207 protein-coding genes, 1 tRNA gene, 1 pseudogene and 3 riboswitches (2 of these 212 running past the window's edge) are annotated in these 227,596 nt (G+C 66.9%); of the genes and pseudogenes, 145 read left to right on the plus strand and 64 right to left on the minus strand.

Annotated elements, in window-relative coordinates:
• The 8 genes from ssuC to BCEP18194_RS13685 all read left to right on the plus strand — a co-directional run.
• Positions 1-635, plus strand: partial view of an aliphatic sulfonate ABC transporter permease SsuC gene (ssuC, locus tag BCEP18194_RS13650; RefSeq protein WP_011351860.1) — the 3' portion only. It extends 178 nt beyond the left edge of the window; 635 of the gene's 813 nt are visible here — the last part of the coding sequence; its start codon lies beyond the left edge, outside the window; the stop codon is at positions 633-635.
• Complete coding sequence (locus tag BCEP18194_RS13655; protein WP_011351861.1) at positions 632-1,591, plus strand: ATP-binding cassette domain-containing protein; 960 nt, start codon at positions 632-634, stop codon at positions 1,589-1,591. The genes ssuC and BCEP18194_RS13655 overlap by 4 nt, the downstream gene beginning before the upstream one ends.
• Before the next feature lie 57 nt (positions 1,592-1,648).
• Complete coding sequence (locus tag BCEP18194_RS13660) at positions 1,649-1,864, plus strand: TOBE domain-containing protein (protein WP_011351862.1); 216 nt, start codon at positions 1,649-1,651, stop codon at positions 1,862-1,864.
• Between the two features lie 142 nt (positions 1,865-2,006).
• Entirely contained in the window at positions 2,007-2,204 is a 198-nt protein-coding gene (locus BCEP18194_RS13665; RefSeq protein ID WP_011351863.1) for a hypothetical protein, read from the plus strand.
• A gap of 55 nt (positions 2,205-2,259) precedes the next feature.
• A complete protein-coding gene (locus BCEP18194_RS13670) occupies positions 2,260-2,505 on the plus strand; it encodes a hypothetical protein (RefSeq protein ID WP_011351864.1) in 246 nt (81 codons plus the stop codon).
• 130 nt (positions 2,506-2,635) lie between these two features.
• Positions 2,636-3,622, plus strand: coding sequence for a tRNA dihydrouridine(20/20a) synthase DusA (gene dusA / locus BCEP18194_RS13675; RefSeq protein WP_041492821.1), 987 nt, complete (start codon positions 2,636-2,638; stop codon positions 3,620-3,622).
• A 57-nt stretch (positions 3,623-3,679) separates the two neighbouring features.
• A tRNA-His gene (locus tag BCEP18194_RS13680) sits at positions 3,680-3,755 on the plus strand.
• 643 nt (positions 3,756-4,398) lie between these two features.
• The gene (locus tag BCEP18194_RS13685) at positions 4,399-4,845 is read left to right on the plus strand and encodes a hypothetical protein (RefSeq protein ID WP_157687168.1); all 447 of its coding nucleotides are present in this window, start codon (positions 4,399-4,401) and stop codon (positions 4,843-4,845) included.
• Between the two features lie 327 nt (positions 4,846-5,172).
• On the opposite strand, the gene BCEP18194_RS42060 is transcribed toward BCEP18194_RS13685, so the two are convergent.
• On the minus strand, positions 5,173-5,973 hold the full coding sequence (locus tag BCEP18194_RS42060; RefSeq protein ID WP_011351866.1) for a VUT family protein: 801 nt from the start codon (positions 5,971-5,973) through the stop codon (positions 5,173-5,175).
• Positions 5,974-6,514: 541 nt separating this feature from the next.
• On the opposite strand from BCEP18194_RS42060, the gene BCEP18194_RS13695 reads away from it, so the two are divergent.
• Positions 6,515-7,030: a GNAT family N-acetyltransferase gene (locus BCEP18194_RS13695; RefSeq protein WP_011351867.1), complete on the plus strand. Its 516-nt coding sequence runs from the start codon at positions 6,515-6,517 to the stop codon at positions 7,028-7,030.
• 75 nt (positions 7,031-7,105) lie between these two features.
• Here the strand turns inward: BCEP18194_RS13695 and BCEP18194_RS13700 are convergent, their stop codons facing one another.
• Positions 7,106-7,570 (minus strand): plasmid fertility inhibition factor family protein, encoded by a 465-nt coding sequence (locus tag BCEP18194_RS13700; protein ID WP_011351868.1) that lies wholly within the window; start codon positions 7,568-7,570, stop codon positions 7,106-7,108.
• 461 nt (positions 7,571-8,031) lie between these two features.
• Between BCEP18194_RS13700 and BCEP18194_RS13705 the strand changes: the two genes are divergently transcribed.
• Together BCEP18194_RS13705 and BCEP18194_RS13710 are read left to right on the plus strand one after the other, a co-directional pair.
• Positions 8,032-8,292, plus strand: coding sequence for a hypothetical protein (locus BCEP18194_RS13705; RefSeq protein ID WP_244272953.1), 261 nt, complete (start codon positions 8,032-8,034; stop codon positions 8,290-8,292).
• 209 nt (positions 8,293-8,501) lie between these two features.
• Positions 8,502-9,128, plus strand: coding sequence for a hypothetical protein (locus tag BCEP18194_RS13710; RefSeq protein ID WP_011351870.1), 627 nt, complete (start codon positions 8,502-8,504; stop codon positions 9,126-9,128).
• Positions 9,129-9,558: 430 nt separating this feature from the next.
• Here BCEP18194_RS13710 and BCEP18194_RS13715 read toward each other — a convergent pair whose 3' ends face one another.
• Complete coding sequence (locus tag BCEP18194_RS13715; RefSeq protein ID WP_011351871.1) at positions 9,559-10,302, minus strand: DUF695 domain-containing protein; 744 nt, start codon at positions 10,300-10,302, stop codon at positions 9,559-9,561.
• Between the two features lie 86 nt (positions 10,303-10,388).
• Between BCEP18194_RS13715 and BCEP18194_RS13720 the strand changes: the two genes are divergently transcribed.
• The 5 genes from BCEP18194_RS13720 to BCEP18194_RS13735 all read left to right on the plus strand — a co-directional run bounded on the left by BCEP18194_RS13720 (position 10,389) and on the right by BCEP18194_RS13735 (position 12,935).
• Positions 10,389-10,772, plus strand: a complete 384-nt coding sequence (locus BCEP18194_RS13720; RefSeq protein ID WP_011351872.1) for a VOC family protein — start codon at positions 10,389-10,391, stop codon at positions 10,770-10,772.
• Between the two features lie 46 nt (positions 10,773-10,818).
• Positions 10,819-11,127 carry a hypothetical protein gene (locus BCEP18194_RS13725; protein WP_011351873.1) on the plus strand — a complete coding sequence of 103 codons (309 nt, stop codon included), beginning with the start codon at positions 10,819-10,821 and terminating at the stop codon, positions 11,125-11,127.
• 208 nt (positions 11,128-11,335) lie between these two features.
• Positions 11,336-11,578, plus strand: a complete 243-nt coding sequence (locus tag BCEP18194_RS39620) for a hypothetical protein (protein ID WP_081436635.1) — start codon at positions 11,336-11,338, stop codon at positions 11,576-11,578.
• Positions 11,579-11,756: 178 nt separating this feature from the next.
• Positions 11,757-12,299, plus strand: a complete 543-nt coding sequence (locus BCEP18194_RS13730) for a hypothetical protein (RefSeq protein WP_041493060.1) — start codon at positions 11,757-11,759, stop codon at positions 12,297-12,299.
• Positions 12,300-12,461: 162 nt separating this feature from the next.
• Positions 12,462-12,935 (plus strand): VOC family protein, encoded by a 474-nt coding sequence (locus tag BCEP18194_RS13735; RefSeq protein ID WP_011351876.1) that lies wholly within the window; start codon positions 12,462-12,464, stop codon positions 12,933-12,935.
• A gap of 66 nt (positions 12,936-13,001) precedes the next feature.
• Here BCEP18194_RS13735 and BCEP18194_RS13740 read toward each other — a convergent pair whose 3' ends face one another.
• Entirely contained in the window at positions 13,002-13,973 is a 972-nt protein-coding gene (locus BCEP18194_RS13740) for a GGDEF domain-containing protein (protein ID WP_011351877.1), read from the minus strand.
• 264 nt (positions 13,974-14,237) lie between these two features.
• Here BCEP18194_RS13740 and BCEP18194_RS42065 point away from each other — a divergent pair, with 264 nt between their 5' ends.
• A complete protein-coding gene (locus BCEP18194_RS42065; RefSeq protein ID WP_081436592.1) occupies positions 14,238-14,465 on the plus strand; it encodes a hypothetical protein in 228 nt (75 codons plus the stop codon).
• 108 nt (positions 14,466-14,573) lie between these two features.
• Here the strand turns inward: BCEP18194_RS42065 and BCEP18194_RS13745 are convergent, their stop codons facing one another.
• Both BCEP18194_RS13745 and BCEP18194_RS13750 read right to left on the minus strand, forming a co-directional pair.
• Positions 14,574-15,197, minus strand: coding sequence for a phospholipase D family protein (locus tag BCEP18194_RS13745; protein WP_011351878.1), 624 nt, complete (start codon positions 15,195-15,197; stop codon positions 14,574-14,576).
• Positions 15,198-15,539: 342 nt separating this feature from the next.
• A complete protein-coding gene (locus BCEP18194_RS13750) occupies positions 15,540-16,028 on the minus strand; it encodes a winged helix-turn-helix transcriptional regulator (RefSeq protein ID WP_011351879.1) in 489 nt (162 codons plus the stop codon).
• A gap of 178 nt (positions 16,029-16,206) precedes the next feature.
• Between BCEP18194_RS13750 and BCEP18194_RS13755 the strand changes: the two genes are divergently transcribed.
• Positions 16,207-16,644, plus strand: a complete 438-nt coding sequence (locus BCEP18194_RS13755) for a PaaI family thioesterase (protein ID WP_011351880.1) — start codon at positions 16,207-16,209, stop codon at positions 16,642-16,644.
• A 147-nt stretch (positions 16,645-16,791) separates the two neighbouring features.
• Entirely contained in the window at positions 16,792-17,844 is a 1,053-nt protein-coding gene (locus BCEP18194_RS13760) for an NADP(H)-dependent aldo-keto reductase (RefSeq protein ID WP_011351881.1), read from the plus strand.
• A 77-nt stretch (positions 17,845-17,921) separates the two neighbouring features.
• Here the strand turns inward: BCEP18194_RS13760 and BCEP18194_RS13765 are convergent, their stop codons facing one another.
• Positions 17,922-19,208 carry an MFS transporter gene (locus tag BCEP18194_RS13765; protein WP_011351882.1) on the minus strand — a complete coding sequence of 429 codons (1,287 nt, stop codon included), beginning with the start codon at positions 19,206-19,208 and terminating at the stop codon, positions 17,922-17,924.
• 35 nt (positions 19,209-19,243) lie between these two features.
• Positions 19,244-20,665 (minus strand): M20 family metallopeptidase, encoded by a 1,422-nt coding sequence (locus BCEP18194_RS13770; RefSeq protein WP_011351883.1) that lies wholly within the window; start codon positions 20,663-20,665, stop codon positions 19,244-19,246.
• Positions 20,666-20,831: 166 nt separating this feature from the next.
• Between BCEP18194_RS13770 and BCEP18194_RS13775 the strand changes: the two genes are divergently transcribed.
• The 4 genes from BCEP18194_RS13775 (at position 20,832) to BCEP18194_RS13790 (ending at position 24,556) form a co-directional block, all read left to right on the plus strand.
• On the plus strand, positions 20,832-21,785 hold the full coding sequence (locus BCEP18194_RS13775; protein ID WP_011351884.1) for a LysR family transcriptional regulator: 954 nt from the start codon (positions 20,832-20,834) through the stop codon (positions 21,783-21,785).
• 64 nt (positions 21,786-21,849) lie between these two features.
• Positions 21,850-22,977: a tRNA 2-selenouridine(34) synthase MnmH gene (mnmH, locus tag BCEP18194_RS13780; RefSeq protein WP_011351885.1), complete on the plus strand. Its 1,128-nt coding sequence runs from the start codon at positions 21,850-21,852 to the stop codon at positions 22,975-22,977.
• A complete protein-coding gene (locus BCEP18194_RS13785; RefSeq protein ID WP_011351886.1) occupies positions 22,974-24,032 on the plus strand; it encodes a permease in 1,059 nt (352 codons plus the stop codon). Before mnmH ends, BCEP18194_RS13785 begins: the two co-directional genes overlap by 4 nt.
• Before the next feature lie 101 nt (positions 24,033-24,133).
• The gene (locus tag BCEP18194_RS13790; RefSeq protein WP_011351887.1) at positions 24,134-24,556 is read left to right on the plus strand and encodes a hypothetical protein; all 423 of its coding nucleotides are present in this window, start codon (positions 24,134-24,136) and stop codon (positions 24,554-24,556) included.
• 37 nt (positions 24,557-24,593) lie between these two features.
• On the opposite strand, the gene BCEP18194_RS13795 is transcribed toward BCEP18194_RS13790, so the two are convergent.
• Positions 24,594-25,427 carry an ABC transporter permease gene (locus tag BCEP18194_RS13795; protein ID WP_011351888.1) on the minus strand — a complete coding sequence of 278 codons (834 nt, stop codon included), beginning with the start codon at positions 25,425-25,427 and terminating at the stop codon, positions 24,594-24,596.
• Positions 25,428-25,433: 6 nt separating this feature from the next.
• Positions 25,434-26,348, minus strand: coding sequence for a nodulation factor ABC transporter ATP-binding protein NodI (nodI, locus tag BCEP18194_RS13800; protein WP_041493061.1), 915 nt, complete (start codon positions 26,346-26,348; stop codon positions 25,434-25,436).
• 337 nt (positions 26,349-26,685) lie between these two features.
• On the opposite strand from nodI, the gene BCEP18194_RS13805 reads away from it, so the two are divergent.
• Positions 26,686-27,183: a universal stress protein gene (locus tag BCEP18194_RS13805; protein ID WP_011351890.1), complete on the plus strand. Its 498-nt coding sequence runs from the start codon at positions 26,686-26,688 to the stop codon at positions 27,181-27,183.
• 97 nt (positions 27,184-27,280) lie between these two features.
• Here BCEP18194_RS13805 and BCEP18194_RS13810 read toward each other — a convergent pair whose 3' ends face one another.
• Genes BCEP18194_RS13810 through lexA form a run of 3 tightly spaced genes read right to left on the minus strand, consistent with a single transcriptional unit; the run spans position 27,281 to position 29,039 of the window.
• On the minus strand, positions 27,281-28,000 hold the full coding sequence (locus BCEP18194_RS13810; protein WP_011351891.1) for a DUF2939 domain-containing protein: 720 nt from the start codon (positions 27,998-28,000) through the stop codon (positions 27,281-27,283).
• Positions 28,001-28,029: 29 nt separating this feature from the next.
• Positions 28,030-28,365: a hypothetical protein gene (locus BCEP18194_RS13815; protein ID WP_011351892.1), complete on the minus strand. Its 336-nt coding sequence runs from the start codon at positions 28,363-28,365 to the stop codon at positions 28,030-28,032.
• A 26-nt stretch (positions 28,366-28,391) separates the two neighbouring features.
• Positions 28,392-29,039 (minus strand): transcriptional repressor LexA, encoded by a 648-nt coding sequence (lexA, locus tag BCEP18194_RS13820; protein WP_006754655.1) that lies wholly within the window; start codon positions 29,037-29,039, stop codon positions 28,392-28,394.
• 264 nt (positions 29,040-29,303) lie between these two features.
• On the opposite strand from lexA, the gene BCEP18194_RS13825 reads away from it, so the two are divergent.
• The 16 genes from BCEP18194_RS13825 (at position 29,304) to BCEP18194_RS13900 (ending at position 50,410) form a co-directional block, all read left to right on the plus strand.
• Positions 29,304-30,341, plus strand: coding sequence for a sulfate ABC transporter substrate-binding protein (locus BCEP18194_RS13825; RefSeq protein WP_011351893.1), 1,038 nt, complete (start codon positions 29,304-29,306; stop codon positions 30,339-30,341).
• A gap of 122 nt (positions 30,342-30,463) precedes the next feature.
• A complete protein-coding gene (cysT, locus tag BCEP18194_RS13830) occupies positions 30,464-31,366 on the plus strand; it encodes a sulfate ABC transporter permease subunit CysT (protein WP_011351894.1) in 903 nt (300 codons plus the stop codon).
• The gene (cysW, locus tag BCEP18194_RS13835; protein WP_011351895.1) at positions 31,363-32,313 is read left to right on the plus strand and encodes a sulfate ABC transporter permease subunit CysW; all 951 of its coding nucleotides are present in this window, start codon (positions 31,363-31,365) and stop codon (positions 32,311-32,313) included. The genes cysT and cysW overlap by 4 nt, the downstream gene beginning before the upstream one ends.
• A gap of 13 nt (positions 32,314-32,326) precedes the next feature.
• A complete protein-coding gene (locus tag BCEP18194_RS13840; RefSeq protein WP_011351896.1) occupies positions 32,327-33,385 on the plus strand; it encodes a sulfate/molybdate ABC transporter ATP-binding protein in 1,059 nt (352 codons plus the stop codon).
• Between the two features lie 75 nt (positions 33,386-33,460).
• Positions 33,461-34,387, plus strand: coding sequence for a CysB family HTH-type transcriptional regulator (locus BCEP18194_RS13845; protein ID WP_011351897.1), 927 nt, complete (start codon positions 33,461-33,463; stop codon positions 34,385-34,387).
• 513 nt (positions 34,388-34,900) lie between these two features.
• Complete coding sequence (locus tag BCEP18194_RS13850) at positions 34,901-35,287, plus strand: DUF805 domain-containing protein (protein ID WP_011351898.1); 387 nt, start codon at positions 34,901-34,903, stop codon at positions 35,285-35,287.
• A gap of 277 nt (positions 35,288-35,564) precedes the next feature.
• Entirely contained in the window at positions 35,565-36,515 is a 951-nt protein-coding gene (locus BCEP18194_RS13855) for a sugar ABC transporter substrate-binding protein (protein ID WP_011351899.1), read from the plus strand.
• Between the two features lie 145 nt (positions 36,516-36,660).
• The gene (locus BCEP18194_RS13860) at positions 36,661-38,274 is read left to right on the plus strand and encodes a sugar ABC transporter ATP-binding protein (protein WP_011351900.1); all 1,614 of its coding nucleotides are present in this window, start codon (positions 36,661-36,663) and stop codon (positions 38,272-38,274) included.
• The gene (locus BCEP18194_RS13865; RefSeq protein WP_011351901.1) at positions 38,271-39,290 is read left to right on the plus strand and encodes an ABC transporter permease; all 1,020 of its coding nucleotides are present in this window, start codon (positions 38,271-38,273) and stop codon (positions 39,288-39,290) included. Before BCEP18194_RS13860 ends, BCEP18194_RS13865 begins: the two co-directional genes overlap by 4 nt.
• 35 nt (positions 39,291-39,325) lie before the next feature.
• Positions 39,326-40,357, plus strand: a complete 1,032-nt coding sequence (locus tag BCEP18194_RS13870; protein ID WP_011351902.1) for a LacI family DNA-binding transcriptional regulator — start codon at positions 39,326-39,328, stop codon at positions 40,355-40,357.
• Complete coding sequence (gene rbsK, locus BCEP18194_RS13875; RefSeq protein ID WP_011351903.1) at positions 40,354-41,283, plus strand: ribokinase; 930 nt, start codon at positions 40,354-40,356, stop codon at positions 41,281-41,283. The genes BCEP18194_RS13870 and rbsK overlap by 4 nt, the downstream gene beginning before the upstream one ends.
• Positions 41,284-41,561: 278 nt before the next feature.
• On the plus strand, positions 41,562-43,328 hold the full coding sequence (locus tag BCEP18194_RS13880; RefSeq protein WP_041493063.1) for a methyl-accepting chemotaxis protein: 1,767 nt from the start codon (positions 41,562-41,564) through the stop codon (positions 43,326-43,328).
• Between the two features lie 552 nt (positions 43,329-43,880).
• A complete protein-coding gene (locus BCEP18194_RS13885) occupies positions 43,881-45,803 on the plus strand; it encodes a PrkA family serine protein kinase (protein WP_011351905.1) in 1,923 nt (640 codons plus the stop codon).
• Positions 45,804-45,928: 125 nt separating this feature from the next.
• Positions 45,929-47,197: a YeaH/YhbH family protein gene (locus BCEP18194_RS13890; protein ID WP_011351906.1), complete on the plus strand. Its 1,269-nt coding sequence runs from the start codon at positions 45,929-45,931 to the stop codon at positions 47,195-47,197.
• The gene (locus BCEP18194_RS13895; protein ID WP_011351907.1) at positions 47,194-48,873 is read left to right on the plus strand and encodes a SpoVR family protein; all 1,680 of its coding nucleotides are present in this window, start codon (positions 47,194-47,196) and stop codon (positions 48,871-48,873) included. The genes BCEP18194_RS13890 and BCEP18194_RS13895 overlap by 4 nt, the downstream gene beginning before the upstream one ends.
• 232 nt (positions 48,874-49,105) lie before the next feature.
• Positions 49,106-50,410, plus strand: a complete 1,305-nt coding sequence (locus BCEP18194_RS13900) for an MFS family transporter (protein WP_011351908.1) — start codon at positions 49,106-49,108, stop codon at positions 50,408-50,410.
• A gap of 75 nt (positions 50,411-50,485) precedes the next feature.
• On the opposite strand, the gene BCEP18194_RS13905 is transcribed toward BCEP18194_RS13900, so the two are convergent.
• Positions 50,486-51,415, minus strand: a complete 930-nt coding sequence (locus BCEP18194_RS13905) for a LysR family transcriptional regulator (protein WP_011351909.1) — start codon at positions 51,413-51,415, stop codon at positions 50,486-50,488.
• 158 nt (positions 51,416-51,573) lie between these two features.
• Here BCEP18194_RS13905 and BCEP18194_RS13910 point away from each other — a divergent pair, with 158 nt between their 5' ends.
• From BCEP18194_RS13910 to BCEP18194_RS13950, 9 genes are all read left to right on the plus strand, one after another.
• The gene (locus tag BCEP18194_RS13910) at positions 51,574-52,554 is read left to right on the plus strand and encodes an agmatine deiminase family protein (RefSeq protein WP_244272955.1); all 981 of its coding nucleotides are present in this window, start codon (positions 51,574-51,576) and stop codon (positions 52,552-52,554) included.
• 46 nt (positions 52,555-52,600) lie between these two features.
• A complete protein-coding gene (aguB, locus tag BCEP18194_RS13915; RefSeq protein WP_011351911.1) occupies positions 52,601-53,515 on the plus strand; it encodes an N-carbamoylputrescine amidase in 915 nt (304 codons plus the stop codon).
• A 10-nt stretch (positions 53,516-53,525) separates the two neighbouring features.
• Entirely contained in the window at positions 53,526-54,638 is a 1,113-nt protein-coding gene (locus BCEP18194_RS13920) for a polyamine ABC transporter substrate-binding protein (RefSeq protein WP_011351912.1), read from the plus strand.
• Between the two features lie 76 nt (positions 54,639-54,714).
• Entirely contained in the window at positions 54,715-55,827 is a 1,113-nt protein-coding gene (locus tag BCEP18194_RS13925; RefSeq protein ID WP_011351913.1) for an agmatine deiminase family protein, read from the plus strand.
• Between the two features lie 150 nt (positions 55,828-55,977).
• Positions 55,978-57,507 carry an agmatine deiminase family protein gene (locus BCEP18194_RS13930; protein ID WP_011351914.1) on the plus strand — a complete coding sequence of 510 codons (1,530 nt, stop codon included), beginning with the start codon at positions 55,978-55,980 and terminating at the stop codon, positions 57,505-57,507.
• A 274-nt stretch (positions 57,508-57,781) separates the two neighbouring features.
• Positions 57,782-58,477: an alpha/beta hydrolase gene (locus BCEP18194_RS13935; RefSeq protein WP_041492823.1), complete on the plus strand. Its 696-nt coding sequence runs from the start codon at positions 57,782-57,784 to the stop codon at positions 58,475-58,477.
• Positions 58,478-58,702: 225 nt separating this feature from the next.
• A complete protein-coding gene (locus tag BCEP18194_RS13940; RefSeq protein ID WP_011351916.1) occupies positions 58,703-59,518 on the plus strand; it encodes an ABC transporter substrate-binding protein in 816 nt (271 codons plus the stop codon).
• Positions 59,519-59,621: 103 nt separating this feature from the next.
• Positions 59,622-60,344 (plus strand): amino acid ABC transporter permease, encoded by a 723-nt coding sequence (locus tag BCEP18194_RS13945; protein ID WP_011351917.1) that lies wholly within the window; start codon positions 59,622-59,624, stop codon positions 60,342-60,344.
• 2 nt (positions 60,345-60,346) lie between these two features.
• Positions 60,347-61,072 (plus strand): amino acid ABC transporter permease, encoded by a 726-nt coding sequence (locus BCEP18194_RS13950; protein ID WP_011351918.1) that lies wholly within the window; start codon positions 60,347-60,349, stop codon positions 61,070-61,072.
• 166 nt (positions 61,073-61,238) lie between these two features.
• Here BCEP18194_RS13950 and BCEP18194_RS13955 read toward each other — a convergent pair whose 3' ends face one another.
• Both BCEP18194_RS13955 and BCEP18194_RS13960 read right to left on the minus strand, forming a co-directional pair.
• Positions 61,239-62,501, minus strand: a complete 1,263-nt coding sequence (locus BCEP18194_RS13955) for a M23 family metallopeptidase (RefSeq protein WP_011351919.1) — start codon at positions 62,499-62,501, stop codon at positions 61,239-61,241.
• A 339-nt stretch (positions 62,502-62,840) separates the two neighbouring features.
• Complete coding sequence (locus tag BCEP18194_RS13960; protein WP_011351920.1) at positions 62,841-63,488, minus strand: TetR family transcriptional regulator; 648 nt, start codon at positions 63,486-63,488, stop codon at positions 62,841-62,843.
• A 150-nt stretch (positions 63,489-63,638) separates the two neighbouring features.
• Between BCEP18194_RS13960 and BCEP18194_RS13965 the strand changes: the two genes are divergently transcribed.
• From BCEP18194_RS13965 to BCEP18194_RS14000, 9 genes are all read left to right on the plus strand, one after another.
• Complete coding sequence (locus tag BCEP18194_RS13965) at positions 63,639-64,838, plus strand: MexX/AxyX family multidrug efflux RND transporter periplasmic adaptor subunit (RefSeq protein ID WP_011351921.1); 1,200 nt, start codon at positions 63,639-63,641, stop codon at positions 64,836-64,838.
• A gap of 20 nt (positions 64,839-64,858) precedes the next feature.
• On the plus strand, positions 64,859-67,996 hold the full coding sequence (locus tag BCEP18194_RS13970) for a multidrug efflux RND transporter permease subunit (RefSeq protein ID WP_011351922.1): 3,138 nt from the start codon (positions 64,859-64,861) through the stop codon (positions 67,994-67,996).
• Positions 67,996-69,453, plus strand: a complete 1,458-nt coding sequence (locus BCEP18194_RS13975) for an efflux transporter outer membrane subunit (protein ID WP_011351923.1) — start codon at positions 67,996-67,998, stop codon at positions 69,451-69,453. The genes BCEP18194_RS13970 and BCEP18194_RS13975 overlap by 1 nt, the downstream gene beginning before the upstream one ends.
• 412 nt (positions 69,454-69,865) lie before the next feature.
• Positions 69,866-70,084: a hypothetical protein gene (locus BCEP18194_RS41165; protein WP_157687169.1), complete on the plus strand. Its 219-nt coding sequence runs from the start codon at positions 69,866-69,868 to the stop codon at positions 70,082-70,084.
• A gap of 205 nt (positions 70,085-70,289) precedes the next feature.
• Positions 70,290-70,802 (plus strand): fimbrial protein, encoded by a 513-nt coding sequence (locus BCEP18194_RS13980; protein WP_011351925.1) that lies wholly within the window; start codon positions 70,290-70,292, stop codon positions 70,800-70,802.
• Positions 70,803-70,924: 122 nt separating this feature from the next.
• A complete protein-coding gene (locus tag BCEP18194_RS13985; protein ID WP_041492824.1) occupies positions 70,925-73,378 on the plus strand; it encodes a fimbria/pilus outer membrane usher protein in 2,454 nt (817 codons plus the stop codon).
• Between the two features lie 16 nt (positions 73,379-73,394).
• The gene (locus BCEP18194_RS13990) at positions 73,395-74,141 is read left to right on the plus strand and encodes a fimbrial biogenesis chaperone (protein ID WP_041493064.1); all 747 of its coding nucleotides are present in this window, start codon (positions 73,395-73,397) and stop codon (positions 74,139-74,141) included.
• Positions 74,138-75,163 (plus strand): fimbrial protein, encoded by a 1,026-nt coding sequence (locus BCEP18194_RS13995; protein ID WP_011351928.1) that lies wholly within the window; start codon positions 74,138-74,140, stop codon positions 75,161-75,163. The genes BCEP18194_RS13990 and BCEP18194_RS13995 overlap by 4 nt, the downstream gene beginning before the upstream one ends.
• Before the next feature lie 184 nt (positions 75,164-75,347).
• Complete coding sequence (locus tag BCEP18194_RS14000) at positions 75,348-76,589, plus strand: calcium-binding protein (protein ID WP_244272963.1); 1,242 nt, start codon at positions 75,348-75,350, stop codon at positions 76,587-76,589.
• Between the two features lie 65 nt (positions 76,590-76,654).
• Here the strand turns inward: BCEP18194_RS14000 and BCEP18194_RS41660 are convergent, their stop codons facing one another.
• Positions 76,655-76,792: an HHHH-motif protein gene (locus BCEP18194_RS41660; RefSeq protein ID WP_011351930.1), complete on the minus strand. Its 138-nt coding sequence runs from the start codon at positions 76,790-76,792 to the stop codon at positions 76,655-76,657.
• Positions 76,793-76,838: 46 nt separating this feature from the next.
• Positions 76,839-77,078, minus strand: a complete 240-nt coding sequence (locus BCEP18194_RS14005) for a hypothetical protein (protein ID WP_041492825.1) — start codon at positions 77,076-77,078, stop codon at positions 76,839-76,841.
• 326 nt (positions 77,079-77,404) lie between these two features.
• Here BCEP18194_RS14005 and BCEP18194_RS14010 point away from each other — a divergent pair, with 326 nt between their 5' ends.
• From BCEP18194_RS14010 to BCEP18194_RS14040, 7 genes are all read left to right on the plus strand, one after another.
• A complete protein-coding gene (locus tag BCEP18194_RS14010; RefSeq protein WP_011351932.1) occupies positions 77,405-78,061 on the plus strand; it encodes an RNA polymerase factor sigma-70 in 657 nt (218 codons plus the stop codon).
• Positions 78,062-78,147: 86 nt separating this feature from the next.
• Positions 78,148-78,390, plus strand: coding sequence for an MbtH family protein (locus BCEP18194_RS14015; RefSeq protein ID WP_011351933.1), 243 nt, complete (start codon positions 78,148-78,150; stop codon positions 78,388-78,390).
• 44 nt (positions 78,391-78,434) lie between these two features.
• Entirely contained in the window at positions 78,435-79,442 is a 1,008-nt protein-coding gene (locus tag BCEP18194_RS14020) for a TauD/TfdA family dioxygenase (RefSeq protein WP_011351934.1), read from the plus strand.
• On the plus strand, positions 79,442-80,290 hold the full coding sequence (locus BCEP18194_RS14025; RefSeq protein ID WP_011351935.1) for an ABC transporter ATP-binding protein: 849 nt from the start codon (positions 79,442-79,444) through the stop codon (positions 80,288-80,290). Before BCEP18194_RS14020 ends, BCEP18194_RS14025 begins: the two co-directional genes overlap by 1 nt.
• Positions 80,287-82,377, plus strand: coding sequence for a Fe(3+)-hydroxamate ABC transporter permease FhuB (gene fhuB / locus BCEP18194_RS14030; RefSeq protein ID WP_011351936.1), 2,091 nt, complete (start codon positions 80,287-80,289; stop codon positions 82,375-82,377). Before BCEP18194_RS14025 ends, fhuB begins: the two co-directional genes overlap by 4 nt.
• On the plus strand, positions 82,374-83,177 hold the full coding sequence (fhuF, locus tag BCEP18194_RS14035) for a siderophore-iron reductase FhuF (protein WP_011351937.1): 804 nt from the start codon (positions 82,374-82,376) through the stop codon (positions 83,175-83,177). The genes fhuB and fhuF overlap by 4 nt, the downstream gene beginning before the upstream one ends.
• Positions 83,174-84,211: an ABC transporter substrate-binding protein gene (locus BCEP18194_RS14040; protein WP_011351938.1), complete on the plus strand. Its 1,038-nt coding sequence runs from the start codon at positions 83,174-83,176 to the stop codon at positions 84,209-84,211. Before fhuF ends, BCEP18194_RS14040 begins: the two co-directional genes overlap by 4 nt.
• A 299-nt stretch (positions 84,212-84,510) precedes the next feature.
• Here BCEP18194_RS14040 and BCEP18194_RS14045 read toward each other — a convergent pair whose 3' ends face one another.
• Positions 84,511-86,256 carry a cyclic peptide export ABC transporter gene (locus BCEP18194_RS14045; protein WP_011351939.1) on the minus strand — a complete coding sequence of 582 codons (1,746 nt, stop codon included), beginning with the start codon at positions 86,254-86,256 and terminating at the stop codon, positions 84,511-84,513.
• Between the two features lie 272 nt (positions 86,257-86,528).
• Here BCEP18194_RS14045 and BCEP18194_RS14050 point away from each other — a divergent pair, with 272 nt between their 5' ends.
• The 9 genes from BCEP18194_RS14050 (at position 86,529) to BCEP18194_RS14090 (ending at position 108,765) form a co-directional block, all read left to right on the plus strand.
• Positions 86,529-96,188 carry a non-ribosomal peptide synthetase gene (locus tag BCEP18194_RS14050; RefSeq protein ID WP_011351940.1) on the plus strand — a complete coding sequence of 3,220 codons (9,660 nt, stop codon included), beginning with the start codon at positions 86,529-86,531 and terminating at the stop codon, positions 96,186-96,188.
• A gap of 9 nt (positions 96,189-96,197) precedes the next feature.
• The gene (locus BCEP18194_RS14055) at positions 96,198-101,189 is read left to right on the plus strand and encodes a non-ribosomal peptide synthetase (RefSeq protein ID WP_011351941.1); all 4,992 of its coding nucleotides are present in this window, start codon (positions 96,198-96,200) and stop codon (positions 101,187-101,189) included.
• A complete protein-coding gene (locus tag BCEP18194_RS14060) occupies positions 101,179-102,213 on the plus strand; it encodes a GNAT family N-acetyltransferase (protein WP_011351942.1) in 1,035 nt (344 codons plus the stop codon). Before BCEP18194_RS14055 ends, BCEP18194_RS14060 begins: the two co-directional genes overlap by 11 nt.
• Positions 102,214-102,245: 32 nt before the next feature.
• A complete protein-coding gene (locus BCEP18194_RS14065) occupies positions 102,246-103,622 on the plus strand; it encodes a lysine N(6)-hydroxylase/L-ornithine N(5)-oxygenase family protein (protein ID WP_011351943.1) in 1,377 nt (458 codons plus the stop codon).
• Positions 103,623-103,644: 22 nt separating this feature from the next.
• A complete protein-coding gene (locus tag BCEP18194_RS14070; protein ID WP_011351944.1) occupies positions 103,645-105,897 on the plus strand; it encodes a TonB-dependent siderophore receptor in 2,253 nt (750 codons plus the stop codon).
• Positions 105,898-105,983: 86 nt separating this feature from the next.
• Positions 105,984-106,823: a formyltransferase family protein gene (locus tag BCEP18194_RS14075; RefSeq protein ID WP_011351945.1), complete on the plus strand. Its 840-nt coding sequence runs from the start codon at positions 105,984-105,986 to the stop codon at positions 106,821-106,823.
• Positions 106,823-107,839, plus strand: coding sequence for a GNAT family N-acetyltransferase (locus tag BCEP18194_RS14080; protein ID WP_011351946.1), 1,017 nt, complete (start codon positions 106,823-106,825; stop codon positions 107,837-107,839). Before BCEP18194_RS14075 ends, BCEP18194_RS14080 begins: the two co-directional genes overlap by 1 nt.
• Before the next feature lie 249 nt (positions 107,840-108,088).
• Positions 108,089-108,352: a type II toxin-antitoxin system VapB family antitoxin gene (gene vapB, locus BCEP18194_RS14085; protein ID WP_011351947.1), complete on the plus strand. Its 264-nt coding sequence runs from the start codon at positions 108,089-108,091 to the stop codon at positions 108,350-108,352.
• Entirely contained in the window at positions 108,349-108,765 is a 417-nt protein-coding gene (locus BCEP18194_RS14090) for a PIN domain-containing protein (protein WP_011351948.1), read from the plus strand. The genes vapB and BCEP18194_RS14090 overlap by 4 nt, the downstream gene beginning before the upstream one ends.
• Positions 108,766-108,813: 48 nt before the next feature.
• Here the strand turns inward: BCEP18194_RS14090 and BCEP18194_RS14095 are convergent, their stop codons facing one another.
• Complete coding sequence (locus BCEP18194_RS14095; protein ID WP_011351949.1) at positions 108,814-109,719, minus strand: nucleotidyl transferase AbiEii/AbiGii toxin family protein; 906 nt, start codon at positions 109,717-109,719, stop codon at positions 108,814-108,816.
• Positions 109,688-110,758: a type IV toxin-antitoxin system AbiEi family antitoxin gene (locus BCEP18194_RS14100; protein WP_011351950.1), complete on the minus strand. Its 1,071-nt coding sequence runs from the start codon at positions 110,756-110,758 to the stop codon at positions 109,688-109,690. Before BCEP18194_RS14100 ends, BCEP18194_RS14095 begins: the two co-directional genes overlap by 32 nt.
• Before the next feature lie 340 nt (positions 110,759-111,098).
• Here BCEP18194_RS14100 and BCEP18194_RS14105 point away from each other — a divergent pair, with 340 nt between their 5' ends.
• Together BCEP18194_RS14105 and BCEP18194_RS39645 are read left to right on the plus strand one after the other, a co-directional pair.
• The gene (locus tag BCEP18194_RS14105; RefSeq protein WP_011351951.1) at positions 111,099-112,262 is read left to right on the plus strand and encodes a M20 aminoacylase family protein; all 1,164 of its coding nucleotides are present in this window, start codon (positions 111,099-111,101) and stop codon (positions 112,260-112,262) included.
• A 116-nt stretch (positions 112,263-112,378) separates the two neighbouring features.
• A pseudogene (locus BCEP18194_RS39645) lies at positions 112,379-112,627 on the plus strand (type II toxin-antitoxin system ParD family antitoxin); the annotation flags it as partial.
• Positions 112,628-112,647: 20 nt separating this feature from the next.
• On the opposite strand, the gene BCEP18194_RS14110 reads toward BCEP18194_RS39645, so the two are convergent.
• The 6 genes from BCEP18194_RS14110 to BCEP18194_RS14135 form a co-directional block, all read right to left on the minus strand.
• Complete coding sequence (locus BCEP18194_RS14110) at positions 112,648-113,961, minus strand: cobyrinate a,c-diamide synthase (protein ID WP_011351953.1); 1,314 nt, start codon at positions 113,959-113,961, stop codon at positions 112,648-112,650.
• Positions 113,962-113,963: 2 nt separating this feature from the next.
• A complete protein-coding gene (cobO, locus tag BCEP18194_RS14115) occupies positions 113,964-114,566 on the minus strand; it encodes a cob(I)yrinic acid a,c-diamide adenosyltransferase (protein ID WP_011351954.1) in 603 nt (200 codons plus the stop codon).
• 38 nt (positions 114,567-114,604) lie between these two features.
• Positions 114,605-114,982 carry a cobalamin biosynthesis protein gene (locus tag BCEP18194_RS14120; protein WP_011351955.1) on the minus strand — a complete coding sequence of 126 codons (378 nt, stop codon included), beginning with the start codon at positions 114,980-114,982 and terminating at the stop codon, positions 114,605-114,607.
• Positions 114,979-115,728, minus strand: a complete 750-nt coding sequence (gene cobA, locus BCEP18194_RS14125) for a uroporphyrinogen-III C-methyltransferase (protein ID WP_011351956.1) — start codon at positions 115,726-115,728, stop codon at positions 114,979-114,981. Before cobA ends, BCEP18194_RS14120 begins: the two co-directional genes overlap by 4 nt.
• Positions 115,729-115,898: 170 nt before the next feature.
• Positions 115,899-116,136, minus strand: a riboswitch (cobalamin riboswitch).
• Between the two features lie 83 nt (positions 116,137-116,219).
• Complete coding sequence (locus BCEP18194_RS14130) at positions 116,220-117,248, minus strand: transglutaminase-like domain-containing protein (protein WP_011351957.1); 1,029 nt, start codon at positions 117,246-117,248, stop codon at positions 116,220-116,222.
• Positions 117,249-117,284: 36 nt separating this feature from the next.
• On the minus strand, positions 117,285-118,022 hold the full coding sequence (locus BCEP18194_RS14135; protein ID WP_157687170.1) for a DUF3857 domain-containing protein: 738 nt from the start codon (positions 118,020-118,022) through the stop codon (positions 117,285-117,287).
• A 237-nt stretch (positions 118,023-118,259) separates the two neighbouring features.
• Positions 118,260-118,525: riboswitch (cobalamin riboswitch) on the plus strand.
• A 330-nt stretch (positions 118,526-118,855) separates the two neighbouring features.
• Between BCEP18194_RS14135 and cobW the strand changes: the two genes are divergently transcribed.
• From cobW to BCEP18194_RS14170, 7 genes are all read left to right on the plus strand, one after another.
• The gene (cobW, locus tag BCEP18194_RS14140) at positions 118,856-119,944 is read left to right on the plus strand and encodes a cobalamin biosynthesis protein CobW (RefSeq protein WP_011351959.1); all 1,089 of its coding nucleotides are present in this window, start codon (positions 118,856-118,858) and stop codon (positions 119,942-119,944) included.
• A 6-nt stretch (positions 119,945-119,950) separates the two neighbouring features.
• Positions 119,951-123,760: a cobaltochelatase subunit CobN gene (gene cobN, locus BCEP18194_RS14145; protein WP_011351960.1), complete on the plus strand. Its 3,810-nt coding sequence runs from the start codon at positions 119,951-119,953 to the stop codon at positions 123,758-123,760.
• Positions 123,757-124,833, plus strand: coding sequence for an ATP-binding protein (locus tag BCEP18194_RS14150; protein WP_011351961.1), 1,077 nt, complete (start codon positions 123,757-123,759; stop codon positions 124,831-124,833). Before cobN ends, BCEP18194_RS14150 begins: the two co-directional genes overlap by 4 nt.
• Before the next feature lie 77 nt (positions 124,834-124,910).
• Entirely contained in the window at positions 124,911-125,510 is a 600-nt protein-coding gene (locus tag BCEP18194_RS14155; RefSeq protein ID WP_011351962.1) for a vWA domain-containing protein, read from the plus strand.
• A gap of 61 nt (positions 125,511-125,571) precedes the next feature.
• A complete protein-coding gene (locus tag BCEP18194_RS14160; RefSeq protein WP_011351963.1) occupies positions 125,572-126,024 on the plus strand; it encodes a YaiI/YqxD family protein in 453 nt (150 codons plus the stop codon).
• A 176-nt stretch (positions 126,025-126,200) separates the two neighbouring features.
• Positions 126,201-126,773, plus strand: a complete 573-nt coding sequence (locus BCEP18194_RS14165; protein ID WP_085964613.1) for a DUF1993 domain-containing protein — start codon at positions 126,201-126,203, stop codon at positions 126,771-126,773.
• Positions 126,774-126,807: 34 nt separating this feature from the next.
• A complete protein-coding gene (locus tag BCEP18194_RS14170; RefSeq protein WP_011351965.1) occupies positions 126,808-127,131 on the plus strand; it encodes a low molecular weight protein tyrosine phosphatase family protein in 324 nt (107 codons plus the stop codon).
• Positions 127,132-127,152: 21 nt separating this feature from the next.
• Here BCEP18194_RS14170 and BCEP18194_RS14175 read toward each other — a convergent pair whose 3' ends face one another.
• Together BCEP18194_RS14175 and BCEP18194_RS14180 are read right to left on the minus strand one after the other, a co-directional pair.
• The gene (locus BCEP18194_RS14175; RefSeq protein ID WP_011351966.1) at positions 127,153-127,575 is read right to left on the minus strand and encodes an NUDIX hydrolase; all 423 of its coding nucleotides are present in this window, start codon (positions 127,573-127,575) and stop codon (positions 127,153-127,155) included.
• Positions 127,576-127,725: 150 nt separating this feature from the next.
• Positions 127,726-127,965: a hypothetical protein gene (locus BCEP18194_RS14180; protein WP_011351967.1), complete on the minus strand. Its 240-nt coding sequence runs from the start codon at positions 127,963-127,965 to the stop codon at positions 127,726-127,728.
• Between the two features lie 277 nt (positions 127,966-128,242).
• On the opposite strand from BCEP18194_RS14180, the gene BCEP18194_RS14185 reads away from it, so the two are divergent.
• From BCEP18194_RS14185 to BCEP18194_RS14200, 4 genes are all read left to right on the plus strand, one after another.
• Positions 128,243-129,433, plus strand: coding sequence for a CaiB/BaiF CoA transferase family protein (locus BCEP18194_RS14185; protein WP_011351968.1), 1,191 nt, complete (start codon positions 128,243-128,245; stop codon positions 129,431-129,433).
• Positions 129,434-129,550: 117 nt separating this feature from the next.
• On the plus strand, positions 129,551-130,852 hold the full coding sequence (locus BCEP18194_RS14190) for a CitMHS family transporter (RefSeq protein ID WP_011351969.1): 1,302 nt from the start codon (positions 129,551-129,553) through the stop codon (positions 130,850-130,852).
• A gap of 146 nt (positions 130,853-130,998) precedes the next feature.
• Positions 130,999-132,165 carry an acyl-CoA dehydrogenase family protein gene (locus tag BCEP18194_RS14195; protein ID WP_011351970.1) on the plus strand — a complete coding sequence of 389 codons (1,167 nt, stop codon included), beginning with the start codon at positions 130,999-131,001 and terminating at the stop codon, positions 132,163-132,165.
• Between the two features lie 60 nt (positions 132,166-132,225).
• Entirely contained in the window at positions 132,226-132,969 is a 744-nt protein-coding gene (locus tag BCEP18194_RS14200) for an IclR family transcriptional regulator (protein WP_011351971.1), read from the plus strand.
• Positions 132,970-133,086: 117 nt separating this feature from the next.
• Here BCEP18194_RS14200 and BCEP18194_RS14205 read toward each other — a convergent pair whose 3' ends face one another.
• The gene (locus tag BCEP18194_RS14205; protein WP_011351972.1) at positions 133,087-134,442 is read right to left on the minus strand and encodes a chitinase; all 1,356 of its coding nucleotides are present in this window, start codon (positions 134,440-134,442) and stop codon (positions 133,087-133,089) included.
• A gap of 262 nt (positions 134,443-134,704) precedes the next feature.
• Positions 134,705-135,607 carry a LysR substrate-binding domain-containing protein gene (locus BCEP18194_RS14210; RefSeq protein WP_011351973.1) on the minus strand — a complete coding sequence of 301 codons (903 nt, stop codon included), beginning with the start codon at positions 135,605-135,607 and terminating at the stop codon, positions 134,705-134,707.
• A gap of 94 nt (positions 135,608-135,701) precedes the next feature.
• Here BCEP18194_RS14210 and BCEP18194_RS14215 point away from each other — a divergent pair, with 94 nt between their 5' ends.
• On the plus strand, positions 135,702-136,910 hold the full coding sequence (locus BCEP18194_RS14215; protein WP_041492827.1) for an MFS transporter: 1,209 nt from the start codon (positions 135,702-135,704) through the stop codon (positions 136,908-136,910).
• Between the two features lie 6 nt (positions 136,911-136,916).
• On the opposite strand, the gene cobJ is transcribed toward BCEP18194_RS14215, so the two are convergent.
• The 4 genes from cobJ to cobG are packed head-to-tail and all read right to left on the minus strand — an operon-like array spanning position 136,917 to position 141,358.
• Positions 136,917-138,647, minus strand: a complete 1,731-nt coding sequence (gene cobJ / locus BCEP18194_RS14220) for a precorrin-3B C(17)-methyltransferase (protein ID WP_041492828.1) — start codon at positions 138,645-138,647, stop codon at positions 136,917-136,919.
• Positions 138,644-139,378 (minus strand): precorrin-2 C(20)-methyltransferase, encoded by a 735-nt coding sequence (locus BCEP18194_RS14225; RefSeq protein WP_011351976.1) that lies wholly within the window; start codon positions 139,376-139,378, stop codon positions 138,644-138,646. Before BCEP18194_RS14225 ends, cobJ begins: the two co-directional genes overlap by 4 nt.
• Positions 139,375-140,001 carry a precorrin-8X methylmutase gene (locus BCEP18194_RS14230; protein ID WP_011351977.1) on the minus strand — a complete coding sequence of 209 codons (627 nt, stop codon included), beginning with the start codon at positions 139,999-140,001 and terminating at the stop codon, positions 139,375-139,377. Before BCEP18194_RS14230 ends, BCEP18194_RS14225 begins: the two co-directional genes overlap by 4 nt.
• On the minus strand, positions 139,994-141,358 hold the full coding sequence (cobG, locus tag BCEP18194_RS14235) for a precorrin-3B synthase (RefSeq protein ID WP_041492829.1): 1,365 nt from the start codon (positions 141,356-141,358) through the stop codon (positions 139,994-139,996). The genes BCEP18194_RS14230 and cobG overlap by 8 nt, the downstream gene beginning before the upstream one ends.
• Before the next feature lie 107 nt (positions 141,359-141,465).
• Positions 141,466-141,656: riboswitch (cobalamin riboswitch) on the minus strand.
• A gap of 37 nt (positions 141,657-141,693) precedes the next feature.
• Here cobG and BCEP18194_RS14240 point away from each other — a divergent pair.
• The 5 genes from BCEP18194_RS14240 to cobM all read left to right on the plus strand — a co-directional run bounded on the left by BCEP18194_RS14240 (position 141,694) and on the right by cobM (position 146,051).
• A complete protein-coding gene (locus BCEP18194_RS14240; protein ID WP_011351979.1) occupies positions 141,694-142,095 on the plus strand; it encodes a hypothetical protein in 402 nt (133 codons plus the stop codon).
• Positions 142,096-142,209: 114 nt separating this feature from the next.
• Positions 142,210-143,463, plus strand: coding sequence for a bifunctional cobalt-precorrin-7 (C(5))-methyltransferase/cobalt-precorrin-6B (C(15))-methyltransferase (locus BCEP18194_RS14245; protein ID WP_011351980.1), 1,254 nt, complete (start codon positions 142,210-142,212; stop codon positions 143,461-143,463).
• Positions 143,463-144,551, plus strand: a complete 1,089-nt coding sequence (locus BCEP18194_RS14250) for a cobalt-precorrin-5B (C(1))-methyltransferase (protein ID WP_011351981.1) — start codon at positions 143,463-143,465, stop codon at positions 144,549-144,551. The genes BCEP18194_RS14245 and BCEP18194_RS14250 overlap by 1 nt, the downstream gene beginning before the upstream one ends.
• Complete coding sequence (locus BCEP18194_RS14255) at positions 144,548-145,279, plus strand: cobalt-precorrin-6A reductase (protein ID WP_011351982.1); 732 nt, start codon at positions 144,548-144,550, stop codon at positions 145,277-145,279. The genes BCEP18194_RS14250 and BCEP18194_RS14255 overlap by 4 nt, the downstream gene beginning before the upstream one ends.
• A 43-nt stretch (positions 145,280-145,322) precedes the next feature.
• Complete coding sequence (cobM, locus tag BCEP18194_RS14260; protein ID WP_011351983.1) at positions 145,323-146,051, plus strand: precorrin-4 C(11)-methyltransferase; 729 nt, start codon at positions 145,323-145,325, stop codon at positions 146,049-146,051.
• Here the strand turns inward: cobM and BCEP18194_RS14265 are convergent, their stop codons facing one another.
• A complete protein-coding gene (locus tag BCEP18194_RS14265) occupies positions 146,052-146,963 on the minus strand; it encodes a DMT family transporter (RefSeq protein ID WP_011351984.1) in 912 nt (303 codons plus the stop codon). It abuts the gene before it with no gap.
• A gap of 141 nt (positions 146,964-147,104) precedes the next feature.
• Between BCEP18194_RS14265 and BCEP18194_RS39650 the strand changes: the two genes are divergently transcribed.
• The gene (locus BCEP18194_RS39650) at positions 147,105-147,641 is read left to right on the plus strand and encodes a MarR family winged helix-turn-helix transcriptional regulator (protein ID WP_011351985.1); all 537 of its coding nucleotides are present in this window, start codon (positions 147,105-147,107) and stop codon (positions 147,639-147,641) included.
• Positions 147,642-147,732: 91 nt separating this feature from the next.
• Here BCEP18194_RS39650 and BCEP18194_RS14275 read toward each other — a convergent pair whose 3' ends face one another.
• A complete protein-coding gene (locus BCEP18194_RS14275; RefSeq protein WP_011351986.1) occupies positions 147,733-148,911 on the minus strand; it encodes an MFS transporter in 1,179 nt (392 codons plus the stop codon).
• A gap of 128 nt (positions 148,912-149,039) precedes the next feature.
• Here BCEP18194_RS14275 and BCEP18194_RS14280 point away from each other — a divergent pair, with 128 nt between their 5' ends.
• The gene (locus BCEP18194_RS14280; protein ID WP_011351987.1) at positions 149,040-149,555 is read left to right on the plus strand and encodes a MarR family winged helix-turn-helix transcriptional regulator; all 516 of its coding nucleotides are present in this window, start codon (positions 149,040-149,042) and stop codon (positions 149,553-149,555) included.
• 249 nt (positions 149,556-149,804) lie between these two features.
• Here BCEP18194_RS14280 and BCEP18194_RS41170 read toward each other — a convergent pair whose 3' ends face one another.
• Positions 149,805-150,302, minus strand: coding sequence for a hypothetical protein (locus tag BCEP18194_RS41170; protein WP_041492830.1), 498 nt, complete (start codon positions 150,300-150,302; stop codon positions 149,805-149,807).
• Positions 150,303-150,546: 244 nt separating this feature from the next.
• Between BCEP18194_RS41170 and BCEP18194_RS14290 the strand changes: the two genes are divergently transcribed.
• Entirely contained in the window at positions 150,547-151,134 is a 588-nt protein-coding gene (locus BCEP18194_RS14290; protein WP_011351989.1) for a hypothetical protein, read from the plus strand.
• Positions 151,135-151,268: 134 nt separating this feature from the next.
• Here the strand turns inward: BCEP18194_RS14290 and BCEP18194_RS14295 are convergent, their stop codons facing one another.
• The 3 genes from BCEP18194_RS14295 to BCEP18194_RS14305 form a co-directional block, all read right to left on the minus strand.
• On the minus strand, positions 151,269-151,973 hold the full coding sequence (locus BCEP18194_RS14295; protein ID WP_011351990.1) for a glutathione S-transferase N-terminal domain-containing protein: 705 nt from the start codon (positions 151,971-151,973) through the stop codon (positions 151,269-151,271).
• 176 nt (positions 151,974-152,149) lie between these two features.
• Positions 152,150-153,274 carry a porin gene (locus BCEP18194_RS14300; protein ID WP_011351991.1) on the minus strand — a complete coding sequence of 375 codons (1,125 nt, stop codon included), beginning with the start codon at positions 153,272-153,274 and terminating at the stop codon, positions 152,150-152,152.
• Positions 153,275-153,504: 230 nt separating this feature from the next.
• A complete protein-coding gene (locus BCEP18194_RS14305) occupies positions 153,505-156,207 on the minus strand; it encodes a LuxR C-terminal-related transcriptional regulator (RefSeq protein ID WP_011351992.1) in 2,703 nt (900 codons plus the stop codon).
• Positions 156,208-156,450: 243 nt separating this feature from the next.
• Here BCEP18194_RS14305 and BCEP18194_RS14310 point away from each other — a divergent pair, with 243 nt between their 5' ends.
• The 12 genes from BCEP18194_RS14310 to BCEP18194_RS14365 all read left to right on the plus strand — a co-directional run bounded on the left by BCEP18194_RS14310 (position 156,451) and on the right by BCEP18194_RS14365 (position 168,047).
• A complete protein-coding gene (locus BCEP18194_RS14310) occupies positions 156,451-157,407 on the plus strand; it encodes a universal stress protein (protein WP_041492831.1) in 957 nt (318 codons plus the stop codon).
• An 18-nt stretch (positions 157,408-157,425) separates the two neighbouring features.
• A complete protein-coding gene (locus BCEP18194_RS14315; RefSeq protein WP_011351994.1) occupies positions 157,426-158,406 on the plus strand; it encodes a quinone oxidoreductase family protein in 981 nt (326 codons plus the stop codon).
• Positions 158,407-158,416: 10 nt separating this feature from the next.
• Positions 158,417-159,265 (plus strand): TauD/TfdA dioxygenase family protein, encoded by an 849-nt coding sequence (locus tag BCEP18194_RS14320; RefSeq protein ID WP_011351995.1) that lies wholly within the window; start codon positions 158,417-158,419, stop codon positions 159,263-159,265.
• Between the two features lie 120 nt (positions 159,266-159,385).
• Complete coding sequence (locus BCEP18194_RS14325) at positions 159,386-160,441, plus strand: 3-keto-5-aminohexanoate cleavage protein (RefSeq protein WP_011351996.1); 1,056 nt, start codon at positions 159,386-159,388, stop codon at positions 160,439-160,441.
• A gap of 163 nt (positions 160,442-160,604) precedes the next feature.
• Positions 160,605-161,933: an MFS transporter gene (locus BCEP18194_RS14330; RefSeq protein WP_011351997.1), complete on the plus strand. Its 1,329-nt coding sequence runs from the start codon at positions 160,605-160,607 to the stop codon at positions 161,931-161,933.
• 16 nt (positions 161,934-161,949) lie between these two features.
• Entirely contained in the window at positions 161,950-162,525 is a 576-nt protein-coding gene (locus BCEP18194_RS14335; RefSeq protein ID WP_011351998.1) for an RBBP9/YdeN family alpha/beta hydrolase, read from the plus strand.
• 316 nt (positions 162,526-162,841) lie between these two features.
• Positions 162,842-164,008, plus strand: a complete 1,167-nt coding sequence (locus BCEP18194_RS14340; RefSeq protein WP_011351999.1) for an ABC transporter substrate-binding protein — start codon at positions 162,842-162,844, stop codon at positions 164,006-164,008.
• Positions 164,009-164,057: 49 nt separating this feature from the next.
• A complete protein-coding gene (locus BCEP18194_RS14345; protein WP_011352000.1) occupies positions 164,058-165,137 on the plus strand; it encodes an ABC transporter ATP-binding protein in 1,080 nt (359 codons plus the stop codon).
• 37 nt (positions 165,138-165,174) lie between these two features.
• On the plus strand, positions 165,175-166,044 hold the full coding sequence (locus tag BCEP18194_RS14350) for an ABC transporter permease (protein WP_011352001.1): 870 nt from the start codon (positions 165,175-165,177) through the stop codon (positions 166,042-166,044).
• Positions 166,044-166,976 (plus strand): ABC transporter permease, encoded by a 933-nt coding sequence (locus BCEP18194_RS14355; protein WP_011352002.1) that lies wholly within the window; start codon positions 166,044-166,046, stop codon positions 166,974-166,976. Before BCEP18194_RS14350 ends, BCEP18194_RS14355 begins: the two co-directional genes overlap by 1 nt.
• Before the next feature lie 134 nt (positions 166,977-167,110).
• A complete protein-coding gene (locus tag BCEP18194_RS14360; protein ID WP_011352003.1) occupies positions 167,111-167,548 on the plus strand; it encodes a hypothetical protein in 438 nt (145 codons plus the stop codon).
• Between the two features lie 286 nt (positions 167,549-167,834).
• Positions 167,835-168,047 (plus strand): hypothetical protein, encoded by a 213-nt coding sequence (locus tag BCEP18194_RS14365; RefSeq protein ID WP_006497261.1) that lies wholly within the window; start codon positions 167,835-167,837, stop codon positions 168,045-168,047.
• Positions 168,048-168,334: 287 nt separating this feature from the next.
• Here BCEP18194_RS14365 and BCEP18194_RS14370 read toward each other — a convergent pair whose 3' ends face one another.
• Positions 168,335-169,300, minus strand: a complete 966-nt coding sequence (locus tag BCEP18194_RS14370; RefSeq protein WP_011352004.1) for a D-2-hydroxyacid dehydrogenase — start codon at positions 169,298-169,300, stop codon at positions 168,335-168,337.
• A 251-nt stretch (positions 169,301-169,551) separates the two neighbouring features.
• Here BCEP18194_RS14370 and BCEP18194_RS14375 point away from each other — a divergent pair, with 251 nt between their 5' ends.
• The 8 genes from BCEP18194_RS14375 to BCEP18194_RS14410 all read left to right on the plus strand — a co-directional run bounded on the left by BCEP18194_RS14375 (position 169,552) and on the right by BCEP18194_RS14410 (position 176,956).
• The gene (locus BCEP18194_RS14375; protein ID WP_011352005.1) at positions 169,552-170,742 is read left to right on the plus strand and encodes a CaiB/BaiF CoA transferase family protein; all 1,191 of its coding nucleotides are present in this window, start codon (positions 169,552-169,554) and stop codon (positions 170,740-170,742) included.
• A 23-nt stretch (positions 170,743-170,765) separates the two neighbouring features.
• Positions 170,766-171,731, plus strand: a complete 966-nt coding sequence (locus BCEP18194_RS14380; RefSeq protein ID WP_011352006.1) for a hydroxymethylglutaryl-CoA lyase — start codon at positions 170,766-170,768, stop codon at positions 171,729-171,731.
• A gap of 22 nt (positions 171,732-171,753) precedes the next feature.
• Positions 171,754-172,137 carry a VOC family protein gene (locus BCEP18194_RS14385; RefSeq protein ID WP_011352007.1) on the plus strand — a complete coding sequence of 128 codons (384 nt, stop codon included), beginning with the start codon at positions 171,754-171,756 and terminating at the stop codon, positions 172,135-172,137.
• Between the two features lie 248 nt (positions 172,138-172,385).
• Complete coding sequence (locus BCEP18194_RS14390) at positions 172,386-173,213, plus strand: alpha/beta hydrolase (protein WP_041492832.1); 828 nt, start codon at positions 172,386-172,388, stop codon at positions 173,211-173,213.
• A gap of 96 nt (positions 173,214-173,309) precedes the next feature.
• Positions 173,310-174,203, plus strand: a complete 894-nt coding sequence (locus BCEP18194_RS14395; RefSeq protein WP_011352009.1) for a LysR family transcriptional regulator — start codon at positions 173,310-173,312, stop codon at positions 174,201-174,203.
• A 269-nt stretch (positions 174,204-174,472) separates the two neighbouring features.
• Positions 174,473-174,946, plus strand: a complete 474-nt coding sequence (locus BCEP18194_RS14400; RefSeq protein ID WP_011352010.1) for a cupin domain-containing protein — start codon at positions 174,473-174,475, stop codon at positions 174,944-174,946.
• A gap of 226 nt (positions 174,947-175,172) precedes the next feature.
• Entirely contained in the window at positions 175,173-176,051 is an 879-nt protein-coding gene (locus tag BCEP18194_RS14405) for a PhzF family phenazine biosynthesis protein (RefSeq protein ID WP_011352011.1), read from the plus strand.
• Positions 176,052-176,191: 140 nt separating this feature from the next.
• A complete protein-coding gene (locus BCEP18194_RS14410) occupies positions 176,192-176,956 on the plus strand; it encodes a class I SAM-dependent methyltransferase (RefSeq protein WP_011352012.1) in 765 nt (254 codons plus the stop codon).
• A gap of 67 nt (positions 176,957-177,023) precedes the next feature.
• Here BCEP18194_RS14410 and BCEP18194_RS14415 read toward each other — a convergent pair whose 3' ends face one another.
• The 3 genes from BCEP18194_RS14415 to BCEP18194_RS14425 form a co-directional block, all read right to left on the minus strand.
• Complete coding sequence (locus tag BCEP18194_RS14415; protein ID WP_011352013.1) at positions 177,024-178,487, minus strand: MFS transporter; 1,464 nt, start codon at positions 178,485-178,487, stop codon at positions 177,024-177,026.
• 381 nt (positions 178,488-178,868) lie between these two features.
• Entirely contained in the window at positions 178,869-179,483 is a 615-nt protein-coding gene (gene prfH / locus BCEP18194_RS14420) for a peptide chain release factor H (RefSeq protein ID WP_011352014.1), read from the minus strand.
• Positions 179,477-180,625, minus strand: a complete 1,149-nt coding sequence (locus tag BCEP18194_RS14425) for an RNA ligase RtcB family protein (protein WP_011352015.1) — start codon at positions 180,623-180,625, stop codon at positions 179,477-179,479. The genes prfH and BCEP18194_RS14425 overlap by 7 nt, the downstream gene beginning before the upstream one ends.
• 15 nt (positions 180,626-180,640) lie before the next feature.
• On the opposite strand from BCEP18194_RS14425, the gene BCEP18194_RS41175 reads away from it, so the two are divergent.
• From BCEP18194_RS41175 to BCEP18194_RS14435, 3 genes are all read left to right on the plus strand, one after another.
• The gene (locus BCEP18194_RS41175; protein ID WP_157687172.1) at positions 180,641-180,850 is read left to right on the plus strand and encodes a hypothetical protein; all 210 of its coding nucleotides are present in this window, start codon (positions 180,641-180,643) and stop codon (positions 180,848-180,850) included.
• 507 nt (positions 180,851-181,357) lie between these two features.
• Complete coding sequence (locus BCEP18194_RS14430; RefSeq protein WP_011352016.1) at positions 181,358-182,227, plus strand: RNA ligase family protein; 870 nt, start codon at positions 181,358-181,360, stop codon at positions 182,225-182,227.
• 41 nt (positions 182,228-182,268) lie between these two features.
• Entirely contained in the window at positions 182,269-183,402 is a 1,134-nt protein-coding gene (locus tag BCEP18194_RS14435) for an AAA family ATPase (protein ID WP_011352017.1), read from the plus strand.
• 82 nt (positions 183,403-183,484) lie between these two features.
• Here the strand turns inward: BCEP18194_RS14435 and BCEP18194_RS14440 are convergent, their stop codons facing one another.
• Together BCEP18194_RS14440 and BCEP18194_RS14445 are read right to left on the minus strand one after the other, a co-directional pair.
• Complete coding sequence (locus BCEP18194_RS14440) at positions 183,485-184,117, minus strand: hypothetical protein (RefSeq protein ID WP_011352018.1); 633 nt, start codon at positions 184,115-184,117, stop codon at positions 183,485-183,487.
• Between the two features lie 298 nt (positions 184,118-184,415).
• Positions 184,416-185,099: a 5-formyltetrahydrofolate cyclo-ligase gene (locus BCEP18194_RS14445; protein ID WP_244272887.1), complete on the minus strand. Its 684-nt coding sequence runs from the start codon at positions 185,097-185,099 to the stop codon at positions 184,416-184,418.
• A gap of 194 nt (positions 185,100-185,293) precedes the next feature.
• Between BCEP18194_RS14445 and BCEP18194_RS14450 the strand changes: the two genes are divergently transcribed.
• From BCEP18194_RS14450 to BCEP18194_RS14460, 3 genes are all read left to right on the plus strand, one after another.
• Positions 185,294-186,220, plus strand: coding sequence for a LysR family transcriptional regulator (locus BCEP18194_RS14450; protein ID WP_011352020.1), 927 nt, complete (start codon positions 185,294-185,296; stop codon positions 186,218-186,220).
• Between the two features lie 278 nt (positions 186,221-186,498).
• Positions 186,499-187,755 carry an MFS transporter gene (locus BCEP18194_RS14455; protein WP_011352021.1) on the plus strand — a complete coding sequence of 419 codons (1,257 nt, stop codon included), beginning with the start codon at positions 186,499-186,501 and terminating at the stop codon, positions 187,753-187,755.
• Between the two features lie 260 nt (positions 187,756-188,015).
• On the plus strand, positions 188,016-189,116 hold the full coding sequence (locus BCEP18194_RS14460) for an NAD(P)H-dependent flavin oxidoreductase (RefSeq protein ID WP_011352022.1): 1,101 nt from the start codon (positions 188,016-188,018) through the stop codon (positions 189,114-189,116).
• A gap of 451 nt (positions 189,117-189,567) precedes the next feature.
• On the opposite strand, the gene BCEP18194_RS14465 is transcribed toward BCEP18194_RS14460, so the two are convergent.
• On the minus strand, positions 189,568-190,500 hold the full coding sequence (locus tag BCEP18194_RS14465) for an alpha/beta hydrolase (protein ID WP_244272889.1): 933 nt from the start codon (positions 190,498-190,500) through the stop codon (positions 189,568-189,570).
• 389 nt (positions 190,501-190,889) lie between these two features.
• Here BCEP18194_RS14465 and BCEP18194_RS14470 point away from each other — a divergent pair, with 389 nt between their 5' ends.
• The 3 genes from BCEP18194_RS14470 to BCEP18194_RS14475 all read left to right on the plus strand — a co-directional run bounded on the left by BCEP18194_RS14470 (position 190,890) and on the right by BCEP18194_RS14475 (position 191,944).
• On the plus strand, positions 190,890-191,261 hold the full coding sequence (locus tag BCEP18194_RS14470; RefSeq protein ID WP_011352025.1) for a GFA family protein: 372 nt from the start codon (positions 190,890-190,892) through the stop codon (positions 191,259-191,261).
• Positions 191,258-191,386: a hypothetical protein gene (locus BCEP18194_RS42250; RefSeq protein WP_278644945.1), complete on the plus strand. Its 129-nt coding sequence runs from the start codon at positions 191,258-191,260 to the stop codon at positions 191,384-191,386. The genes BCEP18194_RS14470 and BCEP18194_RS42250 overlap by 4 nt, the downstream gene beginning before the upstream one ends.
• 102 nt (positions 191,387-191,488) lie before the next feature.
• A complete protein-coding gene (locus BCEP18194_RS14475; protein WP_011352026.1) occupies positions 191,489-191,944 on the plus strand; it encodes a MarR family winged helix-turn-helix transcriptional regulator in 456 nt (151 codons plus the stop codon).
• 48 nt (positions 191,945-191,992) lie between these two features.
• On the opposite strand, the gene BCEP18194_RS14480 is transcribed toward BCEP18194_RS14475, so the two are convergent.
• From BCEP18194_RS14480 to BCEP18194_RS14490, 3 genes are all read right to left on the minus strand, one after another.
• A complete protein-coding gene (locus BCEP18194_RS14480; protein WP_011352027.1) occupies positions 191,993-192,709 on the minus strand; it encodes a GNAT family N-acetyltransferase in 717 nt (238 codons plus the stop codon).
• A gap of 75 nt (positions 192,710-192,784) precedes the next feature.
• A complete protein-coding gene (locus tag BCEP18194_RS14485) occupies positions 192,785-194,170 on the minus strand; it encodes an ATP-binding protein (protein WP_011352028.1) in 1,386 nt (461 codons plus the stop codon).
• Positions 194,167-194,832: a response regulator transcription factor gene (locus tag BCEP18194_RS14490; RefSeq protein ID WP_011352029.1), complete on the minus strand. Its 666-nt coding sequence runs from the start codon at positions 194,830-194,832 to the stop codon at positions 194,167-194,169. Before BCEP18194_RS14490 ends, BCEP18194_RS14485 begins: the two co-directional genes overlap by 4 nt.
• A 284-nt stretch (positions 194,833-195,116) precedes the next feature.
• On the opposite strand from BCEP18194_RS14490, the gene BCEP18194_RS14495 reads away from it, so the two are divergent.
• The gene (locus BCEP18194_RS14495) at positions 195,117-195,644 is read left to right on the plus strand and encodes a DedA family protein (protein WP_011352030.1); all 528 of its coding nucleotides are present in this window, start codon (positions 195,117-195,119) and stop codon (positions 195,642-195,644) included.
• 43 nt (positions 195,645-195,687) lie between these two features.
• On the plus strand, positions 195,688-196,404 hold the full coding sequence (locus BCEP18194_RS14500) for a class I SAM-dependent methyltransferase (RefSeq protein WP_011352031.1): 717 nt from the start codon (positions 195,688-195,690) through the stop codon (positions 196,402-196,404).
• Positions 196,405-196,644: 240 nt separating this feature from the next.
• Here the strand turns inward: BCEP18194_RS14500 and BCEP18194_RS14505 are convergent, their stop codons facing one another.
• The 5 genes from BCEP18194_RS14505 to BCEP18194_RS14525 form a co-directional block, all read right to left on the minus strand.
• Positions 196,645-196,974 carry a DUF4148 domain-containing protein gene (locus BCEP18194_RS14505; protein WP_011352032.1) on the minus strand — a complete coding sequence of 110 codons (330 nt, stop codon included), beginning with the start codon at positions 196,972-196,974 and terminating at the stop codon, positions 196,645-196,647.
• Positions 196,975-197,048: 74 nt separating this feature from the next.
• Positions 197,049-197,378: a DUF4148 domain-containing protein gene (locus BCEP18194_RS14510; protein WP_041492833.1), complete on the minus strand. Its 330-nt coding sequence runs from the start codon at positions 197,376-197,378 to the stop codon at positions 197,049-197,051.
• A 61-nt stretch (positions 197,379-197,439) separates the two neighbouring features.
• Positions 197,440-197,766, minus strand: a complete 327-nt coding sequence (locus tag BCEP18194_RS14515; protein WP_081436637.1) for a DUF4148 domain-containing protein — start codon at positions 197,764-197,766, stop codon at positions 197,440-197,442.
• 71 nt (positions 197,767-197,837) lie between these two features.
• Positions 197,838-198,257, minus strand: coding sequence for an organic hydroperoxide resistance protein (locus tag BCEP18194_RS14520; RefSeq protein ID WP_011352035.1), 420 nt, complete (start codon positions 198,255-198,257; stop codon positions 197,838-197,840).
• 264 nt (positions 198,258-198,521) lie between these two features.
• A complete protein-coding gene (locus tag BCEP18194_RS14525) occupies positions 198,522-198,995 on the minus strand; it encodes a RidA family protein (RefSeq protein ID WP_011352036.1) in 474 nt (157 codons plus the stop codon).
• Between the two features lie 212 nt (positions 198,996-199,207).
• Between BCEP18194_RS14525 and BCEP18194_RS14530 the strand changes: the two genes are divergently transcribed.
• Positions 199,208-200,173 (plus strand): LysR family transcriptional regulator, encoded by a 966-nt coding sequence (locus BCEP18194_RS14530; protein ID WP_011352037.1) that lies wholly within the window; start codon positions 199,208-199,210, stop codon positions 200,171-200,173.
• Positions 200,174-200,204: 31 nt separating this feature from the next.
• Here the strand turns inward: BCEP18194_RS14530 and BCEP18194_RS14535 are convergent, their stop codons facing one another.
• On the minus strand, positions 200,205-200,912 hold the full coding sequence (locus BCEP18194_RS14535; RefSeq protein WP_011352038.1) for an SDR family NAD(P)-dependent oxidoreductase: 708 nt from the start codon (positions 200,910-200,912) through the stop codon (positions 200,205-200,207).
• A 701-nt stretch (positions 200,913-201,613) separates the two neighbouring features.
• A complete protein-coding gene (locus BCEP18194_RS14540) occupies positions 201,614-202,450 on the minus strand; it encodes an AraC family transcriptional regulator (RefSeq protein ID WP_011352040.1) in 837 nt (278 codons plus the stop codon).
• A gap of 154 nt (positions 202,451-202,604) precedes the next feature.
• Here BCEP18194_RS14540 and BCEP18194_RS14545 point away from each other — a divergent pair, with 154 nt between their 5' ends.
• From BCEP18194_RS14545 to BCEP18194_RS14555, 3 genes are read left to right on the plus strand one after another with little or no spacing between them, the layout of a single operon-like run.
• On the plus strand, positions 202,605-204,053 hold the full coding sequence (locus tag BCEP18194_RS14545; RefSeq protein WP_011352041.1) for an efflux transporter outer membrane subunit: 1,449 nt from the start codon (positions 202,605-202,607) through the stop codon (positions 204,051-204,053).
• A gap of 9 nt (positions 204,054-204,062) precedes the next feature.
• Positions 204,063-205,442, plus strand: a complete 1,380-nt coding sequence (locus BCEP18194_RS14550) for an HlyD family efflux transporter periplasmic adaptor subunit (RefSeq protein WP_011352042.1) — start codon at positions 204,063-204,065, stop codon at positions 205,440-205,442.
• Positions 205,439-206,977: a DHA2 family efflux MFS transporter permease subunit gene (locus BCEP18194_RS14555; RefSeq protein ID WP_011352043.1), complete on the plus strand. Its 1,539-nt coding sequence runs from the start codon at positions 205,439-205,441 to the stop codon at positions 206,975-206,977. Before BCEP18194_RS14550 ends, BCEP18194_RS14555 begins: the two co-directional genes overlap by 4 nt.
• 655 nt (positions 206,978-207,632) lie before the next feature.
• Here the strand turns inward: BCEP18194_RS14555 and BCEP18194_RS14560 are convergent.
• Positions 207,633-208,841 carry an FAD-dependent oxidoreductase gene (locus BCEP18194_RS14560; RefSeq protein WP_011352044.1) on the minus strand — a complete coding sequence of 403 codons (1,209 nt, stop codon included), beginning with the start codon at positions 208,839-208,841 and terminating at the stop codon, positions 207,633-207,635.
• Positions 208,842-209,018: 177 nt separating this feature from the next.
• Between BCEP18194_RS14560 and BCEP18194_RS14565 the strand changes: the two genes are divergently transcribed.
• Together BCEP18194_RS14565 and BCEP18194_RS14570 are read left to right on the plus strand one after the other, a co-directional pair.
• Entirely contained in the window at positions 209,019-209,543 is a 525-nt protein-coding gene (locus BCEP18194_RS14565) for a PadR family transcriptional regulator (protein ID WP_244272891.1), read from the plus strand.
• Between the two features lie 547 nt (positions 209,544-210,090).
• On the plus strand, positions 210,091-210,897 hold the full coding sequence (locus BCEP18194_RS14570) for a class I SAM-dependent methyltransferase (protein WP_011352046.1): 807 nt from the start codon (positions 210,091-210,093) through the stop codon (positions 210,895-210,897).
• A 488-nt stretch (positions 210,898-211,385) separates the two neighbouring features.
• Here the strand turns inward: BCEP18194_RS14570 and BCEP18194_RS14575 are convergent, their stop codons facing one another.
• Positions 211,386-211,889 carry a hypothetical protein gene (locus BCEP18194_RS14575; protein ID WP_011352047.1) on the minus strand — a complete coding sequence of 168 codons (504 nt, stop codon included), beginning with the start codon at positions 211,887-211,889 and terminating at the stop codon, positions 211,386-211,388.
• Between the two features lie 297 nt (positions 211,890-212,186).
• Positions 212,187-213,329, minus strand: coding sequence for a DUF4238 domain-containing protein (locus tag BCEP18194_RS14580; RefSeq protein WP_041493070.1), 1,143 nt, complete (start codon positions 213,327-213,329; stop codon positions 212,187-212,189).
• 252 nt (positions 213,330-213,581) lie between these two features.
• Here BCEP18194_RS14580 and BCEP18194_RS41665 point away from each other — a divergent pair, with 252 nt between their 5' ends.
• The 10 genes from BCEP18194_RS41665 (at position 213,582) to BCEP18194_RS14630 (ending at position 223,469) form a co-directional block, all read left to right on the plus strand.
• Positions 213,582-213,806, plus strand: a complete 225-nt coding sequence (locus tag BCEP18194_RS41665) for a hypothetical protein (RefSeq protein WP_167316013.1) — start codon at positions 213,582-213,584, stop codon at positions 213,804-213,806.
• A 234-nt stretch (positions 213,807-214,040) separates the two neighbouring features.
• A complete protein-coding gene (locus tag BCEP18194_RS14590) occupies positions 214,041-214,808 on the plus strand; it encodes an SDR family oxidoreductase (RefSeq protein WP_011352049.1) in 768 nt (255 codons plus the stop codon).
• Between the two features lie 137 nt (positions 214,809-214,945).
• Entirely contained in the window at positions 214,946-215,641 is a 696-nt protein-coding gene (locus tag BCEP18194_RS14595) for a TetR/AcrR family transcriptional regulator (protein WP_011352050.1), read from the plus strand.
• A gap of 73 nt (positions 215,642-215,714) precedes the next feature.
• Positions 215,715-216,974: a hypothetical protein gene (locus tag BCEP18194_RS14600; protein ID WP_011352051.1), complete on the plus strand. Its 1,260-nt coding sequence runs from the start codon at positions 215,715-215,717 to the stop codon at positions 216,972-216,974.
• A 16-nt stretch (positions 216,975-216,990) separates the two neighbouring features.
• A complete protein-coding gene (locus BCEP18194_RS14605; protein WP_011352052.1) occupies positions 216,991-217,854 on the plus strand; it encodes a VOC family protein in 864 nt (287 codons plus the stop codon).
• A 22-nt stretch (positions 217,855-217,876) separates the two neighbouring features.
• Positions 217,877-219,562 (plus strand): AMP-binding protein, encoded by a 1,686-nt coding sequence (locus BCEP18194_RS14610; protein WP_011352053.1) that lies wholly within the window; start codon positions 217,877-217,879, stop codon positions 219,560-219,562.
• 1 nt (position 219,563) lies between these two features.
• Positions 219,564-220,346, plus strand: a complete 783-nt coding sequence (locus BCEP18194_RS14615) for a maleate cis-trans isomerase family protein (RefSeq protein WP_011352054.1) — start codon at positions 219,564-219,566, stop codon at positions 220,344-220,346.
• Between the two features lies 1 nt (position 220,347).
• A complete protein-coding gene (locus BCEP18194_RS14620; RefSeq protein ID WP_011352055.1) occupies positions 220,348-220,845 on the plus strand; it encodes an acyl-CoA thioesterase in 498 nt (165 codons plus the stop codon).
• Complete coding sequence (locus tag BCEP18194_RS14625; protein WP_011352056.1) at positions 220,845-221,984, plus strand: FAD-dependent monooxygenase; 1,140 nt, start codon at positions 220,845-220,847, stop codon at positions 221,982-221,984. Before BCEP18194_RS14620 ends, BCEP18194_RS14625 begins: the two co-directional genes overlap by 1 nt.
• 144 nt (positions 221,985-222,128) lie before the next feature.
• Positions 222,129-223,469: an MFS transporter gene (locus BCEP18194_RS14630; protein ID WP_011352057.1), complete on the plus strand. Its 1,341-nt coding sequence runs from the start codon at positions 222,129-222,131 to the stop codon at positions 223,467-223,469.
• A 98-nt stretch (positions 223,470-223,567) separates the two neighbouring features.
• Here the strand turns inward: BCEP18194_RS14630 and BCEP18194_RS14635 are convergent, their stop codons facing one another.
• From BCEP18194_RS14635 to BCEP18194_RS14645, 3 genes are read right to left on the minus strand one after another with little or no spacing between them, the layout of a single operon-like run.
• Entirely contained in the window at positions 223,568-224,560 is a 993-nt protein-coding gene (locus tag BCEP18194_RS14635; protein ID WP_011352058.1) for a hypothetical protein, read from the minus strand.
• Complete coding sequence (locus BCEP18194_RS14640) at positions 224,560-225,768, minus strand: MFS transporter (RefSeq protein ID WP_157687173.1); 1,209 nt, start codon at positions 225,766-225,768, stop codon at positions 224,560-224,562. Before BCEP18194_RS14640 ends, BCEP18194_RS14635 begins: the two co-directional genes overlap by 1 nt.
• A gap of 35 nt (positions 225,769-225,803) precedes the next feature.
• A complete protein-coding gene (locus tag BCEP18194_RS14645; protein WP_011352060.1) occupies positions 225,804-226,190 on the minus strand; it encodes a nuclear transport factor 2 family protein in 387 nt (128 codons plus the stop codon).
• Positions 226,191-226,337: 147 nt separating this feature from the next.
• On the opposite strand from BCEP18194_RS14645, the gene BCEP18194_RS14650 reads away from it, so the two are divergent.
• The gene (locus BCEP18194_RS14650; protein ID WP_011352061.1) at positions 226,338-227,237 is read left to right on the plus strand and encodes a LysR family transcriptional regulator; all 900 of its coding nucleotides are present in this window, start codon (positions 226,338-226,340) and stop codon (positions 227,235-227,237) included.
• A gap of 320 nt (positions 227,238-227,557) precedes the next feature.
• Positions 227,558-227,596, plus strand: partial view of a hypothetical protein gene (locus tag BCEP18194_RS14655; RefSeq protein ID WP_011352062.1) — the 5' portion only. Its footprint extends 3,804 nt past the window's final position; 39 of the gene's 3,843 nt are visible here — the first part of the coding sequence; the start codon lies at positions 227,558-227,560; the stop codon falls past the right edge of the window.

The raw sequence follows: 227,596 nt of genomic DNA on the forward strand, positions 1-227,596 counted from the left end.
TCGTGACGTCGGGTGAAATGTGGGCGAACGTGAAGGTCAGCACCTGGCGTGCGCTGTTCGGGTTCGCGATCGGCGGTGGCGTCGGTCTCGCGCTGGGGCTCGCGACCGGCTTGTCGAAGGCAGCCGAGGTCGCGCTCGATTCGACGATCCAGATGATCCGCAACATCCCGGCGCTCGCGATGATTCCGCTGGTGATCCTGTGGTTCGGCATCGACGAGAAGGCGAAGCTGTTCCTCGTTGCGCTCGGGGTGTTCTTCCCGGTCTACATCAACACGTATCACGGGATCCGCTCGGTCGACGCGAACCTGATCGAGATGGCGAAGAGCTATGGCGTGCGCGGCTTTGCGCTGTACCGCGACGTGATCCTGCCCGGTGCGTTGCCGTCGATCCTTGTCGGCGTGCGCTTTGCGCTCGGGCTGATGTGGGTGATGCTGATCGTCGCGGAAACGATCTCCGCGCAATCGGGCATCGGCTACATGACGATGAACGCACGTGAATTCCTGCAAACCGACGTGGTGGTGGTCGGCATCCTGCTGTACGCGGTGCTCGGCAAGCTGGCCGACGTGCTGGCGAAATGGCTCGAGCGCGTGACGCTGCGCTGGCACCCCGCTTATCAATCAGGAGCAAAGGCATGAATGCGACGACTTCGGCGGCCGCCTACGGCCTGCTCGCCGGCGCAGACCTCGAGGCCGAACTGGCGCAGGCGCGTGTCGCGGACGGCGACGCGCGGGACGCGGCGGTCCTTGAACGTGACGGCAGTGCATCCGTCGTTCCGCTCGCGCGGCGACGGCCAGGCAGCCCGGTATCCGACGATGCAGTGACACTGTCGGGCGTCAGCAAGCGCTTCGGCGCACGCACGGTGCTCGACAACGTCGAGCTCGGCATCGCGCGCGGCAGCTTCGTCGCGATCGTCGGCCGTAGCGGCTGCGGGAAATCGACCCTGCTGCGCCTCGTTGCCGGGCTCGAGCAGCCGAGCAGCGGCGCGCTCGAGACGCGCGGCGAAGGTGGTGGCGAACTGGATACGCGGATCATGTACCAGGATGCGCGCCTGCTGCCGTGGAAGACCGTGCTGCAGAACGTGATGCTGGGCCTCGGGCGCGGCGCGCGCGACCAGGCACGCGCGGTGCTCGATGAAGTCGGCCTGCTGGAGCGTGCGAACGACTGGCCCGCGCAACTGTCGGGCGGCCAGCGGCAGCGTGTCGCACTGGCCCGCGCGCTCGTGCACCGGCCCCAACTGCTGTTGCTCGACGAGCCGCTCGGCGCGCTCGACGCGCTGACCCGCATCGAGATGCATGCGCTGATCGAGCGGTTGTGGCGTGAGCACCGGTTCACCGCGCTCCTCGTCACGCACGATGTGCAGGAGGCCGTCGCGCTCGGCGACCGCATCCTGCTTATCGAGCAGGGACGAGTGGCGCTGGATCAGCCGGTGCCGCTCGACCGGCCGCGCGCCCGTGCATCGGCGGCATTTGCGGCGCTGGAGGATCGCGTGCTGAAACGCGTGCTCGCCGGCGGGCCCGGTGTGTCCGACCACGGCGCACCCCATGAGGCAGACAACGTTCGACCGGTCGGGCAGATCCGCTGGGCCGTTTAAATCCGGGCGGCAGCGGCCGCCCGTTCTGAGATCTTTTTCTTCGGAGCGATCAACCTGATGAGCATCATCGCAATCAACGTACGTAACCAGTTCAAGGGCAAGGTCAAGGAGATCATTCGCGGATCGGTGGTCTCCGAGGTCGACGTCGAGACGCCGTTCGGCATCGTCACGTCGGTGATCACGACCCGTTCGGTTGACGAACTCGAACTGAAGGTGGGCGCGGAAGTCGTCGCGCTCGTGAAATCGACCGAAGTATCGATCGCGCGCCTCTGAGCCCGCGTGTCCTGCACCGACGCGGCGCCGCGGGCAACCTGCCCGTTGGCGCCGCCCGGCATTTGCGCAGCGCGTTTGCCTTGGTATTCGACGTCCGGGCGAAGTGCTAGGATGGAGCGACACCGATGCTGGAGGCCAACGCATGACCCCCATCCTTTCCCCCGAAGCCATCGAGGCGCTGAAATGGATCGACCAGTTCGGTGAAAGCCGGCCGGTTCCCGCTGCGTTCGGCGACGTCGTCTACGCGTTGCTGAACGAGGGGCTGATCTACCAGGCAGCGGCCGACCGGGTCGACCTGACGGCCGATGGCAAATCCTTTTTATCCGACGAATACGATTGAGCGCCCGGCGCCGGCCGCGTGGGCGGCCTGGCGCTGCGTCGCCACGGAGCGTGCGATGGAACCGAGAGGCAGCGACCTCGGCGATTTCAGCGAGCCGTATCGCGGTTTCGAGATCGAGGTGAAGACCGAGCAGGTCTGGGACGGCGAGCATGCGCATTACCGCGTGCTGCAGGGCGATGCCGTGCGGATCGACTGGCGGCTCGTCAAGGTCGACGGGATACTGCTGACCGAACGACGCGTGATCGAGCGCGTGCTCGACGAGGCGCGGCGGGCGGTCGATGCGGAGCTGGGCGAGGGGTAGCACGCGTGTCGGGCAGGCAGGGCCCGTGTTGCGGTAAAATGCCGGGTTGTTTCCGTGCCGTCTGGCCTGTTGCCCGAAATCCATGTCCGTACCGTCTTCGCTTCCTCCCCGCCGCGTATCCGTCGCGCCCATGCTCGACTGGACCGATCGCCATTGCCGGTCGTTCCACCGTACGCTGACGCGCGACACGTGGCTGTATACGGAGATGATCACGACGGGCGCGCTGCTGTTCGGCGATGCCCAGCGGCATCTCGCGTTCACGCCGAACGAATCGCCGGTCGCGCTTCAACTAGGCGGCAGCGAGCGCGACGATCTCGCGCGCGCGGCGAAGCTCGGCGAGCAGTGGGGCTACGACGAAATCAACCTGAATTGCGGATGCCCGTCGGAGCGCGTGCAGCGCGGCGCGTTCGGCGCGTGCCTGATGAACGAGCCGTCGCTCGTCGCCGACTGCGTGAAGGCGATGCGCGACGCGGTGTCGGTGCCGGTCACGGTCAAGCACCGGATCGGGGTCGACGCGGTCGAAGACTACGCATTCGTGCGCGACTTCGTCGGCACGGTGGCCGAGGCTGGCTGCGAAACGTTCGTCGTGCATGCGCGCAATGCGATCCTGAAGGGGCTGTCGCCGAAGGAGAATCGCGAGATCCCGCCGCTCAAGTACGACTATGCGTATCAGTTGAAGCGCGATTTTCCGTCGCTCGAGATCGTCATCAACGGTGGCATCACGACGCTCGACGAGGTTGCGCAGCATCTCGAGCATGTCGACGGCGTGATGCTCGGCCGCGAGGCGTATCACAACCCGTACGTGCTCGCGGAGGTTGATGCGCGCTTCTACGGATCGACCGAAGCGGTGCCGACGCGCGAAGAGGCCGAGGCAAAGCTGATCGAATACTGCGCGGCCGAACTGAAGCGCGGGACCTACCTCGGCGCGATCGTGCGGCACGCGCTCGGGCTGTATCGCGGCATGCCCGGCGCACGCGGTTGGCGTCGTGTGCTGTCCGACAACAAGAAGCTTGCGCGTGCCGATCTGGCCGTGTTCGACGAGGCGCGCGCGCATCTGAACGAGGCCGAAGAAGTTTTTGCAAAAAAAGCTTTGCAAGATTCAAAAGTGTTCGTATAATCTTGTTCTTCGCTGCTGAAACACAAAAGCAGCGAAGAACAAAAAGCAGTAACAGTGGTGGCTGTAGCTCAGTTGGTAGAGTCCAGGATTGTGATTCCTGTCGTCGTGGGTTCGAGTCCCATCAGCCACCCCAAAGAATGCATTAACAAAACAGGCGCTTAGGCGCCTGTTTTGCTTTGCGCGGGACAACTCGGGGACAATAACGTCGATTCGAGTCTCGCCATCTCCAGAGCGTTCTGCTCGCCATCCATTCACTTCGCGTACGTTGTCTGAACCGTCACGATATTGTGCTCGGGTTGAATCGCGCACAGGGTCGGTGTCATGCCGGCGCGGCATATTGCTGTCGCGCGTGGCCATACCGTACGTCGTCTCGGCGGCGTCGCGTATTTCGAGCAGCTTCAAACAGGTATTCGAAGTGGCATCGAAACACGCTCATCTTCTCGGTGCGTGCCGTACCTCAGGTTGCAGCGTCAGGAATCTGCGTGAACGAGCGCAGCCGTTCCAATGCGCCGAGAGGAGCAGCCGATCAACTTTTCAGTTCCGTTTTATGTACTCAACGATGGCAGCATAGCTGCAGCGAGAGGCGGTGACGGCGCGGCCATCGACTGACGGCGCTGGAATAATGCGCGCAGATGGTGGCACAGCGTCCGTCGGGAATTGACGGGTTCCGCACGTTTAGAATTCGAGTCTTTTCGGACAATCCATGCGCTGAAAGAATAGGGATGTGATCCAGGGCAATGGAACGGCAAACACATTCAAGGCACAAGGTTATGGCTATGGCGACTTTCAGGGTGGTGAGGGCGTCGTTTTACGTGCTCGCTGGAGTCGCTCCGGCGATGCCGTTGCAGATACTGTCGTGGTTTGTGTTTATCTTCTCTTTGCTGGATTCAGGCGTGGATTGGCCCACAGCGTGTTTTTTCCTTTTGTCTAATGCAGGCAGCATTGGCTTGCTTCTCACAACGTGCGTTTTGCCTCAGAAGGCACGCATCAAGCATGTTGCGGGAGTCATCGTTCTGTTGATCTGCGGGAGCGCCGCCAGCTTGCCGTCGGCCATTGATTCGGTGCTGAAAATCATGGATAACCACCGAGTCGGTTACCACATGCATCCAGTGGATTTTGGTGACTTTGCCATTATTGCTTGCAACGTTGTGGCGATCGTCTATCTGTTCGAAGCCCTTGCGGCACTGCGTGCGAGACGCTTGGCCGGGCTTCTCGCACGATAGGCTCTGATACCTCACCCTCCCCGCAACACATCGCGCGCCGCGAGCAGGTGCCTCAGGCGCTGAAGCGCCGTGCGTATCGACCTTCATCCATTAAAGCGTCGTCGCCTATGTCTGGACCGATGGCCCTCGGCCATCTTTGAGTACGGCCAATCGAGGCTTCGATGGCGTTGACTCGGGGCCGTGTTCGCCGTCCTTCCTATTTGTTGTTTCCCGTTCGGCGCTGTGCTTATCCGGTTCACTGCGCTGCAGATCGGGCATTGTGCTCTTTTGGCGTTCGGATAGGCGAGTAGATGAACGAAGTGAAGCCGCGGAAAAGCAAACCCGTCCTCAATGATCACTCACATTGCTCGCGATTCCCGCCTGAACCGTCCGGGTGTTTCTAAATACCACCCACGACCACAAAGCACCGCCAGCCACCTTTGCGACGAACTGCAACGCGGCGATCGTCGGAAACACTGCACCGAACGCAATAAGCGGAAAGACGATGGAGTCGACAGCCGCACCCGCGACGTTCGCGCCGTTTGCGCGCGCCAGTATCGGAAAGCGACGTGCGAGTTGAAACACGATTGCACTTGCCAGGGCTGCCGAACCGAACGCTACGAGAGACGCGAGGGCGATTTCCTTGGCGGCGGGATTGAGCGCGTAACTGACGACGCCGGCCGCCGCGATCAACGCAAACATCCGTGACCAAAGCGCGCGGCCGCGCCAGTCCAGGTGGAGCCGGTCGCGAATCGCGAGATCGAGTCCGATCAGAAAGAACGCGATGATCGGTGTGGCAGCCGGTCCGAAATGAGCGACCATCAGATTCGCGACAGCGACTGCTGCGATATAGATCAAGACGTACATGATTTCCCTGCGGTAAAGAGTGCGCGCTGCGTCGATTCGGAGCCGAAGTTTGCCATACATGGCTGATTGAACGGACTGGCGCTTCGCGACGAGCAAACCGGGTGGAACTGCGCGCGATTGGCGGACGGCCAGAGTCGGGAGCGACAGGATATCGTCACTGCGTCGCCGGTTTTCATCAACGGATCTTCGATGCGAGATTGTATGGCTGTATCCAGACGGCGTGACGTTGCGAAGTTTTCTTTCCGCACTAAGGTTAGCGCGCCCCGTGCCGTTATCTTCCATGGACAGCCCTCGTGCCTCGAATGCTGATCCGTTTTCTTGCCTGCTCGCGTTCCGCGTGAGCAGGCTTTTTTCGTTTATGGTCGCTCGTTGGCGCATGAATGGCGGAATGGAACAGGGACTTGGCGTGAATCGACAACGCGCAACAGTCTTACATTGGTGTAATGTATCGACTTCCTCGTGCCCGCATGCTTTGCAGGGCCGTTCGATCCCGACGACCAATGACGGTGTCGGGATTTTTTTTGCCTGCATCCCGTTGCGCTGGCAACGAGTTCAGGAGCCGGCCCGCGGCGCGAACCGATCGAACGCGACACACAGGCGTGGCCCACGCGATCACGCCGACGATGCTCGCGATCGCATATCCGATCGTTCCGAAGAGACGTCGCATCGTTTGATTTCCCCAAAGACCATCTTCCGTCGTCCCGGGTCAGGCCGACACGGTATCGTTCGAGCACGGCGACGTCGAGGGTTGCATGCCACAACGCGCGGTATATTTTGCGGCGAGACGTCCGATCAACAGAACACGCCGAAGGAGTGACCACCGATGCCGGAAACCCGGGCCACGCTGCGTGCCGCGACAGCGCAGGACGCAAACCACATCGCTCGCCTGCACACGCTGAGCTGGCAAACCGCATACAGCCACATCCTGCCGGCGGCCTACTTGTCCGACGAGGTGCCGGCAGAACACGCGATCCGGTGGCGGCAATATCTCGATCGCAATGAAAAAGAGTGGGGCCTCGTGCTGATCGCCGAGGCGGACGGCGAGCCCGTGGGCTTCGTCAGCGCCGAGCGCCCCGTCGATCCGGCGCTTGGCGTGCTGCTCGACTGCCTGCATGTCCATCCTTCGTATCGCGGAAGCGGCACGGGCAAGCGCATGATCGAAGCCGTTCGCGCCTGGGCGCGCACGCTCGGCGTGGACACGGTCCACCTGAGGGTGCTGGCGGACAACGAACGCGCGATCGGCTTCTATGAGCACAACAGTTGGCAACTGGCGGGTATCGAAACAAGCCGCATCGGCCAGACGGAGGTCACCGACCGGATCTACGCGATACGGGCGTAGCGGCCTGGCGATATTCGCGCGAGCAGCCGCATGAGGTGCGGCCCTCGCCGGGCAAAAGTCGAACGTATTCCGTCGTTACTCGCCGCAGTACCGCACGAGCAGATCGGCTTCCGTCTCGTGCACCTCGACGGGCAGGGTCGTTGCGCCTGCGTAGGCAAGATAGCGCGCGCGATGCTGGCCGTTGCGGAACGACGCAACGCCGACTTTCGACAGGCCGGGGATACCGAGCAGCGTTCGTGTTCTTGTCTCGCGAAACGTGATGTACGGCATGTCCGGAATCCGGTCCTGTTCAGGATCGAGAAATTCGCGAATGCCCGCGGCCTTTCCAGGGGCCCAGTACAGAACGGACGGCAATACGTAGTCCGTCGTGTCTCGGTCGGCGCATGCCAGCAGTTTCGTCAGGTCGATCGTCACGACTCGGTGTCGCGTATCGTCTGACGAGAATACCCGCTTGAGATGCGTATAGGCATAGGGGGCGTGCCCGGGAAGCTGGATAACCCAGACTTCTACGCCATTCTCCTGTGCGTGGGCGAGTGCCATTGTTTCCTCTGGTGTTGCAAGCGACCTTATTGATTCCAGTTTAGCAGCGCGATTGTGGTGGCGAAGCAGGGCAATACCCGGAATAGGAAAGCGGAGCGATTCGCGGCACAACCTGAACCGCGAGCAAAGGCGGAGAGGGGAAGGGTAGGTAAATCGGATGCGGTCATGTGTCGGCGATCGATATCGACAGGTCACGAGAATATCGCGATACTGCCAGCGGATATGACGCACCGCGCGAATTTCATCGAAGATTCACATGGTGTCTCGAAACCCGGTGCGTGCGGCTCACCATGAGAACAGAGAGGTCAGATTGACCGGAGAAAACGATGTCCTCGAAACTTGAGATCGAGTACCTCGATTACTGTTTCACCGCGATGCTCGAAATCCGAGAGTCCGGTCGGACAGGCGTTGTCGACTGGCATCTCGAATCCGATTCGCGAAGCAAGACGCTTGCGTGGATCGTGTTCGACCGCTTTCTCGAGCGGCATGATTTCGTCGATGAAGAGGATGCGCGTGCCAACATCGTCGATTGGCTGGAGCGGCTGGCCGATCCGAGATCGGGCGCGTCGGTCGAAATGGCGAAGGTGAATGCGGTTGCTGCCGGGGCCGTGGCGACGGGCGCATCAACCACATCGACTGCCGAAATCGTCGGCGAAACAGTCATCGATATCGCCAGCGATCTCGACTGGATCGAGATGGTTGCGGAATGGCTGTTCAGCTGACCGTCACGATGACGAAACCCGGTTGTCACGACGCGAATTCCTGTGTTCGCCAAACGCGGCTTGGAAAAAACGGTGCAGAAAAATGAAGCCCGAATCGTGTCGATCGGAAAAATAGAATAAACCTGCTTTGACAACACCTGCGACTTACCAGAAACTTTGCCCGGGCCTGACAATATCCGATTGAATTAAAACAAAATAAAACGCCATACATGAAAAGAAGAACGCTGCTGACGGCAGGCGCGATCATTGTCGCTGCCGGCCTGACAGGCTGCACTGCAATGCTGTTCGAAGACAGTCATTACGAAGAGACGGTCGACCGATTCCTCGTCAGCGAGGACGGCAAGAAATTCGTCGTGCTCGGCAAGAAATATCACTACATCTTCGATATGCCGGAGCATCTCGGCGCCGTGCTGGCATCGCCTTACCGGAAGTCGATCAATACGTCGCTATTTGGGTTCGTCGCGCAGGGCAGCAAGATCTCGGGCGAGTTTTCGCTGCGGCTCCACCGCAATGACATGACCGACGAGGATTGGGATCGCGCGCTGGAGGATGGCTTCACGAAGCTTGGAAGCGTAGATCTGGGGATGACGGGTGCGCTGGCCGGATCGCGCTATCTCGCCGATGGTTTTGCGCAGGGCATGACATGGTCGTCGTTTACCCATTCGTACAAGATCCAGGTCACCGATCGTATCACGACGGCGGGCAAGGCCGTACGCGTGCTCGCGACGCCCGTCACGCTCGCGGCCGACGGCGTGATGATGCTCGGGGCCGTGGTGCTGTCGCCCATCATCGTGGTGATGCTCGCGCCGGTCGCGGGCGTTGCGCTCGGGCCGTGATGCAATCTGCGCGGCACGCGAGCGAACCAATTGCTGCGGCATTGTCACCAAATGGTGAGTTGCCGCACAGATCGTTGCGCGGCCCGCGCTCACAATTTGGCCGGTTGACCGTTCTTCCCCGGCCCGGTCAACCGTTTCCCCGCTCGCTCGCGCAGGAGCGGGGGCTTTTTGCCCGTCCGACGCCGGAAGGTTGCGTCGGCGGAACCGGACAGGCGTCTGGCGGGCGGCGTAATCGCATCGGTTGCGCGCCCCGGCATCCGGTCGCCTGATCCGCACGAATCGCTTTCCTCGTGCCTGAGCGAACCCTCAGGCCCATCGCCGGTTTCGACCGGTGATGCCTTGGTCCCGGCGGCGCGCAAGTCGGCCGCCGGGATATTTTTTGCGCCGGATGCATTGCATCACGTGTGGCGCAGCGGGCAAGTCAACCCGCTCAGCCAGCCTGCTCGACGCTGGTTTCCCATCCGTCGTATTCCCCTCCAAGCGAACGGACTTCGCGGTTGATTGCGACCGTATGGCCCGTAATGTCGGCCAGTGCCATCGTGCCTTCATGCGAAAACCGTACGGCCGACTTGCCGTCTTCGGTGGGCGCAACCGACTCGACCGGATAACCTTTCGCTTCGGCCCAGTCCGCGAACTGATGTGCGTCGCTCGGGTCGGGGAAGTACGCCCAGTGCATCACGCGCCGGCTTACATCGCTGGCGTCGCCTTTCTTCCGCAATTCGTCCAGCACGCGCATGTCGCGCATGATCAGCCAGTCGTCGTCGGTCGGGTAGAGCGTTTGCCAGTACGCGTCCTTGTCCGGATCGTCCTGGTGCGCGTACTGCAGTGCGTAGGGTGTCTGATCGGCCAGCGCGTCGACAATCTCCGCCGCTGCCTCTTCGTCGAACGGCACATAGAACAGGAAATCGCGATGGCCGTCGACGGTGATGCGGCCAACTTGCACGCCACCTTTCGCGGCGATCGTGGCGTCGAGCAGATCCTCGATCGTCGCGAGACCGGCGAATTCGTCGCCGGTCGGCAGGCCTTCCTGCGTCGGATGCGCAAAGGGGACGCGCACGCTGAGCAGTGACGTGCGCGGATCGCCTTCGGCGATTTCCGCAAAGCTGTGGTTGAAGCTGATGAAAGCCTGATGGTCGCCCATTCTGGCAGGGAAGGTTCCCCAGGCGTCGGTCATGTGTTTCTCCCGTGCACGATTGTCTGTTGACGGTTGTAAAGCGTCCCAATGTATCATCGAAAATCGCGTTGGCCGGAGAAGCGCACATGATCGCGAGTCTGGGCATCCTGGTGCCGGTCGAAGACGATCGCTTCCGGGCGGTGGTGGATTTCTATCGTTTGGCGCTCGCGCTGCCCGTGCATTCCGAAGGCGTGTCGGCGGCGGGGAATCCGTGGCATCGCTTTGTCGTGGACGGAGCGACGCTGACCATTCATACGGGCCGTGGTGGCGAGTTTCCGTACCCGGAGTTTCGACCGACCGGCCACGGCATTGCGCTGGCCATCGAAGTCGCGCATGTCTCGGAAGCCATTGCGCGACTTGAATCGTGCCGCGTCGGCATCCTGAACGAGTGGGACTACGGAGACGGCACGATCGCGATTTCCGTGGCGGATCCGGCGGGAAACGTCTGCGAGATCTGGGGCCGTCCGTGACCGCGCATCGGGACGGCCGGCGACAAAAAATTCGAAGGAGATGCCGATGTCGATGTTTGCGGTGAATGGAGTGCGAATCGATCCGCTCAGCGCGCGTGTGACGCACGTGCGCTGGGCGGCCGTGAATCCGGCTGACCGGTCGTGGGCGGCGACGCCTAGCGAGGCGCCAGTGGCGGACGTGGCGCGCGCGCTCGCGTCCGGTAACGATGTCCGCGCAATCTTCTCGGCATCGGACGACACTGCGATCGGGCCCAGGCTGAAACGCGTGCTGTATCGCGATGCATCGGAAGGGATCGAGCTCGACATCGATGCGACGAGCGAGTCGCGCACGCTGCGTGATCTGCCGCAAATCTGACCGGCGCGGCATGCGTCAGCGATAGCGGGTGTCGTCGCATGGATGGCGGTGACTGGCCGAACGGCCGGTCGCACGACGTCGATCGCGAGGAGTAGTATTGGATGATCGTCATGCTGCGTGGGCGGTTGCGCCGAACGGTCTGACGGGGCACGTGGTCTTCAGCGAGCCCGTTTTACCGGAAGCGAATATCGCAAACGCGTACGAGACCATGTCCAGACTGCTCATCGCCCCGTTGGCATCCGCTTTTTGTCTGGCGCTATCGGCTTGCCAGACCGCGCCCGAGTCGCCCCCGCTACCGTCGCCCGACACCGCGTCGGCTGCCGCGGCCGTTCCGGCATCGTCGCCGTCCGAGCCGATCCGTGGCGTCGGCCAGGCGCCTCATCTGGCCGGGCAGAGCCACTGGGCCATCGGTCAATGCACGACCAACGGCACCGTCAAGGTGTGCAACTGAACATGACCGATGGCGACGGAGCGTGGCCCATTCCGCGCGGACGAAGGCGCGTTGTCGTGCGTCGATGCTTGCGTTCGTCTATTCCGAACATTTTCGGTCGACAAGCTGTCTGTCTCGGCGTGTCGGTATGGTGTCCGACCTCGATGAGTCGGTTGTCGTCGATGTGAGCGATCGCGCGATGAACGATGAAGGCGAAACCACCGATTCAGGATGGCATGTCGATCCCGTTGCGGGAACCGTCGTCGGCCCGTTGCCGGTGATGCTGGCAGTCGACGGCCGGAGCCTGAAGAGAAGGGCGATTACGTGTGCGGTGCTGGCCGCCGTGATCCTGTGCGGCTATGCGGCCGCGCCGGCGCTCTGGCCGGTGGCGGCACTGGCCGTGCTGCTGGCGCTGGCGGGGGCCGCCTTCTTCGTGTCGTCGCGGCGCAGGATGGCGCTGCAGGTCGACGAGACGGGCTTCAGGCTGATCGGGGCCTTACGTGAACAACCCGTCACGCGATGGCGTGACGTCACCGAATTCCGGATCATCAGCGTTGCCGGGAATCGCTACATCGGCTACCAGTTTTCGGCGTTTTCATCGCGCACCAGGGTACCCGGTGGCGTGATGCTGCCGATTACCGCGTTTGCCGATCTTCCGCTCGATGCAGTGGCCGGATTGCTGGAGGCATGCCGTCGGCAGTTCGGCGTGCCGGACAACGAGGGCGACCGAACGGGCCGATGACGCCCGATGCAAGGAGCCGCCGCTCGCCGATACCCGAGACAACAAAAAAATGTCGGGCGCCGTGTCGATTTCCGCCGGGTTCGTCCGTCGTAGCATCGGAGGCGTGCGCATCGCGCGTCCGTCCCGATTCCGATACGACAATCGACCGAAGGAGCGATACCCATGTCCACGTCCGTCAAACCGATCCCGGAAGGGATGCGCACGCTGACGCCGCACCTGATCTGCGCCGGCGCAACAGCCGCCATCGACTTCTACAAGCGCGCGTTCAATGCGAGCGAACAGTTTCGCCTGGCGATGCCCGACGGCCGGCTCGCGCACGCGTGCCTCGTGATTGGCGATTCGACACTGATGCTGGTGGATGAAATGCCGGAGCACGGCGCGTTCGGGCCGAAGGCACTGAAAGGCACGCCGGTCTGCCTGCACCTGTACGTGCCGGACACCGACGCGGCGATCGCGAAGGCGGTCGAGGCCGGTGCGACGGTCACGATTCCGGCCGCCGACATGTTCTGGGGCGATCGTTACGGGCAGGTCGAGGATCCGTTCGGCCATCGCTGGTCGCTCGCGACGCACCAGCGCGACCTGACGCCCGAGCAGATCGCGGAGGCCATGGCCAGCGCGCCGCCGTGCGGAAGCTGACGCAACCACGCAAGCGCAGTTGAACGGCCGGGCGGCGGCACGCGCCTGCGCCCGGTCCGCCCGCGCTTACGCGCCGGCCGTCTTGCCGCGCTGCTTGTCCTCGTACATCCGTTGATCGGCCGATGCGAGCAGGTCGGCCACGTCGCGATGGTGCGCGGGATCGTAGTCGACGTGCCCGACGCTGAACCGGATGTCATAGCCGCGTGCATCGGCCGCGTTGCGCCGCGCGAGCGCCTGCTTCACGCGTTCGACCGGCTCGGCAACGTCGCCCGGATCGGTGGCGCTCAGCAGCACGACGAACTCGTCGCCGCCAAGCCGTGCGATCACGTCGCTGTCGCGCAGCGCGCCCGTCAACGTATCGGCGAATGCCTTGAGCGCATGGTCGCCTTCGGCGTGGCCGAAGCGGTCGTTGATCGACTTGAAATCGTTCAGGTCGAAAAACAGCAACGCCGCGTGACGGTCAAGGCGATCGCACAGGCTCAGCACGTGGCGGGCCAGGATCTCGAAGCCGCGCCGGTTGGTCAGTTGCGTGAGCTCGTCGGTGGTCGCGAAATGCAGCGCCGCGATCTCGCGCTCGGTCATGTGAGCGAGATCGCCGAGCAGCGCGAGTTCGTCGGGTTCGAGCGAGCGCGGCCGCGTGTCGATCAGGCACAGCGTGCCGATGGGTGCGCCGTTCGGCGCCGTAAGCGGTCGGCCCGCGTAGAAGCGGATGCCGGGCGCACCGGTGACGAGCGGGTTGTCGTGGAAGCGATTGTCGTTCAGCGCATCCTGGATCACCATCGTATTGCCCTCGAGCAATGCATGGGAGCAGAACGACACGTCGCGCGACGTTTGCGTGACGTCGAGCCCGGCGTGGCTCTTGAACCACTGGCGATCGTCGTCGACGAGGCTGACGAGTGCGATCGGTACGTCGAACAGCCTGCGCGCGAGACGCGTCAGGCGATCGAAGCGCTCTTCGGGCGGCGTGTCGAGGATCGAGAGCGAATGAAGCGTATCGAGCCGGGCCGCCTCGTCGGCCGGTTTCGGTGCGATTTGCATGGGCCTTGTCTTTTGTCCCGGCTGCGAGGCCGGTCACGGGATCGTATGTCGGACAGTATCGCGCATTGTTCGGCGCATCGCCACGTTGCAAATCTGCCGACGCGTGGTTTCGGTCCGATACGGATCGATGCAGATGGGGTGAGAAGCGGGCGCCATGGGGGCGCGTTTCACCCCGATGCGCAATCGGATGCGCGATGCCTCAAGGTGCCCGGCGCAGTGCCGTAAACAGGGCGAGTCCATTTCTTCATCGCTTCCCATCGCACCATGGTTCGATTTTTGTACGCGGGTTATCTCGCGTTTGCGCTGTATCTTCTTTATCCGATGGTTCAGAACACGCTGGCACTCGGCGTCGTTTGTGTGAGCAGCGCGCTGCCCAGCGGCGCTAGCGGCTTGTCGACGTCTTCGGCAAGCGGCGCGAGCGGGCAGGCGACTCGTTGTGCGCCGACGACGCATGCCGGTGCAGCGACCGGGCGGACGCCCGACATCCATTGATGTGCGACGGCGCGCTGGCCATTTGGCCGAATTGAACTTCTCGCCATGCTCGCCGATCATCAGCAACACGGCGGATCGAACACGGAAGCGTGCGCCGCGTGGTGTGCGTCAGTAGCTGGAGCGGTACGGCGTGCCCTGGTCGAAACGGCTTTGCCAGTGCGTGAGATAACGCGACGCGAGTTGCGGGTTGTTCCACACCACGACGACGTTCTCGGAATTGCGGCTGGCCGCCGACGCACTGTAGTTGAACGAACCCGTTTCGACGTGCTCGGCGTCGATCACGAGGTACTTGTCGTGATGGATCGCGTAGGCGTCGATCGTGCGCGTCGGGATACCTGCGTTGACGAGCAGGTTCAACGCCTGCTTGCTGCTCTTTGCACGATTACCCTTGTCGTCGACGACCACCGCGACATTCACGCCGCGTCGCTTGGCGGCGAGCAGTGCGCGCGTGACAGGCGGCGACGTGAACGAATAGGCGGCGACGCGGATCGAGCTGCGCGCGGCGCCGATCGCTTTCAGCACGAGCGCTTCGGCACCGCCGTCGGGCGAAAATGCCGATTCGACGACCTGTGTCGCGGGTGCTTCGTGAGTGGGGGCCGGCAGCCAACGCGACACGAAGTCGATCGCCTGCTGGAGCAGCGATTCACTTTGCGTCTTGCCGAAGGCGGCGAACGGAGTGGCGAGCAGGGAGGCGGCGAGACAGGCAGCGGCGAGGCGATTGCGCGACAACATCTTGGACAGCGAACAATTTCGAGACAGCGGGCCGTGAGTGTAACGCAGACGTGGCGGGCCGGTCACGTGTCGATGAGACGGAATGACTGATCGCGATGCCCGGCGATGGCAGAGGCGGTGACGCAAAGTTGCGTTGTGCGGTATCCGAATGCGTGATCGGCTTTATTAGCGGATGGGGGTGAAAGCAGTGCGCGATTGCGCGTGCGGCGGTGGCGGAATAGCCGGTGTGCAAGCTATGTGCGAGTGCAGCGGGGTGGGCTCGATGCGGCCCACGACAACTGCGCGAGCGCGACTAACGATCCGTGCGCGTCGCGCGTTCGTTCACGCATGCACGACGCTGCGTCAATCCTCGTCCGCGGGTGCCCCGGCTGCGTCGGCTGCGATCCACCCGGGGCCACGCTCCGGCTGCACGTCACGGGCGTCGAGCGGTTCGCCGCACGCCGAGCATACGGTGACCGCATGCATCAGATGGCCGCAAGTGCGGTGACGCAACTGCACCGGTGGCCCCTGGCCGTCGTCTTTCCAGCGGTCGCCCCACGCCGTCAGCGCGAGCAGGGTCGGGTAGAGGTCGAGGCCCTTGTCCGTCAGCCGATATTCGAAACGCGGTGGGCGCTCCTGATACGCGTGCTTGACCAGCACGCCTTCGTCGACGAGCCGCGTGAGCCGCTCGGCCAGCACATGGCGTGTGAGGCCAAGCTGGGTCTGGAACGCGTCGAAGCGGCGGCAGCCGAGGAACGCGTTGCGGAGGATCAGCATCGTCCAGCGGTCGCCAAGCACGGCGAGCGTACGCGCGATCGAACAGTTCAGCGTGCCGATGTCATCCCATTTCATCGTCGAGTGTCTTGCCTCTCTTGCGGCGGTTCAGCGAAATAGCGGGTTCGATTATAGAACCCGCCTTCGGTTGCAACGGGCCCGGCCACGTTGACAAGCGCCAGCATCGTTGTCAATAATGAGTTCCAATTTGGAACTTACTAGCGCGGCGACGCGCTTTCAACCCGGAGACAACCCGATGAACCCGCTTTCCCTGTCTGGTCTCGATCTGCTGCGCGCAGCGGTATCGGGTGAGGCGCCGCTCGCGTCGATTTCCGAGACGATCCCGATGCGTCCGCTCGACGTCGAGCTTGGTTATGTGAAGTTTTCGGCGCGGGCGGACGGCCGGCATCTGAATCCGCTCGGCGGCGTGCACGGCGGGTTCGCCGCGACGGTGCTCGATTCGGTCACGGGGTGCGCGGTGCATTCGATGCTGGATGCGGGCGTCGGCTACGGTACGGTCGATCTGCATGTGAAGATGCTGCGGCCCGTGCCGCGCGATGTCGACCTGGTCGCGGAAGGGCGCGTGATCCACCTGTCGCGTTCGCTGGGTGTCGCGGAGGGCACGTTGAAGACCGCGGACGACAAGATCGTCGCGCATGCGTCGGCGACCTGCTTCATCCAGCGGCCGCAGTAACGGCGGGCGGCGGCGTCATCGTCCGGGGCGGTGCGTGAGCCTCCTCGCCGGTGTCGAAGGCCGCCTGTAAGCGTATGCGGCGCGTGTCTGAAGCGGCCGCTTCAATGTGATAGCGTTCCTGCTTTCCACCGACGCGACAGGAACAGCATGGAATACCGCACACTTGGCGATTCAGGCATCGAGGTCAGCCTGATCGGCCTGGGCACGATGACGTGGGGCGAGCAGAATTCGGAGCGCGATGCGCACGAGCAGATCGACTACGCGATCGGGCAGGGCGTGACGCTGATCGATGCCGCGGAGATGTATCCGGTGCCGCCGAAGCCCGATACGCAGGGGCGCACCGAGGAGTACATCGGCACCTGGCTCGCGCAGCATCGCGCGCAGCGCGAGCGTATCGTGCTCGCGACGAAAATCGCGGGGCCGGCGCGGCAGCCGCACAATCCGCGCCATATTCGCGGCGAAGGCAACCAGTTCGACCGCAAGAACCTGACCGAAGCGCTCGACGGCAGCCTCAAGCGCCTGCAGACCGACTACGTCGATCTCTACCAGTTGCACTGGCCCGATCGCAGCACGACGACGTTCGGCCGTCCCGCCTATCCGTGGGTCGACGATACCTATACGGTGCCGATCGAGGAAACCCTCGGCGTGCTCGCGGAATTCGTGAAGGCCGGCAAGGTGCGCGCGATCGGCGTGTCGAACGAAACGCCGTGGGGCGTCGCGCAGTTCCTGCACGCGGCCGAGAAGCTCGGGCTGCCGCGTATCGCGAGCATCCAGAATCCGTACAGCCTGCTGAACCGCACGTTCGAAAACGGCCTGTCGGAATTCTCGCATCGCGACGGCGTCGGTCTGCTCGCGTATTCGCCGCTTGCGTTCGGCTGGCTGTCCGGCAAGTACGAGAACGGCGCGCGTCCGGCCGGCGCACGCATCACGTTGTTCGAACGCTTCCAGCGTTACAGCAAGCCGCAGGCCGTCGAGGCGACGTCGCGCTATGTCGCGCTCGCACGGCGTCACGGGCTGTCGCCCGCGCAGCTCGCGCTGGCGTTCGTCAACAGCCGGCCGTTCACGCACAGCAACCTGGTCGGGGCGACGTCGCTCGAGCAGTTGAAGGAGAACATCGGCAGCATCGACGTGAAGCTGTCCGACGAGATCCTCGCCGAGATCGACGCGCTGCACGAACTGCAGCCGAACCCTGCGCCGTAAATGACGCGCGGCCCGCGCGGCAGCGATGCCGCGACGGGCCGCACCGGCGGCGCATCGCCGCGCCGTCGTTTCTTCCGTTATCGCATCTTGAGCCGTGTGCGCGCGACGAACAGCGCGGCGAGGCTCAACAGTGCGCAGCCCATCAGATAGAGCGCCGGCGACAACCGGTTGCCGGTCGCGCTGATCAGCCAGGTGATCACGAACGGCGCGAAGCCGCCGAACAGCGTGACGCCCGTGTTGTAGCTGACCGCGAGCCCCGTTGCACGGGTCTGCGACGGGAACAGCTCGGCCATCAGCGCCGGCAGCGCGCCGCAATACATCGCTTTCAGCGCACCGATCCAGACCAGGGCGGCGAGCATCGTCGCGAACGATGCGTGACGCGTGAGCCACGCGAACGTCGGGTACACGGTGACGAGCATCAGGACCGCCGCGACCGCCATCATGCGGATCCGCCCGGTGCGATCGGACAGGTGGCCGACGACCGGCGTGACGAGCGTGAGCACGAAGCCGGTCGCGAGCGTCGCCGCGAAGCCCGTCGATGCGGGCAGGCCGAGCTGCTTGATCGCATAGGTCGGCATGTACAGGATCATGTAGTTGATCGCGGTCGAGATCACGAGCGCGCCGATCGACAGCAGCACCCGCACCTTTTGTTCCGCGAACAACTCGCGCACCGGCGCTTCCGAGCGTGCCTGCGTCTTGAACTCGACGCCTTCGTCGACGTAGCGGCGGATGTACAGCCCGACCGGGCCGATCGCGAGCCCGAACAGGAACGGCACGCGCCAGCCCCAGCTTTCGAGTTGCGCGGTCGTCAGCGTGGTGGTCAGCAACGCACCGAAGCCAGATGCGAGCAGCGTCGCAAGGCCCTGGCTCGCGAACTGCCAGCTCGACATGAAGCCGCGCCGCTGCGGTGCGTGCTCGACGAGGAATGCGGTCGAGCTCGCGAATTCACCGCCCGCGGAAAAGCCCTGCATCAACCGCGACAGCATGATCCCGAGCGGCGCGAGTATGCCGATCGATGCGTAGGTCGGCATCAGCGCGATCAGGAGCGTGCCGGCCATCATCATCGCGATCGACAGTAGCAGCGACGCCTTGCGGCCCGCGCGATCCGCGTATGCGCCGAGCACGAAGCCGCCGATCGGCCGGATCAGGTAGGAGAGCCCGAACGTGCCGAGCGTAAGCATCAGCGACGTCGCTTCGCTCGTCGCGGGGAAGAACAGCTTGGCGATCGTCACCGCGAAGAAGCCGTAGACGATCAGGTCGAACCATTCGAGTGCATTGCCGATCGACGCCGCGAAGATGATGCGCCGGATCTTCGCGGCGCTGGGGCGGACGGCTTCCTGCGAGGTCAGGGTGGTCGTATTCATCGTATGTGCAGGTCCCGTGAAAGGGGCGAAGCGCGTTACAGGGCGGCGCCGGCCGCGGCGGGCACCGCGCGGCGAACGGTCGGTGCGTCGTCGCCGAGATCCCAGAAGAGGCCGGCCATCATCTGCAGCCCCTCGCTGACGACGCTCGCGAGCAGGTGCTCGTCCGGCGCGTGCTGCGAGCACGCCGGGTACGAGTGCGGCACCCACAGCGTCGGCAGCCCGAGCGTGTCGGCGAACACTTCGTTCGGCAGCGTGCCGCCGAGATTCGGCAGGATCGCGGGCTTCTTGCCGGTGGTCCGCGCGAGCGACGCGACCGCCCAGCGAACCCACGGATCGTCCGGCGGCACGCGCGTCGCCGGGGCGCCGCGTTCGACGTCGATCTCGATGTCGGCGAAGCCGTGCGCATCGAGGTGCGTGCGCAGATGCGTGTGCAGTGCTTCCCAGTCGGTGCCGACGACGAAGCGCAACTGGCAGTGCGCATACGCGGCGGGCGGGATCGCATTGACTGGGTGCTCGGGGTTGCCGGCCTTGAACGCGAGGATCTCGAACGTGTTCCAGCCGAACACGCGCTCGGGCGCGGTGAGGCCGGGCTCGCCCCAGTCGGCGTCGAGCGCTGGATCGCCGGGGCCGCCGCCGACGGAGAGATCGGCGAGCGCATCGCGCACGGCGGCCGGGATCGGCGGCGGACGCAGCCCCGCGACGCGAATCGCGCCGCGCGCGTCGACGAGGCACGCGAGCGCGTGGGCGAGCACGATCGCCGGATTGCGCAGCAGCCCGCCCCAGTTGCCGGAGTGATGCGCGCCGTCGCGGGCGCGCAGGCTCAGCTTGAAATTGACCGAGCCGCGCGAGCCGAGGAAAACCGTGGGGCGCGCGGCGGCGATGCGCGGGCCGTCGGACGCGATCAGCACGTCGGCCGCGAGCGCGTCGCGCTCCTGGCGGCACAGCGCGTCGAGGCCCGGCGAACCCGTTTCCTCGCCCATCTCGATCAGCAGCTTCGCATTGAAGCCGAGCCGGCCGCCGCGTGCGTCGAGCACGCTCGCCAGCGCGGCCAGGTTGATGGTGTGCTGGCCCTTGTTGTCGGCGCTGCCGCGGCCGTACCAGCGGTCGCCGTCGGCCGTCAGCGTCCACGGCGACAGCGGCGCGCGCCACTGCGCGTCGTAGCCACGCACGACGTCGCCGTGGCCGTAGATCAGCACGGTCGGCAGCGCGTCGTCTTCGTGGCGCGAGGCGAGCAGGAACGGGCCGCCGCCGTCGACGGGATTGTCGACGATCCGCGATGTGAAGCCGAGGCGCGCGGCCTCGGGGGCGATCTCGTCGGTCAGATACGCGCGCAGCGCGGCTTCGTTGCCGCTTTCCTGGCTTTCGGTGCGCAGGCCGACGCGGCGGCTCAGGGTCGTGAAGAACGCACCGGATTCGAACTGGTTCAGCGCGTGCTGGATGGCGGCGGTACGGCTCAAGTCGTGTCTCCTCTGTCGGGTTCGCTGCACGCGCCGGATCGTGCCTGCAGCGTGAAGTGCGATCGATTCTAGAAAGCCGTTTTTTTTGTCACAATGATCGAATTTCGAACCTTTCTTTGCCGAAAAGGCAAAGCAGCGCGGCCAGCAGCCGGGCGGAGACAGAACGATGGCGGCTTTCCTGCATGGCCTGGCGTTGCGGTATTTCGTCGAAGTGGCGCGCACCGGCTCGATCAGCGACGCGTCCGCGCGGCTGCATGTGGCCGTATCGGCGATCAGCCGCCAGATCGCCAAACTGGAGAGCGAGCTCGGCGCACCGCTGTTCGAGCGCCGGCCGCGCGGGATGGCGCTGTCGGAGGCCGGCGAGCGGCTCCTGGCGTTCGCGCAGCGCAGCCTGCTGGAGGCCGAGCACGTGATGAAGGACATCGGCGGGCTCGATGCGCTGCACGGCAGCCTGCTGAAGATCGCGTGCTCGGAAGGGTTCGCGATCGACTTCCTGCCCGGCACGCTCGCCAGCTTCAAGGCGCGTCATCCGGGCGTCGATTTCTCCGTGTGGGTGGTGTCGCCGGCGGACGCGACGCGGCGCGTGCGCGACGGCGATGTCGACATCGCGTTGAGTTTCAGCCTCGCGCCGGAGAAGGGCGTGCGCGTCGACCACACCGAGCGCGCGCCGATCTTCGCGCTGGTGCGGCACGACCATCCGCTCGCGACGCGCGAAGCGGTGTCGCTCGCCGATGTCGCGCGTCACCCGCACGTGCTGCCCGAGGCCGGCACGACAGTGCGCCAGCTGATCGACATCGCGTGCGCGCTCGACGGGCTGCTGCTCGAGCCCGAACTGACGAGCAACAACACGGCGGCGATGTACGGCTACGCGCGGCGCACGGGCGCGGTGATGTTCACGGGGCTGCTGTCGGTGCGCGACCGCTGCGCCGCGGACGGCTTCGTCGTCGTGCCCGTGACGAACCCGCAGCTGCGCGAGCGCAGCATCCAGGTGCAGACGATGGCGGGGCGCGATCTGCCGGCGTCGGTCCGCGCGTTCCGCGACCATCTGATCGACGCGATGCAGACTGCATCGGCGCCGCCGGCAGCCGCGCGCGGCCCGAGACGCCGGCCCGTGAGATAATCGTCAATCCGCCTTCCGTGCCCATGCGGCTTATCGAGCCGCATCGCCCCTGTTCGACGCCAAATTGAAGAACCTGATTGTCACCCTCGATCGCGCCGGCGAGTTCGACGAGATCATCGACGTGCGCACGCCGCTCGAGTTCGCCGAGGATCATATTCCGGGCGCGCTGAACGCGCCCGTGCTCAGCAACGAGGAGCGCGTGCTCGTCGGTACGATGTACCGCCAGGTGTCGCCCTACGAGGCGACGCGCGTCGGCGCGGCCATCGTCGCGCGCAACATCGCCCGCCATCTCGACACGACGTTCGCCGACCGGCCGCGCAACTGGCGGCCGCTGATCTACTGCTGGCGCGGCGGCAAGCGCTCGGGCTCGATGACGACCTGGTTCAACCTGATCGGCTGGAAGGCGCGCCAGCTCGACGGCGGCTACAAGGCTTACCGCCAGTCGGTGTGCGCGACGCTCGACTCGCTGCCGACGCGCTTTCGCTACATCGCGCTCGTCGGCCATACGGGTTGCGGCAAGACGCGCCTGCTGAACGCACTGGGCGAAGTGGGCGCGCAGACGCTCGATCTCGAGGCGCTTGCGTGCCATCGCGGTTCGCTGCTCGGTGCATTGCCGGGCAAGCCGCAGCCGGCGCAGAAGGGGTTCGACTCCGGGCTCGTCGAGACACTTGGACGTTTCGACCCCGAATGGCCGGTGTTCGTCGAGTCGGAAAGCCGCCGGATCGGGCTCGTGCAGTTGCCGATCGCGTTGATCGAAGCGTTTCACGCCGGGCCGTGGGTGCATGTCGACGCGGCACACGACGAGCGCATCGCGTTCCTCCTCGACGATTACGCACACCTGTTCGACGAACCGAACGCGTTCAAGGCACAGCTCCATCGGCTGATCGGACTGCATAGCCGCGAGCAGGTCACGCACTGGAAGGCGCTGATCGATGCGGATGCACGGGCCGAACTGTTCACCGAGCTGATCGACAAGCATTACGATCCCGCCTATGCGCGCACCTATCGCGCGACGTACAACAAGCCGAACCGGGCGCTGACGTTCACGTTCCGCCCCAACGCCGCCGACGGGCGCGATCAGGCGCGTGTGCTGCTGGCCGAACTCGCGCAAGCCGGGTTGCCCGCATCGGCCGCGCTGGCCGCAGGCGCGAAGCCCGCAACCGACCAAGACCAATCGACGACCACACGATGACGACCACACGCGCCCAACCCAGTCCGGCCCTCGGCTGGATGACCTTCCTGCTGATTGCGGTCGCGGGCCTGTTCTATGTGAAATGGTTCCCGTACTACAACAAGGCGTTCGTTGCCGCCGAGCATCATTCGATCGGCCAGTCGATCCTGATGGGCACGTCGGCAACCGCGCCCGAGCCGTCGCTGAAGGCCGCGCTCGACTACGCGTGGGCGTACGGCAAGGCGATCTGGCAGGCGATGGTGCTGGGCCTGCTGCTCGGTTCGGCCGTGCAGGCGCTGCTGCCCGCACACTGGGTCGCGCGCGTGCTCGGCCGCACCGGCTTCGGCAGCGTTGCCGCGGGCGGTTTGCTGTCGCTGCCCGGCATGATGTGCACGTGCTGTGCGGCGCCGGTCGTCGCGGGGCTGCGTGCGCGCCATGCATCGCCGGGCGGGGCGGTCGCGTTCTGGCTCGGCAACACGGTGCTGAACCCGGCGGCGCTGGTGTTCATGGGCTTCGTGCTCGGCTGGCACTGGAGCGCGCTGCGCCTCGTGCTCGGCGTCGCGATGGTGTTCGGGATCGGCTATCTGCTGAACCGCATCGCACGCCCTGAAGACCGCAGCATCGACGATGCGCAGCTCGCCGCGCTGGCGGCAGAGCAGGCCGCGGCCGGCAATCCGTTCGTCCGCTGGGTGAAGCTGCTGGCGCGCATGGCCGTGCGGCTCGTGCCCGAATACATCGTGCTCGTGCTGCTGCTCGGCGCCGCGCGTGCGTGGCTGTTCCCGCATATCGGCCCGGACATCGGCAATCATCTTGGCTGGATCGTCGCGTTCGCGGTCGCGGGCATGCTGTTCGTGATCCCGACGGCCGGCGAGGTGCCGATCATCCAGGCGATGCTGTCGCTCGGCATGGGCGTCGGCCCGGCTGCCGCGCTGCTGATGACGCTGCCGCCGATCAGCGTGCCGTCGCTCGCGATGCTCGCGCGTTCGTTCAAGCCTTACATGCTGGCCATCGTCGCGATCCTCGTCGTCGTGTTCGGGATCGCGAGCGGCCTGCTCGCGATCGCGCTCGGGTTCTGACGCGCGCAAGCGGCGCGCTCAACGGGCGCAATCGTCGTATTCATCCGGCGCCGCCGTTTCACGTGAGCGGCGCCATTTACAAGAAGCAAACAGGAAAACGCATGACCCAACCGAAGATCCATCCTCGACTCGAAAAGGCGCTGACGCGCGGCGATCTCGCGATCCGCCAGGCCAATTCCGCGCGGGCGACTGCCGTGCTGAACGCACTCGGCACGATGATCATCGAGGCCTCCGCAACGATCGGCGTCGACGCCAGCATCGACATTCCGCAGGGCGACCGCATTTACGATCCGGTCAACGGCCTGTGGCCGCAGAAGATGCTGGTGTCGTTCGACGGCCCGGTGGACGAAGCCGACAAGGAAGAGCTGCGCTCGGTCTATCTGGTTGCCGACGATCCGGGCACGCAGTTCCGCGTCGAATGGCATCGTGCGGACGGCAAGCTCGGCCGCCAGGAAGGTGGCCCGCTCGCGACCGTCGCGTTCCTGACCGACGTCGAAATCCCGTGGAGCGACGACGACGAGTAACGTCGTCGCATGAAGCCGGCGCCCGGTGTGCCGGCCATCAGCGCATCATCCGCCGCCGGAACAGCCATGCGGACAGCAGGAAGCCGCCGACCGCGTAGCCGGCGAGCACCGCGACATGCAGCGCGACGTCGGTCGCCGGCCGGCCGAGCATCGCGGGCCGGATCAGCTCGACAGCGTTCGCGAGCGGCAGCGCCTGCGCCGCATGCTGCGCGATCGGCGGCAACTGCGTGATCGGGAAGAACACGCCCGACAGCAGCAGCATCGGCGTCAGCACGAGCGTCTGATAAAACATGAAGAAATCGTAGGACGGCGCGAGCGCCGTGACGATCATCGCGATGCTGGCAAACGCGAGGCCCGCGAGCGCGATCACGGGCAGCGCCACGAGCATCGACGGAAACTGCGCATAGCCGAGCGCCCCCGCGACGAGCATGATCGCGGCCCCCGACAGCATCGCCTTGCTGGCCCCCCAGATGATCTCGCCGAGCACGATGTCGCCGAGCGCGAGCGGCGTATGCATGATCGCTTCCCACGTGCGCTGCACGTGCATCCGCGAGAATCCCGAATACATCGACTCGAAGCTCGCGGACATCATCACGCTCGACCCGACCGTGCCGGCCGCGAGGAACGCGATATACGACACGCCGTCGACATGGCCGAGCATCAGCCCGAGCCCGAACCCCAACCCGAACAGATAGATCATCGGATCGGCAAGATTGCCGAACATCGACGCGAGCGCGAGCTTGCGCCAGACGAGATAGTTGCGCCGCCAGACGGCGATCCAGTTGGTCGCGTTCGCAGGCATGGCGATCGCGAAACGTGACACGCGCGGTGTTGCCGACGGTGCGGCGGCGGAATAGTTGCGGACGTCCATGATCGATCAGTCCTGCATTTCGCGGCCCGTGAGCCGCAGGAACACATCTTCAAGATTGGCCGGGCGATGCAGATAGCGCAACCCCGTGCGACCCTTGAGTCGCGCACGGAGCGGTTCCGGATCGCTCACGTAGCAGAACAGGGTCTCGCCGCTGATCTCGGTGTGCTTCGCGAACGCCGACAGCTCGTCGCGCAGCGTGGCCGGATCGGGCCCGTAGATCTCGATCACGTCGCAGCCGATCTCCGATTCGATCAGCGCGTGCGGCGCGCCTTCGGCGATCTTGCGGCCTTCCTCGATCACGCACAGGCGGTCGCACAGGCGCTCGGCTTCTTCCATGAAGTGCGTGGTGATCAGGATCGTCTTGCCGCGCGCGAGCAGCGAGCGCAGCCGCTCCCACATGAGGTGACGCGCCTGCGGGTCGAGACCCGTCGTCGGCTCGTCGAGCACCAGCACATCGGGATCGTTGACGAGCGCGCGTGCCAGCGTCAGGCGGCGCTTCATGCCGCCCGACAGCTCGCCGACCTTCGCATCGGCCTTGTTCTCGAGCTTCGCGAATTCGAGCAGCGGCTTCACGAGCGCGTGCGCAGCCTGCGCCGACATGCCGAAATAGCGGCCGAACACGAGCAGGTTCTCGCGCACGGTGAAGTCGGGGTCGAGATTGTCGAACTGCGGGACGACCCCGACGCGCTGGCGTGCATGCCGTGCACGCGATGGAACCGGTTCGCCGCAGAGCGAAATGGTGCCTGCATCGGGATGCGTGAGACCGAGCAGCATTTTCAGCGTGGTGGTCTTGCCGGCGCCGTTCGGCCCGAGCAGGCCGTAGCATTCGCCGGCCTGGACGGTGAAGGACAGGCCGTTGACGACGAGCTTGTCGCCAAAGCGCTTTTCGACGTTCCGGAAATCAATCGGTGCAACGGGCATGGGCATGTTGTCGTTGTAAGCGGGCGCGGAAGCGTTCCGCTGCCGCATGCGTGGCCGGTTGGCGAACCGATCGGACGATTGCGTGTCACACGGGCATGACCGAAGCGCACGACGCCGGCGCCTGACGGCCCGCTGGAGTACGAACGGGCCATTCTAGTGCATCGGTTGCGTCTCTTCAGGGCATGCCTGCACGGTGCGATGCATGTACGCACCGATCGTGCACTGCATCATCGCGCACGCGCCGAGCGGGGCGAATCAGCGTTTTCCATCCCTTGCGTCCTGAATTGCGGCGCACCATGATGAATGCGTAGGCTCGGTGTTGCGATAGGGAGGTTTCATGGCTAGCTACAACAAGATTTTGCTGTGTTACGACGGCACGCTCGAAGGACGCAAGGCACTGCGCTGCGGCGCCAACCTCGCGATGGACCTGAAGGCCGAGACGCATTTGCTGTCGGTGGTCGACATGCGCTCGAGCATTGCACAGAGCGCGGGTTTGCTGACCGACGTCGCGTGCGGCCGGTTCGAGGAAACCGCGCGTGAAATCCTGCAGGAAGGGGTGAACTGGCTGCGCGAGCGCGGCGTGCAGGCCGAAGGCCATTTCGCGTTCGGCTATCCGATCGACGAAATCGCGAATCTCGCGACGGAGCTGCAAGCCGACCTCGTCGTCGTCGGCCATCGGTGCCGCAGCGGGCTGTCGAGATGGTGGATGGGCTCGGGCAATACGCAACTGCTCGATCGCGTGAATTGCAGCATTCTGGTTGCGTGTTCGTCGGCGCAGGAGCAGAAGGCCGAAATCGCGCGCGAGCGCGAAGCGGCCACGGCGAACGGCAAATGACCCAATGATGCGATGACTGCCTGACCGGCGAATCGCGCCGGTCAGGCGTCGTGCCACGTCCGTGGTGCGGGCGCCGACCGCGGCCAGTCAAGGCATGTCAAGCGTGCAGGTCGATCGCGGACAACTTCCACGAGAACAGGCCGAAGCGGTGGAAGATCGCCGCATAGCGCGTGCCGTCGGCACTGCGCTGGTAGGTCACGACGAATTCATCGATATTCCGGTAGCCGGCACTGGTTTGCTGCTGGTGCGGCGCATGCGTTGCATCGACCGCACTGGCCGGTGCGGCAGCGGCGGGTGGTTGCGATGATGCAGCCGCGGTGGCCGTGTTGCTGCCCGAAGCGGCCGCGCTTGCCGGAGCCGGATTGGCAGCGGGTGCGGCCGGCGTGTTGCCCGGGGCATTGCTGCCTGGCGGCAGATTCGACCATTCAGGTGGACGCTCGCCCGGATTGCCACGCGGCGGCAAGCCGCTCATCAGCGCGGCTACGCCCTCCGGGGTGGCGTACGCATCGACCAGCGGGCCGATCAGTGCGGACCCGATCAATGCGCCGATCACCGCGAACGGATTGTTCTTCTTCACCGCGTCGATCCGGCGCATCAACTCTTCCGTGACCTGCTGCTTCAGGCTGATGCGCAGCGACGGGAAATCGACATATTCACTGATCGCCTGCGCATCGCGCGCATCGATCGCCGATTTCAGGCGACCGAGCGCGACGTACGGCGACGCGTAGGCATAACCGATCGCCGCAATGATGGCGACGGCCAGCACGACGATCAACAGGGGCTTGAGCCGCCATTTGCGGCCCGAAGATCCGGTCACGTTGCCTCCGGTGCGGGGATGTTCCGCAATCAGAGACCGCCTGGCGTGGCCGATCGTTCCTCTGCGATGCAGTGATCGATCATCCGGCACACGGCGTCGATCGTGCCGACCATGATCAGGCGCGAACGGCCGTGATAGACGCGCACCGGCGCGCGGCGCGCGGGTTCGGCGTGATTCAGGCCGGCGTTCAGCGATACCCGCGCGAAAGCGGGCAGCGCCGACGGCAGCAGGGACGCCTGCCGTTCGACTGCGACTTCTTCTTGCACAGGCGCCGCCGCGGACAGCGGTGCGCAGGGCGTGCGGCCGCGCAGATGACGCAGGCGACCGAATTGACGGAAAGGCAGCAGACGGGCAAGGCGTTCCATGATGTTCTCCTCAGCGAGACGGAATGTCAGAGTTCGCCCGAGCGGATCAGCCCGACGGCGATGCCTTCCAGCGCGAATTCCGCGCTGCCGGCCTTGACGAAGATGTTTTCGTAATCCGGGTTCTCCGCGATCAGCTCGAGGCCGCCGGGCCGGCGCATCAGGCGCTTGACCGTGACGTCGTCGCCGAGACGCGCAACGATGATCTGGCCGTCCTTCGCTTCCGTGCGCTTCTGCACGGCGAGGAGGTCGCCGTCGAGGATGCCGGCGTCGCGCATCGACAGGCCGCGCACTTTCAGCAGGTAGTCGGGCTTGCTGGTGAACAGCGCGGGATCGCACGCGTAATGCTGCGAGATGTGCTCCTGCGCGAGGATCGGGCTACCGGCTGCCACGCGGCCGACGAGGGGCAGCGACAGCTGCATCAGGCCGGCGTGCGGCAGCGTGAACTGGTGCGGGGCGTCGTCGATGCCGAGCAGGCGGATACCGCGCGACGCGCCGGCGGCCAGCTCGATCACACCTTTGCGTGCGAGCGCACGCAGGTGCTCCTCGGCCGCATTCGGCGAGCTGAAGCCCAGTTCGGCCGCGATCTCGGCACGGGTGGGCGGGAATCCGGAGCGCTCGATCGCGCGACGGATCAAGTCGAAAACTTGCTGCTGACGGGCGGTGAGTTTGGTCATGGCTTAACTGTATGGATAGACAGTGAGCTGTATTTTTATACAGTAGTTCGGGAATTTCAAGTGTTACGTGAGGTTCGACGCGATCACGCCGGTTCCGGCGCGATTTCGCGACGTCCTGACGCCGGTTTATCTGCCGCAACCGTCCATTCCGTCTGCGTTAGCACTTTTGAGTATTAAAAAATGAGGAACGATTATTTTTAATCATGTAACCCGTTCGTTAGACTGGCCCGACATCGCAATACCGACAACACTGGAGAACCAAGGATGGGCAAGCGCAACACGGGGCTGGTGGGCGGAGTGGGCCGCCTGATCGCAACACTCGCGCTGGGCGCGGCGGCGGCGCTGGGCGTCGCGACGCACGCGCAGGCCGATACGACCTTCCTGAACGTGTCGTACGACCCGACGCGCGAGCTGTATCAGGACTTCAACCAGGCGTTTGGCAAGGAGTGGAAGGCGAAGACGGGCGAGACCGTCAACTTCAAGCAGTCGCACGGCGGTTCGGGCGCGCAGGCGCGCTCGGTGCTCGACGGCCTGCAGGCCGACGTCGTCACGCTGGCGCTGGCGTACGACATCGACGCGCTCGCGAACAAGGGGCTCGTCAACAAGGACTGGCAGAAGCGCCTGCCCGACAACGCGTCGCCGTACACGTCGACGATCGTGTTCCTGGTGCGCAAGGGCAATCCGAAGGGGATCAAGGACTGGGACGACCTGACCAAGCCGGGCATCTCGATCGTCACGCCGAATCCGAAGACGTCGGGCGGCGCGCGCTGGAACTACCTGGCCGCATGGGCATACGCGGTGCACAAGCCGGGCGGCAACGAGCAGACGGCGAAGGAATTCGTCACGAAGCTCTACAAGAACGCAGGCGTGCTCGATTCGGGCGCGCGCGGCGCGACCACGAGCTTCGTGCAGCGCGGGATTGGCGACGTGCTGATCGCCTGGGAAAACGAGGCATTCCTGTCGGTCAAGGAATTCGGTACCGACAAGTTCGAGATCGTCGTGCCGTCGGTGAGCATCCTGGCCGAGCCGCCCGTCGCGGTGGTGGACAAGGTGGTCGACAAGAAGGGTACGCGCAAGCTGGCCGATGCCTACCTGAACTTCCTGTACAGCCCGCAGGGCCAGGAGATCGCGGCGCGCAACTACTACCGGCCGCGCTCGAAAAACGTGCCGGCGGAGCTGACGAAGCAGTTCCCGAAGCTGAAGCTGTACACGGTCGACGATACCTTCGGCGGCTGGACGAATGCGCAGAAGACGCATTTCGCGGACGGCGGCGTGTTCGATTCGATCTACAAGCCGCAGTAACGCCATAACGACAGCGGCGCGCCACGACAGCGCGCCGCATCCCCGACGGCCCGCCGGCGCGATTCACTGCGCCGGCGTTTGCGTCGGACCCATGAGCAGCATCGACCCAGCAAGAGCATCCGATGACGACGTACACCTTTCGAAAGCCGAGCGCGCTGCCCGGTTTCGGCGTGACGCTAGGCATCACGGTGGCCTATTTGAGCCTCGTGGTGCTGATACCGCTCGCCGCCACGTTCCTGAAGACCGCGACGCTGTCGTGGGATCAGTTCGTCACCGCCGTCACGTCGCCGCGCGTGCTCGCGTCGTACCGGCTGACGTTCCTTTCCGCCCTCGGCGGCGCGCTGATCAACGCCGTGTTCGGCTTTCTCGTCGCGTGGGTGCTCGTGCGCTACACGTTCCCGTTCAAGCGGCTCGTCGATGCGATCGTCGACCTGCCGTTTGCACTCCCGACGTCGGTCGCCGGCATTTCGCTCGCGGCCGTTTACGCGACCAACGGCTGGGTCGGCCAGTATCTCGCGCCGCTCGGCATCAAGATCGCGTTCACGCCGGCCGGCGTGCTGGTCGCGCTGACCTTCATCGGGCTGCCGTTCGTCGTGCGCACGGTGCAGCCGGTGCTCGAGGATTTCGAGCGCGAGCAGGAAGAGGCCGCCGCGTGCCTCGGCGCGTCGCGCTGGCTGACGTTCCGCCGTGTCGTCCTGCCGGCCGTGCTGCCGGCGCTCCTCACAGGGTTCGCACTCGCGTTCGCGCGCGCGCTCGGGGAATACGGCTCGGTGATCTTCATCGCCGGCAACGTGCCGATGAAATCCGAGATCACGTCGCTGCTCATCATCACGAAGCTTGAGCAGTACGACTATGCGGGCGCGACTGCGCTGGCGGTCGTGATGCTCGTCGTGTCGTTCCTGATGCTGCTGCTGATCAACACGCTGCAGTGGTATCTGCAGCGCCGCACGAGCAAGGGCGCGAGCGGTCCCGCGCCCGCCACCGTCACCGCCGTCACCGCCATCCCGGCAGGAGGCCAGCAATGAGCCAGGAGGCCACCGTCGTGCTGAAAACCCCGTCGCCGGCCGCGCAAGGGCGTGCCGCGAAGCGGCTCGACCCCGTCAGCGAGTCGCGCGTCGTGCGCTGGCTGCTCACGGGCATCGCGCTGGCGTTCCTCGCGTTCTTCCTCGTCGTGCCGCTCGCCGCGGTGTTCGTCGAGGCGCTGAGAAAGGGCGTCGGTTTCTATCTCGAATCGCTGGCCGATCCCGATGCGTGGTCGGCGATCAAGCTGACGCTGACCGTCGCCGCGATCGCCGTGCCGCTGAACCTCGTGTTCGGCGTGTGCGCATCGTGGGCGATCGCGAAATTCGAATTCCGCGGCAAGGCGCTGCTGACGACGCTGATCGACCTGCCGTTCTCGGTGTCGCCGGTGATCTCGGGCCTCGTGTACGTGCTGCTGTTCGGTGCGCAGGGCTGGCTCGGGCCGTGGCTGCAGGATCACGACGTGCAGATCATCTTCGCGGTGCCGGGCATCGTGCTCGCGACGATCTTCGTCACGTTCCCGTTCGTTGCGCGCGAGCTGATTCCGCTGATGCAGGCGCAAGGCACGGACGAGGAAGAGGCCGCGCGCGTGCTCGGTGCATCGGGCTGGCAGATCTTCCGCCGCGTGACGCTGCCGAACGTGAAGTGGGGCCTGCTGTACGGCGTGATTCTGTGTAATGCGCGCGCAATGGGCGAGTTCGGCGCGGTGTCGGTCGTGTCCGGCCACATCCGCGGCCAGACCGACACGATGCCGCTGCACGTCGAGATCCTGTACAACGAATACAACTTCGCGGCGGCCTTCGCGGTGGCGTCGGTGCTGGCACTGCTCGCGCTCGTCACGCTCGCGCTGAAGCTGCTCGCCGAGCGCCATCTCGCCGCCGAACTGGCCGGCGCGCGCGACACCGTTCCCGCACATGCCGGCCCCGTCGCCGCCGTTTCGTCGAAATCGTAAAGAGGCAACCAGAATGGGTATCACCGTCCGTAACCTTCAGAAGCGCTTCGGCGATTTCACGGCGCTCGACAACGTATCGCTCGACTTCCCGCCCGGCGAGCTGGTCGCGCTGCTCGGGCCGTCCGGCTGCGGCAAGACCACGCTGCTGCGCGTGATCGCGGGCCTCGAGCACGCGGATGCGGGCCAGGTCGTGCTGCAGGGGCTCGACGTCGCGTCGGTCGGCGCGCGCGACCGCCAGGTCGGTTTCGTGTTCCAGCACTACGCATTGTTCCGCCACATGACGGTCTTCGAGAACGTCGCGTTCGGGCTGCGCGTGAAGCCGCGCCGCGAGCGGCCGTCGGAAAGCGCGATTCGCGACAAGGTGCACGAGTTGCTGAAGCTCGTGCAGCTCGACTGGCTCGCGCAGCGCTATCCGTCCGAGCTGTCGGGCGGCCAGCGCCAGCGCATCGCGCTCGCCCGCGCGCTCGCGGTCGAGCCGAAGGTGCTGCTGCTCGACGAGCCGTTCGGCGCGCTCGACGCGAAGGTCCGCAAGGAACTGCGCGGCTGGCTGCGTCGTCTGCACGACGACCTGCACATCTCGACGATCTTCGTCACGCACGACCAGGAGGAGGCGCTGGAGGTTGCGGATCGCATCGTCGTGCTGAATCGCGGCCACGTCGAGCAGGTCGGCAGCCCGCAGGACGTCTACGATCATCCGCAGAGCGCGTTCGTCTACGAGTTCCTCGGCGCGGCGAACCGGCTGCCGGGCACGGTCGCCGGGCGTGGCTTCGTCGCCGAGGGAGCAGCCGCGCCGATCGAGGTCGACGCCGATTTCGCCGGCCCGGCGAACGCCTATGTGCGCCCGCACGACCTGCAGCTGTGGCCGGTGGGAGAAGGGCACCGCGACGGCATTGCGGTGGACGTGCGCCGCGTGATTCCGCTCGGCGGGTCGGTGCGCGTGGAGCTCGAGGCGCGTGCGGGCGGTGCGCTCGAGGCGGAACTCGATCGCGATGCGTGGCGTGCGCTGTCGCTGCAGGTCGGGGATGGCGCGACCGCCGTGCCGCGTGCCGTGAGGGTGTTCCCCGCGCGTTAACGCCAGAATGCAGGGCAGGGGGCGGAAACAGCTCCGATTCAATAATCAAACAACGACAGCCTAAGAGGCATACCCATGAATTTTCAGCAATTGCGGTTCGTGCGCGAAGCGGTGCGCCAGAACATGAACCTGACGGAAGTCGCGAACGTGCTGTACACGTCGCAGTCGGGCGTGTCGAAGCAGATCAAGGATCTCGAGGATGAGCTGGGCGTCGACATCTTCATCCGGCGCGGCAAGCGGCTGACGGGGCTCACGGAGCCCGGCAAGGCCGTGCACCAGCTGATCGAGCGGATGCTGCTCGACGCCGAGAACCTGCGCCGCGTCGCGCGCCAGTTCGCCGACCAGGACAGCGGCCACCTCGTCGTCGCGACGACGCACACGCAGGCGCGCTACGCGCTGCCGAAGGTGATCCGCCAGTTCACCGACGTGTTCCCGAAGGTGCATCTCGCGCTGCGCCAGGGCAGCCCGCAGCAGATCGCGCAGATGATCCTGAACGGCGAGGCCGATCTCGGCATCTCGACCGAGGCGCTCGACCGCTATCCGGACATCGTCACGTTCCCGTGCTATTCGTGGCATCACACGGTCGTCGTGCCGAAGGGCCATCCGCTCGTCGGCCGCGAGAACCTGACGCTCGAGGAAATCGCCGAGTACCCGATCATCACGTACGACCAGGATTTCACGGGCCGCTCGCATATCGACCAGGCGTTCACGCAGGCGGGCGCCGTGCCCGACGTCGTGCTGACCGCAATCGACGCGGACGTGATCAAGACGTATGTCGAGCTCGGAATGGGGATCGGCGTGGTCGCGGCGATGGCCTACGATCCGCAGCGCGACACGGGCCTCGTCGCGCTCGATACGCAGCACCTGTTCGAGGCGAGTACGACGCGGGTCGGGCTGCGCAAGGGAGCGTTCCTGCGCGCGTATGCATACCGGCTGATCGAGATGTTCGCGCCGCACCTGAACGAAGCGGAAATCGCGGGGATGTTGCGCGAAGCCGTTTGACGGCAGCGCGTCGTGCGCCCTTCGCGTAATCACCGAGGAGGGCGCGACGTACCTGCGCGGGTTGTCATGCATGCGGCGGCAGCAGGCGATCTGCCGCCGCCTTGATCATTCGATTCACCGAATCATCGACCGCCATCGCGGTTTCCCGTCCGATTCTTCGCCGCCCGCGGCGAACGACAGGCATTTGCTTGCCAACACAACGACAAGACCAAAACGGCACGCCTGAGCACCTCGTTTCGGATTCGGCCATCTGCCATAGCGAGCGATCTATCGGCTGGCAAATGTGATTCAATGCGCGTGAATGCCGGGTGACGTGCGTTCGAGCCGTCCCTTGGTCGCCATCGTGACTGACCGGATCGCACCAGCGACGCAGCGCGCAACACTGGGACGAGTGGCGGAAAGCGAAGCCGGCAACCCGGCCACCTTCACAAAACCATGCACGCGGATTGTCGGTCCCGACACACTCGGAGACATATCGCGCAGGACGCAACACGCGTGACGAAGAGGTAAGCAATGAATCTGAAATGGTTTCTCTTTTCCTTCGAAGGCCGGATCGGGCGCCTGCCGTGGTGGATCTACGCGCTGGTTTCCACGGTGCTCAGCGCGATTGTCGATGCGGGTTCCCGCGGCACGCCGGAGGACGATCTGCCGCTGCTGGCGATGCTGGTGCTCGTCGTCATTGCGGTCGTCGCGGTGTGGTCGTCGATTGCGGTCGGCGTGAAGCGGCTGCACGACATCGACAAGTCGGGATGGTGGATGCTGCTGCTGTTCGTGCCGATCGTCGGCGCGCTCGCGCTGTTCGTGATGAACGGCTTCATCGCCGGCACGCCGCATGCCAACCGATTCGGCGAGCCGCCTTCGGCCGAAGAGGACGAACCGGCGCCGCAGGACCCGGCGTGATATGCGCTCCGAATAAACCCTTAAATATTGATCAGACAGGTTGCGCGCCGGCACGAATCGGTACAGCATAGCCTTCACTCCGCCGGCGTCCCGCCGGCGGCGGCGCGTATACGACAGCACGCGCCAGGCAGTCGGCCGTCTGCCTCGCTTCCATTCCGTGGTACCGACAGCAGCATCGATGGCCATTGTCCGGGTAGTGTGGCGCAAACGTTTGCTCACATTAAAACAACAGTCAAACTATAGTCCGGCCCTTGGGGCCAGTCGCCAGGAGATGTGTATGAATGTCCTCTTTCGCCGTCGCTTCCTGACCGCCGCGCTCGCCGCCGTCGCGGTTGCCGCCGCACCGGCCGTCCACGCGCAATCGGCGGGCAAGCCGAAGGTCGCGCTCGTGATGAAGTCGCTCGCCAACGAGTTCTTCCTGACGATGGAAACGGGCGCGAAGGAATACCAGAAACACAACGCGGGTCAGTTCGACCTGATCACCAACGGCATCAAGGACGAGACCGACACCGCGAACCAGATTCGCATCGTCGAGCAGATGATCGTGTCGAAGGTCGACGCGATCGTGCTCGCGCCGGCCGATTCGAAGGCGCTCGTGCCGGTCGTGAAGAAGGCGGTCGACGCGGGCATCATCGTCGTGAACATCGACAACCGGCTCGATCCCGACGTGCTGAAGTCGAAGAACCTGAACGTGCCGTTCGTCGGCCCGGACAACCGCAAGGGCGCGCGCAAGATCGGCGATTACCTCGCGAAGCGGCTGAAGGCGGGCGACCAGGTTGGCATCGTCGAAGGCGTGTCGACGACGACCAATGCGCAGCAGCGCACGGCCGGCTTCCAGGACGCGATGAAGGCGGGCGGGATGAAGGTCGTGTCGGTGCAGTCCGGCGAATGGGAGATCGACAAGGGCAATGCGGTCGCTGCCGCGATGCTCAACGAATATCCGAACCTGAAGGCGCTGCTGTGCGGCAACGACAACATGGCGATCGGCGCCGTGTCGGCCGTGCGCGCGGCCGGCAAGCAGGGCAAGGTGCTCGTGGTCGGCTACGACAACATCAATGCGATCAAGCCGATGCTGAAGGACGGCCGCGTGCTCGCGACCGCCGATCAGTACGCGGCGAAGCAGGCCGTGTTCGGTATCGACACGGCACTCAAGGCGATCGCCGAGCATCGCAAGCAGGCCGACATGTCGGGCGTGGTCGAGACGCCGGTGGATCTCGTGACGAAGTGACGCGGCCCCGATGCGGCCGCCGCCCTCAAGAATTGGGCGCGGCGGCCGTTATCCGGGGTGAGCGCGATCACGGCCACTGCATGCACATGCACTTGTGAGCGTCACACCCGCGCGCCGCGTGCGCGCGGCCGCAACCAGGATCGCGATGGACCCGACTTTCCAACCCTCCCGCGCAGCCACTCCCGTGCTGTCCGTATCCGGCATCGGCAAGACCTATGCCGAACCCGTGCTCGCCGACGTCACGCTGACGCTCGAGGCGGGCCACGCGCTTGCGTTGACGGGCGAGAACGGCGCCGGCAAGAGCACGCTGTCGAAGATCATCGGCGGGCTCGTCGAACCGACTGCCGGGACGATGCTGCTCGGCGGCCAGCCCTATGCACCGGCGAGCCGCACGCAGGCCGAGGCGCTCGGCGTGCGCATGGTGATGCAGGAACTGAACCTGCTGCCGACCCTGACGGTTGCCGAAAACCTGTTCCTGAACCGCCTGCCGCGACGTTTCGGGATCATCGATCGCGCGCGGCTGCGCGACGATGCGCGGGCCGCGATGGCGCAGGTCGGGCTCGACACGGTCGATCCCGATACGCCGGTAGGCGCGCTCGGCATCGGCCACCAGCAGATGGTCGAGATCGCGCGCAACCTGATCGGCGACTGCCGCGTGCTGATTCTCGACGAACCCACCGCGATGCTGACCGCGCGTGAAGTCGAGCTGCTGTTCGAGCAGATCGACCGGCTGAAGGCGCGCGGCGTCGCGATCGTCTACATCTCGCACCGGCTCGAGGAGCTCGCGCGCGTCGCCGAACGCGTCGCGGTGTTGCGCGATGGCCGGCTCGTTCATGCGGGCGACATGGCGGCGACGACATCCGACGGGCTCGTCACGCTGATGGTCGGGCGCGAGGTCGGCGAGCACATCGATCTGGGCGAGCGCCATTTTGGCGCGCCGCGGCTCGTCGTCTCGGGCCTCAGCCGCGGGGCGGCGGTGCGCGACGTGTCGCTCGAAGTGCGCGCGGGCGAGATTTTCGGCATCTCCGGGCTGATCGGCGCGGGACGCACCGAGCTGCTGAGGCTGATATACGGCGCCGATACGCCGGATGCGGGGACGATCGCGGTCGGCCAGCCGCTGAAGCCGGCGCGAATCGGTTCGCCCGTCGATGCGGTGAAGCTGGGCATCGCGCTGATCACCGAGGATCGCAAGGGCGAGGGGCTGCTGCTGACGCAGTCGATCGCCGCGAACGTGTCGCTCGGCCAGCTCGACCGGCTCGCGCGCGGCGGGATCGTCGACGGTGCGCGCGAAACGGCGCTCGCCGAGCAGCAGATCGACGCGCTGCGGATCCGCACGCACGGCGCGACGCAGGCGGTCGGCGAGCTGTCGGGCGGCAACCAGCAGAAGGTCGTGATCGGCCGCTGGCTCGCGCGCGACATGGGCGTGCTGCTGTTCGACGAGCCGACGCGCGGGATCGACGTCGGCGCAAAGTTCGAGATCTACACTTTGATGGGCGCGCTCGCGCGCGAAGGCCGCGCACTCGTCGTCGTGTCGAGCGACCTGCGCGAGCTGATGCTGATCTGCGACCGGATCGGCGTGATGTCGGCCGGCCGCATGACCGCCGTGTTCGAGCGCGGCAACTGGACCCAGGATGCGCTGCTGGCCGCGGCGTTCGCCGGCTTCGGCCGCGAGACGCCGCCGGGCGGCGCGCAGCATCCGGACGCGGGGCAGGCGCCAGGCGCCGCTCCGGGCACTTCGACGACAGGACGACCGCAATGACCCAGCCTCCCGTAACCCCGACCGACGCAGGCGCGCAGCAGGACGTGACGGGGCGCCGCGCGCGCACGCTGTCCGGCACGCGGCTCGGCCTGTCGAACTACCTCGGGCTCGCCGGCGCGCTCGCAGCGATGATTGCGCTGTTTTCGGTGCTGAGCTCGCACTTCCTGACCTACGACACGTTCAGCACGATCGCGAACCAGATCCCCGATCTCGTCGTGATGTCGGTCGGGATGACCTTCGTGCTGATCATCGCCGGGATCGACCTGTCGGTCGGCTCGGTACTCGCGCTCGCCGCGTCGATGGTCAGCGTCGCCGCGCTGAAATGGCAGTGGGGGCCGCTGCCGGCCGCGCTGATCGGCATCGCGGTCGCGACCATGACGGGCGCGCTGACGGGCGCGGTCACGGTCGGCTGGCGGATCCCGTCGTTCATCGTGTCGCTCGGCGTGCTGGAGGCCGCGCGCGGCCTCGCGTACCAGCTGACGAATTCGCGCACGGCCTACATCGGCGACGCGTTCGATTTCCTGTCGAACCCGATCGCGCTCGGCATCTCGCCGGCATTCCTGATCGCGGTCGCGGTGATGATCGCGGCCCAGTTCGTGCTGACACGGACCGTGTTCGGACGCTATCTCGTCGGGATCGGCACGAACGAAGAAGCCGTCCGACTTGCGGGGGTTAACCCGAGGCCGTATAAAATTCTCGTATTCGCATCGATGGGCGCACTCGCAGGTCTTGCGTCGCTGTTCCAGATTTCGCGGCTCGAGGCGGCCGACCCGAATGCGGGCGTCGGCCTCGAACTGCAGGTGATCGCCGCCGTCGTGATTGGCGGCACGAGCCTGATGGGCGGGCGCGGCTCGGTGATCAGCACGTTCTTCGGCGTGTTGATCATCTCCGTGCTGGCCGCGGGGCTGGCGCAGATCGGCGCGAACGAGCCGACGAAACGGATCATCACCGGCGCGGTGATCGTGGTGGCGGTCGTGCTCGATACGTATCGCAGCCGGCGCACACGCGTGCGGTAGAAAGACAGACAGAACAGACCAGAGAGAAACGGGAAATGGCGACGATCAAGGATGTGGCGGCCATGGCGGGCGTGTCGTTTACGACCGTCTCGCACGTGGTGAACAATTCGCGGCCGGTGTCCGCGGATGTGCGTGCGAAGGTCGAGGGCGCAATCCGCGAGCTGAATTACGTGCCGTCGGCCGTGGCGCGCTCGCTGAAGGCGCGTGCGACGGCGACGATCGGCCTCGTCGTGCCGAACAGCACGAATCCGTACTTCGCGGAGCTTGCGCGCGGCATTGAGGATCAGTGCGCGGCCAATGGCTATTGCGTGTTCTTCTGCAACTCGGACGACGATCCCGTCAAGCAGCGCAACTACCTGCGCGTGCTGCAGGAAAAGCGTATCGACGGGCTGATCGTGGCATCGGCCGGCGAGGATGCGGTGCTCGCGCAGACGCTCGCGGATATCCACGCACCGCTCGTCGTCGTCGACCGCAACATCGAGGGGCTCGCGGCCGACCTCGTGCAGATCGACCACGAGCGCGGTGCGTACCTGGCGACGCGCCATCTGCTCGAGCTCGGGCATGCGAAGATCGGCTGCATCACGGGGCCGACCGACACGGCGGTCAGCGCAATGCGCGTGCACGGCTTCATCCGTGCGATGGCCGAGCGCGGGGTCGACATCGTGCCGGGCGCGATCGCGGAAAGCGACTTCTCGTGCCTCGGCGGTTATCACGCGGCGTCGCGGCTGTTCGAATCGGTGCGGCCGAGCGCGATCTTCGCGGGCAACGACTTGATGGGCGTCGGCGCGTTGCGCGCGGCGGCCGAGCGCGGCATGCGCGTGCCCGACGACTGTTCGATCATCGGGTTCGACGACATTGAATTCTCCCGCTACACGTATCCGGCGCTGTCGACGGTCGGCCAATCGGTGCGCGCGCTCGGCGAAATGGCCGCGCAGACGCTGATCGAGCGGATCGGCGGCGGCTCGACCGCCGTGCCGAGCCGCCGTCGCGTCGTGTCGCCGCGCCTCGTGCTGCGCGAATCGACGGCGATCTACCGCGAGCCGCCGGCATCGGGCGGTCGCGCATGACGGCGCCCGCAGCACACACCGGCCGCGTGACGGTGGTCGGCAGCCTCAACATGGATCTGGTCGTGCGCGCGCCGCGTCTGCCGCTGCCGGGCGAAACGCTCGCCGGTCATGCGTTCGCGCAGGCGGCGGGCGGCAAGGGCGGCAACCAGGCCGTCGCGGCCGCACGGCTCGGCGCGCAGGTCGCGATGATCGGCTGCGTCGGCGCGGATGCACACGGCGCGGCGCTGCGCGCGAGCCTCGAAGCCGAGGGGATCGACTGCGCGGGGCTCGCGACGAGCGCGTCGGCGTCGACCGGCGTCGCGCTGATCGTCGTCGACGATGCGAGCCAGAACGCGATCGTGATCGTCGCGGGCGGCAATGGCGAGGTCACGACCGAGACGGTCGCACGGCACGAAGCCGCACTGGCGTCGGCCGATGTGCTGATCTGCCAGCTCGAGACGCCGCCGGAGGCCGTGTTCGCGGCGCTGTCGGCCGGACGTCGGCTCGGCCGCACTGTGGTGCTCAATCCGGCCCCGGCCGTCGCACCACTGCCGGACGGCTGGCTGCCGCTCGTCGATTACCTGATCCCGAACGAGGTCGAGGCGGCCGCGCTGACCGCGCTGCCGGTACGCGATCCGGCAGAGGCGGAAGCCGCCGCACGCGTGCTGCAGGCCGGCGGCGCATGCAATGTGCTGGTGACGCTGGGCGCGCGCGGCGTGCTTGCGCTGACGGCCGATGGCGCGGCACGGCATTATCCGGCGCCGGCCGTGCAGGCCGTCGACACGACGGCGGCCGGCGATACCTTCATCGGCGGTTTTTCCGCGCGCCTCGCGGCCGGCGCGGATGTCGACACGGCCATCCGCTTCGCGCAACGCGCAGCGGCCCTGTCGGTCACGCGCGCGGGCGCGCAGCCGTCAATTCCAACGCTTGCCGAACTGACCGAATAGGGCTGGATCACGCGTCGCGGCTGGTTCGTCGCCAACGACGGCCGGCCGCGTATCTGCGACGCTCGCCGGCAGCGGAGCACCTCCCATCACCTCGCTTCCAGGACACGCTGAAGCGCGCATTTTTCATTCAGCTGTTTGTAATAAACAGACGAATAATTCGAAAAAATAGCGGAAACACCATCAAGTTGTGCGGTGCATGGTCGTAAATGCACCGGGTGAAGCAATGCTTCGAAGCGACGGGCCTGTCCCGTCCATCACGACGCAACACAGGAAGGATGATGGTGTTCAAAAACCTGACGATTCGTGCGCGCATCGGTTTTACGATGGCGTTTCTGGCGGTGCTCCTGGCTGTGATAGGCGGGCTCGGCGTGTACGGCATGACGCGCGCGAACGATACGACGCGCGATATTTTCACGAACCAGATGCCGAGCGCGGTCGACGTGTCGGTGGCCGAGATCTACGCCGCACGCGAACGCCTGGCGCTCGACCGTGCGGCGCTCCTGGCCAGCACGCCGGACGCGGCAGCCGCCGTCGAGCGAAGCCGCGCGATGCGCGCGCAGTCCGACACCTGGTGGCAGAAGTACCTTGCGTTGCCACGCGGCCCGGAGGAAGACCGGCTTGCCCAGGACGTCGCCGCGAAGCGGCAGGCGCTGCAGCACGAGTGCGACGCGTTCGCGAGCGTGGTCGGCGCGAATCAGGCCGACCGGATCGGCGAAGGCGCGAAGCAGCTCCAGGCGCGCTACAACGACCTTGCGACGGCGAGCGAGGCGCTGCGCAACTTTCAGTTCACCGATGCGCAAGCCGGCTTCGATCATGCGGAATCGGCATACGACACGCTGCGCGTGCTGGCGATCGTCGCGTTGTTGGCCGGCCTTGGCGCCGCGGTCGTGTCGTGGCTGACGCTGAGCCGCGCGATCGGCCGCCCGATTGCCGACGCGCTCGCGCATTTCGACGCCATTGCCGCCGGCGACCTGCGCCGGCCGATCGTCGTGGATCGCCATGACGAGATGGGCCAGCTTCTCGAAGGCCTCGGCAAGATGCAGCGCGGGCTCGTCGACACGGTGCGCACCGTGCGCGGCGGCAGCGAGTCGATCGCGACCGCGGCACGCCAGATTGCCGCCGGCAACATCGACCTGTCGTCGCGCACCGAGGAACAGGCCGCGGCGCTGCAGGAAACCGCGTCGAGCATGGAGCAGCTGACCGGCACCGTGAAACAGAACGCGGACAATGCACGCCAGGCGAGTTCGCTGGCCGCGAATGCGTCGGAGATTGCAAACAAGGGCAATACGGTAGTCGGCCAGGTGGTCGGCACGATGGGCGAGATCAACGACAGCTCGGCAAAGATCGCGGACATCATTGCGATCATCGAAGGAATCGCATTCCAGACCAACATTCTTGCGCTGAATGCAGCAGTCGAAGCTGCACGGGCAGGCGAGGAAGGCCGCGGTTTCGCGGTCGTCGCGGGCGAGGTGCGCAGCCTGGCCCAGCGTTCGTCGACCGCGGCCAAGGAGATCAAGGTGCTGATCGACGCGTCGGTGGAGCGCATCCGGTCGGGTTCCACGCTGGTCGACGAAGCAGGGCGCACGATGAGCGACGTGATCGGTGCGGTGCAGCGCGTGACCGACATCATGGGCGAGATCGCGGCGGCGTCCGAGGAGCAGAGCGGCGGGATCGACCAGGTGGCGCGCGCGGTCGCGCAGATGGACGAAGTCACGCAGCAGAATGCGGCGCTCGTCGAGGAAGCCGCGGCTGCCGCGCAATCGCTCGACGAACAGGCCGGGCGCCTGCGTGAAACGGCAGCGGTATTCCAGCTCAACGAAGACACGGCCCGCCCGGGTGCCGCGGCTCCGGTTGCGGTGCGTCACGCACCGCGTGCGCCCGCCGCAGCGGTTGCGGTGCCCGTCCAGGCCGCTGCGCGCGACGAGCGCGATGCACCGCCGAGACGCGTGGCCGCAGCGGCGCCGGTGCGCAAACCCGTCGCTGCTTCCGCTGCACCGGTGCAAACGGCCGCTACTGCTGACTCGGACGACTGGGAAACCTTCTGATCCGCGCGCGCCGCGCATCTATCCCCATTTGGTGACGAACGACGCCCGCGACATGCGGGCGTCGTCGTTTCTGCGTTGGAAAAAATGTGACAGGCGACATGCATGAATGACGATCGCGCATCGTCGCCTGCATCGTGTGACCTGCATCGACGCATGCGCACACAGGTGCATGTGAAGTTCCCGCATCCGTCGTACGGGTATCTCCGTAAGGGCACTGCGAAAAAAATTTGTAACGGCGCGCGCAACGTGTCGTCGAAAACGACCGCTCGAACGTATAGGGATGAAGGGGAGAAGTGACGACGTCGGATGTGTCCAACACACAAGACGTTCCGTCGTTCGACGAGACGCGCCGGATGCAGTTTCTGCGGCTCGGGAGATCGATTGTAAAACGACGAAATGTGTTGTCCAAGCGGTGTTGTCGAGAATGACGAACTTCATACGAAGAGTTCGTGAAAAAAAATAAGAAAGGGTTTAGGATGAATTCGAACGCGCTTGCTTCTGCGCAGTCGTACGAAGGCAGGCACGTCTTCAGACTCAGGCGAGGGAGGTAGCATGGATATTTACAGCAGCTTCGCGAACCGCTTCGAAAAAACGCGAGAGGAAGAGCTCTCGCTGGAGGAGTATCTCGCGCTCTGCAAGAACGATCCATCCGCGTACGCGACGGCTGGTGAACGCATGCTGGAAGCAATCGGGGAACCTGAACACATCGATACCCGCAACGACCCGCGCCTGTCGCGGATCTTTGCGAACAAGGTCATCAAGGTCTATCCCGCATTCCGTGAGTTCTACGGAATGGAGGAGGTGATCGAGCAGGTGGTCGCCTACTTCCGCCACGCTGCGCAAGGGCTCGAAGAGAAGAAGCAGATCCTCTATCTGCTTGGCCCGGTGGGCGGCGGCAAGTCGTCGATCGCCGAGCGTCTGAAGCAACTGATGGAGCGCGTGCCGTTCTATTCGCTGAAGGGTTCGCCCGTCAACGAATCGCCGCTCGGGCTGTTCGACTACGACGAAGACGGCCCGATCCTCGAGGAACAGTACGGCATTCCGCGCCGCTACCTGAAGAACATCCTGAGTCCGTGGGCCGTCAAGCGGCTGCACGAATACAACGGCGACATCCGCCAGTTCCGCGTGGTGCGCCGCTATCCGTCGATCCTGCGGCAGGTCGGCATCGCGAAGACGGAACCGGGTGACGAGAACAACCAGGACATCTCGTCGCTGGTCGGCAAGGTCGATATCCGCAAGCTCGAACAGTATGCGCAGGACGATGCCGACGCGTACAGCTACTCGGGTGGCCTGTGCCTGGCGAACCAGGGCCTGCTCGAGTTCGTCGAAATGTTCAAGGCGCCGATCAAGGTGTTGCACCCGCTGCTCACCGCCACGCAGGAAGGCAACTTCAAGGGTACCGAGGGCTTCGGCGCGATTCCGTTCGACGGGATCATCCTCGCGCACTCGAACGAGTCGGAGTGGAAGGCGTTCCGCAACAACCGCAACAACGAGGCACTGCTCGACCGGATCTTCGTCGTGAAGGTGCCGTACTGCCTGCGCGTGTCGGAAGAGACCAAGATCTACGAGAAGCTGATCCGCAACTCGTCGCTGGCCGAGGCCGTCTGCGCGCCGGGCACGCTGAAGATGATGTCGCAGTTCTCGGTGCTGTCGCGCCTGCACGAGCCGGAGAATTCGAGCCTGTTCTCGAAGATGCAGGTGTATGACGGCGAAAACCTCAAGGACACCGATCCGAAGGCGAAGTCGTACCAGGAGTACCGCGATTACGCGGGCGTGGACGAAGGGATGACGGGCGTGTCGACACGCTTCGCGTTCAAGATCCTGTCGCGCGTGTTCAACTTCGATTCGAGCGAGGTGGCGGCCAACCCCGTGCACCTGATGTACGTGCTCGAACAGCAGATCGAACGCGAGCAGTTCCCGCCGGAAACCGAGCAGAAGTACCTGTCCTTCGTGAAGGACGTGCTCGCGTCGCGCTACGCGGAATTCATCGGCAAGGAGATCCAGACGGCCTACCTCGAATCGTATTCGGAGTATGGCCAGAACATCTTCGACCGCTACGTCACGTATGCGGACTTCTGGATCCAGGACCAGGAATTCCGCGATCACGATACGGGCGAGAGCTTCGACCGCGCCGCACTGAACGCGGAGCTGGAGAAGATCGAGAAGCCGGCCGGCATCAGTAATCCGAAGGATTACCGCAACGAGATCGTGAACTTCGTGTTGCGTGCACGGGCGGCGAATGCCGGCAAGAACCCCGTGTGGACGAGCTACGAGAAGTTGCGCGTCGTGATCGAGAAGAAGATGTTCTCGAACACCGAGGAACTGTTGCCGGTGATTTCGTTCAACGCCAAGGGTTCGGCGGAGGAGCAGCGCAAGCATGAGGACTTTGTGAACCGGATGGTCGCGAAGGGCTATACGCCGAAGCAGGTGAGGCTGCTTTGCGACTGGTACCTGCGCGTGCGCAAGTCGTCATGACGCGCGCGGTACCGCGCCCGTACGGCGTCGCCGTACGGGTGTTTTCAGAGACGCCGCCCGCATGACGGGAGACGGCATGTGCGGCGAGCGTCCCGGCATATCGACTTTCGAGCGGGAGACCGGGAGTGCTTCATCAAATCATCGACCGCAGGCTGGCCGGCAAGAACAAGAGTATCGCCAACCGCGAACGCTTTCTGCGTCGCGTCAAGAACTACATTCGTCGTGCCGTGTCCGACGCGGTGCGCGACCGTAGCATCAAGGATATCCAAAGCACGCAAAGCATCACGATCCCGCGCAAGGACATCGCGGAGCCGAATTTTCGGCACGGCCCTGGCGGACGTCGTGAATACGTGCACCCCGGCAACGAGGACTACGTGCGCGGCGACAAGATCCCGCGTCCGCAGGGTGGCTCGGGCGGGGGAGGCAGTCAGGCGAGCAACGAGGGCGAAGGGCAGGACGACTTCGTGTTCGAGTTGTCGCGTGACGAGTTCATGCAGTACTTCTTCGACGATCTCGAACTGCCGCGCCTCGTGAAGACGCACCTGCTGACGGTGCCGAGCTGGAAGAACGTGCGCGCGGGCTGGTCGGCGGAAGGCACGCCGAACAACATCGACGTCGTGCGTTCGCTGCGCAGCGCGCTCGGGCGTCGCATCGCGCTCGGCTCGCCGCTCGTCAACGAGCTGCGCGAACTCGAGGCGCAGCTCGAGGCGATGAAGAGCGATCCGGAAGACCGGCGCGCGGAGATCGCGGTGCTCGAGGCCGAGATCCATCACCTGAAGGGGCGCATCTGGCGGATTCCGTTCATCGATCCGTTCGACCTGCGCTACATCAACCGCGTGAAGCAGCCGCAACCGTCGAGCCAGGCCGTGATGTTCTGCCTGATGGACGTGTCGGGCTCGATGGACGAGCAGCGCAAGGATCTGTCGAAGCGCTTCTTCATCCTGCTGTACCTGTTCCTCAAACGGAACTACGAGCGCATCGAGGTCGTGTTCATCCGTCACCACACGCGTGCCGAGGAAGTCGACGAAGACACCTTCTTCCATTCGACCGAGAGCGGCGGCACGGTGGTGTCGAGTGCGCTCGAGCTGATGCGCAAGGTGATGAACGAGCGCTACTCGCCGACCGAATGGAACATCTACGGCGCGCAGGCGTCCGACGGCGACAACTGGACCGACGATTCGCCCAAGTGTCGCAAAATCCTGGAAGAGGATATCCTCACGAAGACGCGTTACTTCGCGTATATCCAGGTCGCGCCGGAAGAGCAGAACCTGTGGCTGGAATACGCGCAACTGGCCTTGTCGCAGCCGCATCTCGCGATGAAAAAAGTGGAATCGGCTGCCGACATCTACCCGGTGTTTCGCGAATTGTTCGAAAAGCAGGTGGAAATGTCATGACGACCCGCCATCTGCACAACGAGTCGCGCGGCTATGCGCCGCGCCCTTCCGGCGACGACACGGCCGGCCCTGCCGCATCGCAGCAACGCGGGCAGGCCGAACCACCGCCGCCGGCCGCCGACTTGCCCGGCCGAGGGCAAAAGGAAGCGCGTATGAACGTTGCCGAACGCAAGCCGCTGCCGTGCCCGTCCGACTGGACGTTCGAACTGCTCGAGGAATACGACACGCACATCTCGCAGGTCGCCGAACAATACGAGCTCGACATCTACCCGATCCAGCTCGAACTGATCAGCGCCGAGCAGATGATGGACGCGTACGCGTCGGTCGGGATGCCCGTCAACTACCGTCACTGGTCGTTCGGCAAGCACTTCCTGTCGACCGAGAAGAGCTACCGTCGCGGCCAGATGGGGCTCGCGTACGAAATCGTCATCAACTCGAACCCCTGCATCGCGTACCTGATGGAAGAGAACACGATGACGATGCAGGCGCTCGTCATCGCGCACGCGGCGTACGGGCACAACTCGTTCTTCAAGGGCAACTACCTGTTCCGGCTGTGGACCGACGCGCACGCGATCATCGACTATCTCGTGTACGCGAAGAACTACGTCGCCGAATGCGAGGAGCGCTACGGCCTCGATCGCGTCGAGGAACTGCTCGATTCGTGCCATGCGCTGATGAACTACGGCGTCGACCGCTACAAGCGGCCGCAGAAGCCTTCGCTGTCGAAGGAATCCGCGTTGCGGCGCGAGCGCGAGGCGTACCTGCAGTCGCAGGTGAACGAGCTGTGGCGCACGCTGCCGGGCAAGAAGCCCGAGCTGATGGAAGAGCAGGAAGACCGCTATCCGCCCGAGCCGCAGGAGAACCTGCTGTATTTCGCGGAGAAGAATGCGCCGCTGCTCGAACCGTGGGAGCGGGAAGTGATCCGCATCGTGCGCAAGATCGGCCAGTATTTCTACCCGCAGCGGCAGACGCAGGTGATGAACGAAGGCTGGGCGACGTTCTGGCACTACACGTTGCTGAACACGCTGTACAACCAGGGGAAGCTGGAAGACGGCTTCATGATGGAGTTCCTGCACTCGCACAGCAACGTGGTCTACCAGCCGCCCGTCACGAAGCCGTACTACAGCGGGATCAATCCGTATGCGCTCGGCTTCTCGATGATGAGCGACATCCGGCGGATCTGCGAAGCGCCGACGGAAGAAGACTACAAGTGGTTTCCGGAGATCGCGGGCACCCCGTGGCTGCCGGCGATGCACTACGCGATGCGCAACTTCAAGGACGAGAGCTTCATCGCGCAGTACCTGTCGCCGAGCCTGATCCGCGACATGCGGCTCTTCTCGGTGCTCGACGACGACATGCGCGATTCGCTGGAGGTATCGGCGATCCACGACGATTCGGGCTACCAGTACGTGCGGCAGGCGCTGTCGAGGCAGTACGACATCCATCACCGCGAGCCCAACATCCAGGTGTGGGCAGTGAACACGCGCGGCGACCGCAGTCTCACGCTGCGCCACTTCATGACCGACAACCGCCACCTGTCGAACGACAGCGACGAGGTGCTCAAGCACATGGCGCGGCTCTGGCAGTTCGACGTGTTCCTGGAAAGCGTCGACGAGGCCGGCACCGTGCGCAAGCGGTACGAGTGCCGCTACGTGCCGCCGGAGGTGAGGATCTGAACATCGCCCGCGGAAAGTTTGCATCGAACGCCAGCCTTGCGGCTGGCGTTTTCATATGACGAACGCATGGCGAGAGAAAAATTTTCTACATCCGGACGAACCCGGAGAGCCTGTTACTTTACATTTCGCTAAAATCCCGTAGCGCCGTGCGCCGGAACCGGTGCCACGTGTGATCGTACGCGGCGGCCCCCGCCGTCTCGCCCAGAAAGCACTAAAAGGAACTGACCAATCCATGGACGTCCAGACCGACCAAGCTGCGCTGTCCGCGCATGACACCCGGCGGCGCGTGTTCGCCATCGTCGGCGCCTCGTCGGGCAACCTCGTCGAGTGGTTCGACTTCTACATCTACTCGTTCTGCGCGCTGTACTTCGCGCCGGCATTCTTCCCGAGCGGCAACACCACGACGCAGCTGCTGAACACGGCGGGTGTGTTCGCGGCCGGCTTCCTGATGCGTCCGATCGGCGGCTGGCTGTTCGGCCGCATCGCGGACCGCCACGGCCGCCGCAACGCGATGATGATCTCCGTGCTGATGATGTGCGGCGGCTCGCTCGTGATCGCGGTGCTGCCGACCTATGCGCAGATCGGCGCGCTCGCACCGGCGCTGCTGCTGGTCGCGCGGCTGTTCCAGGGGCTGTCGGTGGGCGGCGAATACGGCACGAGCGCGACCTACATGAGCGAGGTGGCGCTGAAGGGCCGCCGCGGCTTCTTCGCGTCGTTCCAGTACGTGACGCTGATCGGCGGCCAGCTGTGCGCGCTGCTCGTGCTCGTGATCCTGCAGCAGACGCTGTCGGCCGACGAACTGAAGGCGTGGGGCTGGCGCATTCCGTTCGTGGTCGGCGCGGCGGCCGCGCTGATCTCGCTGTACCTGCGCAAGTCGCTCGACGAGACGTCGACGACCGCATCGCGCGACAAGAAAGACGCGGGCACGATCCGCGGCGTGTGGCAGCACAAGGGCGCGTTCTTCACGGTGGTCGGCTTCACGGCCGGCGGCTCGCTGATCTTCTACACGTTCACGACGTACATGCAGAAGTACCTCGTGAACACGGCCGGCATGCATGCGAAGACGGCCAGCAACGTGATGACCGTCGCGCTGCTCGTCTACATGCTGATGCAGCCGGTGTTCGGCGCGCTGTCCGACCGGATCGGCCGCCGCACGTCGATGATCCTGTTCGGTTCGTTCGCGGTGATCGGCACGGTGCCGCTGATGCATGCACTGAAGGACGTGACGAGCCCGGTGGCCGCATTCGTGCTGATTACCGTCGCGCTCGCGATCGTCAGCTTCTACACGTCGATCAGCGGCCTGATCAAGGCCGAGATGTTCCCGCCGGAAGTGCGCGCGATGGGCGTCGGCCTGTCGTATGCGGTCGCGAACGCGATCTTCGGCGGTTCGGCCGAGTACGTCGCGCTGTGGTTCAAGTCGGTCGGCAGCGAGGAAACCTTCTACTGGTACGTGACCGTGCTGTGCGCGATCTCGCTGATCGTGTCGTGGCGGATGCGCGATCCGAGCAAGGAAGGGTATCTGCGTCACGAGCCGTGATCGGCTGCGCAGTGTGCATTTGAAATACGACGAACGTCCCGCCAGCCAGCGGGACGTTTTTTTTGCGGCGTGCGATTACGCGGGTGGCGGCGGTGCGTGGTCGGGCGCCGGACCGGATGCGCTCGACAGGCTGCCTTGCTCGACCAGCCATTCGAACATCCGCTCGACGATCGGCGAGCGCGACGGGCCTTCCATGCGGGACAACCACCACGTGGTGCCGGGCAGGCGCGGGTAGCCGGCGAGCACGGTCAGGGTGCGCTGGTCGATGCCCGCCTGCGCGACGAGGCGCGGCAGGCAGGCGATGCCGCGGCCGCGCAGCACGGCGTCCAGCACGAGCCGCTGGTCGTCGTAGATCGCATGCATCCGGAATGCCGACAGCCGCTCGCGGAACACCGTCGCCAGGCGCTCGTCGGTCAGGCTGGCTTCGAGACAGATGACTCCCGCGTGCTGCGGGTGCTCGTCGCGCGGCACGCGTTCGAGTTGTTCCGCCAGCGGCGTCGCGCACACCGTCACCCATTCGTCCCGCATGAACGGGATATCCAGCAGGCCGGGCTGCAGCATCGGCCGCGTGCCGATCGTCATGTCGACGTCGATCTCGTCGACGTAGCGCGCGGTTTCGTCGGTCGACAGCAGCGGGCACAGGTCGGGCAGGACCTGCTGCAACTGTTCGAGACGCGGCTGCAGCCAACCGTGCAGCAACGGCGCGGGACACACCAGCACGACGAGCCCCGGGTTCAGGTAGGTCGCGATGCGGTCGAGGCCGCCGCGCAACGTGTCCATCGCGCGCTGCACGCTGCGCTGCAGGACCTCGCCGGCGATGGTCAGTTCGACACCGCGGCCGCGCCGGCGGAACAGCGGCTGCCCGAGCTGCGCTTCGAGCTGCTGGATCTGATGGCTGATCGCCGATTGCGACAGGTGCAGCTCGTCGGCCGCGCGCGAGAAATTACCCAGCCGGGCCGCGGCTTCGAAGCCGGTCAGCAGTTTCAGGGACGGAACGCGTTGCATCGAGGTATGAGGTGAATTGATTAATTCGGCCAATAAATATCAATATTCATCAAGTTTAACCTGACGCACAATCGGCCATCAATCACAACGGAGACGGAACGATGGGTCGCTTTGATGCTCGCCAGCGCGGTTACCGGATGCCCGCGGAATGGGAATCCATGGATGCCACGTGGCTCGGATGGCCGGTTCTCCACGATCGCGAGGATCTGTGGGGGAGCCATTACGCGCAGGTGTGTCGCGAATTCGCGCTGGTCGCGCGGACGATCGCCCGCTACCAGCGCTGCGTGGTGGCCGCGCACCACAGCCAGGCCGACGCGGCGCGCGAACTGGTGGGCGCGAGCGTCGACGTGGTGCCGGTCGCGGCCGAAGACAACTGGCTGCGCGACTGCGGGCCGATCTTCCTCGTGAGCGAACAGCACGGGCTGGGCGCGGCCGTGTTCCGCTTCAACTGCTGGGGCGAGAAGTACCAGCCGTACGACGGCTGCCAGCAGGCCGGGCAGGACATCGCGCGCGCGGCCGGCGCGGAGATCTTCAATTCGCACATGGTGCTGGAGGGCGGCTCGTTTTACGTCGACGGGCAGGGCACACTGGTCACCACCGAGAGCTGCCTGCTGCATCCGAATCGCAATCCGCACCTGAGCCGCGCGGAAATCGAGGCGGAGCTGCGCCGCATGCTGGGCGTCGAGAAGATCATTTGGCTGCCGGGCAATCCCGACGAAGTGGAGACGAACGGGCACGTGGACGGCATCGCGTCGTTCATCGCACCCGGCCGGATGCTGTGCCAGACCGCGCTGCCGGAGCAGGGCGACTATTTCCACGTGATGCGGGAAAACCGTCGCGCGCTGGAGCTCGCGACCGATGCGGCGGGGCGCCGTTTCGAGCTGCTCGACCTGCCGTCGCCGATCGTCACCGAACGCTTCGGCTCCGAGCGCTACTGCGATTGCTATGCGAACTACATCCTGGTGAATGGCGCGGTGATCGTGTCCGCGTTCGGCGTCGAGCAGGATCAGGCCGCGCGCGAGGCGTTCAGTCGTGCGTTCCCGGGGCGTAACGTGGAGATGCTGCCGATTCCGACGCTGTCGATCGGCGGCGGCAGCATCCACTGTTCGACGCAGCAACAGCCGTCCGTCGCGAACTGAGCGACGTTTCGTCAGCGGTTTCCGGTCCTACCGAGGAGCAATCGCAATGCCGTCCAAACACATCACCGTCGCCGCCGTCCAGATGGCGTCGGGCAACTGGAATCTCGAAGACAACATGGCCACCGCGGAGCGCCTGATCCGCGCGGCCGCCGCACAGGGCGCGAATCTCGTGCTGTGCCCGGAGCTGTTCGCGATGCCGTACTTCTGCCTCGACCAGAACGTGCGCCATCTCGAACTTGCGCAGCCGTTCGAAGGCAATGCGCAGATCGCCCGTTTCGCGGCGCTGGCCGGCGAACTCGGCATCGTGCTGCCGATCGGCTTCTTCGAGCGCGCGGGCAATGCCGCGTACAACTCGATCGCCGTCGCGGACGCGGACGGGCGCGTGCTCGGCGTCTATCGCAAGACGCATATCCCGGATGGGCCGGGCTATACGGAGAAGTTCTATTTCACGCCGGGCGACACCGGCTTCAAGGTGTGGGATACGCGCTTCGGCCGAATCGGCATCGGCATCTGCTGGGACCAGTGGTATCCGGAAACCGCACGCAGCCTCGCGCTGATGGGCGCCGAGATCCTGTGCTTTCCGACCATCATCGGCTCGGAGCCGTTCAGCAGTGCGTTCGATTCGTCCGGCCACTGGCAGCGCACGATGCAGGGCCACGCGGCCGCCAACATGGTGCCGGTGGTGGCCGCGAACCGGATCGGCCGCGAAGTCGGCTTCGGCAACGGCAATCCGGAGCAGCAGGGGCTCACGGGCGTGTTCTACGGGTCGAGCTTCATCGCGGATCACACCGGCGAGAAGCGGGCCGAGGCGAACCGCACCGACGAAGCCGTGCTCGTGCACACGTTCGATCTCGACGCGATCCGCGCCGACCGGCAATCGTGGGGCTTTTTCCGCGATCGCCGCCCGGAGATGTATCGCACGTTGCTGACCAGCGACGGCGTATCGTCCTGTTATCGATGAGGAAGGCCCGATGAAACGGAAAGGATGGTTGCGCTTCGCGGTGCCGGGCCTCGCGCTGTGCATGCTGGCCGGCATGGCCCGCGCCGATGAAGAGAAGGTGCTGAACCTGTACAACTGGAGCAATTACTTCGCGCCGGATACGATTGCCGGCTTCGAAAAGGAAACCGGCATCAAGGTGCGCTACGACGCGTACGACAGCGACGAGACGCTGCAGTCGAAGCTGCTGACCGGCAACAGCGGCTACGACCTCGTGTGGCCGACCAACGACTTCATGGCCAAGCAGATCCAGGCCGGCGTGTTTCGCAAGCTCGACAAGAACCGGCTGCCGAACCTGAAGTATCTCGATGGGTCGCTGCTGAAGCAGATGGCGCAATCCGATCCGGGCAACCAGTACGGCGTGCCGTACATGTGGGGCACGGTGGGCGTCGGCTACGACCGCGCGAAGGTGCGTGCGATCCTCGGCAAGGACATGCCGGCCGACAGCCTCGACCTGCTGTTCAAGCCGGACATCGCCGCGCGCGTCGCCGCGAAGTGCGGGCTGGGCCTGCAGGATTCCGCGAGCACCGTGCTGCCGCTGGCGTTGCGCTATATCGGCCGCGATCCGATGCATCCGTCCGCGCAGGACTATGCGGCCGCGCAGGCGATGCTGATGAAGATCCGGCCGTTCATCCGCGAGTTCGTCAATTCGTCCGATGCCAACGAGCTGATCGACGGCGAGCTGTGCGTGACGATCGGCTTCTCCGGCGCGATCAACCTGGCCGCGCAGAAGGCGAAGGCGCGCGATCCGAAACGCGACGTCGTGTACGACATTCCGCGGATCGGCACCCTGATGTGGTTCGACGCGATGGTCATTCCGGCCTCCTCGAAACATCCGGACAACGCGCATGCGTTCATCAACTACATCCTGCGTCCGGACGTGATCGCGAAGATCTCGAATTCGACGCGCTACGCGAATGCGAACCAGGGCGCGCTGAAGCTGATGGATCCGGCGCTGGTGCGCGATCCGGGCATCTATCCGGACGAGGCGACGCGGCGTACGCTGTTCACGCCGATCGCCGAATCGCCGGCCGCGATGCGTATTGAAGGCCGGACCTGGCTCGGCTTCAAGACGGCGCGACCTTGACCGCGCGTCACGAAGCCACCGAACGATTGAAACGACCGAAGCACACGAAGTAACCGGCACGAGAAAGAGGAATGCCATGACAACGAGACGTCAACTGTTGAAACGCGGCCTGTCCGTATCTGGGGCGGCGCTGGCCGCCAGCGCGCTGGGCGGGTTGCTCGGCCGCGCCGCGCACGCGCAGCAGGGCGCAACCTGGCACATGCCGGACGAGGGTGCGCCGCACACGGCGACGTGGATGGCGTTCGGCCCGAGCGAGGACATCTGGGGTGCGCGGCTGTTGCCCGTCGCGCGCGCGAACCTGGCCGCGATCGCGAAGGCGATCGCCGCGCACGAGCCGCTCAAGATGCTGGTGCGCGAGCAGGACTACGCAATCGCGTCGCGGCTGTGCGGTTCATCGGTCGAGCTCGTCCAGCATCCGGTCGACGATCTGTGGATGCGCGACACGGGGCCCGTGTTCGTGAAGAACGCGTCGGGCCAGCTCGGCGGCGTGAGCTTCAATTTCAACGGCTGGGGCAACAAGCAGGAGCACGACCAGGACGCGGAAGTCGCGCCGTTCGTGGCGGAGCGCGCCGGTGCACGGCTGCTCGACACACGGCTGGTGCTCGAAGGCGGCGGCATCGAGGTGGACGGCGAAGGCACGGCGATCATCACGCGCAGCTGCGTGCTCAATTCGAACCGCAATCCGGGCGTCGGCCAGGCACAGTGCGAGGCGGAGCTGAGCCGGCTGCTCGGGCTGAAGAAGATCATCTGGCTGCCGGGCATCGCGGGCAAGGACATCACCGACGGGCATACCGATTTCTATGCACGCTTCACGAGCCCGGGCGTCGTGGTGGCGGGGCTCGATACCGATCCGTCGTCGTACGATCACGCGGTGACGCGGCAGCATCTGGAGATCCTGCGGAAATCGACCGATGCGAAGGGCCGCCCGTTGAAAGTCGTCGTACTGCCGGGCCCGAAGTCCGTCCGGCATCAATACGAGAACGAGGAATTCGCGGCAGGTTATATCAACTTCTACGTGTGCAACCGCGCAGTGATCGCCCCGCAATTCGGCGACAGCCGCGCCGACCGCAATACGCGCGACACGCTCGTCGACCTGTTTCCGGGGCGCGAGGTCATCCAGCTGAACATCGACGGCATCGCCGCGGGCGGCGGCGGCATCCACTGCACCACGCAGCAGCAGCCGGCCTGAACCCGGCCGCGGGCCGGCATGCGTGACCGGCCCGCACGACCGTAGCAGGCAGCAGTTCATTCCGGACTACTGAAAACAATGCGGAATCCGTCTTGCGAGACGGAAGCCGGCGCGCCCGCGCGCGCGCCGACCGCGCAATGGAGTTGAAACATGACGAAACGACGTACCCACGCGCGCGCAGGCAAGCGTGCGCAGCACGCACCGGATACCGGCCGGCGCGGCTTCATTCGATATTCGGCCGCCTTTCTCGGCTTGCCGCTGCTGGGCAGCCTGGCCGCTTGCGGTGGCGGCGGCAGCGACGGTGCATCCGGCGCGGCTTCCACGTCGCCAGGCACGACACCCGGCACGAAGCCGTCGACGCGGCCGGTCACGTACCGGCTGCCTGCCGAAGATGCGCCGCACGCGTCGACCTACATGGCCTTCGCGTCCGGTGCGGACGGCATCTGGCTGCCCGTCACGCCGCAAAGCACGGATGCCGGCATCGACCGCGTGCGGGCCGACCTGATGGACGTCGCGAAGGCGATCGGCGCAACCGAACCGGTCGACATGCTGGTGCTGCCGGCCGATCTCGACGCGGCCCGCGCGCTGCTCGCGACCGCGAGCGTCGCGAACCCGGACCTGCATGCGCGCTACGCGGCCCGCGCCGCGGGCGCGGGCGGGATCAACCTCGTGCCGCTCGCCGACGGCTTCAACGATTTCTGGGTGCGCGACACCGGGTGCCTGTTCGTCAGGGATACGACGAACGACAATGCGCTGAATGCGGTCGGCTTCAATTTCAACGGCTGGGGCAACGCGAACACCGACGGCGCCGGCATGAGCCCCGGCGCGACGGTCCCGCCGGAAGTCGCGGCCGCGAGCAACCGCTCGAAGGCGGGCAAGTTCTTCCAGCCGTTCGGGCGCGACAACACGGTGGCGGGCTGGATGGCGCAGCGCAAAGGCGCGAGCCTGATCCGCAGCACGTTGACGCTCGAAGGCGGCGCGATCGAATTCGACGGCGACGCGACGGCGATCCTCACCGAATCGTCCGTGCTGCACGTGAACCGGAATCCGCAACTGTTCGACATCCCGAACGGCGTGATCGCGAATGCGACGCTGCTGCCGACGGCGAAAGACACGGTGCTCGCCGAACTGCAGCGCACGCTCGGCGTGCGGAAGATCATCTGGCTGCCGGGCACGGCGACCTATCCGCGCAGCAGCGGCGTGGGCGGCGCCGGTGGCGCGGCGACGCCGGCCGGCGAGACCGACATCACGAACGGGCACGTCGACTTCTACGCGCGCTTTCTCGCGCCCGGCGTGGTCGCGTGCTGTTACGACGCGTCGAATTCGACCGGCGAACGCGCGTTGACGGACGCCAACCGGCAACGGCTCGCGGGCGAGACCGATGCGAACGGCCGGCCGCTGCAGATCGTCGAGCTGGTGCCGCCGGTCAATTTCGGCACGTCGGCCGGCACGAGCCTGAACGACCGGCAGATGACGAATTTCGCGGCCGGCTACATCAATTTCTACGCGTGCAACGGTGCGATCGTCATGCCGAAGTTCAACGACGCGGCGGCCGACGCGGCCGCCATCGCCGCGATCCGGCCGTATGCGGGGAACCGGGCGATCGTGCAGGTCGACATCCTCGGCATCGCATCGGGCGGCGGCGGTATCCACTGCTCGACCCGCGAAGTGCCGGCGTGAGCGTGTCCCGTCATATCGATAGTGAAATCGATTCGTTGTCCATGACGGGCGAATTCCTTAATCTGGGCCTGTAGTTCGTGTGACACCTCCTTGACTGGGATTCGCGCCCGCTGCTTGCAGCGGGCGTCTTTTTTGGTGCGCTGCGTCGCACGCCGGCCCCGGCGGGGTTGGTCGCGCGCGGCGGCTCGCCTATGCTGGTTGCTGCATGTCCGCGCGTCGGTCCGGATCGGCCGGGCCGGTGACGGTTCGATGACATGCCAAGTCAAGGAGAGTCATGATGAGCAAACCCACGATCGTGCTCGTGCACGGCTTCTGGGGCGGCGCCGCGCACTGGGCAAAAGTGATCGTCGAACTCGCGCGCAAGGGCCATGCGTCGCTGCATGCGGTCGAATTGCCGCTGACTTCGCTTGCCGACGACGCCGAACGCACGCGCAGGATGATCGCGCAGCAGGCGGGCCCCGTGCTGCTGGTCGGCCATTCGTACGGCGGTGCGGTGATCAGCGAGGCCGGCAATTTGCCGAACGTCGCGGGCCTAGTGTTCATTGCCGCATTTGCGCCCGACGCCGGCGAAAGCCCCGGCGGGATCACGCAGGAACACCTGCCGGCGGCCGCGCCGAACCTCGCCCCCGACAGCGACGGCTATCTGTGGATCAAGCCCGACAAATTCCACGAGAGCTTCTGCCAGGACCTTTCGTCAGATGAAGCGCTCGTGATGGCCGTCACGCAGAAAGCGCCGGTGGCGAGCACCTTCGCGGATACCATCCACGCGCCCGCGTGGCGCGTGAAACCGTCGTGGTACCAGATCTCGAGCGAAGACCGGATGATCGCGCCGGAAAACCAGCAGCGGATGTCGGCGCGGATGGACGCGCGCAAGGTCATCACGCTCGATGCGAGCCATGCGTCGCTCGCGTCGAAACCGGTGGCGGTCGCCGCGCTGATCGACGAGGCGGCGACCGCGCTCGCCGGGTGATGCGCGGGAAGCGGGGCGCGGCGGGCTGCGCGCGGTGCCATGCCGCGTCCGCGGCCCGCGCGGCTCATCACGAAACCCGCTGAGCAAAGCACCATTTGTTGGTTCGGATTCGCCGCACGCGCTGATACGTTAGCGGCTTCGCGACGACACACTCCGCCGCGATGTTCTTCGAACCGGGCCGCCGCGCGATCCGCGGCGGCCTTCATAACAAATCAGGTCGTGCTCATGAAAATCAACACGCTCGCTACGTGGCTCGTCGGGGCTGCGCTCATTACCGCAGGCACCGTCGCGCACGCGGACCGTCTCGACGACATCAAGAAGGCCGGTGTGCTGCGCGTCGCGACGTTCGACAGCAACCCGCCGTTCGGCTATGTCGACGGCAAAAGCAATCACATCGTCGGCCTCGACGTCGACTACGCCAAGGCACTCGCCGACAAGCTCGGCGTGAAGCTGCAGCTCCAGCCGACCAACCCCGCGAACCGCATTCCGTTCCTGACGTCCGGCAAGGTCGATCTCGTGCTCGCGAACTTCACGATCACGGACGAGCGCGCGAAGCAGGTCGACTTCAGCATTCCGTATTTCTCGTCGGGCCAGCAGTTTCTCGCGAAGAAGGGCGTGCTGAAATCGGCCGACCAATTGAGCGCGCTGCGTGTCGGCGCCGACAAGGGGACCACCAACGAGATCACGCTGCGCGAGAAATTCCCGAAGGCGACGATCGTCGCGTATGACGACACGCCGTTCGCATTCGCCGCGCTGCGTGCCGGCAACGTGCAGGCGATCACGCAGGACGGCCCGAAGCTGATCGGGCTGCTCGCGAACGTGCCGGACAAGCAGAACTACGAGATCCCGGCGTTCACGATCTCGAACGACTACATGGGTGTCGGCGTGCCGAAGGGCGAGACGCGCCTGCTCGGTTTCGTCAACGACACGCTGAAGGGACTCGAGGCGAACGGCCGCGCCGGGCAGATCTACGACGCATGGTTCGGGCCGACGACGAAGACGCCGCTCACACGCATCTTCCGGATCGGCGACAAGACCTGATCCGCATCGCACGCGCGCCGCGATCGGCCAAAGCACCGGCCGCGCGGCGCATTTCGTTTTTTTCGTTTTCCTCCGATCGCGCGCTTCGCGCCCGCAACACAGCATGCTCGGGTTGGCTCCCAAATATCTGTCCTGGCTCTGGCAGGGTTTCGTGCTGACGCTCGGCCTCGCGGCCGCGTCGGCCGTCGTCGCGACCGCCGGCGGGCTGCTGCTCGCGGTCATGCGGCATGCGCGCGGCACGGCGCCGCGCGCGGTGGCGGCCGCGTACGTCGTCGCGTTCCGCAACACGCCGCTGCTCGTGCAGTTGCTGTTCTGGTATTTCGGCGTTGCGTCGCTGCTGCCCGACACGTGGATCGCGTGGCTGAACGCGCGCCATGCGTTGAGCATCGGCCCGTTCACGCTCGCATGGCCGTCGTTCGAATTCGTCGCGGGCTGGGTCGGGCTGAGCGCGTATACGGCCGCATTCGTCGCCGAGGAGTGCGAAGCGGGCTTGCGCGGCGTGCGGCGCGCGCAGCACGATGCAGCGGCCGCACTCGGCCTCACACCGATGCAGTCGCTGCGTTACGTGGTGCTGCCGCAGGCGGTGCGCATCGCGTTGCCGCCGTTGTTCGGCCAATACATGAATCTCGTGAAGAACTCTTCGCTCGCGATGGCGATCGGCGTGGCCGAGCTGTCGTATGCGTCGCGGCAGGTCGAGACCGAGACGTTCAAGACCTTCGCCGCATTCGGCGTGGCAACCGTGCTGTACGTCGCAGCGGTGGCCGCGATCGAAGCGGGCGCGTATGCCGCCACGCAATGGCGCGACCGGCTGGGAGCGGGGCGCTGACGATGGATTTCTCGCTGCTGCTCGCCAATCTGCCTTACCTGCTCGTCGGCGCGTTCCCGGAAGGGCCGCTCGGCGGCGCCGCGCTGTCGCTGTTGCTCGCGATCGCATCGGCCATTGCCTCGGCCGTGCTCGGCATCGCGCTCGGCGTTGCGATGGCGCTCGCGCGCGGCCCCGTGCGCGTGCTGCTGCTCGCGTTCATCGGTTTCTTCCGTGCGATTCCGGTGCTGATGCTGATTTTCTGGACGTACTTCCTGATGCCCATGCTGCTGCACATGGACGTGCCGGGGCTCGCGACGGTCGTATGCGCGCTCGCGCTGATCGGTGGCGCGTATCTCGCGCACGCGGTGCATGCGGGCATCGTCGCGGCCGGCGACGGGCAATGGCAGGCCGGGCTGTCGCTCGGGCTCACGCGCTGGCAGACGGTGCGCTACGTGCTGCTGCCGCAGGCGATCCGGATCATGACGCCGTCGTTCGTCAACCAGTGGGTCGCGCTCGTGAAGGACACGTCGCTTGCCTATATCGTCGGCGTGCCGGAGCTGTCGTTCGTCGCAACGCAGGTGAACAACCGGCTGATGGTGTATCCGGCGCCGATCTTCCTGTTCGTCGCGCTGATCTATCTGGTGCTGTGCACGTCGCTCGACGGCGCGGCACGCTGGCTGCTGTCGCGGCGCCCGCGCGCGGAACGCGCCGCGCATGCGGCGGCCGAGTACACGGAACCCGCGCGGTGACGGCATGCTGTTGCCGTTCTGAATTGCCGACAAGGCAGTGTCGATGAATGGGTGCAGCGGACAGCGCGCCAGGCAGGTCAGGCCCGGCAGGCAAGGAGAGGGGCAAGGCGTGTAGAGAACCTGCCACGCGCCGCTGCTCGTCGAGCAACGGCAGGCGGCAGGTGCATCACGACGCCGAGTAATGCGTATTGAAGACGGCGCGCAGCGTCGATGAATCGGTCGCGAAATCGCCCCACAGCGGCCCGTCGTTCTGCGCGAACGCGAACGGCGCCGTATTGATCGATGCGAGACGGAAGCGCCATTGCGCCGCCTCCTGGCGGAAGGCGGTGAGCTGCATGTCTGACAGCGCCGTTTGCGCGCTCGCGAGCGTGACGAGCGGATCGACCGGATTGTTCGCGACGCGCACCTCGAAGTGCAGGTGCGGGCCCGTCGCGGCGCCCGTCATCCCGACCGAGCCGATGCGCTGGCCCTGCTTCACGGTCTCGCCCGTTTTGAGGCCGTGCGCGAACGCGGACAGGTGCGCGTAGTAGGTCGAGTAACCATCGGCGTGATCGACGATCACGTAGCGGCCGTAGCCGCCCGGATCGGTGCCGACGAACGACACGACGCCGTCGGCTGCTGCGTCGACGGGCGTACCGCTCGGCGCGGCGAGATCGACGCCCGTGTGGAACGCCATCGCCTGCGACAGCGGATGGATGCGTTCGCCGAAGAACGAGCTGATACGCGTCCACTTGACCGGCATCGTGAAGGCGGCGGCTTCGAGCGGCGAGCCGTCGAGTGCGTAGTATGCGCCGTGCTCGGCGCCCGGCGCGCGGAACCAGATCGCGCCGAACGTGCGGCCGGCGACGCGCAGTTCGAGCGCGGTGAGGCGCGGCGTGCCGTCGTTCGACTCGAATGCAACGCGGTAGTAGTCGCCGCGCTGCGCGCTGGCACGCATCGCGACCTTGCCGCTGACGAGATCGCCGAGCTGGATGCGCACCTCGGGCGGCACGTCGAGACGGTTCAGCGTATCGGACAGCGTGAGCTCGATGTCGCCCGCGCGCATCCCGTGCTGGTTTTCAGGGGCCGCGAACTGGAACAGGTTCGCGTAGCCGAGCATGTCGTTGCGGTGCGCGCTGAGCGGCGCGAACAGGCCCGGCTGCTGGCTGCGATCGTTGTGTTCGCCGGCATCGTTGCGCTCGCCGATCGTGCGGGCGAGCTCACTCGTCACGAAATGCTGCGCGGTGGGAAACGGCGTGTCGGACAGCACGCGCTGCGGCAGCGCGGCCGTGCCCGAATCGACGGCGCCCGGCAGTTGCGACACGGCCGGCAACGCGGCGAGGCCGAGTGCGGCGAGGGCGCCGAGCACGGCGGCCGGCACGAGCGCGCGCGCAATGCGCTGCGCGCGGCCGGGCGCGAAAGCATCAGGAGTAGCGGCAGACTTGACCAAGGTGTCCACATCCAGGAAAGCGGTTCAAAGGGGTGTGGGCAGGGGCCACCGGCGGCAACATCCGTCGGGCAGCGACGGGGCGGGCGGCGGGCGTGCAACAAAACAGGCCCCGCCAGGGGCCTGTATCGTTTCCGTTCGACCCAACATGCGGGGTGGACCCGCTTCGAACGGCGGCGTGCATACCGGGTCGTACCCGGTTATCACGAAGACGCTAAAGAAAGATGACAGCGTCAGTCTACCGATGTTCCGCAAAACGTTAAAAATTTTAAAGGGGGTCAGCTCATTCGTTTCACAGTGCGGTAAATCGGGTTAAATCAGCATTTATTACGACAAATTCAGTCAGCCCGGCAATTTGTGCGCGCGGATGCGCAGCGCGGCGGAGGTGCGCACGGTGTCGAAGCTGGCGTCGAGCATGGCCTCGGCGTCGTTCCACAGGTTGCCGCGCAGCCGGTTGGTCCAGATCATCGACGCGAACACGCCTTCGAGCAGCGAGACGAGATAGACGGCGGCCAGGTGTACATCGAGATCGGCGGCGACTTCGCCGGCCGCGATCGCGCGGCGCAGCAGCGCCTTGGTGATCCGCAGCATCTGCAATTCGAGCAGCATGCGGCGCCGCTGCAACTCACCGTTTTCCTCGCTCTGCTCGCACTTCGTATAGAGGATCACGAGCACGCGCTGCATCGGGCCCGGCTCGCCGCATTCCTGCAGATAGTGCGACGCGGCGCGCCGCAACGTGGCGAGCGGGGGCAGCCCTTCGCCCGCGTCGAAGCCTTCCGACGTGCGCGCGAACGCGCGGTCGCACATCGCGAGACACACTTCCATCTTGTTGCGGTAATGGCCGTAGACGGCGCCCCGCGACATCCCGGCGGCCTCGGCGAGGTCCGCCATCGCGGTTTGCGCCACGCCTTTCTCGAGCAGCACGAGCTCGGCGGCGTCGAGGATCCGGTGCTTGATGGCGAGCGATTCTTCGCGGGTCTTGCGGGCCATGTCCTGAAATTCCTTACAGTTCGCTGTCGTTTTATTGAGACAGTGTGACGGTCAGATTGAAGTGCCGTGTATTTAATCAGTCGTGACTGATTATAATCGGCCACCCTGAGCCGCCGCATTGTATCGGTGGCGAACGATCCGAGGTCACACATGAATAACAATCGCTCCCTGTTGCGCCACCGACTGGCGCCGTTCGCGCTGGCGGCCGTGCTGGCCCTGGCCGGATGTGGAAAGGGCGACAAGGACGCCGCGCCGGAGGCCGCGAAACAGGCAACGGTCGTGACGGTGCGCCCGACGGCGGTGCCGATGACCGTCGAATTGCCGGGCCGGCTCGATGCTTACCGGCAGGCGGAAGTCCGCGCGCGGGTCGCGGGCATCGTGACCGCGCGCACCTATGAGGAAGGCCAGGAAGTGAAGCAGGGCGCGGTGCTGTTCCGCATCGATCCCGCGCCGCTGAAGGCCGCGCGCGACGCCGCGCAGGGCGCGCTTGCGAAGGCGCAGGCCGCCGCGCTCGCGGCGAGCGACAAGCGCCGCCGCTACGACGATCTCGTGCGCGATCGCGCGGTGAGCGAACGCGACCATACCGAGGCCGTTGCCGGCGACACGCAGGCTAAGGCCGATGTCGCGTCAGCGAAGGCGGAGCTCGCACGGGCACAGTTGCAGCTCGACTATGCGACCGTCACCGCGCCGATCGCGGGCCGCGCACGGCGCGCACTCGTGACCGAAGGCGCGCTGGTCGGGCAGGACCAGGCGACGCCGCTCACGACCGTCGAGCAGCTCGATCCGATCTACGTGAACTTCTCGCAGCCGGCCGCCGACGTCGATGCGCTGCGCCGCGCGGTGAAGAGCGGACGTGCGACGGGCATCGCGCAGCACGACATCGCGGTGACGCTGCTGCGCGCCGACGGCACCGCGTATCCGCTGAAGGGCAAGCTGCTGTTCAGCGATCTCGCGGTCGATCCGACCACCGACACCGTCGCGATGCGCGCGCTGTTCCCGAATCCGGAGCGCGAATTGCTGCCGGGCGCGTATGTGCGGATCGCGCTCGACACGGCGGTCGACCAGCGGGCGATCCTCGTGCCGCGCGATGCGCTGCTGCGCACGGCCGACCGCACGTCGGTGCGGGTCGTCGGCACGAACGGCAAGGTCAAGGACGTCGAGGTCGCAGCCGACCAGATGAGCGGCCGTGACTGGCGCATCACGCGCGGCCTCGCGGGCGGCGAGCGCGTGATCGTCGACAACGCCGCGCAGTTCGCGCCCGATACGGCCGTCAAGCCCGTCGAGCAGGCGCCGCCGTCGAAGGCAGCGCCGGCAGCGGCCGCTTCGCAGGCGGCTGCCCGTCAAACCTGACTGGTTAACACCACACCACCATGGCACGTTTCTTCATCGATCGCCCCGTCTTCGCGTGGGTGATCGCAATCTTCATCATGCTGGGCGGCGCATTCGCGATCCGCGCGCTGCCCGTTGCGCAGTACCCGGACATCGCACCGCCCGTCGTCAGCATCTATGCGACGTACCCGGGCGCGTCCGCGCAGGTCGTCGAGGAATCGGTGACCGCGCTGATCGAGCGCGAAATGAACGGTGCGCCGGGGCTGATGTACACGTCGGCCACCAGCAGCGCCGGGATGGCGTCGCTGTACCTGACGTTCAAGCAGGGCGTGAACGCCGATCTCGCGGCCGTCGAAGTGCAGAACCGGCTGAAGACGGTCGAGGCGCGGCTGCCCGAACCGGTGCGACGCGACGGCATCCAGGTCGAGAAGGCCGCCGACAACATCCAGCTCGTGGTGTCGCTGACGTCCGACGACGGGCGGATGACCGCCGTGCAGCTCGGCGAATATGCGTCGGCGAACGTCGTGCAGGCGCTGCGTCGCGTCGAGGGCGTCGGCAAGGTGCAGGTTTGGGGCACCGAGTACGCGATGCGGATCTGGCCCGACCCGGTGAAGATGGCCGGCCACGGCCTCACCGCGTCGGATATCGCATCGGCCGTGCGTGCGCACAACGCGCGTGTGACGATCGGCGACATCGGCCGCACCGCGGTGCCGGCGAACGCGCCGATCGCGGCGACCGTGTTCGCCGATGCGCCGTTGAAGACGCCGGCCGACTTCGGCGCGATCGCACTGCGCACGCAGGCCGACGGCTCCGCGCTGTACTTGCGCGACGTCGCACGCATCGAGTTCGGCGGCAACGACTACAACTACCCGTCGTATGTGAACGGCAAGGTCGCGACCGGGATGGGCATCAAGCTCGCGCCGGGCTCGAACGCGGTTTCCACCGAGAAGCGCGTGCGCGCGACGATGGACGAGCTGTCCGCGTATTTCCCGTCGGGCGTGAAGTACCAGATCCCGTTCGAGACGTCGTCGTTCGTGCGCGTGTCGATGAACAAGGTCGTCACGACGCTGATCGAAGCCGGCGTGCTGGTGTTCCTCGTGATGTTCCTGTTCATGCAGAACCTGCGTGCGACGCTGATCCCGACGCTCGTCGTGCCGGTCGCGCTCGCGGGCACGTTCGGCGTGATGTATGCAGCGGGCTTCTCGATCAACGTGCTGACGATGTTCGGGATGGTGCTCGCGATCGGCATTCTCGTCGACGACGCGATCGTCGTGGTCGAGAACGTCGAGCGGCTGATGGTCGAGGAGGGGCTCGGGCCTTACGACGCGACCGTCAAGGCGATGAAGCAGATCAGCGGCGCGATCATCGGGATCACCGTGGTGCTGACGTCGGTGTTCCTGCCGATGGCGTTCTTCGGTGGCGCGGTGGGCAACATCTACCGGCAGTTCGCGCTGTCGCTCGCGGTGTCGATCGGCTTCTCGGCCTTCCTCGCGCTGTCGCTGACGCCGGCACTGTGCGCGACGCTGCTCAAGCCGGTGTCGGGCGACCATCACGAGAAGCGCGGCTTTTTCGGCTGGTTCAACCGCTTCGTCGCAAACTCGACGCAGCGCTATGCGACGCGCGTCGGCGCGATGCTGAAGAAGCCGGTGCGCTGGCTCGTCGTGTACGGTGCGCTGACCGGCGTAGCGGCGCTGATGCTCACGCAGTTGCCGACCGCGTTCCTGCCTGACGAGGACCAGGGCAACTTCATGGTGATGGTGATCCGCCCGCAAGGCACGCCGCTCGCGGAAACGATGCAGAGCGTGCAGGAAGTCGAGTCGATCATCCGCCGCGACGAGCCGACCGCGTTCACGTATGCGCTCGGCGGCTTCAACCTGTACGGCGAAGGGCCGAACGGCGGAATGATCTTCGTCACGCTGAAGAACTGGAAGGAGCGCAAGAGCGAAGATGCTCACGTGCAGGCGATCGTCGCGCGCATCAACGAGCGCTTCGCGGGCACGCCGAACACGACGGTGTTCGCGATGAACTCGCCGGCGCTGCCCGATCTCGGCTCGACGAGCGGCTTCGACTTCCGGCTGCAGAACCGCGGCGGGCTCGACTACGCGACGTTCAGCGCCGCGCGCGAGCAGTTGCTCGAGACGGGCCGCAAGGATCCGGCGCTGACCGACCTGATGTTCGCCGGCACGCAGGACGCGCCGCAGCTGAAGCTCGATATCGATCGCGCGAAGGCGTCGGCGCTCGGCGTGTCGATGGACGAGATCAACACGACGCTCGCGGTGATGTTCGGCTCCGACTATATCGGCGACTTCATGCACGGCACGCAGGTGCGGCGCGTGATCGTGCAGGCCGACGGGCTGCACCGGCTCGATCCGGACGACGTGAAGAAGCTGCGCGTGCGCAACACGCACGGCGAGATGGTGCCGCTCGCGGCATTCACGACGCTGCACTGGACGCTCGGGCCGCCGCAGCTCACGCGCTACAACGGCTTTCCGTCGTTCACGATCAACGGCTCGGCCGCGGCAGGCCACAGCAGCGGCGAGGCGATGACCGCGATCGAGCGGCTCGCCGGGAAACTGCCGGCCGGCACCGGCTTCTCGTGGTCGGGGCAGTCGTTCGAGGAGCGGCTGTCGGGTGCGCAGGCGCCGATGCTGTTCGCGCTGTCGGTGCTCGTCGTGTTCCTCGCGCTCGCGGCGCTCTACGAGAGCTGGTCGATTCCGTTCGCGGTGATGCTGGTCGTGCCGCTCGGCGTGATCGGCGCGGTGCTCGGCGTCACGCTGCGGATGATGCCGAACGACATCTACTTCAAGGTGGGGCTGATCGCGACGATCGGGTTGTCCGCGAAGAACGCGATCCTGATCGTCGAAGTCGCGAAGGACCTGGTCGCGCAGCGCATGTCGCTCGTCGACGCCGCGCTCGAGGCCGCGCGCCTGCGGCTGCGGCCGATCGTGATGACGTCACTCGCGTTCGGCGTCGGTGTGCTGCCGCTCGCATTCGCATCGGGCGCCGCGTCCGGTGCGCAGATGGCGATCGGCACCGGCGTGCTGGGCGGCGTGATCACGGCGACCGTGCTCGCGGTGTTCCTCGTCCCGCTGTTTTTCGTGATCGTCGGCCGCCTGTTCGACGTCGGCCCGCGCCGGCGCGGCGGGGCACAGCCGGCGACGATGGAGGGTTCTCAATAATGTTTGCGCTGAATGCACGCGCTGCGCTGCGGGTCCAGGTTGCGCTCGCCGCCGCGCTCGCGCTGGCCGGCTGCACGCTCGCGCCGCGTTACGAGCGGCCGGCGGCGCCGGTGCCGGCGACCTATGCGCCGGTCGACGGCAGTGCCGCACCGGCGGCCGAGGTGTCGCCGGCTAACGCTGCGCTGCTCGACGACTGGCGCACCTACTTTACCGACGCCGCGCTGCAGGCGTGGATCGACGCGGCGCTCGCGAACAACCGCGACCTGCGGGTCGCGGCCGGGCGCCTCGAGGAAGCGCGCGCGCTGTACGGCGTGCAGCGCGCGGACCTGATGCCGTCGGTCGATGCGAATCTGGGCTATGACCGTGCGCGCCAGTACGACCCGGTCGTACGCGAAAGCGCGATCAGCGGGCTGTATCGCGCGGGCGTCGGCGTCAGCGCGTACGAGCTCGACCTGTTTGGCCGCGTGCGCAGCCTGTCCGACGCGGCGCTCGCCGAATATTTCGCGACGGCGAACGCGCAACGCACGGTTCGCATCGGCGTGATCGCCGACGTGGCGGGCGCCTATGTATCGGAGCGCTCGCTGCACGAGCAGCTCGCGCTGGCGCAGCGCACGCTGGATGCTCGCCAACGCATGGCCGCGCTCACGCAGCGCCGCTATGCGGCCGGCACGAGCGACGCGATCGAGCTGCGCTCGGCCGAGATGCTGGTGGCATCCGCGCGCGCGTCGCAGGCCGCGCTGGAGCGCGAGCATGCGCAGTCCGTGCGGGCGCTGCAGTTGCTCGCGGGCGACTTCGTGCGCAACGTGCCCGACGACATGACCGCGCTCGACACGCTGTCGATCGCGCCGGTGGCGCCCGGCGCACCGAGTACGCTGCTCGAACGGCGGCCGGACATCCGGCAGGCGGAGGCACGGCTCAAGGCCGCCAACGCGCAGATCGGCGCCGCGCGCGCGGCGTTCTTCCCGCGCATCACGCTGACGAGCGACTACGGCTCGGTCAGCGACGCGTTCTCGAGCCTGTTCACCGGCGGCACGAGCGTGTGGACGTTCGCGCCGCGCCTCACGCTGCCGATCTTCGCGGGCGGACGCAATCGCGCGAACCTCGACGTCGCGAACGCGCGCAAGCACATCGCGGTTGCCGATTACGAGAAGACGGTGCAGACCGCGTTTCGCGAGGTGGCCGACGCATTCGCCGCGCGCGACTGGATCGATCGCCAGCTTGCCGCGCAGCAGGACGTGTATGCGGCCGACGGCGCGCGGCTGAAGCTCGCCGAGCGTCGCTACGCGGGCGGTGTCGCGACGTATCTCGAACTGCTCGACGCACAGCGCAGCACCTACGAGTCGGGGCAGGAGCTGATCCGGCTCAAGCAGCTCAGGCTCGCGAATGCGATCACGTTGTACCGCGCGCTCGGCGGCGGCTGGTCGCCCGCGTCGGCGGAGGCCGCGGCTTCCGCGTAATGCCCGTCGCCTGACGCGACCACGCGTCGGGCGGCATCACGGCGGCCGCACGCTTCGACGTGCTGCTGCCGCTTCCTTCGATCTCTACCGCTGTTCCAGCGAATCATTCCCCACTGACAGGCCGGCCAGGACGTTTTTCATCCTGCAGCAGCGCGCACGTGCGCGATCCGGAACACCCCTCGTCTTGCGACCGCCCATGTCGCGATTCCGCGCAAACGTGTGCGGGTCATTTTTCCTTCTTTCTCTCATGCGATGCGGTCCGGAAGTCGGGTTCCGGCGGCCACTCATGCGGGCGATTTAGGATCTGGAATTGACAATCGAATTAACCATATATTGGAAATAATGAGGGTGGCAAAGTGTCGCAGCAAAACGTTTGTATTCATGCTGCAATCGTTTGCGAGAAAAAATTGCATTGATTGAATCGATCTTTAATTTCCTGTTTGTTGAAAATGATTTGATATTGGCGTTGTCGTCCGGCAACGATGGCGGCGTTGGACAATGTTTTGTCCTTTTCGCGGATGATTTTGCCGGAGCCAATACCAGCAAGGCAGAGCAGGGCGGCCGAGGCTGTCTATCGAAAATGTCTTTAATCTTCAATTGCTTCCACCAAATAGAAAAGGACTGCGGATAAAAATCGCGGGATTGAAAATTGGCGGGAAATAGTGCGGGTTTAGAGGGCTAAATCGAACATTGTCAGAAGCATTTGACAATGATTTACAGAAAACTTTCACGATTATCTCGATAATGCCGCCTCGTGACGGACGGGAGCCAACCACACGCTGCCGTTTGTGTCCGCCACGTCATCTATTCCATTTGCACTCCTTACGGGAAACGTCATGAAAAAATCCCTCCTGACCGCTGTCGCACTCGCGGCCCTGTCGACCTCGGCCTTCGCAGCGGGCACCGGCACGATCACCTTCAAGGGCGAGATCGTCGCGGGCGCATGCGGCATCGATTCGGGTTCGGTCAACCAGACCGTGCAACTCGGCAAGGTGCCGACCAACGCGTTCACGAAGGCTGGCGACAAGTCCCAGCCGGTTCCGTTCCAGATCACGCTGACGGATTGCGATACCAGCGTTGCGAAGCAGGCGAAGTTCACGTTCACGGGCACGTCGAACGCAACGCAGCCGAAGCTGCTCGCGACGATCGGTTCCGCAACCAACGTCGGCATCCGTCTGCAGAGCGCGTCGGGTGAAGACCTCGACAACGGCGTCGAGCAAGCTGCGCCGACGCTGCTGTCGAATGGCAACAACATCGTGACGTTCGGCGCGCGCTACGAAGCGACGGCTGCCGGCGTGACGCCGGGTACGGCCGACAGCGTCGCGAACTTCACGGTTCGCTACGAGTAAGCGCCTGTATCGGAGGAGGGGTGCGTGCATCCCTTCCTCCCTCTGCTTTCCTTCCTGTTTTCTTCTCCTCGGACTTCCGGTAGCGCCGCGTGCGAATCAGACATTCCTTCCTTTGCGTCTCCGTGCTGGTTGTCGGCAGCCAGAGCCATGCGACGGAATTCAATTCGTCGTTTCTCGACATCGACGGAACGAGCAACGTCGACCTGTCGCAGTTCTCGCAGGCCGACTTCACGCTGCCGGGCGAGTACATGCTCGACGTGCAGGTCAACGACCTGTTCCTCGGGCTGCAGGCGATCGAGTTCGTGGCCGTCGACACGTCTGGTGCGGGCAAGCCATGCTTGCGTCCGGAACTCGTCGCGCGGTTCGGCCTGAAGCCGTCGCTCGCGAAGGACCTGCCGCGCTTCCAGGGCGGAAGCTGCGTCGACCTGACGGCGATCGAAGGCGCAACCGTGCGTTACCTGAAAAGCGACGGGCGGCTCAAGATCACGATTCCGCAGGCCGCGCTCGAGTTCACCGATTCGACCTACCTGCCGCCGGAGAACTGGTCCGAAGGGATTCCCGGTGCGATGCTCGACTATCGCGTGATCGCGAACACGAACCGCAGTTTCGGTGCGGACGGCGGGCAGAACAATTCGATCCAGGCCTACGGGACGATCGGCGCGAACTGGGATGCGTGGCGCTTTCGCGGCGACTACCAGGCGCAATCGAACTCGGGCAACAAGGCATACGCGGACCGCACCTTCCGCTTCAGCCGGCTTTATGCATTTCGCGCGCTGCCGTCGATCCAGTCGACGGCGACGTTCGGCGAGGACTACCTGAGCTCGGACATTTTCGACACGTTCGCGCTGACGGGCGCATCGATCCGCAGCGACGACCGCATGCTGCCGCCTTCGCTGCGCGGCTACGCGCCGCTGATCTCGGGCGTCGCGCGCACCAACGCGACCGTGACCGTGTCGCAGGCGGGCCGCGTGCTGTACGTGACGCGCGTGTCGCCGGGCGCCTTCGCGCTGCAGAACATCAACACGAGCGTGCAGGGCACGCTCGACGTCGCGGTCGAGGAAGAGGACGGCAGCGTGCAGCGCTTCCAGGTGACGACGGCCGCCGTGCCGTTTCTCGCGCGTGCCGGACAATTGCGCTACAAGATGGCGCTCGGCAAGCCGCGCCAGTTCGGCGGCGCCGGCATCACGCCGTTCTTCGGTTTCGGCGAAGTGGCATACGGCCTGCCGCTGGACTTCACCGTGTACGGCGGTTTCATCGCCGCATCGGGCTATACGTCGATCGCGCTGGGCGTCGGCCGCGATTTCGGTACGTTCGGCGCGCTGTCGGCCGACGTCACGCATGCGCGGGCGCGCCTGTGGTGGAACGGCGCGACACGCAACGGCAACTCGTACCGCGTCAACTACTCGAAGCACTTCGACGGTCTCGACGCCGACGTGCGCTTCTTCGGCTACCGTTTTTCGGAGCGCGACTACACGAACTTCGCGCAGTTCACGGGCGACCCGACGTCGTATGGTCTTGCCAACAGCAAGCAGCGCTATTCGGCATCGATGTCGAAGCGCTTCGGCGACACGTCGACCTATTTCTCGTACGACCAGACGACTTACTGGGCGCGCGAGTCCGAGCAGCGCGTCGGCATCACGCTGACGCGCTCGTTCTCGATCGGTGCGCTGCGCAACCTGAGCGTGAACCTGTCGGCATTTCGCACGCAGAGCGCGGGCGGGAGCGGCAACCAGTTCTCCATCAACGCGACGCTGCCGATCGGCGTCAAACACACCCTCACGTCGAACGTGACGACGGGTAGCGGCAGCACGAGCGTGAATGCCGGCTACATCTACGACGATTCGGACGGCCGCACCTACCAGATCAACACGGGCGCGACCGACGGCCGTGCATCGGCGAACGCGAGCTTCCGGCAGCGCTCGTCGACGTACCAGCTCAACGCGCAGGCGTCGACGCTTGCCAATTCGTATGCGGCCGCGTCGCTCGAGGTCGACGGCTCGTTCGTCGCGACGCAGTACGGCATCTCCGCGCACGCGAACGGCAACGCGGGCGATACGCGCTTGCTGGTGTCGACCGACGGTGTGCCCGACGTGCCGCTGTCCGGCTCGCTCACCCATACCGATTCGCGCGGCTATGGGGTGCTCGACGGGATCTCGCCGTACAACGTGTACGACGCGACCGTCAACGTCGAGAAGCTGCCGCTCGAAGTGCAGGTGACGAACCCGATCCAGCGCATGGTGCTGACCGACGGCGCGATCGGCTTCGTGAAGTTCACCGCCGCGCGCGGCAGCAACCTGTACCTGACGCTGACCGACGCGGCCGGCAAGCCGCTGCCGTTCGGTGCGTCGGTGCAGGACGCGGCGAACGGCAAGGAACTCGGCATCGTCGGCGAGGGTGGCGCGGCGTTCCTGACCCAGGTTCAGCCGAAATCCACGCTCGCGGTGCGGGCGGGCGAACGCACGCTTTGCACGGTCGACACACTGCCGAACCAGCTCCAACTCGAAGGCACGCCGATCCCGGTGACGTGCCAGACACCCGGCGAGTCGCATGCAGCGGCCGCGCGGGTCGAACGATGATTCCACGGATCCTGCGATGAACCATTTCTTCTCCCTTTCCTTTTCGCGGCGCGCATGGGGCGTGTTCGCAACCGCCGGCGCGCTGCTCGCGGGCGCCGCGCACGCGGCGATCGTGCCGGACCGCACGCGCGTGATCTTCAACGAAGGCGAACGGGCCGCGATCGTCACGATCACCAACAAGAGCACGACCTATCCGTACCTCGTGCAGTCGTGGCTCGAGGACGCGAAACACAACAAGATCACGTCGCCGCTGATGGTCGTGCCGCCGCTGCAGCGCGTCGAGGCGAACGAGCGCAACGTGCTGCGGATCGCGAAGCTGCCGGGTGCCGACCTGCCGGCCGATCGCGAAACGGTGTTCTACCTGAACATCCGCGAAGTGCCGCCGAAAAGCGATACGCCGAACTCGCTGCAGATCGCGCTGCATACGCAGATGAAGCTGTTCTATAGGCCGAAGGGCGTGCAGCCGGTGCGCGACGAGGACTGGACGCTGCCGATGACATTGCGCGTGGACGCGGCCGCGCACAAGCTGGTGTTCGACAACCCGACGCCGTACCACATCACGATCGTCGACGTGGCGTCGGGCGCACAGAAGACGCCCGTGCCGCTGGACCCGGTGATGGTCAGCCCGATGAGCACGGCCGACGTGCCGTTCAAGGCCTCGATGCCGTCGACGCTGTTCGTCACGCATGTGGACGACTACGGCGGCCAGGTGGCGGTCGAGTATGCGTGCGAGGCCGGTGCCTGCAAGAGCGTGAAGAAATGAGCGGGGGCGCAAGACAACGCGTGTCGCCGCTCGCGTCGTGGCTGCGCTGGGTCGTGCTCGCGATGCTGATCGCGGCGGTGCAGCCGGCATGGGCGCTGCGCTGCCTGAGCGACGGTGGCGCGGATTCGCTTACCGAGCCGATCGGCGGTGTCGCATCGTATCCGACGGACGCGCAGGACGGGTACGTGATCTGGGTATCGCCGCCGCGCACGACGACGGGGTACTGCTACAAGGACTACGGCGGGAGCGCACTGGACTTTTCCGAGAAGGTTTACTTCTACGCGAATCCCAGATCGCAGGATCCCGCCGCATGGGGGCTGGAGATCGGCATTCGCTATGGTGGCCAGGACTATTTCGGCCTGGGTAGCGGGCCGAGCGCGCGCGTGGAAACCACCACCACCGTGGGTCCGTGCTCGCGCAGTGACTTTCAATGGGGGCGCTGCGAGAAGGTGCCGCTCAGCATCACGTATCAGGTGGTGATACGCAAGAAGGGCCAATGGATGCAGCCGCCGAACGACATCTATGCGGTCTTCCAGTTCGACGGCAGAGGCGGCCTCAACGCGGCCCGATCGAGTTTTCAGTACCGGCTGAGCGGGTTGTCGCGCCTGAAGCCGACACCGTGCCTGGTCGACGTGCTGGTGACGCCCGAGCCCGGCATCGTCAATTTCGGCCAGGTGCAGGCGTCCGGCAATGGCTTCCTGCCGGCCGTGCCGCGCCGACGGTTCTCGTTGTCGCTGACGAAGAAATGCAGCATCCCGATTCGCGTCGACGGTTATTTCGAGGCGACCAAGGGCACCGTGCAGAACGGTTTGCTGGTACCGGCGACGAACAGCAACTTCGGGATCGGCCTCGAGGATAGCCAGGGGAAGGCGATCGAGTTCAACAAGCAGTTCACGCTCACGCAGTTTGCGGCCAACGTCGCGAATCAGACCGTGTTGCTCGATGCAGTGCTCAAGTCGTTCGGACCACCGAAGATCGGGCCGTTCGATGCGTCCGCCACGATCCGGATTTTCCTGTATTGAGCGTTGCGCGGTATGAGCGACGTGCATCGCAAAGAGACGTCGCCTGCACCGGAATTTCATTGACGAACCGACGGAGGAGAAGGGGATGCATCTGAGACGCAGTATCGTTGCGGCCGTGCTGGCCGTGTCGGCCATGAGTGAAGGTCACGCACAGACGGTATCGGCCGGCGGCTATTCGTTGACCGTGATCGGCGACCTGGGCGGGCCGCGCAATATGCGGTACAACGGCTATGCCGTCAGTGCGGACGGCAAGACGATCATCGGCTCCTACTGGAGTGAAGCGCAGCCCGGCAACTCGATGGCCTTTTCGTGGTCGGCTGCGACGGGCTGGCAGAGGCTGGCCGCGCCGGCAAACGCCTACGACTCGCAGGCGCAGACGGTGTCAGCCGATGGCCAGGTGATCGGCGGTTCGATCAGCGCGCGTCAGGCGGACAGCAGCAACCTCGATCGATGGGCGGTGCGATGGCCCGGCGACGGTCGCACGCAGAAACTCGTTCCGGATACGGCCGGCTGGGGCGCATCGGTCGAAGTTGCGAACCTCGCCGGCACGAGGATGACGGGCAGCTTCACGGCGAAAGGCGGCCGGAACGCACGGTTCATGTGGGACCAGCCGAGGGGTTTCCGCGAACTGCCGCCGGGCGGCGACTATGCTGTGCAGCTCCGTTCGATGACCTCGTCCGGGAATGCGGCAACCGGGTTCGCCGGCAATGTCGACGGCGTGTATGGCTCGCGTGCGCTCCTGTGGACAGAGCGATTCGGCGAACGACTGTTGCCGACGATCAGCGCGGGCCTGGCCAGAATGGATATGGCCAATGGCGTGACCGAAGACGAACGGACGATCGCCGGCTCGCTCGGTACCCTGGTGGTTACGCCTGATGGGCAACGGGTCGACTCGGAGGCGGTGCTGTGGACGAACGGAGGTGACACCCTCCAGCGGCTCGGTTTTCTCGACGGCGACCACAGCAGCTATGCGTCGTCGATCAGCACGGACGGGCAGGTCGTGATCGGCGAATCGAGCAACGGGCAGGACGCTGCGCGGGTCTTCGTCTGGACGCCGCAAAGCGGCATGCGCAGCCTCGTTGCGTTGCTCGAAGCGGCCGGCCTGTCGGTCGGTACGCTGAATCTGACGGGTGTGATCGGCGTCAGCCCCGACGGGCAGACCATCACGGGGCAGGGCTATCGCGAAGACGACCCAGACGGGAGGCCGCAATTCTGGCAAGTGCACATCGATGCAGCCACGCTGCGCGCATTACGGCCGGCGAGCCCGGGTGCGGACGCATTGCCGGTACGGGCATCGCAGCCGAAGGCGATGTTACGCATGCTGGCGGCGAAGCCGAGCGCAGCGATGCGGCGAGACGTCTGCCGCATGCCGGTCACCCCGGCGCGACTGGCGCAATGCCGGTCGCTGCTGCCGGCCGCACGCTAGCGATCGTGGCCGCATGCAGATGAAGCGATGAAACAAGGCGCCGGTTCCCCGGCGCCTTGTTTCGTTTACCGCACCCAGCGGCACATCTTGTGATGGTGATGATCGAAGTGACACACGCGGTGCGGATGGGCTTCGGCGATGGCCGGCACGAGCACGGCCGCGGCGAGCGCCGCGACGGTCAGGGTCTTGAGTAGCGTCTTCATGTTGAGGTCCTGTCGTTGAATAGCGGATCACGGGAGCGGCGGCGCATTACCACTGCGGCCGCTGATCGTCGCGATGGTCGTCCCGGCGATCGTCGCGGCGGTCGTCATGCCCGGCGGGATGCTGAGCTTCCCAGTCGCGGCGCTCCCAGTAGCGATTTCCGTCCCAGTAACGATCGCCATGCCAGCCGATCGTGACTTCGGCCGGGCCAGGATAGGCGACGCATCCGGTAAGCATCACGCTCGACAGCGCACCAATCATGACAGCGGATAACACGATGGATTTCATGTTGTTCTCCCTTGGAAACGGCACGTCGATCGTACGAGCCCTCAAAATTTCACGTAGTAATAAGTTGCTACCGCACATGACAGGCGCAAGCGTTTCGTCAGAACCGTGAAAGGGCGTGTCGGTGCAGGCGCCAACCGTGTGCGCCGCACGGACGCGCCAGTGGCCGCGTGCCGTGACCAACGGCTGGTGTCCTATCTGTCAAAGCAACGATTTCGCCGATTGTTCAGACAAATCCTGACAACTGAAAGGGATATCTCGTAATCGGATTGAGAATGATTTGCGTTTACGTTAAATTGCGCTATCTCGGAATTTGACGGAGCAGATCGATGGCAATGGCGGAAGTGCTCGACCGACCGGCGGCGGCAGCGGCGAACCCGTTCCTCGGCAGTTTTTCCGACCGGCCGCCGCGTGCGCGCCGGACCGCGGAACCTCGTGTGCAGGGCGCGTTGCTCGACGTGCTGATCTCGCACCGCGCGATGCTCGTCAATGTCGCGCGCGGCTTCGTCGGCTGCGCGAGCCGCGCCGAGGACGTCGTGCACGACGTATTCGTGAAGCTCGTCGAATTCCCGAACCAGGACGCGGTGCGCCAGCCGGTCGCGTACGTGACGCGGATGGTGCGCAATGCGTCGATCGATGCATGCCGCCGCCAAAGCCTCGAGAACGTCTATCACACGGAAGAGGACGACGGCTTCGACGTGCCGTCGCCCGAGCCGACGCCGGAAGCCGCGCTGCTGACACGCGATACGCTGCGGCGCGTGTGGGCGGCGCTCGACGACCTGCCGGCGCGTAGCCGCGCGGCCTTCGAGATGGTGCGGCTGCGCGAGGAGACGCTGCAGACCGCGGCGCGCGCGCTGAACGTATCGCAGACGCTCGTGCATTTCATGGTGCGCGACGCGGAGCGCCACTGCGCGGAATGCCTCGACGCATGCCATCGCGGTGTCGCGTGCCCGGTGTTCCTGGGCGGCCGCGCACGGCGCCGGTAAAAAACCGCGCCGGCCAATCGTCTATCAGACAGGAGCGGCCGAACCCGCCGCTTCGCCACCTTCAACCGCCTCAGCGATTTCCGATCATGACGCAAGCCACGACGCCTTCCGCCGACACCGACGACCTCGTCTATACGGTCGTCATCAACGACGAAGAACAGTATTCGATCTGGCCGACGTTCCGGCCCGTGCCGGCCGGCTGGCGCGAGATCGGCGTGAGCGGCCCGAAAGCCGACTGTCTCGCGCACATCGAGACCGTCTGGACCGACATGCGCCCCGCAAGCCTGCGCCGCGCGATGGACGGCGAGCGCGCATCGCGCGCGTCGTGACCTGCTGCGCCGCGACCCGGCGCACCACCTGAAGAGGACGTTGCATGACCCTGCTTTCGTTGCCGACGCTCGACGACCTGCGTATCGAGCCGGGGCTGCCCACCGTCGTGTCGCCGCGCGGCAGCGACGGAATGTCGATCGACGATGTCGCGCCGCTGGCGCGCGAGATCGCGGCCGACACGCTCGAACGGGCGGGCGGCGTGCTGTTCACAGGTTTTCACGTGCCGTCGATCGACACGTTCCAGCAGTTCGCGGCGTCGTTCGGCGATCCGCTGATCGGCTATGAATACGCATCGACGCCGCGCAGCCAGGTCGAAGGCGCGGTCTACACGTCGACCGAATACCCGCCGCACCGCGCGATACCGCTGCACAACGAGCAGTCGTACACGCGCGAATGGCCGCTGCGGATCTGGTTCCACTGCGCGCTCGCGGCGCCGAAGGGCGGTGCGACGCCGATCGCGGACAGCCGCGCCGTCTACCGCGCGCTCGATCCGGCGCTGATTGCGCGCTTCGAGAAGCGCGAACTGCTGTACGTGCGCAATTTCGGGCAGGGGCTCGATCTGCCGTGGCAGCAGTCGTTCGGTACCGACGAGCCGGCCGAAGTCGAACGGATGTGCGCGGTGCGCGGCATCGAATGCGCGTGGCGCACCGACGACGACGGCGAGCTGCTGCTGCGCACCCGCGAACGTTGCCAGGCCGTCGCGCGCCATCCGCGCACCGGCGACCGCGTGTGGTTCAACCAGGCGAACCTGTTTCACCTGTCGGCGCTCGACGACGACATGCAGGAAGCGCTCGTCGACGCGGTCGGGCTCGAGAACGTGCCGCGCAACGTGTATTACGGCGACGGCGAACCGCTCGAAGCCGACGCGCTCGCGGAGATCCGCGGCGTGCTCGACCAGCAGCGCATCGTGTTCCCGTGGCGCACGGGCGACGTGCTGATGCTCGACAACATGCTGACCGCGCATGCGCGCGACCCGTTCGAGGGGCCGCGCAAGGTCGTCGTCGCGATGGCGCAGAGTTATACGGTCCCGCGCGACCGAACGGAGGATTGATGACGCGTAGTACCGCCGCGCTTGCCGCGCGCGGGCTGTCGGTAGGGTATCGCGACCATGTCGTGATCGACGGGCTGGACCTGTCGATCGCGGCCGGCCGCGTAACCGCGCTGTGCGGACCGAACGGTTGCGGCAAGAGCACGCTGCTGCGCACGCTCGCGGGCCTGCAGCCCGCGCGTGCCGGCCATGTCGAAGTCAACGGCCAGCCGCTCGCGTCGTTTCGCCGTCGCGCGCTCGCGCGCGAGCTGACGATGCTCGCGCAGTTCAACCAGATTCCGTCGGGGCTCACCGTGCGCGAGCTCGTCGCGTACGGGCGCTATGCGTACGGCGGCTTCCTGCGCGGGCTGTCGCGCGCCGATCACCTGGCGATCGACGAGGCGCTTGAGACGAGCGGCCTCGCCGACGACGCGAACCGTGACGTCGGTGCGCTGTCGGGCGGCGAGCGTCAGCGCGCGTGGATCGCGATGGCGCTCGCGCAGCAGGCGCCGATCGTGCTGCTCGACGAACCGACGACCTATCTCGACATCCATCACCAGCTCGACATCCTCGATGCGCTGCGTACGCTGAACCGCACGCGCGGCCTGACGATCGTGTGGGTGCTGCACGACCTGAACCAGGCGGCCGCGTACAGCGACGAGATCGTGCTGATGCGTGCGGGCCGCCTCGTCGCGCAGGGTACGCCAGACGCGATGCTCGATCCGGCGCGGCTGCGCGCGGCGTTCGGCGTCGAGATGTTGAAGCTTTCGCACCCGCAGACGGGCGCACCGATGTGCGTGCCGGCCTACGGGCCGACGACCGACGGCGCGCCGCAGGCGGCCGGCGTCTTCGACCGGGATCTCGCCGTATGACGACGCTCGCGATGCGCAAGCGCCTCGCGGCGGCGGGGAAGGGCACGGCGTCGGGCCGGGCCGGCGCGATCGCGCTCGGCCTCGTCACGTTGATCGCGCTACTCGCGGTGCTGCGCGTCGCCCCCGATCTGCGCGTGTGGTGGGACGCCGTGCCCGGCAGCGATGCCGCTGCGCTCGCGCACGTGTTCCTGTTCGACCTCAACCTGCCGCGCGTCGCGGCCGCGCTCGTCGCGGGCGGCTGCCTCGGCATCGCGGGCGCGCTGTTCCAGTCGCTCACGCGCAATCCGCTCGCGTCGCCCGACCTGCTCGGCGTGACCGGCGGCGCCCAGCTCGGCCTGCTCGCGGCGATGCTCGTGCCGGCGCTGGCCGGCGTCGCGTCGGTGCCGCTGTTGTTCGTCTGCGGGCTGGCCGCGGCTGCCTGTGCGATCGTCGCGGCCGGCGGCTGGCGGGCGACGCCGTTGCGCCTCGTGCTCGCGGGCAGCGTGTGCATGCTGCTGTTCGCGGCGCTGTCGACGCTCGTGCTCGCCTTCTTCGAGCAGAACATCGCGGGCGCCGCGCTGTGGACCAACGGCAGTCTCTACCAGCCGGGCGCGACGGGCCTCGCGCTTGCCGCGCGCTGGCTCGTCGTGCCGCTGATCGCGTTGCCGTTCGTGATCCGGCCGCTGAATCCGCTTACGCTCGGCGACGATGCGGCGGCTGCGGCCGGCGTGCGCGTCGATGCGACTCGGCTCGCCGCGACAATCGTTGCGGTCGCGTTCACGAGCGTGGCGGTCAGTATCGCGGGCCCGCTGTCGTATGTCGGCCTCGTCGCACCGAACCTGCTGCGCCAGGTGCGCGGCGCGCGTGCGGCGCGGCTCGGCGTGCTGGTGCCGCTGTCGGCGCTCGCGGGCGGTGCGCTCGTGCTCGTCACCGACAGTGCGGTGCTCGCGTCGGGTCTCGACGCCACGCTGTCGACCGGCGTCGCGATCGCGCTGGTCGGCACGCCGTTGATGCTGGCGATGATCCGGCGCGGTGCCGCGTGGTCGGGCGTGCTGCACGCGGATGCCGAACGTGCGGCGGGCAGCGGCTCGACGCGGCTCGTCGGCTGGCTCGAACGGCTCGGCTGGCCGCTGCGCACCGCGCTGTTCGTCGTGGCAGGCGTGCTGATCGTGTTCGTCGGCGTGTCGGCCGGCCCCGAGTGGCTGTCGATCGCGCGCTGGTCCGATGCGCTGTCCGGTCACGATGCGCTCGCGCGGATGCTGATCGACCTGCGGATGCCGCGCCTGCTATGTGCGCTGCTTGCCGGCGCGTTGCTGGCGGTCAGCGGCGTCGCGATGCAAAGCGTCGTGCGCAATCCGCTCGCGGGCCCCGAAGTGCTCGGCGTCACGCAGGGTGCGGGGCTCGTCACGCTGTTCGCGCTGTCGACGTGGCCGCTGATGGGCCACGTGACGCTCGCGGCCGCCGCGCTGATCGGCGGTGGCCTGTCGCTCGCGATCACGCTCGCGCTGAATCACCGGCATCGCTACGCGCCGCTCGCGGTGGCGTTGACGGGCATCGTGATCGGCGCGCTGTGGACCACGCTCGCGCAATGGTTGATCACGCAGGAAAGCGTGCAGCCCGCACGCTTCGTCGTGTGGCTCGTCGGCGGTACGTATGGCCGGAGCTGGGGCGAAGTGTCGATGCTGCTGCCGTGGTGCGTGCTCGCGGTGCCCGTGTTCACGTGGCTCGCGAAACCGCTCGACATGCTCGCGCTCGGCGACGACCAGGCGGCTGCGCTCGGCTTGCCGGTGGCCGCGCTGCGGCCGCTCGCGCTGACGATCGCGACGCTCGCCGCGTGCGCGGCCGTCGCGGCGGTCGGGCCGGTCGGCTTCATCGGGTTGATGGCGCCGCACGTCGCGACGATGCTCGGCGCGCGCCGGCATCGTACACGGCTGTGGCTCGCGGCCGCGTGCGGCGCGCTGATCCTCGGCGTGGCGGATCTCGCGGCGCGTACGGTCGTCGCGCCGCGCGAAGTGCCGGCCGGCGTGCTGACCGCGCTGATCGGTGCACCGTACCTGCTCGGGCTGTTGATCCTCGAGGGGCGCCGCGCCCGGCGCGCGGGGCGATGACGCCCGCGCTCGATGGCGCGCGCGCCACGCGCTTCTCGACGTTCGGGCCCGAACCGTTCGCCGACCACCTCGACGTCGTGTGGCTCGGCATGCCGGACGACGCGCACGATGCGCCGGGCCGGATCGTCGTACCCGTCAGCACGCTGCCCGATCACCGCAGCGCGATCCTCGACGCGATGGTCGGCCATTACGGCGGCGATCCGGCGCAGCATGCGCGCGCGCTGATGTCGCAATGGAGCAAATACTATTTCGGCCGCGCGGCGCCGGCCGGTGTCGTCGCCGCGCTGACACTGGGCCGGCCGCTCGACATGTCGCCCGAGCGCACGTTCGTCGCGCTCGACGACGGGATGCCCGCCGCGCTGTATTTCCCGCACGATGCGCTCGGCGCACCGTGTGACGACCCGGCACCACGCTATGCGGGACTCATCGCGCATCTCGGCGCGGTGATCGACCTGCTCGCGGCGATGGGCCGCGTCACGCCGCGCGTGCTGTGGAGCAACGCGGGCAACCTGCTCGACTATCTGCTCGATACGTATCGTTCGCTGCCATGCGCCGCCGATCCCGTCCGCGATGCGGACTGGCTGTTCGGTTCGAGCTGCGTGCACGGCGAGCCGAATCCGCTGCGCGTGCCCGTGCGCGATGCCGTGCCGCGCTCGGCGCTGCTGCCGACGCCGTTTCGTGCGCGCCGCGTGTGCTGCCTGCGCTATGAAATTCCTGGAGAAACGCAACTGTGTGGAAGCTGCCCCCTGCTACTGACGATGGACGACGCGGCGCTGGCCGGGCAGGACGCGATCCGGTGACGGATGCCGGCCGCCGGCATGCGCTCGGCGCACTCGCGGCGCTCGGTGCCGCGTGCTGCGGTGCGCTTTCCCTGTCGTCCCGCGCCGTTGCCGCGACGCTCGATGCCCATCGCGCGCAGGGCGTGCGTGCGCCGGGTGCGGTGTCGCTGGCCGGTAATCCCGTCGTGTCGCAGGCGAGCGCGACGATGCCGGTGCGGCCGCAGCGCGTGGTCGCACTCGACTTCATGTTCGCGGAAAGCGTGATCGCGCTCGACATCGTGCCGGTCGGGATGGCCGATACCGCGTTCTATCCGGGCTGGCTCGGCTATCAAAGCGAGCGGCTCGCGAACGTGACCGATATCGGTTCGCGCCAGGAGCCTGGCCTCGAAGCGATCGCAGCGGTCAAGCCCGACCTGATCATCGGCGTCGGCTTCCGGCATGCGCCGATTTTCGATGCGCTCGACCGGATCGCGCCGACGATCCTGTTCCAGTTCAGCCCGAACGTGTCTGATGGCGGCGTGCCGGTCACGCAGCTCGACTGGATGCGGCAGATCTTCCGGACGATCGGTGCGGTGACGGGGCGCGACGCGCGTGCGCAGGCGGTCGATGCGCAGCTCGATGCGGGCATCGCGCGCAATGCGGCGCGGCTCGCGGCTGCGGGCAGAAAAGGCGAGCGCGTCGCGCTGCTGCAGGATCTCGGCTTGCCCGACCGCTACTGGGCCTATACGGGCAACAGCACGTCGGCGGGTCTCGCGCGGGCGCTCGGGCTCGATCCGTGGCCGAAGAAGCCGACGCGGGAAGGCACGCTCTACGTGACGTCGGCCGACCTGCTCAAGCAGCGTGAACTGGCCGTGCTGTTCGTGACCGCATCGGGCATGGACGTACCGCTGTCCGCGAAACTCGATTCGCCGGTGTGGCGCTACGTGCCCGCGATGAAGGACCACCGGATCGCGCTCATCGAACGCAATATCTGGGGGTTCGGCGGGCCGATGTCGGCGCTGAAACTGGCCGACGTGATGACCGATACGATGCTGAAGCTGCCGGCCGTGCGCTGAGTGCGCGGCGGTCGGTCGGCGGGTGACGCCGCTTCGACTTCAACTTCGACGGGTAGGGCGTCGCGGTCGGCCGGTGCGCCACGCGGCGATCCGGCTCGGTCCGGCCCGGCCGCGCTCGATGTGCTGCGCGCGAGCGGCGTGCTCGCCGACGGCGACCGCTGCATGCGCGAGGGACTCGCGGTAAATCACCCGAGCCGTTCCGCGATCGCGCTACGCGCCCGAAACATTTCCTCCTGAAACGAACAACGCCGACGCACTGCCATTGCAGCGCGTCGGCGATTTCTTTCATCGACTGTCGCTTACGCGCTCAGCGCGTCGACACCATCCTGCGCGCGCGTCCTGGCCGGCGTCGTGTCGCTGACGATTTTCCCGTTGTCGAGCTTCAGCAAGCGGTCGGCGAGATCGAAGTAGCGGTCGTCGTGCGTGATCACGATAACGGCCTTGCCGCGCGCACGCAGCTCGGGCAGCAACTGCTCGTAGAACACGGCCTTGAACGACGGGTCCTGGTCGGCCGCCCATTCGTCGAACAGGTAGAACGGCCGGTCCTCCAGGTACGCGACGACGAGCGCGAGCCGCTTGCGCTGCCCGGTCGACAGTGCGCGGGTCGAGAACGCGCCGTCCACTACCTTCACCTTGTGATCGAGCGCGAGCTTCGCGATCAGCGCGTTCGCGCGCGCATCGGCCTGCGCGCGGGACGGATCGTCGGGATCGACGATGCCGAGCAGCGCATCGAACAGGTGGAAATCGTTGAACACCGCGCTGAAACGCTGCCGGTATGCGGCGCGCTCGCGCCAGCCGATCGTGCGGCCATCGACCTCGATCGTGCCTTCTTCCGGCTCGTAGAGCCCCGTCAGCACCTTCGCGAGCGTCGTCTTGCCGCTGCCGTTGCCGCCGACGATGAACAGGAGCTCGCCCGGCTGGATCGTCAGGTTGATCGGCCCGATGCTGAACATCCGTTCGTCGCGTTCATGGAAGTACGCATGCGTGACGCCGCGCAGCGTGACGGCGCCGGCCGGCGGCACGTCGGGCGCGTCGGACGCCGGCGGTACCGTGCGCAGCGCGCCGAATTCGGCCATCACGCCTTCGATCCGCGTGAGCGACACGCGGGCCGCGTTGACGGTCGGCAGGTTGTTCAGCAGCCCGTCGAGCGGCACGAGCATGAACAGGAACACGACGACGTAGCCGGCGGCCGCGGCCGGATCGGCATGCACGCCGAGCTGCGGCCAGAACGACGCGATGCCGAGGAACACGTAGAACAGGAAGATGATCCAGCCGACCCCGACCGCGTACGCGCTGAACGCGCGGCGGCGGTGGTCGCGCACTTCGCCGATCGCGGCGCCGAGCTGGCCGTCGACGAACTGGCGCGCGCGCTCGTCATGCAACTTCAGTTCCTTCGCGCCGGAAAACAGCGAGCCGAGATAGCCGAACAGGCGGTCCTGCGCCTGGCCGGCCGCTTCGAGCGATGCGATCGCGCGGCGGTCGCCGGTGTGATAGCCGAGCGAGCCGGCGATGATCGCGGCCAGTGCCAGCAGGCACACCGGCCACGACAGCCACGCGAGGTAGCCGAGGCAGCCGAACACGATCGAGCCGTGCATGACCAGGTTCGGCAGCGCGAAGAACAGCATCGATACGTTGGTGGCGTCGTCGGTCAGTACCGACTGTACGGGCGCCGCGCCGATCCGCTCGATGTCGCGCAGTTCGGCCGAGCCGACGCGCCGCGCGAGATGCACGCGCAGTCGCGCCATCGTGTCCTGCGACAGGCGCGCGAACAGCGTGCCCGACACGATCCGCGTGACGAGTGCGATCACCGCGCACAGCGCGAAGCGCCACGCGAGCGACGCATCGGCCGCGCCGGGCTGCGAGAGTGCACGGTTCAGCGTCGCGACGAGCAGCACGCTCGCGACGCCGTTCAATACGCACGCGGTGAGCGCCAGCACGAGTGACGCGCGGCTTTCGCGCAACAGCGCAAGGATCAGGCGCGCCGCGGGGCGGCCGGGGGAAGCGTCGAGGGACGGCGGGGAAGAAGGCTCGTGGGCGGCTGTCATCGGCAACGTCGGTAAAGGGAAGGCAAGCGAAAACGCGGAAACGGCAAAACTGACGTGAAAGCGGCGGGCGAGGCGGGGCCCCGTTCCGGCTTTCCTTCCTGATAGACGAACGGGCCGCGCAAATATTTAGCGGCGCGTTCAAAAAAAGCGTTCGCACGGGCTTTGAGCACAAAACGGTAAAAAATCGGCCGCGCCGTTCGTCACACCAGTGAAGCCGCCCCAAGCGGCCCCGAGACTTGGCCGAAGCGGCCGGACCGAAGGACTTCACGCACATGACGAGTTTCCCGACTGCGCTGCATCACCGAATCCGCGAACTGGCGCGCCTCGCGCCCGACGCACCCGCGATCGCGGTCCCTTTCCAGAATGACCTGCGCCTGTCGCGCGGCGCGCTCGACGCGCGGGCGTCGCGGCTGGCCCGGCAACTGCGCGCGGCCGGCGTCGGCGCGGAGGTGCGGGTGGGCGTGTGCGTCGAGCGCTCGGGCGAACTGTTCGTCGCGCTGCTGGCCGTGCTGAAGGCGGGCGGCGTGTTCGTGCCGCTCGATCCGCGTCACCCGGCCGCGCGCCTCGACTGGATCGTCCAGGATGCGCAGTTGCGGCACGGGATCGTCGATGCGGCCGGCCGTGCGGCGCTCGGCGAGCCGTTCGAACACGCGTTTGATGCGACCGTCGACGCGGCGGACGGGCAGGAGATCGTTGCGGATGACGAAGAAGTGCTCGTTCATCCGCGGTCGGCCGCCTACATGATCTATACGTCGGGTTCGACCGGCACGCCGAAGGCCGTCGTCGTCGAACACGGGCCGCTCGCCGCGCACTGCGACGCGCTCGCGGCCGCGCTACCGATCGAGGCCGGCGACCGCCTGCTGCATTTCGCGTCGGTCAATTTCGACGCCGCGCATGAATGCTGGCTCGCGCCGCTCGCGACTGGTGCCAGCATCGTCGTGGCGCCGCCGCAACCGTTCGCGCCGGATGCCGCGCATGCGCTGCTGGTGAGTGAATCGGTCAACGTGGCCGCGTTCCCGCCCGCGTACCTGCGCGAATTCGCGGCGGTGGCCGCGCGCGACGGCGTGCCGCCGGCACTGCGCGTGCTCGCGTTCGGCGGTGAAGCGCTGCCGCAGCAGGCGTTCGAATTCGTGCGCGGCACGTTCCCGTCGGTACGCCTGATCAACGGCTATGGGCCGACCGAAGCCGTCATTTCGCCGATGCTGTGGCCGGTCGAGCCGGGCGAGACGCCCGTGCTGGCCGCCGACGATGCGTATGCATCGTTGCCGATCGGCCGCGTGATCGGGCCGCGCGTCGCGCGTATCGACGGCGGCGAGGTCGATGGCGTGGGTGAACTGCTGCTGGGTGGCGTTTGCGTCGCGCGCGGCTATCACGGCCGTCCGGCGCTCACGGCCGAACGCTTCATTCCCGATGCCGACGGCGAACCCGGTGCGCGCGTGTACCGCACGGGCGACCTCGCACGGCTGCGCGACGACGGCGCATTCGACTACCTCGGCCGCCTCGACGATCAGGTCCAGGTGCGCGGCGTGCGTGTGGAGCCGGCTGAGATCGCCGCGTGCCTGCGTTCGCATCCGGCCGTGGCCGATGCGGCCGTGGTTGCCGAAACCGGCAACGGGCCGACGCGGCTGATCGCGTGTGTCGCGCTGCGCGCCGCAGCCGACGATGCGGCGCTGAAAGCACACGTGGCCGCGCAACTGCCGGCTGCCTGGCAGCCGCACCGGTTCGTGCGGTGCGATGCGCTGCCGTACACGCTGAACGGCAAGATCGACCGTGCCGCGCTGCGCGAGAAGATCGCCGCCACGCGCGACACCGCGCAAGGCAGCGGCGACGCCCCGCGCACGCCGACCGAACAGCAGCTCGCCGGCCTCTGGCAGGCGCTGCTCGGCCTCGACGCCACGCCGTCGCGTGACGACCGTTTCTTCGTGCTCGGCGCCGATTCGCTCGCCGCGATGCAGTTGCAGGCCGCGATTCGTGCGGCAGTCCGGGTGAACCTGCGGCTCGATATGCTGTTCGCCGATCCGGCGCTCTTCGAGCTGGCCGAAGCGGTCGATCGTGCGGAACGTGAAACCGGCGAGCCGCTGGCCATGATTTCCGCGCGCCGCGTGCCGGCCGAAGCGGGTGGATCGGCCGCGCCGCACGTCGATCGTGCCGCATCGCTCGCGCAGCAACGTTTCTGGGTGCTCGCGCAAACGCGCGATGCAAGCGCCGCGTATCACATCGCCGCGCACTGGACGATCGACGGCACGCTCGATCGCGCGGCGTTGCAGCGCGCGCTCGATCACGTGATCGGTCGCCACGAAGCGTGGCGCACGACGCTCGTCGACAATGACGACGGCGTCGTGATGCAGCGAATTCATGCGCATCTGCCGGTGTCGATCGTCGACATCGACCTGCGCGACCAGTCGCCCGCCGCCCGCGACGCGCAAGCCGCGCGTCTCGCCGAGCGCGATGCGGCCGAACCGTTCGACCTCGCACGCGGCCCGCTGCTGCGCGCGACGCTGGTCGCGCTCGCCGACGACCGACACCGCCTGCTGCTGACCGCCCATCACGCGATCACCGACGGCTGGAGCTCGCGCTGCGCGTTCGATGAACTGTCGGCCGCCTATCGCGCGTATGCGGAAGGCCGCGAACCGTCGCTGCACGAATTGCCGATCCAGTACGCCGACTATGCGGACTGGCAACGCGACATGCTGGCCGGCGGCGAGGGGGAACGTCAGCTCGACTACTGGCGCGGCGCGTTGCGCGACGTGCCGGGCCCGCTCGCGCTGCCGATCGATCGTCAGCCGGGCGCCACACGCACGCTGCAAGGCGCGCGCGTGTCGGTGCGGCTGCCCGACGCGGTCGCGGCCGACGTACGGCAACTCGCACGCGACGCGCAGGCAACCCCTTTCACGGTGCTGCTGGCCGCGCTCGACGCGTGGCTGTCGCGCCTGACCGGCGCAACGGATGTCGTCGTTGCGGTGCCGGTCGCGCATCGCCAGCGCCCGGAAACGCGTGCGCTGCTGGGCCTGTTCCTGAATACGGTCGCGCTGCGTGTGCAAGTGGCGCCGACGCTGCCGTTCCGCGCGCTCGTCGATGCGGCGCGCACGGCGGCGCTCGACGCGGTCGCGCACCAGGACGTGCCGTTCGAGCGCGTCGTCGACGCGGTGAAGCCGCCGGTCAAGCGCGGCGACGAATGGCTGCGCGTGAAGTTCGCGCAGCAGTTCGACGCGCGGCACGACAGCGTGCTGCCGGGCGCAACGGCCGTTGCGACGCCGGGGCCTGACCTTGCCGCACGCTTCGATTTCGCCGTGGATTTCACCGACGATGCGAACGGCATCGAACTGGTCGCGGCCTATGCGACCGACTGCATCGACACCGACACCGCGCGCGCATGGCTCGACAGCTACGCGGCGCTCGTTGGCGCGGCCGCGCGCGATCCGCACCAGACGACGGCAGGTCTGCCGTGCGACGCGTCGGCCGCTTCGCGCCAGCCGCGCGACGGCCGTGCGCTGCGCGTCGAACACGCCGACATCGTCGCCGCGTTTGCGCGGCAGGCGGCCGCGTATCCGCATCGCGTCGCGCTCGCCGATGCGTCGGCGTCGCTGACGTTCGCCGAACTCGACGACGCATCGAACCGCATCGCCCGTGCGCTGACCCAGCGCGGCGTGGCCGCGGAAGCGTCCGTCATCGTCTGCATCGAACGCTCGGCGCGCTTCGTCGTCGGTCTGCTCGGCGCGCTGAAGGCCGGCGCGCTCGCCGTGCTGCTCGATCCCGCCCAGCCGGCTGCACGGCTGGCCGCGGCAGCAGCCGACTGTGGCGCGCGCTGGGCGCTCGTCGCGGAGCCGGCCGCCTGGCCGACCGGCATCGATGCACAGCCGCTCGACGTCGACACGCTCGCGCAGGACGCAACCCTCGCGCACGCAGCCGGCGTGCGTATCGCACCGCATCCGGAACAGGGCGCGTACCTGATCTATACGTCCGGCTCGACCGGCACGCCGAAGGGCGTCGTCGTGTCGCACGGCGCGCTGGCCGACTACGTGCAGGGGATGCTCGACGAACTCGCGTTCGCACCGGACGCGTCGTTCGCGATGGTGTCGACCGTTGCGGCCGACCTCGGCCACACGACGCTGTTCGGCGCGCTGTGCGCAGGCCGTACGCTGCACCTGCTGCCGGCCGCATGCGCGTTCGATCCCGACCTGTTCGCGGACGAAATGCGCCGCCGCGACGTCGGTGTGCTGAAGATCGTGCCGAGCCACCTGCAGGCGCTGCTCGACGCACGTGTGCCGGCAGATGTGCTGCCGCGCCACGCGCTCGTGACCGGCGGCGAAACGCTGACGTGGGCGCTCGTCGCGCGCCTGGCCGCGCTTGCGCCGGCCTGCCGCGTGATCAACCACTACGGGCCGACCGAAGCGACGGTCGGCGCGATTGCCTGCGACACGGCGTCGATCGCCGCCGATGCGCGCGATCCCGCGAGCGGCGTGCCGCTCGGCCAGCCGCTGCCGAATGCGCGCGCACTGGTGCTCGACGCGTTCGGCGCGTGCGTGCCGGCCGGCGCGACGGGCGAACTGTATCTGGGCGGGCCGGGTGTCGCGCGCGGCTACCTGGGCCGCCCGGCGCAAACCGCCGAGCGCTTCGTGCCCGATCCGTTCACGCCCGGCGCGCGGCTGTATCGCACGGGTGACCGCGTGCGGTTGCGCGTGGATGGCCGACTCGCGTTCCTTGGCCGTATCGACGACCAGGTGAAGATTCGCGGCTACCGTGTCGAACCGGGCGAGGTGAGTGCGGCAGTGCGTGCGGCCGGCCCGATTGCACAGGCTGAAACGCTCGCGATCGAACACGATGGCCGCCTGCGGCTCGCGACGTTTGTCGTGATGCGCGACGGTGCGAATTTCGACGAGGCTGCGGTGCGCGCCGCGCTTGCCGCGAAACTGCCGGACTACATGGTGCCCGCGCAGTTCGTCGCGCTCGCGCGCCTGCCGGTCACCGCAAACGGCAAGATCGATCGCGCCGCGTTGCGCGAACTGGCCGCTGCGCCGGTCGCGACTGCATCCGGCGATGGCCCGCAGGGCGCGGTCGAAACGGTGCTCGCTGAAGTCTGGCAGGCCGTGCTGAAGGCGCCGAAGGTCGGTCGCAACGACAACTTCTTCGAGCTCGGCGGCGATTCGATTCTCGTGCTGCAGGTGATCGCCCGGGCGCGCAAGCGCGGCGTGCGCTTCACGCCGAAGCAACTGTTCGACGGCCCGACGGTCGCGGAACTTGCCCGCATCGCGAAGACGGAGGACGTGGCCGCGGCTGCCGCCGTTCAACCTGCGGTCGCAGCCAGCGCGCCGGTTACAGCAAAAGTCCTGACGCCCGCGCAGCAGCGCTTCTTCGCGCTCGATATCCCGCATCCGGGCCACTGGAACCAGTCGGTCGCGTTCGACGTGCGCGGCCCGTTCGACGCCGATGCGTTCGCCCGTGCCTTCGAATCGTTGCTGACGCATCACGACGCGTTCCGCCAGCGTTTCGCGCGTGGCGCAGAAGGTACGTGGCAGGCCAGCGATGCGGCGAAGCCGTACGACGCGCTGCCGTTCGTGGAAGTCTCCGCCCGCGACGAAGCCGACGCGCTTGCGCGCTTCGACGCGTTGCAGCGCCGCCTCGACCTCGGCCGCGGGCCGCTTGCCTGCGCCTGCGCGGCACGCTTGCCGGATGGCTCGACGCAGCTCTATCTCGCGATTCACCATGCGATCGTCGATGGCGTGTCGTGGCGCATCCTGCTCGACGACCTCGACACGGCGTACCGCGCCGCATGCGAACGCACGCCGGTCAGGCTGTCGCCGCCGGGCCTGCGCGCGGATGCGTGGGCCGCACGGCTCGCCCGTGCGGCGACGGAACCGGCATCGCCGTTCGCGGACGAAGCCGCTTACTGGGCCGGCATGGTGCAGGGTGACGATGTCGTGCTCGATCATCCGGACGCAACGGCGACGAACGCCGATGCAGTGGTGGTGGTGCAGACGATCGACGCGGCATTGACGCGCGCGGCGTTGACCGATGCGCATGCGGCCTATCGCACGCAGACGATCGAACTGCTGGGCGCGGCGCTCGCACTGGCGCTGGCCGGCGCGAGCGGTGCCGCATCGTGCCGCGTCGAACTGGAAGGGCATGGCCGCGAGGCGCTGTTCGACGACGCGGATGCGAGCCGCACGATCGGCTGGCTGACGAGCCATTACCCGGTGACACTGCCGGTCGCGGCCACGCCGCGCGACACGCTGTGCGCGGTCAAGGACGTGCTGCGCGCGGTGCCGCACAAGGGGCTCGGCTTCGGCGTGCTCACGCATTACGGCGATGCGGCGACACGTGCGGCGCTGGCCGCCGTGCCGCGTCCGCGCGTCACGTTCAACTATCTCGGTCAGTTCGACGCGCCGCGCGATGCCACGCTCGTGCCGCGCTTCGGCGGTACCGGCGTCGAGCGCGATCCACGGGGGCCGCTCGGCAATGCGCTCGCGATCCACGCGTACCTCGACACGGATCGTGACGGCGCACGTACGCTGAAAGTGCACTGGGTCTACGGCGCACCGCAATTCGAGCGCGCGACGATCGACGCATTCGCCGAACGCTTCGCGGTGGCGCTGCGCGAACTCGTCGACGCGTGCGCGTCGCACGTGGCGCATCGCGGCGGTGGTGCGACGCCAGGCGATTTCCCGCTCGCGCAGGCCGCCGGTCTCACGCAGGCCGCGATCGAGCGCACGCCGCTCGACTGGCGCACGATCGACGACGTGTATCCGCTGTCGCCGATGCAGCAGGGCATCCTGTTCCATGCGCTGTTCGCGCCCGGTCACGCCAGCTACGTGAACCAGCTCGTCGCGACGGCGACCGCGCTTGACGCCGACCGGCTCGCCGCCGCATTCGAAGCGTCGATCGCGCGCCACGACATCCTGCGCACGAGCGTGATGCCGGACGAAGCCGCGCCGCTGCAGTGCGTGCATCGTCACGCACGCATGCCGGTCGAACAGCTCGACTGGCGCACGCGCGGCGACACGCTCGAGGCCGATTTCGACGCCTGGCTCGCGGCCGATCGCGCACGCGGCTTCGACTGGCGCGAGCCGCCGCTGATGCGGCTCACGTTGATTCGCGTGACCGACGACGCATGGCGTGTCGTGTGGACGCGTCACCACGTGCTGCTCGACGGCTGGAGCACCGCGCGCCTGCTCGCCGACGTGCTGCGCGACTATCGCGACCCGGACGCCGTGTCGCCGTTCGCGAGCCGCCCGGCGCTGCGTTATCGCGACTTCATCGCATGGCTCGGCACGCGCGACCGCGACGCCGACGAACGCTTCTGGACCGAACGCCTCGCGCGACTCGACGCACCGACGCTGATCGCGGAACGCACGGCCGATCGAGCGGATGCCGAAATGGTCACGTGGCGCGCCACGCTCGATGCCGACACGATGACGCGTGTCGCGCAGACCGCACGCGCCTTGAAGCTGACCGTCAACACGCTGGTGCAGGGCGCCTGGGCGCTCGCACTGCAGCGGATGACGCACCAGCCGGCCGTCGCGTTCGGCGCGACCGTCGCGGGCCGTCCCGACGCACTCGCGGACGTCGACTCGGTGCTCGGCCTTTTCATCAACACGCTGCCGGTCATTACCGCGCCCGCGCCGCAGCAACGTGCGGCCGACTGGCTGCAAACGCTGCAACGCGAGAACGCGGCTGCCGCCGAGCACGCGCACACGCCGCTCGCCGACATCCAGCGCTGGGCGCGCGGCGCGGGCGGTGCACTGTTCGACACGCTGGTCGTGTTCGAGAACTACCCGGTCGACGACACGGCGCGCGACGCCGATCCGCGTGCACTCGCATTGAGCGGCGTGCGCAACATCGAAGCGACCGATTTCGCGCTGACGCTCGTGATCGAGAGCGGCGCCGAGCTGACGATCGACTACGGCTACGACACGGCGCGCGTCGATGCACGGCAGGTTGAAACCTGGCACCGCGCGTTCGCGTATGCGCTCGATGCACTGGCCCGCACGCCGGATGCGCTGCTCGGCACGCTGTCGATCGCCGACGAAGCCACGCGCGACGCGCTGGTACGTGCGCAGGACACCGCGCACACCTGGCCGGACGAACAACGTCAGCCGCTGCATCTGCAGTTCGCCGACGCGGCACGGGCGACGCCCGACGCAATCGCGCTCGAATACGCCGACATTCACGGCGGTGTGCATCGCGCAACCTATCGCGAACTCGATGTCAGCACGTCATGCATCGCGGCCGCACTGTGCCGACGCGGCGTGCAGCCCGACACACCGGTTGCGCTGTGCGTCGAGCGTTCGTTCGACATGGTGATGGCGCTGGTTGGCGTGCTGAAGGCCGGTGCGGCCTACCTGCCGGTCGATCCCGACTATCCGGCCGAGCGCATTGCCTACATGTTGCGCGACGCGCGGCCGGCCGTCGCGATCACGCAGGCTCATCTGCGCGAACAGGTCGAGGCCGCGCTCGGCGACGATGCAACCACGCAGTTGCTGACGGTTGCCGATCTGCTCGCCGATGAAACCGAAGGCGATGCCGCCGGCGCGACCACTACGATCGACGACGCCCAACTCGCGTACCTGATCTACACGTCCGGTTCGACCGGCAAGCCGAAGGGCGCCGGCAACACGCATGGCGCGCTCGCGAACCGGATCGCGTGGATGCAGCACGCATACCGGCTCACGCGCGACGACGTCGTGCTGCACAAGACGCCGTTCGGCTTCGACGTGTCGGTGTGGGAATTCGTGTGGCCGCTGGCGATCGGCGCGAAGCTCGCGATCGCCGCGCCCGGCGACCACCGCGACCCGGCGCGTCTCGCGGCCGCGATCCATGCGCACGGCGTGACGGTGCTGCACTTCGTGCCGTCGATGCTCGCCGCGTTCGCCGCGTATCTCGACGATTTCTCGGCCGCCGCACAGTGCGACAGCGTGCGCCTGATCGTCGCGAGCGGCGAGGCACTCGCGCCCGAACTCGTCGCGAAAATGGCGCGGCTGCTGCCGAACGCGACGCTCGTGAACCTGTACGGGCCGACCGAAGCCGCGATCGACGTGTCGCACTGGACCTGCGGCCCCGACGACGCAAATGCGGTCGCGGTGCCGATCGGCCATCCGATCGCGAACCTGCAACTGCACGTGCTCGATGCCTCCTGGCAGCCGGTGCCGGCCGGCGCGACCGGCGAACTGTATCTCGCGGGCGCGGGCCTCGCGCGCGGCTATCTCGGCCGTCCGGCGCTGACCGCCGAGCGCTTCGTGCCCGATCCGTTCGTGCCGGGCGCGCGCATGTACCGCACCGGCGACCTCGCGCGCCGGCGCGCCGACGGTGCGCTCGACTACCTCGGCCGCGTCGATACGCAGGTCAAGCTGCGCGGCCAGCGCATCGAGCCGGGCGAGATCGAGGCGCTGCTGCGCGCGGCCCCTGGCGTGAACGATGCGGTCGTGATCGTGCGCGACGAGCAACTGATCGGCTATGTCGCACGCGGCGACGCGGGCCCGCTCGACCGTACGGCACTGCTCGACGCGCTGCGCGCACAACTGCCGGCCTACATGGTGCCGTCGCAACTGATCGAACTCGACGCGTTGCCGGTCACGCCGAACGGCAAGTGCGACCGCCATGCGCTGCCCGCGCCGGTGCGCGAAGCGGCAGCCGAAGTCGAACTCGCGACCGACACGGAGCGTGCGCTTGCCGAGATCTGGCAACGCGTGCTGCACGTGGACGCGATCGGCCGCGACGGCGATTTCTTCCTGCTCGGCGGCCATTCGCTGCTCGCGACGCAGGCTCACGCGCAGGCGAACCTGCACTGGGGGCTCGCGTTGCCGCTGCGCACGCTGTTCGATACGCGCACGCTGGCGCGCTGCGCGGAGGCGATCGACGCGGCCTGTGCGGCGCGCGGCGAAACCGACGCGGCGAGCGCGATCGATGCGCTGCTCGGCGAACTGGAAACCCAATAAGGACGACGGATGACGAAGGTTCAACCCGACTGGCTCGCGCTCGCGACGCGCTTCGCGCAACTGCCCGACGCGCAGCGAGCCGTCTTCATCGACAAGCTCGGCGCGGCCGGCATCGACTTCCGCGTGCTGCCGATTCCGCCACGCACGCCACGCAGCGACCGCGTGCCGGCGTCGTTCGCGCAGACTCGGCTGTGGCTGCACGCGCGGCTGATCGACGCGCCCGACGCGTATCACATCACCGAGCGCCTGGCGCTGACGGGCCCGCTCGACGCGCATGCGCTGCGTCTTGCGTGCGACGCGCTGATCGCGCGCCACGAGGCGCTGCGCACGACCTTCGACGAAGCGCAGGACGGTGTCGCGCAAACGATCCACGCGCCGTTGCGCTGCCCGTGGCGCGAAACCGATCTCGAAGCAGTGCCGGATGCACAACGCGCGGCGCGCGCGGAGGCCGTCGCGACGGCCGATGAAGCCGAGCCGTTCGATCTCGGTGCGGCGCCGCTGGTCCGCGCGCACCTCGTGCGCTTCGATGCGACGCATCACTGGCTCGCGCTGACCGTGCATCACATCGTGTCGGACGGCTGGTCGTCGGGCGTGATGCTCGAGGAACTCGCGGCGTTCTATCGTGCGTATGCGTCCGACCGGCCGGTGCCGCTCGCGCCGCTGCCGATCCAGTACGCCGACTACGCGCTGTGGCAGCGCCGCTGGCTCGACGCCGGCGAGCGTGACCGCCAGCTCGCGTTCTGGCGCGAACGGCTCGATCCGCAACGCGGCGTGCTGGCGCTGCCGGGCGCGGCTGCTCGACCCGCACGCCGCAGTGCGCGCGGCGCACGTCATGTGTTTTCGCTCGACGCGCGCATCGGCGTGCAACTGCGCGCCTTCGCGGCTGCCTCGGGCGCCACGCCGTTCGCGGTGCTGCTCGCCGCGCTCGATGCGCTGCTGGCGCGCGCGACCGGCGACGCGCGCATCTGCGTCGGCGTGCCGGCCGCGAACCGCGAACGCGCGGAAGTCGCCGGCCTGATCGGCTTCTTCGTCAACACGCTTGCGATCGACGTCGAGGTGCCCGCGCACGGCGATTTCTCGTCGCTGGTCGCGCGCACGCAGCGTGCGCTCGTCGACGCGCAGATGCACCAGGACGTGCCGTTCGAGCAGGTGGTCGACGCGCTCGGCGTGCCGCGCAGCGCGAGCCACCATCCGCTGTTCCAGGTGATGGCCGCGTACGGCGAGCGCCGCGCGCTGCCGGCGCTCGGCACGGCAGCGGCCGCGTTGCTGCCGTCGGGCACGCCATCCGCGAAATTCGACCTGACGCTCTCGGTCGAAGCGACGCCGGACGGCACGTTCGACGCCGTATTCATCTACGCGCTCGACCTGTTCGAAGCGGACGCGATTTCACGGCTGGCCGCGCGCTTCGTCACGCTGCTGGCCGATGCGCTCGCGCGCCCGGACATGCCGGTCGGCGATCTCGACTGGCTGCCTGCCGCCGAGCGCGAGCAGCTCTTCGCATGGAACGCGCCGGCAGGCGCCACCGAATCCGAACCGTTCGTGCCCGTTCATGCCCGCATCGCCGCGCATGCTCAGGCACGGCCCGATGCACGCGGCGTCGCCGACATCGAGCGTGCGCTGACGCGCCGTGAAGTCGATGCACGCGCGGCACGGCTGGCGCGCCATCTCGTGGCGGCCGGCGTACGACCGGAAATGCGCGTCGGCGTCGCGCTGCAGCGCTCGGTCGACCTGCTCGTCGCGCTGATCGCGGTGCTGAAGTCGGGCGCCGCGTTCGTGCCGCTCGATCCTGCGCATCCGCGCGAACGGCTCGCACAGATCGTCGGCGATGCGAACATCGCGCACGTGCTGACCGATGGCGCGAGCGCCGCGTCGCTGCCCGAGCTGCCGGATCTGCGTGTGTGGCGCGCCGATGAAGTCGATGCACTCGACGAAGCCGCGCACGTCGTGCTACCGGACGTGCTGCCGGGCCACGCGGCCTATGCGATCTACACGTCGGGCTCGACCGGCAAGCCGAAGGGCGTGATCGTCGACCATGCGTCGTTCGCGCTGCATTGCGCGGCGATCGCCGAGCGCTACGGCGCGGGCGAGAGCGACGTGTTCCTGCTGTTCCAGTCGGTCAACTTCGACGGCGCGCACGAAGGCTGGTTTTCGCAATACATGTCGGGCGCCGCCGTGTCGGTGACGGCCGACGTGCTGTGGCCGCCCGCGCAGACCTGCGCGATGATGGTCCGCGACGGCGTGACGATGACCTACGTGCCGCCTGGTTGTGCCGCACAGCTCGCCGAATGGGCGCTCGCGCATGGCGCACCGCCGACGCTGCGTTCGCTGACCGTCGGTGGCGAGGCGACGTCGCGCGAAGCGTTCGCGATGCTGCGCCGCGCACTGCCGAACGTGCGCGTGGTCAACGGCTACGGGCCGACCGAGACGGTCATCACGCCGACGCTGTGGATGTTCCGCCCCGGCGACGATCTCGCGAAGCTCGGCGACGCCGCGTACCTGCCGATCGGCACGCTGGTCGGCGCACGCACCGCGCACGTGCTCGACGAACGCCTGCATCCGCTGCCGGTCGGCGTGATCGGCGAACTGTACCTGGGCGGCGAAGGGATCGGCGTCGCGCGCGGCTATCTCGACCGCCCGGCGCTGACGGCCGAGCGCTTCGTGCCCGATCCGTACGGTGCGCCGGGCGCGCGGCTGTACCGCACGGGCGACCTCGTGCGGCGTCGCGCGGACGGCGTGTTCGACTTCATCGGCCGCGTCGACCACCAGGTGAAGCTGCGCGGGCTGCGCATCGAACTCGGCGAGATCGAGGCCCAGCTTGCCGCGCACGAGGCAGTGCGCGAAGCATGCGCGGTCGTGCACGGGCAGGGCGCACTCGCGCAGCTCGTCGCGTATGTCGAGCTGACCGCCGACGCACAGGCGGCCGCGCAGCCGGTCGAAGCCGCTACGCTCGACGCGCATCTGCGCCGCACGCTGCCCGATTACATGGTGCCCGCGCAGCTGATCGTGCTCGACGCGCTGCCGCGCAACGCGAACAGCAAGGTCGACCGAGCACGGTTGCCGGCGCCGGTGCGGGTCGAACGCGCGTACGAAGCGCCGCACGACGGCGACGAAGCCGCGCTCGCAGCGATCTGGTGCGACGTGCTGAATCTCGAACGCGTGGGCCGTGGCGATCACTTCTTCGATCTCGGCGGCCATTCGCTCGCCGCCGTGCGCGTCGCGACGCGCGTGGCCGAGCGGCTCGGCCGCGACGTGCCGGTGCGCGCGCTGTTCGAAGCGCCGGTGCTTGCGCAGTATGCGTTGCAGGTGGCCGATGCGCCGCGCGCCGCGCACGCCGGTGCGGCTGCGCCGGGCGTTGCCGTCGCCAAACCGGACGCACACGGCGTGTGGCCGCTGTCACCGGCGCAGCTCGGCCTGTGGTTCCTGTGGCGCGCGCAGCCGGACAGCGCCGCGTACAACATTCCGGTCGCGCTGCGTGTGCGCGGCCCGCTCGACGTCGATGCGCTGCGTGCGGCGTTCACGGATGCGGCAGCCGTGCATCCGGCGCTGCGCGCGCGGCTCGTTGCTCGCGACGGTGTTTTGCCAGGCCAGCGGATCGACGCGGCGATGCAGGTCGAACTGCCGGTCGTCGACCTGGCGATGCAGCCCGATGCGCTCGCTCGCGCCGCAGCACTGACCGACGAAGATGCGCTCACGCCATTCGACCTCGCAGCCGATGCGCCGCTGTGGCGTGCGCGCGTGCTGCGGCTCGACGCAGAAGACCACGTGCTGTCGGTGACGATTCATCACATCGTGTCGGATGGCGAATCGATCGAGCTGTGGCTCGACGCGGTTCGTGCACGCTATGTCGCCCGCGTACAGGGCAACGCCGTGCCGGCCGCAGCAATTGCCCAACCGGTCGTACCGCTCGTGTTGCCCGCACCGTCCCATCCGGCCCGCGTCGCCTACTGGCGCGACGCGCTGGCCGACCTGCCGGCGCGCGTGCTGCCGCAGCGCGCGGACGCGCCGGCCGTGCCGCAATGGCGTGCGGCCCGCATCGCGTTCGAATTCGACGGCGCGCTGATCCGCGCCGCGCGCGACACGGCGTCGGCCGCGCACGCGACGCTGCCGATGCTGCTGCACGCGGCGCTCAACACCGCGCTGTTCCGCACGACGGGGGCGTCTGACCAGCCGGTCGGCGTGCTCGCGTCGACGCGCGAGCTGACGGGCGATGCGGCTCGCGACGCGCTCGGCCTCTTCATCAATTCGGTCGTCGTGCGCACGCAGCTCGACCCGGCCGCGCGTCGTACGGACGTGCTCGCCCAAGTGCGCGACATGGCGCTGATGGCCTATGCACACGCCGACGTGCCGTTCGCGGACGTCGTCGCGGCGCTGCGCGCACCGCGTGCCGCGCAGGCCAATCCGCTGTTCCAGGTGATGTTCAACTACCTGCGCCCGACCGGTGCCGCGGCGCGCGACTGGGCCGGCCTGTCGCTGGCCGGATTCGACGACGTGCGCCATCGCGTCGTGTTCACGCTGGAGCTGGACGTCGTCGAGCATCCGGATGGCCGCGTGAGCGCCGCCTTCTCGTATGCGGATGAATTGCTCGATCGCGGTTTCGTCGATGCGCTCGTCGATGTCTATCACGACGAAGTCGCGCGTTTCGCCGGCGCGTCGGAAGCGGCGCTCGGCGCGCCCGACAAACATGCCATTGCGCAAGCGTCGCAGCGCGCGCAGGCGGAAGGCAATGCACGCGCGGCAACGCCGTCCCGTGCGCCGCACGCGGCCGCCTCGCTCGCGGCGCTGTGGTCCGACACGTTCGCAGCGGCCGCGCCCGAAGCGGACGCCAACCTGTTCGAAGCCGGCGCGACCTCGTTCGACGTCGTGCGCTTCGTCGACGCGGCGAGCCGTGCCGGTCATGCGCTGACGGTTGCCGACCTGTTCGCGTCGCCAACGCTTGCGGCACTCGGCGCGCGACTCGATGCACCCGCGGAAACGGGACAGGAGGCGCGCCATGCTGGCTGAAGTGCGTCCGGACGGATTCACGATGCTCGATACCTACCGCCTCGCATTCTCGGACGGCCTGTTCGCCGTGCGCGACGGCGCAGAGATTCGCGTTGCGCAGGGCGACGGCATCGGCGCGCAGTTGTTGCGCGCACAACTCGGCGACGATGGCGCGCTGCGCCTCGTCGCGTACAACCATCGCGCGGCACCGGTCGACCAGCGGCGTGCGCTGCTGGCCGCGCTGGCCGCGGCGTTTTCGGACAGCGCGCGCCATGCGGCGATCCGGCTCGACCCGGCCGCGTGGCCGGCGGTCGCGCTCGATGCGCTGCGCGCGAGCGGCGTGCTTGCCGACGGCGGCCGCTGCATGCGCGAGGGCTGGGCGCAGCAGGCCGATCTGTGGCTCGTCGGCCCGCATCTGCCGTGCGCGACGTTGCCGATGTTCACCGACGGCCGCCGTCATCCGCGCCGGCCGCCCGCGCCGCGCGGCGAAGTCTACGCACGCGACCTGCCTGCACTCGGCGTGCGCTTCACGCTGCGCGGCTGGCAGCCGGCCGAGGACAGCGCGCGACTCGCGCGCTGGTTCGACGACCCGCGCGTGCGCGACGGCTGGCCGGGTGCGCAGCCCGGCGCGGACGGCACGCAGGGCACCGCGCCCGACGCCGATCCGCACGTGATTCCGCTGGTCGGCTGCTTCGACGGCGAACCGTTCGCGTATGTCGAAGCGTTCTGGCTGAAGGAAGACGCGCTTGCGCCGCACGTCGCGGCGCGCGACTACGACCGCGGGCTGCGGATGCTGGTCGGCGAGTCGCGCTGGCGCGGCCCGCATTGCGTGGCGGGCTGGCTGCCGTCCGTCGTTCATTACCTGTTTCTCGACGACCCGCGTACCGAAGCGGTCGGCTGTGCCGTTCCGGCCGGCCACACGCGGGTTGCCGACCATCTCGCGCGGCATGGCTTCGCGCGGCAGCGCCGTCTCGCGCTGGCCGACGCGCAGCCGCTGTGGATGCGCACGCTGCGCGAGACGTTCTTCTCCGGCCGTCACGTCTGACGCGCCGGATTCACCGACAAGGGAGCTGAGACATGCAGAGAGAAACCGTATTCGACCTGATCGGCGTCGGCTTCGGGCCGTCGAATCTGGCGCTGGCCATCCGCCTCGAGGAACGGCGCGCGGCGCGCCCGTTCACCCATTGCTTCGTCGAGCGCCAGCCTGAATTCGGCTGGCATCGCGGAATGCTGCTCGACGACTGCCGGATGCAGATCTCGTTTCTGAAGGATCTCGTCACGATGCGCGATCCGACAAGCCGCTACACGTTCATCAACTACCTGTTCGAACGCGGCCGCCTGAACGAATTCGTCAACCTGAAGAACTTCTATCCGACCCGCGTCGAATTCCACGACTACTTGAGCTGGGTGGCCGAGGCGTTCGACGATAGCGTCCATTACAGCGAAACCGTCCTGGCGATCGAACCGGTACGCGGCGACGGCGAGAAGATCGACGTGCTGCGCGTGCTGTCGCGCGACGCGGCCGGCCACGAGCGCCAGCGCGTCACGCGCGCGCTGTCGGTCGGCGTCGGCGGCACGCCGGCGGTTCCGGACGCGTTCGCCGCGCTCGGCCGCGACCGCGTGATCCACTCGTCGTCGTACCTGACCGACATCGACCGGCTCGTCGCGTCGCCGGACGGTGAGCGCCGCCGCGTCGCGGTGATCGGCGCGGGGCAGAGCGCGGCCGAGGTGTTCATCGATCTGGCACGTCGTTTCCCGCATGTCGACGCGAGCCTCGTGATGCGCGCCGGCGCACTGAAGCCGGCGGACGACAGCCCGTTCGTCAACGAGATCTTCAGCCCCGAGTTCACCGATGTCGTCTATGCGCAGCCGCACGACGCGCGTCGCGCGCTGCTCGAGCGTTATCGCGACACGAACTACGCGGTGGTCGACCGGCCGCTGATCGAACAGATCTACGAAATGCTGTACCTGCAGCGCATCGACGGCACGCCGCGTCATGCGTTGCTCGCGAACAGCGCGATCGAGGCCGCGGTGCGCACCGCCGACGGCCGCATCGAGCTGACGCTGCGCGACCGGATGAGCGGCGACACGCGCGTCGAGCGCTTCGACGCACTCGTGCTGGCGACCGGCTATCGCCGCGACACGCATTCGGCGCTGCTCGAAGGGCTCGCGCCGCACCTGGGCGATGCGCTCGAGCGCGGCGACGTCACGCGCGACTACCTGCTCGCGACGCCCGAGCACTTCGCGCCGCGCATCTACCTGCAAGGCTGCTGCGAAGACAGCCACGGCCTGTCCGACACGCTGCTGTCGGTACTGGCGCGCCGCGCGGACGAAATCTGCGCGTCGCTCGAAGACGGGATCGCGCCCGCCCATGAAGAAGGCGCGGCCCGGGCAGCACAGGAAAAACGACAGGAAAACGGGGCGAGCGCGAGCCGGATGGCTTTCGCTCTTTGACAAAGGCGCGGTCGGAGACCGCATGAAAAAAGTGGAGCAGAGAAAGATGGAGTGGGCAACAGGCACGCGTTTGCGTGCGATCGCAGCCGCGGCGAGCGTGGCGTTCGGTGTGGCGGCAGGGCAGGCACATGCCCAGGCGGCGCCGGCCGTGAACGCAGGCGCAGCGGCGTCGGCCAGCAGTGCGCAGAACGGTGCGGCGGCGAGTGCGTCGGCCGGCACGCTGCCGACGATCAACGTCAACGCAGCCTCGGAAGGAGACGGTACGGTCGGGCTCGTCGCGAAGCGCAGCCGGACCGGCACGAAGACGGATACGCCGATCAACGAGATCCCGCAGACGATCAACATCGTCACCGCGCAGCAGATCGAGATGACCGGCGCGACCGACGTGAACGCGGCACTGCGCTACGTGCCGGGCTTTTCGTCGTACGGTTCGGACAACCGTTCCGACTGGTACTCGGCGCTGCGCGGCTTCACGCCGACCGCGTACGTGAACGGGCTGCAGGTGCCGAACACGATCAACCTGTCGAGCTGGCGCGTCGATCCGTACATGATCGACAGCATCAGCGTGCTGCGCGGGCCGACGTCGGTGCTGTACGGCGCGGGCGACCCGGGCGCGATCATCGACGTGCAGACCAAGCTCGCCGACGGCGAGCGCGTGCGCGAGGCCGGCGTGCAGATCGGCAACTACGCGCGCAAGCAGTTCATGATCGACGTCGGCGACAAGCTCGACCCGGACGGCAAGTACGCGTACCGGTTCGTCGGCGTCGCGCGTGACGGCAACGCGGTGACCGGCCCGAACAACGACCAGCGCGTCGCGCTCGCGCCGTCGTTCCGCTGGCGTCCGAACGCGGATACGTCGCTGACGCTGTCGGCCACCTATCTGCAGGACTGGGGCGACATCTCGTCGAACTTCCTGCCCGCGCAGGGGACGGTGCTGCCGAACCCGAACGGCCAGATCAACAAGGACATCTACGAGGGCGACGGGAACTTCAACTACTACCGCAAGAAGCAGTGGTCGGTCGGTTACCAGTTCGAGCAGAACCTGACGCCCGCCTGGACGTTCCGCCAGAACGTGCGCCTGATGCACCTGTCGCTCGACAACGGTTCGGTGTGGGGCGCCGGCTTCTCCGACGATACGCTGACCACCGTCAACCGGTGGGCCGGCGTGTTCCAGATGAACTACAGCCGCTTCGACATCGACAACAACGTCGAAGGCCGCTTCGCGACGGGCCCGCTGCAGCACACGCTGCTGCTCGGCTTCCAGTACAACCGCCAGACCGCAACGGACAGCGAATGGCTGGCCGCCGCGCCGACGCTGAACCTGTACAACCCGGTGTACGCGCCGGTCACGACGGCCGTGTTCTCCGATCCGAACACCACGTATCGCACGAACACGTACACGACGATGAACACGTTCGGCCTGTACGCGCAGGACCAGATCAAGTGGAACCGCTGGACGCTGACGCTCGGCGGCCGCGAGGACTGGGTCAACATGCGGATGGACGACCGCGCGGCCGGCACGTCGACGAAGGCGGACGTCACGGCATTCACCGGCCGCGTCGGCCTCACGTACCAGGGCGATTACGGGCTGTCGCCGTACGTCAGCTACGCGACGTCGTTCAACCCGCTGATCGGCGTGAACCTGCTCGGCGGTGGGCTGCCGCAGCCGACGCGCGGCAAGCAGATCGAGGCCGGCCTGCGCTGGCAGCCGCCCGGCAAGAACCTGATGCTGAACGCGGCGATCTACCAGATCAACCAGACCAACGTGATCACGCCGGCACTGCTGAGCCAGGACGATACCGGCACGAAGTCGGTGCAGACCGGCGAAGTGCGTTCGCGCGGGATCGAGCTGAGCGCGACCGGCAAGGTCACGCGCAACCTGTCGGTGATCGCGTCGTACGTGTACCAGGACGTGAAGAACGTGAAGGCCAACGACGTGTCGCTGAACAACTGGCCGGTCGACGTTCCGCGTCCGCGCCAGATGGCGTCGCTGTGGACCGACTGGACGTGGCACACGGGGCCGCTGGCGGGCTTCGGTCTCGGCGGCGGCATTCGCTACCAGAGCGCGTCGGCCGGTGGGGCCGACAACGCGCTGACGGTATCGAGCGTCACGCTGTTCGACGCGGGTGTGCACTACGACACGCGTAACTGGCGCTTCGCCGTGAATGGGACGAACCTGGCCAACCGCCACTACATCAGCGGTTGCCAGTCGACGAGCGTCTGCATTTTCGGCACCGACCGTACCGTGATCGCGACCGCGAAATACAACTGGTGACGTCGCGCGCCGCGGCCCGCCGGCCGGCCTTCGTGGCCGGCGCGGGCGGGCCGCGGCGCCTTCGTCCGCTTTTCCACGACGTATCCATGCCGAAGAAAAATCTCGTCTACATCCAGTCGCTGCGCAACGGCGCGGCCGATCGTGCCGGTCAGCCGGTCGCTTATCAGGGCGGCACGCGCTACATGAAGGCGCCGCTCGAATATCTCGTCGAACGCCTGAACGACTCGCCGCTCGGCGAACGCTACACGCTCAAGGGTGTGATCGTCGACGACGACGACGGTTCGCCGGTCGACCGCGCGAAAGTCGCCGATTACGGCTTCGCCCGTACGCCGGGCCGCCCGTGGATCCTGCCGGAAGGGTTGGCGGTGCAGGGCCGGCCGGTCGACGAACTGTTCTGCTCGATTCCGTCGACGTACCGGCGGCTGCCCCGCGACGCAAGCGAGCGCGCTGCGGCCAAGCAGGCGTTCGAACGCCGCCTGCTCGAGCGTCTGCTCGAACTCGACGCCGACGTCGTCGTGCTCGACGGGCTGCTCGTGATCCTCGACGAACTCGTGCGGCCCGGCGCGCGCTTTCACCGGCGCATCGCCAACATCCACCCGGGCATCACGGCCGACGGTTCGCCGTTCCAGCGGCGCGGCGCGTGGGCGACGCTCGACGCGCTGCACGGCGCGCGCGGCGAACGGGTCGACTGGGCGAACGGCACGACGTCGTCCATCGAGCCCGTGATGATGACGGGCGCATCGTTTCACTACGTCGACAACGGCATCGACTCCGGCGAGGTGATCTGCGACGTGCTCGACACGCCGATCGCACCGGACGACACGATTCTCGAACTGCGCTGGAACAACTTCCAGCGCAGCCTGTTTCCGGCACTCGAGCGGGGGCTGCACGTCCTCGCCGACCGCCATGACGCGGGAGCACTGTGATGGAAGATACGCTGACGAAACCGGCCGGCGCCGCGGACGCCGTCGAAGGTGAAGTGGCCGCCGCACTCGACGGCGCCGCGCACGGGCAGGCGATGGCAGTCGTCGAGCACACGCTCGACGCGTGGCGGCCCGACGACTCGCCGGACGGTTTGCTCGCGGCGTTCGTCGCGCTGTTCAACACCGACACGCGCTACGACGCGGCGACGATCACGGTGCCGCTCGGCGGCGCCGATGCGGCGGCCGTTGCGTCGTATGTCGCGCGCGCGGTGCGCGAGGGCGTGATCGATGGCGCGCAGGTCGCCGGCGACACGCTGCGCGTCACCGTGTCGCGCGCGACGTTCTGGCAGAACCCGCGGCCGTGGCTGAAGGCGCCCGCGTCGGGCGGCATGCCGCTGCGCCATGTGATCACGAACGGCCACCGGCACCCGGTGCGGCCGCCGTCGCCGGCCGGCGAGATCTATGCACGCTACATGCCGCAGGTCGGGATGACATTCAGCCTGCGCACCGTCGACGTCGACGCGCACGCGGACCTGTTCAGCGGCTGGATGAATCTCGATCGCGTCGCGCATTTCTGGGACCAGCGCGGCACGCGCGACGAGCACGCGGCGTATCTCGCCGAGCGGCTCGCCGATCCGCACATGCACCCGATGATCGGCTATTTCGACGACACGCCGTTCGGCTATTTCGAGTTCTACTGGGCGAAGGAAGACCGTCTCGCGCCGTTCTACGACGCGCACGACTACGACCGCGGGCTGCACCTGCTGATCGGCGATTCGCGGTTCCAGAGCGCCGGCAAGCTGCATGCATGGTGGAGCGGGGTGCTGCACTACATGTTCGTTGACGAACCGCGCACGCAGCGTCTGGTGGGCGAACCGCGCGTCGATCACGTGCGGCATATCGCGTACATGCACCGGCTCGGGTTCTACACGCTGAAGGAGTTCGACTTCCCGCACAAGCGCGCGGCGCTCACCGTGATCGAGCGCGATACATTCTTCGACACTTTCCGGTTGCCGTGACGGCACGGGTGCCCGGTGCAGCGCGATGTCGCGCGCGGTGCCGTGGTCCGCGGGCATCGGCCGTCCGGGATATGGACCGCGCGGCCTGCGTCGTGAAGAATGGATCGCTCTCCTCACCGACGACAGGCCCGCGACATGGCAAAAACATCCGCGACAGCATGGGGCGCGACATCCGATTTACGTGCCCTCAAATTGACATATGCCAGCATATGCCTAGAATGGGCGCATCGTACTCCCATGGAGTGGCTCATGCGCACCGTTTCCATTTTCAAGAACGCTCGTAACCAGGCAATCCGCATCCCGAAGGACATGGAGTTCGAGGGGGTGACGGAACTCGAGATCCGCCGCGAGGGCGACACGCTGCTGCTGCGGCCCGTGCGGCCCACGTGGCTCTCGTTCGCGAGCGAACCGCCGGCCGACGCCGACTTCCTCGCCGAACGCCCGGCCGTCATCGAGTCCGGCCGCTTCGACCTGTCCGACGATGGCGCCGCACCGACGGGGTCCGACCAGTGACCACGCTCTACATGCTCGACACGAACATCTGTTCGTTCATCATGCGCGAGCGGCCGCCCGTGGTGCTGTCGCGGTTGCAATCGTGCGTCAATGCGCAGCACCGGATCGTCGTCTCCGCAATTACGTATGCCGAAATGCGATTTGGCGCGGTCGGCAGGAAGGCTTCACCGAAGCATGCGGAACTCGTGACGGCTTTTGTGTCGCGGCTGGATGGCGTGCTGTCGTGGGATACGGCGGCCGTCGATGCAACGGCCGCGATTCGTGCCGATCTCGCCGCGCGCGGCACGCCGATCGGCGCGAACGACGCGTCGATCGCCGGGCATGCGATCGCGGCCGGTGCGGTGCTCGTCACCCACAACAGCCGCGAGTTCGGCCGTGTCGCCGGATTGTCGCTCGAAGACTGGGCGGTCTGAGCGCGGCCGGGCATCGACACGATCGCGCTGCTGTTTCACAGCGGCGCGTCAAGCACGCGGCGCGGGTTCGTCAACGAGAAAGGCGTGACGGAACGCGTCGAGATACCGGTCGACGTCGTCGCTGAATTCACCGGGCAGCAACGAGAACGCGCGTGCCAGCAGATCCTGGCCGAGCGCGGCATAAGTCGCCTCGTCCGACAACAGCGCACGGATCGCATCGCGTGTTGGCGGCGAAGCAATGCGTTTCGCCTCTCGTGCGAGCAGCGCGGCAGCGGCGAGGCCCGGCTGGAACGCGTGCATTTCGAGCAGGTCCGGCGCGGCATCCCAGATACGTTCGCGATTGCCGGCGTCGTGAAAATTCCGCAGCAGGAACAGCAGGTCGTATGCGTCGCTGTTCTGGCGCGCACGCCGGTCCTTCCAGGCGAGCAGCTTCAGCAGCGCCAGTGCCGGCAGGCTGGCCACCGGCACCACGGTGTGCGCGTCTATCGACACGGGCTGTGCGGTGTCCACTGCTTCCTGAAACCCGAGCACGTTCAGCACGAAATCGCCGCCGGGCGGCCACGCGATCTCTCCCGGTGGCGTTTCGAGCGGCCCGAACGGCACGAGATCCAGCTCCGTGCGAAAGCCGTGAGCGCCGCTTTCGAACAGCAGTTTCTGCTGCTGTTTCGATGCGCGCGTGAACTGCCCGGTTGCGACGAGTGCCTCGACGAGTTGTGCGTGAAATGGCCAGCTCACCGCACACACTGCAACGTCGACATCTCTCGTCGCACGCACTGGCCGGATGCCGTGCACGTGCCACATCAGGATGTCGCGCGCAGTGGCGCCGGCCACCACGAACGCCGCGTCGAGGCGCGCGCAGGCCGAGCCGACGGCCTGCAGCAGCGCAACCGCCGCGGGCTCCAGCGGCCGGCGCGCGTCGACCTCAAGCGGGCGGATGGGCGAGGTATCGGTCATGGATACGATCGGCGATGGAGAGATTGCGACTGTCGCCGGACGCGACGAGATCCGCGTAGATCAGCAGCGGCGGCACGATCGGTACTTCCTGCTCGCGCCAGCCAGACTCCGCCGACCGTGGCCAGAACGCTTCGACGATCTCGACATCGCCGCGCTCGTCCGGACGCAGGCGGCCCTGGAGCAGTAGCCGGTTCGACGCGGTGCTGTGCGTATAGACGGTGATCGTGGCCGGTTTCAGGTCGTGCGTCAGCAGGTCGGCTGCCGGCTCGCCGCCGAGCCGCGCATCGAATGCCGCGAAATCGAAGCCGCGCCACCAGTCGGGCGCGAGGCTGGCAAACCGGCGGCTCGGCAGTTTCGCGCGCAAGCGGCTCGGGTAGAGCGCGACCCATTCCTGCACGAAGCGCGGCCAGTCGGGCATCAGGCGCTCGCCGTTGCGGCGCTGCCCGACGAGGCCGCGCGCGATCAGATCGTCCATCGCGAGATTGACCGTACCGAGCGCGACGTCCGACGCGGCGGCGATCGCCCGGTACGGTTGTGCGACCAAGCCCGGCTGCGTCGCGAGTGCGAACATCACGGCCAGCCCCTTCGGCGTCGTCGCGCGCGATGCCTGTCGGCGCGGTGTGCGGGCGGGCTTCGGCCGGCCCGCGATCATCACGGTTGCTTCCGGCTGAATCAGGCATGCGTTGCCGGCGGTATCGAGAAACGGGATGCCCTGGTCGGTCAGGCCGGCGGCCAGTTCCGCCGAAAGATGCGGTGCGACCAGCATCAGCGGCCGTTCGCCGGGCACCGCGGTGCCGCCACGGCGGCGCAATTCCGCCAGCGCGCCCGCCAGCGATTCGACGCGCAGGCTCACGGCGACCGGCATCTCGAATGCCTGCCCGGCAACGTCGAAGCGGATCATGGCGTCGGCGCGCCCCTGGCAGGCGGCCGGCACGCGCACCGGCCGAGCGCGAAAGCGCCGGGTCGCGCTTTCGAACGCGGCACAGGCTTCGTCGAGCACGTGCTGTTCCGACACGGAGAGGGAGGGGTTAGCGGGCATCAAGGGGAATCGTGCGTTCACTTTTTATCAGCGTACACAAAAAATGTACAAGCGTCAAAAAGTGAACAAGTATTCGCAAGATATTGATGCATAGGCACTATTTCATGATTCTGAACGATAGTCACCGTGGCCCTCATGCGCAAGAGATCGATGGGTGGCGCACAGTTTTGCGCGTTCGGATCCTGCGCGGCAGTCGTCCGGATGGCCGGCTCGCGCTTGCTGCGCATCATGCTGGATATGGCAACTGACAGTTGCTACCACGACGACTTACCGTCTGCCTGGTTGCCGTCGAACCCACTATCCTTGCCTGCATATTCCCCACAGGACAGGAGACGACACCGTGACGCACAGCGTGATTCCCGCAGGCCTCGCCGACGAAATGATCGAGATCCGGCACCGCATCCACGCCCACCCCGAGCTCGGCTTCGAGGAATTCGCGACGAGCGACCTCGTCGCGGAGCAACTGCAGTCGTGGGGCTACACGGTGCATCGCGGGCTCGGCGGCACGGGCGTCGTCGCGCAGCTGAAGGTCGGCAACGGCACGCAGCGGCTCGGCCTGCGCGCCGACATGGACGCGCTGCCGATCCACGAGGCCACGGGCCTGCCGTACGAGAGCAGGATCGCCGGCAAGATGCACGCGTGCGGCCATGACGGCCACACCGCGATGCTGCTGGCGGCCGCGAAGCATCTTGCGCGCGAGCGCCGCTTCTCGGGCACGCTGAACCTGATTTTCCAGCCGGCCGAGGAAGGGCTCGGCGGCGCGAAGAAGATGCTCGACGAAGGGCTGTTCGAGCTGTTCCCGTGCGACGCGATCTTCGCGATGCACAACATGCCCGGCTTCCCGACGGGCAAGTTCGGCTTTCTGCCGGGGTCGTTCATGGCGTCGTCGGATACGGTGATCGTCGACGTGCAGGGCCATGGCGGCCACGGGGCGGTGCCGCACAAGACGGTCGATTCGGTGGTCGTCTGCGCGCAGATCGTCATCGCGCTGCAGACGATCGTGTCGCGCAACGTGTCGCCTCTCGACATGGCGATCGTCACGGTCGGCGCGATCCACGCGGGCGAGGCGCCGAACGTGATTCCCGATCGCGCGCAGATGCGCCTGTCGGTGCGCGCGCTGAAGCCGGAGGTGCGCGACCTGCTCGAGACGCGCATCAAGGAAGTCGTGCATGCGCAGGCGGCCGTGTTCGGCGCGTCCGCGACGATCGACTACCAGCGCCGCTACCCGGTGCTCGTCAACGATGCGGAAATGACCGCGTTCGCGCGCAACGTCGCACGCGAGTGGGTGGGCGACGCGAACCTGATCGACGGGATGGTGCCGCTCACCGGCAGCGAGGATTTCGCGTTCCTGCTCGAGAAGCGGCCGGGCTGCTACCTGATCATCGGCAATGGCGACGGGGAGGGCGGCTGCATGGTGCACAACCCCGGCTACGATTTCAACGATGCGGCGTTGCCGACCGGCGCGTCGTACTGGGTGAAGCTGGCGGAGACTTTCCTGGTTTGACCGGGGAAACGACGCATACGGCGCGAGGCTGGGCATCGGCATGGTCGCCGCAGCAGCTGAGCGCCTGAAGTACCAAACTTTGGCAAATGATGGCCGCATTGAAAAGGAGGTGACTCATGTCGCGAAACACATCCGTTTCCCTGGGCGACCACTTTGCGGAATTCGTCGATGCTCAAGTGCAGTCGGGACAGTACGGTTCTGCGAGCGACGTCATACGAGTCGGTTTGCGATTTCTCGAGTCACACGAAACGCAAATGCGCGCGTTGCAGGAAGCGTTGCAGGCCGGTGACGCATCGGGAGCATCGGGAGCACCCGAGCCATTCGACAGCGAGGCCTTCCTGGCCCGCATGCGGGCGACGCATTCCCGATCCGAGCCCGGCATCGGTCAGCCTAGAACGCTTCCTTCCCCGCTGAACAACGCTACGACCACATCCTGATTCGACGGCCAGTACATATGCATGTAGGTCGCGACTATCGCGTCGTGGCAATAGACGGCTTCACCGCTGCCCGATGCACTGTCGGGGCGTACGGCGCGCGCGACTGGTTCCAGCGGCGTCGCGAGCCGAGAATAGTGGAACGTATGCCCACGCATCGTCCCGCTGCGTGTATCGAGCTGCTGCATGCCGAGCGCCGCGAACCGGCGCTGCATCGTCGCCTGACCCGGCAACAGCCCAAGCATCGGCGTCGTCACGCCGTCCACATCGGTCAGCGCGTCACACAGATACACCATCCCCCCGCATTCCGCGACGATCGGCCGGCCAGCCGCCGCGTGTGCGCGAATCGACCGTGCGGTCGTGGCGTTTCCCGTAAGCGTTGCCGCGTGCAACTCCGGATAGCCACCGGGAAGGAACAGCGCGTCGCAATCGTCCGGCACCGGTTCGTCGGCGAGCGGCGAGAAGAACCCCACTTCCGCACCGAGCGTCTCGAGCAACGCGAGATTCGCCGGATAGATGAACGAGAACGCCACATCGCGCGCCACCGCGATCCGCTTGCCGGCGAGCGCACGCGGCAGCGGCGCGGCTGCATCGGGTTCCGCGAACGCAACGGCCGGCGGCAACTCGGCAAGCGCCGTTTGCGCCAGCACGTCGGCCGCGCGATCGAGGCGCGCATCGAGATCGTCGATGTCGCTCGGCTGGTGCAGGCCAAGATGCCTTTCGGGTAAAGCGATGCCCGCATCGGCCGGCACGTGCCCGAGCCAGCGCAGGTCATCGGGCAGCGCCTGTTGCAGCAGTTCCGCGTGCCGCTCCGAGCCGACGCGATTCGCCAGCACACCGTGAAACGGCAGCCCCGGCCGGAACCGCGCGAGCCCGAACGCGATCGCCGCGAACGTCTGCGCCATCGACTTCGCGGAAATCACCGCGACGACCGGCACGCCGAACGCGGCCGCGAGGTCGGCACTGCTCGGCGTGCCGTCGAACAGCCCCATCACGCCTTCGATCAGGATCAGGTCGGCATCGCGCGCGGCATCGGCCAGCAGCGCACGGCAGCCGGCCTCGCCGACCATCCCGAGATCGAGCGCATGCACCGGTGCGCCGCTCGCGCGTTCGAGCAGCATCGGATCGAGAAAATCGGGCCCGGTCTTGAACACGCGCACGCGCCGGCCGAGCCGGCGGTGCAGCCGCGCGAGGCCCGCCGTCACCGACGTCTTGCCCTGGCCCGACGCGGGCGCACTGACGAACAGCGCGGGGCAGGCGAGCATGCTCAGAACTCCACGCCGCGCTGCGCCTTCACGCCTTGTTCCTTGTACGGATGCTTGACAAGCCGCATTTCGGTGACGAGGTCGGCCGCATCGATCAGCGCATCGGGCGCATGCCGCCCGGTCACGACGACGTGCACCGAGTCCGGACGTGCGGTGAGCGTCGCGAGCACTTCGTCGAGCGGCAGGTATTCGTACTTCAGCACCGTGTTCAGCTCGTCGAGGATCACCATCCGGTAGTCGCCGCTCTCGATCATCCGGCGCGCCTCGTCCCAGCCCTTGCGCGCGGTCGCGATGTCGGCGTCGCGGTTCTGCGTGTTCCACGTATAGCCGTCGCCCATCGTCACGAAATCGCATTCGGCCACCGCGCCGAGGAAGTCGCGCTCGGACGTGTGCAGCGCGCCCTTGATGAACTGCACGACGCCGAGCCGCATGCCGTGGCCGAGTACGCGCACGGCCATGCCGAACGCGGCCGTGCTCTTGCCCTTGCCGTTGCCGGTATTGACGATCAGCAGGCCCTTTTCGTTGACGGCGGCGGCCTGCTTCTTCTCGTGGCCCGCACGGCGGCGTTCGGTCATCCGTTGATGGGATTCGGCGTCGGTTTTCATCGGATTCGTCCTGTCGAAAGAAAGCGAAACAAAAGGGTTCAGAGCGGGCCGGCGAGTGCGACCGTCACGCCGTCCCGGATGGATTTGGGGCCGAGCAGGCGGCCGTTCGGCGCCGCGAGCTGCGCGCACGGCTCGGCCACGCCCGCGACGCCGAAGCGGGCGAGCGCGGCGTCCGACGGGCCGCTCGCGGCGAGTTCGGGGCGGCTCGCAAGTTGCGCCGCGTCGAATGCGACGAGCGGCCAGCCGCGTCGCGCGCACAGCGTGCGCAGCGCGCGGGCACGCGCCTTGTCGGCGAGCGTGGCAATGAGCGCGGGTTCGGCGGCCGGGTACCGCGCGAGCGCCGCGCGGATCGCGGCATCGAGTTGCGCGGCCGTCACGCCTGCGCGGAAACCGACGCCGAGCGCGACGCGCATCATGCGCCGCTGCCGAGTGCGGCACGTACCGCGGGATCGTCGGCGAACGCCGCGACGCGGCCGATCACGACGATCGCCGGTGAACCGATGCCGGCCGTGCCGACGCGTTCGACGAGCGTGTCGAGCGTCGCGAGCACGTGCCGCTGTTCGGGGCGCGTCGCGTTCTCGATCGCCGCGCACGGCGTATCGCCGGGCAGACCACCTTCACGCAGCGCCGCAGCAATCGCGTCGAGCCTGCGGATGCCCATGTAGACGACGATCGTCATGCGCGTGGCCGCGAGCGCACGCCAGTCGGGTTCGTCGGCGCCCGCGCCGTGGCCCGTGACGAAGATCACGCCCTGCGCGTCGCCGCGCTGCGTGACCGGAATGCCGATCGCGGCCGGCGCGGCGATGCCCGCGGTGACGCCGTTCACGACCTCGACCGGGAATCCCGCCGCACCGAGTGCGGCCAGTTCCTCGCCGCCGCGACCGAACACGAACGGATCGCCGCCCTTGAGTCGCGCGACGCTGCGACCCGCGCGCAGATGCACGAGCATCGCGGCGACGATCGTCTCCTGCGGTGTCGATGCATGTCCGCCACGCTTGCCGACGTGCTCGATGTGCGCATCGACGCGGGCATGGCGCAGCACGTCGGGGTTCACGAGATCGTCGACGAGCAGCACGTCCGCCGCGCCGATCGCGTGGACGGCCTTGAGCGTCAGCAGGTCGGCGTCACCGGGGCCGGCGCCGATCAGCCACGCGCGGCTCATCGGGCGCGGCACGGCGCGCACCGTGTCGTAACAGTGGAACAGGGCAGGCGGGCGGCACGGCGGCGGCCAGCAGACAGGTCAAGCATGACGGATCGAGCGAAGCCCGCGCGGACGCGGGCGGAATGCGCACCCCATCCGTCCCCCGCGGATCGGGCGTTCGGCGAGCGTCGGGCTCGCCCCTTGCGTCGGCCGGTATCCGGGCTGGCCGCTTGCCAGGCCGCAGCCTTCCCGCCCGGCTGAAGGGCAGTGGCATCGTGGGCGGCATGGGCGCGTGCGCGGGGAAGCGCATCGCGCGGGCGGCGTACCGTTGCGGGGACAGCACAGGCCGGGCGGTGGTCCGCCTCCTGTTTCCCGTTTAACTGCAGGCGCGGAATGCGCATGCGAGCACCGAACGCGGCGCATACGATAGCACAGGCGTTGCGGCGCACGGCTGCGCGTCCGGCGCTCTCCGCGGTCGGATCAGCGTGATGGGAAACACCCGTGCCGCGCGCCTAGCGATACAGGATCTGCCGCTTCAGATCCTTCGAGATGCTGCGCGCGGCGTCTGCCCACGCGGCGAGCTTCGCGCCGCTGCACACGTTGCTGCCGAGGTTGCGATCGAGCACGCGCGTCACGTCGACGGTCCGGCCTTCACGGTGATAAGTGGACTGATAGGCGATTTCCCCGACTCGTACGGAGACGTCCGGCGGGATTGCGAGCAGGTGGGCGTCGGCCGGCAATGTGATCCGGTAGTGCTCCTCGAGCCGCGTTCCGGCACATACGCCTTCAAATACCTTGCTTTTCTCCTGGAGCACGAAATCGGCGAAGCTCCGGATCTGACCGAAGTTGGGCAGCGACGGGATCGCAAATGCCGCGGGGCCGGGCATCAGCGCCAACTGGTTCAGATCGCCGTGCAATGCGATCGAGAACGGCTGGTCGAGGTCGTCGAGATGACGCGGGCTCATCTGCAACTCGCCCGCGAGGCCGTAGCGGCGCAGCATCTCGTCGGCAAGCCGCTTCGGCTGGACGTGGATGAACATCTGGCGCGCCCGCTGGACTTCCTGGCCGTCGAGCGTGATGTCGCCCGTCATCGTCGCATTGCCGTCACGATCGAGATCGACCGCATAAGCCAGCAATGAGCGGCTGTTGTGGCCGTTCTGCGGCGGCGTGACGATCAACTGGCCGGTCGAGGTGTCGAGCGCGGGCTTGCCGCTCGCCTCGAACTGCAGTGCGCCGAACGGCAGCACGCCGACCGTGGTGTCGGCAAACACGTCGAATTCCGGCAGCCATACGATCGCATGATTGAACGTCAGGACATCGGGTACGGCCGGCAACCGATAGCGGTTGCCGAGATTGACCAACACGGTATGGCTCTCGATGCCCTTTGCATCGAGCAGGGCGGACAGCAGCGTCGCCTGATCCTTGCAGTCGCCGTAGCGGTTGGCGAGAACCGTGTCGGCGCGATGCGGAACGACCGGCCCGGCGCCGAAATACACGCCGACATAACGGATGTTGCGTGCGACCCACGCGTATAACCGCATCGCCTGTTGGCGCCGATCCGCGATCCCGGTGGTCAACTAATTTGCGAGCTGGCGGATCGCGTCGTCCTGCTGCTGCTGATCGAACGCGCGGATATGGTAGGCGTGGGCGATTTCCGCGTAGCCGGAGAAGTTGCTCGCGATGAAGACGGGGCCGATATCCGTCCACGCCACCGTGTTCGCTTGCTCGTCGAGCGGGCCGGACGGCGGCGTTTCGTAATGATAGGAACGGAGCCGGCGTCCGTCGCGGGACGCGTCGGCCGATTGATGCATGCCACGCGCGTCGATCGCGACCGGCATGTCGTCCGGCGTGTCGAGCGTGACGTTCGCCGAGCGATAGTCCTCGATCGGCGGAAACGAGAGCTGCACGCTGAATTTGCCGGGAAACAGCGTGTCGGTGTCGGCCAGCGTGTACGACAGCCGGATCGAATCGCCTTTTGCGAGCGCGGGAAACGTGACGATACGCAAATGCTCTGCACTGAATTGCGGCGCGGCGATCGCGACGGGTGCCGGACGATCGAAGATGCCCTGTGCAGCATCGACCGAAACCGTCGAGCCGTCGGCATGTACCGTCTGCGCCGAATTGACGTCAACCTTCGCGAACTGTGCGTTGTACGACAGCACATACTGGCCGAAGCGGGCGATCGCCGCATCCGTCAGCAACTTGATCGACAGATCGACCTTGATCACGCGTTTGCCGGATGGGTCGACCGTGATCAGGTTGTCGCATCGTTCGATCCGGTAGTCCGCCGCGAACGCAATCGAAAGCTGGAGCATCAGCAGAGCCGCAATTCCGTAGCGTGCGATGCGTGAGACATTCATGTCGAACCCCAATCGATGGAAGTCTGGCGATGCAGCCGGTTCAGTCAGGCGCCGCCTGAATTGGGCGACACGGCGTCATCCGGACAAGACGGTATACAAATCTCCGCGGCCACGTCAATCGTCTGCACATCCGTCCCTGGACGCTGCCTCGTCCGGCTCCGACGCTGCCTTGACGCTCTCGCCCGCGCCGCCTACACTCGCACGCGTTTTGGTGCTCGCGCGCGCCGCTCCGGTGCGCGCAGTTAAACGGGAAACAGGGAGCCTGCCTGCGCCGCAGTCGAGCCAACCTGTGCTGCCCCCGCAACGGTAAGCGAACGCGTCGCGCCCATGCGCGTCGCAACGCCGCTTCGCCGCATGCCGCGCGCATGCGGACGACCGCCACTGGATGCTGTGCGCATCCGGGAAGGCGAAGCGGCGTGTTCGTCAGCCCGGATACCGGCCTAAACATTGGGGTTCAGCGCCGCGGGGAGGCGGCGCATCGTCCACGGCCGCAGCAGGCCCGACGCCCGCGTGTTGCCCGCTTCCTCCGCCGATGTGCCCCCGCGCGAACCCGCGCCGGCCGGCGAGGCAAACGGCAGGCAGCGCGAGCCGGGCCGGCAGCCGCCGTGTTGGCATTCACGATGTCGACCGTTCGCAAGGAAGCACCATGTCCGATTCGTCGTCCCGCCCGTCCCGCGACTGTCCGTCCGGATCGCGCGGCGGCATGCCTGCGATCCGCCAGATGAACTGCCACGCCGCCTTCGACGCGACGATCCCGGCCTGATTCCATTTTCGACACAGGACCTACCATGACCCTTCGCAAGCTTCCCGTCACGATCGTCACGGGCTTTCTCGGCAGCGGCAAGACCACGCTGATGCGCCACATCCTGCAGCACGCCGAAGGCCGCCGCATCGCGGTGATCGTCAACGAATTCGGCGAGCTCGGCATCGACGGCGAAATCCTCAAGGGCTGCGGCATCGGCTGCGAGGATGCCGACGGCGCGCAGGGCGAAGCGGCGGGCCAGCTGTACGAACTCGCGAACGGCTGCCTGTGCTGCACCGTGCAGGAAGAGTTCTATCCGGTGATGGAAGCGCTCGTCGAGCGCCGCGCGGACATCGACCACGTGCTGATCGAGACGTCCGGCCTCGCGCTGCCGAAGCCGCTCGTGCAGGCGTTCAACTGGCCGACGATCCGCAACAGCTTCACGGTCGATGCGGTCGTGACCGTGGTCGACGGGCCGGCCGCCGCGAGCGGCCAGTTCGCGGAAAACCCGCAGGCCGTCGACGCGCAGCGCCGCGCCGATCCGAACCTCGATCACGAATCGCCGCTGCACGAGCTGTTCGCCGATCAACTGTCGTCCGCCGATCTCGTGATCGTGAACAAGGCCGATCTCGTCGGCGATGCGGAATTCGCGCAGATCGAAACCGCGATCCGCGACGAGATCCCGCCGCAGGTGAAGATCGTGCGCGCGACGCGCGGCGAGCTCGATCTCGCGATGCTGCTCGGCCTCGAATCGGCATCGGAAGAAACGATCCACCTGCGTCACGACCATCACGGCTCGGCCGAGGACGGCGATCACGATCACCATCACGACGATTTCGACTCGGTGGTCGTATCGGGCGACGCCGGCACGCGCGAAGCGACGATCGCCGCGCTGCAGCGGGTCGTCGAGGCACACACGATCTATCGCGCGAAAGGCTTCGCCGCGCTGCCCGGCGCGCCGATGCGCCTCGTGATCCAGGGCGTCGGCCGCCGCTTCGACAGCTATTTCGACCGTCGCTGGCAGGATGGCGAAACGCGCGCGAGCCGCTTCGTGCTGATCGGCGAGGATCTCGACGCGACCGTGCTGCAACGCGCGTTCGACGCCGCGTGCGCGGCCGAGCCGCAACAGGCGTAACGCACGATGCATCTGCTGCGCACCACGCCGGGCGGCTTCGTCGACGATACGCAGGGCGTCGTCCGGATCGACCAGCAGCCGGCCGACATCGTGATCCTGAGCTCGGCCGACACGACGCTGTCGCTGCTCGCGAGTGTCGTGCCGCATCTGCCGGCCGGTTTCCCGAGCGTGCGGCTCGCGAACGTCACGTTCCTGCGGCAACCGGCGTCGGTCGATTTCTACGTCGACGACGTGCTGCAGCATGCGAAGTCGGTCGTGATCGATCATCTCGGCGGCGAGGCGTACTGGCCGTACGGGATCGAGCAGGCCGTGTCGCTCGCGTCGAAGCGCAGGCAGCAGCTCGCGATGTTCTCGGGCGACCTGCAGGAAGATCCGAACCTCGTCGCGAAGAGCACCGTCGCGCCCGACCTGTGCCGGCTGTGGTGGCGCTACCTGCGTGAAGGCGGCGTGCACAACGCTGGGGCGCTGCTGCGCAGCATTGCATTCCACACGCTCGGGTTCGGCGACGAACCCGAGCTGCCGCGCCCGCTGCCGGCCGCGGCGCTGTATCACCCGGCGCGCGACCGCGCGAGCGTCGACGACTGGCGGCCGCGCTGGACGCCCGGCGCGCCCGTCGTCGCGATCCTGTTCTATCGTGCGCACTGGCAGGCCGCGAACACGGCCGTGTTCGATGCGCTGGCCGATGCGCTCGTCGAGGAAGGACTGAATCCGCTGCCGATCGCGGTCACGTCGCTGAAGGACGCGGTGAGCCGCGAAGTCATCACGCAGCTGTGCGACACGCACGACGTCGCGCTCGTGCTGAACACGACCGCGTTCGCGGCCGGCGCGATCGACAGCCCCGAACACGACGTGCTCGCCGGCGATGCGCCGGTATTGCAGGTGATCCTGTCCGGCGGCAATCGCGACGCGTGGGTGGCCGACAACCAGGGCCTGCATGCGCGCGATATCGCGATGCACATCGCGCTGCCCGAGGTCGACGGCCGCATCGTCACGCGCGCGGTGAGCTTCAAGGGGCTCGCGTACCGCTGCCCGCTCACCGAGGTCGACGTCGTGCGCTACCAGCCGGACGCCGAGCGGATCGCGTTCGTCGCGGCGCTCGCGCGCGGCTGGTGCCGGCTGCGCACGCTCGGCAATGCCGACAAGCGCGTCGCGCTGATTCTCGCGAACTATCCGCAAAGCGAAGGGCGGATCGGCAACGGCGTCGGGCTCGACACGCCGGCGTCCGCGCTGCGCGTGCTCGCGGCGCTGCGCGATGCGGGCTACACGGTGGCCGACCTGCCGCCCGACGGTGACGCGCTGATCGCGCGGCTCACCGAAGGCGTGACCAACGACGCGGCCGTGCATGCGCTGCGCCCCGCGTTCCAGAGCTTCCCGCTGGCCGACTACGTCGTGCGTTTCGCGCGGCTGCCGGCGGCCGTGCGCGATGCGCTGAACGAACGCTGGGGGCCGCCCGAAGCCGACCCGACGCTGCGGCAAGGGCGTTTCACGATCGCCGGCTGGCGCGCGGGCAACGTGTTCGTCGGCATCCAGCCGTCGCGCTCGCGCGGCGAGAACGACTATGCGAGTTACCACGACGCGGATCTCGTGCCGCCGCACGCGTATCTCGCGTTCTATTTCTGGCTGCGCGATGCGTATCGCATCGACGCGGTCATCCACCTCGGCAAGCACGGCAACCTCGAATGGCTGCCGGGCAAGAGCGTCGCGCTGTCCGACGCGTGCTGGCCCGACCTGACGCTCGGGCCGCTGCCGCACCTGTATCCGTTCATCGTCAACGATCCGGGCGAGGGCAGCCAGGCGAAGCGCCGCGCGCAGGCCGTGATCATCGATCACCTGATGCCGCCGCTCACCCGCGCGGAAAACTACGGCCCGCTGCAGGATCTCGAGCGGCAGGTCGACGAATACTACGAAGCGCTGATGGTCGATGCGCGGCGCGCGAAGCTGCTGCGCAAGACGATCCTCGCGACGATCGCCGAGCATCGGCTGCACGATGAACTGAGTGTGTCGCCGCCGCGCGATACGGGCGACGAGGATGCGCTGCTCACGCGCGTCGATGCGTGGCTGTGTGAACTGAAGGAAGCGCAGATTCGCGACGGGCTGCACGTGTTCGGCGAATCGCCGATCGATCGTCAGCGACGCGACACGCTGCTCGCGCTCGCGCGTTTTCCGGTGGGCGACGGCAAGGGCTTGCGTGCGGGGCTGATCGGCGCGCTCGCGCGCGATCTGATGCTCGGCGACGACTTCGATCCGCTCGCGGCCGACTGGGCCGCGCCGTGGGTTGGCCCGCGCCCGGCGATCCTGCAGGCGCTCGACGCATCGCCGTGGCGCCACGCGGGCGATACGCGCGAGCGGCTCGAACGGCTCGCGCAGCAATGGCTGGACGGGCTGTGTGCGGCCGACGACGGCGACCCGTGCACCGACGCGACGCCTCCCGGCGACTGGCCGCACACGCTCGCCGTGATCGAGCGCGTCCGCGCGACGCTGCTGCCCGCGCTCGACGCATGCGGCGGCGAGGAAATGCGCCAGCTGCTGCGCGGGCTCGACGGCCGCTTCGTGCCGCCGGGGCCGAGCGGCTCGCCGTCGCGCGGCCGCCCGGACGTGCTGCCCACGGGCCGCAATTTCTACTCGGTCGACACGCGCGCGGTGCCGACGCAGGCCGCGTGGTCGCTCGGCCTGAAATCCGCGCAGCAACTGATCGAGCGTCATCTGCAGGATCACGGCGACTATCCGCGCGCGATCGGCCTGTCGGTCTGGGGCACGGCGACGATGCGCACCGGCGGCGACGACATCGCGCAGGCGTTCGCGCTGCTCGGCGTGCGGCCGAAATGGGCGCACGGCAGCCACCGCGTGACCGACTTCGAGATCCTGCCGATCGAGATCTTCGACCGGCCGCGCATCGATGTGACGTTGCGCGTATCGGGCTTCTTCCGCGACGCATTCCCGAACCTGATGCATCTGTTCGACGCGGCCGTGCAGGCGGTGGCCGCGCTCGACGAGCCCGAGGAACTGAACCCGATCCGCGCGCGCATCGAGCGCGAACGCGAGAAATGGGTCGCGCAGGGCGTGGCTCCGGACGAAGCGCGACGCCGCGCCGGCTGGCGCGTGTTCGGCGCGCGGCCGGGCAGCTACGGCGCGGGCCTGCAGGACCTGATCGACCAGCGCCGCTGGCAGACCGACGCCGATCTCGCCGATGCGTACCGCCAGTGGGGTGGCCATGCGTACGCGCAGAACAGCGCGGGCGACGCCGCGGCCGACGTGTTCGGCGAGCGGCTTGCGACGATCGACGTCGTCGTGCAGAACCAGGACAGCCGCGAGCACGACATCCTCGATTCGAACGACTACTACCAGTTCCAGGGCGGGATGACGGCAGCCGTGCGACACCTGTCCGGGCAGCAGCCGAGCATCTATCACGGCGACCACGCGAACCCGGTCGCACCCAAAATGCGCACGCTGCGCGAGGAAATCGCGCGCGTGATCCGCTCGCGCGTCGTCAACCCGAAATGGCTCGACGGCGTGAAGCGCCACGGCTACAAGGGAGCGGCCGAGCTGGCGGCGACCGTCGACTACCTGTACGGCTATGACGCGACCGCGCGCGTGGTGTCCGACCACCAGTACGCGCTCGTCGCGGACGCATACCTGTTCGACGACGCCACCCGCGCATTCCTCGAACGGCACAATCCGAAGGCGCTGCACGGCATCTGCGAACGCTTCGTCGAGGCGATGCAGCGTGGCCTGTGGCAGCAGCCGGGCGACTATCGCGAACGGATCGAAGCGGTCTGGCTCGCGAGCGAACAACTCCAGGAAGGGGGACGGCGATGACCGATCCGACGACGCACCGCGCCCGCGCGGTTTTTCCGTTTGCGGCGCTCGTCGCGCAGGATGCGCTGCAGCAGGCGCTGCTGCTCGCCGCGATCGACCCGTCGCTGGGCGGCGTGCTCGTGAGCGGGCCGCGCGGCACCGCGAAATCGACCGCGGCGCGCGGCCTCGCGGAGCTGTTGCCCGAAGGGCAGTTCGTCACGCTGCCGCTGTCGGCGAGCGACGAGCAGGTGACGGGTACGCTCGACCTCGCGCATGCACTCGCTGAAAACGGCGTGCGCTTTCGGCCGGGCCTGCTCGCGCGGGCTCATCTCGGCGTGCTGTACGTCGACGAAGTGAATCTGCTCGCCGACGGGCTCGTCGATACGCTGCTCGATGTCGCCGCGAGCGGCGTGAACATCGTCGAGCGCGATGGCGTGTCGCACGCGCACGATGCGCGTTTCGTGCTCATTGGCACGATGAATCCGGAGGAGGGCGAGCTGCGTCCGCAACTGCTCGACCGCTTCGGTTTGATGGTCGAGCTGGAGAACTGCTTCGACGCCGCGCAGCGCGAGCGGATCGTAAAAGCGCGGCTTGCATTCGATCTCGATCCGGATGCGTTCCGCACGCGTCACGCATCCGCTCAACGCGAACTCGGCGACCGGATTCACGCGGCGCGCGCACGGCTCGCGGCGCTCGATTTCGACGATGCAGTCCATGCGCGCGTCAGCGCGCTGTGCATCGACGCGGCCGTCGACGGGCTGCGGGCCGACCTCGTGATGCTGCGCGCGGCGCGTGCGCTTGCCGCGCTGGAGCAGGCCGATGCGGTGACGGTGTCGCATGTGGAGCGTGTGGCCGACGCCGTGCTGCGGCACCGGCGCCATGCGGGCACGCCTCCATCGTCGCGAGCGCCGCAGCAAGACGACGAACGCAACGGCCACACGCCACCCGATGCGCGCGAGCGCCCCGACGATTCGTCCGGCACAGCGAAGAACGATGCCACGGCATCGCAGGGCGACTGGGGCTACCTGCCACCCGAGCCGGCCGGGCTGCGCAACGTGAAAGGCGTGGTGCCGCTGCCGCTAAAAAAACGCTGAGCCATCGAGCCGGCGCCGCTGCGAACACCGTTCGCGGTCCTCGATGGCAATCAGGCGCAGCCGCGCGCGTACCGGGCATGACGCGCGCCGGCACGGCCGTGGCGTGGCCGGCGACGCTTGCCGCGAAGCGCGGCGGCCCGCTGCATCGCGATCATCTGCGCTTCCGGAAACGCGCCGGCACGCCGGACGCACTCCATTGCTTCGTGCTCGACTGTTCGGCGTCGATGCTGGCGCACGAGCGGCTCGCATTGGCGAAGGGGCTGATCGTCGCGTATTTCGACCAGGCCGCGCGCGACCGTGTCGAAACCGCACTGATCTGCTTCGGCGGCAACGGCGCCGCGCGCCGCTTCGGCCCGGCCGTGCCGCGCTGGTGGAATGCGCGCTGGCTCGAACCGGTCGACGGTGGCGGCGGCACCCCGCTCGCGGACGGCATCGCCGCCGCCGCGCAGTTGCTCGCGCGCGCGGCGCGGCGCGAGCCGGGCAAGCAGCGCTGGCTGTGGGTGCTGTCCGACGGACGCACGCGCGAGATGCCCGCAAAACCCGCGGCGGCCGATCACGTCGTGTTCGTCGACTTCGACGATGCGGCCGTGCGGATCGGGCAGGGCGCGCGGCTGGCCGCGGCGTGGGGCGCACAGTGGGTGACGGCCGACGCGCTGTGCACGGGCCGCGCCGGCTGATGGCAGGCCGGCGGTGCGCTATGATCGCCGCTTCTGCTTCAATCCATTGGAACAACCCGCCATGCAAGTACTGGTCGATGCCGACGCGTGTCCCGCCGTCATCAAGGACATGCTGTTTCGCGCCGCGCGTCGTGCCGAAATCTGCGTGACGCTGGTCGCGAACCAGTTTCTGCGCACGCCGCCGTCGCCGTTCATCAAGGCGGTGCAGGTGCCGGCCGGCTTCGACGTGGCCGATGCGCGCATCGTCGAGCTGGTGGAAGCGGGCGACCTCGTGATCACCGCCGACATCCCGCTGGCCGCCGCCGTGCTCGACAAGGGCGCGCATGCGCTCGACCCGCGCGGCAACTGGTTCAGTCGCGAGAACATCGAGGAACGCCTGTCGACGCGCGCGATGATGGATCAGTTGCGCAGCGCGGGGATCGACACGGGCGGGCCGGCGCCGTTCAGCGCGCGCGACGGCAAGGCGTTTGCGTCGCAGCTCGACCGGTTTCTGGCGCGGCACGGCAAGCCTTGAAGTTGGGTCGAGACGACCGCGTGCCGTGATCGTCCTGCGAGCGGCGACACGCGCACGCGGCATGCGCCACATCACCGAATCCGCATTGAATCGCGCTCGACGCCCTTGCGGGGATGCAGATTTGTGCCTTCGCTGCTATCGTGGCGCAAACCACAACCCAGCAAAGGAGCGCACGCGTGTCACCGACCCAACTTCTCGTTCCGACCTTCACCCAGATGCTGCGCGCGCAGACCGCGTGGCTCGACAAGGCCGTCGCACACCGGCAGGCCGCGGGCGACGCGCCCGATGCGGCGATGATGCTGAGGCTCGCGCCCGACATGTATCCGCTCGCGGCACAGGTGCGCTTCTCGTGCTTCCAGGCGATGGAGCCCATCCACCGTCTGCGTGGCGAGCCGGTGCCGGCGTCACTGCTGGCCTTGCGCGAGGCGGGGTGGAATGCGGATGCGCAGCCCGGCACGCTCGCCGACGCGCAAGCGATCATCGCCGGCACGCTGTCCTTTCTCGGCGACCTCGCGCCGGATGCGCTCGATGGCGGTGCCGCACTGCCGATCGCGCTTGAAATGCCGAACGGGATCGCGTTCGACATGACGGGCGAACAATACGCGCGCGACTGGGCGCTGCCGCAGTTCTATTTCCACGCGATCGCCGCTTACGCGATCCTGCGCCACCACGGCGTCGAACTCGGCAAGGCCGACTACGTGCCGCACATGCTCGCGTACGTCCGGCCGGGCACGATTCCGCAAGGGTGAGCCGGCAGGCGCCGAGCGACCTCGAAGCGACTTGATGCGGGCACTCTTCATCTGCAGCCGCAACCGGCTGCGCAGCCCGACGGCCGAAGCGGTATTCGCCGCGTGGCCGGACGTCGAAACCGACTCGGCGGGCCTCGCGCCCGATGCGGATACGCGCCTGTCCGCCGAGCAGCTCGACTGGGCCGAAGTCGTGTTCGTGATGGAGCGGGCGCACAAGGCGCGGCTGGCGGCGCAATTCGGTGCGCATCTGCGGCACAAGAAAATCGTGTGCCTCGACATTCCCGACCGTTACGTGGACATGCAGCCCGAGCTCGTCACGCTGCTCGAGCGCAAGGCCGGCCCGTTCCTGCGCGGGTGATCGGCACGGCCGAAGTGGACGTCAGCGCAGCCGGCCGTTCGCAATCACCGAAAAGCAGTCGAGACGCAGCAGCTCGATGATCTTGCGCGTCGGCACGCTTGCCCGAAGCGTGTCGAGCCGGTCGACGGTGAACCACTTGCAGCGGGCGATCTCGTTGCTCGCGCGCGGCGTCAGGTGCGCCGGCACGTCGGCCACGAACACGTGATGGAGTTTCGTCAGCCCGCCGAACTGCACCGCGTAATCGAGTGCGAGCCCCTCCAGCCGCGTTTCCTCGGCGAGTTCCCGCAGTGCAGCATCGAGCGGCGTCTCGCCACGGCGGATCGTGCCGCCCGGCAGCGACCAGCGCGACGCGGTGCGGGCGACCAGCAGCACGCTGCTGCGCTGACGGCACACGATCGTGGCGCGTTCCTTGATGACGGCGAGAGTGTCCAGCCCGGTACTCATGTTCGGCAAAACAGGTGCTGAATCGTGGAGAAAATGCGCGTCGGCGGCGTGTTACCCGGCAGCGGGCCGCGACGGTGTACAGGCAGCCGCGACGATGTTAGCGGCCGTTCATGACAGTTCCGTGCATGCCTTCGCGGGACAAACCCTCGGTCACGCGTGCGTATAGATCCCGCTTCGCGTGGGCTTCGCGTGGCGCGGCTGGCGGCGCTTGTGAACGGCGCGCCGATGGTGGGGCGACGGCGGCGCCGCGTGCCGGTGCGCGGGCCGTGCGGTCGGCGCTGCGTCCGGCATCCCGGTCTGTCCTTCGCCGAAGTGGAACGTCTGGGTTTGCGCGTGTCCGACGCCCAGCGTCGACGCCAGCACGAAGGCCGCCAGCAGCATCCGTTTCATGAATAATCCGTCCGATTTTTTTGAGATGAAGATTGCCCGCCAGCTTAGCGAAAGGCGGGATGCGACCGCAACCGGCCCGTGTTCGGTGTCGTCCCCACTTGCGCGCCACGGCGTCTTCCGCTTCGCCTCAGGGTGCCGCCGGGGTTGACAACATAATTCCTGAGTGTGAACATAAATTCACGCACAGGAATTATTCGTCGAATCCGGAAGGTCGCGCCGCAGGCGCCGGGCCTGCCGGAACCGGCAGTCCGATCAACCGGAACCAGGAGCGGGACGCATGGCGGAACACGAGCAGCAGGGCGCGCTGGAGGGATTGCGCATCATCGATCTGTCGCGGGTGCTGGGCGGCCCGTACGCCACGCAGATCCTGGCCGACCACGGCGCCGAGGTGATCAAGGTCGAACCGCCATCCGGCGACGAAACGCGCACGTGGGGCCCGCCGTTCGACGGCGATACCGCGTCGTACTTCCTCGGCGTGAACCGCAACAAGCTCGGCATCGCGCTCGACCTGACGCAACCGGCCGACCGCGAGCGGCTGCTCGGCCTGCTCGAACATGCGGACGCCATCGTCGAGAACTTCAAGATCGGCACGATGGAGCGCTGGGGGCTCGGCTTCGACGCACTGCACGCGCGGTTTCCGCGCCTCGTCCATTGCCGCGTGTCGGGCTTTGGCTCGGACGGCCCGCTCGGCGGGCTGCCGGGCTACGACGCGGCCGTGCAGGCGCTCGCGGGGCTGATGAGCGTCAATGGCGAGGCGGGTGGCGCGCCGCTGCGGGTCGGCGTGCCGATCGTCGATCTCGTGACCGGGCTGAACGCGGCGCTCGGCGTGCTGATGGCGCTGCGCGAGCGCGACGCGAGCGGCCGTGGCCAGTTCGTCGAATCGACGCTGTTCGACTGCGCGCTGTCGATCCTGCATCCGCATACGCCGAACTTCTTCCATTCGAGGAATGCGCCCGTGCGCACCGGCAACGCGCATCCGAACATCACGCCGTACGACAGCTTTCCGACGGCGAGCGTCGACATCTTTCTGGCGGTCGGCAACAACGGGCAGTTCGCGGGGCTGTGCGACGTGCTCGGCACGCGCGACTGGCTCGACGATCCGCGTTTCGCGGACAACCGCGCGCGCAGCGCGAATCGCGCCGCACTACGCACGCTGCTCGAAACGGCGCTGGCCGGACACGACGGCGCGGCGCTCGCCGAGCAGCTGATGCGCCGCGGCGTGCCGTGCGCGCCGGTGCTCGGGCTCGATGCGGCGCTCGACCATCCGCATGTCGCGCATCGGCAGATGAAGGTCGAGCTGGGCCGGCATCGCGGCATCGCGTCGCCGATCAAGCTCGGCCGCACGCCGGCCACGTACCGGCGGCCGCCGCCCGCGCTGAACGAACACGCCGCCCGGGTGTTCGCCGACGCGGACGCCAACGACCGCGACCACGACCACGACCACGACCACGACACGCGCCGGGACTGACCGGCGTCGCAGCCGCCAGCCGTGCCGCGCGCCCGACGGCGCCGCACGGCCATGCACAACCATTCGAACACCACGCCGGGCCCCACACGGGCGCACCGGCTGAAAAGGAGACGCATCATGCTTGCATGGATCGGCGCGATCGCCATCGTCGCGCTGTTCGGCCTGATCATCACGAAACGGCTGTCGCCGCTCGTCGCACTGATCGTCGTGCCGGTGGCCGCGTCGCTCGCGGCTGGCTTCGGGCTTGCGACCGGCAAGTTCATCGTGCACGGCGTACAGAACATCGGCCCGATCGCCGGGATGTTTGTTTTTGCGATTCTTTTTTTCGGAATCCTCACCGACGCCGGGATGCTCGACCCGATCATCGCGGGCGTGCTGCGCGTGATCGGCTGCCATCCGCCGCGCATCGTGATGGGCTCGGCGCTGCTCGCGCTGCTGATCCATCTCGACGGCTCGGGCGCCGTCACGTTTCTCGTCACGCTGCCCGCGATGATGCCGCTCTATACGCGGCTCGGGATGGATCGCCGCATCCTCGCGTGCGTCGCGTCGATGGCGGCCGGCGTCAATTTCCTGCCGTGGGTCGGGCCGATGCTGCGCGCGTCGGCGGCGCTGCACATTCCCGGTTCCGCGATCTTCATGCCGATGATTCCGGTGCAGATCGTCGGGCTCGTGTTCGTGTTCGGCACCGCCTACGTGCTCGGCGTGCGTGAGGCGAAACGGCTCGGGCTCGATCGTGCCGGTGCGGCGTCGCTCGCGATCGCGCCGCGTGCGCTGACCGACGCCGAGCGCGCATTGCGCCGGCCGGAACGCTTCCGGATCAATGTCGCGCTGACGCTCGTCGTGCTCGTCACGCTCGTGTCGGGCATCGTCGACCCGATGGTGATGTTCATGCTCGGCACGGTCGCCGCGCTCGTGATCAATTACCCGGACGTGCAGGCGCAGCGCGAGCGGATCGACGCGCATGCCAAGGCCGCGCTGATGATGGCGAGCGTGCTGCTCGCGGCCGGCGCATTTACCGGCATCATGTCCGGCACCGGGATGCTGAAGGCGATGGCCGACGTCGTCGTCGCACACGTGCCGGTCGAGCACGCGCGCCACATGCCGTTCGTGCTCGGGCTGTTGTCGATGCCGCTCAGCCTGCTGTTCGACCCCGATTCGTTCTACTTCGGCGTGCTGCCGGTGCTCGCGGAAAGCGCGAAGCTGCTGGGCGTACCGCCGATCCAGATGGCGCAGGCAGCACTGCTCGGCCAGATGACGACGGGCTTCCCGGTCAGCCCGCTCACGCCCGCGACGTTCCTGATCGTCGGCCTGACCGGCGTCGAGCTCGCCGAGCACCAGAAATTCACGATTCCGTTCCTGTTCGCCGCCACCGTGCTGATGGTATTCGCCGCGGTGATCGTGGGCGTGTTTCCGTTGTGAGCGTGCGAGACCTGCCGCTTCGTACCAACGCGCCGGAAGGGCCATCCCGCAACGGGACGCGCTTCGGAGCGGAAGGCTCGGTGCCGCCTGGCGTTTTTCATCTTGAGAGCGGCGCGGCCGCTTAGCCTTTTCCAGGAGAGCATTCCATGCAGTTCGACCTGACCGATGACCAGCGCGCGATCGAAAGCGCGATCGAAAAAATCTGCGCACGCTTCGGCGACGAATACTGGCTCGAGCGCGATCGCGCGGGCGGGTTTCCGGCCGATTTCCACGCGGCGCTCGCCGAGGCCGGCTGGCTCGGCATCGCGATGGACCCGGCCCATGGCGGTGCCGGGCTCGGGATGACCGAGGCCGCGCTGATGATGCGCACGATCAGCGCATCGGGCGCCGGCCTGTCCGGCGCGTCGGCCGTCCACATGAACATCTTCGGGCTGAACCCGGTGCAGGTGTTCGGCACCGACGCGCAGAAGGCACGTTTCCTGCCGCCGCTGATCGCCGGGCGCGACAAGGCGTGCTTCGCGGTGACCGAACCCGATGCGGGCCTCGACACCACGCACCTGACCACGCAGGCCCGCCGCGACGGCGACCACTACGTGCTGAGCGGGCGCAAGATCTGGATCTCGACCGCGCAGGTCGCGAACAAGATGCTGATCATCGCGCGTACGACGTCGCTCGACCAGGTCGCGAAGCCGACCGACGGGCTGAGCCTGTTCTATACCGACCTCGACCGGTCGCGCGTCGAGGTGCGCGAGATCGAGAAGATGGGCCGCAAGGCGGTCGATTCGAACATGCTGTTCATCGACAACCTGCGCGTGTCGGAAGGCGACCTGATCGGCAACGAAGGCGACGGCTTCCGCTACCTGCTGCACGGGCTGAATCCGGAACGGATCCTGATCGCCGCGGAGGCGATCGGGCTCGGGCAGGCCGCGCTGCGCCGCGCGACGCAGTACGCGTGCGAGCGCGTCGTGTTCGGCCGGCCGATCGGGCAGAACCAGTCGATCCAGCATCCGCTCGCGCAGGCGTGGATGCAGCTCGAGGCCGCGTGGCTGATGGTGATGAAGGCCGCGACGCGCTACGACGCGGGGCAGTCGTGCGGCGCGGAGGCGAATGCCGCGAAATACCTCGGCGCGGAAGCCGCGTTCCAGGCGTGCCAGACGGCGGTCGCGACGCACGGCGGGATGGGCTACGCGAAGGAATACCATGTCGAGCGCTACCTGCGCGAGTGTATGATTCCGAGGCTCGCGCCCGTGAGTCCGCAACTGATCCTGTGCTACATCGCGGAGAAGGTGCTCGGGCTGCCGAAGTCGTACTGACCGTACCGACCCTGCAGCCGGCCCGGTGCGCGGTTTCCCGTTCCGATTCAAGTGCTCGTCATGGACGTCAAACTCGTTGCACGCACGCTCGACCTGTTCGAGCTGTTCGCCGCCGAACGGCGGCCGCTGCCGCTCACCGAACTCGCGCGCCTGCTCGACGTGCCGCCGTCGAGCTGCCTCGCGATGGCACGCACGCTCGTGAGCCGCGGCTACCTGTATGAAGTACGCAAGCGCGGCGGCTACTACCCGACGCGCCGTCTGCAGACGATCGCCGCCGCGATCGACGCGACCGATCCGGTCGTCGACATCGTCCATCCGCATCTCGTCGCGCTGCGCGACGCGAGCCGCGAGACGGCCGTGCTTGGCAAGATCCAGGGGGTGTCCGTTACCTACCTCGACGTCGTCGAATCGGAGCAGGCGATCCGTTATACGCGCGCGCCGGGCGAACTGCGCCCGTTGCATGCGAACTCGATCGGCAAGGCGATTTTCGCGGAACTGGACGGCGACGCGCAGCAGGCGCTCGGCGCGCAGTTGCCGTTCGAGCGCTTCACCGACGCGACGGTGGCGGACCTGCCCGCGCTCGTCGCGCAAACCGCCCGGTTTCGCGAACTCGGCTGGGCCGAGAACTTCGGCGAGAGCGCGCCCGAGCTGTCGGCGATCGCGGTTGCGCTGACGCTCGACGGCGACTGGTACGGGCTGTCGGTGGTTGGGCCGACCGAGCGGATTCGCCAGCATCGCGACAGGCATGCAGCGCTGCTGGTCGACGCGAAGGCCAGGCTGCTGGTCGAGCACGCGCGCGGCTGAAAGCGGGCAGGGTCCTGCCGAACAGCGGGCCGTCCGCCGGCGATCCGGTAGCTGGCGATCGCCGTGAACGGTCCTTGATGCGCAGGCCTGAGGCCTAGCGGCGGCTGCAATGCCGCATCACGATTTCACCCACACCCCACCGGCACTCGGGTTGTCGCCTTGCGTCCACCATTTCGCGCAGTATTTCGCGCCCTGGTACATCACGCAGGTGCCGCCTGAATACGCGGTGGTCGCCGACCACGTGGCCGTGCCGCCGCCGACCGGCTTCCACACGGCGGCCTGGCCGGGCACGTCGCCCTGCGTCCACCATTGCGCCTGATACGTCGTGCCCTGGTAGGTGACCGTCATACCGGCCGTATAGACCTGGCCGGCTGCCCAGGGCGCGCCCGGCTGCGGCGTGCCGCCGTCCGAGCCGCCGCCGTAGTTCGGATCCTGCGTGACGCCCGCGCCCCACTTGCCGTCGAGCTGCTTGAAGATCGTCGCGAACGCGTACGGCTGCTGCGCGACGCCCGAACAGGTCGGCGACGCAGACGTGCCGCCGGACGTGCACGCCTGATCGCGGCCGACCGACCAGTTGCCGAAGAAGCCGTAGCCGTTGCCGACCGCCGCGTTCAGCACGCTTTGCGCATTCGCGAGCGTGAAGGTTTCGCCTTGCACATCGTTCACGCCGATCATCGGCGTGACGCCGACCATCTGCCAGAGCTGAGCATTGGTCTTCGGCTGGCCGGCCGACTTGAACGCCGTGTCGAGCTGCGAATACAGCGCCTGCGCGGCACTGATCGCGGCCGCGCCCATGTCGAGGTTCGCGGGGCCGTAATCCATCGCCATCACGTTCACCGCATCGAACACGGTCTGGTTCGAGATCGCCGCGTTGACGACGTTCAGGCCGTCCTGCGTGAGCCCGGTCGGCATCGTCGGCAGCGTCAGCGTGACGTGCAGCGGCTTGCCTTTCGCCGCATAGCTCGCCTGCAACTGCGTGACCGCCTGGAAGTTGCGCGCGACCGCGGCCGTATCCAGCTGCGACACACCCTCGATGTCGAAGTCGAGGTGCGTGAGGCCGTACGTGTCGATCACGGTCTGGTACGCGCTCGCCAGCGCGGGGACCGTCGTGCACGCCTGCATCAGCGGCGTGCCGTTCGCGCCGCCGAACGACACGGCGACTTCGCCGCCTTTCGCGCGATAGCTCGCGATCGACGTTGACAGGGCGGTCAGCAGGCCGCCGCTCGCGCCGTTGCCGATCGGCTGCACGCCGCCCCACGACGGCACACAACCGTTGCCCGCGACCACGAACGCGAGCGTGAACTGCTGGATGCCTTGCCGGACGCCGATCTGATCGACGAGCGGCGTCGGATAAAGCGTCACGTCGACATAAGGCGCATAGACGCCGGCGCCCTGGGACACGCTCGCCACTGCAAGAAGGCAACCCGCTGCAAGTCCGCGCGGGATGAAACGCGGCAACACATTGTTGTTCATTGTGTTCTCCAAGTGGAAGAGGGATACGCTGGCCCGCGTATCGTCGCCGGTCGGGCGACCGGGCATGCCCGTCCGACGGCGTGCCCATCTTGGAGGATTCGCATCGAATAGTGAATAGTCAGGAGTTCTTTTTGTTATTTGAATCCCGATACGTAACGATCTTGCCGATTCGACACAGTTCCGGAACGCGTGACGCGGGTGATTTTCCCGATCGATCGAGTGAGTGAGTGAGGGCGGCCCGACGCGCGTCGTTCGTTGCGCTTCAAGCAGATGGAGGCTGCGCCAGCGAGCGTGCCAGTGCGACGAAGCGCTCGACGCACACCGACGCGAACGGCTCGTTCCACGACACGATCTGCTCGACCGCGCGCGTGCCGGCGAGCGGCACGTAGACGACGCCCGGCCGCTGCAGCGTCGCCGTGAAACCCGGCACGATCGCGATGCCGCGTTCGGCGGCCACCAGCGACACGAGCGTCGTGATCTGCGCGGCGGTCGCGCCGATCCGCGGCACGAATCCGGCTTGCGCGCACAGGTCGTCCAGTGCAGCGGTCAGTGCCGAACCGTAACCGGGCGGAAAGGTGACGAAGGTCGCGTGCGCAAGCTCCGCGATGTCGACGCTCGCACGGCTCGCGAGCGGATCGCCGGCCGGCACCGCCGCGACGAGCGGTTCGCGCGACACGACGAGCGACGCCACCGGCACGCCAGGCGCACCGTTCCACGCCCAGCCGAAACCGATGTCCATCGTGCCGTCCGCGATCTGCTGGCGCTGGCTGGCGGTCGCCGCCTCGCGGAACGCGAGTTCGACGTCGGGCATCGTGCGGCTCGCGACGCGGATGACGTCCGGGAACGTGTCGGACATCGGAATCGAGCTCGCATAGCCGATCACGATCCGCCCGGCGATGCCTTGCGCAATCTTGCGTGCGCTCGCTTCTGCCTCGGCGGCCGCGCTGACGACGTTGCGAGCATGGTCGAGGAACGCGGCGCCTTCCGGCGTCAGCCGCACCGCACGTGTCGAACGTTCGAACAACCGGACGCCGAGCTCGCTTTCGAGTGCGGCGATATGGCGCGTCAGCGGCGGCTGCGCGACCCGCAGGCGCAACGCCGCGCGGCCGAAGTGCAGTTCGTCGGCGACGACCACGAAATAGCGGAGGCGGCGCAGGTCGAGCATTGTTGTCGTTCCGGTATCAATCGCTATGAAAACGGTATTGGCGTGCACACGACGCACTCGTCAGACTGTCGGCATCGACGACCAGGCAGCTCCGATGAACGACAGGACCACGCGCATCGCGTTCTTTCTCTGCGGCTTCGCCGCGTTTCTCAATCTGTATTCGACGCAGGGCATCCTGCACGAACTCGCGGCCACCTTCGGCGTCAGCGCCGAGCGTGCGGGGCAGGGCGTGAGCGCCACCACGACGGCCGTCGCCATTATCGCGCCGTTCGTCGGCGTGCTGGCTGCACGCATCGAGCGGCGCGTCGCGATCTCGCTCGCGGCGGTGGCCGTCGCGCTGCCGGTCGTGTGGTCCGCGCATGCGGGCAGTTTCGCGTCGTTTCTCGGCGCGCGCTTTGCGGCCGGTCTCGTCATGCCGTTCGTCTTCGCGCTGTCGATCGCCTATATCGCCGAGCGCTTCGATCGCGGCACGTCCGCCGAGATCAGCGCGCTGTTCGTCGCCGGCACGACGCTCGGCGGTTTCGCCGGCCGTTTCGCGACCAACCTGATGACGTCGATGTGGGGCTGGCGGCATGCGCTCGACGTCGTCGCGGCGCTGTGTCTCGTCACTGGGGTCGCGATCTATGCGAGCCTGCCGGCGTCCGGTGTGATCGCACGGCGCACCGACCACGATGCGGATGGCGGTGCGGGATCGTCGTGGCGCATCGTCACGCGCGGCCCGGTGCTCGCGTCTTTCGCGATCGGCGCATGCGTGCTCGCGTCGCAGGTCGCGACGTTCACGTTCGTCGGCCTGCGCCTGGCCCGCGCGCCGTTCGGCTTCGGCACGGTCGGGATCGGTGCGATCTATGCTGTGTTTCTGGTGGCGGTGGTCGTGACGCCGCTGGCAGGGCGTCTCGCCCGGCATCGCGGCCCGCGCGCGCCGGGGCTTGCCGCGGCCGCGCTCGCGATCGGCGGGGCGTTGCTGACGCTGTCCGACAACGTGCCGGTGATCCTGGCCGGCCTCGCGCTCAGCTCGACCGCCGTATTTGTCGAACAGGCGTCGGCCAACACGTTCATCTCGCAGGCGGCGTCGAGCGCGCGCTCGACGGCGATCGGCATCTACCTGTCCTGCTACTACTTCGGCGGCAGCCTCGGCTCGATCCTGCCGGTGCCCGGCTGGCATCGGTGGGGATGGGCCGGCTGCGTCGCGTTCGTGGTCGCGGCACAGGCCATCGTCGGCGTGCTCGTGTACCGGTTCTGGCACGCGGGCAGCGCAGCCGGCACCGCGCAGGCCGACGCACGCACCGTCACGCCGACGCGCTGACCGGGTTCAGCGATACCAGCGCGGCGTATAGACCCACTCGCGTGCGTTGCCGATCGCGAAGCGCCGCGTCGTCGACGAGCCGACGATCACCATCGTGCGCATGTCGACCTGGTCGCTGCGCAGCGCGCCGAGCGTCGTCGTCGTGAGCGTTGCGCCCGGCCGGCCGATGTCGCGGCCGAGCACGACCACCGTCTCGGCCGTGCGGTGCGCGCGCACGACGTCGAGCGCGCGATCGAGCTGCCAAGGCCGCGCGCGCGAGATCGGGTTGTAGAACGCCATCACCAGGTCGGCCTGCGCCGCATGCCGCAGGCGTGTCTCGATCACGTCCCACGGCTTCAGGTTGTCCGACAGCGAGATCGCACAGAAGTCGTGACCGAGCGGCGCACCGGCCTGCGCGGCCGTCGCGAGCGACGCCGAGATACCGGGCTCCACGCGCAGGTCGACCGCCGCCCAGTGCGGATCGCGCGCTTCATCGAGCGCTTCGAGCACGGCCGCGGCCATCGCGAACACGCCCGGGTCACCCGACGACACGACCGCGACGCGCCGGCCCTCGGCCGCGAGCTCGAACGCATGGCGCGCGCGCTGCATTTCCTCGCGATTGTCAGTGCCGTGCACGCGCTGGTCGCCACGGAACGGGCCGGCCATGTTCACGTAGGTCGTGTAGCCGAGGATGTCGGTCGCTTCCGCGAGCGCGGCGCGCGCGGCCGGGGTAAGCCATGCAGCACCGCCCGGGCCGAGGCCGAGCACCGTCAGGCGGCCGCGTGCACGGCCGAGCGTGGCGGGATCGACCGGATGCGACGCAACCGCGCATGCGATGCCGTTCGTCGTGGCGCGCAGTGTGTGCGCGACACGCAACGCGCCGCCGAGCAGGACGGCGGCGTCGGTGGGTACGTCGCCGTTACTATCGCTGACATCGACATCGGCATCGATGAAGCGCAGCGGAACGTCGAGCGTTTGCGCCGCTTCTTCCAGCACGTCATCACCGATTGCCGATGCGGGTGCAACGATAGCCGCGAGCGCCAGCCGCGCGAGACCTTGCGCATCGAGCGTGGCGTCGATGCGCGCAGCGAGTGCTTCATTGCCTTGGATAGCCTGCGCATCGATGCCCACTACCACGCTGCGCGGATGAATCACGAGCTCGTCGCGCGTACCGCGCCATGCATCGGGAGTCACGCGGATCGCATGCGCAGCCGCGTCGTCGCGCGGCAACGCGACGTCGTCGAGCCACGGCGCCGCGCCGTCGATGCGCGTCGACGCGCCCGCGAGCAGATCGGATACGAAGCGCTTGCCCTGTGCAAGATCGGCGAGCGCATAGCCTTCCGGCGGATTGAGCACGCACGCGCCGAAGCGCAGTTCGCCGCTCGTCGTGATCGCGGGAGCCACGCCGACGCATGCGGCGATTTCTCGCGCCATCACGTTGACGCCCGTCAGCCCGCCGAGCAGCGGTACGACCGCCGAGCCGTCTTCCGCGACCGCGAGCACAGGCGGCTCGACGCCCTTGTCGGCGAGCGCGGGGGCGATGCAGCGGATCACGATGCCGGCCGCGCACAGCGCGACGATCGGCAGCCCGCGTGCATAGAGTTCACGCAGGTGCGCGCCGAGATCGTCGAACGCCACATCGGCCGCGACGCGCGATGCGAGGCCATGCACGAGCGCACCCGGATAGCGCGTCTGGATGCGCCGCGCGGTATCGAGCGCGCCCGCGCCGAGAATCACGATGGCGGGCGGCGTCGTCATCCTTGCCATTTTTCCCCCGGCACGACGAGCAGCGAGAAATACGGCGACGCCATCGGATCGACTTCGTCGAGCGGCACGATGCGCTGGCTCGCCATCGTCGCGCGCTCGACATACAGCGCGCGCTTCGTGAGCCCCAGCTCGTCGAGCACGCGCCGCACCTTGTCGAAGTTGCGGCCGAGCTTCATCACGACGGCCGCGTCGGCTCGCGCGAGCCGCTCGCGCAGTTCGTGCTCGGGCAGCACGCCCGACAGCACCGACAAACTCTGGTTGCGATAGACGAGCGGCTGGCCGAGCACGGCGGTGCCGCCGAGCATCGCGCATACGCCGGGGATCACCTCGGTGTCGTAGCGCGGCGCGAGGCGGTCGTGCAGGTACATGTACGAGCCGTAGAAGAACGGGTCGCCTTCGCAGATCACCGCGACGTCGCGGCCGGCATCGAGGTGCGCGGCAACGATCTCGGCGGCCGTATCGTAGAAGTCGGCGATCACCGTCTCGTAGCATAGCGGCGGCGGCAGCGCCTCGGTCGTCACCGGATAGACGAGCGGCAGTTGCGTTTGCCCGTCCCGCAGGTGCGCTTCGACGATGCCGTACGCATTGCCTTTCTTGCCCTTTGCGACGAAATACGCGACCACGGGCGCGGCCTGCAGCACGCGCAGCGCCTTGATCGTCATCAGTTCAGGATCGCCGGGGCCGACGCCGACCCCGAACAGGCGTCCGCGCGCGGTCGTCATTCGACCTCCGTCGCGAGGGCGTTGATCGCCGCAGCGGCCATCGCGCTGCCGCCACGCCGGCCGAGCAGCGCGACGTACGGCACGCCGCGGCTGTCGGCATCGAGCAGCGCCTTCGATTCGGCCGCGCCGATGAAGCCGACCGGGAAACCGAGAATCAATGCTGGGCGCGGTGCACCGGCGTCGATCATGTCGAGCAGGTGAAACAGCGCGGTCGGTGCATTGCCGATCACGACGACGCTGCCGGCGAGATGCGGGCGCCACAGTTCGAGCGCGGCCGCCGAACGCGTGTTGCCGAGATGTCGCGCGAGATCGGGCACCTCGGGCTCGCCGAGCGTGCAGATCACGCGGTTGTCGGCCGGCAGCCGTGCGCGCGTGATGCCTTCGGCGACCATCCTCGCGTCGCACAGGATCGGCGCACCGGCGGCAAGCGCCGTGCGGCCTGCCGTGCCGGCACCGGCCGAGAAGCGCAGGTCGTAGACGACGTCGACCATCCCGCACGCATGGATCACGCGCACCGCGAGTTTCTCGAGGTCGGGCGGAACCTGCGACAGGTCGGCCTCGGCGCGGATCGTCGCGAACGACTGGCGGTAGATTTCCTGCCCGTCGCGAATGTAGTCAAGCATCGGTGGTGTCCTGGCTGTGCCGCGCGCCCGTCAGTCGGGCCGCGGCCTGGTCAATCGTCAGATGGCGCGCGAGCGGGGCGCCGAGGCCCGCAGCGGCGTCGCGCCGGTAAAGGTCGTAGTGCGCGGGCGCCACCGCGACGAGCGTGTGCGTCGCGGGATGCGGCAGCGCGCAGTGGCGTTCGCAGCCGGTCAGGTGCACGTCGACCGCGTGGCCGATGCGGGCGGCGAGCGCGAGCGCGTCGTGTTTGGTGTCGGCGCGTGCCTTCGCGCAGCCCGTGCTGCCGGTGCATGCAACGAGCGTCGCCAGCGGGTCGGACGACGCGCAGACGAGGCCGAGCGACGCGAGCGCATCGAGCGTGGCCGGTGCGCGTTCGAGCGACACGCGATGCAGGAACACGCCTTGCCACGGTGTCATCGACAGCGTGCCGTCGCCGTCGGTTTCGGCCAGCGCGGCGAGCCGTTCCAGTTGCGTGGCATCGAGCCGGCCGAGCACGCATTGCGCGCCGACGTTGCAGCGCGCCGCATCGCGCGACGGGCGCACGCCGAAACGCAGCGCCGCGTCGGCGCGCGTACGGCGCCAGCCGGCAAGCGCTGGATCGGCTGCAAGCGGGAAGGGTAAATAGCGCTGCGCGCGTTCGAGCAATGTGCGTTCGCCGCACGTTGCGAGCAGCGCGCGCATCCGCGTGACGTCGGCCGGAGCAAGATCGAGGAACGCGAGCAGCAGCGCGCGGACCAGTGCGACACCTTGATCGGGCGCGACATCGACCGAAGCGGGCGGGTCGTCGTGCGCGACCGGCGGGCAACCGGCCAGCCCGGCAGCGACGCGCACCGCGCCGTCGCTGCGGTGCCAGGCGGCCAGCCAGATGTCGTGCGGATGGTCGAGCGCCGCAACCGATTCGCCGCCGTCGAGCTGGATCGAGAATTTCGGCGACAGTTCGCCGCGGCGTGGCTCGCGCGCCAGCATGTCGAAGAGCGGTGCGGCGAGTGCGCGGCTATCAACGAGCGCGGCGGGATCGTGGCCGGCGAGCGGGCTGAGCATCAGGTTGCGGACGTCGTCGCTCGCGGCGAGCGCGGCTGCGTCGGCGGTGGCATTGGCGCTGCCGTCAATGCGGGGGCCGAGACCCGCGTCGAGCAACGCGCGCGTCAGCGCGTCGGCCGCGCCGTCGCGAATGCCGCGCAGTTGGAGATTCGCGCGATTGGTCGCATCGATCGTGCCGGAGCCGAATGCCCGCGCGGCAGCGGCAATCGCACGGGCCTGGCGCGCGTCGAGCCGGCCGCCCGGCAGCTTGATCCGGCACAGCCCGCCGTCGGCGGCCGTGACCACGCGCACGAGCCCCGGGCAGGCCGATGGGCGCACGACGGGCGACGCAGGAATCGAAACGGGGGCGGAACTCAACGGGGTACCGGGGCAGTGTCGCGCCGCGGCCAACGCATCGGTACACCCCGCCCGACGCCGACTGGCACGCACGCACTTTCAGGCCGGCAGGTCTCCTGGCTGACAGGTCGGCGCCGGCTCCCGGCCTTCCCGGTGGAACCAGTGGCATGAGGGGGAGATCGGCTCGCTGTCTACAGTTGCGGGGGCAGCCACAGCGGCGCGTGGCGCGCCCTGTGTTCCCTCTTCGGCCCCGAGGGGCACCGGCGAACGAACGGCCGTAGGATACCCGATTTTCGCGACGATCCGGCATTGTCGATATGCCGCGCAACCGCATCGCAGAACGGCCGCAGCCGGTTTTTCGCTATCTCGCAAATGGTACGATTGGCGGCTCGACATCAGATCGGCGACCGCCGGTATCCGCGATGAAACTCGGCAGGACGGAGCTGTTCGGCATGGGCATTGCACTGGGCTTGCTGGCCATCCCGGCCTGGATGCTGCTCGCATGCATACTGATCCCGCTTGCACCGTCGGCCGAGTGGCCGAAGAATGTCGGGCTCGCCGGCCTCGGCGTGCCGATCGTGGCGGGTGGCACGTTCCTGTACAGGAAAATCGGTGCGCGGCCGCTCACGTGGCTGCTGCTCGGCTGGCTGCTGATCGCGTCGATCGGCGGCATGTATCTGGGCTTGCTGGTCTTGATTGGCCCGGTGACGCGCGGCTGACGTCGTCGCCGTATCGCACCGGTCACGCTCGGCACATCAACGAATCAACGCGCGGCGGCCCAGCCGCCGCGCATCGCAACAAACGGTAGGGAATCGAACGATGGGGAAGGGTGCATGACGGCGTGGCTGACAGTAGTAGGCATCGGCGACGACGGTTACGCGGGGCTCGGACGCAGCGCGCGGCGCGCGCTGCTCGACGCGACGCTCGTCGTCGGCGCGAAGCGGCATCTCGACATGCTGCCCGCGCGGCTGCCGGCCGCGCGCGAAACCTGGCCGTCGCCGTTCGATCTCGCGGGCGTGCTGGCCCGACGCGCATCGCCCGTCTGCGTGCTCGCCAGTGGCGACCCGATGCTGTTCGGCGTCGGCGCCACGCTCGCGCGCCAGCTTTCCCCCGACGAATGGCGCGTGCTGCCCGCACCGTCGTCGCTGTCGCTGGCAGCCGCGCGCCTCGGCTGGGCGCTGCAGGATGTCGGCGCGGTCTCGCTCGTCGGCCGTCCGCTTGCGACGCTCGCGCGTCACCTGCTGCCCGGCCGCCGCCTGTTCGTGCTGAGCGCCGACGGCCGCACGCCGGCCGCCGTCGCGGCCGAACTCGTCGCACGCGGCTTCGGGCCGACGCGCATCAGCGTGTTCGAACATCTCGGCGGCCCGCTCGAGCGGCGTCTCGACGGGCTCGCACAGGGCTGGCGCATCGACGAAACGGCCGCGCTCAATCTGGTGGCGCTCGACTGCCAGGCCTGCCCCGACGCGCCGCGCCGCGCGCTCACGCCCGGCCTGCCCGACGACGCGTACCGTCACGACGGCCAGCTCACCAAGCGCGACCTGCGCGCCATGACGCTCGGCCGCCTCGCGCCCGTGCCCGGCGAGCTGCTGTGGGACGTCGGCGCCGGCAGCGGCTCGATCGGCATCGAGTGGATGCGCGCGCATCCGTCATGCCAGGCAATCGCGATCGAAGCGCATGCGGAGCGGCAACGCTTCATCGAACACAACCGTGATGCGCTCGGCGTGCCGGGCCTGCAACTCGTCGCGGGCCGCGCCCCCGATGCGCTCGCGGGGCTCGCCGCGCCCGACGCGATCTTCATCGGCGGCGGGGCGACCGCACCCGGTGTGCTCGACGCGTGCTGGGCAGCGCTGAAACCGGGCGGCCGGCTGGTCGCGAACGCGGTCACGCTGCAGGGCGAGATGGCGCTCGCCGCGTGGCGCGATGCGCATGGCGGCACACTTACGCGTGTGTCGCTCGCACACGCCGAGCCGCTCGGCCGTTTCGACACGTGGCGGCAACCGTTGCCGGTCACGCTGTACGACGTGCGCAAGCCCGACACCGCCGACACGCCCGCACCGTCGACCGCGACGAACGCAACGGACGCGTGATGCGCGACGAGACCCCCGAACAGCCCGCGCCGCTACGCTTCGGCTATACGACCGGCAGCTGCGCGACCGCGACGTCGCTCGCCGCCGCACGGCTGCTGCTCGCGGGTAGTGCGGACGACGCGGTCGAGATCGTGCTGCCGAAGGGGCAGCGCGTGATGATGCGGCTCGAGTTCTGCCGGGCCACGGCCGACGGTGCGGAAGCCGCCACGATCAAGGATGCCGGCGACGATCCGGACGTCACGCACGGCGCGCTGATCTTCGCGCGCGTCGCGCTCGCGTCGGCGCCCGGCGTGCGGTTTCATGCGGGGCCGGGCGTCGGCACGGTCACGCGCGCGGGGCTGACGCTGCCGGTCGGTGAACCGGCAATCAACCCGGTGCCGCGCCAGATGATGACGACGCACCTGGAAGCGCTGGCGGCCGAGCACGGCTACGCGGGCGGCTTCGACGTGACGATCGGTGTGGAAGGCGGCGAAGCGCTCGCGCTAAAGACGATGAACCCGCGGCTCGGCATCGTCGGCGGGCTGTCGATCCTCGGCACGACCGGCATCGTGCGGCCGTTCTCGTGTTCGGCCTATATCGCGTCGATCCACCAGGGCATCGACGTCGCACGCGCGAACGGTATCGCGCATATCGCCGCATGCACCGGCAACGCGAGCGAGGACGCGATGCGCGCGCACTACCAACTGCCCGACATGGCGCTGATCGAGATGGGCGATTTCGCGGGTGCGGTCCTCAAGCACCTGCGGCGCGCACCGGTCGCGCGGCTGTCGATGTGCGGCGGCTTCGGCAAGCTCAGCAAGCTCGCGGCCGGCCATCTCGACCTGCACAGCCGCCATTCGAGCATCGACCTGCCGCTGCTCGCGCAGTGGGCGGCCGAAGCCGGCGCAAGCGATGCGCTGCAGGCCGCGATGCGCGCCGCGAACACGAGCCAGGAAGCGCTGAAGCTCGCGCATGCCGACGGCGTGCCGCTCGGCGATCTCGTTTGCGCACAGGCGCTGCGCGTCGCGCGCGACATCGTGCCGCCGTCGGTCGCTGTCGAGATATTCGCGATCGACCGGCAGGGCCGCTTCGTCGGGGAGGCGCGATGAGTACGCGCATCCTGCTGCTCGGCGGCACCGGCGATGCGCTGAAGATTGCACGCGCGCTCGGGCCTCGTCACGTCTACAGCCTGGCCGGCCTCGGCAAGGTACCCGACGACCTGCGCTGCGACGTGCGCGTCGGCGGCTTCGGTGGCGCGGCCGGGCTGGCCGCGTATCTGCGCGACGCCGGCATCGGCCTCGTGATCGACGCGACGCATCCGTATGCCGCGCAGATCAGCGCGAATGCCGCGGCCGCGGCGCGTGAAGCGAGCGTGCCGCTGTGGGCGCTGCGCCGCGCGCCGTGGGCGCCGCAACCCGGCGACGACTGGCGCATGGTCGACGACTGGGCCGGCATCGAGGCCGCGCTTGCACCGTTCAAGCGGCCGCTGTTTACGCTCGGCCGCGAACCGCTCGCGCATCTCGACGCGATCCCGCCGCACCAGTTCTGGCTCGTGCGCTGCCTCGACGCGCATCCCGGCAACGCGCATGCGCAGATCGTCGCCGCGCGCGGGCCGTTCACGCTCGACGGCGAGCGCGCGCTGTTCGCGCTGATGGGCATCGACGTCGTCGTCAGCAAGAACAGCGGTGGCGCGGCCACCGAAGCCAAGCTCGACGTCGCGCGCGAACGCCGGCTGCCGGTCGTAATGCTGCGCCGTCCGCCGCTGCCCGCGGCCGACCGCGCATTCGATTCGGCTACGGCGCTCATCGACGCGCTCGATCCGGCCACGCGCACGTGACGCCACGCGGCGGATCATTCAATGAATTGACGGAGATTTTTCGATGACGGTGTATTTCATCGGCGCGGGCCCCGGCGACCCGGAGCTGATCACGGTGAAGGGCCAGCGCCTCGTACGCACGTGCCCGGTGATCCTGTATGCGGGTTCGCTGGTGCCGGCCGCCGTGCTCGACGGCCATCGCGCGGAGCAGGTCGTCAATACGGCCGAGCTCGACCTCGACGCCATCGTCGCGCTGCTCGCCGGCGCGCACGCGAAAGGGCAAGACGTCGCGCGCGTGCATTCGGGCGACCCGTCGCTGTACGGCGCGATCGGCGAGCAGATTCGCCGATTGAAAGCGCTCGGGATTCCATATGAAATCGTGCCCGGCGTAACGGCCACGGCTGCGTGCGCGGCGACGCTCGGCGTCGAGCTAACGCTGCCCGGCGTCGCGCAGACGGTGATCCTCACGCGCTTCGCGGGCAAGACGACAATGCCGGAAGGCGAAGCGCTCGGCTCGCTCGCCGCGCACCGCGCGACGCTCGCGATTCATCTCGGCGTGCGCCATCTCGCCCGCATCGTCGACGAAGTGCTGCCGCATTACGGTGCCGATTGCCCGGTCGCGGTGATCTATCGCGCAAGCTGGCCCGATGAAGCCCGCGTGACCGGCACGCTCGCCGACATCGTCGGCAAGGTGCAGGGCACGCAGATCGAGCGCACGGCGCTGATCCTGATCGGGCGCGTGCTCGACGCCGAAGGGTTCGCGGATTCGACGCTGTACGCGAGCGCGGGCTGATCACGCACGGGCCGGCCCGGGTTCGGAACGGCGTTCGCGCAGGTGCGTGTAGAGCGCCGCGCCGATCGTGATTGCGCCGCCGACGAAGTAGATCGGCGACGCCGATTCGCCGAGGATCAGGATCGACGCGGCGATGCCGACGACGGGGATCAGGTTGAGCACGACCACGCTCCAGTACGATGCGTTGTCGCGCGCGCCACGAAAATAGAACAGGAAAGCGAGCGTGAATTGCAGCACGCCGATCGCCAGCGCGGGCCACACGGCCGGCCACGCCGGTAACCGGTGCGGCCCGCTGCCGCCCGCGTCGATGCCGAGCAACACGAGCGCCAGCAGCAGCGAGCCGGCCTGCTGGATCAGCAGCATCGCCGTCGCGGACGGAAGCGTCACGGCCTGCGTCGACAACGACACGTACAGCGCGGCCACCATCACGCCGGCGAACACGAACGCATCGCCGCGCAGCGACGCGTGCCCGTCCGCCGATGCATCGCCGAGCGTGATGACGACGACACCCATCAACGCGACGACGCCCGCAACCAGCAGCCGTCCGTCGACCCTGAACCGGAACAGCACGATGTTGAACGCGAGAATACCGAGCGGTTCGAGCGCGAAGATCACCGCCGTGTGCAGCGCGGACGTCGATTGCATGCCGACGAACCCGAGATAGTACGCACCGCGCGGTTCGAGCATGCCGATCAGCGCCACCACGGCGATCTGCGCCGGCGCGATGCCTTGCAGGCTCACGCGCTGCACGGCGGCGAGACACGCGAGCACCGCGACGCTGGCGGCGATCTGCAGCACGATGAGCCACGCGGGCGACAGGGCAGGCAGCACCATCTTGCTGAACGGAATGGCGATGCCCCAGCACAGCGTCGCCATGATCAGGTATCCGGTCTTGCGCGCGTTGTCGTTCATGCGTGGACTCCACTCGGTCTGTCGACCCGTAGAATGCGGGCGTGCGGCCGCCCGAATCGAGCGGGCCGCGCCGCGGCTGACATCGGTGAAACGGTGGTTTAAATTATATGCGTGACGCACACATATGCTAGGAGCGCCTACGTGAAAAAGCAACGCCTGAACAATTTGTTGGGCGCACTCGCGCTCGGGCTGAACGACCGGGTAGAGGACGCCATCGCCCGCGACACGGGGCTGCACGGATCGAGCGTGGATGCGCTGGTGCTGCTGTCGCAATCGCATGCGCTGACGATCGACGCGCTGGCACGGCAATTGATGCTCGTGCATTCGTCGGCGGTGCGGCTCGCCGAGCGGATGGTGCAGGAAGGGCTTGCCGCACGCGAGCCCGGCGACGACAAGCGCACTGTCGTGCTGACGCTGACCGAGGCCGGGCACGATGCGGTGCAGGAGGTGCTTGCCGCGCGCGGTGCGGCGATCGCGGACTTCACGCGCACGTTGACGCCGGAGCAATGCGCGCAGCTCATGCCGATCTGCGAGCAACTGGTCGGCGCGCTGGCCGACGACATGCAGAATGCGATCCGCGTGTGCCGGCAGTGCGACGAAGACGCGTGCGATTTGCGGCGCTGCCCGTCCGAGCGTGCGTATCGGCGGTTCGAGGCGGGGCAGGAAGCGGGTGGCTGACGCAGGCGCGGTGCACCGGCACGCCGCGCGCCGCGCTCAGTCAGTCAGATCCCGAACAACGCCTTATCCGATCGCGGCGGGGCAAAACGCGCTACGCACGCGCGACGTGCAGCACCCGCTTCGGTGCAAACCCCGCCGCCAGCGCGAACAGCGCGACACACAGGCAGGCCATCGCGATCCACGCGGGTGACAGGTCCGCGAGGTGCTGGCGCACGATGCCCGCCGCGAACGGGAACAGCCCGGCGATCAGGTAGCCGATGCCCTGCACGAACCCCGTCAGCGACGCGGCATCGGCCGGTGTCGCGGCGTGGTCAACGGTGACGATCAGCGACAGCGGAAACAGCGCGCCGATCCCCGCACCCATCAACAGCGCGGCCGGTAGCGCAAGCGCTTCCGGTGCGACCAGCATCACCAGCAAGCCGACGAACAGCGACGCGATCGCCGCATGCAGCGCGGGCCGGCGATCGGGCAGGCGGTCGATCATCGCCGAGATCGTCAGCCCCGCGACGACTTCCGCGAGCGTCACGCCGCCGAGCAGGCTGCCGGCCGCCGTCGGCGACCAGCCGAGCCGCATGTAGTACGGCGGCAGCCACGCGAGCACGAGCGTGTACGCGCCCGTCGCGATGCCGAAGAACAGCGCGAGCCGCCACGCGCGCGGCGAGCGCGACGGCTGCGTGTTCGACGCCGACGTCGGCCCGGCGGCGAATGCGTCGCCGCCGCGACTGGCCAGCGGCCAGGCCAGAGCAGCCACCGCGGCCGGCAGCGCCCAGCCCGCGAGCGCGGGAAGCCAGCCCCAGCGCGCCGCGGCAAACGGCGCGATAACGCTCGCGAGCACGGCGCCGCCCATGATCGACGTCGAATAGACGCCCATCGCCCCGCCGATCCGCGTCGAGAAATTCGCCTTCACGAAGCCAGGCAGCAGCGCCTGCACCATCGCGATCCCGACGCCTGCGCAGCAGGCGCTCGCGAGCAGCAGCCATGCGTGCTGCGCGCCGACGCGCGACACGCAGGCCAGCCCGATCAGCGCGACGCCGAGCCAGACGCCGCCCGCGATGCCGGTCAGGCGCTGCAGGCGCCGCGCACTCAGCGCGCCGAGCCCCATCAGCAGGATCGGGATCGTCGTCAGCAGGCTGGCCGCGCCGTCGCTGATGCCGGTCGTGCGCTGGATCATGTCGAGCAGCGGGCCGACCGCGGCGAGCGCCGGCCGCAGGTTCAGCCCGACAAGGACGATGGCGGCGAGCCGCCATCCGGGGGAAGTGAAGCGATTCATTGCAAGACCCTCGATATCGGTGCGCGACCCCGGTGAGGCGCCGCGCGTTTTCATGTAAAGTATCTCGACATCAAGATAAACGGTGATTTATCTCGACGTCAAGATAACTGGTGAGCCGAGGAGGGTTAATGGATCGAGCCGCACATGCGCTCGCACAATGGCGCGCCGAGCGTCCGGATCTCGACGCGTCGTCGATGGTGGTGACGGGGCGGCTGCAGGAAGCGGCGCTCGTGATCGCGCGCGACCGTCTCAATCCGCTGTTCGCGCGCTACGGGATGCAGCCGGGTGAGTTCGACGTGCTGGCGACGCTGAGGCGTGGCGGGGCGCCGTTCGCGTTGACGCCGACGGCGCTTTACGACGCGCTGATGATGTCGTCGGGTGGGATGACTGCGCGGATCGACCGGTTGCAGAAAGCAGGGTGGGTGGAGCGCCGGCCGAATCCGGCGGATGGGCGTGGGACGCTTGTGGCGCTGACGGAGACCGGTCGCGCGCTGATCGATGAAGCGGTTGTCGCGCATATCGACAATCAGCGGGAGTTGCTGGGCGTGCTGTCGGATGCGGAACAGGCGCAGTTGTCGGAACTGCTGGGAAAGCTGCTGGCGGGGTTGGGGGACGGGGCGCTGAAAGGGGCTGAGGGAAAGTAGCGTCGCGGAATGAGTTATGCAAACGCAGGAGGCGGGCAAAAGAGTTCTTCGTGAATTTTCTCGAACGTCGCTTACCGACCCGGAGCGGTCATCCGCTTGCCGTCGTGAATGGCTCGCCAAAGCAACTTTCCCATGTCATATGAGCACGCGACCCAACGACATACCGGCAAACGCTACCTCAATCTCGTACTCGCGCATGTACAACCAACTATCGAACAGTACGTCGCGACCTGGATGCGTGCAATTTCGCTACAAATAACTCGTCGTAAACGATGCGAAAACCGCCGAAACACCATCTTGAAAATCGCCGGGAGCTTTGGGCGAAAGAAGTACGGACACGTCGGTGCGCGAGAAAAGCAAGCTTGTACGGTACTGCTCTATCCGCGCAACAACATCATATCTATGCGGTAGACTCCCCGGCTGGTTTGGTCCCGGCCGTGCTCCGACTGCAAATCCGGCGGCGCGAAGAATAATTTCGGCGTCGTCAAATGAACTTCCGAGCGGAATGTAGCGAACTGCGAGCCAAGTAATGTCCCCGGCTTTATCTATCTCTTGGGTCGAGCCGCTTTTGGGGACCTTCTGATACGCCTTGTCGATTTCAATGCGAAATCGCTTTCCCAGTACTTCGAGGTCTTGCCGAGGGGATGCGAGCGACGCCCAAGGTACGAGCGCAAAATAAAGCGGCACCCATAATCCCGCGTGTATCGCAGTGCGTCGTTGGGAGACCAGCTTCCGACTTTTTGCCATTGCCACCTCCGATTCGCAGGATCGGTCGCATCGCAACGCGGATGGTTCTCACCGGAACATCGCGGGCGATTGGGTTGGAGCATGCGTCCGTGGAGCCCTGGTGTCAACGATCTAGCCCCAACTGTTGGAAGACCGCTTCTGACTGACGCGGGCGGTCGCCTTGTCAGTAAGCGGCCGGTCGAACTATATATACTTCCCTATCAACATGTTGCCTCCCTGAGCCTGAACGCAAAAGGACGCTCCCATGAGATTGCTGACAACTGCCGAGGCTGATGAATACCTGCAGACTATAGGCATGCAGATAGGAAGTTGGAATCAAATCGCCGACATACCGCGTGAAAGAACTGTACGCACCTACCTGCCGTACAGTGCGCCCACTAATTCGCGGGAACTGTACGTGTTTGCGCATCACGCGGCCGGCTGGTTGCCCGCAGGCAAGTGGAAAATATTCCAGATCGACAATTCGAGCGCGTTCCGCGGGGACGAGCTTCAGTTCATCGATACCGTGCTCGGACCCAACACCGGCCTGGGCCGTGATATCGATGTTTGGTCCCGATCTCTTTTGTTCGAAGGGGCCGCAAACGCGAACCTCGACGTTTCTGATGAGCTAACCATCGCAAGGCTCATTTATCTGTTCTTGCTTTTCGAACAGCATGCCTATGTGGTCTCTTCGGAGAGTTTGAACGGTCAACGGCTAGGCATACAAGATGGCGTCATCGATTTCGAGTCCGATGTCTTCTACCGCCCTGCGGCTGATCAACTGATGCGTGTGTTCGAGTCTGAGCCATTGCGGCTTCCGTCATGGATGGACCGCTTTTTAGACGTCGCCTGATTGGCTGCTTCTGTCCGAACACCGACAATCTTCCCGGCGTTCCCCGGAAATTCGCCATGCACAAAAAAAACCCGCCGCGCAATGCGGCGGGCTTTTCAGTTCGCGGCCCGCACAGCGTGCGCCCGCTCAACCCATCACCCCCGCGCCGGAATATTGAGCCCGCGAGCAACAGCCGGCCGCGCAACGAACGCTTCAAGCACCCGCTGGACGTTCCGGAATTCACTAAACCCAACCAGATCCCCGGCCTCATAGAACCCGACAAGATTCCGCACCCACGGAAAGATCGCAATATCGGCGATCGTGTACATATCGCCCATCACCCACTGGCGGTTCTCGAGATGCGCGTCGAGCACGCCGAGCAGGCGCTTCGACTCGTCGACATAACGATCACGCGGGCGCTTGTCCTCGTAGTCGCGGCCGGCGAACTTATGAAAGAAGCCGACCTGGCCGAACATCGGCCCGATGCCGCCCATCTGGAACATCACCCACTGGATCGTCTCGTAGCGGCCCGCGAGATCCTTCGGGATCAACTGACTCGTCTTGTCCGCGAGATAGATCAGGATCGCGCCCGATTCGAACAGCGGCAGCGGCTTGCCGTCCGGGCCGTTCGGATCGATGATCGCCGGGATCTTGTTGTTCGGGTTCAGCGACAGGAATGCCGGCGACAACTGGTCGTTCGTGTCGAAGCGCACGAGGTGCGGCTCGTACGGCAGGCCGGTTTCCTCGAGCATGATCGACACCTTGACGCCGTTCGGCGTCGGCAGCGAGTAGAGCTGGAGGCGGTCGGGATGCTGGGCCGGCCATTTTTGCGTGATCGGGAAGGCGGACAGGTCGGACATGAAGGTTCGCTCGTCGAAGTGGAGAATCCGCGCTCCGCCGATGCATCCGCGCTCGCGCACGGTTCGCGACGCGGCGGCGGCAGGGCAGAGCGCGCCGAAAACGCCCACTGTAGCCGATCCCGGCGATCGATGCCGATGGTGGCCGCCACACCGCCGGGAGCCGCCGCCGGCAGAGATCAGAAGTTGTGCCGCAGCCCGATCATCGCGGCCGTCGTGCCGACGCCCGGCGCGACCGGCTGCCCGTACACGAGCATCTGGTCCATCGTGCCGCGGTTGTTCACGTGGCCGACCTGCGCATAGACCATCGTCCGCTTCGACAGGCTGTAGTCGGCCGCGAGCACGACCGCCGTCGACTTGTTCGCCGAGACGTTGCGGTCCTTCAGGTAATACACCGCCGACGTCACCTGCAGCGCGGGCGTGAAGCGATAGCCGATGCCGGCCGACAGCATGTCGAGGTTCACCTTGTCCGCATGCGACGGATTCCTGCCGTTGCCGTACGACGCCGATACCGAGAAATCGTGGATCGTGTATTTCGCGCCGACGTAGAAGAAGCGGTTGTTGTCGACGCCGGTCGGCGCGACGCCGGGCGCCGGGCTCGTGTCGTGCCCGTTGTAGTAGACGGCCGAAGCGTTGAGCCCGTAGTTCGCATACTTCAGCACGACCGATTCGCGCGTGCCGCCCTGGAACTGCCCGGCCACACCGCCCGGCGCGTATTCGAGCGCGATCGACGCACCCGCGAAGGTCGGCGACTGGTAGACGAGCGCATTACTGTCGTACAGCGCGCCGATCGCTGCGTTGGTGCTCGTCCCCGACCAGCCGGCCGCCGTGTTCAGGCCGAGCCACGCGATCAGCACGCTGCCGAAGAACTGCGCGTTGCGCACGTCGGTGTCGGCCATCGCGTAGATCATCGGCACGATCTGGCGGCCGGCCGTGAACGAGCCGAACGGGCCCGACACGCCGAGCGACGCGACCTGGTTGAAGATCGCGACGGCGCCCGGCGTGTCGCTCAGCTGCAGCTTGCCGCTGCCGCTGTCGAACGAGCCCTGCAGTTTGAAGTTGACCTTATAGCCGCCGCCGATGTCCTCGCTGCCCTTGATGCCCCAGAAGCTCGAGTAGATGCCGCCGTCCTTCATGCGGAACACCTTGCCCGTGTTCGGCGCGGTCGGGCTGAACGACGCCGCCGACGTGCTCTGGTACACCAGGCCCGAGTCGATCACGCCATAGAGCGTGACGGAGGATTGCGCGTGCGCGAGCGCCGAACAGCCGGCAAGCGCCGCGAGCGCGGCCAGTTTCGTCTTCATGAAGTCTCCAGGGTCGTATTGGACCGGACGGGATCGAGCCCGTCCGGGTGAAGCGGGGAAGCATCGAGGCTGGCGGGAACACGAGAAATGCATCGCCGGTGCGAGCCGTGCTGAAAGACTACGCAACGGCGGGCGGCCGCTCCCCCCCACGCACGGGGGGCAGGGTTGCGGAGAATCGGAGGGAGGCGGGCGCGGCAATACGCCCGAATGGCGGAGCCGGCGTTACAGCGTCAGGGCGCGCTTTCGAGCAGGCCGAGCACCAGCGCACGGCGCACCGCATGCTTGCGCGAGCTGGCGTCGAGCTTGCCGAACAGGTTCTTCAGGTGCCACTTCACGGTTTCCTCGCCGACGGCGAGCGCCACCGCGATCTCCTTGTTCGACAGGTTGCGCGCGAGCAATTCGAGAATCGCGCGCTCCTTCGGCGTCAGCACGACGCTCGGCACCGCGCGCGGGCTGGCCGCGGCGCGCGGGGCGGGCGGCACGATGCGTGGCTGCGGCAGCGCGTGCCGCGCGGGGCCGGTACCGGCGGCTGCCTCGTCGCCGGCGCGGCGCGCCCAGTCGGCGATGGCCGGATGCGCGTCGGCAAGCGTGCGCATCAGCCCGAACAGGTCGGCGAGGTTCATCGCCTCGTCGAGCCGCGCGCGGCCACCGCCGCCTGACTGTTCGAGTGCGAACGCGCTGAGCGCCATGATCTCGATGCGTGCCTGCCCCATGCTCATTTCGCGGGCCAGCACCGCGGCTTCGTCAAGCGCGGCGCTTGCGTCATCCCAGCGGCGCGCGGCCAGCGCCGCGCCGGCGTGCGCGGTTGCCTGCAGTAGCACGACGGGCCGCCGCCACAGCGGCCCGTGCGACGGAAACTCGGCTGCGGCGATCGCATCGATCCGCTCGACGAGCGCGTGGCAGGTCGCCTCGCGATAGCGTGCCGCATGTATGCGCACCTGTTCGGCGAGACTCGCGACCGACAGGCGCGGCAGGCGCCGCGCGACGCCCATCGCGTCGAGCGCTTCGAGCAGGTCGATCGCACGGTGCTCGACGCCGCGCAGCAGCGCGATGCGCGCGGCGGTGCGATAGCCGAGCAGCACGGTATCGGGCGTGCCCGCATGTTCGAGTACGTCGAGCCGGTTTGCGAGCAACGCGGCCGCCTGGTCGACGCGGTCGGCCTCGTACGCGAGCGCCGCGCACATCGCCGCGAGCATGCAGGTGAGCGGATGGCGGCGCCCGAGATCGGCTTCCGCACGCGCGAGCGCCGGCGACAGCGCGTCGTCGGCCAGCCGGACCTGGCCCTCGCGCAGGTAGCTCAGGCCCGTGATCAGCTCGCCCCAGCGCGCGACATAGCCGAACCCGGCCGCCGTCTCGCCGCGCGGCGCCGCGTGCTGAAAACGGCGCGCTTGCGCCGGTTCGCCGACGATGATCGCGCGCGCCGACAGCCGGTTCGCGTGCATTTGCGCGAGCCACGTCGCCGCCGGCGGCGTGAAGTCGGCCCACGGTTCGAACAGCTCGACGAAGCGGTCGATTTCGTCGGCGTAATACGCGGCCGCGCTGAGGATCAGCGCGCATTCGTAGCGCATCGCCGCGGGCGTGCCGGGATCCGCGAGGATGCCCGCGATCTGGCGCTGCGCCTCGACATGGCGCTCGCCGAGCGCCAGCGCCCACGCCACCGCGACGCGTAGCGTCGGACGCTTGTCGAGCTCCGCATCGGGCAGCAGCGCGAGCCAGTCCAGCACGTCGTTGATGCGGCCCTGCTTGATCGCATCCTCGAGGCAGCGCTGCGCGAGCGCGTACGCCACCTCGAACTGGCCGGCCGCATACGCGTGGCGGGCGGCTTCCTCGGTCATCCCGTGCGCGTCGAGCCAGGCGGCCGCACGCGCATGCAGCGCGCTGCGTTCGGCTTCCGGGCCCGCGGCCAGACGGTCGCGCAGCGTGTCGCGCACGAGCGGATGCAGCCGGCACCAGTCCGAATCGTCCGACGCAATGAACAGCGGCGTGTCGCGTGCGAGCCGCGCGAGGCGGTCGGGCGCGTCGGCGTCGTCGAGCAGCGCGGCGCACAGCGACGGATGCAGGCGATCGGCAACGCTCGTGCGGGTCAGGAATGCGGTGTCGTCGGCCGACAGGTTCGTGAGCAGCAGCTCGACGAGCCGGTCGCGCGTGCCGTCCACGCGGGCGGCGAGCGCGTCGACCGCCTGGCGCGGGTCGGCCGAACGCGCCATCGCGGCCATCGCGAGCTGCAGGCCGAGCGGCCAGCCGTCGACGCGCTCGAACAGCCGCGCGCACGCGTCGGCGTCGACTTTCTGCGCAAAGCGCGCGCCGACCAGCGCGATCGTCTCGTCGAGCGTGAAGCGCAGCTCGTCGGGGCCGGCGAGCGTGCATTGCCCGCCGGCGAGCAGATCGCCGGCCACGTGGTCGAGCCCGCGCCGCGCGGCGACGACGACATGCAGGTTTTGCGGTGCGTTGTGCAGCACGTAGGTCAGCGCGTCGAGGCCGGCGGGCGGCAGCCGCTCCGCATCGTCGACGATCAGCAGCGCATCGATCGACAGTTGCGCGACCTCGGCCAGCCATGCGGTCACGCCTTCCAGCGCACGCGCCGCGTCGGCCGCGCCGACCGGGATCAGGCGCCCGAAGCCGGGCCGCGCGCAGCCGGTCCGCACCGCCTGCACGAGCCCCTGCAGCAACCGCGCCGCATCGTCGCGCTCGTCGGCCGACAGCCACACGACCGCACGGCCGAGCGCAAGGGTTTCGCGGCGCCATTGCGCGAGCAGCGACGTCTTGCCGTAACCGGCCGGCGCCTGCACGAGCGTGACCGGCCGGCCGTCGAAAGCGGGCGCGGCGAGGCTCAGCCGCGCGCGGGCCAGCAACTGCGCCGGCACGCGCGGTGCGGTCGTCTTCAGGACCAGTTCGGTGGGAGGCGCGTCGGCGCGATCGGGTGGGTGGGCCATCGGGGCAGCAGTCGGAATCCGGCGGTGCCGTGCGGGCCATCGTCCGGGGTGGGTGTGGGGGGAAGGATCGGTCGAACCGCGTTCGCGCGTCAATCCCCCCCGCGACGAGTGGGGCCGCACCGGCACCGCATCGATAGCATGGGTTCCGATACATGACGAACACCACGAGGAGCCTGCCCATGAACATCGTATCGACCGGCACGCGGCGCAGCGCGCCGCTCGCCGGATAAGCGGAGCGGCACGATGTACCGCCATCTGCTCGTGACGGTCGACGGCACGCCCGGCGGCATCGACGCGATCGGCCATGCGCTCGAACTGGCACGCGCGGTCGGCGCCCGAGTCACGTTCCTGCTGCCCGGCGCCGCGCCGGACTCGCGTTTATCCGGAGCGCGGCTGCCGGAGCACGGTGCGAAAGTGGAAGCCGCCGCGCGGGCGCAGGGGCTGTCCCATGCGATCGCGGGGGCCGGCCATCCGGGGGCCGGCCATCCGGGGGCCGGCCACCCGGCGGCTGACGATGCGGCGCCCGGCGCACTGGCGGCCGAACTCGGCTGCGACCTGATCGGCGTCGCGGCGCTGCCGCACGATGCCGACCCGGCAGCCTGCGCGCACCGCCAGCGCCTGCTCGCGACGAGTGGCGTGCCGGTGCTCGTGTGCACGTCGCGGCGATCGCCTGCCGAGGCGCGTGTGATGGCGCGTTGTTTTGATGCGCATCGTGCCGTCGAAGCGTGGCTGCATGCGTTGATGGCGACCGGCACCGCCTTGAGCGAGCCACAGCAGCAAGCAGCCGACACGCAGGATGCGCTGGCATCGCTCGCCGCACTGCAGCGCGCCCGGGTCGGCACGGCCGCCGAAGCGCGCCTCTTCGCGGCATTGCGCATCCGTGCGGAGTGCGTCGCGGCCGAACTGGACGAACTCGACCGCCAGCGGCAACGCGATACGCAAGCGCTCGACGCGCTCATGCGGATCGCCGCGGACGGGCTGCCGTCGGCCGCGTTCGACACGGCGCTCGCCCGCTATGCGCACGGCGCATTCGAGCAGATGGGGCGGATGGAAGGCGTGATTTTCCCGGCCGCGCGGCGCTATCTCGGCGACGCGGACTGGGCCGGACTGGATGAATCGCTGGCGGACGGCGCAACCGCGACGCCGCCACGCGCGAACGAACCGAACGAACCCGACGATGCGCCACGCGCATCCGACTGACACCTTACGGAGAACAACATGGCACATGCAGTGCGATTCCACGAAACCGGCGGTCCCGAGGTCCTGCGCTGGGAGGAAGTCGACGTCGGCGACCCGGGCCCCGGCCAGGTGCGCCTGCGGCACGACGCGGTCGGGCTGAATTTCGCCGACACGTACTTCCGCAGCGGCCTGTACCCGGTGCCGCTGCCTGCCGGCCTCGGCGTCGAGGCGGCCGGCGTGGTCGAAGCGGTCGGCCCCGGCGTGACGAACGTCGCCGTCGGCGACCGCGTGACCTACACGGGCTTCCTGAACACGCTCGGCGCGTACAGCACCGAACGGCTGATCCCCGCCGCGCCGCTCGTGCGGCTGCCGGCCGGCATTTCGTGCGAAACGGCCGCGGCGATGACGATGCGCGGCCTGACGTCCGCCTATCTGCTGCGCCGCATCCATGCGTTCGCGCCGGGCGACACGATCCTGCTGCACGCGGCCGCCGGCGGCGTCGGACTGATCGTGTCGCAATGGGCGAAGCTGCTCGGGCTCAACGTGATCGGCACCGTCTCCAGCGAGCACAAGGCCGGGATCGCCCGCGCCCACGGTTGCGACCATACGATCGACTACAGCCGCGAGGACGTCGCGAAGCGCGTGCGCGAACTGACGGACGGCGCAGGCGTCGACGTCGTGTTCGACAGCGTCGGCAAGGACACCTTCGAAGGCTCGCTCGATTCGCTGAAGCGGCGCGGGCTGATGGTGTGCGTCGGCACCGCGTCGGGCCCGATCCCGCCGTTCGATCCGCAGCGCCTCGCGATGAAGGGCTCGCTGTACCTGACGCGCCCGGCGCTGGCCGACTACATCGCCGATCCGGCCGAGAAGAACGACCTGGCCGGCGAACTGTTTGCGCACGTCGCGGCCGGCCGGATCCGGATCGAGATCAACCAGCGCTACGCGCTGCAGGATGCCGCGCAGGCGCACCGCGATCTCGAATCGCGCAAGACGACCGGTTCGTCGGTGTTCATCGTCTGAGGAGACGCGCATGCGAGTCGAACCCCTGACCTGCGCGATCGGCGCGGAACTGCTGGATGTGAGCCTCGCCGACGCCGTGCACGACGACGGCCTGTTCGCCGAGATCCGTGCGCAATTGCTCCGGCATCGCGTGCTGTTCCTGCGCGATCAGGACATCACGCGCGCCGAGCACGTCGCGTTCGCGCGACGCTTCGGCGAGCTCGAGGATCACCCGGTTGCCGGCAGCGATCCCGAACACCCGGGGCTCGTGCGGATCTACAAGTCGCCCGACCAGCCGAACGACCGCTACGAGAATGCGTGGCACAGCGATGCGAGCTGGCGCGTGGCGCCGCCGTTCGGCTGTGTGCTGCGCTGCATCGACGGTCCGCCGGTTGGCGGCGACACGATGTGGGCGAACATGGTGCTCGCCTACGAGCGCTTGCCGGCGCACGTGAAGCAGCAGATCGACGACTTGCGCGCGCGCCACAGCATCGAGGCGAGCTTCGGCGCCGCGATGCCGATCGACAAACGCCTCGCGCTGAAGGCGCAGTACCCGGACGCCGAGCATCCGGTCGTGCGCACGCATCCCGAAACCGGCGAGAAGGTGCTGTACGTGAATGCGTTCGCGACGCATTTCACGAACTTCCACACGCCGGCGCGCGTGCGGGTCGGGCAGGATGCGAATCCCGGCGCCGGCCAGTTGCTGCAATACCTGATCAGCCAGGCTTATATCCCCGAGTACCAGGTGCGCTGGCGCTGGAAGAAGAACAGCGTCGCGATCTGGGACAACCGCAGCACCCAGCACTACGCGGTGATGGACTACCCGCCGTGCGTGCGCAAGATGGAGCGCGCGGGCATCGTCGGCGACGTGCCGTTCTGAGCACGGCAGGCCCGTAACCGGTCTCTGAAAAACCATGCAACGCGCCGGGCCTCCCGCCCGGCGTGGCGGGATACGCACGCCCGTACGCCCGAAATACAACGATTTCCACTGGAGGACGACATGCAATTTCTCGACGATTCGCTGCACCCGGAAAACCAGGACAAGGTGGTCATCACGGTCGCGCCGTACGGCCCCGAATGGATGCCGGCCGATTTTCCGGAAGACATTCCGGTGACGATGGACGAGCACGTGCAGAAGGCCGTCGACTGCTACAACGCGGGCGCCACGGTGCTGCACATGCATGTGCGCGAGCTCGACGGCAAGGGCAGCAAGCGGCTGTCGAAGTTCAACGAGCTGCTCGGCCGGCTGCGCGAGGCGGTGCCCGACATGATCCTGCAGGTGGGCGGCTCGATCTCGTTCGCGCCGGAAGGCGAGGGCGCCGACGCGAAATGGCTGTCCGACGACACGCGCCACATGCTCGCCGAGCTGACGCCGAAGCCCGACCAGGTGACGGTCGCGATCAACACCGTGCAGATGAACATCACCGAGCTGATGAACCGCAAGGACATCGCGGGCACGTCGCTGAACGAAGCCGCGCTGTGGGACGCCTACCGCGAGATGACGGTGCCGGCCGGCCCCGGCTGGGTCGACGAGCACCTGCGCCGCCTGCAGGCGGCCGGCATCCAGCCGCATTTCCAGCTCACCGGCATGCACGCGCTGGAAACGCTCGAACGGATCATCCGCCGCGGCGTCTATCGCGGCCCGCTGAACGTCACGTGGGTCGGCATCGGCGGCGGCTTCGACGGCCCGAATCCGTACAACTTCATGGAATTCGTGCGGCGCTGCCCGGACGGCGCGTGCATCACGCTCGAATCGCTGATGAAGAACGTGCTGCCGATCAACACGGTCGCGATGGCGCTGGGCCTGCATCCGCGCTGCGGGATCGAGGACACGATCATCGACCAGAAGGGCAACCGGATGACGTCGGTGCAGCAGGTCGAGCAGTGCGCACGGATCGCGCGCGAACTCGGCCGCGACATCGCCACCGGCAAGGAGGCGAAGGCGATCTACCGGATCGGCGTGCAGTACGACGGCATCGACGAGACGCTCGCACACCTCGGAATGGCACCGAACCGCCGGCCGGGCCAGGCGAACGTGCCGCTGCGGGCCGCCTGACGCGCCGCGCATCCGGGCAGGCGGCCCTCGCGGCCGCCGCCCGCCGATCGTTGTGGCGTGGCACCCATCCCCGCGCACGGCGCGGGGGCTGACTCCGGACCACGGAGCGGGGCCACGCAAGCCGCGCCGGAGCACGACCGCTCTGGTGCCGGAGGAGACACGCATGCTGATCCATCATGTCGAGCCGTCGATGCAGGACGTCGCCGCCGCCGGCCGGCGCGCGCCCGCGTATGCGTGGCTCGTGTTCGGGCTGACCGTCGGCATGCTGCTGTCGGACTACATGTCGCGGCAGGTGCTCAACGCCGTGTTCCCGCTGCTCAAGCACGCGTGGGCGCTGTCGGACACGCAGCTCGGTTCGCTGTCCGGCGTCGTCGCGCTGCTGGTCGGGCTGCTGACGTTTCCGCTGTCGGTGCTCGCCGACCGCTTCGGGCGCGTGCGCAGCATCGTGCTGATGGCCGCGTTGTGGAGCGTCGCGACGCTCGGCTGCGCGCTGTCGACCAACTACACGGAGATGCTCGTCGCGCGCGGCCTCGTCGGGCTCGGCGAAGCCGCGTACGGCAGCGTCGGCGTCGCGCTGATCCTCAGCATCTTTCCGGCACGGCTGCGCGCGACGCTGACCGGCGCGTTCATGGCCGGCGGCGCGTTCGGCTCGGTGTTCGGGATGGCGCTCGGCGGACTGGTCGGCGCGCATCTCGGCTGGCGCTGGTCGTTCGGCGTGATGGCCGCGCTCGGCATCGTGCTGCTCGTCGCGTATCGCTGCGTCGTGACCGAACGTCGGCTCGCCGCGTATCGCATCGAACCGTGCCGGCGCGACGCCAATACGCCGCGCGACCTGCGCGGCAACGTGCGCGCGCTGATGTCGGGGCTGTTCGCATCGCGTTCGGTGATCTGCGCGTATCTCGGCAGCGGGCTGCACCTGTTCGTGCCGGGCGCGCTGTTCGCGTGGCTGCCGAGCTACCTGAACCGTTACTACGCGATGGCGCCCGACCGCGCGGCCGTGCTCGCAGCCGGCTTCGTGTTGCTCGCGGGCGTCGGGATGGTCGGTTGCGGGATCGTCACCGACCGCGTCGGCAAGACCGACGGCAAGCGCAAGTGGCTGACCGCGATCGCGTATTGCGTCCTCACGGGCGTCTGCCTCGCGATCGCGTTCCGGCTGCCGCCCGGGCCGCTGCAGCTCGCGCTGATCTGCGCGGGGATGCTGGTCGGCGCGGGCGCGTCCGGTGCGTCGGGCGCGATGGTCGCGAACCTGACGCCGGCCGCGATCCACGCATCGGCGTTCGCCACGCTCACGCTCGCCAACAACCTGCTCGGCATGGCGCCGGGCCCGCTGCTGACGGGGTGGGTTGCCGATCGCGCCGGGCTCGTCGGCGCACTGCAATGGATTCCCGTCGTGCCGCTCATGGCCGCCGTGCTGTTCGCGATCGGACGCGCGAGCTATGTGGCCGACCTCGCGCGCGTCGAACGCGAACGGCGCGCGTCCCAACTTTCCTGAACGTTTCGGAGACTGCATGACCCTGACGACCGCCCCCACCATCCTGATCGTGCCCGGCTTGCGCGATCACGTCGAAGACCACTGGCAAACGCACCTCGAACGGCGCCTGCCGAACGCGCGCTCGGTCGCGCCGCTCGAAGCCGACAAGCTGAGCCGTGCCGCACGCGTCGCGGCGCTCGATGCGGCGCTGGCCGAGATCGACGGCCCCGTGATCCTCGTCGCGCACAGCGCGGGGGTGATGATTACGGTGCACTGGGCAAGGCAGGCCACGCGCAAGATTCATGGCGCGCTGCTCGCGGCGCCGGCCGACCTCGAGTCGCCGATGCCCGCCGGCTATCCGGCACCCGATGCGATCGACGCGAACGGCTGGACGCCGATACCGACCGAGCGGCTGCCGTTTCCGAGCATCGTCGCCGCGAGCCGCAACGATCCGCTCGCGCGTTTCGAACGTGTCGAGGCGCTGGCGGCCGGGTGGGGCGGCAAGCTCGTCGATCTGGGGGCGGTCGGGCATCTGAACCCCGCGTCGGGGTATGGCGAGTGGCGGGATGCGGAGCGGTTGATCCGCGAAGTGGCCGCACTCGGCGCCGCCTGACTGACTGAATATCCCGTCTTCCTCGCGCCGCACCCGACCGGGTACCCGGCGCGTTTCCCGCCACCGCCGGGCCGCGATGCGGCCCCGAACCGATTCCATTTCGCCGTTCGCCGAGATACGACGTCTTAACACGCAACACAATTGGCGTCGCACGGCGCCACAACAGCGATCGACACACAAATCGTCAACAAACGGAAGCTGTTTGTCAGGGAAAGTCCCGCCCCGTTCGCCGCGGTTTTTTGTTGACCGACATCGTATAACGCCGTCATGATTTCCTGAAAAGAAAGGTCCCATCCACCGACCGAAGTGAGGAGACATGAACGCCACCCCGATCGCTCGCCGTGTCCGCCGGATCGCACTCGCGCTGGGCTTCACGCTGTCTGCCGCGGCCGCCGTTGCCGCGCCCGTCTCGCTGAACATCGTCGATGTCGCGGGCAACCTGCAGCTCACGCAGAAGGCCATCGAAGCCTTCAGGGACAAGAACCCGAACCTCGTGTCGAACGTCACGTTCACGAACGCGCCTGCGCCGCAGTTGCCGGGCAAGATCAAGGCGATGCAGGCGGCGGGGCGCTCCGACATCGACCTCGTGCTGACGGGCACCGACGCGTTGGCCGCCGGCATCGAGCAGAACCTGTGGCAGAAGCTGCTGCCCGACGACGCGACCGCGTTCCCCGGCGTGCTCGACAAATACGCGCCCGGCCCGCGCAAGATGCAGGATCTCGCGCAGGGCTACGGCCTCGAAGTCACCTACATGCCGGCCGGCCCGCTGCTCGAATACAACCCGGCGAAGGTCAGCAACCCGCCGAAGACGCCCGATCAGCTGCTCGCGTGGTGCAAGGCGCACCCGAACAAGCTGATCTATGCGCGCCCGGCGAACTCGGGCCCCGGCCGCACGTTCCTGATGGGGCTGCCGTACGTGCTCGGCGACAAGAATCCGCAGGATCCGATCAACGGCTGGGACAAGACCTGGGCGTTCCTCAAGGCGCTGAACGACTGCGTGCCGTACTACCCGGGCGGCACGTCGGCCGTGATGAAGGAGCTTGGCGAAGGCACGCGCGACATGACCGTGACCGTCACCGGCTGGGATCTCAACCCGCGCGCACTCGGCATCGTGCCGGCCGAATTCAGGATCCAGGCGTTCGACAACATGACGTGGGTGAACGACGCGCACTACATGGTGATCCCGAAGGGCGTGCCGAAGGAAAAGCTCGACGTGCTGTTCAAGCTGATGAACTTCCTGCTCGAACCGGCGCAGCAGGCGATGACCTACGACGACGGCTACTTCTATCCGGGCCCGGCGGTGAAGGGCGTGACGCTGGAGATGGCGCCCGCGCACAGCCAGGAGGTGGTCCGCAAGTTCGGCCGCCCCGAGTACGCGAAGCTGCTTGCGGATCGTCCGCACGTGCAGCCGCTCAGCGCGCAGGCGATGGTCGCCGCGTTCCAGAAGTGGGATCGCGAGATCGGTTCGCAGAAGTCGAAGTAACGCATGGACCGGCGGGCGCCGCGGCGCCCGCGTCGATGGAGTTCGCGCAATGAAGCACAGTTTCGAACGGCTGCGACTCGATGGCGTGTGCCGCAGCTTCACCAATGCTGAAGGCGCGCAGGTCGCCGCGCTGAACGGGCTCGATCTCGAGATCCGGCGCGGCGAATTCATCGCGCTGCTCGGCCCGTCGGGCTGCGGCAAGTCGACCGCGCTCAACTGCATCGCGGGGCTGCAGCCGCTCACGCGCGGCGGCATCTGGCTCGACGACACGCGCATCGACGTGCTGCCGCCCGAGCGCCGCGGCTTCGGGATGGTGTTCCAGAACTACGCGCTGTTTCCGCACATGTCGGTGCTCGACAACGTCGGCTTCGGCCTCAAGATGCGCGGCGTGCCGAAGCAGGAAACGCGGCGGCGCGCGCAGCAGGCGCTCGAACTCGTGCAGCTCGTCGGTCACGAGGGCAAGCTGCCCGGGCAACTGTCGGGCGGGCAGCAGCAGCGCGTCGCGATTGCGCGCGCGATCGTCATCGAGCCGCCGCTCGTGCTGATGGACGAACCGCTGTCGAACCTCGACACGAAGCTGCGTATCGAGATGCGCGCCGAGATCCGCCGCATCCACACGCAGCTCGAACGCGCGACGATCTACGTGACGCACGACCAGGACGAGGCGCTGTCGATGGCCGACCGTATCGTCGTGATGAAGGAGGGCGTCGTGCAGCAGGTCGCGACGCCGAAGGACGTCTACACGCGCCCGCACAACCTGCATGTCGCGCGCTTCATGGGCTATCGCAACGTGCAGCCGTTCACGCTCGAAGGGATGGCAGGCGATTACGTGAGCGTCGCGGCCGGTGGCGTTCGCCTCACCGGCGTGCCGATGGCAGGCTTCGACGCGAAGGAGGTCGTAGTCGCGCTACGCCCCGACGATATCGAGCGCGCGGACGAAGGCGGCGACAACACGTTCGACGCGACCGTCGAAACGGTCGAGTACGGCGGCCGCGATTCGCTGATCCGTGCGGTCACGCCGTTCGGCCCGATCTGGGCGCGCGTCGCCGGCGAATTCACGGAAGGCGAGCCGCTGCGGCTGCGCGTTGCGCCGTCGCGCACGCTCGTCTACCCGGGAGCGCCGACATGAGCGGCGTGGCCGCGACGCGGGTACACCGGGAGGCCGCATGAGCACGCTCCCGGCCGGCACGCCGCGCGACGCGAAAGCCTGGCTCGTCACGCCCGCGCTCGGGTTCATCGTCGCGCTGTTCATCTATCCGTTCGCGTACGGCCTCGTGCTGTCGTTCCAGCCGATGAACGGCGGCGGCGCGCTCGCGAACTACGTGCAGTTCTTCACCGACACCGCGATGTGGCCGACCGTGCTCGTCACGCTGAAGCTCGCGGTGCCGGCGACGCTGATCAACGTCGGCATCGCGGTGCCCGTCGCGTTCGCGCTCCGCCGCAACTCACCGTACCAGAAGTTCGTCACGACGCTGCTCGTGATTCCCGTCACGCTCGGCACGGTACTCGTCGCCGACGGGATGCTCACGTACTTCGGGCCGAACGGCTGGTTCCCGCAGGCGCTGCAGGGGCTGCACCTGTACACCGACGAAGTGCGCCTCACGCACAACTACTGGGGCGTGCTGCTGTCGCTGATCGTGTCGGGCTTTCCGTTCGCGTTCCTGCTGATGCTGTCGTACATCAGCGGCATCGACCCGACGCTCGCGCGCGCGGCCGCGACGCTCGGCGCGAACCCGTGGCAGCAGTTCCGGCAGATCTACCTGCCGCTGCTCGTGCCGGGGCTCACGATGGCCGCGTGCCTGTCGTTCGTGCAGGCGTTCTCGGTGTTCCCGTCGGCCGTGCTGCTCGGCGCGCCGGCCGGGCCGACGCGCGTGATCTCGATCGCGGCGGCGGAAGCCGCATTCGAAAGCTACGACTATTCGCTCGCATCGGCGATCGCGATCGTGATGGGCTTCGTGCAGTTGCTGGTGGTCGCGTCGATGCTCGGCGCGCGCCGCTTCTTCTATACGGGCGCGGTGACGGGAGGCAAGGGCTGATGGCGACCGACAATCATGCCGCCCGCACCTGGCCGCCGAAGCATGACGCGCCCGATGCGTCCGGTGAGCGGCCCGTCGACGCGAGGAAACCGCAGAAGATGACAAGCAATCTCGCCGGCCGCGCCTGGAAGGCGCTCGTGTGGGCGCTGATGGCGTTCTTCCTGCTGAACGTGATGCTGCTGATCGCGACCGTCGCGGTGAATTCGATCGCGACCCGCTGGTTCGGCACGCCGCTGCCGCAGGGCTTCACGCTGCACTGGTACGCGAAGGCGTGGGAGGACTTCCAGCTCGCGAGCGTACTGTGGGTGACCGTCGAGGTCGTCGGCGCGGTCGTGCTGCTGTCGATCGCGCTCGGCGTGCCGGCCGCGTATGCGCTCGCGCGCGTGCAGTTTCGCGGCAAGCGCTTCGCGCTGCTGGTGTTCCTGCTGCCGCTGATGGTGCCGCCCGTCACGTACGGGATCCCGATGGCCACCGTGATGTACAAGGTCGGGCTCGCGGGCACGCTGCCCGGCGTGATCCTCGCGAACCTCGTGCCGGCGCTGCCGTTCGTGATCCTCGTGATGACGCCGTTCATCGAGCAGATCGACCCGAATCTCGAGTCCGCCGCGCGCATCTTCGGCGCGAACACGTGGCGCTATTTCCGCTACGTGCTGCTGCCGCTGCTGGTGCCCGGCATGCTCGCGGCGGGGTTGCTCGTGCTGGTGCGCACGATCGGGATGTTCGAGCTGACCTTCTTCACCGCGGGGCCGAGCACGCAGACGCTCGTCGTCGCGCTGTATTACGCGGTGTTCTCGACCGGCGTGCGCGCGCCGCAGTCGATCGACGCGATGGCGATGATCTACATGGCCATCACGCTCGTGTGGGTCGTGATCGCGCTGCAGTTCGTGAGCCCGACGCAACTCGTCAGCCGCGTGAAGCAGGAGCGGCAATAGGCGAGGGCGAGGGCGAGGGCGACGCATGGGCACGCGATGCCGCTTGCGCATCCGTGCAATTGGTTACAAATGGATACCGCGCACGACACGCGGACGTTGCAGACTACGCGGCGTTCACCCGATAACGGATATCCATGAAGTTCCACCCGCTGCTGACACTCGCCGCTGCATCGACGCTGCTGGCCGCCTGCAACCTGCTCCACGACGGACCCGGCTCGAGCGACGTCGACGCCGCCGTGCGCCGCGCGCTCGAGGCGGAAAACCACGGCGGCCTGAACGCACTGTTCGGGCAGCCGCTGCCTGTCTCGGCCGATGTCGTGTCGGCGAAGCCCGACGGCGACTGCAAGAAGCTCGGCGATCGCACGTACTCGTGCGACGTCGTGGTCACGTGGCGCAATGCCGACTACAAGCCGTCGCGCGCGAACCTGACCTTCGTGGAGGCCGCCGACGGCTCGTGGCAGACGTCCGGCGTCGACGCGGCGATCGTGACCGGCACCGCGAAATCGCTGGTCGACGAGATCGGCAAGGCGTGGCCCGGCAATGCGGCAAGCGGCGCGTCGGCGCCGCAGTGATACGCCGGCGGCACGGCGCTCCCTGATTCGGCGGGCAAACGGCTTCGTCCTTGCGGGCCGCACTCGTCCCGTTTCTCCAAGCCATCGATACGATCGCCCGTGCCGGCACGACCACTGCCGGCGGGCGCCATTCGGCGCGTACGACAGGCGTTCGGGCACCGATTCACGGAAAAGGGGCGCGAGCACCTGCCCCCGAAAGACCGAACGCATCCTCGGTATGCGGGCCGGGTTATAGGGAAAACCCTTATTTCGAGATATAATCACGGCCTAAGAGATAGGTCGAACCATGCCTGAACGTTTCCAAACCCTTGAAAAATTTGTGTTTTCCCTCGTCGTGATGTCCGCAGTCGTGTGCTCGGCATTCCTCGCGTACGAGCGTCACCCCGAGATCAAGATCGCGCTGCACGAAGGCGAAGCGCTGATGCGCGAGAGCGCCAAGTACTCGGTCATCTGCTCGCCGTCCAAGGTCGATCCTTGCGTCGAGATGTCGGCTTACTGACATTCGCGTCGATAGCGGTGCACCGCTGTCGAGACGGACGTTTTCATCATTCGTCCGATTCAGTTTCAGACTGGCCCTACAGCGTCGGCGGTCCGGATTCCCTAAAGTAGAACCCATCAGGAATTCAGAAACCGGCCGCACGACAGGGCGGATGCACGAACCCGTTACGTGCCGAGTCGCTGGCGTAAGCAGCCCCCGAATTCAGCCGGCCCCGCTTCGAGCCATCGAGCGGGGCCGTTCTGTTTGCGCGATTCAAATCAACGCCGCAACGCCAGGCGCCGCACACGTCACACCACGTGCCGCGGCGTGCCGCCCACGAACGCGGCGACATTGTCCACGAGCTGATCGGCCAGCGCCTGCATCGCTTCGTCGCTCGCCCACGCAACGTGCGGCGTCAGGATGAATGCCGGATGCGACAGGATCGCGTGGAACGGATGCGCGGCCGGCAGCGGCTCCTGCGTGACCACATCGAACCCCGCGCCCGCGATCTGCCCGGACTGCAATGCGTCGACGAGCGCCCTTTCGTCCACGAGCCCGCCGCGCGCGGTGTTGATCAGCAACGGCCGGCGCGCCATCCGCGCAAACGCGGCCGCGTCGATCAGGTGCCGCGTCGCGGGCGTCAGCGGGCAGTGCAGCGTAATCACGTCGCTGTCGCGCAGCAGCGTATCGAGCGGCACGTAGTCGTCCCCCGACGCATCGCGGTGCGCCGCGAACCGCACCTGCATGCCGAGCGCACGCGCGATGGCGGCCACCGCGCGCCCGAGCACGCCGTCGCCGACGATCCCGAGCGTCGCGCCGGCCAGGTCGCGAATCGAATAATCGAAGAAGCAGAACTGCCCGCTGGCGAGCCAGCGCCCCGCACGCACCGCGTCGCGGTACGCGACGAGGCTGCGGCGCAGCGCGAAGATCAGCGCGAACGTGTGCTCGGGCACCGTGCGGGCCGCATACCCGCGAATATTGCTCACGACGATGCCGCGCGCCGCGCACGCATCGAGATCGACGATGTCGGTGCCCGTCGCGGCGATCGCGATCATCCGCACGCGTCGCGCATCGGCGAGCGCCGCCGCGTCGAGCCGCACCTTGTTGGTCACGACGATGTCCGCGTCGCCGATTCGCGCGGCCATCTCGTGCGCGGCCGTCCGGTCGAACGTGTGCAACACGTGCGGGAACGGAAACGGCTTCAGCACGGTGTGCGGCGACAGCGTCGCGCGGTCGAGAAACACGATCTTCGCGGGAGAGGAAACAGAAAACATGGCGGGTCTCGCTGACAGGCGCCCGGCGGGCGCGGAACGGGTTCGATTCTGCCGGCGGCGCGCGGGCCGTCGTTTGACCGTTGCGCGAGCGCGCTTTCCCGGATGGAAAGGCTGACGCAACGCATGAGTGAACAGGCGCGGCGCGCGCCTTTCCGTTTCGGAAAGGCTGGTTGAGCATCGATCGATTTTCGCCGGGCGCGAACGCGCTCATGATCGCCGTCATCGACAACACGATTTCATCGGAGACAGCCATGACACGCCCCCTGGACGGCATCCGCGTACTGGAACTCGGCCAACTGATCGCCGGGCCGTTCGCGGGCCGGATGCTCGCCGAATTCGGCGCCGACGTGCTCAAGGTCGAGCCGCCCGGGCTCGGCGACCCGCTGCGCAAATGGCGGTTGCTGCACGACGGCACGTCGGTCTGGTGGGCCGCGCAGTCGCGCAACAAGACCTCGCTCACGCTCGACCTGCGCACGCCCGAAGGGCAGGACGTCGTGCGCCGCCTCGTCGCGGAAACCGACGTGCTGATCGAGAACTTCCGCCCCGGCACGCTCGAAGGCTGGGGGCTCGGCTGGGACGCGCTGTCCGCGATCAATCCGGGGCTCGTGATGCTGCGCGTGTCGGGCTTCGGCCAGACGGGCCCGTACCGCGACCGCCCCGGCTTCGGCGTGATCGCCGAGGCGATGGGCGGCCTGCGGCATCTGACCGGCGAGCCCGGCCGCACGCCGGTGCGCGTCGGCATCTCGCTCGGCGATTCGCTGTCGGCACTGCACGGCGTGATCGGCGTGCTGCTCGCGCTGCGGCATCGCGAACAGCAGGGCGGCAAGGGGCAGGTCGTCGACGTCGCGCTGTACGAGTCGGTGTTCAACATGATGGAAAGCCTGCTGCCCGAATACTCGGCGTTCGGCGCCGTGCGCGAGGCGGCCGGCAGCAGCCTGCCCGGCATCGCACCGACCAACGCATACCGCTGCCGCGACGGCAAGTACGCGCTGATCGCCGGCAACGGCGACAGCATCTTCCGCCGCCTGATGGAGCTGATCGGCCGGCCCGATCTCGGCAACGATCCCGCGCTCGCGCACAACGACGGGCGCGTCGCGCAGGTCGAACGCATCGACGCGGCGATCGGCGCGTGGAGCGCGCAGCACGATCTCGACGCCGTGCTGGCCGCGCTGAACGAAGCGCGCATCCCGTCAGGACGCATCTACGACGTGGCCGACATCGCGGCCGATCCGCATTACCGCGCACGCGACATGCTCGTCGATGCCGCGTTGCCAGACGGCACGCCGGTACTCGTGCCCGGCATCGTGCCGAAGCTCGGCGCGACGCCCGGCCGCATCGAACACGCGGCACCCGCGCTCGGCGCGGATACCGACGCGGTACTCGAATCGCTCGGCATCGATGCGGCGACGCGCGGCGACTGGCGCACGCGCGGCGTGATCTGACAAGCGGAACAGGAGAAGACAACATGAGCGGGCAACAACGCAAACGGCTCTACATCCACGAAGTCGCGACGCGCGACGGCTTCCAGAACGAAGCGGCGTTCGTCGACACCGACGACAAGATCGCGCTCGTCGACGCGCTGAGCGCGTGCGGCTACGCGAAGATCGAAGTCACGTCGTTCACGTCGCCGAAGGCGATCCCCGCGTTGCGCGACGCGGAGGCCGTGATGCACGGCATCGCGCGCGCACCGGGTGTCGTCTATACGGTGCTCGTGCCGAACGTGCGCGGTGCCGAGCGCGCGCTGTCGTGCGGCGTCGACGAAGTGAACCTCGTGATGTCGATGAGCGAGAGCCACAACCGCGCGAACCTGCGGATGACGCGCGAGCAATCGTTCGCGCAGCTGCGCGACGTGATCGACGCGGTACGCGGCACGGGTGTCGCGATCAACGTGTCGCTGTCGACCGCGATGGGCTGCCCGATGGAAGGCGACGTGCCGGCCGAGGGTGTGCTCGCCTGGATGCACCGCTTCGCGGATCTCGGCGTGCATGGCTTCACGCTGTGCGATACGACCGGCATGGCATTTCCGTCGCAGGTGCGCGACCTGTCGGCGCGGGCACGCGAGCGCTTCGCCGCGCTGCAGCTCACGCTGCACTTCCACAACACGCGCGGCATGGCGCTCGCGAACACGCTCGCGGCACTCGACGCCGGGATCGACCGCTTCGACGCATCGCTCGGCGGGCTCGGCGGCTGCCCGTACGCGCCGGGCGCGACCGGCAACGCGTGCACCGAAGAACTCGTGCACATGCTCGAACTCGACGGCTACGATACGGGCGTCGATCTCGCAGCCGTGCTGGCCGCGTCGGCCCGGCTGCCCGCGCTGATCGGGCATGACGTGCCGAGCCAGATCCTGAAGGCCGGGCGCCGCTCGGACCTTCATCCGCCGCCGCGCGCGGACGCCGGCGACATGCCCGCGCAGCGCGCGTTCTCATGAACCACGAACAGGAGCCAATCTCATGGCGCTGATTGACCACCTCGACCATCTCGTGCTGACCTGCGTCGATCCCGACAAGACCAGGCATTTCTACACCGAGGTGCTGCAGATGCAGCTCGAAACCTTCGGCGCCGGCCGGATCGCGTTCCGCTTCGGCAACCAGAAGATCAACCTGCACGTGCGCGGCGCGGAGTTCGAACCGAAAGCGCATGTGCCGGCGCCCGGCGCGCTCGACCTGTGCTTCATCGCGTCGGTGCCGCTCGACGACGTGATTGCGCACCTGAAGCGCGTTGCATGGCCGATCGTCGAAGGGCCCGTCGAACGCACCGGCGCGACGCAGAAGATCCGGTCGGTCTACGTGCGCGATCCCGACCTGAACCTGATCGAGATCTCCGAGTTGATCTGAGCACCCGCGCACCGTCGGCCGTATCGCGCGTTCGCACTCGCGTGTGTGGACCTGGTCACGGTGCGGCCGCATGCCGCGCCGATCTCCCGCCGAAAACGGACAGCCGGTTTCCGCGCTCGCCGATTCCGGATAGCCGGCCCGACCCGCGCTGCGGATAATGCATGCATCGGCGACTGAGAAGCCGCCTTCGCACCGGACGCGACGCTTGTTGCGTCCGCGCTTCCGCAACCCGACCCAGGCAATTCCCGATGACGATCCTCTATCGCGGCATGGACCGCGCGGCGCTCGACGCCGCCTATCTGAACACGAAGGTGGTGCCCGATTTCCCGGCATTGCTGGCGTCGATGCAGGCGCGCAGTGCGACGCTCTATGAAGATGCGTCCGGCCGGCGCGACCTGCGTTACGGTGCGCAACCCGCGCAACGTTTCGACTGGCTGTCGTGCGGTCAACCCGATGCACCGCTGTTCGTGTTCATTCACGGCGGCTACTGGCAGCACTGCGCGAAAGAGGATTTCGCGTACGCGGCAAGCGGGCCGCTCGCGCGCGGTTTCGACGTGATACTCGCCGAATACACGCTTGCGCCGGTCGCGACGATGACCGACATCGTCGGCGAGATCGGCGCGCTGCTCGACTACCTGGCGAACGATCCCGACGGCCTCGGCACTGCGAAGCGGCCGATCCACCTGAGCGGCCATTCGGCCGGCGGCCACCTGACGGCCGTGCACCGCGCGCATCCGGCCGTCGTCTCGGCGCTCTCGATCAGCCCGCTCGTCGATCTCGAACCGATCTCGCTGTGTTGCCTGAACGACAAGCTGCAGCTCACCGCACGCGAGGTCGAAGCGTACAGCCCGTTGCGCCATGTCGGGCCCGGCGCGCCGACGGTCGTTGCGGTCGGTGATGCCGAGTTGCCCGAACTCGTCCGGCAAGCGCATGACTACGCGACGGCGTGCGATGCGGCCGGCGAACGAATCGTCCACGTCGGGCTGCCCGGCATGCAGCATTTCGACGTACTCGACGATCTCGCGAAACCGGACGGCGCGATGCTCACCGCATTGCAGTCGATCGCGCCGCGCTAGACGCGCCGTATCGCGCGGAATCGGCCGGGCGTATGATCGGCGTCAGGCCGCCGCGCTGACGGCATGCGCCGGCAAGGTTTTCCCAGGACCCACGACATGGTGAACCCGCTTCATTTCGATCTGCAGTCGCTGCGCGTGTTCGCGCTCGTCGCCGAGCACGGCAGCCTGACGAAGGCGGCCGAACACGGCCAGCTCACGCTGTCCGCGGTCAGCAAGCGCATCGCCGAGCTCGAAAGCGTGACGGGCAGTGCATTGTTCGTCCGGCATGCGCGCGGTGTCGAGCTGACGCCCGCGGGCCGCGCGCTGCTCGACCATGCGGCGAAGGTGATCGAACAGGTCAACCGGATGGCGCACGAGATGAGCGACTACGTCGCCGGTGTGCGCGGCCATATCCACGTGTGGACCAACACGTCCGCGATCGTCCAGTTCCTGCCCGCCGATCTCGCCGCGTTCCTCACCGACAATCCGGGCATCAAGGTGAGCCTCGAGGAACGGTTGAGCCACGAGATCGTCGACGCGCTGGCGTCCGGCAAGGCCGATCTCGGCGTGTTCGCCGACAACGTGCCGGCCCCCGGCATCGAACGACGGCTGTATCGGCGCGACGAACTCGTGCTGCTCGTGCCGCGCGCGCACCGGTTCGCCGCGCGCGACAGCATCCGCTTCGCGGATACGCTCGACGAGGACTACGTCGGGCTCAGCGACGGCAGTTCGCTGCTCGCGCGCATGACCGACGCCGCGTTCGCGGTCGAGCGCTCGCTGAAGCTGCGGATCCAGGTATCGAATTTCGACGGCGTAAGCCGGATGATCGAGGCGGGGCTCGGCATCGGGATCCTGCCGCGCGACGCGGTGACCGGCGAGCGCGCGGCGCGGCTCGGGGTCGTGAAGCTCGAGGATGCGTGGGCAACCCGCACGCTGTGGGTGGGGGTGAAGGCGGGTACCGTGCTGACGACCGATATCGCGAAGCTGTTCGATTTCATGTCGGCGCGGTGAGGCGGGGCTTGCATTCCGTGGACGCTCGCTTATCGGCGCTTTCAAAGCGCATGGCGGCAATCGGGCACGCTGGGCAGTAGTCGGTCGAAATGAGGCACTCGGTCCGACGCGAAAATCGTCAACAATCGCTTTGAGAATTCAAGGATTCTCAAAGCGATTTCAGCACACGGTCAATCACAAGACAGGTTGATTATTCCAATCAAGATTGACGTCCCGCTCGTGAATTCACAAGATTCCGCCTGTCAATGTCGACTGAACGGGGATTGCGAATGGACCCACTCGAAGCCTGCATGGTTGCCGCCGATGCCGCGCCGCGCGCAAAACCTTCAAACTACCCGGAGCCGTTTGCGTCACGCATGGCGGGGCGGGAGAAGAAGCCGCTTGGCGATCCGTTCGGCCTGAATCAATTTGGCGTGAACTTGACGACCTTGAGCCCAGGAGCGGTGTCCGCTCTACATCATCAACACTCGAAACAGGACGAGTGGGTGTATGTCCTCAGCGGTGAAGTCACACTCTACGTCGGCGACGAGCACTATCTGATGCGGCCGGGCATGTGCGCCGGCTTTCGCGCGAACGGCACGCCGCACCATATACAAAACAATTCAACGAGTGATGCCACGATCATCGAGGTCGGCAGTCGAGTAGCGGGCGACGCAGTAAGCTATGCAGCCGACGACCTCGTCGCAGTGATGAATTCAATTGGCCAATGGGTTTTCGAACACAAGAACGGCGAACCGTATTGATTCCAATGCCTGGTCAACGGCAAACGAATGCGGGCGACGTGGTGTGGGGACGATATTCAACTGCAAGGAACGGCCACCACGAGCAACAACTAGGCAGGCAGATCGCGCCGATTGCGCCGCGTCGGCCGGTTGCAGCCAGTCGGCGCCGACCGTAAGATCGTCGGTCATCGACACGAACGTATGTGTTCGTCGCCCTTTGTTTGAGTTTCGTCTATTGGGAGGAGTAGTGCGAGTTGAAGTTCAGATCGTCAATGCTTTGACGGACGGAAACACCGGGGGCAATCCCGCAGGCGTGGTGATTGATGCCGACGAGCTGACCGCCGGTCAGAAGCTGCGCGTTGCCCAGCAGACCGCATTGTCGGAAACCGCATTCGTGTCGACATCGGATATTGCGACGGTCAAGCTGGAATTTTTCACGCCGACGCGTCAGATCGCTCATTGCGGCCACGCCACTATCGCCACATTTTCGCTCTTGAGAGAACTCGGCAGGGCAGGTGACGGCAAGTCGTCGAAAGAGACGATCGACGGATGCAGAGACATCGTGATCGATGGCGATACCGTTCTAATGGAGCAGCGCTCCCCAAGGTACCGTTCAATCGACGCAGACTCGCCGCTATCCGCAAGAATCGCGCAATCGCTGGGCGTATCGACTGCCCAAATCCACAGCGTCGAAACCCCGACCGTCGTCAACACCGGCAACAGCTTTCTGATGATCGCATTGCCCGACGAGCAGTCCGTGGCTGCAATTCGTCCGAACCAGCACGCGATTGAATCGATCAGCGACGAGCTTGATCTGATCGGCTATTACGTATTCTCGACGACGACCAAAATACCCGGGCGCCATGCAGGCGCCCGCATGTTCGCGCCGCGTTTCGGCATTGCCGAAGAGTCGGCGACCGGAACCGCAGCCGGGCCGCTGGCGTGCCTGCTATACGAGCGGATGGGGGCAGGCGATACGGAAATGGCCATTGAACAAGGGCACCTGATGCAGCCACCTTCGCCGAGCGTCATCAAGGTCATCCTCGATGTCGACAGCGGCAAGATCTCGCGATTGATGGCCGGCGGCACCGGGGTCGTCATGCGGTCGATCACTGTCGAGGTCTGATCTTGCGTCGAGCGTCCGCCTCTCGAATGTCAGAAGGGCTTCAAGGAGGCGGTTGATCACGTTACCAATCGCGTCAGCGACATCTGCGGCCTGTTGATGTCGACACCCATCCCGACAGAGTCCCTTCGCGCTAACCCGCCATGACTTCACCTCCCGATCTTTTTTATGACGACATGACCGATTCCTATCATCTGATTTTCGATGATTGGGAAAAGGCGATCGATCGTCAAGGTGCCGTCCTCACTCGACTTCTATTGCCGCCCGGCGAGACGGGCGAGGTGCTTGATTGCGCGTGCGGGATTGGAACCCAGGCGTTGGGTCTCGCCCGTGCGGGCTACGACATCGAGGGGACAGACCTGTCGAAGCTTGCAATTGAGCGGGCATCGCGGGAGGCGGCTGCGCGAGGGCTCCGCATTCCGTTCCGTGTTGACGACATGCGGCTGCTTGCGACATGCGACGCGCGTCGGTACGGCGCGGTCATTGCATTCGACAACGCCATGCCGCATCTCGATAGCGACGACGACGTGGCTCAGGCACTAGCCGCGATGCACAAGAGCCTGAAGCCCGGCGGGCGGCTGCTCGTCAGTTTGCGCGACTACGCCAAGTTGATGGCCGAACGGCCCAGCATCACGCCACCGGCAATGTTCATGGACAACGGTGTCCGACGCATCGTTCATCAGGTATGGGATTGGCACGATGATCGGCGTTACACCGTTCATCTCTACATCACGCAGGCGACAAGCGACGGTCACTGGCAATCGAAGCATTTCATCGGGCGCTATCGCGGCATCACGCCTGATGAGCTGGCGGCTCACATGCGAAACGCTCGATTCGAGCATGTCCGCGTGCTCTCGCCTGACACTACCGGTTACTACCAGCCCGTCGTGGTTGCGACCGCGGCCTAGTCGCGTGGCAATGACCGCTCAATAATGATGAGGAAACGCGACCCCGCGCCCCCTCATCAGCAACCGCTCAAACCGGATTGATCTCATCCTGGCTGCGCCGCGTAGTCAGCGGCCCGAGCACGCGCAACGTGACCGCGACGATACCCAGCGCGACCGAGATCACCCCGAACATCGCACCCGCGCCATAACTGGCAAGTACCGGCAACAACACGAACGGCAGCACGCCGCTGACGATGCGCGACAGCGCATAGGTACTGCCGATCGCCGTCGAACGCACACGCGCCGGGAAAATCTCCGCCTGATACACGTGATACGCGTTGCTGAACACGTTCGACGCGCAGGTCGTGAGGAACCCGAAGCCGACGATCAGCACGGTATTGCCCGAATACGCGAAGCACAGCCCGAACACGGCGATCGACAGGATCGACACGATCACGAGCGTGCGCCGCTCGATCCGGTTGAGCAGCGGAATCGACAGCAGCGAGCCGACCGGATAGCCGATGAACGACAGCGCGATGAACAGCGTGCTGTCCGTCACGTCGAAGCCGCGGCTCTTCACGACCGTGCCGGCCAGCGTGCCGAAGCCGTAATAGCCGAAGCCCTGGAACAGGTGAAAGATCGCGAGCATCAGGTAGCGCGCGCCGTACGGTTCGCGCCGCAGCAGTGCGATACGCTCGCCGAGCCCGAGCGGCCGTTGCGGCTCGACCGGTTCCGCGAACTGCTCGGGCACGCGCACGCCGGTGCCTTCCGCGAAGCGCCGCAGTGCCGCATGCGCGTCAGCGGTGCGCCCTTGTGCGAGCAGCCAGCGCGGGCTCTCCGGCAAACGGTGCTGGACGAGCATCACGTACACGGCGCCGAGGCTGCCGATCGCGAGGATGATGCGCCAGCCGGCCACGCCACCCACATGCAGCGGGTTCAGCCACAGCGCGAGGAACCCGACGAGCGGCACCGCGACATAGGAAGTCGTATAGGCCCACGCAGCGAGCCTGCCGCGCTTTTCCTTCGGCAGGATCTCGGACAGGAAGCTGTCGGCAACCGGATAGATCGCGCCGACGCCGATGCCGGTCAGGAACCGGCATGCGACGAGCATGTCGGCATTCACCGAAAACGCACCGACCAGCGAGAACGCGCTGTACCACGTGAGCGTCAGCAGGAACGCCTTGCGCCGGCCGATGCGGTCGGCGAGGCTGCCGAGGCACATCGCGCCGACGAACATGCCGATGAATGCCGATGCGAGCAGCAGCTTGAAATCGGTGCTCTGCCGGCTCAGCCCGTATTCGTTCTGCAACGCGGAACCGATCGTGCTGACGAGGAAGATCTCGTACATGTCGAAGAACAGCCCGATGCCGATCACCCAGACGACGAACCGGTGCAACGCGCCGACGGGCAGGTCGTCCATGAAATCGCCGAGCGTGACGCGGCGGGCGGGGAGGGCCGACGCATCGGCGTCGACGCCGGCGGCAGCGGCCGGCGGTCGTGCGGACGCGGGTCCGCCCGCGTTGCCGCCGAGATCGAGGGAATGGCTGTTCATCGTGTCTCCTGATTATCGATACGCCGTGGCGCAAGGCCCGGCCGTTCGCGACCGGCGCGATGCATCCGGTCGCACGACGTGGCGGCAGGCACCGCAGGGCCGTGAAAGGGCCGGATAGGCGGGCTGTACCGATCGTCCGACCCATGGTGGGCGAATCCGCGGCACGTGATAATTGCGGATGTCTCAAGCGTCCTTTCCTGTGCAGAAAGGGTGCGGAACAGGCGGCGGCAGGCAGGCGCGCGGCAGGCCCGTGCGGCGTGCCTGGCGCGCGATCCTGCACCGGAACCGGTTGCGCGATTGCGCAACCGGCAGGCCGGGAAAACCATGAGGCCGCTTGCGTGACCGCCGGCGCAACCACCGCCGGCGGCCGCGCGTTCGTGCTCAATCAGCCGGCACGAACGCCGCCCCGTGAAACACGCGCACGGGGTTGCCGCGCTCCAGCGCAAAGTGCTGCATCCGCCGCTGCCGGCGCGCATCCGATGCGTGACGGTCGGCTTCCTGCTGCAGTCGAACCTGCAGCAACTGCAGCGCCAGGCGCTTGTTCGCGTGCTGGCTGCGCTCGCTTTCCACGCGCACCGACAGGCCGGTCGCGACATGGGTCGCACGAATCGCAGAGCTCGTCTTGTTCACGTGCTGGCCGCCCGGCCCGCGTGCGCGCATCGCTTCGAACCGCACGTCGCCATCCGGCAGCGGCTGCGCGTCGGCACAGCGCGTGACGCCGATGAACCAGTTCTTGCGCGGATGGCGCAACCGGTACGGGCTCGCGCAAATCCATTGCAGCGTGCCGGTCCAGCGGTCCGCGAGCGCCTGCGCGCCGGCGCCGTCGAGATCGAGCAGCGCCGAGCGCAGCGTACCGGGCCGTTCGCCCGGCTCCGCATCGAGCACCGTGACGACGACACGCTGCGCATCGGCTTCCGCCTGCAGGCGCCGCAACGCATTGGCCGCGGCCAGCTGGCATTCGAGCGGGCCGTGCGCCGAAGAAATCTGCATCAGCATCGGCCAGCCTCCCCGGACGTCTTGTAGGTCAGCACCGGCGCGAGCCGAGCCAGCTTGCGCAGCAGGCCGGCCGCCTCGAGCGCGTCGACGACGCTGTCGATCGGCTTGTAGGCCTGTGGCGCTTCCTCGTACAGCAGTTCGCGGTCTTCGCAGATCACGTGGCTGCCGAGCGGCGTGCGCGTGAGCTGCGACGGCGTGAAGCGCCGTTCGAGGCGCCCCTTGCAATCGCCGCGTGCCCACTTGCGGCCCGCACCGTGCGCCAGCGACGCCAGGCTGGCCGCATCATCGGGCCGCACCGGCGCGACGAGGTAGCTGTAGTCGCCGCGCGACCCGGGAATGACGACCGGCCCCGCGTCGGCCGGCGTCGCACCTTTGCGATGCAGCCAGCCCGGCTCGCCGTCGACGGTCGCGCGGCTCACCAGGTTGTGGTTCACGTCGAGCACGCACCGGCCATCGGTGCGCCAGCGCGCCAGCATGCGCCGCGCGATCAGGTCGCGATTCGCAATCGCGTAGCGCAGCGCCGCATCGTGACGCGCGAGGTACGCCGTGCAGGCGGCATCCGTATCGTCGAGGCCGTTGTAGCCGTGCTCGCGCATGTGCTGCTCCAGGATCGACTGGCCGAAGCCGCGCGACCCGCTATGCACGAGCAGCAGCAGGCGATCGGGATCGAGGCCGAGCGCCGCGACGGCATCGGTGTCGTACACCGCGTCGATCCGCTGCGCTTCCGCGAAATGATTGCCGCTGCCGATCGTGCCGAGCGATGCCGCGTACGCGTGATCCGCGAATCCGGCGGCCGCGATGAGCGGCTGCCAGCTCGCATCGGGCGTGGCATCGATCGAGCCGAGCCGGCTTGCGAGCTTCGACGCGCTGACGCGCCGCGCATCGAGCGCGGTTTGCCACAACGCCATCCCGCAGCCGATATCGCCGCCGATCAATGCCGGATACAGCTGGCCCGTCGAGAAGAACGCGGCGCCAACCGGGTAGCCGCGTCCGGGGTGAAGATCGGGCATGCCGGCGACGCGCCGCATGCCGGGGAGGGTGGCAGCGTGTTCGAGCTGCCGGATGGCCTCACCTTCGATCCAGGTGGTGGCGCAAGCGCACAACGTGATGCGCTCGCCCAGGTATTGCATGGAATTGCCCATGGAGGATTCCGTTCGATGAAAGAAGTGAACGGCGGGCCATGGCGCAGGCAGCGCAACCATGCGCTGCCCGACATCGGAAGTCGGGAAGAGGGCGGCACGACCGGATCGGGACGACCCGGCTCATCGCCGAGATGGCGATGCGTGGTGCTGCTTGGCGTGAACGATGAAACGAACGGACGCGAAAAACCCGAACTACGACCCGCGACGGGAGGAGTGTTGGCGTGACGTCATGATTTTTTCTCCTTGCGAGTGAGGGGTTGATCGGAATGGCGGCGACTCTAGCATGCACGCGACAGGCGCAGCAAGCGGGTAGCGTGGCGTTGCGCATCGAACCATCGTTCGATGTGGCGAAAAACACACACATAGGAATCCGGATCATTCCCGTGTCGATGACGCGCACGGCACGCCGCAGCAGGCATTCGACGCACGCAGACCACCGCAACGGCTGCCCCCAACCACGCTTGACAGCGCAAAAGCCGTTTCGTAGCATCCGCCTGCTTCATCCCTGAACCCTCATCGAATCGGTGATCCAAGTGCCCGCAAACATTCGTCCCTTCGCCTGATACGCCGACGACTGCCGTCCCGGCCGCGTGTCGTCCTGCCCGTTTCCGTCTGCCTCGCGGCACCGGAACAGTGATCGCAGGGCCGCGCCCGGACACGCACTGACACCGCAACGCACCCCCATCGTTCGTTCACGTCGTCGGCTTTTTCTGTTGTTTCCGGAGAAAGACCATGACGCTGGATTTTCGCGCCTACGCGCAATCGCTCGACCTCGCTCGCTACCCGCGCACGCCGCACCTCGAAGGCTCGCGCCTGCAGGACGGCGACGAAGGTCACGACCACGTTCCTTATCGCACCCTCGCGGGCGCCCATCTCGTCGTCGAGGAAAAGCTCGACGGCGCGAACACGGGCATCAGCTTCAGCCCGGCGGGCGAACTGCTGCTGCAGTCGCGCGGCCACTACCTGGCCGGCGGCGGCCGCGAGCGGCAGTTCAGTTTCGTCAAGACCTGGGCCGCTGCCCATGCGGGCTGGCTGCTCGACCGCCTCGGCGATCGCTACGTGATGTACGGCGAGACGATGAGCAAGAAGCACGCGGTGTTCTACGACGCGCTGCCGCATCACTTCTTCGAGTTCGACGTGTTCGACCGTGCAACGGGTCGTTTCCTGTCGACACCCGCGCGTCGCGCGCTGCTCGCCGACGGGCCGGTGCTGTCGGTGCCCGTGCTGTACGAAGGCATCGCACCGCCGCGGCTGGCCGACCTGAATGCGCTGCTCGGCCCGTCGCTCGCGAAGACGCCGGACTGGCGTCGCGCGTTCGAGGAAACGGTGCGGCGGCAGGGGCTCGACCTCGCGCGTGCATGGCAGCAGTGCGACAAGTCGGAGCGCTCCGAAGGGCTCTACGTGAAGGTCGAGACGGACGACACGACGACCGCGCGCCTGAAGTGGGTGCGCCACGATTTCGTGCAGGCCATTCTCGAACCGGCGCGCCATCACTCGGAGCAGCCGTTCATCCCGAACCTGCTCGCGCCGGATGTCGACCTGTATGCACCACGCCCGACGGTCACGTGGACATCGCGCCCCGCCGCACACCCGAACAAATGAATGCGGAACGGTCGAGCGCCGTTTCGAGAGGAGTCTTGATCATGAAGTACGAACAATTGCAGGCGCTCGTGCCTGCACCCGGCCTACAGCCGGACTATCGCGCGTGTCTCGCGGCGTTTCCTGCGCTCGAATACGCAAAAGCGACACAGCAGGAGCCGGCGCATCACGGCGAAGGTGACGTGTGGACGCATACGATGATGGTGATCGATGCGCTGCTGGCACTGCCCGAATACCAGGCTGCGTCGCGTGCCGACCAGGAGATCGTGTTCCTGGCCGCGCTGCTGCACGACATCGCGAAGCACAGCACGACCGTCGTCGATCCCGTTACCGGCGCGATCGGCCATCCCGGCCACTCGCGCAAGGGCGCAATCGATGCGCGGATCGCACTGTGGGATGCCGGCGTGCCGTTCGCGGTGCGCGAGGCGATCTGCCGGATGATCGCGGTGCACCAGGTGCCGTTCTTCGCGATGAGCGGGTCGCGCCGCGGCACGCCCGAGTTCATCGCGCGCGAGCTGTCGTGGCAGGTCAGCCTGCCGCTGCTGTGCCTGCTTGCCGAAGCCGACATTCGCGGGCGCATCTGCGACGACACGCAGCGCGTGCTCGACAACATTGAACTGTTGCGTGAACTGGCGAGGGAAGAGGGCTGCTACGGCCAGCCGCGTGCGTTCGCCGACGCGCACACCGCGCTCAGCTACTTCCGCGGCGCGGACGTGCATCCCGACTATCCGCTGTTCCGTACGCCGGGCTCGCAGGTCGTCGTGATGTCGGGCTTGCCCGCGTCAGGCAAGAACACGTGGGTCGCACGACATCATCCGGATCTGCCGGTCGTGTCGTTCGACGATGCACGCGATGCATTGGGTCTGCGTCATGGGCAGAACGAGGGCGCCGTCGCGCACCATGCGGTCGACGCCGCGAAGGCGCTGTTGCGCGCGCAGAAGCCGTTCGTGTGGAATGCGACGAACCTGTCGCCGCTGATGCGCAAGAAGACGCTCGACCTGCTGTTTGCGTACAACGCCGACGTGACGCTCGTCTACCTCGAACAGCCGCGTGCCGAACTGTTGCGTCGCAATGCGCGGCGCGACACGTCGCTGACGAATCGCGCGCTCGAGGCGATGCTGCTGCGTTGGGATCTGCCGCTGCCGACCGAAGCGCACGCGGTGCGGTACGAAGTCTGATGCGACAACGTCACGACACGAGCCGGTACGCCGCAACGCATCGCGGCGTACCGGCTCGCTTCATTTCAGCGCCGATTCCGCCTCAACTCGCCACGATGATGAATGTGGTGAGCGCGATCGGGAACAGGGCGAGGCCGAGCAGGCCCAACGCGCCATCGGCCGCCATTGCGATCGGCGACAACGCCAGCTTGGCGCCGCGGCCGACAGCCGTCAGCTTGTCCGTCACCTTGACATGGTACGGACGATTGAACGCCTGCGGAACCGACGAAGGCGTGACGTCGTTCGGCAGATAGCGCTTGCCGCTGATCTTGCCTTCCGACTCGAGGTAGGCACCGTCCTTCTTGAAACCGTCCGCGAGCGCACGCTCGCGCACGTCGGAGCCGGTCGGTGCGTCCGAGTAGTCCAGCCTCATCGTGTATTGACCGGTGATCGCGTCGCCGTGCGCCTCGAAATCGTTGAACGCCGTGTGGATCTTCGGGCGATAGGGGGCATTGAGCACAGTCGCAAGGCTCGGCGGCATCTCGAAGATGTAGTGATACTTCTTGCCGAGCACGACGAGTTGCTTGCCGTCTGCGGTAATCAGGAACGTCGACAAGGTTTCGTCGTATTCCGAATCCTCCATCCACGCCTTGGTGACGGGACCGAAATTGGAGCAGCCGGCAAGCATGCCGGACGCTGCCACGGCGGGCAGCGCGAGAAATGTTCTTCTTTTCATGTGTGCTGGTTGGATGTTGTTCGTTATTCAGCGGAACCACTTGAATGTCGGACGCTGCGTTCGATGAACGCGGCACCCTGACGGCCGATCATGTGGTTTCTTCGCTTGCGCATTGTAGGGCTAAAACGGTTTGCGCCGTATCCTCCGGGCAAAGCACCGCGCCCGGGTGCGACAGACTGCTCGCGCGCTTGCAGGCCGCCAGTCCCGCGGCCGCTCGCGCCCGTTCCGATCAGGCGACGGATCGAATCGATGCAACGCAATGAACGTGTTCGACACCACGCGTTGCGGGCAGGAAACGTCACGGCGCCCGCCGATTCGACTTCGCGACGACGACGAATGCCGTGACCGCGATCGACGTCAGCGGGGCGCCGGCCAGACTCACCCTGCCATCGGCCGTCATCCTGACCGGCGAGCGCGGAAACCGGACCTGGCCGAACACCACCGACCGCTCCCTGATCTCGACGTCGTACGGATGCCCGGACACCTGCGGAATCGACGACGACGTGACGTCGTTCGGTTGAAAGCTCATGCCGACGATCGTGCCGGCCGTCTCCAGCGCGTCACCCTGGGCCCGAAAACCGGTGGCGAGCGCGCGTTCGCGAAGCGCGGAGCCAGGCGGTGCGTCGTCGCGAGAAAGCCGCAACCAGTAGTCTGCGGTGGTCAGGCCTCGGTCAGTCTCGAAAGCCACGAAATGGATGTTCGGGCTCGCGTGGCCGGGTGCCGCGAGCGCCGCGGCAAAGGCACGCGGCAGATCGAAAACGTAGTGGCACTGCTTGCCGAGTACGACGAGCCTTTTCCCGTCCGCAGTCACCAGAAATGCAGACAACGTGTCGCGATAGCCGGTGACGCGCATCGCGCTCGGCGTCACGCGGACGGTATCGCTGCAGCCAGTCAGCATGCCGGACGCCACCATCGCTGGCAGCGCGAGAAACGTTCTTCTTTTCATGAATGCCGTGCTGTTCTGTTCGTTGTTCGGCGGCACCGCTTGAATGTCGGACACGACGTTCGATGTACGTCATGACGCGACGGCCGTTCGCGCGGTTTCTTAGTTCGCGCATTGTAGGACCAAAGCCGGCGGCGCAACGTCCTCGGCCAGGCGCCGCACCCGCGTGCGGTAGACTGCACGCTCGCTTGCCCACCGCCCACTACACGACCGCTCGCGCCCGCTGACACGCCATGGATCGAATCGATGCGATGAAGGTGTTCGTCGCCACGCTGGACGAGGGCAGCCTCGCGGGCGCGGGCCGGAAGCTCGGCCGGTCGCCGGCGGCCGTCAGCCGAGCGATCGCGTTCCTTGAAGAACACACGGGCACCGCGCTGCTGTACCGCACGACCCGGACGATCCGGCTGAGCGAAGCCGGCGAACGCTATGCGGCCGCGTGCCGGCGCATCCTGTCCGATCTCGAGGAAGCCGACATGCTGGTCGCCGACGAGCGGTCGGCGCCGCGCGGCCTGTTGACGGTCACGGCACCGGTCGCCGCCGGCGAAGACGTGCTGCGCGCGCTCCTCGACGAATTCATCGAACGCCATCCGGCCGTGTCGATCCGCCTGCAGTTGCTCGACCGCCCCGTCAGCCTGATCGACGAAGGAATGGACGTCGCGCTGCGCATTGCGCACCTGACCGATTCGACGCTCGTCGCGATTCCGGTCGGCGCGGTGCGGCGGGTCGTCGTGGCGTCGCCCGATTACCTGGCGAAGCATCCGGCGATCGAGACGCCGGCCGATCTCGCGCAGCACCGGATCATCTCGATGACGCATTTCGGCCTCGATTCGTGGAGCTTTCCGCCGTCCGCGCCATCGGCACTGCCGCAGGTCGTCCAGTTCGCGCCGCGCTTCATCATCAACACGATCCGCGGCGCGGTCGCATCGGCCGTCGCAGGCCACGGCGTCACGCGGCTCTTTTCCTATCACGTCGCAGAACCGGTGCGGAGCGGCGCGCTGCGGATCGTGCTGCGCGACAGCGAACACGCGCCGCTGCCGATCCATCTCGTCACGCCTTACGGACGCCTTTCGGTGCCGAAGGTGCGCGCCTTCGTCGATTTCGCTGCACCGCGCCTGCGCGAGCACTTCGCGCAGCTGGCGGCCGTGACCGACGGCGATTGAACCGCGATGCGGAAGAATGGCTTTCGCGTGACGGGGATTCACTCGGCAATCGCCTCAATCTAGACTTCCTTCAACCAACGGACGCACGTGTCGCCCGTTCAGCGAATGGAGGTCAACATGCATCAAGCGCTTTCCGTCCAGCCTCGCGCCCGTGCGTTCGGACTGACGCACCGCGTGGTGTCCGGCATCGGCATTGCCCGTTTCGCATGTGTGCCGTCATCGGCAATCTTCGTCACGCCGGGGCTTCCCGCACCGCTGACCGCGACAGGGAGCGCGCAATGAGCACGATCTCGCATGCCCCCGCTGCGGCACTGGCCGAACGGCCCGTCGCCAGCTACGCCGAACGCAACACGCGCTACTGGCGGCGCAATCTCGCCGTGTGCGTGTTCGGCTCGTTCACGACGCTCGTCAGCCTGAGCATGCTGCTGCCGTTCCTGCCGCTGTACGTGCGACAACTCGGCGTCGATGCACAGTCGGCCGTGATCCAGTGGTCGGGCATCGCGTTCGGCGCGACGTTTCTCGGCACGGCCGTTACCGCGCCGCTGTGGGGCCGCCTCGCGGACCGCTTCGGTCGCAAGCCGATGCTCGTGCGCGCAGCGATCGGCATGGCGATCGTGATGTCGCTGATCGGCGTCGCGCACAACGTGGTCGAACTCGTCGCGCTGCGGCTGCTTGCCGGGCTCGTCGGCGGCTACGCGTCGGCGTCGACTGTAATGGTCGGCACGCAGGCACCGCGCGAGCGCGCGGGCTGGGCGCTCGGCATCCTGTCGACCGGTGCGCTTGCGGGCAACCTGGTCGGGCCGCTCGTCGGCGGGTTGCTGCCGGACTGGCTCGGCATTCGCGGCACGTTCTTTGCCGGTGGCGCGATGATCGCCGTCGCCGCGCTGTTGACGATCTTCGTCGTGAAGGAAGACTTCCACGCGGGCACCGATGCGAGAACGCGCACCTCGAGCGCCGCGGCCGGCACGCCGCACCGCACGAATCGCGCGGCGGTTGCCGCACTGCTGGTGACGGCGATGATGGTGCTGCTCGCGAACATGTCGATCGAGCCGATCATCACCGTGTATATCGGCGGCCTCGGCGTGGGCGGCGACCACCTCGCGCGCATCGCCGGCGTCGTGATGGCATGTTCGGCATTCGGCAGCATGCTGACCGCCGCACGGCTCGGCGCACTGGCCGACCGGATCGGCAGCTGGAACGTGATCATCGGCTGCCTGTTGCTGACCGCGCTCGCGATGGTGCCGCAGGCGTTCGTCACGCACTGGTGGCAGCTTGCCGCGCTGCGCGGGTTGATGGGCATGACGCTCGCGGGGTTGCTGCCGTCGATCGGCAAGCTCGTGCGGCAATCGGTCGACGAGCGCGCGACCGGGCAGATGCTCGGCTACCTGCAGTCCGCGCAGTTCAGCGGACAGGTGATCGGCCCGGTGATCGGCGGACAGATCGGCGTCGCGCTCGGGCTGCATTCGGTGTTCTTCGTGACCGGTGCGCTGCTGGCGGTTTGCGCGGGGCTCGCGCACTGGGCACGCGGCCGATAGCGGCTGGCCGGCGGATCGCGGGCTGGCGTAGGATGGGCGCAGATGCGGTGTCGCGCCGGGCAGCGGCGACGACACACACCGGCGCGACAGTTGCAGACACCGCCGCGCCACATGGCTACCCGTCGTTTTCGACATGACTCTCACGTGACCGGTTGCGCATCCAGCACGACGCACGCGCACCGAGCCGAACCCGACGCACGCGCGCCGGCCCGCATCCGGCCGACGCATTTCGATGACGGATCTTGCAGGAGACAAGCGACATGAACCAATCGACCGACAACCGGACGCTATTGCGCACACTCGGCGTGCGCGCACCGATCGTCCAGGCGCCGATGGCCGGCGTCAGCACGCCGGCGCTGGCGGCCGCCGTGTCGAATGCGGGCGGGCTCGGCTCGCTCGGCGTGGGCGCGACGAACGCCGACGGCGCCCGCAAGATGATCCGCGACACGCGCGCGCTCACCGACCGGCCGTTCAACATCAACGTGTTCTGCCACCAGCCGGCACACGCCGACGCAGCCGTCGAACACACGTGGCTCGAGTGGCTTGCACCGGCGTTCCGCGAATACGGCGCGACGCCGCCCGCATCGCTGTCGGAGATCTATACGAGCTTCATCGCGGACGAAGCCATGCAGGCGCTGCTCGTGGAAGAAAAGCCGGCCGTCGTCAGCTTTCATTTCGGGCTGCCGTCCGCGGACGTGATCGCCGCGCTGAAGCGCGCGGGTGTCACGCTGTTCGCGGCCGCGACGAATCTCGACGAAGCCCGCCAGATCGCCGCCGCCGGCATCGACGCGATCGTCGCGCAGGGCATCGAAGCGGGCGGGCACCGCGGCGTGTTCGATTCGACCGCGCATGACGATCGTCTCGGCACGTTCGCGCTCACGCGCCTGATCGTGCGCGAATGCGCGCTGCCGGTGATCGCCGCCGGCGGCATCATGGACGGCGAGGGGATCGCCGCCGCGCTCGCGCTCGGCGCGCAGGCCGCCCAGCTCGGCACCGCGTTCGTCGCGTGCCCGGAGACGGCGATCGACGACGGCTATCGCCGCGCGCTGCTTGGCGACGCGGCACGCCGCACGACGTTCACGGCCGCGATCTCGGGCCGGATCGCACGCGGCATCGCGAATCGCCTGACCGCGCTCGGCGACGACCCGCACGCGCCGGCCACGCCCGCGTACCCGATCGCATACGATGCCGGCAAGGCACTACATGCGGCCGCGAAAGCGAAGGGTGAATTCGGCTACGGTGCGCAGTGGGCCGGGCAGGCGGCGCCGCTCGTGCGGTCGCTGCCGGCGGCCGAGCTGTTCGCCACGCTCGAACGCGAAACGCGGGCCGCGATCGAACGGATGCAGCACGTGCTGGATTGATCGTACGATTCACGAGCGGCGGGCCCGTAGTGAAGTCGTCACCGTTTGCGAAGTAAAAATGTCACTTCGCCGCCTCGCGCCGGCGATGAAGGCCGAAACCGTCGCAAATTCATGAGGTTGCACGTTGCGAATCAAAGTTGTCACCGGCCACGGTGTTGCGAAGACCAGTGTCGACTCCCGCCCCACACCGTGGTAGCGCCGACAGCGCCTGTCACGCGTTGCGCGAAACCCCAGTTTGAGCAGGCAATCGTGCCGTCGTGACAAGCAGGCTCATCGGGATACCGTCCGGGCGCTTCTCGCTGAACGTCACGAACCTGTACGACCGGCGTTACGTCAGCGGTTGCCAGTCGTACGCCGTGTGCGTGTTCGGCAACGAGCGGACCGTGCTGGCCAGCGCGAATGCAATCGGTGACTGCGCGCGCCGGATTCGGCGCGGGGTGTCCGGGGGCCGCTATCGCGCCGAGGCGGGCAGCAGATATTCGAGGCCGTGCGTGAAACCGCGCGGTGCGACCGTCAGGTGATTCTCGTCGTCGAGTACGTCGACGCGCAGCCGGAGCGACGGGAATTGCCGGGATCGCAGTGCCTTTTTCATGTTCCGCGTATCGCTAACCATGTTGTAGGTCCTCGCAAAACGCGGGTCGCCCTTCCGGACTTCCTCGTACTCCCCGACATACATGAACACACGCGCCGGCAGGTCGCGGTGGCTTGCCGCGTAGGTAGCCTCGACACGTGACATCGTGTGATGGTCGTACCACAGCGACGGACTGCCGATGAGATAACCGGAGAACAGGCCCGGCTCGGTCAGCAGGATCCTCATGCCGAGCAGGCCGCCGTACGAATGGCCGAGAAAGAGCCGCCGGCTTTCATCGGTCCGGTAGTGCTTCGCGATGAACGGCAGAACCTGGTTGCGCAGATACGCCTGATAGGCGCCGGCCTGGCCGTGGACCGCATCGGCCGGTGCGTCGGGCGAGCCTGCCGGGGTGGGCGTGTAGTCGCGCCGCCGGCTCTGCACGCCGCTTTCGCCGCGCGCATACGACAGGCCGACGAGGATGAACTCCTCGACAACCGGCCCTTCGCCGTTGAGACGGCGGGCAATCTGCTTGACGAGGGGGAACGCATAGTCGGCATCCGTCACGTAGAGGACGGGGTAACGGTGCTGCGGCTGGCTGCCGTACGACGGCGGCAGGGCGACGAATACCTGATAGTCGCGGCCGGAAGCCGGGTCCGGCACGTCGCGGACTTCGGTGTCCGCGACTTCGTAGGGTTGGCCGTTGCCTCGCTGCCAGTACGCCGGATGAGCCGCCGTCGTTGCCGGCCCTGCAATGGCGTCGACCTGGCCGATCATGCATATCGCGACGATGCCCGCAGGCAGGAAGTGCTTCACGCCAGACTCCACGCCCCGTTTTGCCTGTGTCAACGAAGCAACGATCGATTCGTTCGGAAAGCGTGGACGTCGCATGGCTCGTGCCCTTCACCGAAAAAGCGAAGTTTGCCAAAAAAAGCGCGTTCGTGTGGAGGCGATCCATTCGAGCGGTCGGGGTGGCACGATTCGTCGTCGACGATCGGTGCGCCGGTGCACGGCGACTCCGTTGCCGTAGAGCATGCATGCTCATGAGGTGTGCCAAATCGCGCGCTTACGATTGCGCACTCGATCGCCGCCGCCCGCCGCCGATTTGCAATGTTCTGTATCTGCACGAACCGCGGATACAACGCGATACAACGCACGTTCGGGCGTCCGCTATAAAGCAGGCATGACCTCTTCTGGAGTGCACCATGTCTGCAACCTGGTTCAAAGGGTCCTGCCATTGCGGGGCCGTCAAATTCGAAGTCCGAACTGCCGTGACGCCGGCGGTGCGCTGCAACTGCAGCCTGTGCCGCCGGCGCGGCGCATTGATGAGCCCGATGTTCGCCGCCAGCGAACTGAAGATCGTCGAAGGCGAGGGCGCGCTGACGTGCTACCAATTCAACACGCGCACGGCCCGTCACTATTTTTGCAGCCATTGCGGCATCTATCCGTTCCATCAGACGCGCAAAGACCCGGCCTGCTGGCGCGTCAATCTCGGCTGCCTCGATGGCGTCGATCCGTATGCGCTCGATGCAACGGTCGCCGACGGCGCGAGCCTCTCGGTCGTGGAGGACGCATGAAACGCTGGCTGATGATCCTGCTGTTTGCCGCAGGCGGGCTCGCGACCGAAATAGCGCATCCAGTGCAATGCTCGCTGCTGTCGGTCAGCCGCGTGCAGACCGGCAAGCGCCGCAGGGCTGGCTGACGGCGCACCGGTTCATCGAGAACGATTATCATGCTTCCGATAAGATCGTATGCGATATATAATGCGTCCAACTGCGGCCGTTCGCGTCGCTGGAGGACGTTCATGAAACCGACCGAAGCCCCATCCGCCGCCGCACCGAAACTGTCCGAGTTCCTGTGCTTTGCGATCTACTCGACGAACCTCGCGTTCGGCAAGGCCTACAAGCCGATCCTCGAAGAGCTCGGCCTCACATATACGCAATACATCACGATCATCGCGCTGTGGGAGCAGGACAACCAGACGGTCGGCCAGCTCGGCGAGAAGCTGTTCCTCGAATCCAATACGTTGACGCCGATCCTGAAGAAGCTCGAGGCGATGGGCTACCTGGAGCGGCACCGCGATCCGTCGGACGAACGCCAGGTGCTCGTCAGCCTGACGAAGAGCGGCCGCCGCGTGCGCGAGAAGGGGCTCGACATGAATCTGGTCGAAGCCACCGGGTTGAAGCCGGACGAATTCGCGAAGATGCAGAAGGCGATCGTCACGCTGCGCGGCAACCTGATCCAGTCGACCGACGAATAAATACCCGGACCACCGACGGCCGGCACGTGCAGCGTTCCGGCCGCGTCGTCATGCGTGCTCGTCGCCCAGCACCAGCAGGTGCATCTCGCGGCGGACGACAAAGCCCAATGCGAGATAGCGCTCGATCGCCACCTGGTTCGACGTGAGGACGTGCAGGAAAGGCGTATCCGAACGCGCATCGATCTCCGCAATCAACGACCGCATCAGACGTGCCGCCAGCCCTTGCCGCCGGAACGCGGCATCCACGCACACCGCGCTGATCTCCGTATACCCGTCGACCTGCATCCGCTCGCCGGCCATCGCGGCCAGCCTGCCTTCGCTGCGGATGCCGATGTAATGGCCGAGCTCGAACGTGCGCGGGCCGAACGGGCCGGGCTGCGCGGCCGTGGTCAGCGCGAGCATCTCCGGCACGTCGGCTTCGGCGAGCGTGACGTAGCCGGGTTCAGGCGCCGGGTCGAGCGCGCGTTGCCAGACCATCTGCAACAGGTTCGCGCGCCGGATCACCGACAATCCCGCCAACGGCTCGATCTCTTCCGTCGTGACCAGTGCCGCCGGCCCGTGGGCGGCGATCAGTGCGCGCAACGCGTCGAACGATGCCGCGCTCGTGTCCTCGATCGCGGCGAACGGCGCGATCGCTGCCGGAAATCGCCATGCGCGGTCGTTGCCGAGCGCAAAGCGGCGCTGCCTGCCCGCCAGCGCGTTCCACACCACATGGTCGAGCGGGTGCGCACTGCCTGGCGCGTTTCCGGTCGTTGCATCGGACATCGGCTGCTCCTCGATTGACGGTTTCGATCGCACAGCATAGACCGGGATCGGTCGGGCAGGGCGCGGCGCAGCACACTAACGCTGCCAGCGCGCCGGATCCACCCAGATCGGGAACGACAGGATCACCGCCAGCCCGTTTCCCTCGATACCGGCCGCCACCTCGACCGACCCGCCGTGCGACTCGGCGATCCGTGCAACGAGCGACAGGCCGATGCCGCTGCCCGGCTGTACCGTCCCCGGCACCCGGTAAAAGCGTTCGAAGATCCGCTCGCGCTCGCCGAGCGGCACACCGGGCCCGTCGTCCGCGATCCGCAGCCTGACCCGCCCGCCGTCCGCATCGGCAGGGCTGTCGCACGTGATCTCGACCCGCCCGCCGTCACGGCCGTAACGCAGCGCGTTGTCGATCAGGTTGCGCACCGCGATCGCAATCTCGTCCAGGTCACCCCAGACGCGCACCGGTTCGACCGCGATCCGCATCGTCTGCCGGCGCGCATGGGCGGCCGCGTCGAAGTCGCTCGCGATCAGTGCAACGAGCCGCGACAGGTCGACCGGCCCATGCTGGTCGGCACGCGATCCGGCATCCAGCCGCGCCAGTTCGAGCAATTGCCCGGATAGCCGCGCGCTGCGCTCGACGCCCGTTGCCAGCCGACGCAATGCGTCGTTCTTGTCCGCCAGACTGTCCGCCTGCAATGCCACTTCCGCCTGGGCCGACAACGCCGCGAGCGGCGTGCGCAACTCGTGCGCCGCATCGCCGATGAAACGACGCTCGGTGTCGACGGCCTGACTCAACCGTGCGAGCAAGCGATTGAACGATTCGACGAGCGGGCGGAGTTCGCGCGGCAGCGTCACCAGCGGCAACGGCGAGAAATCGAACGCGGCCTTGCGCTGGATCGCATGCTGGACGTCGCGCACCGGCCCGAACGACCAGCGGATCACCCACCAGATCACGACGCCCAGCATCCCGAGCATCACCGCCGTATTGAACAGGCCGAGTTGCAGCGCATTGTTCGCCTTCTCCTGCCAGGTCGTGGCCGGCCCGCCCGTCTGAACGTGAATCCGGCCCGCCGGATCCGACAGCGAGTACACCCGCCAGGTCTCGTCGTGCGCGACGCCGCGCCCGGTGCTCACCCCGTATCCGTCCTGCAGGTCGGCCTTGAGTGCCGGCCCCGGCGCATCCGCGCTGTGCATCACGTTGCGGCCATCGACCCAGACCTGGAACGCGACGTCGTATTTGCCATACGCGGTGTTCGACACCACCGCCTGGGCGTTCGCGGCGGGCAGGCGATCGATCGCATCGGGCAGCGACAAGAGCAGCAGTTGCGCGGCACTTTCAAGCATGCCGTCGCGCCAGCCGCGCTGTTCACGCCACAGGCCGATACCGAGAAACGCCCCCCAGCTCGCCCAGAACACGACGACCGCCGCCATCACGGTCGCGAGCAGGCGCACGCGTAGCGACTTCATGCCGGGCTCTCCCCGACGCGATAGCCGAAGCCATGCACCGTCACGATCAGTTCGTCGCCGAGCTTGCGCCGAAGTTGATGGATGTACACCGCGATCGTGTTGCTTTCGATTGCGCTGTCGTTGCCGTACACGCGCTCTTCGAGCTGCGTGCGCGTGACGACGCGGCCTTGCCGCTCCATCAACGCGAGCAGCGTGCGGTACTCGTGAATGCTGAGCGCAACGGGTTCGCCGGCACGCGTGACTTCCTTGCGAGCCGGATCGACGTGCACGTCGCGGTAGATCAGGCGTTCCGACACGCGGCCCTGGCTGCGGCGCGTCAGCGCGCGCAACCGTGCGTAGAGTTCGTCGAGCTGGAACGGCTTCACGAGATAGTCGTCGGCGCCTGCGTCGAGGCCGCGGATCCGGTCGCTCAACTGATCGCGTGCGGTCACGATCAATACCGGCGTCGGGTCGTAGTTCGCACGCATCGCGGCGAGCAGCGTGAAACCGGACGCACCCGGCAGTTGCAGGTCGAGCAGCACCGCGTCGTAGCCGTGGCCGACGAGCGCGAGCCGCGCGGCCGGCACGTCGGCCGACCAGTCCGCGCGCCAGCCGTTCTGCCTGAGGCCCGCGCAAACGGCGTCGGCCAGCATGACATCGTCTTCTACCAGCAGGATATGCATCGGTTTCGCTCCTCGAATGTCGAGGTCGCCAATCTGACCGACCGCGATTAAAAACTTCTTAAAGCCCGGGGGCCACGATGCGGGCCATTCGCCGCATTGCCGGAGCAATGCATCTGGCGTTTTCTCGAGAGGCTCGCGATGACCGTGTCACGTCCTTCAATTCCGTTGCTGCAATGCAATGCGGCACGAGGCTCCACCTTCGCGCCGTCCTGGTGCAGGCGATTCTGGCACGGAAGGCCGCGCGCGTTTTGCACGTTGTGCGCCAGCCGCGCGGGATCTGTGCAATGAACCCGCTCACCACGCTCGTCCCGTTCGGCCTCGCGCTCAGCCTGGCCGGCGCCAACAGCATCGCCTGCCTCGTCGGCCTGTCGCTGATCGAGCGGCTGATCCCCGTGCTGCCGTCCCACGTGCTGCTCACGATGATCGGTGTCGCCAGCGCGCAAGGCGCATGGACACTGCCGGAAGCGATCGTCGTGACGGCGCTCGGCAGCTTCGCGGGCTGCCTGCTGCATTACGCGCTCGGCAACCTGTGGCCGGAAGACAGCGTGCTGGCCCTGCTGCGCCGCGTCGCGCCGCTGGGCAGGCTGCAGCCCGCGAGGATGGACGCGCTGATCGACGGCATCCGTGCGCGGCCCGCGCGGCTCGCGCTCTGGTCGCAACTGGTGCCGTTCGTCCGGCTCGTCGCACCGGCGCTCGCCGGCTTGCTGGAAACGAGTTTCGCGCGATTCGCATCGGGCGCCGCGGCCGGCATCGCGCTGTGGAACACGCTGTTCATCACGGCCGGCTATCTGGCCGCGCAGGCAGCCGCCTAGCCCGACACGTCGTTGACCGATCGATCCCGACTGGAGCCCGTCGATGCGAATCCCTGACTGGATGCTGTTCCTGCGTACCTGGTTGCGCAATCCGCGCCGCGTCGGCGCGCTCGCGCCATCCGGCCCGGCGCTCGCCGCGCTGATCACCGCCGATATCCCGCGCGACGGCGCCACCGTCATCGAGCTCGGTGCAGGCACCGGCGTGTTCACGCGGGCACTGCTCGCGCGCGGCGTCGCGAGTGACCGGCTGGTGCTGGTGGAAGCCGATCCCGCATTCGCGAACACGCTGCGGCATCAGTTTCCCGCGCTGCGGATCATGCAGATGGATGCGGTGCACCTTGGCATGACGGGCGACTTCTTCGGTGGGGCACGTGCGGATGCTGTCGTGAGCGGATTGCCGCTCGTCGCGATGCCGGTCGAACAGGCCGTCGCGATCGTTCACTGCGCGTTCGCGCGCCACCTGGCTGCCGATGGTGCGTTCTACCAGTTCACCTATGTGCCGCGCTGCCCGATTCCGGCGCGCTACCTGGAGGCCATGCGCATTCGCGCCGTCCGGGTGGGCGTCGCGTGGATGAACTTCCCGCCCGCGATCGTGTATCGCTTCGAACGCCGGATCGATGCGGCCGGCCATCAGTGGCCCGGTGCGCGGCCGTTGCTCGATGCGGTTGCGGAGGCAACGATTTTGCGAGGACTCGATACCGCGCCGTCACTCAATTCAAACGGCGTGGGGCCATCGATGGAAGGAAGTCCGTCATCGTGAACGCGCTCGAGTATGGGGTGCTGTTCGGCCGGCAACGGCTGCGGTTCCTTCTTCGACAATCACGGGTCGCGAAAGCCGGCAGCAGCATTGGCGCTGCGCGGTAGGCACGTGTTGCATGTCGACGTGCAACATCACTCTCCATCGACGGCCGACGAGGAGCGCGCCGTGCTCGCGCGCTCCCGTTTCTCACACGTCGTATCGAACTGCCCGGATTGGCGCGACGACTCCAACGCGCCATGCTCAATGACCGAAGTAGATCGACCGCTCGGCCGAGCGAACCGCGCTGCGGCCGCCCGACTGCGTCGCACCGCCGGCGTCGCTGCCGTAACCGGACACCTGCGACTCGACGGCCACCGCATCGGTGTCGTGAACCCGGCGCAGCGCAGCCTGGAGATTGTCCGGATAGTTCGGGTCGTTGGGCCGGTTCGGCAGGTAGCCGGCCTTCTGCAGCGCGGCCAGTTCCGCACGCACTTGCGAGCGCGTCACGGAGCCTTCTCCAGCAAACGCGGGCGCGGCAACGGCAGCCGACACGGCAACGAGAAGGGCAGCGATCAGTTGGGTCTTCATCATTCACCTCGACAAGAAAATGGGGATTCAGCGGTTGCGCACCGTGCGCCGGCCACCGGCGCCGATTGCGGTTTCGTTCAATGACCGAAGTAGATCGAGCGTTCGGCGATCCGCGTCGCGGGCCGGCTGCCCGACTGCGTCGCGGCGACGGCATCGCTGCCGTAACCGGATGTCACTGCATCGGCCACTGCGGTGTCGTTCGCGTGAATGCGCGTCAGCGCGGCCTGCAGGTCGTCCGGATAGTGCGGATCGTTCGCGCGGCCCGGCCGATAGCCGGCCTGTTCGAGCTGGACGAGCTCGGCACGCACCTGCGCACGCGACACGACGGTTGCATCGGCGAACGCCGGTGCGGCAGCGGATGCGGAAACGGCTACGAGAAGGGCGGCGATCAATTGGGTTTTCATCATTTACCTCGACAGATGGGGGATAGAAGGGATTCAGGGTTCGCGTATCGACGATGCGCCGGGCTCAATGACCGAAATACACCGAACGGTCGGCCACGCTGACCGCATGCCGGCGGCCCGATTGCGTCGTCGCCTCGCCGTTGCTGCCGTAGCCGGACGCCTGCTCGTCGCTGGCGACCGCATCAGTTACATGGATCTGCGTGAGTGCCGCCTGGAGATCATCCGGATAGGTGGCGTCGGTCGCGCGATTCAGCGGGTAGCCGGCCTGTTGCAACTGCGCGAGTTCGGCGCGCACCTGCGCACGCGTCACGGTGGATTCGCTCGCGAAGGCCGGTGCGGCGACAGTGGCCGAAACAGCGACGAGAAGGGCGGCGATCAATTGGGTTTTCATCATTCACCTCGAGAAGAAAGAATAGAAATCGGGCATTCGGCAAGGCGGCGCTCGGCCGCCTGATGCATCGTTCAAGCGATACGGATGTCGACGTCGATGTTGCCGCGCGTCGCCTTCGAGTACGGGCAGGTCTGGTGTGCGGCATCGACGATGCGCTGTGCGACGTCGCGGTCGAGCCCCGGCACGCTCACGTTCAGCCGGGCCTGCAGGAAGTAGGCGTTGCCGGCGGTACCGAGATCCACTTCGGCGTCGACCGCGAGATCGGCCGGCAGCGTTACCTTCGCCGCACGCGCCGCAAGCTGCATTGCGCCGATGAAGCAGGCCGACCAGCCTGCCGCGAACAGTTGTTCCGGATTGGTGCCGGTGCCGGCACTGCCCGGCGACGACAACTGGATGTCGAGGCGGCCGTCGGAACTGCGCGCCGCGCCGTCGCGGCCGCCGGAAGTCGTATGCGTCTTGCCCGTGTACAGCACTTTTTCGATCTTGCTCATCATTTGCTCCGTCAGTTGGCTGGTTTGTTTCAGATGCGATTCGATCGCATGCGATGGAGTTTCGTCGAGGCGACCGCTTGAGTCAAGCGTATTCGATTAAATCGCATGCGATGTTTTGTATTTCAATGTATCTGGAACGTGTACGGCCTTTCTGGGCAAGGCTTTCCTGTGATCGATCCCCGATAATCGACGAGCAGCGAATCCGGGGGGGGCAGGTGAAAACACCTGCGGGAGGGCTGGCCGCCCCGCAGGGCGGCCGATCGGTCAGGCCGGGTCGATCTCGGCGATCACGACGAGGATCACGGCCGCATCGGCCGGCAACTGGCGCTGCGAGAATGCCGAGCGAGCGTGTCCGGCCTTGTCGCCCAGCACGGCCGCGAACAGGTCCGACGCGCCGTCGATCACGGCCGGTTGCCCGAAAAAGCCGTCGGCCGAACTCACGTGCCCCTCGACGCGCACGATCTTGCGCAGGCGCCCGAACCCGCCCAGGTGCCGGCGGATCTGTGCGAGCACGTTCAGCGCCGCGAGCCGGGCGGCATGCTTGCCTTCGTCGACGCTCAACTGCTCGCCGACGCGGCCGGTATAGGCAACCTTGCCGTCGACGAGCGGCAGTTGTCCCGAGACGAACAGCAGGTTGCCGGCTTCGCTGACGGCCGTATAGCTGCCGAGCGGGTTCGGTGGTTCGGGTAGAGCGAGGCCGAGGTCGGCCAGTTTCTGTTCTACGTGTTCGACGGTCATGTCGTGCTCCTTGCAGGAAAAGGAATCGGGCGAACGGTGCTGCCTGTGAGTCACTCTAGTCATGCGGCCGAAGCCGGTAAATGTCAGCCGAGCAATTGATTCACGACGCGGTGTAACGAATCACGCCATGCACGCGCGCTGGTTTCCCGTGCGAGATTCATGCACACTCGGCGTCATCGCGCGCACGCGCCGGAGACGGCAGGAATCGCCCCATGCAACGACAATTCGACGATCTGCTGCTCGGCAGCATCGAGCTGTTCTGCCTCGCCGCCGAACTCGGCAGCTTCACGCTGGCGGCCAACGCGGCGAGCGTCACGCCGGCTGCGGTCAGCCGGTCGGTCGCGCGGCTCGAGGAGCGTCTCGGCGTGCGGCTGTTCGTGCGCACGACACGCCAGATCCGCCTGACCGATTCCGGCCGCCGCTATTTCGAGCAATGCCGCGACGCGCTGTCGCAACTCGTCGACGCCGAACGCGAGGCGACCGGCCAGCAGGCCACGCCCGCCGGCTTGCTGCGGATCAGCATGCCGACGCCGTACGGACACTATCGCGTGCTGCCGCTGCTTCCGGCGTTTCGCGAGCGGTACCCGGACGTGCGCGTCGAAACCCACCTGAGCAATCGCAACATCGACTTCGCCGAGGAAGGCTACGATCTCGCGATCCGGGGACGCGCGCCGGCCGATTCGAACCTGGTCGCGCGCACGCTGGAAGATGCCGAACTCGTGATCGTCGCGACGCCCGGCTACCTGAAGCGTGCGGGCACGCCGACCGTCATCGACGATCTGCATGCGCACGAATGCATCCAGTTCGAACTGCCGAGCAGCGGGCGGCAGATTCCGTGGCTGTTCAGCGATGGCTCAGAGGAAATCGACGTCGCGACGACCGGCAGCTACGGTACGTCGGGCGACTACCTTGCCGGCGTGACGCTCGCGCGCAGCGGTGCGGGCCTGTTCCAGGCCTACCGTTTCATCGTCGAGCAGGATCTGCGGGCCGGCACGCTCGTGGAAGTGCTGCCCGGCCTCGGCGGCCGGTCGCGGCCGTTCATGCTGCTGTATCCGCATGCGCGCTTTCTGTCGTCGCGCGTGCGCGTGTTCGTCGACTTCCTCATCGAGCATCTGGCACGCGCGCCAGCCAGGCCCGCGACCGGCACACGCACCAAACGGGCCGGCGCATCGCGCTAGACGCGCCGGCGCGCGGTTTCGACGCCGCGACTCAATGCCCGGCGCTCTGGCCGCCGTCGACATGCAGGATCTCGCCCGTGACGAACGGCGCCGAGTCCAGGTACAGGATCGCGTCGACGATGTCGCTCATCTCGCCCATGCGGCCGACCGGATGCAGCGATGCGAGCGTCGCGTGCGTTTCGGGCGCATGCATCGGCGACTTGATGATCCCGGGCGACACGGCATTCACGCGAATGCCGGCCTTCGCATACTCGATCGCGAGCGACTTCGTCGCCGCATTCAATCCGCCTTTCGTCAACGACGCGAGCACCGACGGCACGTTGCTGTTCGCGTGATCGATCAGGCTCGTCGTGATGCTGACCACGTGGCCGCTACCGTGCTTCTGCATCGCGGCGATCGCATGTTGCGTGACGTGGAAGAAGCCATTCAGGTTGACGCTCGTGATCTGCGCATAGTCGTCCGCGGTGTACTGCGTGAACGGCTTCGCGATGAACACACCCGCGTTGTTGACGAGCGTGTCGACGCGGCCGAAGCGTTCGATGGCGGCGTCGACCACGCGCCGTGCGACGGCCGCGTCGCCGATGTCGCCCGCGACGGTGACGAGATCGGGATCGTTCGACGGCCCGATCGAACGTGACGTGGCGACGACGCGATGGCCGCGGGCCCGGAATGCGTCGACGGTTGCCGCGCCGATGCCTTGCGATGCGCCGGTGACGATGATGACTTTGGATGCGCTCATGATTTGCCTCGATAGGTGAAGGGTTTTCGGCTTCAGTGCCGACCGGATCCGTGAATCCGATGGGCGAACTGTAGGCGCGCCGGTCACGATCTCGAACACCCACCGTGGAGCAACAGTCTTGCGTCACGGGAACAAATGCGGGGAGGGGTGGCCGTGGTCAGGGTGAAACGTCGGGATGTGGCGGCCCGGACCAGACGGTCAACGGCCAGGGGTCGCGGCGACGACATGGTCCGGCTGCACGAGGCCTCTTCACTGGCATGTCAGCCGAAATGCCCGCGATATTCGCGGCTGAACTGCGATGCGCCGCCGCTGCGCTGCCGATCGACCAATCGGCCAATCGGCGCTCGACGTCGCCCTCAAGCGCCTCGATGTGCTGCGCGAATGTTCAAGCGTGGCGCGATCTCGCCGAAAACGACCGATTTTCGTGCGGCTTGATGAGCCGAATTGTCTGTTGCGGAACACGTAGTTGGATCAAACAATGATCCTATCTGGATAACTTTTCTTATCACAATAGCACGATTGAAAATCCAAACTCGCCGTTTCGAAAACGCGTCTGATATCCGGCTTCCGGGCAGCCTTCATGTTTTTCGCCATCGATTCGACGGCAGGGAAGGGAACACGCGCCATGCGCGTCCTCAATCCGGCGCATTGATCCGCGCCAGCAGCACCGTCAACACATCGGCCGTCGCGCGCGCACTGCGCTACGGCTGCTTGCGCTTCGCGAAGTAATGCGCGGGCGAGTCGCCGAATGCGCGGCGGAACATCGCGATGAAGTTGCTTGGCGTCGCATAGCCCAGCGCGTCCGCGATGTTCGCGACGCTGTCGCCGCTCGCGAGCCGTTCGAGCGCATGCGTCAGGCGCGCCTGCTGGCGCCATTGCGCGAAGCTCGTGCCGGTTTCCGCGACGAACAGCCGGCTCAGCGTGCGGGCGGACAACCCGGCCCATTCGGCCCACGCCTCGAGCGTGCGGCTGTCGTGCGGCTGCCCGAGGATTGCGTTGGCGATGCGCAGCAGGCGCCGGTCGCGCGGCATCGGCAGGTGCAGCGGCTCGTGCGGCGCGCGGCGCATCTCGTCCAGCAGCACGATGCTGATGCGCGCCTGCTCGATGTCGAGCCGGTCCTGGTCGGCCCACGACACCGCGCGCCGCACGAGCGCGCGCATCAGCTCGGTAATCGCAATCACGCAAGGCTGGTCCGGCATTCGCCGGCTCGCGGCCGGTGCGATCACGACGCTCCAGCCGCTCAACGCACCGCTGATGCTGACCTTGTGCTGCTCGCCCGGCGGAATCCAGCCCGCGCGATGCGGCGGCAGCAGCCACGAACCATGCGGCGTGCGCACGTGCGCGAAACCGCTTTCCACGCAGAACACCTGCCCGCGCAGATGGCTGTGCCAGTCGACCTCGCGGGTACCGAGCCGGTAAGTGTTGCTGCCGTCGTCTTCGCCCCAGACGGCGATCAGCGACGGGCCGTCCTCACGCTCGCTCGGATCGGAGTCGGCGCGCTTCGCGGTGCGGGGTGGAGAAACGTCTCGGATGGGCATGGCCGGAATTCATTATTTTTTGACTAAACAACATTATCAGCTTTGTCCGGGGGCATCCAACAATGCGTGTCGTGTTCAAACCGATACGAAGCAGAGGAATGCGATGCATGCTGCACTTGCTCCCTGGACATGCGATGCCGGCGCGCTGCGCGTCATGTCGCGAATCGCCGTTGCCGCGGCGCTCGTCATGCTCGGCGCGTGCGCGAGCCGCGACGGGCTCACGCCGGCCGGCACATTGCGCGGCGCCGATACGCTTGCCGCATCGCGCAGCCTCGCGCAGGTGCCGGCCGCCGACTGGCCGGCTGCCGACTGGTGGCGCGCGCTGAACGATACGCAACTGAGTGCGCTTATCGACGAGGCGCTCGCCGGCAACCCCGATCTCGCGACCGCCGATGCGCGTGCACGCGAAGCGCAGGCGCTGGTGATCGAGGCACAGGCCGCGCGGCTGCCGCACCTCGTCGGCCGCGGGAGCGCGAAGGCCGAGCGGCTGTCCGGCACCCAGTTTTCGTCAGGCGAGGGCGGCGGCTTCTTCAGCCACACGCGCGAGATCACTCTCGGCCTGAGCTGGGATCTCGATCTGTGGGGCAGCCGCCGCGCCGCATGGGAAGCCGCGCTCGGCGAAGCGCGCGCCGCGCAAGTCGACGCGCAGGCCGCCCGCGTGCTGCTGTCGGTCAACGTTGCGCGCGCCTACGTGAATCTCGCATACGCATTCGATCAGCAGGACCTCGCGCGGGCCGAATACGAGCGCGCCGACGAAGCGCTCACACTCACGCGCCAGCGCGTCACGAAAGGCATCGACAACGTCGCGCAGCAGCGTCAGGCGGAAAGCGAAGTCGCGGCCGCGACGCGCGAGCAGGCCCGCACCGCGCAGGCGGTCGACAGCGCGCGCATCGCGCTCGCGATCCTGCTCGGCGCCGGCCCCGATCGCGGCCTCGCACTGGTGCGGCCCGCGCCGCTGCCGGCCGCCGCGCTCGCGGTGCCGGCCGACCTGCCGGCCGCGCTGCTCGGCCGGCGCGCCGACCTCGTCGCCGCGCGCTGGCGCGTCGAAGCGGCCAGCCGCAACGTCGCGGCCGCTCGTGCGGATTTCCTGCCGAACGTCAGTCTCACCGCGCTGATCGGGCTCGCGACGCGTGGCGGCGCCTCGCTGTTCCAGGCCGCGTCGCGCACCTATAACGCCAGCCCGGCCGTGAGCCTGCCGATCTTCGACGGCGGCGAACGGCGCGGCGTGCTGCGCAGGCGCGACGCGCAATACGACCTCGCGGTCGCCGGCTACAACAAGACGCTGATCGGTGCGATCGGCGAGGTGGCCGACGATCTGCACCGGCTGCATTCGCTCGCCGTGCAGACGGATGCCCAGCAGCGTGCGTTCGACTCCGCCACCGATGCGTGGCGGCTCGCGGACGCGCGCTACCGGGCCGGCGTCGGCAGCTACCTCGATGCGCTCGTCGTGCGCCAGCAACTGCTGGTCGCGAGCCGCGAGGTTGCCGCGCTGCGCGCGCAGCGCGCGGACCAGTCGCTGCAGCTCGTCGCCGCGCTCGGTGGCGGCTTCCGCGCCGAGCCGGACGACGCCGCGCTTGCCGCCACGCCTTCCCAACGTCCTTGACATCGAACCATGAGCAGCGACAACTCCCTGCAGACTCCCGCGCGACCGGCCGCCGCCGATCCTGCCAGCGCCCGCCAGCAACCGGCGGCCGATCACACCGCGGCGCCGCGCGCGCCAGGCGGGCCGGGCGGGCCTGATGCCCGCACGCAACCGGCACCGGGCGGCGGCGCACCCGCGACGCCGCCGCCACCGCCCGCTCGGCGCAAGCATCTGGTGCGCGCGCTCGTCGCCGTGTTCGCGCTCGGCATCATCGGCTGGGGCATCTGGTACGTGATCGTCGGGCGCTGGTACGAATCCACCGACAATGCGTACGCGCAAGGCAACGTCGTCGAGCTGACGCCGCAAGTGACGGGCACCGTCGTGTCGATCGACGCGGACGACGGCAACCTCGTACGCGCCGGCACGCCGCTCGTCAGTCTCGACCCGAGCGACGCGCAGATCGCGCTCGCAACCGCGCAGGCCGATCTCGCGGCAACGGTGCGCAAGGTGCGCGGCCTGTACAGCAACGAACGCGGGCTGGCGAACAGCATCGACGGCGCACGCGCCGAACTCGATACGCGCCGCACCGCGCTCGACAAGGCGAAGGCCGACTACAGCCGCCGCGAGGATCTCGGCCGCTCCGGCGCGATTTCGCGCGAGGAACTCGCGCATGCACGCGACACGCTGACGTCCGCGCAAAGCGCTTACGCGGCCGCGCAGAGCGCGCTGGCAACGTTGAGCGAGCAGCACCAGACGAGCAAGGCGCTGATCGACGACACCGCTGTCGCGTCACACCCGGACGTGCAGGCCGCGGCCGAACGACTGCGGGCCGCCTATCTCGCGCATGCCCGCACCCAGGTTGTCACGCCCGTCACCGGCTATGTCGCGAAGCGTACGGTGCAGGTCGGGCAGCGCGTGTCGCCGGGCGTGCCGCTGCTTGCGGTCGTGCCGCTGCGCGAGCTGTGGGTCGACGCGAATTTCACCGAGAAGCAGCTCGAGCACATGCGCATCGGGCAGCCGGTCGAACTGACCGCCGACCTGTACGGTGACGCGGTGCGCTACACCGGCCGCGTGCAGAGCCTGGGCGTCGGCACCGGCAGCGCGTTCTCGCTGCTGCCCGCGCAGAACGCGACCGGCAACTGGATCAAGATCGTGCAGCGGCTGCCGGTCCGCATCGAACTGACCGACCCGGCGCAGCTCGACGCGCATCCGCTGCGCATCGGCCTGTCGATGCACGCGCGCGTCGACCAGCACGACCGCAGCGGGGCGATGCTGTCGCATCGCGAGCAGCGCGCGCCGATATTCCACACCGACGTGTACCGCGACGAGCTCGCGCATGCCGACAGCCTGATCGCCGACGTCATCCATGCGAACCTGCCGGCGGCGGTGCGTGCGGAGGCCGTGCGATGAGCGGCCCGATGGCGGCCGCCGACAGCGGCTTTCGTCCGTCGAGCGTCGGGCTGACGACCTTCGGCCTCGCGCTCGCGGTCTTCATGCAGGTGCTGGACGGCACCGTCGCGAACGTGTCGCTGCCGACGATCGCCGGCAACTTCGGCGTGAGCACGACGCAGAGCGCGTGGGTCGTCACGACGTTCTCGGTCAGCAATGCGATCGCGCTGCCGCTGACCGGGTTTCTCGTCAAGCGCGTCGGACAGGTGCGGCTGTTCGTGTGGGCGACGCTTGCGTTCACGTTCGCATCGCTGCTGTGCGGCTTCGCGCAGAACCTGCCGCAGCTCATTGCGTTCCGCGCGCTGCAGGGCCTGGTGGCCGGGCCGATGATCCCGACCACGCAAGCGCTGATGCTGTCGATCTACCCGCCGCAGCGGCGCGGCTTCGCGCTGTCGATGATCGCGATGGTCACCGTCGTCGCGCCGATCACGGGGCCCGTGTTCGGCGGCTGGGTCACCGAGCACTACTCGTGGCGCTGGGCGTTCCTGATTAACCTGCCGATCGGCGTGTTCGCCGCGATGTGCGTGTTCGCGCAGATGCGTGCGCGCGTCGAGACGACGGTTGCCGCGCGTGTCGACTATATCGGCCTCGCCGCGTTGATCGTCGGCGTCGGCGCGCTGCAGATCGTGCTCGACAAGGGCAATGAAGCCGACTGGTTCAACTCGACGTTCATCGTCGTGATGTCGGTGGTCGCCGCGTTCGGCATCGCGCTGTTCCTGATCTGGGAGCTCAACGAGCCGAATCCGATCGTGAACCTGCGGCTCTTCGCGCATCGCAACTTCGCGGTCGGCACGCTGACGCTCGTGCTCGCGTATTCGGCGTTCTTCGCGGTCAACGTGATCGTGCCGCAATGGCTGCAGCGCACGCTCGGCTACACGGCATTCTGGGCAGGGCTCGCCGTCGCGCCGATGGGCGTGATCCCGGTGCTGATGACGCCGTTCATGGGCAAGTACGCGCCGCGCTTCAACATGCGGATGCTCGTGTGCTGCGCGTTCGCGATCCTCGGCACGTCGTCGTTCCTGCGCGCGGGCTTCGTGCCCGACATCGACTTCACGCACATCGCACTGATCCAGCTGCTGCAGGGCCTCGGCCTCGCGCTGTTCATCATGCCGATCAACAGCATCCTGCTGTCCGACCTGAAGCCGGACGAGATCGCCGCCGGCTCCGGCCTGTCGACGTTCCTGCGCACGCTCGGCGCGAGCTTCGCGGTGTCGATCACGTCGTTCCTGTGGGACCGGCGCGCGATCCTGCATCACGCGCAGCTCAGCGAGCACGTGAGCGGGTTCGATCCGGCCGTGCGGGCCGAAGTCGCGCGGCTTGGCGGTGGCGATCCGCAACGCGCGGCCACGCTGCTGAGCAACCTGGTCGACGCACAGGCGTACCAGATCTCATTCAACGACGTTTCGTTCGCGCTCGGCTGCGTGTATCTCGCGGTGATCGCGGCGGTCTGGCTCGCCCGTCCGCCGTTCGGCCCCGGTGCCGCCGCGAAGCGGTGACGAAGCTGCGCGGCCTCGGACGACGCGCCGGTGATGCCGTCAAGCAGACGAGGGCACGGGCCGGGGCGGTGCCGGCAGTCGTGGTAGTTGCCGGGTAGGGGTACGGCGGGGGCAGGTGAATGGATTGCGGACCTCGCGCGATGTGTTCGGTCGCGCCGCGGTTGCTTGGGTTCACGGTCACCGGAGCCGGAAACAGCGTTCGTGACGATTCTGTCGCTCGCGCTGGATGTTCTGCATCAGTCGCCCTGGATCCGGGTAACCGACGCAAACCCTTCCGCAACGGTCGGCGGCGCAAAGAGGAATGCAACGCTTTCGATACTCGCAGCGCCGGTGCCCGATTCGAACACGTCCATCTGTTGCGCGTGACGGACCCCGAACTGTCACGTGACCTGGGCTTGCTTTGGTCGAACAGGACAGGGCGAACCCGCGCGGCGAGCATGTTTGCAGACATGCTGAGAAGCCTGTCCTCCAAGCCCGCGGATCGTTCGCGGGCATGATTCGTGATCGGGTATCGGGAACGTAAGCGCAACGCCACACGCAGACGTTCGTCAACTCGACCCGATTCAATTCGACGCCCGGTTTCCAGATCGTGACAGGGCAGTTTCTCCGCAGTTTGATCGCGATCCACAACCTTGGGACGATCCCGCTCCAGCGATCAACGAGACGCGGGAAGTGCGCCGGCATCCCAGTCGATCCGGTAACCGTGGTCGGAAGCCAGCCGCTTCGCCGGATTGAAAACCGTCTTCAGCGCGACAGGCATGATGACGTGCATCAGCGCCTTGCCCAACGGTCCCATTGCTTTTCGGGTGTTGGTCCTTGCCGCAGCCGCCGCGATCGCTTCGACACGCGCGCGACGCAACTGCTCGTAGCGCGCGAATGCCAGAGAGGGCGCCGGAATATCGCGCAGACAACGCGCGAGCTGAACCGCACTTTCAATGGCCAGCGACGCACCCTGGCCGGAACTCGACGACGGCGCATGTACGGCGTCGCCAACCAGCACCATGCGCTCGCTATGCCAGCGCGGAACAGGCGGCATCATCTCGCTGGCAATGGGCGCAAACAGCTGATCGGGGTCGGTATTTCGCAACAGCGTATGCGCGGGATAGTCATCCCCGTATAGCTCGCGCAGTTGCGCGAGCCACTGCGCCGACGGAATCTCGCGTACGGCCTCCATCGACGCAGGCATCGCATAAGGCAGATTGCCGAACCAGCAGATACCGCGATCCGGATCCGCCCAGTAGCCAAGAAATGCATGCTTGCCGAACACGAAGGTCATCGTGTCGACGGGAATGCGCAGCGTATCGAGCGGCACCAGCGCACCAAAACCCAGGGTTCCCGCGTAGTGCGGCGCCGGCGCGCCGGGATCGATCAGGCCACGCACCGTGGAGCGGATACCGTCAGCGCCGATCAGGATGTCGCCGTTCGCATGGCTGCCATCTTCGAACGACACACGGACACCGTCGGCCGTCTCGCTCGCGCCCACGAGCCGCTTGCCGTGCACGACCGGAATGTTCGCGTCCACCACGGCATCGCGCAACACCCGGTACAGATCGGAGCGATACACGACGCGGCTCGACTGCATCCCTTCCAGACCGTCGAACCGGGTCAGCACCTTGCCTCGGCCATCCGCCATTGCCATATGGGCAATCGGCTGGCTCACCGCACGAAGTGCGCCATCCACGCCGACGATCTTCAGTGCTTCGAGCCCGTTGGGCGAAACCATCAGGCTCGCCCCGATGCCGTCCGCGGGTGCGGCGTACGACTCGTAGATGGTCGAGCGGATACCGGCCCTGGCCAGCGCCAGCGCGACAACGGGGCCCGCGATGCCGCCGCCGGCAATCAAAGCATGCTGCACCTTCGCCATTTCGACCACCTCATAATCATATTATGACTACAGTATAGTCAAAGTATGACTAAGGAGGCAAGCCGTGCCGCTCATCGATACCAGGACCCGCAATTGAAACCCCGTTCGAGACAACCTTCTCCGCTCGCGATGGTGATTCTCGGCTTTGTGCTGGAAGCCCCGTCGCACGCATACCGCATGCACGAACTCATTCGGCAGCGCGGCAAAGACAACGTGGTCAACGTCGCGCAACGCAACAGCGTCTACCAGACCCTTTCACAGCTGAAGACGGCCGAACTCATCCGCGTTCGCGAGACGGCGCAAGGAGAAGGGCGTCCCGAGCGGGTGGTCTACGAGATCACGCCGCAGGGCAAGAAGACGTTCTACGCGTGGCTGGAAGCGATGCTCGGCGAGCCGCGACGCGAGTTCAACGAGTTCCCGGCTGCGCTCGCGACGATCATGGCGCTGACACCCGGGGTCGCACGCGCGCAGCTTCAGCAGCGCAGCGAAACGCTGAAACTGCAATTGACCGAGTCGGTGTCGACCTTCACGACGTGGCAGGACAAGGGGTTGCCGCGGCTCGTCATGCTGGACGACGAGTACAAGCAGGTGCTGCTGAAAGCCGAGATCCAATGGCTGGACGGGTTGATCTCGGAGCTCGAGTCGGGCGCGATGACCTGGAACGAGAAATATCTGCGCGAACTCGCGGCGCAATTCGAATAATTCGTCCTGGGGTTTGCGGCCGACTTTCTGCGGCTGTTCCGGCGATGTCCATCCTCAAATCAGTTGATCGATTTGATGAAATCGATCGATGCGTCACGCATCCAGCATCGGACGGATTCCGTTTCAGCCATCGCCGGATTCAGATGTCCACTTTCCAGCCATTTAGAAATGTCCGGTTTTAAGGTTGGTTTTGCTGCGCCTTTTTCCTCGTCTTGACCATTACGCAGCGTCGAAGGTCGGCGCCTGAACGGGCAGGGCGCTCACGTTTGTTTCTCCAGCTTTTGCGGGCCGTCGACGTTTTGGCCCGCCGGCGGCCCGCGGCCGGGGTACTGTCCCCCTCGTTCGCGCGCCTGCCCGCGGCAACCGACCGCATCGCCACTTTGTGGTCTGGCCCGCAGTCCTCCGTTCGAACTCCGGTTACCGTTGCTAACAAATGAGTCCCTTCACGCAGCAACAATGCACGGCGCCACCGGACAGCACCGTCCCAACGCATGGCCGGATCGCGCTATGGCAATACAACCGTCATCAACAAGACAGGAGAGCCTACATGCATAAACCGATCGACACGAAACCGCTCGACCGCTCGCGTATCCGCCATGCAAAGGAAACCTACGCCGATCTGTGCCGCGCTTATGTCCAGCGCAATCCCAATGGCATATACAGCGCCTACATCAGGTCGGCCATCGGGAACGATGCGACACTCGACCGGCATGCGCGCACACTGGAACTTTATGCGTCGTATATCTCAGATGGCGCAAAAGTGCTCGACTGGGGCTGCCGGCATGCGCCGGATTCGTGCATGCTGCGCGTGCTTTATCCCGATCTCGATATTCACGGCTGCGACATCGCCGGCGACGATTTCCAGGAATTCCACGGCTTCGCGAACCTCGACTTCCGGGTGCTCGAGCACGAATACGTGCTGCCGTATCAGGACGGCTTCTTCGACGTCGTGCTCGGCAGCGGCGTCCTCGAGCACGTCGCGTTCGAGCAGCACAGTATCGAACAGATCTGGCGCGTGCTGAAACCGGACGGGATCTTCATCGTCACGTTCCTGCCGAACCATACGTCGCTCACGGAAAACATGTCGCGGGCCATGAAGAACTACAACGGCCACAATCGGCTGTATCGGCTGGAATACGCGAAGAACATTTTTCTCCGTTCGGGATTCGTCGTCGAGGCATGCGGCTACCATCAGGTCTTTCCGACCTTCGCGAAAGGCGTGAACGGCTCGAAGCTGCTCGACACAGCCGCGAATCTCTGCGCGCGAATGAACCGGACGTTCGAGTCCATTCCGTACGTGAACCGCATCTCGTCGAATCTCTACTTCGTGCTGCGGCGCGTGACGCATATGTAATGCGAAGATCGAGCGCGGGTGTTGCGATAGCGTTCGTCCGCGCGTTTGCAAGACACGCGCTGCAGGCGCGCTTGCCATCGGCGACGTCCTGAATGACCTTGAATCGGTCCAGCTCGCGCATCGTCAGTGTCACCAATCCGGCTGGCTGCATGGTCGGCTCCCGTGCTTGCTCAACGAGCCATCCAGCATGCCAGCAGTCAAAAACACGACATCTGTAAATAGCCAGAACACGACATTAGGATATGGCTGCTACAACACAAACGTTTGAATCTTGGTACCTATGGCTGGGTGTTGCGTCGGGTTGGTTTTCCTGGTTTTGTTGTATTTCAACCGGAAGGCGGCCGAGTTATCCACAGAATATCCACTTTTTAGGCTGTTTCCCGTTGCGCGTTCAAATCAAGGTTATTTGTTGCGCTGCTGGGTGCGGACCAACGCAACAGGAAGGTGTCACATCTGGCGTCCCAACCAGTGTCAGTGTTGCGTTTGACCTACGCGACCCGGGTTTTGGGGTTCACGCCTAGTTGCCACAGCACGTCGATATTCTTTAGATATATGGCAACCTTTTCTGGGGAGTCATGGATGATCGAGTGCCGTTTGCCGTCAACGTTGTCGAGGTGCACTGAACACGGATCCTCTAGACATTGGCAGATGTTGTCGATCTCATCGCGATACTGATCCAGCCTTTCCGGCTCCCAATCTCGGCCGGTGTCGGGTGCAAGAATCACTGAGAGAGCGCCTTTCCTTTCCCCAACGTACCGGATCGGGGAGAGCAGGCCAGCAACGTAGAACATCATGATTGCGTCGATCACACGGTCGTCGTGATCTTCATCCCAGATGACCGCTAAGTCGAGGAAGGCACATCGGTCAAGTCGATTCAAAAGCTCGTCGTGCCACACCGGCGCGCGAAGGACAGAGTAGTGAGTTCCTCGACCGAGGTTGCCTACTGGTCGCGTTTCATCGTACATCGTCTGAAGGAAGGGGCAATACGACATTTGATGCTCCTTTCGGGAGAGAAGTAGCTTCCGCCGCGGAACCAGAGCCATTTAGTAACAGGGGCATCGAGCAAGTGCTATCGACACCCGCCTAGATGGGGCAGGTCGACGCCTTGCTATTTCGTCAGCCACTGACCGTAGGCCTCTACATCTATCATCGGTACCGTTCCACTAAACTGTAGTTATGCTATCAACTTGAAGAGAAACGCAGTGGCTGGTTTATTCTCGTCAACGTAATTGTATTTATTTGCCGCTCGATCATAGAAGAAGTAGCCATGAGCCGCTATCCCCCTCGGCCTAATCAGGCGCCGCGCCTACAGTCCAGAGCCCGGTCTGTGAAGCGGCTGCCATACTGGCCTCGAGGCGTGCGGCTTTCTCAGGTGTATCGATATATTGCGACAGCATTGGCATAGGGCCGAAAACATTCCGACAGATAATCAAAATCTTCTTCTCATGTCTACGTACTTCCGCGGTGATAGTGGGTACGAGCGTTGCATGGAGTCGTATCATGTCGTCGCTTGACCGATCCTTGCCGATTGTCATGCGATAGGAAAACTGCGCGACGGTCCGATTGAGTTGCCGGACTTTCTGAGTGTCAGCGATGGTACGGTGACGTGAGATCATGTTCGCTGGCGCAAGCTTGCTGGAGCCGCGAATAAGCATGCGTGCGGAAACTGGAAAGATCAGCTCGACCTCACCCGCATGGTCATAAGGGCTTCTTGCAAGGAACGCTTGGCGAGGATCATAACTACAGACCGGATTGTCTGAGGTGAGGAATGGCACGCTGGTCTTGTTGTGCAGCACCTCGAAACCGAGCTGAAAGCAAAGATCGCCAAAGTCCTTGAACTCAGCTTCCATCGCCAGCAGCGTCTCGTGTGGATTGATGCCGATCGGTACAGTATCGAACTGTCCAGCGTAGCACTTTAGCTCAGGGGGAAGAACGCCGATCTCTTCAGCCACCTTGTGCTCGGTGCGCAACTTGGTTTCAAGCCTCAAAGCGTGACGATCGCGGGTCGCCGGAACGCGGGCGCGCATGATCGCTGCCATACCTAGGACGTTGAAGGAAATGGCGGGTGACAGCCGGCGGGCTGCAAGGGCTTGGACCGTTTCAGGCCAAACGGTCTCGATCGTGTTCCACAAATCCTCGAAGCGGTGGTTCTCCCGGCCGCCATCCGGCAGCGGCTGCGAATAATAGTCTCTCTCGAACCCGATCGCCCGCGGGTTCATCGGATGCGGGTCTTCCGGTGCCTCGCAGCGGTAGACCTGGACTCGGCCTCGATCATCCGCGAAGCCGTTCATATAGACGACCGAGATGAAGTGATGTCGACGGTTGTTGCGATTAATGTCGCTGCGTGTGGGATTGAGTGTGCTAAACGGCCGCACATCGTCATCTACGGGCACATTGCCGGATGCACCGAAGTATGTGGGTTTCAATGTCATCTCCGCATCAGGCCTACCACGTGTGGTAGGGCCGAGATAGCTCAGATCGATCTGGGGCACATTCTGAGCGGCAGTAGCGCAGCGATTGGGATCGAGCGGGCACGCCCAGAGGGGCGCTGCAAACCACTGATCGTTTCCAAGATAGTCGCGAGGCACCCAACGCAGATTAGCAGCCGCTGGGAGATCCTGCATGAATTCGAACCACATAGTCCGAGTCTGAGTCGTGGCAAATTGGGTTGGGCCGACCAGACCATGAGGCTGCGCGAGCGCAACTGCGGTTGCACGCCGGGCACACTTTCTGGCCTGACGTGGACGAAAAGCACGTCGATGCCACTGGCTTGCTGTCATTCGCAGCTGATCGATACGGATCTGCTGGCGCTAGCTCGCGCACACAAGGGCAAGCAGGCGACCTTCGATCGGCGCTTGGCTGTCGACGCCGTTCTGAATGGCGCAAAGCATCTTGAACTGATTTCCTGACCGTCGATCAAGAGCCGAAGTCGCGACAGTTTCGCTTGAACTGGTTTCGTTAAGCATGAGGCTGGCACGGAACAACTGAAGTGCGACCCCCGACAGATTGTCCGTTCTGAACGGATCGCTACCCCGGTTGTTCCAGACAGCTCAAGAAACTAGATTCGATCCTGCGTAATGCACGGCCCTGCAAGGGCATCCGCCCGGCTGAACTTTGATTACCTTCCACGCAGGAGTATTTCGATGTCGCACGAATCCAGGCTCTACGTCATCACCGGTTCCGCTTCGGGTATCGGTCGGGAAACAAAGCAGTTGCTCGAGTCCCACGGTCACCGTGTCATCGGAGCCGACATTCGCGACGCGGACGTGATCGCGGATCTCGCCACGCCCGAAGGGCGCACGGCGCTGGTCGAACAGGTGACGAAACTCAGCGGCGGCACCATCGATGCCGTGCTGGCCGTTGCCGGGGTCGACCTCGCCGGGCCGGCGACGGTCGCGATCAACTACTACGGCGCGATTGCCACGCTCGAGGGATTGCGGCCCTTGCTGCTGCGTTCGAATGCGCCGCGCGCGGTGGCCGTTTCGTCGATCACTTCGGTTCATCCGTTCAACGACCAGTTGCTCAACGCGCTGCTGGACGGCACGGAAGCATTCGCGCTGGAGAAGGCCGCCGAGGTGCCGTACGTCTATGCGACGACGAAGCGTGCGTTGTCGCGCTGGATCCGGCGCAATGCGCTGAAAGCGGAATGGGCCGGCTCGAACATCCCGTTGAATGCGATCGCGCCAGGGCTCGTCAAGACCGAACTGCTCAAGCGGCTGTTCGAGGATCCCGAGACCCGGCAGCGCATCAACGCCGGCACGCCGATGCCGCTCGGCGGCCCGTACGAGCCGGTCGCGGCTGCGGAACTGCTGGCGTGGCTGTCCAGCGAAAAGAATGGGCACATGACCGGCCAGACGATCTTCATCGATGGTGGCGCGGACGTGATGATCCGCGGCGACGCCGTGTGGTGAACGTGCGGCACGGGGTTTCGCTCGTCGTAGCAGGACAGGATCACAGTCGGCGTGTTCGCGAGAGTTTCAGCGCTACAATCGCGGACACGACAACGGATGGCGCCGCTCCATGCGCCATCCCCGACAGGAGTGCACTTGTGGCAAAGGTCAATGCCGACGCGCAAAAAGAACAGATCCTGAACGCGGCGGCGAAGCTCTTCATCGAGAAGGGGTTCGGCGGCGCGTCGATGCAGGAGATCGCGGAATCGCTCGGCGTCACGCGTACCGCGGTCTACTACTACTTCAAGAACAAGGATGAGATCCTGACCGCGCTGGTCGAGGAAGTCACGCTGCGCGCGCGGCGTGAGTCGAGTCGCGTGGCGGCGGAAGCGGACGCCGATCCGAAAGCGCGGCTGCGTGCGCTGGTGCACCAGCATGCAATGCTGATCCTGAAGCATCACAACGAATTCCGCGTGATCGACCGTACCGAACGGCAACTGCCCGAACGCGCGTACCGCGCGAACGAAGAGGCCAAGCGCGCGGTGCTGGACAACTTCACGGCAGCCATCGAGGCCGGTGTGCAGACTGGCGTGTTCCGTGTGGTCGATGCGAAGGTGGCGGCGTTCACGATGATCGGCATGTGCAGCTGGCCGGCATTCTGGTACAAGCCGGACGGCGCGAAGAGCGCGGAGGAAATCGCGGACGAGATCGCCGAACTCGCGGTGCACTCGGTCATGCGGCCCGCCAAACGTCAGCTCAAGCGGGCCGGCGACGTGTCGGAAGCGCTGGCGCTGCTGCGCGAGGATCTCGATCATCTGGAACTGATTGTCGAAAAGGCGCCGAAAGCAGGCTAGGAAAATTTTTTGCACTGAATTTGACATCAACGTCAAAAAACATATACTTGTGTCAAATCAAGGAGACGGCTCGATGAACGATCTGACTGAAGGGTTCGCCGACACGCAGGCTCGCGCGCTGGCGATCGACTGGTTTCCGCAAACGGCGCCGCAGTCCGTCCGGCAGCTCGGCGTGACATTGCGGACGGAGGATGGTGCGGCGACCTCGGGCATTCTGTATCGCGGCGCGTCGTCGAAGACGGTGGTGTGCCTGATGCATCCGCGCGAGAACTTCTCGTTCCACTACATGATCCCGGCCTTGCTGAACGCGGGGGCATCGGTCTGGGCCCAGGCCAGCCGATCGGTCGGCAACGACCTGCGTCTGGAGCACGAACTAGCGTTGCACGATGTGGCCGCCAGCATGCGCTACCTGCGCGAATCGGGTTTCGAGCGCATCGTGATGCTCGGTAATTCCGGTGGCTCGGGGTTGTACAGCCTTTACCACCAGCAGGCCACGCGTCCGGCCGACAGCCGGATTGCGCGCACGCCCGGCGGCAGGGCGACGCAGCTCGAAACGGCTTCGCTGCCTGTGGCGGACGCGATGATCTATCTCGCGCCGCATCCGGGCCAGGGCCGTCTGCTGCTCGGCTGCATCGATCCGGCGGTGACGGACGAGGCTGATCCGCTTTCCGTCGACGACAGCCTGAACGCGTTCAATCCGGCCAATGGATACTCGCGCGAACCCGGCAAGACCCGATACAGCCCGGAATTCGTGACGCGCTATCGGCAGGCCCAGCACGATCGCGTCGCTCAGCTCGACGCGCACGCCCGGGCACTGATCGCGGTGCGGCAAGACGCGCGGCGGGCCGTAAAGGAAGGGCGAGCCACGTCGCGTCAGAAGGCCGAGGCGAATCACACGCCGATCCTGACGGTGTGGCGGACCGACGCCGACCTGCGCTGTCTCGACCAGGCGCTGGATCCGTCTGATCGTCTGCCCGGATCGTTGTGGTCGCCCAATCCTGTTATTTCGAACTACGGATCAGTCGGATTCGGTCGACTGTGCTCGCCCGAGTCGTGGCTGTCGACGTGGTCCGGCATTGCGTCGAATGCGGCGCTCGAGCTGACCGCGCCTGCAGTCGAGGTGCCGGCGCTGCTCGTCGAATACACCGGCGACCAGACGACGTTTCCCGACGCGATCCGCGACATCTTCGCGGCGATCGGCGCGGCCGACAAAACCCATCTGCGGGTACGCGGCGACCATCACGGCCGGCCGCTCGGATCGGGTGAGGAGGCCGGCCGCTATGTCGCAGGGCGACTGATCGCGAACTGGCTGAAAGAGCGAGATTTCCTGTAAAACGAGGAGTTCCAGCATGAACCCGTCATCACCGCTTCGGCTGCAAGGCGTCGATCACACGGCCCGGCCGACTTGGAAGTTGCGCGAAACCGTCGAGTTCTATCGCGACATTCTGGGGTTGCCGCTGATCCACACGATCTCGGCACGTGGCTGGGGCCCGGAAACGCACCCGGACTTCCTGCATTTCTTCTTCGACAGCGGCAACGGCAGCACGATCGCGTTTTTCTACTATCTCGGCGAGCCGCAGCCAGTGGATCGCCCGTCGATGCCGCCGACGCCTGACGATCACGTGTTCGACGCGACGCATACCGCGTGGCTCGCCGACAGTGAGGCCGAGCTGCTGGCCTGGAAGGCGGCACTGGAAGCGAAGGGCGTCGAGGTGTCGTCGACGACCCGGCATGAAGTGATCGAATCGATCTACTTCCGCGACCCGAACGGCTATTTCATCGAGATCACGGTGAAGCTGCGTCCGCTGCAGAAGCTCGACGAGCAGGATGCGGCGCTTACGCTGCAGGCCGCCATCAATGCCGAACGTGCAGCGGCGCCGTCAACGGGCGGTGTTCGGGAGATCGACATCGTCTGGCGCGAAAAGGGCAGACTGCTCAGCAGCGCATTCGGCATCGCGAGTGATGCGCCGGGCATGTTCGTGCCGGCACTGGCCGAATTCGAGAGCGTGGTCGCCGCCGCGCGGCAAAACACCGAGTATCGGGTGTCGCAGCCGTCGGCCGATTACTTCCTGATCGAAGGCCGGACGGCCCTCGAATTCGACCGCAAGGCGCTCGGGATGAAGCCTGCAGTCTGGTACGGGCTCTTCACCGGCGGCTTGCGCGGCAGCATCGACGTGTTCGACAAAGACCGCGTGCGCGTCGTGGCCGCGTAGCCCGGGACAGGAGGAGACAACCATGACGGGCATTCATTTTCCGGTCGACGGTGTCGTCTATTGCGATCCGGCCGACGCGCAGCGTTACCTGCAGGCCGGTGCGTGGATCGATCGCACGTTCGGCGAGGCACTGGCGGAGACGGCGCGACGGCTTCCGGACAAGGCCGCATTCATTGCCGACGGCCGGACGCTGACGTTTCGCGAGCTGGACGAAGAGAGTGATCGCCTCGCAGCGGCACTCGTGCGTCTCGGGCTGAAGCCGGGCACGCGCGCGATGTTCCAGATGGGCACGACCCTCGATACCGCGCTCGCGTTGTGCGCCTGCTACAAGAGCGGCGTCGTGCCGGTCTGTTCGCTGCCGCAATACCGCGAAGTCGAGATCGGCAAGCTCGCCGACCTCGCCCGGCCGGAAGCCTACTTCGTGCAGGCGGATATCGGCCGCTTCGATCTCGTCGAGTTTGCGCAGACGATGTGCCGCGAACACGCATCCTTCCGGCATCTGATCGTCGCGCGCGGCGAAGCGCTGGCCGGCGCGCAGTCGATGTCCGAGCTGACGTCGTCGCTTTCGCTCGACGAAGCGCGGCGGGTGCTGGCGGACGTGCGGATCGGATCCGAGGACGTGCTGAGCTTCCAGTTGTCGGGCGGCACGACGGGCGTGCCGAAGATCATCCCGCGCTTTCATGCGGAATACCTCGGTCATTCGCTGGCGTGGTCGCGTCACGTCAACGGCGGCGAGCAGGCCACGCTGATCTGGTCGCTGCCATTGCTGCACAACGCGGCGCACCTGTACGCGCTCGTGCCGACGATCGCGGCAGGGCAGACCACGATCCTGATGTCGTCCGTCGACGTGGTGCAGATGGCCCGGCTGATCGAGCAGCATCGCGCGACGCATGCGGTGTCGATCGGCCCGGTGGCGCCGCAGATCATGGCGAATCCGCAGGTGCTCGACCACGATCTGTCGTCGCTGAAGCTGTTCTTCTGCCTGACGCGCGCCGACAACCTCGAAGCGTATCTCGGTGTGCCGTGCTCGAACATGTACGGCACCACGGAAGGGTTGCTGATCGGATCCGGCGGCACCGTCGACGAGCACGTACGCCATCACACGCACGGCCGCTCGGGCTGCGACCAGGACGAACTCGTGCTGCTCGAGCCAGATAGCGAGATACCGGTTCCCACCGGGCAGGTCGGCGAACTCTGCTTTCGCGGTCCGTCCAGCCTGCGCGGCTATTTCAGTGCGCCGGAAGCCAACGCGACGGCCTTTACGAAGGACGGTTTCTTCCGTACCGGCGACATGATGCGGGCGCACGTGATCGACGGCGCGACGTATTTCTCGTTCGAGGGCCGCCTGCGCGACAACATCAATCGCGGCGGCGAAAAGATCGGCGCGGAAGAAGTCGAGGCATTCCTGAGCCATCACCCGGCGGTGCTCGACGCGAAGCTGGTCGCGATGCCAGATCCGGTCTATGGCGAGAAGGGCTGCGCGTTCCTGATCCTGCGGCCGGGACACGTCCCCCCGACGATCCCGGAACTGATCGACTTCCTCGGCACACAGGGCCTCGCGAAGTTCAAGTGCCCGGAGCGCGTCGAAGTGGTGGACGAGTTTCCAGTGACCCGGGTCGGCAAGGTCGACAAGCCGGCCATGCGACGCGCGATTGCCGCCATTCTTGAAACAGAACAGTTGTCCCATACCCCCAGGCAGGAGCAATGACATGAGCCAGGTCAGCTATCGAATCGGCCAGATCGTGCCCAGTTCGAACACGACGATGGAAACGGAAGTGCCGGCGCTGCTGCGCCGCCGCGAACTCGTCGCGCCGGAGCGCTTCACGTTTCATTCGAGCCGCATGCGTATGCACAAGGTGACGAAGGAAGAGCTCGTCGCGATGAACAAGGAAGGGCTGCGCTGCGCGGCAGAGCTTGCGGATGCGCGCATGGACGTGATGAGCACGGCATGCCTCGTTGCCATCATGGCGATGGGGCCGGGATACCACCGGACCGTCGAGCGCGAGCTGGAAGAGGTGGCGCGGGCCAACAGCTGCGAGGCAGCCGTGATGACGTCGGCCGGTGCGCTGATCGACGGGCTGCGCATCATGGGCGCGCGTCGGATCTCGCTGATGGCGCCGTACATGAAGCCGTTGACGAAGCTGGTGGTCGAATACATCGAGAGCGAAGGCATCGAGGTGATCGACGCGCTGTCGTTCGAGATTCCCGACAATCTCGACGTCGGCCGCCGCGATCCGCTGCAACTCGTGAACGATGTCGCGCGGCTGAACACGGCGAACGCCGACGTCGTGGTCGCGTCCGCCTGCGTGCAGATGCAGTCGCTGCCGGCGATCGACACGATCCAGGCATCGCTCGGCATTCCGGTGACGTCGACCGCCGTGTGCACCACACGCCGGATGCTCGACAAGCTCGGTCTCGATGCGGTGATTCCCGGCGGCGGCGCGCTTCTGACGGACGCGTACGCCGGTCGCGTTGCCGTGGCGGAGGCCTGACATGAACGTGACGTCAGGGTTCGACGCGGGCCCGTCGGAGTGGCTCGTCAGCGAGCATCCGTTCGTGGTGCGGCGCTGCGTGAAATGGGGCGAGTGCGATCCCGCGGGCGTCGTCTATACCGTGAACTTCAGCGAATACGTGATCGCGCTCGCGAACCGGTTCTACGCGTACCTGCTCGGCGGATCGCTCGAGTCGGTCAAACGCGAACACGAATTCGGAACGCCGGTGAAGGCGTTGAGCTTCGTGTTCAACCAGAGCCTGCGTCCGGACGAACTGTTCGACATGCAGCTCACCGTCACGGATGTGCGCGAGCGTTCGTTCGATCTGACGGTTGAAGCAGTCGACCTGTCCGGCACGAGCGTGTTCTCGGCAAAGCTGAGTCCGATCTGCGTCGCGCGTCCGGAGCGCCGCTCCATTGCGATTCCACCCGTGCTCCGGGCGAAGTTGCTCGAGCGGCTGGAAGGAAAGGCCGTGCGGACCTCAGAAGGAGAAGCGTGATGAAGATCGACGTGATCGGCGGAGGCCCCGGCGGGTTGTTCTTCGCCTACCTCGTCCGCAAGCAGCATCCGGACTGGCAGGTCCGCGTATTCGAGCAGAACGATGCCGACGCAACCTATGGATGGGGCGTCGTGTTCTCAGGCGTGGCGTTGTCGTTTCTCGAGCAGGCCGATCCTGCATTTTTCCGCCGTTTCACGGCGCTGCATGCGCGTTCCGACCATATGGAGATCGTGCATCGCGGCGTGCACGTTCCGATCGACGGCAACAGCTTCTCGCGAGTCTCCCGTCTGGCGATGCTGCAGTTCCTGCAGGCGGAGTGCCGTGCGGTGGGTGTAGAGCTGCACTTCAACACGCGCGTGGACGATGTCGGGCAATTGAGTGGAGCGGACCTCGTCGTCATTTCGGATGGGGTACACAGCCGTACGCGCACACAGCTGGCGTCCGCTTTCCGGCCATCGTTCACGCAGCGTCGCAACAAGTTCGCGTGGTACGGCACGTCGCGGCTGTTCTCCGCCGTCTCGCTGATCTTTCGCGAAACGCAATACGGGGTCTTCATCGCGCACAGCTATCAGTACAGCAACCAGATGAGCACGTTCCTGGTCGAGACCGATCCCGACACGTGGCGTCGCACCGGGCTCGACAAGATGGATGATGCCGGCAGCCGCGCGTTGTGCGAGAGCGTCTTTGCCGACAACTTGCAGGGACATGCACTGCTGTCCAACAAGTCGGCTTGGTTCGAGGCCGTGACCGTGAAGAACGAGGGCTGGCACGACGGCAACCGGGTCTTGCTCGGCGATGCGTTGCGATCAGTGCATTTTTCGCTGGGCTCGGGCACGCGCATGGCGATGGAGGATGCGATCGCGCTGAGCGACGGCGTATGTCGGCATCACGACGATCTGCCGGCCGTGTTCGAACACTTCGAGACAGTCCGGCGCCCGGCGTCCGAGCGCTTCCAGCTGGCGGCCGCGAAGAGCCTCGACTGGTACGAGAACGTCGCCGACCGGATGCACCTGGATCCGTATGCGTTCACGTACGACTACATGCTGCGTACCGGACGCGTCACCCACGACGATCTGCAGAAGCGTGCGCCGGAATTCATCCGGCAGTACGACGCGCAGCGCGCGGAAGCGGCGAGTTGACCTGCCCCGCGCGGTACACCTGGACCGGTAATACAAGCAGGCGGACCGCGATCACGCGGCCGTCCAGATCGTCACGAGGCGACGGAGGTTTGCGACGAATCTGCCGCAATTGAAGAAGCCTGTCAGGGTATGGAGGAGACAATCATGGCTGCGTCGTCGGACGAGGCAGTACTTTCCGTATTCGATACACGCCCGATGGGGCGGCTGCAATGGCTTGCGTTGTCGTTGTGTGGTCTCTGCATGGTCGTCGATGGATACGACGTGCAGGCGATGGCCTATGCTGCGCCGGCCTTGATGAAGACATGGGGGATCGAGCGGACGGTGCTGGGGCCCGTGTTCAGCGCGGGGTTGCTCGGGATGTTCGCCGGGTCGCTGCTGCTCGCCGGGCTGGCGGACAGGATCGGGCGCCGGCCGCTGCTCGTCGCGGCGAGCATGTGGGTGGCCGGCTGTATGGCGGTGACGGCGCATGCGGGCTCGCTCGACCAACTGATCGCGATCCGGTTCGCAGCCGGTGTCGGCATGGGCGCGATCGTGCCCAATGCGATGTCGCTGGCGGGCGAGTACAGCCCGAGCCGCCTTCGCATCACGCTGATGATGGCGGTCTCGTCCGGCTACATTGCGGGCGGTGTGCTGGGCGGCGCCGTGGCCGCGTTCGTCATTGAAACCTTCGGATGGCGCGGGGTGTTCGACGTGGGAGCGTTGCTGACGGCGATACTGTCCGTGGCGATGTGGATGGTCTTGCCCGAATCGATCCAGTTTGCGCTGGCACGACGCCCGGGACGACCGCAAACGCTGCGCCTTCTTCAGCGTGCGGTGCCCAACGCGACGTTGCCGCCCGGGTTCCGTACGGAACGGCCGGATCGACAACCTGCGGTGGCGACGCTGTTCGGAGAAGGGCGAGCCGTGGCGACGCCGCTGCTGTGGGGCGCGAACTTCGCCAACATGCTGTGCGCGTATTTCCTTGCCGCGTGGATTCCGTTGCTGATGGCCGGTAACGGCGCGTCGCCCGGTATGCCTGTGCTCGCGGGTACGGCCTTGTGGCTGGGTGGCCTGCTCGGCAACTGGCTGCTCGGATTGCTGATCGATCGCAGGGGCTACGCCGTGGTGCTGATCGCGAACTTCGTGGCCGGCGGCATGGCCATTGCCGGGATCAGCGTGTTCCACGCTTTTCCGGTTCCTGCACTGGCTTGCATCGCATTCGCCGGCTTTTGCGTGCTCGGCGGACAATCCGGGCTCAATGCGCTGGCCGTCGTCCTTTATCCGAGCGCGGCGCGTGCGACCGGCGCTGGATGGGCGCTTGGCGTCGGGCGCCTCGGTGCGGTGCTGGGGCCCGTTGCAGGTGGATACCTGATGGCAATGACTTGGACAGCGGAGCAGACCTTGATCGCGTCCGCGTTGCCTGCAGTGGCTGCGGCAGTAGCGGTCGGCATGCTCGGTCGGCTCCGCCGGCAGGGTGCCGCATCGGTCGCTCAGACCGCAGCCTGAAGCCTGCCGCGCGCAGGATCCAGGCAGTACGTCATCAAACTGCCCGGCCGTCCGACGTTCGATTCGGCGCAACCGGGCAGCGTCAGGTTTGCGGCGGCTCAGGCCCGAAGTCCGGCAGATTCGATCTTGAGCAGACGATCGCCGGCATAGCTGCCAACGTACAACGCATCGCCGGCCAGCAGCGCAACCGAGGCCCCGCCTTCGAGCAGCCCCGGGCTGCCTCGAAACAGCGGTGTCGCGTCGAAAGTCGACGGATCGATGCGCGCGATCGAGAACGGCAGCTTGTCGCGGCTGATCCGCCCTTGCGCGGTTGTTCGCGCGCGCCAGTCGTCGAGATCGTCGATGCCGGTTGCGATCAGCGCGCCGCGATCGTCGAGCGTCAGGTTGTCGGCGTAAAACGGCAGCGTCGCCGTGCGCGTGATGCACTGGCGTTCCCGGTCGTACTCGTGCACTTCGCCGCTCGTCCATGCGGCGAACCACACGAGGCGGCCGTCCGCGCCGATCTGAATGCCGTTGTTGAGCGCGGCTTCGCTGCCGGGCAGGCGCCGCCAGCCGGTTCGCGCATGCCACTCCGCGAGGTAGCCGACGCGCTCGCCGCTGAACAGGACAGTCATCGCGTCCCGGTCGCCCAGCAGCGCATGATCGAGCATCACCGTCGCGATGAAGCCGCCTTCGGGCGTGGCGACGACGTCGTTCAGCAGGCCGCCGTCGAAGGCCACCGAACCGCGCCACCAGGCTTCGTAGCCGCCGCTCCCGCGCACCAACTCGAACATCTCGACCGACTCGCGTTCGGCATGGTTGACGGCGAGCAACTGGATCCGTCCGTCCGGGCGCGTCGAAACGTGCAGGCCATGCGTGCCGAACTGCGCGGGCGCGTCGCTGTCGGGATCGCCCCAGCCTCGTTCCGGCTCCCGATGAATCGGGATAGGGCTCGTGCGGTCGCTGGCCAGTTCGACCTGCATCAATGCCGGACCGTCCGGATTGACGAAATCGGCGGGCAGCGCGCTGACGAGCAGGTGCGTGCCGTCCGGGGTGATAGCGATGTCTTCGGGGCCGCTGAAACCTTCCAGGTAGCGATGGGGGAAATTCATCAGATGGACTCTCGTTGGTTGAGACGATGGGAAGCAAGCGGGGTGGCGCGAGCCGCTGCGGCTTCCGCGCGGCTGGCGTGCGGGCCGTACAGCACGACCTTGAAGGCGATGGCGGCCAGCGCGAGCCCGGCGAGCGCGACGCCGCAGCCGACCGCGCCCTGCATGCCGAAGCGTTCGATCGCGAAGCCGCCGGCGAAGGAACCGCCGACGACGCCGAGATTGGCCGCCGTGAGATAGAGGCTGGTGGCGAAGCTGCGGGCCTCCAGCGCGGCGGAGCGAAGCCACATCTGGCTGGCGACGAGCCCGCACGCGTGGATGCCGCCCCACAGGAGCGCGATCGGGGCCATGGCCGCCATTCGGTCTTCCGCGAACGTCCCGAGCGCCAGGTAGATGGCCGCCAGCGCGAACGGCTGCAGCAGCACGACCTTGACGAGATGCGAATCCAGGAACCGGCCGATCATCAGGTTGCCGAGCACGCCGCCGACGCCGAGCAGCGCGAGCGTTGCACTGATCTGTCCGCCGCTCAGGCCGATTTGCCGCTTCAGGTACTCGGCCGCATAGCCGTAGACGGCGAACAGCGCGGTGAAGACCAGCACGACCGCGACGATGTTCAGCCACAGCACGGGCTTGCGCAGGATCGACAACTGGGCGCGCGCGCCGGGCGGCTCTCCGGCCACGCCGGCCGGCAGCATCAGCTGCAGACCGAGCCCGGCGGCAGCGCACACGGCGGCACAGAACAGCAGCGACGCGCGGTAGTCGGTCGCGGACGCGATCGCGCTCATCAATGGAACGCCGACGACGAGGCCGAGTGTCGTGCCGATCACGGCACGCGATACGGCTCGGCCGGTTTGCTCAGGCGGATACAGCGAGGTGGCGGTGGCGAGTGCGGCCGCGTAGAACATCGGGTGGAACAGCGCGGCGACGATGCGCAGCGCGAGCATCCAAGAGAACGAATCGACGAACGCGGACAGCAGGCTGCACCCTGCAAACATCGCGAGCGAGACGACCAGCACGCGCTTGTGCGGGATCCGCACCGATACCAGGACCAGCATCGGTCCGAACAGCGCGACGGTCAGCGCGAACAGGCCGGTCAATTGCCCGGCGTGCGCGACCGACACGTGGAAGTGCTCGACGAGCGCCGGCAGAATGCCGACGACGCCGAATTCGAGCGTATACAGGCCGAAGAGGCCCAGGACGACGAAGGGCATGGCACGGGCGGGCCGTGCGTGTACACGTGACGTACTCATGCCGGCAGCGCCGTGGTCTGGTGCAGGGCGAGCCGCCACGTATCCTCTTCGCGTCGCCAGACGACGGTGAACACCGAGTGAAGGGTGCGTGGCGTGCCGCGCAGCGTGACGGCCATCCTGACGGTGCCGGTGACGAAGAAGGCCGCATCGCCGAGCGGCACGACGGAAGCGATCTCGCGATCGGCGGAGTGATAGACAGCGGCGCCGGCTTCGATGGACGAGAGATAGGACTGCTTGCTGTCGCTTAGCCCGCTCGAATGAACGAACAGGAGGTCGTCGGACAGCAGGGTGGAAAGCGTTTGAGCGTCACCCTGCAGGATGAGGTTCCAGCGGCGCGCTTCGAGCTCGGCGGCGAGTTGCTGGAGGGCGGGTTCGGTGGTCATGGAATCGTCCTGTTGGAAGAGGTGAGACGTCGTCGCACGTGCGGTGCGGGATGACAGCGAAGTTATCGCCTTTCCCAACAGGAATTAAGTACGGTAGAGTTCCCGGCTGAACGGACAATCTGTCCGCTATTCAAGGAGCGTCGCTTCATGGACAGCTTCGCGCTGAACGTTTTTGTACAGGCTGCGGATACGCGCAGTTTCGTTGCGGCCGGCCGTGTGCTCGGCATCTCCGCTTCGGGTATCGGCAAGAGCGTGACGCGGCTCGAACAGAGCCTCGGGGTACGACTGTTTCATCGCAGCACGCGCAGCGTCGCGTTGACGACGGAAGGCGCGCTATTTCTCGAACGCGCGCGGCGGATCCTCGCCGAATTCGATGCGGCGCAGGCTGAGCTTTCGGAGGCGAGCTCGGTGCCGAGAGGGCGGTTGCGGATCGGTTTGCCGATGGTGGGCGATCCGTTTTTGCCGGTGTTTTCGGCGTTTCGACAGCGCTATCCGGAGATCGAGCTCGATCTCGATTTCGACAACCGCATGGCGGACATCATCGAGGAGGGCTATGACGCGGTCGTGCGCAGCGGCGACGTCGACGATTCCCGCCTGACGGCGCGGCCGCTGGGGCGCTTCCGGATGATGCTGGTGGGGGCACCCGACTATTTCGCGCGGCGGGGCACGCCTTCGCACCCGCGCGAGCTCGTCGAACACGACTGCATCCAGTTCCGGATGCCGAACACGGGGAAGCTGCAAACGTGGCAACTGCGGTGCGACGCGGGCGACGAGCCGGAGCTGCGGCTGCCGACCGCGATTACCTGCAATACCAACGAGGCGCGCATGTACTTCGCGATCACGGGCGTCGGCATTGCGTACGCGTCGGAATTTTCCGCGAAGCAGGCGCTCGAGGCGGGGCAACTGGTGACGGTGCTCGATGACTACACGGCCGAACAGAATACGTTCCAGTTGCTCTGGCCGTCAGGCCGTCACGTGACGCCGCGGCTGCGCGCCTTCATCGATTTTGTCTCCGAGCACGTGCAGCTCGACAAGACTCGTTCCTGACGAGGACGGGGTGCGTAAGTCTAGACTGGATCTCTCTGTCAGAGTCAGATCAGTTAGTGATTGCTTGGACGCCACTTCGTCTATGGTCGTGATCGACGGCGGATTCGACCGGTCGATACAACACTCTAGAAGCTGCCTGAAAGCGGAGCAGCTCAAACGCCTAGTGAACCCGCGCGCAGCACATGGGTGCTTTAAAATAACGCGTCTCGCACGGGCCTCTTATGGCTTGAAGTGTTCGAGCGAAGAGGCACTGCGGGTACATCCCGATAGACATTGCAGCAAACCAACCGGCTTGGGAGGCGTCGTTTAGACGACGAGGTATGTCGATTGATATCGTTGGGCAACTGAAATACCGACTG

The sequence above is a fragment of the Burkholderia lata genome (assembly GCF_000012945.1).
In the GTDB taxonomy this organism is placed as follows: domain Bacteria; phylum Pseudomonadota; class Gammaproteobacteria; order Burkholderiales; family Burkholderiaceae; genus Burkholderia; species Burkholderia lata.

Excerpts from the sequence above, each read along its gene's own strand:
- BCEP18194_RS13655 (WP_011351861.1), top strand. The coding sequence starts at position 632 with ATGAATGCGACGACTTCGGCGGCCGCCTACGGCCTGCTCGCCGGCGCA.
- BCEP18194_RS13660 (WP_011351862.1), top strand. The coding sequence starts at position 1,649 with ATGAGCATCATCGCAATCAACGTACGTAACCAGTTCAAGGGCAAGGTC.
- BCEP18194_RS13665 (WP_011351863.1), top strand. The coding sequence starts at position 2,007 with ATGACCCCCATCCTTTCCCCCGAAGCCATCGAGGCGCTGAAATGGATC.
- BCEP18194_RS13670 (WP_011351864.1), top strand. The coding sequence starts at position 2,260 with ATGGAACCGAGAGGCAGCGACCTCGGCGATTTCAGCGAGCCGTATCGC.
- dusA (WP_041492821.1), top strand. The coding sequence starts at position 2,636 with ATGCTCGACTGGACCGATCGCCATTGCCGGTCGTTCCACCGTACGCTG.
- BCEP18194_RS13685 (WP_157687168.1), top strand. The coding sequence starts at position 4,399 with ATGGCGACTTTCAGGGTGGTGAGGGCGTCGTTTTACGTGCTCGCTGGA.
- BCEP18194_RS42060 (WP_011351866.1), bottom strand. The coding sequence starts at position 5,973 with ATGGAAGATAACGGCACGGGGCGCGCTAACCTTAGTGCGGAAAGAAAA.
- BCEP18194_RS13695 (WP_011351867.1), top strand. The coding sequence starts at position 6,515 with ATGCCGGAAACCCGGGCCACGCTGCGTGCCGCGACAGCGCAGGACGCA.
- BCEP18194_RS13700 (WP_011351868.1), bottom strand. The coding sequence starts at position 7,570 with ATGGCACTCGCCCACGCACAGGAGAATGGCGTAGAAGTCTGGGTTATC.
- BCEP18194_RS13710 (WP_011351870.1), top strand. The coding sequence starts at position 8,502 with ATGAAAAGAAGAACGCTGCTGACGGCAGGCGCGATCATTGTCGCTGCC.
- BCEP18194_RS13715 (WP_011351871.1), bottom strand. The coding sequence starts at position 10,302 with ATGACCGACGCCTGGGGAACCTTCCCTGCCAGAATGGGCGACCATCAG.
- BCEP18194_RS13720 (WP_011351872.1), top strand. The coding sequence starts at position 10,389 with ATGATCGCGAGTCTGGGCATCCTGGTGCCGGTCGAAGACGATCGCTTC.
- BCEP18194_RS13725 (WP_011351873.1), top strand. The coding sequence starts at position 10,819 with ATGTCGATGTTTGCGGTGAATGGAGTGCGAATCGATCCGCTCAGCGCG.
- BCEP18194_RS39620 (WP_081436635.1), top strand. The coding sequence starts at position 11,336 with ATGTCCAGACTGCTCATCGCCCCGTTGGCATCCGCTTTTTGTCTGGCG.
- BCEP18194_RS13730 (WP_041493060.1), top strand. The coding sequence starts at position 11,757 with ATGAACGATGAAGGCGAAACCACCGATTCAGGATGGCATGTCGATCCC.
- BCEP18194_RS13735 (WP_011351876.1), top strand. The coding sequence starts at position 12,462 with ATGTCCACGTCCGTCAAACCGATCCCGGAAGGGATGCGCACGCTGACG.
- BCEP18194_RS13740 (WP_011351877.1), bottom strand. The coding sequence starts at position 13,973 with ATGCAAATCGCACCGAAACCGGCCGACGAGGCGGCCCGGCTCGATACG.
- BCEP18194_RS42065 (WP_081436592.1), top strand. The coding sequence starts at position 14,238 with ATGGTTCGATTTTTGTACGCGGGTTATCTCGCGTTTGCGCTGTATCTT.
- BCEP18194_RS13745 (WP_011351878.1), bottom strand. The coding sequence starts at position 15,197 with ATGTTGTCGCGCAATCGCCTCGCCGCTGCCTGTCTCGCCGCCTCCCTG.
- BCEP18194_RS13750 (WP_011351879.1), bottom strand. The coding sequence starts at position 16,028 with ATGAAATGGGATGACATCGGCACGCTGAACTGTTCGATCGCGCGTACG.
- BCEP18194_RS13755 (WP_011351880.1), top strand. The coding sequence starts at position 16,207 with ATGAACCCGCTTTCCCTGTCTGGTCTCGATCTGCTGCGCGCAGCGGTA.
- BCEP18194_RS13760 (WP_011351881.1), top strand. The coding sequence starts at position 16,792 with ATGGAATACCGCACACTTGGCGATTCAGGCATCGAGGTCAGCCTGATC.
- BCEP18194_RS13765 (WP_011351882.1), bottom strand. The coding sequence starts at position 19,208 with ATGAATACGACCACCCTGACCTCGCAGGAAGCCGTCCGCCCCAGCGCC.
- BCEP18194_RS13775 (WP_011351884.1), top strand. The coding sequence starts at position 20,832 with ATGGCGGCTTTCCTGCATGGCCTGGCGTTGCGGTATTTCGTCGAAGTG.
- BCEP18194_RS13785 (WP_011351886.1), top strand. The coding sequence starts at position 22,974 with ATGACGACCACACGCGCCCAACCCAGTCCGGCCCTCGGCTGGATGACC.
- BCEP18194_RS13790 (WP_011351887.1), top strand. The coding sequence starts at position 24,134 with ATGACCCAACCGAAGATCCATCCTCGACTCGAAAAGGCGCTGACGCGC.
- BCEP18194_RS13795 (WP_011351888.1), bottom strand. The coding sequence starts at position 25,427 with ATGGACGTCCGCAACTATTCCGCCGCCGCACCGTCGGCAACACCGCGC.
- nodI (WP_041493061.1), bottom strand. The coding sequence starts at position 26,348 with ATGCCCGTTGCACCGATTGATTTCCGGAACGTCGAAAAGCGCTTTGGC.
- BCEP18194_RS13805 (WP_011351890.1), top strand. The coding sequence starts at position 26,686 with ATGGCTAGCTACAACAAGATTTTGCTGTGTTACGACGGCACGCTCGAA.
- BCEP18194_RS13815 (WP_011351892.1), bottom strand. The coding sequence starts at position 28,365 with ATGGAACGCCTTGCCCGTCTGCTGCCTTTCCGTCAATTCGGTCGCCTG.
- lexA (WP_006754655.1), bottom strand. The coding sequence starts at position 29,039 with ATGACCAAACTCACCGCCCGTCAGCAGCAAGTTTTCGACTTGATCCGT.
- BCEP18194_RS13825 (WP_011351893.1), top strand. The coding sequence starts at position 29,304 with ATGGGCAAGCGCAACACGGGGCTGGTGGGCGGAGTGGGCCGCCTGATC.
- cysT (WP_011351894.1), top strand. The coding sequence starts at position 30,464 with ATGACGACGTACACCTTTCGAAAGCCGAGCGCGCTGCCCGGTTTCGGC.
- cysW (WP_011351895.1), top strand. The coding sequence starts at position 31,363 with ATGAGCCAGGAGGCCACCGTCGTGCTGAAAACCCCGTCGCCGGCCGCG.
- BCEP18194_RS13840 (WP_011351896.1), top strand. The coding sequence starts at position 32,327 with ATGGGTATCACCGTCCGTAACCTTCAGAAGCGCTTCGGCGATTTCACG.
- BCEP18194_RS13845 (WP_011351897.1), top strand. The coding sequence starts at position 33,461 with ATGAATTTTCAGCAATTGCGGTTCGTGCGCGAAGCGGTGCGCCAGAAC.
- BCEP18194_RS13850 (WP_011351898.1), top strand. The coding sequence starts at position 34,901 with ATGAATCTGAAATGGTTTCTCTTTTCCTTCGAAGGCCGGATCGGGCGC.
- BCEP18194_RS13855 (WP_011351899.1), top strand. The coding sequence starts at position 35,565 with ATGAATGTCCTCTTTCGCCGTCGCTTCCTGACCGCCGCGCTCGCCGCC.
- BCEP18194_RS13860 (WP_011351900.1), top strand. The coding sequence starts at position 36,661 with ATGGACCCGACTTTCCAACCCTCCCGCGCAGCCACTCCCGTGCTGTCC.
- BCEP18194_RS13865 (WP_011351901.1), top strand. The coding sequence starts at position 38,271 with ATGACCCAGCCTCCCGTAACCCCGACCGACGCAGGCGCGCAGCAGGAC.
- BCEP18194_RS13870 (WP_011351902.1), top strand. The coding sequence starts at position 39,326 with ATGGCGACGATCAAGGATGTGGCGGCCATGGCGGGCGTGTCGTTTACG.
- rbsK (WP_011351903.1), top strand. The coding sequence starts at position 40,354 with ATGACGGCGCCCGCAGCACACACCGGCCGCGTGACGGTGGTCGGCAGC.
- BCEP18194_RS13880 (WP_041493063.1), top strand. The coding sequence starts at position 41,562 with ATGGTGTTCAAAAACCTGACGATTCGTGCGCGCATCGGTTTTACGATG.
- BCEP18194_RS13885 (WP_011351905.1), top strand. The coding sequence starts at position 43,881 with ATGGATATTTACAGCAGCTTCGCGAACCGCTTCGAAAAAACGCGAGAG.
- BCEP18194_RS13895 (WP_011351907.1), top strand. The coding sequence starts at position 47,194 with ATGACGACCCGCCATCTGCACAACGAGTCGCGCGGCTATGCGCCGCGC.
- BCEP18194_RS13900 (WP_011351908.1), top strand. The coding sequence starts at position 49,106 with ATGGACGTCCAGACCGACCAAGCTGCGCTGTCCGCGCATGACACCCGG.
- BCEP18194_RS13905 (WP_011351909.1), bottom strand. The coding sequence starts at position 51,415 with ATGCAACGCGTTCCGTCCCTGAAACTGCTGACCGGCTTCGAAGCCGCG.
- BCEP18194_RS13910 (WP_244272955.1), top strand. The coding sequence starts at position 51,574 with ATGGATGCCACGTGGCTCGGATGGCCGGTTCTCCACGATCGCGAGGAT.
- aguB (WP_011351911.1), top strand. The coding sequence starts at position 52,601 with ATGCCGTCCAAACACATCACCGTCGCCGCCGTCCAGATGGCGTCGGGC.
- BCEP18194_RS13920 (WP_011351912.1), top strand. The coding sequence starts at position 53,526 with ATGAAACGGAAAGGATGGTTGCGCTTCGCGGTGCCGGGCCTCGCGCTG.
- BCEP18194_RS13925 (WP_011351913.1), top strand. The coding sequence starts at position 54,715 with ATGACAACGAGACGTCAACTGTTGAAACGCGGCCTGTCCGTATCTGGG.
- BCEP18194_RS13930 (WP_011351914.1), top strand. The coding sequence starts at position 55,978 with ATGACGAAACGACGTACCCACGCGCGCGCAGGCAAGCGTGCGCAGCAC.
- BCEP18194_RS13935 (WP_041492823.1), top strand. The coding sequence starts at position 57,782 with ATGATGAGCAAACCCACGATCGTGCTCGTGCACGGCTTCTGGGGCGGC.
- BCEP18194_RS13940 (WP_011351916.1), top strand. The coding sequence starts at position 58,703 with ATGAAAATCAACACGCTCGCTACGTGGCTCGTCGGGGCTGCGCTCATT.
- BCEP18194_RS13945 (WP_011351917.1), top strand. The coding sequence starts at position 59,622 with ATGCTCGGGTTGGCTCCCAAATATCTGTCCTGGCTCTGGCAGGGTTTC.
- BCEP18194_RS13950 (WP_011351918.1), top strand. The coding sequence starts at position 60,347 with ATGGATTTCTCGCTGCTGCTCGCCAATCTGCCTTACCTGCTCGTCGGC.
- BCEP18194_RS13960 (WP_011351920.1), bottom strand. The coding sequence starts at position 63,488 with ATGGCCCGCAAGACCCGCGAAGAATCGCTCGCCATCAAGCACCGGATC.
- BCEP18194_RS13965 (WP_011351921.1), top strand. The coding sequence starts at position 63,639 with ATGAATAACAATCGCTCCCTGTTGCGCCACCGACTGGCGCCGTTCGCG.
- BCEP18194_RS13970 (WP_011351922.1), top strand. The coding sequence starts at position 64,859 with ATGGCACGTTTCTTCATCGATCGCCCCGTCTTCGCGTGGGTGATCGCA.
- BCEP18194_RS13975 (WP_011351923.1), top strand. The coding sequence starts at position 67,996 with ATGTTTGCGCTGAATGCACGCGCTGCGCTGCGGGTCCAGGTTGCGCTC.
- BCEP18194_RS13980 (WP_011351925.1), top strand. The coding sequence starts at position 70,290 with ATGAAAAAATCCCTCCTGACCGCTGTCGCACTCGCGGCCCTGTCGACC.
- BCEP18194_RS13990 (WP_041493064.1), top strand. The coding sequence starts at position 73,395 with ATGAACCATTTCTTCTCCCTTTCCTTTTCGCGGCGCGCATGGGGCGTG.
- BCEP18194_RS13995 (WP_011351928.1), top strand. The coding sequence starts at position 74,138 with ATGAGCGGGGGCGCAAGACAACGCGTGTCGCCGCTCGCGTCGTGGCTG.
- BCEP18194_RS41660 (WP_011351930.1), bottom strand. The coding sequence starts at position 76,792 with ATGAAGACGCTACTCAAGACCCTGACCGTCGCGGCGCTCGCCGCGGCC.
- BCEP18194_RS14005 (WP_041492825.1), bottom strand. The coding sequence starts at position 77,078 with ATGAAATCCATCGTGTTATCCGCTGTCATGATTGGTGCGCTGTCGAGC.
- BCEP18194_RS14010 (WP_011351932.1), top strand. The coding sequence starts at position 77,405 with ATGGCAATGGCGGAAGTGCTCGACCGACCGGCGGCGGCAGCGGCGAAC.
- BCEP18194_RS14015 (WP_011351933.1), top strand. The coding sequence starts at position 78,148 with ATGACGCAAGCCACGACGCCTTCCGCCGACACCGACGACCTCGTCTAT.
- BCEP18194_RS14020 (WP_011351934.1), top strand. The coding sequence starts at position 78,435 with ATGACCCTGCTTTCGTTGCCGACGCTCGACGACCTGCGTATCGAGCCG.
- BCEP18194_RS14025 (WP_011351935.1), top strand. The coding sequence starts at position 79,442 with ATGACGCGTAGTACCGCCGCGCTTGCCGCGCGCGGGCTGTCGGTAGGG.
- fhuB (WP_011351936.1), top strand. The coding sequence starts at position 80,287 with ATGACGACGCTCGCGATGCGCAAGCGCCTCGCGGCGGCGGGGAAGGGC.
- fhuF (WP_011351937.1), top strand. The coding sequence starts at position 82,374 with ATGACGCCCGCGCTCGATGGCGCGCGCGCCACGCGCTTCTCGACGTTC.
- BCEP18194_RS14045 (WP_011351939.1), bottom strand. The coding sequence starts at position 86,256 with ATGACAGCCGCCCACGAGCCTTCTTCCCCGCCGTCCCTCGACGCTTCC.
- BCEP18194_RS14050 (WP_011351940.1), top strand. The coding sequence starts at position 86,529 with ATGACGAGTTTCCCGACTGCGCTGCATCACCGAATCCGCGAACTGGCG.
- BCEP18194_RS14055 (WP_011351941.1), top strand. The coding sequence starts at position 96,198 with ATGACGAAGGTTCAACCCGACTGGCTCGCGCTCGCGACGCGCTTCGCG.
- BCEP18194_RS14060 (WP_011351942.1), top strand. The coding sequence starts at position 101,179 with ATGCTGGCTGAAGTGCGTCCGGACGGATTCACGATGCTCGATACCTAC.
- BCEP18194_RS14065 (WP_011351943.1), top strand. The coding sequence starts at position 102,246 with ATGCAGAGAGAAACCGTATTCGACCTGATCGGCGTCGGCTTCGGGCCG.
- BCEP18194_RS14070 (WP_011351944.1), top strand. The coding sequence starts at position 103,645 with ATGAAAAAAGTGGAGCAGAGAAAGATGGAGTGGGCAACAGGCACGCGT.
- BCEP18194_RS14075 (WP_011351945.1), top strand. The coding sequence starts at position 105,984 with ATGCCGAAGAAAAATCTCGTCTACATCCAGTCGCTGCGCAACGGCGCG.
- BCEP18194_RS14080 (WP_011351946.1), top strand. The coding sequence starts at position 106,823 with ATGGAAGATACGCTGACGAAACCGGCCGGCGCCGCGGACGCCGTCGAA.
- vapB (WP_011351947.1), top strand. The coding sequence starts at position 108,089 with ATGCGCACCGTTTCCATTTTCAAGAACGCTCGTAACCAGGCAATCCGC.
- BCEP18194_RS14095 (WP_011351949.1), bottom strand. The coding sequence starts at position 109,719 with ATGACCGATACCTCGCCCATCCGCCCGCTTGAGGTCGACGCGCGCCGG.
- BCEP18194_RS14100 (WP_011351950.1), bottom strand. The coding sequence starts at position 110,758 with ATGCCCGCTAACCCCTCCCTCTCCGTGTCGGAACAGCACGTGCTCGAC.
- BCEP18194_RS14110 (WP_011351953.1), bottom strand. The coding sequence starts at position 113,961 with ATGCTCGCCTGCCCCGCGCTGTTCGTCAGTGCGCCCGCGTCGGGCCAG.
- cobO (WP_011351954.1), bottom strand. The coding sequence starts at position 114,566 with ATGAAAACCGACGCCGAATCCCATCAACGGATGACCGAACGCCGCCGT.
- BCEP18194_RS14120 (WP_011351955.1), bottom strand. The coding sequence starts at position 114,982 with ATGATGCGCGTCGCGCTCGGCGTCGGTTTCCGCGCAGGCGTGACGGCC.
- cobA (WP_011351956.1), bottom strand. The coding sequence starts at position 115,728 with ATGAGCCGCGCGTGGCTGATCGGCGCCGGCCCCGGTGACGCCGACCTG.
- BCEP18194_RS14130 (WP_011351957.1), bottom strand. The coding sequence starts at position 117,248 with ATGCGGTTATACGCGTGGGTCGCACGCAACATCCGTTATGTCGGCGTG.
- BCEP18194_RS14135 (WP_157687170.1), bottom strand. The coding sequence starts at position 118,022 with ATGCTCCAGCTTTCGATTGCGTTCGCGGCGGACTACCGGATCGAACGA.
- cobW (WP_011351959.1), top strand. The coding sequence starts at position 118,856 with ATGACCCTTCGCAAGCTTCCCGTCACGATCGTCACGGGCTTTCTCGGC.
- cobN (WP_011351960.1), top strand. The coding sequence starts at position 119,951 with ATGCATCTGCTGCGCACCACGCCGGGCGGCTTCGTCGACGATACGCAG.
- BCEP18194_RS14150 (WP_011351961.1), top strand. The coding sequence starts at position 123,757 with ATGACCGATCCGACGACGCACCGCGCCCGCGCGGTTTTTCCGTTTGCG.
- BCEP18194_RS14155 (WP_011351962.1), top strand. The coding sequence starts at position 124,911 with ATGACGCGCGCCGGCACGGCCGTGGCGTGGCCGGCGACGCTTGCCGCG.
- BCEP18194_RS14160 (WP_011351963.1), top strand. The coding sequence starts at position 125,572 with ATGCAAGTACTGGTCGATGCCGACGCGTGTCCCGCCGTCATCAAGGAC.
- BCEP18194_RS14170 (WP_011351965.1), top strand. The coding sequence starts at position 126,808 with ATGCGGGCACTCTTCATCTGCAGCCGCAACCGGCTGCGCAGCCCGACG.
- BCEP18194_RS14175 (WP_011351966.1), bottom strand. The coding sequence starts at position 127,575 with ATGAGTACCGGGCTGGACACTCTCGCCGTCATCAAGGAACGCGCCACG.
- BCEP18194_RS14180 (WP_011351967.1), bottom strand. The coding sequence starts at position 127,965 with ATGAAACGGATGCTGCTGGCGGCCTTCGTGCTGGCGTCGACGCTGGGC.
- BCEP18194_RS14185 (WP_011351968.1), top strand. The coding sequence starts at position 128,243 with ATGGCGGAACACGAGCAGCAGGGCGCGCTGGAGGGATTGCGCATCATC.
- BCEP18194_RS14190 (WP_011351969.1), top strand. The coding sequence starts at position 129,551 with ATGCTTGCATGGATCGGCGCGATCGCCATCGTCGCGCTGTTCGGCCTG.
- BCEP18194_RS14195 (WP_011351970.1), top strand. The coding sequence starts at position 130,999 with ATGCAGTTCGACCTGACCGATGACCAGCGCGCGATCGAAAGCGCGATC.
- BCEP18194_RS14200 (WP_011351971.1), top strand. The coding sequence starts at position 132,226 with ATGGACGTCAAACTCGTTGCACGCACGCTCGACCTGTTCGAGCTGTTC.
- BCEP18194_RS14205 (WP_011351972.1), bottom strand. The coding sequence starts at position 134,442 with ATGAACAACAATGTGTTGCCGCGTTTCATCCCGCGCGGACTTGCAGCG.
- BCEP18194_RS14210 (WP_011351973.1), bottom strand. The coding sequence starts at position 135,607 with ATGCTCGACCTGCGCCGCCTCCGCTATTTCGTGGTCGTCGCCGACGAA.
- BCEP18194_RS14215 (WP_041492827.1), top strand. The coding sequence starts at position 135,702 with ATGAACGACAGGACCACGCGCATCGCGTTCTTTCTCTGCGGCTTCGCC.
- cobJ (WP_041492828.1), bottom strand. The coding sequence starts at position 138,647 with ATGACGACGCCGCCCGCCATCGTGATTCTCGGCGCGGGCGCGCTCGAT.
- BCEP18194_RS14225 (WP_011351976.1), bottom strand. The coding sequence starts at position 139,378 with ATGACGACCGCGCGCGGACGCCTGTTCGGGGTCGGCGTCGGCCCCGGC.
- BCEP18194_RS14230 (WP_011351977.1), bottom strand. The coding sequence starts at position 140,001 with ATGCTTGACTACATTCGCGACGGGCAGGAAATCTACCGCCAGTCGTTC.
- BCEP18194_RS14240 (WP_011351979.1), top strand. The coding sequence starts at position 141,694 with ATGCCGCGCAACCGCATCGCAGAACGGCCGCAGCCGGTTTTTCGCTAT.
- BCEP18194_RS14245 (WP_011351980.1), top strand. The coding sequence starts at position 142,210 with ATGACGGCGTGGCTGACAGTAGTAGGCATCGGCGACGACGGTTACGCG.
- BCEP18194_RS14250 (WP_011351981.1), top strand. The coding sequence starts at position 143,463 with ATGCGCGACGAGACCCCCGAACAGCCCGCGCCGCTACGCTTCGGCTAT.
- BCEP18194_RS14255 (WP_011351982.1), top strand. The coding sequence starts at position 144,548 with ATGAGTACGCGCATCCTGCTGCTCGGCGGCACCGGCGATGCGCTGAAG.
- cobM (WP_011351983.1), top strand. The coding sequence starts at position 145,323 with ATGACGGTGTATTTCATCGGCGCGGGCCCCGGCGACCCGGAGCTGATC.
- BCEP18194_RS14265 (WP_011351984.1), bottom strand. The coding sequence starts at position 146,963 with ATGAACGACAACGCGCGCAAGACCGGATACCTGATCATGGCGACGCTG.
- BCEP18194_RS14275 (WP_011351986.1), bottom strand. The coding sequence starts at position 148,911 with ATGAATCGCTTCACTTCCCCCGGATGGCGGCTCGCCGCCATCGTCCTT.
- BCEP18194_RS14280 (WP_011351987.1), top strand. The coding sequence starts at position 149,040 with ATGGATCGAGCCGCACATGCGCTCGCACAATGGCGCGCCGAGCGTCCG.
- BCEP18194_RS41170 (WP_041492830.1), bottom strand. The coding sequence starts at position 150,302 with ATGGCAAAAAGTCGGAAGCTGGTCTCCCAACGACGCACTGCGATACAC.
- BCEP18194_RS14290 (WP_011351989.1), top strand. The coding sequence starts at position 150,547 with ATGAGATTGCTGACAACTGCCGAGGCTGATGAATACCTGCAGACTATA.
- BCEP18194_RS14295 (WP_011351990.1), bottom strand. The coding sequence starts at position 151,973 with ATGTCCGACCTGTCCGCCTTCCCGATCACGCAAAAATGGCCGGCCCAG.
- BCEP18194_RS14300 (WP_011351991.1), bottom strand. The coding sequence starts at position 153,274 with ATGAAGACGAAACTGGCCGCGCTCGCGGCGCTTGCCGGCTGTTCGGCG.
- BCEP18194_RS14305 (WP_011351992.1), bottom strand. The coding sequence starts at position 156,207 with ATGGCCCACCCACCCGATCGCGCCGACGCGCCTCCCACCGAACTGGTC.
- BCEP18194_RS14310 (WP_041492831.1), top strand. The coding sequence starts at position 156,451 with ATGTACCGCCATCTGCTCGTGACGGTCGACGGCACGCCCGGCGGCATC.
- BCEP18194_RS14315 (WP_011351994.1), top strand. The coding sequence starts at position 157,426 with ATGGCACATGCAGTGCGATTCCACGAAACCGGCGGTCCCGAGGTCCTG.
- BCEP18194_RS14320 (WP_011351995.1), top strand. The coding sequence starts at position 158,417 with ATGCGAGTCGAACCCCTGACCTGCGCGATCGGCGCGGAACTGCTGGAT.
- BCEP18194_RS14325 (WP_011351996.1), top strand. The coding sequence starts at position 159,386 with ATGCAATTTCTCGACGATTCGCTGCACCCGGAAAACCAGGACAAGGTG.
- BCEP18194_RS14330 (WP_011351997.1), top strand. The coding sequence starts at position 160,605 with ATGCTGATCCATCATGTCGAGCCGTCGATGCAGGACGTCGCCGCCGCC.
- BCEP18194_RS14335 (WP_011351998.1), top strand. The coding sequence starts at position 161,950 with ATGACCCTGACGACCGCCCCCACCATCCTGATCGTGCCCGGCTTGCGC.
- BCEP18194_RS14340 (WP_011351999.1), top strand. The coding sequence starts at position 162,842 with ATGAACGCCACCCCGATCGCTCGCCGTGTCCGCCGGATCGCACTCGCG.
- BCEP18194_RS14345 (WP_011352000.1), top strand. The coding sequence starts at position 164,058 with ATGAAGCACAGTTTCGAACGGCTGCGACTCGATGGCGTGTGCCGCAGC.
- BCEP18194_RS14350 (WP_011352001.1), top strand. The coding sequence starts at position 165,175 with ATGAGCACGCTCCCGGCCGGCACGCCGCGCGACGCGAAAGCCTGGCTC.
- BCEP18194_RS14355 (WP_011352002.1), top strand. The coding sequence starts at position 166,044 with ATGGCGACCGACAATCATGCCGCCCGCACCTGGCCGCCGAAGCATGAC.
- BCEP18194_RS14360 (WP_011352003.1), top strand. The coding sequence starts at position 167,111 with ATGAAGTTCCACCCGCTGCTGACACTCGCCGCTGCATCGACGCTGCTG.
- BCEP18194_RS14365 (WP_006497261.1), top strand. The coding sequence starts at position 167,835 with ATGCCTGAACGTTTCCAAACCCTTGAAAAATTTGTGTTTTCCCTCGTC.
- BCEP18194_RS14370 (WP_011352004.1), bottom strand. The coding sequence starts at position 169,300 with ATGTTTTCTGTTTCCTCTCCCGCGAAGATCGTGTTTCTCGACCGCGCG.
- BCEP18194_RS14375 (WP_011352005.1), top strand. The coding sequence starts at position 169,552 with ATGACACGCCCCCTGGACGGCATCCGCGTACTGGAACTCGGCCAACTG.
- BCEP18194_RS14380 (WP_011352006.1), top strand. The coding sequence starts at position 170,766 with ATGAGCGGGCAACAACGCAAACGGCTCTACATCCACGAAGTCGCGACG.
- BCEP18194_RS14385 (WP_011352007.1), top strand. The coding sequence starts at position 171,754 with ATGGCGCTGATTGACCACCTCGACCATCTCGTGCTGACCTGCGTCGAT.
- BCEP18194_RS14390 (WP_041492832.1), top strand. The coding sequence starts at position 172,386 with ATGACGATCCTCTATCGCGGCATGGACCGCGCGGCGCTCGACGCCGCC.
- BCEP18194_RS14395 (WP_011352009.1), top strand. The coding sequence starts at position 173,310 with ATGGTGAACCCGCTTCATTTCGATCTGCAGTCGCTGCGCGTGTTCGCG.
- BCEP18194_RS14400 (WP_011352010.1), top strand. The coding sequence starts at position 174,473 with ATGGACCCACTCGAAGCCTGCATGGTTGCCGCCGATGCCGCGCCGCGC.
- BCEP18194_RS14410 (WP_011352012.1), top strand. The coding sequence starts at position 176,192 with ATGACTTCACCTCCCGATCTTTTTTATGACGACATGACCGATTCCTAT.
- BCEP18194_RS14415 (WP_011352013.1), bottom strand. The coding sequence starts at position 178,487 with ATGAACAGCCATTCCCTCGATCTCGGCGGCAACGCGGGCGGACCCGCG.
- prfH (WP_011352014.1), bottom strand. The coding sequence starts at position 179,483 with ATGCTGATGCAGATTTCTTCGGCGCACGGCCCGCTCGAATGCCAGCTG.
- BCEP18194_RS14425 (WP_011352015.1), bottom strand. The coding sequence starts at position 180,625 with ATGGGCAATTCCATGCAATACCTGGGCGAGCGCATCACGTTGTGCGCT.
- BCEP18194_RS41175 (WP_157687172.1), top strand. The coding sequence starts at position 180,641 with ATGAAAGAAGTGAACGGCGGGCCATGGCGCAGGCAGCGCAACCATGCG.
- BCEP18194_RS14430 (WP_011352016.1), top strand. The coding sequence starts at position 181,358 with ATGACGCTGGATTTTCGCGCCTACGCGCAATCGCTCGACCTCGCTCGC.
- BCEP18194_RS14435 (WP_011352017.1), top strand. The coding sequence starts at position 182,269 with ATGAAGTACGAACAATTGCAGGCGCTCGTGCCTGCACCCGGCCTACAG.
- BCEP18194_RS14440 (WP_011352018.1), bottom strand. The coding sequence starts at position 184,117 with ATGAAAAGAAGAACATTTCTCGCGCTGCCCGCCGTGGCAGCGTCCGGC.
- BCEP18194_RS14450 (WP_011352020.1), top strand. The coding sequence starts at position 185,294 with ATGGATCGAATCGATGCGATGAAGGTGTTCGTCGCCACGCTGGACGAG.
- BCEP18194_RS14455 (WP_011352021.1), top strand. The coding sequence starts at position 186,499 with ATGAGCACGATCTCGCATGCCCCCGCTGCGGCACTGGCCGAACGGCCC.
- BCEP18194_RS14460 (WP_011352022.1), top strand. The coding sequence starts at position 188,016 with ATGAACCAATCGACCGACAACCGGACGCTATTGCGCACACTCGGCGTG.
- BCEP18194_RS14470 (WP_011352025.1), top strand. The coding sequence starts at position 190,890 with ATGTCTGCAACCTGGTTCAAAGGGTCCTGCCATTGCGGGGCCGTCAAA.
- BCEP18194_RS42250 (WP_278644945.1), top strand. The coding sequence starts at position 191,258 with ATGAAACGCTGGCTGATGATCCTGCTGTTTGCCGCAGGCGGGCTCGCG.
- BCEP18194_RS14475 (WP_011352026.1), top strand. The coding sequence starts at position 191,489 with ATGAAACCGACCGAAGCCCCATCCGCCGCCGCACCGAAACTGTCCGAG.
- BCEP18194_RS14480 (WP_011352027.1), bottom strand. The coding sequence starts at position 192,709 with ATGTCCGATGCAACGACCGGAAACGCGCCAGGCAGTGCGCACCCGCTC.
- BCEP18194_RS14485 (WP_011352028.1), bottom strand. The coding sequence starts at position 194,170 with ATGAAGTCGCTACGCGTGCGCCTGCTCGCGACCGTGATGGCGGCGGTC.
- BCEP18194_RS14490 (WP_011352029.1), bottom strand. The coding sequence starts at position 194,832 with ATGCATATCCTGCTGGTAGAAGACGATGTCATGCTGGCCGACGCCGTT.
- BCEP18194_RS14495 (WP_011352030.1), top strand. The coding sequence starts at position 195,117 with ATGAACCCGCTCACCACGCTCGTCCCGTTCGGCCTCGCGCTCAGCCTG.
- BCEP18194_RS14500 (WP_011352031.1), top strand. The coding sequence starts at position 195,688 with ATGCGAATCCCTGACTGGATGCTGTTCCTGCGTACCTGGTTGCGCAAT.
- BCEP18194_RS14505 (WP_011352032.1), bottom strand. The coding sequence starts at position 196,974 with ATGATGAAGACCCAACTGATCGCTGCCCTTCTCGTTGCCGTGTCGGCT.
- BCEP18194_RS14510 (WP_041492833.1), bottom strand. The coding sequence starts at position 197,378 with ATGATGAAAACCCAATTGATCGCCGCCCTTCTCGTAGCCGTTTCCGCA.
- BCEP18194_RS14515 (WP_081436637.1), bottom strand. The coding sequence starts at position 197,766 with ATGAAAACCCAATTGATCGCCGCCCTTCTCGTCGCTGTTTCGGCCACT.
- BCEP18194_RS14520 (WP_011352035.1), bottom strand. The coding sequence starts at position 198,257 with ATGAGCAAGATCGAAAAAGTGCTGTACACGGGCAAGACGCATACGACT.
- BCEP18194_RS14525 (WP_011352036.1), bottom strand. The coding sequence starts at position 198,995 with ATGACCGTCGAACACGTAGAACAGAAACTGGCCGACCTCGGCCTCGCT.
- BCEP18194_RS14530 (WP_011352037.1), top strand. The coding sequence starts at position 199,208 with ATGCAACGACAATTCGACGATCTGCTGCTCGGCAGCATCGAGCTGTTC.
- BCEP18194_RS14535 (WP_011352038.1), bottom strand. The coding sequence starts at position 200,912 with ATGAGCGCATCCAAAGTCATCATCGTCACCGGCGCATCGCAAGGCATC.
- BCEP18194_RS14540 (WP_011352040.1), bottom strand. The coding sequence starts at position 202,450 with ATGCCCATCCGAGACGTTTCTCCACCCCGCACCGCGAAGCGCGCCGAC.
- BCEP18194_RS14545 (WP_011352041.1), top strand. The coding sequence starts at position 202,605 with ATGTCGCGAATCGCCGTTGCCGCGGCGCTCGTCATGCTCGGCGCGTGC.
- BCEP18194_RS14550 (WP_011352042.1), top strand. The coding sequence starts at position 204,063 with ATGAGCAGCGACAACTCCCTGCAGACTCCCGCGCGACCGGCCGCCGCC.
- BCEP18194_RS14555 (WP_011352043.1), top strand. The coding sequence starts at position 205,439 with ATGAGCGGCCCGATGGCGGCCGCCGACAGCGGCTTTCGTCCGTCGAGC.
- BCEP18194_RS14560 (WP_011352044.1), bottom strand. The coding sequence starts at position 208,841 with ATGGCGAAGGTGCAGCATGCTTTGATTGCCGGCGGCGGCATCGCGGGC.
- BCEP18194_RS14565 (WP_244272891.1), top strand. The coding sequence starts at position 209,019 with ATGCACGAACTCATTCGGCAGCGCGGCAAAGACAACGTGGTCAACGTC.
- BCEP18194_RS14570 (WP_011352046.1), top strand. The coding sequence starts at position 210,091 with ATGCATAAACCGATCGACACGAAACCGCTCGACCGCTCGCGTATCCGC.
- BCEP18194_RS14575 (WP_011352047.1), bottom strand. The coding sequence starts at position 211,889 with ATGTCGTATTGCCCCTTCCTTCAGACGATGTACGATGAAACGCGACCA.
- BCEP18194_RS14580 (WP_041493070.1), bottom strand. The coding sequence starts at position 213,329 with ATGACATTGAAACCCACATACTTCGGTGCATCCGGCAATGTGCCCGTA.
- BCEP18194_RS41665 (WP_167316013.1), top strand. The coding sequence starts at position 213,582 with ATGAGGCTGCGCGAGCGCAACTGCGGTTGCACGCCGGGCACACTTTCT.
- BCEP18194_RS14590 (WP_011352049.1), top strand. The coding sequence starts at position 214,041 with ATGTCGCACGAATCCAGGCTCTACGTCATCACCGGTTCCGCTTCGGGT.
- BCEP18194_RS14600 (WP_011352051.1), top strand. The coding sequence starts at position 215,715 with ATGAACGATCTGACTGAAGGGTTCGCCGACACGCAGGCTCGCGCGCTG.
- BCEP18194_RS14605 (WP_011352052.1), top strand. The coding sequence starts at position 216,991 with ATGAACCCGTCATCACCGCTTCGGCTGCAAGGCGTCGATCACACGGCC.
- BCEP18194_RS14610 (WP_011352053.1), top strand. The coding sequence starts at position 217,877 with ATGACGGGCATTCATTTTCCGGTCGACGGTGTCGTCTATTGCGATCCG.
- BCEP18194_RS14615 (WP_011352054.1), top strand. The coding sequence starts at position 219,564 with ATGAGCCAGGTCAGCTATCGAATCGGCCAGATCGTGCCCAGTTCGAAC.
- BCEP18194_RS14620 (WP_011352055.1), top strand. The coding sequence starts at position 220,348 with ATGAACGTGACGTCAGGGTTCGACGCGGGCCCGTCGGAGTGGCTCGTC.
- BCEP18194_RS14625 (WP_011352056.1), top strand. The coding sequence starts at position 220,845 with ATGAAGATCGACGTGATCGGCGGAGGCCCCGGCGGGTTGTTCTTCGCC.
- BCEP18194_RS14630 (WP_011352057.1), top strand. The coding sequence starts at position 222,129 with ATGGCTGCGTCGTCGGACGAGGCAGTACTTTCCGTATTCGATACACGC.
- BCEP18194_RS14635 (WP_011352058.1), bottom strand. The coding sequence starts at position 224,560 with ATGAATTTCCCCCATCGCTACCTGGAAGGTTTCAGCGGCCCCGAAGAC.
- BCEP18194_RS14640 (WP_157687173.1), bottom strand. The coding sequence starts at position 225,768 with ATGCCCTTCGTCGTCCTGGGCCTCTTCGGCCTGTATACGCTCGAATTC.
- BCEP18194_RS14645 (WP_011352060.1), bottom strand. The coding sequence starts at position 226,190 with ATGACCACCGAACCCGCCCTCCAGCAACTCGCCGCCGAGCTCGAAGCG.
- BCEP18194_RS14650 (WP_011352061.1), top strand. The coding sequence starts at position 226,338 with ATGGACAGCTTCGCGCTGAACGTTTTTGTACAGGCTGCGGATACGCGC.